This window comes from Rhizobium sp. N324 (assembly GCF_001664485.1).
GTDB lineage: Bacteria > Pseudomonadota > Alphaproteobacteria > Rhizobiales > Rhizobiaceae > Rhizobium.
Window position 1 is genome coordinate 2,603,001 of sequence record NZ_CP013630.1, and the last position, 223,401, is coordinate 2,826,401.

At 62.0% G+C, this 223,401-nt stretch carries 224 protein-coding genes, 12 pseudogenes, 2 riboswitches and 1 other annotated feature (2 of these 239 running past the window's edge); of the genes and pseudogenes, 91 read left to right on the top strand and 145 right to left on the bottom strand.

Going from position 1 to position 223,401, the window contains the following annotated elements; all coding sequences use genetic code 11:
- From AMK05_RS12530 to AMK05_RS12550, 5 genes are all read right to left on the bottom strand, one after another.
- Positions 1-81, bottom strand: partial view of a DUF1801 domain-containing protein gene (locus AMK05_RS12530; RefSeq protein WP_064838824.1) — the 5' end (the start) only. The gene continues 390 nt to the left of window position 1, outside the view; the window shows 81 of its 471 coding nt (coding positions 1-81); the start codon lies at positions 79-81; the stop codon falls past the left edge of the window.
- A 95-nt stretch (positions 82-176) separates the two neighbouring features.
- Positions 177-587: an SRPBCC family protein gene (locus tag AMK05_RS12535; RefSeq protein ID WP_064838826.1), complete on the bottom strand. Its 411-nt coding sequence runs from the start codon at positions 585-587 to the stop codon at positions 177-179.
- Positions 584-907: an ArsR/SmtB family transcription factor gene (locus AMK05_RS12540; RefSeq protein ID WP_064841350.1), complete on the bottom strand. Its 324-nt coding sequence runs from the start codon at positions 905-907 to the stop codon at positions 584-586. The genes AMK05_RS12535 and AMK05_RS12540 overlap by 4 nt, the downstream gene beginning before the upstream one ends.
- A 265-nt stretch (positions 908-1,172) precedes the next feature.
- The gene (gene ssuD, locus AMK05_RS12545) at positions 1,173-2,348 is read right to left on the bottom strand and encodes an FMNH2-dependent alkanesulfonate monooxygenase (protein WP_064838828.1); all 1,176 of its coding nucleotides are present in this window, start codon (positions 2,346-2,348) and stop codon (positions 1,173-1,175) included.
- 349 nt (positions 2,349-2,697) lie between these two features.
- The gene (locus AMK05_RS12550; protein ID WP_064838830.1) at positions 2,698-3,069 is read right to left on the bottom strand and encodes a hypothetical protein; all 372 of its coding nucleotides are present in this window, start codon (positions 3,067-3,069) and stop codon (positions 2,698-2,700) included.
- A gap of 161 nt (positions 3,070-3,230) precedes the next feature.
- Between AMK05_RS12550 and AMK05_RS12555 the strand changes: the two genes are divergently transcribed.
- Both AMK05_RS12555 and AMK05_RS12560 read left to right on the top strand, forming a co-directional pair.
- Positions 3,231-4,100 (top strand): NAD(P)-dependent oxidoreductase, encoded by an 870-nt coding sequence (locus tag AMK05_RS12555; protein ID WP_064838833.1) that lies wholly within the window; start codon positions 3,231-3,233, stop codon positions 4,098-4,100.
- Positions 4,097-4,720 carry a DNA alkylation repair protein gene (locus AMK05_RS12560; RefSeq protein ID WP_064838835.1) on the top strand — a complete coding sequence of 208 codons (624 nt, stop codon included), beginning with the start codon at positions 4,097-4,099 and terminating at the stop codon, positions 4,718-4,720. Before AMK05_RS12555 ends, AMK05_RS12560 begins: the two co-directional genes overlap by 4 nt.
- A gap of 108 nt (positions 4,721-4,828) precedes the next feature.
- Here the strand turns inward: AMK05_RS12560 and AMK05_RS12565 are convergent, their stop codons facing one another.
- From AMK05_RS12565 to AMK05_RS12585, 5 genes are all read right to left on the bottom strand, one after another.
- Positions 4,829-5,725 (bottom strand): LysR substrate-binding domain-containing protein, encoded by an 897-nt coding sequence (locus AMK05_RS12565; protein WP_064838836.1) that lies wholly within the window; start codon positions 5,723-5,725, stop codon positions 4,829-4,831.
- Positions 5,726-6,159: 434 nt separating this feature from the next.
- Complete coding sequence (locus AMK05_RS12570; RefSeq protein ID WP_049731916.1) at positions 6,160-7,182, bottom strand: porin; 1,023 nt, start codon at positions 7,180-7,182, stop codon at positions 6,160-6,162.
- Between the two features lie 661 nt (positions 7,183-7,843).
- On the bottom strand, positions 7,844-8,332 hold the full coding sequence (locus AMK05_RS12575; RefSeq protein WP_003540387.1) for an Lrp/AsnC family transcriptional regulator: 489 nt from the start codon (positions 8,330-8,332) through the stop codon (positions 7,844-7,846).
- 69 nt (positions 8,333-8,401) lie between these two features.
- Positions 8,402-9,034, bottom strand: a complete 633-nt coding sequence (locus AMK05_RS12580; RefSeq protein WP_064838838.1) for a uracil-DNA glycosylase family protein — start codon at positions 9,032-9,034, stop codon at positions 8,402-8,404.
- Positions 9,035-9,038: 4 nt separating this feature from the next.
- Positions 9,039-9,596 carry a thermonuclease family protein gene (locus AMK05_RS12585; RefSeq protein WP_064838840.1) on the bottom strand — a complete coding sequence of 186 codons (558 nt, stop codon included), beginning with the start codon at positions 9,594-9,596 and terminating at the stop codon, positions 9,039-9,041.
- 106 nt (positions 9,597-9,702) lie between these two features.
- On the opposite strand from AMK05_RS12585, the gene AMK05_RS12590 reads away from it, so the two are divergent.
- Positions 9,703-11,238 carry a sensor histidine kinase gene (locus AMK05_RS12590; protein ID WP_064838842.1) on the top strand — a complete coding sequence of 512 codons (1,536 nt, stop codon included), beginning with the start codon at positions 9,703-9,705 and terminating at the stop codon, positions 11,236-11,238.
- 48 nt (positions 11,239-11,286) lie between these two features.
- Here the strand turns inward: AMK05_RS12590 and AMK05_RS12595 are convergent, their stop codons facing one another.
- Together AMK05_RS12595 and cobT are read right to left on the bottom strand one after the other, a co-directional pair.
- Positions 11,287-11,676: a diacylglycerol kinase gene (locus AMK05_RS12595; RefSeq protein WP_064841351.1), complete on the bottom strand. Its 390-nt coding sequence runs from the start codon at positions 11,674-11,676 to the stop codon at positions 11,287-11,289.
- Between the two features lie 129 nt (positions 11,677-11,805).
- Positions 11,806-12,822: a nicotinate-nucleotide--dimethylbenzimidazole phosphoribosyltransferase gene (gene cobT, locus AMK05_RS12600; protein ID WP_064838845.1), complete on the bottom strand. Its 1,017-nt coding sequence runs from the start codon at positions 12,820-12,822 to the stop codon at positions 11,806-11,808.
- Positions 12,823-13,023: 201 nt separating this feature from the next.
- Here cobT and AMK05_RS12605 point away from each other — a divergent pair, with 201 nt between their 5' ends.
- The 5 genes from AMK05_RS12605 (at position 13,024) to AMK05_RS12625 (ending at position 16,402) form a co-directional block, all read left to right on the top strand.
- On the top strand, positions 13,024-13,806 hold the full coding sequence (locus AMK05_RS12605) for an adenosylcobinamide-GDP ribazoletransferase (RefSeq protein ID WP_064838847.1): 783 nt from the start codon (positions 13,024-13,026) through the stop codon (positions 13,804-13,806).
- 18 nt (positions 13,807-13,824) lie between these two features.
- Positions 13,825-14,043 carry a DUF1289 domain-containing protein gene (locus AMK05_RS12610; RefSeq protein ID WP_064841352.1) on the top strand — a complete coding sequence of 73 codons (219 nt, stop codon included), beginning with the start codon at positions 13,825-13,827 and terminating at the stop codon, positions 14,041-14,043.
- Positions 14,040-14,741 carry a TIGR02281 family clan AA aspartic protease gene (locus AMK05_RS12615; protein ID WP_064838850.1) on the top strand — a complete coding sequence of 234 codons (702 nt, stop codon included), beginning with the start codon at positions 14,040-14,042 and terminating at the stop codon, positions 14,739-14,741. Before AMK05_RS12610 ends, AMK05_RS12615 begins: the two co-directional genes overlap by 4 nt.
- Positions 14,742-14,924: 183 nt before the next feature.
- Positions 14,925-15,362: an EamA family transporter gene (locus AMK05_RS12620; protein ID WP_064838852.1), complete on the top strand. Its 438-nt coding sequence runs from the start codon at positions 14,925-14,927 to the stop codon at positions 15,360-15,362.
- Between the two features lie 116 nt (positions 15,363-15,478).
- Positions 15,479-16,402 (top strand): LysR family transcriptional regulator, encoded by a 924-nt coding sequence (locus AMK05_RS12625; RefSeq protein WP_064841353.1) that lies wholly within the window; start codon positions 15,479-15,481, stop codon positions 16,400-16,402.
- Here the strand turns inward: AMK05_RS12625 and AMK05_RS12630 are convergent.
- From AMK05_RS12630 to AMK05_RS12640, 3 genes are all read right to left on the bottom strand, one after another.
- Positions 16,365-17,102 (bottom strand): SDR family oxidoreductase, encoded by a 738-nt coding sequence (locus AMK05_RS12630; protein ID WP_064838854.1) that lies wholly within the window; start codon positions 17,100-17,102, stop codon positions 16,365-16,367. The two genes, AMK05_RS12625 and AMK05_RS12630, sit on opposite strands and share 38 nt — an antisense overlap.
- Positions 17,103-17,205: 103 nt before the next feature.
- Complete coding sequence (locus AMK05_RS12635; RefSeq protein WP_064838856.1) at positions 17,206-17,967, bottom strand: ABC transporter permease; 762 nt, start codon at positions 17,965-17,967, stop codon at positions 17,206-17,208.
- Positions 17,964-18,890 (bottom strand): ABC transporter ATP-binding protein, encoded by a 927-nt coding sequence (locus AMK05_RS12640; protein WP_064838858.1) that lies wholly within the window; start codon positions 18,888-18,890, stop codon positions 17,964-17,966. The genes AMK05_RS12635 and AMK05_RS12640 overlap by 4 nt, the downstream gene beginning before the upstream one ends.
- A 677-nt stretch (positions 18,891-19,567) precedes the next feature.
- On the opposite strand from AMK05_RS12640, the gene AMK05_RS12645 reads away from it, so the two are divergent.
- Positions 19,568-20,899 (top strand): IS1182 family transposase, encoded by a 1,332-nt coding sequence (locus AMK05_RS12645; protein WP_082935607.1) that lies wholly within the window; start codon positions 19,568-19,570, stop codon positions 20,897-20,899.
- A 186-nt stretch (positions 20,900-21,085) separates the two neighbouring features.
- Here the strand turns inward: AMK05_RS12645 and AMK05_RS12650 are convergent, their stop codons facing one another.
- The 9 genes from AMK05_RS12650 to AMK05_RS12690 all read right to left on the bottom strand — a co-directional run bounded on the left by AMK05_RS12650 (position 21,086) and on the right by AMK05_RS12690 (position 33,245).
- Positions 21,086-22,699, bottom strand: coding sequence for a glycoside hydrolase family 43 protein (locus tag AMK05_RS12650; protein WP_064838860.1), 1,614 nt, complete (start codon positions 22,697-22,699; stop codon positions 21,086-21,088).
- A gap of 252 nt (positions 22,700-22,951) precedes the next feature.
- Entirely contained in the window at positions 22,952-23,983 is a 1,032-nt protein-coding gene (gene mgrA / locus AMK05_RS12655) for an L-glyceraldehyde 3-phosphate reductase (protein WP_064838862.1), read from the bottom strand.
- A 229-nt stretch (positions 23,984-24,212) separates the two neighbouring features.
- Positions 24,213-25,346: a Gfo/Idh/MocA family protein gene (locus AMK05_RS12660; protein WP_064838864.1), complete on the bottom strand. Its 1,134-nt coding sequence runs from the start codon at positions 25,344-25,346 to the stop codon at positions 24,213-24,215.
- Between the two features lie 8 nt (positions 25,347-25,354).
- Positions 25,355-26,116, bottom strand: coding sequence for a sugar phosphate isomerase/epimerase family protein (locus AMK05_RS12665; protein WP_064838867.1), 762 nt, complete (start codon positions 26,114-26,116; stop codon positions 25,355-25,357).
- Between the two features lie 39 nt (positions 26,117-26,155).
- On the bottom strand, positions 26,156-28,618 hold the full coding sequence (locus AMK05_RS12670; RefSeq protein ID WP_064838869.1) for a beta-mannosidase: 2,463 nt from the start codon (positions 28,616-28,618) through the stop codon (positions 26,156-26,158).
- Between the two features lie 271 nt (positions 28,619-28,889).
- Positions 28,890-29,996, bottom strand: coding sequence for an ABC transporter ATP-binding protein (locus tag AMK05_RS12675; protein ID WP_064838871.1), 1,107 nt, complete (start codon positions 29,994-29,996; stop codon positions 28,890-28,892).
- A gap of 4 nt (positions 29,997-30,000) precedes the next feature.
- The gene (locus AMK05_RS12680) at positions 30,001-30,945 is read right to left on the bottom strand and encodes a carbohydrate ABC transporter permease (protein ID WP_064838873.1); all 945 of its coding nucleotides are present in this window, start codon (positions 30,943-30,945) and stop codon (positions 30,001-30,003) included.
- The gene (locus AMK05_RS12685) at positions 30,938-31,843 is read right to left on the bottom strand and encodes a carbohydrate ABC transporter permease (RefSeq protein WP_064838875.1); all 906 of its coding nucleotides are present in this window, start codon (positions 31,841-31,843) and stop codon (positions 30,938-30,940) included. The genes AMK05_RS12680 and AMK05_RS12685 overlap by 8 nt, the downstream gene beginning before the upstream one ends.
- Positions 31,844-32,009: 166 nt before the next feature.
- The gene (locus tag AMK05_RS12690) at positions 32,010-33,245 is read right to left on the bottom strand and encodes an ABC transporter substrate-binding protein (protein WP_064838878.1); all 1,236 of its coding nucleotides are present in this window, start codon (positions 33,243-33,245) and stop codon (positions 32,010-32,012) included.
- 454 nt (positions 33,246-33,699) lie between these two features.
- Here AMK05_RS12690 and AMK05_RS12695 point away from each other — a divergent pair, with 454 nt between their 5' ends.
- The 4 genes from AMK05_RS12695 (at position 33,700) to AMK05_RS12710 (ending at position 37,251) form a co-directional block, all read left to right on the top strand.
- Positions 33,700-34,743: a LacI family transcriptional regulator gene (locus AMK05_RS12695; RefSeq protein WP_064838880.1), complete on the top strand. Its 1,044-nt coding sequence runs from the start codon at positions 33,700-33,702 to the stop codon at positions 34,741-34,743.
- A gap of 247 nt (positions 34,744-34,990) precedes the next feature.
- Complete coding sequence (locus tag AMK05_RS12700; RefSeq protein ID WP_064838882.1) at positions 34,991-35,605, top strand: C39 family peptidase; 615 nt, start codon at positions 34,991-34,993, stop codon at positions 35,603-35,605.
- Between the two features lie 33 nt (positions 35,606-35,638).
- The gene (locus tag AMK05_RS12705) at positions 35,639-36,715 is read left to right on the top strand and encodes a D-alanine--D-alanine ligase family protein (RefSeq protein WP_064838885.1); all 1,077 of its coding nucleotides are present in this window, start codon (positions 35,639-35,641) and stop codon (positions 36,713-36,715) included.
- Positions 36,716-36,717: 2 nt separating this feature from the next.
- On the top strand, positions 36,718-37,251 hold the full coding sequence (locus tag AMK05_RS12710) for an AAA family ATPase (protein ID WP_064838887.1): 534 nt from the start codon (positions 36,718-36,720) through the stop codon (positions 37,249-37,251).
- Between the two features lie 19 nt (positions 37,252-37,270).
- Here AMK05_RS12710 and AMK05_RS12715 read toward each other — a convergent pair whose 3' ends face one another.
- The 6 genes and pseudogenes from AMK05_RS12715 to gndA all read right to left on the bottom strand — a co-directional run bounded on the left by AMK05_RS12715 (position 37,271) and on the right by gndA (position 41,253).
- Positions 37,271-37,900: a class I SAM-dependent methyltransferase gene (locus AMK05_RS12715; RefSeq protein ID WP_064838889.1), complete on the bottom strand. Its 630-nt coding sequence runs from the start codon at positions 37,898-37,900 to the stop codon at positions 37,271-37,273.
- Positions 37,901-37,991: 91 nt separating this feature from the next.
- Positions 37,992-38,501 carry a GNAT family N-acetyltransferase gene (locus tag AMK05_RS12720; protein ID WP_064841354.1) on the bottom strand — a complete coding sequence of 170 codons (510 nt, stop codon included), beginning with the start codon at positions 38,499-38,501 and terminating at the stop codon, positions 37,992-37,994.
- 45 nt (positions 38,502-38,546) lie between these two features.
- Positions 38,547-39,035 (bottom strand): annotated as a pseudogene (locus AMK05_RS12725) (GNAT family N-acetyltransferase); the annotation flags it as partial.
- A gap of 31 nt (positions 39,036-39,066) precedes the next feature.
- Positions 39,067-39,318: a type II toxin-antitoxin system RelE/ParE family toxin gene (locus AMK05_RS12730; protein ID WP_237352089.1), complete on the bottom strand. Its 252-nt coding sequence runs from the start codon at positions 39,316-39,318 to the stop codon at positions 39,067-39,069.
- 44 nt (positions 39,319-39,362) lie between these two features.
- A complete protein-coding gene (locus AMK05_RS12735; protein WP_064838893.1) occupies positions 39,363-39,647 on the bottom strand; it encodes a ribbon-helix-helix domain-containing protein in 285 nt (94 codons plus the stop codon).
- 154 nt (positions 39,648-39,801) lie between these two features.
- The gene (gndA, locus tag AMK05_RS12740) at positions 39,802-41,253 is read right to left on the bottom strand and encodes an NADP-dependent phosphogluconate dehydrogenase (RefSeq protein WP_171899777.1); all 1,452 of its coding nucleotides are present in this window, start codon (positions 41,251-41,253) and stop codon (positions 39,802-39,804) included.
- Between the two features lie 204 nt (positions 41,254-41,457).
- On the opposite strand from gndA, the gene AMK05_RS12745 reads away from it, so the two are divergent.
- The 3 genes from AMK05_RS12745 (at position 41,458) to AMK05_RS12755 (ending at position 43,078) form a co-directional block, all read left to right on the top strand.
- Positions 41,458-42,249, top strand: a complete 792-nt coding sequence (locus AMK05_RS12745; protein WP_064841355.1) for a helix-turn-helix domain-containing protein — start codon at positions 41,458-41,460, stop codon at positions 42,247-42,249.
- Positions 42,250-42,319: 70 nt separating this feature from the next.
- Positions 42,320-42,718 carry a hypothetical protein gene (locus AMK05_RS12750; RefSeq protein ID WP_064838897.1) on the top strand — a complete coding sequence of 133 codons (399 nt, stop codon included), beginning with the start codon at positions 42,320-42,322 and terminating at the stop codon, positions 42,716-42,718.
- Entirely contained in the window at positions 42,719-43,078 is a 360-nt protein-coding gene (locus AMK05_RS12755) for a VOC family protein (protein ID WP_064838899.1), read from the top strand.
- A gap of 26 nt (positions 43,079-43,104) precedes the next feature.
- Here AMK05_RS12755 and AMK05_RS12760 read toward each other — a convergent pair whose 3' ends face one another.
- The 7 genes from AMK05_RS12760 to AMK05_RS12790 form a co-directional block, all read right to left on the bottom strand.
- Positions 43,105-43,806: a PAS domain-containing protein gene (locus AMK05_RS12760; protein ID WP_064841356.1), complete on the bottom strand. Its 702-nt coding sequence runs from the start codon at positions 43,804-43,806 to the stop codon at positions 43,105-43,107.
- A 225-nt stretch (positions 43,807-44,031) separates the two neighbouring features.
- Positions 44,032-44,967 carry a lipid A biosynthesis lauroyl acyltransferase gene (locus AMK05_RS12765; RefSeq protein ID WP_064838901.1) on the bottom strand — a complete coding sequence of 312 codons (936 nt, stop codon included), beginning with the start codon at positions 44,965-44,967 and terminating at the stop codon, positions 44,032-44,034.
- A gap of 7 nt (positions 44,968-44,974) precedes the next feature.
- Entirely contained in the window at positions 44,975-46,003 is a 1,029-nt protein-coding gene (locus AMK05_RS12770) for a zinc-binding dehydrogenase (protein WP_064838904.1), read from the bottom strand.
- A 57-nt stretch (positions 46,004-46,060) separates the two neighbouring features.
- Positions 46,061-47,347 (bottom strand): beta-ketoacyl-ACP synthase, encoded by a 1,287-nt coding sequence (locus AMK05_RS12775; protein WP_064838906.1) that lies wholly within the window; start codon positions 47,345-47,347, stop codon positions 46,061-46,063.
- A 12-nt stretch (positions 47,348-47,359) separates the two neighbouring features.
- Positions 47,360-48,565, bottom strand: a complete 1,206-nt coding sequence (locus AMK05_RS12780; RefSeq protein ID WP_064838908.1) for a beta-ketoacyl-ACP synthase — start codon at positions 48,563-48,565, stop codon at positions 47,360-47,362.
- Positions 48,562-49,044 (bottom strand): 3-hydroxyacyl-ACP dehydratase FabZ family protein, encoded by a 483-nt coding sequence (locus tag AMK05_RS12785; RefSeq protein WP_003564235.1) that lies wholly within the window; start codon positions 49,042-49,044, stop codon positions 48,562-48,564. The genes AMK05_RS12780 and AMK05_RS12785 overlap by 4 nt, the downstream gene beginning before the upstream one ends.
- 115 nt (positions 49,045-49,159) lie before the next feature.
- On the bottom strand, positions 49,160-49,438 hold the full coding sequence (locus tag AMK05_RS12790) for an acyl carrier protein (protein ID WP_003540486.1): 279 nt from the start codon (positions 49,436-49,438) through the stop codon (positions 49,160-49,162).
- 425 nt (positions 49,439-49,863) lie between these two features.
- On the opposite strand from AMK05_RS12790, the gene AMK05_RS12795 reads away from it, so the two are divergent.
- Positions 49,864-50,586, top strand: a complete 723-nt coding sequence (locus tag AMK05_RS12795) for a Crp/Fnr family transcriptional regulator (protein ID WP_064841357.1) — start codon at positions 49,864-49,866, stop codon at positions 50,584-50,586.
- Here the strand turns inward: AMK05_RS12795 and AMK05_RS12800 are convergent.
- The 8 genes from AMK05_RS12800 to AMK05_RS12835 all read right to left on the bottom strand — a co-directional run bounded on the left by AMK05_RS12800 (position 50,576) and on the right by AMK05_RS12835 (position 57,474).
- Entirely contained in the window at positions 50,576-51,004 is a 429-nt protein-coding gene (locus AMK05_RS12800) for a L,D-transpeptidase (protein ID WP_064838910.1), read from the bottom strand. The two genes, AMK05_RS12795 and AMK05_RS12800, sit on opposite strands and share 11 nt — an antisense overlap.
- A gap of 149 nt (positions 51,005-51,153) precedes the next feature.
- On the bottom strand, positions 51,154-51,354 hold the full coding sequence (locus tag AMK05_RS12805; protein WP_064838911.1) for an ECs_2282 family putative zinc-binding protein: 201 nt from the start codon (positions 51,352-51,354) through the stop codon (positions 51,154-51,156).
- Positions 51,355-51,624: 270 nt separating this feature from the next.
- Positions 51,625-52,605, bottom strand: a complete 981-nt coding sequence (gene cbiB / locus AMK05_RS12810) for an adenosylcobinamide-phosphate synthase CbiB (RefSeq protein ID WP_064838912.1) — start codon at positions 52,603-52,605, stop codon at positions 51,625-51,627.
- Positions 52,602-53,687, bottom strand: a complete 1,086-nt coding sequence (locus tag AMK05_RS12815; protein ID WP_064838914.1) for a threonine-phosphate decarboxylase — start codon at positions 53,685-53,687, stop codon at positions 52,602-52,604. Before AMK05_RS12815 ends, cbiB begins: the two co-directional genes overlap by 4 nt.
- Positions 53,684-54,991: a cobyrinate a,c-diamide synthase gene (locus AMK05_RS12820; protein ID WP_064838916.1), complete on the bottom strand. Its 1,308-nt coding sequence runs from the start codon at positions 54,989-54,991 to the stop codon at positions 53,684-53,686. Before AMK05_RS12820 ends, AMK05_RS12815 begins: the two co-directional genes overlap by 4 nt.
- Complete coding sequence (gene cobA, locus AMK05_RS12825) at positions 54,988-55,827, bottom strand: uroporphyrinogen-III C-methyltransferase (RefSeq protein WP_064838918.1); 840 nt, start codon at positions 55,825-55,827, stop codon at positions 54,988-54,990. Before cobA ends, AMK05_RS12820 begins: the two co-directional genes overlap by 4 nt.
- A gap of 189 nt (positions 55,828-56,016) precedes the next feature.
- Positions 56,017-56,967: a nucleoside hydrolase gene (locus AMK05_RS12830; RefSeq protein ID WP_064838921.1), complete on the bottom strand. Its 951-nt coding sequence runs from the start codon at positions 56,965-56,967 to the stop codon at positions 56,017-56,019.
- 69 nt (positions 56,968-57,036) lie between these two features.
- On the bottom strand, positions 57,037-57,474 hold the full coding sequence (locus tag AMK05_RS12835; RefSeq protein ID WP_064838923.1) for a cobalamin biosynthesis protein: 438 nt from the start codon (positions 57,472-57,474) through the stop codon (positions 57,037-57,039).
- Positions 57,475-57,572: 98 nt separating this feature from the next.
- Here AMK05_RS12835 and AMK05_RS12840 point away from each other — a divergent pair, with 98 nt between their 5' ends.
- The gene (locus tag AMK05_RS12840) at positions 57,573-58,358 is read left to right on the top strand and encodes a TSUP family transporter (RefSeq protein ID WP_064838926.1); all 786 of its coding nucleotides are present in this window, start codon (positions 57,573-57,575) and stop codon (positions 58,356-58,358) included.
- Between the two features lie 33 nt (positions 58,359-58,391).
- Here AMK05_RS12840 and cobO read toward each other — a convergent pair whose 3' ends face one another.
- From cobO to cobU, 4 genes are read right to left on the bottom strand one after another with little or no spacing between them, the layout of a single operon-like run.
- Positions 58,392-59,027 (bottom strand): cob(I)yrinic acid a,c-diamide adenosyltransferase, encoded by a 636-nt coding sequence (gene cobO / locus AMK05_RS12845; RefSeq protein ID WP_064838928.1) that lies wholly within the window; start codon positions 59,025-59,027, stop codon positions 58,392-58,394.
- The gene (cobN, locus tag AMK05_RS12850; protein ID WP_064838930.1) at positions 59,024-62,911 is read right to left on the bottom strand and encodes a cobaltochelatase subunit CobN; all 3,888 of its coding nucleotides are present in this window, start codon (positions 62,909-62,911) and stop codon (positions 59,024-59,026) included. Before cobN ends, cobO begins: the two co-directional genes overlap by 4 nt.
- 4 nt (positions 62,912-62,915) lie before the next feature.
- Entirely contained in the window at positions 62,916-63,965 is a 1,050-nt protein-coding gene (gene cobW / locus AMK05_RS12855; protein ID WP_064838932.1) for a cobalamin biosynthesis protein CobW, read from the bottom strand.
- A gap of 4 nt (positions 63,966-63,969) precedes the next feature.
- Positions 63,970-64,494: a bifunctional adenosylcobinamide kinase/adenosylcobinamide-phosphate guanylyltransferase gene (gene cobU, locus AMK05_RS12860; RefSeq protein ID WP_064838935.1), complete on the bottom strand. Its 525-nt coding sequence runs from the start codon at positions 64,492-64,494 to the stop codon at positions 63,970-63,972.
- A 290-nt stretch (positions 64,495-64,784) separates the two neighbouring features.
- Positions 64,785-65,181, bottom strand: a riboswitch (cobalamin riboswitch).
- 281 nt (positions 65,182-65,462) lie between these two features.
- Between cobU and AMK05_RS12865 the strand changes: the two genes are divergently transcribed.
- Positions 65,463-67,253 (top strand): chloride channel protein, encoded by a 1,791-nt coding sequence (locus AMK05_RS12865; protein ID WP_064838937.1) that lies wholly within the window; start codon positions 65,463-65,465, stop codon positions 67,251-67,253.
- Here AMK05_RS12865 and AMK05_RS12870 read toward each other — a convergent pair.
- The 3 genes from AMK05_RS12870 to AMK05_RS12880 all read right to left on the bottom strand — a co-directional run bounded on the left by AMK05_RS12870 (position 67,202) and on the right by AMK05_RS12880 (position 71,156).
- Entirely contained in the window at positions 67,202-68,311 is a 1,110-nt protein-coding gene (locus AMK05_RS12870) for an adenylate/guanylate cyclase domain-containing protein (RefSeq protein ID WP_237352090.1), read from the bottom strand. The two genes, AMK05_RS12865 and AMK05_RS12870, sit on opposite strands and share 52 nt — an antisense overlap.
- Positions 68,312-68,570: 259 nt before the next feature.
- Entirely contained in the window at positions 68,571-69,341 is a 771-nt protein-coding gene (locus AMK05_RS12875; protein WP_064838939.1) for an SDR family oxidoreductase, read from the bottom strand.
- A gap of 360 nt (positions 69,342-69,701) precedes the next feature.
- On the bottom strand, positions 69,702-71,156 hold the full coding sequence (locus tag AMK05_RS12880; RefSeq protein ID WP_064838941.1) for a cobyric acid synthase: 1,455 nt from the start codon (positions 71,154-71,156) through the stop codon (positions 69,702-69,704).
- Between the two features lie 543 nt (positions 71,157-71,699).
- Between AMK05_RS12880 and AMK05_RS12885 the strand changes: the two genes are divergently transcribed.
- Both AMK05_RS12885 and AMK05_RS12890 read left to right on the top strand, forming a co-directional pair.
- Complete coding sequence (locus AMK05_RS12885) at positions 71,700-72,701, top strand: glycine betaine ABC transporter substrate-binding protein (protein WP_171899778.1); 1,002 nt, start codon at positions 71,700-71,702, stop codon at positions 72,699-72,701.
- 34 nt (positions 72,702-72,735) lie between these two features.
- Complete coding sequence (locus AMK05_RS12890) at positions 72,736-73,083, top strand: hypothetical protein (protein ID WP_064838943.1); 348 nt, start codon at positions 72,736-72,738, stop codon at positions 73,081-73,083.
- 55 nt (positions 73,084-73,138) lie between these two features.
- Here AMK05_RS12890 and AMK05_RS12895 read toward each other — a convergent pair whose 3' ends face one another.
- Together AMK05_RS12895 and AMK05_RS12900 are read right to left on the bottom strand one after the other, a co-directional pair.
- Positions 73,139-73,294, bottom strand: a complete 156-nt coding sequence (locus tag AMK05_RS12895) for a hypothetical protein (RefSeq protein ID WP_003540537.1) — start codon at positions 73,292-73,294, stop codon at positions 73,139-73,141.
- A 97-nt stretch (positions 73,295-73,391) separates the two neighbouring features.
- Entirely contained in the window at positions 73,392-74,333 is a 942-nt protein-coding gene (locus AMK05_RS12900) for a LysR family transcriptional regulator (protein ID WP_171899779.1), read from the bottom strand.
- A 71-nt stretch (positions 74,334-74,404) separates the two neighbouring features.
- Between AMK05_RS12900 and AMK05_RS33275 the strand changes: the two genes are divergently transcribed.
- A complete protein-coding gene (locus AMK05_RS33275) occupies positions 74,405-74,617 on the top strand; it encodes a hypothetical protein (RefSeq protein ID WP_082935651.1) in 213 nt (70 codons plus the stop codon).
- Between the two features lie 140 nt (positions 74,618-74,757).
- Here the strand turns inward: AMK05_RS33275 and AMK05_RS12905 are convergent, their stop codons facing one another.
- Positions 74,758-75,366, bottom strand: coding sequence for a LysE/ArgO family amino acid transporter (locus AMK05_RS12905; RefSeq protein ID WP_064838947.1), 609 nt, complete (start codon positions 75,364-75,366; stop codon positions 74,758-74,760).
- Between the two features lie 99 nt (positions 75,367-75,465).
- Between AMK05_RS12905 and AMK05_RS12910 the strand changes: the two genes are divergently transcribed.
- Positions 75,466-76,359 carry a LysR family transcriptional regulator ArgP gene (locus AMK05_RS12910; RefSeq protein WP_064838950.1) on the top strand — a complete coding sequence of 298 codons (894 nt, stop codon included), beginning with the start codon at positions 75,466-75,468 and terminating at the stop codon, positions 76,357-76,359.
- Between the two features lie 42 nt (positions 76,360-76,401).
- Here the strand turns inward: AMK05_RS12910 and AMK05_RS36095 are convergent.
- Together AMK05_RS36095 and greA are read right to left on the bottom strand one after the other, a co-directional pair.
- Positions 76,402-76,721, bottom strand: a pseudogene (locus AMK05_RS36095) (hypothetical protein).
- A gap of 57 nt (positions 76,722-76,778) precedes the next feature.
- The gene (gene greA / locus AMK05_RS12915) at positions 76,779-77,261 is read right to left on the bottom strand and encodes a transcription elongation factor GreA (protein ID WP_064838952.1); all 483 of its coding nucleotides are present in this window, start codon (positions 77,259-77,261) and stop codon (positions 76,779-76,781) included.
- Positions 77,262-77,486: 225 nt separating this feature from the next.
- On the opposite strand from greA, the gene AMK05_RS12920 reads away from it, so the two are divergent.
- Positions 77,487-78,206: an MgtC/SapB family protein gene (locus AMK05_RS12920; protein WP_064838954.1), complete on the top strand. Its 720-nt coding sequence runs from the start codon at positions 77,487-77,489 to the stop codon at positions 78,204-78,206.
- Between the two features lie 27 nt (positions 78,207-78,233).
- Here AMK05_RS12920 and AMK05_RS12925 read toward each other — a convergent pair whose 3' ends face one another.
- The 3 genes from AMK05_RS12925 to AMK05_RS12935 are packed head-to-tail and all read right to left on the bottom strand — an operon-like array spanning position 78,234 to position 78,948.
- The gene (locus tag AMK05_RS12925) at positions 78,234-78,419 is read right to left on the bottom strand and encodes a DUF3008 family protein (protein WP_064841359.1); all 186 of its coding nucleotides are present in this window, start codon (positions 78,417-78,419) and stop codon (positions 78,234-78,236) included.
- Between the two features lie 32 nt (positions 78,420-78,451).
- Positions 78,452-78,661, bottom strand: a complete 210-nt coding sequence (locus AMK05_RS12930) for a DUF2945 domain-containing protein (protein WP_064838956.1) — start codon at positions 78,659-78,661, stop codon at positions 78,452-78,454.
- A 53-nt stretch (positions 78,662-78,714) separates the two neighbouring features.
- Complete coding sequence (locus AMK05_RS12935; RefSeq protein ID WP_012557983.1) at positions 78,715-78,948, bottom strand: DUF2171 domain-containing protein; 234 nt, start codon at positions 78,946-78,948, stop codon at positions 78,715-78,717.
- 568 nt (positions 78,949-79,516) lie between these two features.
- Here AMK05_RS12935 and AMK05_RS12945 point away from each other — a divergent pair.
- Together AMK05_RS12945 and AMK05_RS35550 are read left to right on the top strand one after the other, a co-directional pair.
- Positions 79,517-80,434 (top strand): LysR substrate-binding domain-containing protein, encoded by a 918-nt coding sequence (locus AMK05_RS12945; protein ID WP_064838962.1) that lies wholly within the window; start codon positions 79,517-79,519, stop codon positions 80,432-80,434.
- A 363-nt stretch (positions 80,435-80,797) separates the two neighbouring features.
- Positions 80,798-81,316, top strand: a complete 519-nt coding sequence (locus AMK05_RS35550) for a metallophosphoesterase family protein (protein ID WP_064841360.1) — start codon at positions 80,798-80,800, stop codon at positions 81,314-81,316.
- Positions 81,317-81,320: 4 nt separating this feature from the next.
- Here AMK05_RS35550 and AMK05_RS12955 read toward each other — a convergent pair whose 3' ends face one another.
- On the bottom strand, positions 81,321-82,445 hold the full coding sequence (locus AMK05_RS12955; RefSeq protein WP_237352092.1) for a hypothetical protein: 1,125 nt from the start codon (positions 82,443-82,445) through the stop codon (positions 81,321-81,323).
- A 455-nt stretch (positions 82,446-82,900) separates the two neighbouring features.
- Here AMK05_RS12955 and AMK05_RS12965 point away from each other — a divergent pair, with 455 nt between their 5' ends.
- Both AMK05_RS12965 and AMK05_RS12970 read left to right on the top strand, forming a co-directional pair.
- Positions 82,901-83,101, top strand: coding sequence for a hypothetical protein (locus AMK05_RS12965; RefSeq protein WP_064838966.1), 201 nt, complete (start codon positions 82,901-82,903; stop codon positions 83,099-83,101).
- Between the two features lie 295 nt (positions 83,102-83,396).
- Complete coding sequence (locus AMK05_RS12970; RefSeq protein ID WP_064838968.1) at positions 83,397-84,419, top strand: GlxA family transcriptional regulator; 1,023 nt, start codon at positions 83,397-83,399, stop codon at positions 84,417-84,419.
- A 55-nt stretch (positions 84,420-84,474) separates the two neighbouring features.
- Here AMK05_RS12970 and AMK05_RS12975 read toward each other — a convergent pair whose 3' ends face one another.
- Positions 84,475-85,806: a diguanylate cyclase gene (locus AMK05_RS12975; protein WP_064838970.1), complete on the bottom strand. Its 1,332-nt coding sequence runs from the start codon at positions 85,804-85,806 to the stop codon at positions 84,475-84,477.
- A 186-nt stretch (positions 85,807-85,992) separates the two neighbouring features.
- Positions 85,993-86,823, bottom strand: a complete 831-nt coding sequence (locus AMK05_RS12980) for a response regulator (RefSeq protein ID WP_049731849.1) — start codon at positions 86,821-86,823, stop codon at positions 85,993-85,995.
- 251 nt (positions 86,824-87,074) lie between these two features.
- On the opposite strand from AMK05_RS12980, the gene AMK05_RS12985 reads away from it, so the two are divergent.
- On the top strand, positions 87,075-88,058 hold the full coding sequence (locus AMK05_RS12985; RefSeq protein ID WP_064838973.1) for a hypothetical protein: 984 nt from the start codon (positions 87,075-87,077) through the stop codon (positions 88,056-88,058).
- Here the strand turns inward: AMK05_RS12985 and AMK05_RS12990 are convergent.
- From AMK05_RS12990 to AMK05_RS13020, 7 genes and pseudogenes are all read right to left on the bottom strand, one after another.
- A pseudogene (locus tag AMK05_RS12990) lies at positions 88,044-88,457 on the bottom strand (TetR/AcrR family transcriptional regulator); the annotation flags it as partial. The gene AMK05_RS12985 and the pseudogene AMK05_RS12990 overlap by 15 nt on opposite strands.
- Before the next feature lie 13 nt (positions 88,458-88,470).
- A pseudogene (locus tag AMK05_RS33290) lies at positions 88,471-88,557 on the bottom strand (arsenate reductase (glutaredoxin)); the annotation flags it as partial.
- A 75-nt stretch (positions 88,558-88,632) separates the two neighbouring features.
- Entirely contained in the window at positions 88,633-88,899 is a 267-nt protein-coding gene (locus AMK05_RS13000) for a hypothetical protein (protein ID WP_064838977.1), read from the bottom strand.
- Positions 88,900-89,011: 112 nt separating this feature from the next.
- Positions 89,012-91,543, bottom strand: a complete 2,532-nt coding sequence (locus AMK05_RS13005; protein ID WP_064838980.1) for a mechanosensitive ion channel family protein — start codon at positions 91,541-91,543, stop codon at positions 89,012-89,014.
- A gap of 90 nt (positions 91,544-91,633) precedes the next feature.
- Positions 91,634-92,185 (bottom strand): DUF924 family protein, encoded by a 552-nt coding sequence (locus AMK05_RS13010; RefSeq protein ID WP_064838983.1) that lies wholly within the window; start codon positions 92,183-92,185, stop codon positions 91,634-91,636.
- 268 nt (positions 92,186-92,453) lie between these two features.
- A complete protein-coding gene (locus AMK05_RS13015; protein WP_064838985.1) occupies positions 92,454-93,518 on the bottom strand; it encodes a sensor histidine kinase in 1,065 nt (354 codons plus the stop codon).
- Between the two features lie 194 nt (positions 93,519-93,712).
- Positions 93,713-95,158, bottom strand: coding sequence for an MFS transporter (locus tag AMK05_RS13020; RefSeq protein WP_064838988.1), 1,446 nt, complete (start codon positions 95,156-95,158; stop codon positions 93,713-93,715).
- A gap of 447 nt (positions 95,159-95,605) precedes the next feature.
- Here AMK05_RS13020 and AMK05_RS13025 point away from each other — a divergent pair, with 447 nt between their 5' ends.
- On the top strand, positions 95,606-97,234 hold the full coding sequence (locus AMK05_RS13025; RefSeq protein WP_064838990.1) for a dihydroxyacetone kinase subunit DhaK: 1,629 nt from the start codon (positions 95,606-95,608) through the stop codon (positions 97,232-97,234).
- Positions 97,235-97,307: 73 nt separating this feature from the next.
- Here AMK05_RS13025 and AMK05_RS13030 read toward each other — a convergent pair whose 3' ends face one another.
- On the bottom strand, positions 97,308-98,267 hold the full coding sequence (locus AMK05_RS13030) for an acetylxylan esterase (protein WP_064838992.1): 960 nt from the start codon (positions 98,265-98,267) through the stop codon (positions 97,308-97,310).
- Between the two features lie 59 nt (positions 98,268-98,326).
- On the opposite strand from AMK05_RS13030, the pseudogene AMK05_RS35555 reads away from it, so the two are divergent.
- Positions 98,327-98,410: pseudogene (locus AMK05_RS35555) on the top strand (GntR family transcriptional regulator); the annotation flags it as partial.
- Positions 98,411-98,425: 15 nt separating this feature from the next.
- Here the strand turns inward: AMK05_RS35555 and AMK05_RS13035 are convergent.
- A complete protein-coding gene (locus AMK05_RS13035) occupies positions 98,426-98,821 on the bottom strand; it encodes a Rap1a/Tai family immunity protein (protein WP_064838994.1) in 396 nt (131 codons plus the stop codon).
- 565 nt (positions 98,822-99,386) lie between these two features.
- Between AMK05_RS13035 and AMK05_RS13040 the strand changes: the two genes are divergently transcribed.
- The 3 genes from AMK05_RS13040 (at position 99,387) to AMK05_RS13050 (ending at position 101,226) form a co-directional block, all read left to right on the top strand.
- Positions 99,387-100,145, top strand: a complete 759-nt coding sequence (locus tag AMK05_RS13040; RefSeq protein WP_064838996.1) for a siderophore-interacting protein — start codon at positions 99,387-99,389, stop codon at positions 100,143-100,145.
- A gap of 136 nt (positions 100,146-100,281) precedes the next feature.
- Positions 100,282-100,779, top strand: coding sequence for a MarR family winged helix-turn-helix transcriptional regulator (locus AMK05_RS13045; RefSeq protein WP_064838998.1), 498 nt, complete (start codon positions 100,282-100,284; stop codon positions 100,777-100,779).
- Between the two features lie 27 nt (positions 100,780-100,806).
- On the top strand, positions 100,807-101,226 hold the full coding sequence (locus tag AMK05_RS13050) for an NUDIX hydrolase (protein ID WP_064841362.1): 420 nt from the start codon (positions 100,807-100,809) through the stop codon (positions 101,224-101,226).
- A 26-nt stretch (positions 101,227-101,252) separates the two neighbouring features.
- Here AMK05_RS13050 and AMK05_RS13055 read toward each other — a convergent pair whose 3' ends face one another.
- Together AMK05_RS13055 and AMK05_RS13060 are read right to left on the bottom strand one after the other, a co-directional pair.
- Positions 101,253-102,299 (bottom strand): DUF3095 family protein, encoded by a 1,047-nt coding sequence (locus AMK05_RS13055; RefSeq protein ID WP_064839000.1) that lies wholly within the window; start codon positions 102,297-102,299, stop codon positions 101,253-101,255.
- A 107-nt stretch (positions 102,300-102,406) separates the two neighbouring features.
- Complete coding sequence (locus AMK05_RS13060) at positions 102,407-102,802, bottom strand: Ohr family peroxiredoxin (RefSeq protein ID WP_064839003.1); 396 nt, start codon at positions 102,800-102,802, stop codon at positions 102,407-102,409.
- Between the two features lie 256 nt (positions 102,803-103,058).
- On the opposite strand from AMK05_RS13060, the gene AMK05_RS13065 reads away from it, so the two are divergent.
- Positions 103,059-103,856 (top strand): class I SAM-dependent methyltransferase, encoded by a 798-nt coding sequence (locus AMK05_RS13065; protein ID WP_064839005.1) that lies wholly within the window; start codon positions 103,059-103,061, stop codon positions 103,854-103,856.
- Between the two features lie 14 nt (positions 103,857-103,870).
- On the opposite strand, the gene AMK05_RS13070 is transcribed toward AMK05_RS13065, so the two are convergent.
- The 4 genes from AMK05_RS13070 to AMK05_RS13085 form a co-directional block, all read right to left on the bottom strand.
- The gene (locus AMK05_RS13070) at positions 103,871-104,491 is read right to left on the bottom strand and encodes a hypothetical protein (protein WP_064839008.1); all 621 of its coding nucleotides are present in this window, start codon (positions 104,489-104,491) and stop codon (positions 103,871-103,873) included.
- A 109-nt stretch (positions 104,492-104,600) separates the two neighbouring features.
- On the bottom strand, positions 104,601-104,948 hold the full coding sequence (locus tag AMK05_RS13075) for a hypothetical protein (protein WP_064839010.1): 348 nt from the start codon (positions 104,946-104,948) through the stop codon (positions 104,601-104,603).
- A 137-nt stretch (positions 104,949-105,085) separates the two neighbouring features.
- Complete coding sequence (locus AMK05_RS13080; protein WP_064839012.1) at positions 105,086-106,399, bottom strand: extensin-like domain-containing protein; 1,314 nt, start codon at positions 106,397-106,399, stop codon at positions 105,086-105,088.
- Positions 106,400-106,550: 151 nt separating this feature from the next.
- Entirely contained in the window at positions 106,551-108,371 is a 1,821-nt protein-coding gene (locus AMK05_RS13085) for a methyl-accepting chemotaxis protein (protein WP_064839014.1), read from the bottom strand.
- A gap of 286 nt (positions 108,372-108,657) precedes the next feature.
- On the opposite strand from AMK05_RS13085, the gene AMK05_RS13090 reads away from it, so the two are divergent.
- On the top strand, positions 108,658-109,044 hold the full coding sequence (locus tag AMK05_RS13090; protein ID WP_064839016.1) for an acyl-CoA thioesterase: 387 nt from the start codon (positions 108,658-108,660) through the stop codon (positions 109,042-109,044).
- Between the two features lie 374 nt (positions 109,045-109,418).
- On the opposite strand, the gene AMK05_RS13095 is transcribed toward AMK05_RS13090, so the two are convergent.
- Entirely contained in the window at positions 109,419-110,603 is a 1,185-nt protein-coding gene (locus AMK05_RS13095; RefSeq protein ID WP_064839018.1) for a DUF1501 domain-containing protein, read from the bottom strand.
- 114 nt (positions 110,604-110,717) lie between these two features.
- Entirely contained in the window at positions 110,718-112,229 is a 1,512-nt protein-coding gene (locus tag AMK05_RS13100; protein WP_064839020.1) for a DUF1800 domain-containing protein, read from the bottom strand.
- On the opposite strand from AMK05_RS13100, the gene AMK05_RS35975 reads away from it, so the two are divergent.
- Complete coding sequence (locus AMK05_RS35975) at positions 112,228-112,350, top strand: hypothetical protein (RefSeq protein ID WP_257784950.1); 123 nt, start codon at positions 112,228-112,230, stop codon at positions 112,348-112,350. The genes AMK05_RS13100 and AMK05_RS35975 overlap by 2 nt on opposite strands.
- A gap of 96 nt (positions 112,351-112,446) precedes the next feature.
- On the opposite strand, the gene AMK05_RS13105 is transcribed toward AMK05_RS35975, so the two are convergent.
- Complete coding sequence (locus AMK05_RS13105) at positions 112,447-112,794, bottom strand: DMT family protein (RefSeq protein ID WP_007629759.1); 348 nt, start codon at positions 112,792-112,794, stop codon at positions 112,447-112,449.
- Positions 112,795-112,936: 142 nt separating this feature from the next.
- On the opposite strand from AMK05_RS13105, the gene AMK05_RS13110 reads away from it, so the two are divergent.
- The gene (locus AMK05_RS13110) at positions 112,937-113,791 is read left to right on the top strand and encodes an RDD family protein (protein WP_335722014.1); all 855 of its coding nucleotides are present in this window, start codon (positions 112,937-112,939) and stop codon (positions 113,789-113,791) included.
- A gap of 117 nt (positions 113,792-113,908) precedes the next feature.
- On the opposite strand, the pseudogene AMK05_RS13115 reads toward AMK05_RS13110, so the two are convergent.
- The 7 genes and pseudogenes from AMK05_RS13115 to AMK05_RS13145 all read right to left on the bottom strand — a co-directional run.
- Positions 113,909-114,100: pseudogene (locus AMK05_RS13115) on the bottom strand (MFS transporter); the annotation flags it as partial.
- A gap of 125 nt (positions 114,101-114,225) precedes the next feature.
- A complete protein-coding gene (locus AMK05_RS13120) occupies positions 114,226-114,702 on the bottom strand; it encodes a hypothetical protein (protein WP_064839024.1) in 477 nt (158 codons plus the stop codon).
- A 92-nt stretch (positions 114,703-114,794) separates the two neighbouring features.
- A pseudogene (tnpC, locus tag AMK05_RS13125) lies at positions 114,795-116,329 on the bottom strand (IS66 family transposase).
- Between the two features lie 68 nt (positions 116,330-116,397).
- Positions 116,398-116,751 (bottom strand): IS66 family insertion sequence element accessory protein TnpB, encoded by a 354-nt coding sequence (gene tnpB, locus AMK05_RS13130; protein WP_037145336.1) that lies wholly within the window; start codon positions 116,749-116,751, stop codon positions 116,398-116,400.
- On the bottom strand, positions 116,748-117,137 hold the full coding sequence (tnpA, locus tag AMK05_RS13135) for an IS66-like element accessory protein TnpA (protein ID WP_064839026.1): 390 nt from the start codon (positions 117,135-117,137) through the stop codon (positions 116,748-116,750). The genes tnpB and tnpA overlap by 4 nt, the downstream gene beginning before the upstream one ends.
- Positions 117,138-117,457: 320 nt before the next feature.
- A complete protein-coding gene (locus AMK05_RS13140) occupies positions 117,458-118,261 on the bottom strand; it encodes a class I SAM-dependent methyltransferase (protein WP_064839029.1) in 804 nt (267 codons plus the stop codon).
- A 122-nt stretch (positions 118,262-118,383) separates the two neighbouring features.
- The gene (locus AMK05_RS13145; protein ID WP_064839031.1) at positions 118,384-119,265 is read right to left on the bottom strand and encodes an NmrA/HSCARG family protein; all 882 of its coding nucleotides are present in this window, start codon (positions 119,263-119,265) and stop codon (positions 118,384-118,386) included.
- Positions 119,266-119,365: 100 nt separating this feature from the next.
- On the opposite strand from AMK05_RS13145, the gene AMK05_RS13150 reads away from it, so the two are divergent.
- On the top strand, positions 119,366-120,280 hold the full coding sequence (locus AMK05_RS13150) for a LysR family transcriptional regulator (protein WP_064839033.1): 915 nt from the start codon (positions 119,366-119,368) through the stop codon (positions 120,278-120,280).
- A gap of 10 nt (positions 120,281-120,290) precedes the next feature.
- Here the strand turns inward: AMK05_RS13150 and AMK05_RS13155 are convergent, their stop codons facing one another.
- From AMK05_RS13155 to AMK05_RS13175, 5 genes are all read right to left on the bottom strand, one after another.
- Positions 120,291-121,757: a SulP family inorganic anion transporter gene (locus AMK05_RS13155; protein WP_064839036.1), complete on the bottom strand. Its 1,467-nt coding sequence runs from the start codon at positions 121,755-121,757 to the stop codon at positions 120,291-120,293.
- A 69-nt stretch (positions 121,758-121,826) separates the two neighbouring features.
- Positions 121,827-121,882, bottom strand: a sequence feature (sul1 is cis-regulatory element that is thought to sense ions involved in sulfur or methionine metabolism; They are found in Alphaproteobacteria).
- A gap of 185 nt (positions 121,883-122,067) precedes the next feature.
- On the bottom strand, positions 122,068-122,319 hold the full coding sequence (locus tag AMK05_RS13160; RefSeq protein WP_064839039.1) for a hypothetical protein: 252 nt from the start codon (positions 122,317-122,319) through the stop codon (positions 122,068-122,070).
- 56 nt (positions 122,320-122,375) lie between these two features.
- Complete coding sequence (locus AMK05_RS13165) at positions 122,376-122,756, bottom strand: response regulator (RefSeq protein WP_064839041.1); 381 nt, start codon at positions 122,754-122,756, stop codon at positions 122,376-122,378.
- A gap of 267 nt (positions 122,757-123,023) precedes the next feature.
- Positions 123,024-123,389 (bottom strand): DUF4087 domain-containing protein, encoded by a 366-nt coding sequence (locus AMK05_RS13170; RefSeq protein WP_064839044.1) that lies wholly within the window; start codon positions 123,387-123,389, stop codon positions 123,024-123,026.
- A 109-nt stretch (positions 123,390-123,498) separates the two neighbouring features.
- Positions 123,499-124,287, bottom strand: coding sequence for a DUF899 domain-containing protein (locus AMK05_RS13175; RefSeq protein ID WP_064841363.1), 789 nt, complete (start codon positions 124,285-124,287; stop codon positions 123,499-123,501).
- A gap of 242 nt (positions 124,288-124,529) precedes the next feature.
- On the opposite strand from AMK05_RS13175, the gene AMK05_RS13180 reads away from it, so the two are divergent.
- Both AMK05_RS13180 and AMK05_RS13185 read left to right on the top strand, forming a co-directional pair.
- A complete protein-coding gene (locus AMK05_RS13180) occupies positions 124,530-125,300 on the top strand; it encodes an adenylate/guanylate cyclase domain-containing protein (RefSeq protein WP_064839046.1) in 771 nt (256 codons plus the stop codon).
- Between the two features lie 158 nt (positions 125,301-125,458).
- A complete protein-coding gene (locus AMK05_RS13185) occupies positions 125,459-125,911 on the top strand; it encodes a DUF805 domain-containing protein (protein WP_064839049.1) in 453 nt (150 codons plus the stop codon).
- Positions 125,912-126,220: 309 nt separating this feature from the next.
- Here the strand turns inward: AMK05_RS13185 and AMK05_RS13190 are convergent, their stop codons facing one another.
- From AMK05_RS13190 to AMK05_RS13200, 3 genes are all read right to left on the bottom strand, one after another.
- On the bottom strand, positions 126,221-126,610 hold the full coding sequence (locus AMK05_RS13190) for a hypothetical protein (RefSeq protein ID WP_064839051.1): 390 nt from the start codon (positions 126,608-126,610) through the stop codon (positions 126,221-126,223).
- Between the two features lie 145 nt (positions 126,611-126,755).
- Positions 126,756-127,100 (bottom strand): DUF982 domain-containing protein, encoded by a 345-nt coding sequence (locus AMK05_RS33295; RefSeq protein ID WP_335723412.1) that lies wholly within the window; start codon positions 127,098-127,100, stop codon positions 126,756-126,758.
- Positions 127,101-127,400: 300 nt separating this feature from the next.
- Complete coding sequence (locus AMK05_RS13200; RefSeq protein ID WP_064839055.1) at positions 127,401-127,742, bottom strand: hypothetical protein; 342 nt, start codon at positions 127,740-127,742, stop codon at positions 127,401-127,403.
- Between the two features lie 239 nt (positions 127,743-127,981).
- On the opposite strand from AMK05_RS13200, the gene uvrB reads away from it, so the two are divergent.
- The 4 genes and pseudogenes from uvrB to AMK05_RS36100 all read left to right on the top strand — a co-directional run.
- Positions 127,982-130,876: an excinuclease ABC subunit UvrB gene (gene uvrB / locus AMK05_RS13205; protein WP_064839057.1), complete on the top strand. Its 2,895-nt coding sequence runs from the start codon at positions 127,982-127,984 to the stop codon at positions 130,874-130,876.
- A gap of 390 nt (positions 130,877-131,266) precedes the next feature.
- Positions 131,267-131,401: pseudogene (locus tag AMK05_RS36205) on the top strand (GNAT family N-acetyltransferase); the annotation flags it as partial.
- Positions 131,401-131,850, top strand: coding sequence for a hypothetical protein (locus tag AMK05_RS13210; protein ID WP_064839060.1), 450 nt, complete (start codon positions 131,401-131,403; stop codon positions 131,848-131,850). The pseudogene AMK05_RS36205 and the gene AMK05_RS13210, both read left to right, overlap by 1 nt.
- A 75-nt stretch (positions 131,851-131,925) precedes the next feature.
- A pseudogene (locus tag AMK05_RS36100) lies at positions 131,926-132,308 on the top strand (GNAT family N-acetyltransferase); the annotation flags it as partial.
- Positions 132,309-132,323: 15 nt separating this feature from the next.
- Here the strand turns inward: AMK05_RS36100 and AMK05_RS13220 are convergent.
- Positions 132,324-133,022, bottom strand: coding sequence for a hypothetical protein (locus AMK05_RS13220; RefSeq protein WP_064839064.1), 699 nt, complete (start codon positions 133,020-133,022; stop codon positions 132,324-132,326).
- A gap of 113 nt (positions 133,023-133,135) precedes the next feature.
- The gene (locus AMK05_RS13225; protein WP_064839066.1) at positions 133,136-133,858 is read right to left on the bottom strand and encodes an SOS response-associated peptidase; all 723 of its coding nucleotides are present in this window, start codon (positions 133,856-133,858) and stop codon (positions 133,136-133,138) included.
- A 259-nt stretch (positions 133,859-134,117) separates the two neighbouring features.
- On the opposite strand from AMK05_RS13225, the gene AMK05_RS13230 reads away from it, so the two are divergent.
- From AMK05_RS13230 to dusA, 5 genes are all read left to right on the top strand, one after another.
- Positions 134,118-134,504 carry a GNAT family N-acetyltransferase gene (locus AMK05_RS13230; protein WP_064839069.1) on the top strand — a complete coding sequence of 129 codons (387 nt, stop codon included), beginning with the start codon at positions 134,118-134,120 and terminating at the stop codon, positions 134,502-134,504.
- Positions 134,505-134,887: 383 nt separating this feature from the next.
- Entirely contained in the window at positions 134,888-136,615 is a 1,728-nt protein-coding gene (locus tag AMK05_RS13235; RefSeq protein ID WP_064839071.1) for a cadherin domain-containing protein, read from the top strand.
- Positions 136,616-136,798: 183 nt separating this feature from the next.
- Complete coding sequence (locus tag AMK05_RS13240; protein WP_064839073.1) at positions 136,799-137,266, top strand: DUF3828 domain-containing protein; 468 nt, start codon at positions 136,799-136,801, stop codon at positions 137,264-137,266.
- A 617-nt stretch (positions 137,267-137,883) separates the two neighbouring features.
- Complete coding sequence (locus AMK05_RS13245) at positions 137,884-138,096, top strand: cold-shock protein (RefSeq protein ID WP_003540801.1); 213 nt, start codon at positions 137,884-137,886, stop codon at positions 138,094-138,096.
- 174 nt (positions 138,097-138,270) lie between these two features.
- Positions 138,271-139,272, top strand: coding sequence for a tRNA dihydrouridine(20/20a) synthase DusA (gene dusA, locus AMK05_RS13250; RefSeq protein ID WP_064839075.1), 1,002 nt, complete (start codon positions 138,271-138,273; stop codon positions 139,270-139,272).
- Between the two features lie 206 nt (positions 139,273-139,478).
- Here dusA and AMK05_RS13255 read toward each other — a convergent pair whose 3' ends face one another.
- Complete coding sequence (locus AMK05_RS13255) at positions 139,479-140,390, bottom strand: S1C family serine protease (protein WP_190237320.1); 912 nt, start codon at positions 140,388-140,390, stop codon at positions 139,479-139,481.
- 86 nt (positions 140,391-140,476) lie between these two features.
- On the opposite strand from AMK05_RS13255, the gene AMK05_RS13260 reads away from it, so the two are divergent.
- The 5 genes from AMK05_RS13260 to AMK05_RS13280 all read left to right on the top strand — a co-directional run bounded on the left by AMK05_RS13260 (position 140,477) and on the right by AMK05_RS13280 (position 144,647).
- On the top strand, positions 140,477-141,808 hold the full coding sequence (locus AMK05_RS13260; RefSeq protein WP_082935607.1) for an IS1182 family transposase: 1,332 nt from the start codon (positions 140,477-140,479) through the stop codon (positions 141,806-141,808).
- A 543-nt stretch (positions 141,809-142,351) separates the two neighbouring features.
- The gene (locus AMK05_RS13265) at positions 142,352-143,188 is read left to right on the top strand and encodes an alpha/beta fold hydrolase (RefSeq protein WP_064839079.1); all 837 of its coding nucleotides are present in this window, start codon (positions 142,352-142,354) and stop codon (positions 143,186-143,188) included.
- 47 nt (positions 143,189-143,235) lie between these two features.
- Positions 143,236-143,535 (top strand): hypothetical protein, encoded by a 300-nt coding sequence (locus AMK05_RS13270; RefSeq protein WP_171899725.1) that lies wholly within the window; start codon positions 143,236-143,238, stop codon positions 143,533-143,535.
- Positions 143,536-143,743: 208 nt separating this feature from the next.
- On the top strand, positions 143,744-143,959 hold the full coding sequence (locus AMK05_RS33305) for a hypothetical protein (protein ID WP_082935655.1): 216 nt from the start codon (positions 143,744-143,746) through the stop codon (positions 143,957-143,959).
- Positions 143,960-144,146: 187 nt separating this feature from the next.
- Positions 144,147-144,647, top strand: a complete 501-nt coding sequence (locus AMK05_RS13280) for a BA14K family protein (protein ID WP_064839083.1) — start codon at positions 144,147-144,149, stop codon at positions 144,645-144,647.
- A gap of 266 nt (positions 144,648-144,913) precedes the next feature.
- Here the strand turns inward: AMK05_RS13280 and AMK05_RS13285 are convergent, their stop codons facing one another.
- From AMK05_RS13285 to AMK05_RS13295, 3 genes are all read right to left on the bottom strand, one after another.
- On the bottom strand, positions 144,914-145,834 hold the full coding sequence (locus AMK05_RS13285; protein ID WP_064839085.1) for a DUF3313 domain-containing protein: 921 nt from the start codon (positions 145,832-145,834) through the stop codon (positions 144,914-144,916).
- Between the two features lie 176 nt (positions 145,835-146,010).
- Entirely contained in the window at positions 146,011-147,354 is a 1,344-nt protein-coding gene (locus tag AMK05_RS13290; protein ID WP_064839088.1) for a sensor histidine kinase, read from the bottom strand.
- Positions 147,354-148,025, bottom strand: a complete 672-nt coding sequence (locus tag AMK05_RS13295) for a response regulator transcription factor (protein ID WP_064839090.1) — start codon at positions 148,023-148,025, stop codon at positions 147,354-147,356. The genes AMK05_RS13290 and AMK05_RS13295 overlap by 1 nt, the downstream gene beginning before the upstream one ends.
- A gap of 138 nt (positions 148,026-148,163) precedes the next feature.
- On the opposite strand from AMK05_RS13295, the gene AMK05_RS35215 reads away from it, so the two are divergent.
- The gene (locus AMK05_RS35215) at positions 148,164-148,310 is read left to right on the top strand and encodes a hypothetical protein (protein ID WP_171899782.1); all 147 of its coding nucleotides are present in this window, start codon (positions 148,164-148,166) and stop codon (positions 148,308-148,310) included.
- Positions 148,311-148,323: 13 nt separating this feature from the next.
- Here AMK05_RS35215 and AMK05_RS13300 read toward each other — a convergent pair whose 3' ends face one another.
- Positions 148,324-148,857 (bottom strand): NADPH-dependent FMN reductase, encoded by a 534-nt coding sequence (locus AMK05_RS13300; protein WP_064841365.1) that lies wholly within the window; start codon positions 148,855-148,857, stop codon positions 148,324-148,326.
- A gap of 203 nt (positions 148,858-149,060) precedes the next feature.
- Between AMK05_RS13300 and AMK05_RS13305 the strand changes: the two genes are divergently transcribed.
- From AMK05_RS13305 to AMK05_RS13315, 3 genes are read left to right on the top strand one after another with little or no spacing between them, the layout of a single operon-like run.
- Positions 149,061-150,062 carry an ABC transporter ATP-binding protein gene (locus AMK05_RS13305; protein WP_064839092.1) on the top strand — a complete coding sequence of 334 codons (1,002 nt, stop codon included), beginning with the start codon at positions 149,061-149,063 and terminating at the stop codon, positions 150,060-150,062.
- The gene (locus tag AMK05_RS13310) at positions 150,059-150,859 is read left to right on the top strand and encodes an ABC transporter permease (RefSeq protein WP_064839095.1); all 801 of its coding nucleotides are present in this window, start codon (positions 150,059-150,061) and stop codon (positions 150,857-150,859) included. Before AMK05_RS13305 ends, AMK05_RS13310 begins: the two co-directional genes overlap by 4 nt.
- Before the next feature lie 2 nt (positions 150,860-150,861).
- Positions 150,862-151,665 carry an ABC transporter permease gene (locus AMK05_RS13315; protein WP_064839097.1) on the top strand — a complete coding sequence of 268 codons (804 nt, stop codon included), beginning with the start codon at positions 150,862-150,864 and terminating at the stop codon, positions 151,663-151,665.
- A 25-nt stretch (positions 151,666-151,690) separates the two neighbouring features.
- Here AMK05_RS13315 and AMK05_RS13320 read toward each other — a convergent pair whose 3' ends face one another.
- A complete protein-coding gene (locus AMK05_RS13320) occupies positions 151,691-152,212 on the bottom strand; it encodes a winged helix-turn-helix transcriptional regulator (protein WP_064839100.1) in 522 nt (173 codons plus the stop codon).
- 89 nt (positions 152,213-152,301) lie between these two features.
- On the opposite strand from AMK05_RS13320, the gene AMK05_RS13325 reads away from it, so the two are divergent.
- The 4 genes from AMK05_RS13325 (at position 152,302) to AMK05_RS13340 (ending at position 154,881) form a co-directional block, all read left to right on the top strand.
- A complete protein-coding gene (locus tag AMK05_RS13325; RefSeq protein ID WP_064841366.1) occupies positions 152,302-152,943 on the top strand; it encodes a dihydrofolate reductase family protein in 642 nt (213 codons plus the stop codon).
- Between the two features lie 212 nt (positions 152,944-153,155).
- Positions 153,156-153,359 (top strand): hypothetical protein, encoded by a 204-nt coding sequence (locus tag AMK05_RS13330; RefSeq protein ID WP_064841367.1) that lies wholly within the window; start codon positions 153,156-153,158, stop codon positions 153,357-153,359.
- A gap of 91 nt (positions 153,360-153,450) precedes the next feature.
- On the top strand, positions 153,451-154,293 hold the full coding sequence (locus AMK05_RS13335; protein ID WP_237352094.1) for a hypothetical protein: 843 nt from the start codon (positions 153,451-153,453) through the stop codon (positions 154,291-154,293).
- A gap of 15 nt (positions 154,294-154,308) precedes the next feature.
- Positions 154,309-154,881 carry a hypothetical protein gene (locus AMK05_RS13340; protein ID WP_064839103.1) on the top strand — a complete coding sequence of 191 codons (573 nt, stop codon included), beginning with the start codon at positions 154,309-154,311 and terminating at the stop codon, positions 154,879-154,881.
- A 57-nt stretch (positions 154,882-154,938) separates the two neighbouring features.
- Here AMK05_RS13340 and AMK05_RS35220 read toward each other — a convergent pair whose 3' ends face one another.
- Together AMK05_RS35220 and AMK05_RS13350 are read right to left on the bottom strand one after the other, a co-directional pair.
- On the bottom strand, positions 154,939-155,121 hold the full coding sequence (locus AMK05_RS35220; RefSeq protein ID WP_171899783.1) for a hypothetical protein: 183 nt from the start codon (positions 155,119-155,121) through the stop codon (positions 154,939-154,941).
- 682 nt (positions 155,122-155,803) lie between these two features.
- Positions 155,804-156,271, bottom strand: a complete 468-nt coding sequence (locus tag AMK05_RS13350; protein ID WP_064839107.1) for an Lrp/AsnC family transcriptional regulator — start codon at positions 156,269-156,271, stop codon at positions 155,804-155,806.
- A 129-nt stretch (positions 156,272-156,400) separates the two neighbouring features.
- Here AMK05_RS13350 and AMK05_RS13355 point away from each other — a divergent pair, with 129 nt between their 5' ends.
- From AMK05_RS13355 to AMK05_RS13370, 5 genes are all read left to right on the top strand, one after another.
- Entirely contained in the window at positions 156,401-157,615 is a 1,215-nt protein-coding gene (locus AMK05_RS13355; protein WP_064839109.1) for an argininosuccinate synthase, read from the top strand.
- A 190-nt stretch (positions 157,616-157,805) separates the two neighbouring features.
- Positions 157,806-157,979, top strand: a complete 174-nt coding sequence (locus tag AMK05_RS35225) for a hypothetical protein (protein ID WP_171899784.1) — start codon at positions 157,806-157,808, stop codon at positions 157,977-157,979.
- 167 nt (positions 157,980-158,146) lie between these two features.
- Positions 158,147-159,061: a 4-hydroxybenzoate octaprenyltransferase gene (ubiA, locus tag AMK05_RS13360; protein WP_064839112.1), complete on the top strand. Its 915-nt coding sequence runs from the start codon at positions 158,147-158,149 to the stop codon at positions 159,059-159,061.
- Between the two features lie 22 nt (positions 159,062-159,083).
- Positions 159,084-159,860, top strand: a complete 777-nt coding sequence (locus tag AMK05_RS13365; protein WP_064839114.1) for a phosphodiester glycosidase family protein — start codon at positions 159,084-159,086, stop codon at positions 159,858-159,860.
- Positions 159,861-159,974: 114 nt separating this feature from the next.
- Entirely contained in the window at positions 159,975-160,589 is a 615-nt protein-coding gene (locus tag AMK05_RS13370) for a LysE family transporter (RefSeq protein ID WP_064839116.1), read from the top strand.
- A gap of 28 nt (positions 160,590-160,617) precedes the next feature.
- Here the strand turns inward: AMK05_RS13370 and AMK05_RS13375 are convergent.
- Positions 160,618-162,494, bottom strand: a pseudogene (locus AMK05_RS13375) (ABC transporter ATP-binding protein).
- 229 nt (positions 162,495-162,723) lie between these two features.
- Here AMK05_RS13375 and AMK05_RS13380 point away from each other — a divergent pair.
- Positions 162,724-163,125 (top strand): GFA family protein, encoded by a 402-nt coding sequence (locus AMK05_RS13380; protein WP_064839118.1) that lies wholly within the window; start codon positions 162,724-162,726, stop codon positions 163,123-163,125.
- Between the two features lie 33 nt (positions 163,126-163,158).
- Here AMK05_RS13380 and AMK05_RS13385 read toward each other — a convergent pair whose 3' ends face one another.
- Positions 163,159-163,632, bottom strand: a complete 474-nt coding sequence (locus tag AMK05_RS13385; RefSeq protein WP_064841369.1) for a VOC family protein — start codon at positions 163,630-163,632, stop codon at positions 163,159-163,161.
- Between the two features lie 261 nt (positions 163,633-163,893).
- Here AMK05_RS13385 and AMK05_RS13390 point away from each other — a divergent pair, with 261 nt between their 5' ends.
- The 3 genes from AMK05_RS13390 to dapB all read left to right on the top strand — a co-directional run bounded on the left by AMK05_RS13390 (position 163,894) and on the right by dapB (position 165,818).
- Positions 163,894-164,496 carry a histidine phosphatase family protein gene (locus AMK05_RS13390; RefSeq protein ID WP_064839120.1) on the top strand — a complete coding sequence of 201 codons (603 nt, stop codon included), beginning with the start codon at positions 163,894-163,896 and terminating at the stop codon, positions 164,494-164,496.
- A gap of 190 nt (positions 164,497-164,686) precedes the next feature.
- On the top strand, positions 164,687-164,902 hold the full coding sequence (locus AMK05_RS13395) for a hypothetical protein (RefSeq protein ID WP_064839122.1): 216 nt from the start codon (positions 164,687-164,689) through the stop codon (positions 164,900-164,902).
- 145 nt (positions 164,903-165,047) lie between these two features.
- Positions 165,048-165,818, top strand: a complete 771-nt coding sequence (dapB, locus tag AMK05_RS13400; protein ID WP_064839125.1) for a 4-hydroxy-tetrahydrodipicolinate reductase — start codon at positions 165,048-165,050, stop codon at positions 165,816-165,818.
- 171 nt (positions 165,819-165,989) lie between these two features.
- Here the strand turns inward: dapB and AMK05_RS13405 are convergent, their stop codons facing one another.
- Entirely contained in the window at positions 165,990-166,922 is a 933-nt protein-coding gene (locus tag AMK05_RS13405; RefSeq protein WP_064839128.1) for an ornithine cyclodeaminase family protein, read from the bottom strand.
- 447 nt (positions 166,923-167,369) lie between these two features.
- A complete protein-coding gene (locus tag AMK05_RS13410; protein WP_064839130.1) occupies positions 167,370-167,876 on the bottom strand; it encodes a GNAT family N-acetyltransferase in 507 nt (168 codons plus the stop codon).
- Positions 167,877-168,708: 832 nt separating this feature from the next.
- Between AMK05_RS13410 and AMK05_RS35230 the strand changes: the two genes are divergently transcribed.
- The 3 genes from AMK05_RS35230 to AMK05_RS13425 all read left to right on the top strand — a co-directional run bounded on the left by AMK05_RS35230 (position 168,709) and on the right by AMK05_RS13425 (position 171,278).
- Positions 168,709-168,849, top strand: coding sequence for a hypothetical protein (locus AMK05_RS35230; protein WP_171899785.1), 141 nt, complete (start codon positions 168,709-168,711; stop codon positions 168,847-168,849).
- Positions 168,850-168,965: 116 nt separating this feature from the next.
- Positions 168,966-170,369 carry a pyridoxal phosphate-dependent decarboxylase family protein gene (locus AMK05_RS13420; protein WP_064839135.1) on the top strand — a complete coding sequence of 468 codons (1,404 nt, stop codon included), beginning with the start codon at positions 168,966-168,968 and terminating at the stop codon, positions 170,367-170,369.
- Between the two features lie 123 nt (positions 170,370-170,492).
- Complete coding sequence (locus AMK05_RS13425) at positions 170,493-171,278, top strand: class I SAM-dependent methyltransferase (protein WP_064839137.1); 786 nt, start codon at positions 170,493-170,495, stop codon at positions 171,276-171,278.
- 73 nt (positions 171,279-171,351) lie between these two features.
- On the opposite strand, the gene AMK05_RS13430 is transcribed toward AMK05_RS13425, so the two are convergent.
- Together AMK05_RS13430 and AMK05_RS13435 are read right to left on the bottom strand one after the other, a co-directional pair.
- Complete coding sequence (locus AMK05_RS13430) at positions 171,352-171,774, bottom strand: TIGR02594 family protein (RefSeq protein ID WP_064839139.1); 423 nt, start codon at positions 171,772-171,774, stop codon at positions 171,352-171,354.
- Between the two features lie 508 nt (positions 171,775-172,282).
- Complete coding sequence (locus AMK05_RS13435) at positions 172,283-173,458, bottom strand: MFS transporter (RefSeq protein ID WP_064839141.1); 1,176 nt, start codon at positions 173,456-173,458, stop codon at positions 172,283-172,285.
- Positions 173,459-173,804: 346 nt separating this feature from the next.
- Between AMK05_RS13435 and AMK05_RS13440 the strand changes: the two genes are divergently transcribed.
- Positions 173,805-175,706: a potassium transporter Kup gene (locus AMK05_RS13440; RefSeq protein WP_064841370.1), complete on the top strand. Its 1,902-nt coding sequence runs from the start codon at positions 173,805-173,807 to the stop codon at positions 175,704-175,706.
- Positions 175,707-175,887: 181 nt separating this feature from the next.
- On the opposite strand, the gene AMK05_RS13445 is transcribed toward AMK05_RS13440, so the two are convergent.
- Positions 175,888-177,468, bottom strand: coding sequence for a Na+/H+ antiporter (locus AMK05_RS13445; protein ID WP_064839143.1), 1,581 nt, complete (start codon positions 177,466-177,468; stop codon positions 175,888-175,890).
- Between the two features lie 217 nt (positions 177,469-177,685).
- Here AMK05_RS13445 and AMK05_RS13450 point away from each other — a divergent pair, with 217 nt between their 5' ends.
- Both AMK05_RS13450 and AMK05_RS13455 read left to right on the top strand, forming a co-directional pair.
- The gene (locus AMK05_RS13450) at positions 177,686-178,462 is read left to right on the top strand and encodes a dioxygenase family protein (protein ID WP_064839145.1); all 777 of its coding nucleotides are present in this window, start codon (positions 177,686-177,688) and stop codon (positions 178,460-178,462) included.
- Positions 178,463-178,576: 114 nt separating this feature from the next.
- Complete coding sequence (locus AMK05_RS13455; RefSeq protein WP_064839147.1) at positions 178,577-178,858, top strand: hypothetical protein; 282 nt, start codon at positions 178,577-178,579, stop codon at positions 178,856-178,858.
- Between the two features lie 18 nt (positions 178,859-178,876).
- Here the strand turns inward: AMK05_RS13455 and AMK05_RS13460 are convergent, their stop codons facing one another.
- The 3 genes from AMK05_RS13460 to AMK05_RS13470 all read right to left on the bottom strand — a co-directional run bounded on the left by AMK05_RS13460 (position 178,877) and on the right by AMK05_RS13470 (position 183,473).
- On the bottom strand, positions 178,877-180,367 hold the full coding sequence (locus AMK05_RS13460) for a right-handed parallel beta-helix repeat-containing protein (RefSeq protein ID WP_064839149.1): 1,491 nt from the start codon (positions 180,365-180,367) through the stop codon (positions 178,877-178,879).
- Between the two features lie 331 nt (positions 180,368-180,698).
- The gene (locus AMK05_RS13465; protein ID WP_064839151.1) at positions 180,699-182,189 is read right to left on the bottom strand and encodes a right-handed parallel beta-helix repeat-containing protein; all 1,491 of its coding nucleotides are present in this window, start codon (positions 182,187-182,189) and stop codon (positions 180,699-180,701) included.
- Between the two features lie 576 nt (positions 182,190-182,765).
- Positions 182,766-183,473, bottom strand: a complete 708-nt coding sequence (locus AMK05_RS13470; protein WP_064839153.1) for a hypothetical protein — start codon at positions 183,471-183,473, stop codon at positions 182,766-182,768.
- A gap of 210 nt (positions 183,474-183,683) precedes the next feature.
- Between AMK05_RS13470 and AMK05_RS13475 the strand changes: the two genes are divergently transcribed.
- Entirely contained in the window at positions 183,684-184,118 is a 435-nt protein-coding gene (locus AMK05_RS13475) for a hypothetical protein (RefSeq protein ID WP_237352096.1), read from the top strand.
- Entirely contained in the window at positions 184,115-185,461 is a 1,347-nt protein-coding gene (locus AMK05_RS13480) for a GAF domain-containing protein (protein WP_064839157.1), read from the top strand. The genes AMK05_RS13475 and AMK05_RS13480 overlap by 4 nt, the downstream gene beginning before the upstream one ends.
- A 332-nt stretch (positions 185,462-185,793) precedes the next feature.
- On the opposite strand, the gene AMK05_RS13485 is transcribed toward AMK05_RS13480, so the two are convergent.
- From AMK05_RS13485 to AMK05_RS13545, 13 genes and pseudogenes are all read right to left on the bottom strand, one after another.
- Positions 185,794-187,032, bottom strand: a complete 1,239-nt coding sequence (locus AMK05_RS13485; protein ID WP_064839159.1) for an ABC transporter permease — start codon at positions 187,030-187,032, stop codon at positions 185,794-185,796.
- A 4-nt stretch (positions 187,033-187,036) separates the two neighbouring features.
- Entirely contained in the window at positions 187,037-188,176 is a 1,140-nt protein-coding gene (locus tag AMK05_RS13490) for an ABC transporter permease (protein WP_064839161.1), read from the bottom strand.
- Positions 188,173-188,871 (bottom strand): ABC transporter ATP-binding protein, encoded by a 699-nt coding sequence (locus AMK05_RS13495; protein WP_064839163.1) that lies wholly within the window; start codon positions 188,869-188,871, stop codon positions 188,173-188,175. The genes AMK05_RS13490 and AMK05_RS13495 overlap by 4 nt, the downstream gene beginning before the upstream one ends.
- Before the next feature lie 206 nt (positions 188,872-189,077).
- A complete protein-coding gene (locus tag AMK05_RS13500; protein WP_237352097.1) occupies positions 189,078-190,277 on the bottom strand; it encodes an efflux RND transporter periplasmic adaptor subunit in 1,200 nt (399 codons plus the stop codon).
- Between the two features lie 485 nt (positions 190,278-190,762).
- Positions 190,763-191,855 (bottom strand): annotated as a pseudogene (locus tag AMK05_RS13505) (helix-turn-helix domain-containing protein).
- Positions 191,856-191,943: 88 nt separating this feature from the next.
- A complete protein-coding gene (locus tag AMK05_RS13510) occupies positions 191,944-192,525 on the bottom strand; it encodes a dienelactone hydrolase family protein (protein WP_064839170.1) in 582 nt (193 codons plus the stop codon).
- 40 nt (positions 192,526-192,565) lie between these two features.
- The gene (locus AMK05_RS13515) at positions 192,566-192,937 is read right to left on the bottom strand and encodes a cytochrome C oxidase subunit IV family protein (RefSeq protein WP_064839172.1); all 372 of its coding nucleotides are present in this window, start codon (positions 192,935-192,937) and stop codon (positions 192,566-192,568) included.
- Between the two features lie 7 nt (positions 192,938-192,944).
- Entirely contained in the window at positions 192,945-193,664 is a 720-nt protein-coding gene (locus AMK05_RS13520) for a heme-copper oxidase subunit III family protein (RefSeq protein ID WP_064839174.1), read from the bottom strand.
- A gap of 20 nt (positions 193,665-193,684) precedes the next feature.
- Entirely contained in the window at positions 193,685-194,398 is a 714-nt protein-coding gene (locus AMK05_RS13525; RefSeq protein ID WP_064839176.1) for a cytochrome c oxidase subunit 3, read from the bottom strand.
- Positions 194,395-196,164, bottom strand: coding sequence for a cbb3-type cytochrome c oxidase subunit I (locus AMK05_RS13530; protein ID WP_064839178.1), 1,770 nt, complete (start codon positions 196,162-196,164; stop codon positions 194,395-194,397). The genes AMK05_RS13525 and AMK05_RS13530 overlap by 4 nt, the downstream gene beginning before the upstream one ends.
- A gap of 80 nt (positions 196,165-196,244) precedes the next feature.
- Complete coding sequence (locus AMK05_RS13535; RefSeq protein ID WP_064839181.1) at positions 196,245-197,063, bottom strand: cytochrome c oxidase subunit II; 819 nt, start codon at positions 197,061-197,063, stop codon at positions 196,245-196,247.
- A gap of 147 nt (positions 197,064-197,210) precedes the next feature.
- A complete protein-coding gene (locus AMK05_RS13540) occupies positions 197,211-197,600 on the bottom strand; it encodes a c-type cytochrome (RefSeq protein ID WP_064839183.1) in 390 nt (129 codons plus the stop codon).
- Between the two features lie 178 nt (positions 197,601-197,778).
- Complete coding sequence (locus AMK05_RS13545) at positions 197,779-198,702, bottom strand: MYG1 family protein (protein ID WP_064839185.1); 924 nt, start codon at positions 198,700-198,702, stop codon at positions 197,779-197,781.
- Between the two features lie 273 nt (positions 198,703-198,975).
- Here AMK05_RS13545 and AMK05_RS13550 point away from each other — a divergent pair, with 273 nt between their 5' ends.
- The gene (locus AMK05_RS13550; protein ID WP_064839187.1) at positions 198,976-199,467 is read left to right on the top strand and encodes an HIT family protein; all 492 of its coding nucleotides are present in this window, start codon (positions 198,976-198,978) and stop codon (positions 199,465-199,467) included.
- 10 nt (positions 199,468-199,477) lie between these two features.
- Here the strand turns inward: AMK05_RS13550 and AMK05_RS13555 are convergent, their stop codons facing one another.
- The 6 genes from AMK05_RS13555 to AMK05_RS13580 form a co-directional block, all read right to left on the bottom strand.
- Entirely contained in the window at positions 199,478-200,041 is a 564-nt protein-coding gene (locus AMK05_RS13555; protein WP_064839189.1) for a hypothetical protein, read from the bottom strand.
- A 71-nt stretch (positions 200,042-200,112) separates the two neighbouring features.
- Complete coding sequence (locus AMK05_RS13560; RefSeq protein ID WP_064839191.1) at positions 200,113-200,877, bottom strand: ABC transporter ATP-binding protein; 765 nt, start codon at positions 200,875-200,877, stop codon at positions 200,113-200,115.
- Entirely contained in the window at positions 200,874-201,905 is a 1,032-nt protein-coding gene (locus tag AMK05_RS13565) for a FecCD family ABC transporter permease (protein ID WP_190237321.1), read from the bottom strand. Before AMK05_RS13565 ends, AMK05_RS13560 begins: the two co-directional genes overlap by 4 nt.
- A 5-nt stretch (positions 201,906-201,910) precedes the next feature.
- Positions 201,911-202,927: an ABC transporter substrate-binding protein gene (locus AMK05_RS13570; RefSeq protein ID WP_064839195.1), complete on the bottom strand. Its 1,017-nt coding sequence runs from the start codon at positions 202,925-202,927 to the stop codon at positions 201,911-201,913.
- 172 nt (positions 202,928-203,099) lie between these two features.
- Positions 203,100-203,356, bottom strand: a riboswitch (cobalamin riboswitch).
- A gap of 460 nt (positions 203,357-203,816) precedes the next feature.
- A complete protein-coding gene (gene blh, locus AMK05_RS13575; RefSeq protein ID WP_064841371.1) occupies positions 203,817-205,097 on the bottom strand; it encodes a bifunctional sulfur transferase/dioxygenase Blh in 1,281 nt (426 codons plus the stop codon).
- A 163-nt stretch (positions 205,098-205,260) separates the two neighbouring features.
- Complete coding sequence (locus AMK05_RS13580; protein WP_064839197.1) at positions 205,261-205,629, bottom strand: DsrE family protein; 369 nt, start codon at positions 205,627-205,629, stop codon at positions 205,261-205,263.
- Between the two features lie 66 nt (positions 205,630-205,695).
- On the opposite strand from AMK05_RS13580, the gene AMK05_RS13585 reads away from it, so the two are divergent.
- Together AMK05_RS13585 and AMK05_RS13590 are read left to right on the top strand one after the other, a co-directional pair.
- Entirely contained in the window at positions 205,696-206,691 is a 996-nt protein-coding gene (locus AMK05_RS13585; RefSeq protein WP_064839199.1) for an AraC family transcriptional regulator, read from the top strand.
- A 295-nt stretch (positions 206,692-206,986) separates the two neighbouring features.
- Complete coding sequence (locus AMK05_RS13590) at positions 206,987-207,517, top strand: 2'-5' RNA ligase family protein (RefSeq protein WP_064839202.1); 531 nt, start codon at positions 206,987-206,989, stop codon at positions 207,515-207,517.
- A gap of 296 nt (positions 207,518-207,813) precedes the next feature.
- Here the strand turns inward: AMK05_RS13590 and ilvB are convergent, their stop codons facing one another.
- The 4 genes and pseudogenes from ilvB to AMK05_RS13610 all read right to left on the bottom strand — a co-directional run bounded on the left by ilvB (position 207,814) and on the right by AMK05_RS13610 (position 211,542).
- The gene (gene ilvB, locus AMK05_RS13595; protein ID WP_064841372.1) at positions 207,814-209,460 is read right to left on the bottom strand and encodes a biosynthetic-type acetolactate synthase large subunit; all 1,647 of its coding nucleotides are present in this window, start codon (positions 209,458-209,460) and stop codon (positions 207,814-207,816) included.
- A gap of 345 nt (positions 209,461-209,805) precedes the next feature.
- Positions 209,806-210,258: a hypothetical protein gene (locus AMK05_RS35565; RefSeq protein ID WP_082935657.1), complete on the bottom strand. Its 453-nt coding sequence runs from the start codon at positions 210,256-210,258 to the stop codon at positions 209,806-209,808.
- A gap of 70 nt (positions 210,259-210,328) precedes the next feature.
- Positions 210,329-210,803: pseudogene (locus AMK05_RS13605) on the bottom strand (hypothetical protein).
- 526 nt (positions 210,804-211,329) lie between these two features.
- Positions 211,330-211,542 carry a hypothetical protein gene (locus AMK05_RS13610; RefSeq protein ID WP_064839206.1) on the bottom strand — a complete coding sequence of 71 codons (213 nt, stop codon included), beginning with the start codon at positions 211,540-211,542 and terminating at the stop codon, positions 211,330-211,332.
- Between the two features lie 350 nt (positions 211,543-211,892).
- Between AMK05_RS13610 and ftsZ the strand changes: the two genes are divergently transcribed.
- Positions 211,893-212,915, top strand: a complete 1,023-nt coding sequence (ftsZ, locus tag AMK05_RS13615; RefSeq protein ID WP_064839209.1) for a cell division protein FtsZ — start codon at positions 211,893-211,895, stop codon at positions 212,913-212,915.
- A gap of 420 nt (positions 212,916-213,335) precedes the next feature.
- Here the strand turns inward: ftsZ and AMK05_RS13620 are convergent, their stop codons facing one another.
- Entirely contained in the window at positions 213,336-214,706 is a 1,371-nt protein-coding gene (locus AMK05_RS13620; protein ID WP_237352100.1) for a hypothetical protein, read from the bottom strand.
- A gap of 36 nt (positions 214,707-214,742) precedes the next feature.
- Positions 214,743-215,567: a helix-turn-helix transcriptional regulator gene (locus tag AMK05_RS13625; protein ID WP_064839211.1), complete on the bottom strand. Its 825-nt coding sequence runs from the start codon at positions 215,565-215,567 to the stop codon at positions 214,743-214,745.
- A 90-nt stretch (positions 215,568-215,657) separates the two neighbouring features.
- On the opposite strand from AMK05_RS13625, the gene AMK05_RS13630 reads away from it, so the two are divergent.
- The gene (locus AMK05_RS13630; protein ID WP_064841374.1) at positions 215,658-216,548 is read left to right on the top strand and encodes an SDR family oxidoreductase; all 891 of its coding nucleotides are present in this window, start codon (positions 215,658-215,660) and stop codon (positions 216,546-216,548) included.
- Between the two features lie 81 nt (positions 216,549-216,629).
- Here the strand turns inward: AMK05_RS13630 and AMK05_RS13635 are convergent, their stop codons facing one another.
- Positions 216,630-216,830 carry a hypothetical protein gene (locus AMK05_RS13635; protein ID WP_064839214.1) on the bottom strand — a complete coding sequence of 67 codons (201 nt, stop codon included), beginning with the start codon at positions 216,828-216,830 and terminating at the stop codon, positions 216,630-216,632.
- Position 216,831: 1 nt separating this feature from the next.
- A complete protein-coding gene (locus AMK05_RS13640) occupies positions 216,832-217,032 on the bottom strand; it encodes a hypothetical protein (RefSeq protein ID WP_064839216.1) in 201 nt (66 codons plus the stop codon).
- Between AMK05_RS13640 and AMK05_RS34555 the strand changes: the two genes are divergently transcribed.
- Positions 217,025-217,330: a hypothetical protein gene (locus AMK05_RS34555; RefSeq protein WP_143535833.1), complete on the top strand. Its 306-nt coding sequence runs from the start codon at positions 217,025-217,027 to the stop codon at positions 217,328-217,330. The two genes, AMK05_RS13640 and AMK05_RS34555, sit on opposite strands and share 8 nt — an antisense overlap.
- A gap of 110 nt (positions 217,331-217,440) precedes the next feature.
- On the opposite strand, the gene AMK05_RS13645 is transcribed toward AMK05_RS34555, so the two are convergent.
- Both AMK05_RS13645 and AMK05_RS13650 read right to left on the bottom strand, forming a co-directional pair.
- Positions 217,441-217,884, bottom strand: a complete 444-nt coding sequence (locus tag AMK05_RS13645) for an SRPBCC family protein (RefSeq protein ID WP_064839218.1) — start codon at positions 217,882-217,884, stop codon at positions 217,441-217,443.
- A gap of 139 nt (positions 217,885-218,023) precedes the next feature.
- Positions 218,024-218,716, bottom strand: coding sequence for a type 1 glutamine amidotransferase domain-containing protein (locus AMK05_RS13650; protein WP_064839220.1), 693 nt, complete (start codon positions 218,714-218,716; stop codon positions 218,024-218,026).
- Between the two features lie 241 nt (positions 218,717-218,957).
- Between AMK05_RS13650 and AMK05_RS13655 the strand changes: the two genes are divergently transcribed.
- The 5 genes from AMK05_RS13655 to AMK05_RS13675 form a co-directional block, all read left to right on the top strand.
- On the top strand, positions 218,958-219,959 hold the full coding sequence (locus AMK05_RS13655) for a LacI family DNA-binding transcriptional regulator (RefSeq protein ID WP_064839222.1): 1,002 nt from the start codon (positions 218,958-218,960) through the stop codon (positions 219,957-219,959).
- Between the two features lie 93 nt (positions 219,960-220,052).
- Positions 220,053-221,087, top strand: a complete 1,035-nt coding sequence (locus AMK05_RS13660) for a sterol desaturase family protein (RefSeq protein ID WP_064839224.1) — start codon at positions 220,053-220,055, stop codon at positions 221,085-221,087.
- Positions 221,084-221,395, top strand: coding sequence for a MocE family 2Fe-2S type ferredoxin (locus AMK05_RS13665; RefSeq protein ID WP_064839226.1), 312 nt, complete (start codon positions 221,084-221,086; stop codon positions 221,393-221,395). The genes AMK05_RS13660 and AMK05_RS13665 overlap by 4 nt, the downstream gene beginning before the upstream one ends.
- Positions 221,396-221,465: 70 nt before the next feature.
- Positions 221,466-222,410 carry a substrate-binding domain-containing protein gene (locus AMK05_RS13670; protein WP_064839228.1) on the top strand — a complete coding sequence of 315 codons (945 nt, stop codon included), beginning with the start codon at positions 221,466-221,468 and terminating at the stop codon, positions 222,408-222,410.
- Positions 222,411-222,469: 59 nt separating this feature from the next.
- A protein-coding gene (locus tag AMK05_RS13675) for an NAD(P)/FAD-dependent oxidoreductase (RefSeq protein ID WP_064839230.1) crosses the window boundary here: on the top strand, positions 222,470-223,401 show its 5' portion. It continues 274 nt past the right edge of the window; only the first 932 of its 1,206 coding nucleotides appear in the window; its start codon is at positions 222,470-222,472; its stop codon lies beyond the right edge, outside the window.

The window sequence follows — 223,401 nt, forward strand, 5'->3', positions numbered from 1 at the left end:
AAGGGCCGGCTGCGCGGCGGCCTGTTTGGCAACCGTCTTTTTCGTAATCTTCTTCCTGGTCTCCGACGTTCTGCCCGTCATGGCGTCTCCTCCTATCGACCGGTGCGTCCCATGCCCGCCGCTTCGCGGCACCTCCCCTCAAATATAGACCGGCGCGCCTCCTGCCGGCCAAGACCTCACTCCACCCGCACGAGCACCCGCTCCAGCCTTTCGAAGAACTGCGGCCAGCCGCTCCTGGCGCCGCCATACGCCTGCCGCTGATCCGGCTGGAAACCCGATTGCTCCATCCGCAGATGCGTGCCTGCGTTCGTCGGCGTGAGCGTCCAGGTAACGATGGTTTCGAGGCCGTAAGCGCCCCACGTATATGCTAACGTCTTGTTCGGCTCGACCTCTAGGACCCGGCAATCGACGGAGCCCCAATCGGCGTTGAAGTTGAAGCGATGATCGACGACCGGCCTGAAGTCGCTCTTCATCAGCCATTCCTCGATCAGATGCGGCTGGGTCAGCGCCCGCCAGATCTTTTCGGCTGGAAAAGGAATTTCCTTTTCGATCACGACGGAGCGTGTTTCGGTCGAAATATCGGTCATTGATCCATCCTCTTCAGCAAATCTTCGAGAGCTTCGAAACGGCTTTGCCAGAAACTCGCCATCTCGCGGGTCCAGTCGACCAACGGCGCCAGCGCCCCAAGCTGCGCGCTATAATGCGTCTGCCGGCCTTCATGGCGATCGCGCACCAGCCCGGCCTGCTTCAGGATTCCAAGATGCTTCGAAACGACAGGCTGCGAAACCCCGGCGCGCGCCGTCAGCGCGCCCACCGTCTTCTCCCCTTCCCGGCACAACCGCTCAAACAGCGCCCGCCGGGTCGGATCGGCAAGCGTCCTGAAGAGCACATCATGAGCGTTAGACATGCAATCCATACCTCTATAGCTATGGATAGCCATATAGTCAAAGAGGCATAGATGAGTCAAGCGCTATGTGCAAAACTGACTCTCGAGCGGATGTAGCGATCCGAATCCTGCAGAGCCGGCATAGCTCATCGGCTATGTATTTTTGGGGCCGCCGAGTCTCCAGGACAGCGATCGATGCCGAAGATTAAAGGCGCCTGTCATGATAACAAATCGCCGAAAGCCGTGCGGCTTCCGGCGATGTCGGACTTACCTGCGTTGTTCGATCTCAGGAACCGGAAACGACCTTCAGATTACCGCCGTGGCTGCCGCCTGCAAAGATCTGCTTGCGACCGAATTCGTTGTTGAAGGCTAGGCGCTGCTGCTCGCGGGTGATGCCAAGCTCGGGAAAGAGCAACTCGGCGACGCGATAGGCTTCTTCCAGGTGCGGATAGCCGGAGCCGATCACCGTATCGATGCCGATCGCCTGGTATTCGGCAAGGCGTGCGGCCACCGTCTTCGGCGAGCCCACAAGCGCCGTGCCAGCACCAGCGCGCACCAGGCCGACGCCGGCCCAAAGATTCGGCGAGACCTCGAGCTTGTCGCGGCGGCCGCCGTGAAGGGCGGCCATCCGCTTCTGCCCGACCGAGTCGGATTCATGGACGAAGCGCTCCTGCGCCTCGCGGATGGTATCGTCGTCGAGATGACGGATAAGCCGTTCCGCCGCCTCCCATGCCTCCTCGTCGGTTTCGCGCACGATGAAGTGAAGGCGGATACCGAAGCTCACCTCGCGGCCGCGCTCGGCGGCGGCCTTGCGCACCTTGGCGACCTTTTCGGCCACCTGCGCCGGTGGCTCACCCCACGTCAGATACTTGTCGACGCGGCCGACCGAGAAATCGATGCCGGCATCCGACGAGCCGCCGAAATAGAGCGGCGGACGCGGGTTCTGCACTGAGGGAAAGCCGAGGCGCGCATTGGTCGCCTTGATATATTTGCCGTCGAAACTCGCCGTTCCCTTGTCCAGCAATTCCTCGAAGACGGTGAAAAACTCCTCGGCATGGGCATAACGCTCGTCATGCTCGAGATGGATGCCGTCACCGGCAAGCTCAGCCGGGCTGCCGCCGACGACGATGTTGAGCAGCAGGCGGCCATTGGAGATTCGATCGAGCGTCGTCGCCAGACGCGCGTAATAGGCCGGCGACGCCGTGCCAGGGCGGATCGCCACCAGGAACTGCAATTTCTCGGTCTTGGCTGCCAGGGCGGCCGCCGTCACGAAAGACTCCTCGCAGGCAACCCCGGTCGGCAGCAGCACGCCGGAATAGCCCAGCCGGTCGACGGCCTGGGCGATCTGCGTGAGATAGCCAATTTCGGGCGCGCGGTTGAGATCGGCGGAGCCGAGATAGGTGCCGTCGCCCGACGTCGGGATGAACCAGAGAAAATTGATGGGATCGGATGTGGCGGTCATGGAAACGGTCCTTTGCTGCGAAATTCGAAAATCAGCCCGCGCGGTTTAGCTGGCTCCTGGCAAGCGACCACATGCAGAACGTCCCTGCGGGCGCCGCCAAGCGGATGCTTGAGAGGATGGCGGTGGCGACGGAAGGAATGCCGGGGCTAGTCTGCGCGTGAACATCTGAAATACCTGTCGATCGACGGCGGTTGGCCCGATGCCTTGAAGGCCATCGATCGCCAGAATACTGGCATAGACCATAAATTATATCGACAATATCAATTTTCCATTGTCGTCCGCTTCGAGGAATAATTTTTCTCGTTCGGTCGCTCGCCTGCAAGCACCTGCTGATGGCGGCCGTCTTCCGCTATCCCTCCCGGCGTTCAGCTGCCAGCCGCTCCCGGATAAAACCCGCCCCACCGGCAAGGCGCGTCGCCAGTAGGCTGGTGGGATCCACCATGCGCCAAAAAGGCGTGACCGTCGAAACCGGTTCGCCCTTTTGCAGCGCGAGGAAGGACAAATCGGCAATCGCGCGCAGATGCCGCTGCACGGTGACCGGACAACAGGCGTCCGCCCCGTATTCGGCAGCGAGGCGGCGGCGAAGGACGCCAAGCTGTGTGAAAACACCTTGCTGCGCCGATCGAATCTGCTCGGCGACCATCTGCTGCGATGGAATAAGCATCGACTGCATTCCACTGCGGCCTTTACGCCGCGGCTCGATCGTCGGAACTTCGCGCATATCATCCCCGTACACATTTGCCTGGTTCCCATCTAGGGCTGAGGCGAACGGCGACCAGCCTCATCTCCGTCTATCGCAAGGAACTCCGTCTTCACGGCTTTTCTGCCCCGGCCGTTTCGGTTAATCCTCAGGGCCTCGCACTCCGGATAAGGACAGGACATATGGCTAAAGTCGCATTCATCGGTCTCGGCGTCATGGGTTTTCCCATGGCCGGTCATCTGAAGACGAAGGGCGGCCACGATGTCACCGTCTACAATCGTACGGCAGAAAAAGCCGCCGCCTGGGCAGAGAAATTCTCCGGCAAATCCGCCCCCACCCCGGCCGAGGCGGCCTCAGGCGCCGACTTCGTCTTCGTCTGCGTCGGCAATGATGAAGATCTCCGGTCGGTGACATCGGGCGAAAACGGCGTCCTGCACGGCATGAGGCCGCGGTCGGTGCTGATCGACAACACCACCGCCAGCGCCGAGGTCGCCCGCGAACTTTATGCCGCCGCCAAGGAAAAAGGGGTCGATTTCATCGATGCTCCCGTTTCCGGCGGCCAGGCCGGCGCTGAAAACGGCGTCCTGACCGTCATGTGCGGCGGCGACGAGGCCGTCTTCGATCGTGCCAGGCCCGTTATCGACGCCTATGCCCGCATGGTCGGCCTGATGGGGCCGGCAGGTTCTGGCCAGCTGACCAAGATGGTCAACCAGATCTGTATCGCCGGCCTCGTCCAGGGGCTTGCCGAAGGGCTGCATTTCGGCAAGCGCGCCGGCCTTGATATCGAAAAGGTCGTCGAGGTGATTTCCAAGGGTGCGGCGGGCTCCTGGCAGATGGAAAACCGCCACAAGACCATGAACGCCGGCAAATATGATTTTGGCTTCGCGGTCGACTGGATGCGCAAGGATCTCGGCATCGTGCTCACCGAAGCTCGCCGCAATGGCGCCAAGCTGCCTGTCACCGCCGTCGTCGATCAGTTCTATGGCGACGTCCAGGCAATGGGCGGCAATCGCTGGGATACGTCCTCGCTGCTTGCGCGCCTCGAAAAATGATCGGCCCCTCCTCCGATGCAGCCGAACTGATCGCGCATCTCGAAACGCTGCGTTTGGAGGAGAACGTCGCCGGCATGGCGCGCTTCGGCATTGTCACCACACGTGCCCTCGGCATTTCCAATCCCGATATCAGGGCGGTCGCCAGACTGGCGAAGAAGAATCACGCCAGAGCGATCGAACTCTGGCGAAGCCATATCCGTGAAGCCCGTCTGCTCGCCCTTTATACCGCCGAGCGGAAACGGCTGACGGCGGAAGAAGCCCGGAATTGGGCCAATGATTTCAACTCCTGGGAGATCGTCGATTGCGCCGCCGATCTCTTCGTCGAAGCCCGGCTGGACGAACTCGTCGCAGAATTCGCCGACGACGAGCGCGAATTTGTCAGGCGCACTGCCTTCGCCATGATTGCAGGTGCCGCCGTCCATCGCAAGACAGAGCCCGACACCACCGTCCTTGCCTGGCTGCCGCTGATCGAGGCTCATGCCGACGACCCTCGAAACTTCGTGCGCAAGGCGATCAATTGGGCGCTCCGTAGCATCGGCAAGCGCAATCTCGCCTGCCATGCACCGGCGCTCGCCCTTGCAAGGGCGCTCGCGGAAAGCTCTGACAAAACTGCCTGCTGAATCGGCAAGGATGCAGTCAAGGAATTGGTCGGCGAAAAGCTGCTGACACGGCTGAAATAAACGCACGCAGGCCTCAAGCCGAAGCCCTTCTTCGTCAATGCTGCTTCATCAATGCTGCCGGGATTTTTCGACCAGGAAATCGATCAGCACCCGCACTGCCGGCGGCATGCCCCTGGCCGTCGTGAAGACGATATAGAACTGGCTTTCCTCCGACTGCCAGTCCGGCAAAACCCGCACCAGTCTGCCGGCCTGGAGATCGGCTTCGCAGGCGCTTTCGAGCAAAAGCCCGAAGCCGAGACCGGCACGGGCCGCGTCGAGGATGGCGGTCATACTGCGGCAGGTAAGCCGCGGCTGATGCCGAATTACCCGTTTGGCATCATTCGGTCCGATCAATTCCCAGCTGTGGAACGACACCCATGACGTCATGGCCAGCGTCGGAAGCTCGGCGAGTTCGTCCACGCAATTCAGGCCGCCGGTGCGCTCGACCAGCGAAGGACTTGCGACGAGAATGCGCCGCGCCCGTTCGAGCTTGCGCATCGTCAAGCTCGTCTGCGTCTCCGGCTCGTTGGTTGCCCTCACCTCAAGATCAATCCGTTCGTTGATGAGGTCGGCGCGCCGGTCGGAGCCAATGATCTGCAGCTTGATCTTCGGATAGCGCTCCAGGAATTCAGGCAGGATTCCGCCGACCGAGATATCGACGAGGCCGAGCGGGCAGCCCATCCGCACCACGCCTTGCGGATCGGATTGAGCCTCGCTGACGATTGACTTGGCGCGGTCGGCCTCCTGCAAAATGGTCTGGCATCTTTCGTAGAAAGCCTGACCGATCTCCGTCACCCGGAAGTGACGAGTCGAGCGTTCTATCAGCCTCGCGCCAAGCCCGTCTTCGAGCCGGCTGACCCGCCTGCTCAGCTTCGAACGCGGTATCTTCAGATCGCGACTTGCGGATGCGAAGCCGCCGCTGGAGACGACAGCGGCGAAATAATAGTAGTCGTTGAGATCGTCCATCAGAACAAGCTATCCGCGAGAAGGAATGAAATAGCCCCCTGCAAAGGTTGTATCCCCTCTCCAAAAAAGCTGTAATCACATTGTCGGCATTGGATTTTTTCGCGACCTGTTGCGGCAAAGCCGACCGACGCCGAATAAGGAACGATCCAACAGCTCCGTCTACGCGACGATTCTGTCGGTCGATCCAGCTCGCTTGAAATTGAGAAAGAAGTGCCTCGATAGACGTGGCAAGAAGCCGGCGTGCGCGACGAGCCGGTTCGACTCATCTGAAAGGCTTCTGAAAGGCTGTTCTGAGGATTGCGCGTCAAAAACGCTGCAAGGACGGTCCGGCAGGGAAGACCGGACCCGTCCCCGTAGCTGATCGGAGGTCACTCGGATCAGAAACTGATTTGAAGTGCCCCCGGCCCGAAGACCGGGAGCATCCACTAAGTGGATTAGAACGAACGCTGCAGGCGGAAGTAGCCCGTCGTGGAGTCGTCGCCATCATCCGGATCGAGGTACTGAACCGAAGCCTTGGCATAGAAGTTGTCGACGATCTGGTAATCAACCGTCAGACCAACCTTCCAAGCATCGCCGAGACCGTCGTAGTCATCCGGAACAGCCTTACCACCGCCGAAGTAGTTGCCGTAGTACTGAACGGCCGGGGTGATCTTCAGCTTGTCGGTTGCCTTGATAGCGTATTCGGCAGCAACAGCCCACTCAGCCGAAGAGTAGTAGGAGTTCGGGCCGGAGGAGTATACGCCAGCGAGGCCGAGCGTGCCGGGGCCGATGTCAACCGTACCCATTGCGCGGATTGCGCCATCTTCGTTGTCGAAGTCCCAGCCGCCAGTAACCTGGTAGCTGAACGCGCCAGCCGTGCCGCCGACGCCGAAGGCAACGCCAACGTTGTTGGCTTCTTCGCCAGCCTTGTAAACGCCGTCTTCCAGTTCGTCGACGCTGAGGCCGGCGTAGAAGGTGCCGCTTTCATACTGGTAACGCATGGAGTTGTGCAGCGTTACGACAGAACCGATGTCGTCGGTTTCGCCGGAGAGGCCGTCGTCCCACCAGCTGTAGAAGAGACCAGCGCGGAAGCCCGCGATGTCGAGGTAAGCGGAGTCGAGGATGGCGTCCTGATCGGTGGCGTTGTCAGCATTGAACTGCATGACGATGACGCCGGTCAGCGGACCATACTCGGTGTCGCTCTTGGCCGTGAACTGAACCTGACCGCGGGTAACGGCATCCCAGTCCGAATCGCCGCCGACATCTTCGCCGACGTTAACCTGGAAACGGATGTAGCCTTCGATCTTGAGGCAGGTTTCGGTGCCCGGGATGTAGAAGTAGCCGGTGCCGTAAGCGTCGCAGACGCGAACATATTCAACCGGTTCCGGCTCAGCAGCAACGATAGCGTCAGCTGCAAGAACCGGCGTCGATGCAGCAAATGCTGCTGCTGATGCAAGCAAAACCATTCTGATGTTCATTTACCAATCCATTCCTTTGTCGATCGGGGCTGGCTTCCAATCGGGTAGTCGATTTGAAGCCGGCCCAGTTTGAACAGCCATCTCGGCGTGCGGATCGATCGAACCGCCAAACCGTCATCCCATATGAGGTCCTCTCAAGCAATTCTCGACACACGCAAGATGGGTCCCCTGAAGCAAGTTTCCCCGGCAACGTGATTTTTATACAACAATTTCAATTATGTAGACGACAGAAACGCCAAGCGGCCCCGCGACGGAAATCCTCCATCGCAAGCCGCAAACGCTACGCCCCATTTGTCAAATTCTCCACCGTTCGACCCCCGTCGAACATATTGGTGAAGTGCATAAACTCTACCGCCGGCTAATCAACACATACAAGGCAGCGGTTTAGAACATCGTGTCCTGAATTCGATACCAATGAGACGAAATGATGACATAACGCGCATTGGTTCCATTCAACATAGCGTCGTATTTCTTACCAGGCTATGTATTTTTCCGAACCCTGGCGGGATTCGAGCGTTTTTTCGCTATTTCTGGGGCTTTTCTGCAGTCTTAATTGCATTTCACCCCTCCGCAGTTACCGGATCGGCACACTCAGATGTGGCCGGATCGACTCAGTCAGCACAATCCTCAGGCCTTCCGGCCGTGTGGCCGAACGCCGATTTCAATCCTCATTGGATTTGGCATTGTCGAGAATCATATAATCGAGCGGCAGTTGCGTCGAATACTTGATCTGCTCCATCGCAAAGGCGGAGGAGACGTCGCGAATCTCGATTTTGGCGATCATCCGCTTATAAAAGGCGTCATAGGCGGCGATATCGGGCACCACGACTCGCAGGAGATAGTCGACATCGCCGCTCATCCGGTAGAATTCCACCACTTCGGGGAATTCGGCGACCACCTCGGAAAAGCGCCGCAGCCATTCGATCGAATGGGTGGCCGTGCGAATCGACACGAAGACCGTGACCTTGGTGTTGACCTTTTCCGGATCAAGGATAGCGACTCGGCGCTTGATGACGCCGTCTTCTTCCATTTTCTGGATGCGCCGCCAGCATGGCGTCGTCGACAGCCCGACTTTTTTGGCGAGATCGGCCACGGCAAGGGTCGAATCCTCTTGCAGAAGACGCAGTATTTTTCGGTCGAGGCGATCCATGCGAGCAACAGTCCTTTCGAATTATTTTCTTTGTATAACGCGATTCCGCGCGACGAAAAGAATTTTGTTTCAGGAAAGCAGCATTTTTGTCCGATCCCGCAAGACCGGGAGCAATTCTTCCTCAAACCACGGATTGCGCTTCAGCCAGCCGCTGTTGCGCCAGCTCGGATGCGGCAGCGGCAGCACCGCCGGCGACCGATTGGACAGAAGGCTGTCCCGCCACGCCCGCACCGTCTCGGTCATACCGTCCCGCCTGTCCGCCCCCATATGCCAAGCCTGCGCATATTGGCCGATGACCAGCACCAGTTCGATCTGCGGCATGGCCGCAATCACCCTTTGCCGCCAAAACGGTGCGCATTCGCGGCGCGGCGGCAGATCCGAGCCCTTGGCGTCATAGCCGGGAAAGCAGAAGCCCATCGGCACGATGGCGAATCGATCGCGGTCGTAGAAGCTTGCCCTGTCAACGCCGAGCCATGACCGCAGCCGGTCGCCCGAAGCATCGTCGAACGGCAGGCCGCTCTCATGCACCCGAAGCCCGGGCGCCTGCCCGGCGATCAGAATGCGCGCGCTCGATGAAATTACGGCCACCGGCCGCGGCTCATGCGGCAGCCGATATGCGAGGCCTTTCGCCGGTGCGTCACGACAGATGCGGCAGGAGGCGATCTCCAGCCGCAGCATCTCCAGCTTGGCTTCGTCGGTCATGGCTTCACTCCCACCCGACGATCCACCTGATGAAATCAAGCGGGCCATTGAAATCGGAACTCTGGCGGGCATGGTCGCGCACATCGCGCGGCCGCTCGAAAGTCCCGGCCCAGAGCCCCGCCTTCGCGGCCCTCGCCTCGGCCTCCTCCCTACCATAGCCGCCATAGGAGATTGCCATGCCGCGACGCACCATGGCGGCGTTGATGTCGCCGCCTGCCCCGCTGTGACAGATGACGAGCAGCCTGTCGTAGCGGTCGCGCCGGCTGCCTTGGCAACGCGTTCCCGATGCCAGAACCATGCTCTGCAGCGCTGCGCGCGCCGCGCGTCCGCAGGCCCAGGCATTTCCCGCGCGCTCGCAGCTCTGATTGAGCTCCGGCGCGTCGATGCCTTCGAGGCGCAAACGTTCGCCTCCTAAAGTCAGACTGTCGCCATCGGCAGCATGGAAAGCGCCCGCATGCTCGATTTTTGTTGCATCGTTGAGCTTGGCGGCGATCAGCGCCAGGAGTGCCAGCAGGGCAAAAGCGGTCACGCCGTCGCGAATCAGGCGCAGGCTCAGTGTCACGCTTTCGCCTCCTTAAAAAACAAATCCTTGGCAAAGATGGCAAACATCTTCTTAAGAATTGCCGGTTAAGCTCTTATCCACCCTGGGATGAAGTTTCAACGTGCACATGAGTACCGGCGTAAGCACATCGACCGACAAGATAATCGTCGACAGGTCGCGCAGCCACCGCAACAAGGCCGTTTCCAAGGCCGTGCGGCAAACGCGCGAACGTCTTCAGTCCGGCCATGCGTCCAATTCCTCCTTCGATCGTGACGCGCTCAAGATGTATGTGGCGTCGATGCTGCAGAGCGCGACGATCATGCCGCTCTTCGTCGTCATCATCACCGCCCTTGGTGTTTATTTCACGCAGGATGCGCAGTTGCTTTTGTGGGCGCTGCTGACGCTGACCTGTCACACCGGCAATATCCTGCTGGCGCGGCGCGCGCGCCGTCAGGAAATCACCTCCGAGAGTGCTCGCAAATGGCGCCGCCTGCTGCTGTTCGGCCAGTTCCTGCTCGGCTGCTGCTGGGCGGTCTTCGCGCTGCAGGGCTGCGATACCTGCGAGCCGTCGAGCTTTATCCTTTATAAAGGCGCGACGCTGCTGATCGCGCTCTCCGTTACGGCGATGTCGAATTTCATGCTGACGCCTGCCGTGCTCGCTGCCTTCGCGCCGGCGGTTCTGGCGCTCGCCGCCAAGAGCGGCCTGTCCCGCGACCTTCTCGAAATCAGCCTGACGGGGCTCTTCACCAGCACCCTCGTCTTCTTCAACTATATCAGCGACCGGCTGTTCAAGTCGAACCTCAAGATCCTCTCCTACCAATCGGAGAAGGACGATCTGATCGCCGAGCTTGAAGTGGCGAAATCGATGTCGGACGAGGCGCGCCGCCGCGCCGAGGAGGCAAACCTCGCCAAGTCCCGCTTCCTCGCCTCGATGTCGCACGAACTCAGGACCCCGCTCAACGCCATCCTCGGCTTCTCCGAGGTGATGTCGGCCGAAGTCATGGGACCGCTCGCCAATCCGACCTACAAGGAATATGCCGGCGACATCCACCGCTCCGGCCAGCATCTGCTCGATCTCATCAATGAGATTCTCGACCTCTCCCGCATCGAGGCCGGCAAATACGAGCTGAGCGAGGAGGCGATCTCGCTTCTCGATATCACCGAGGATTGCATCGGCATGGTCCAGCTGCGCGCCCGCGCCAAGAACATCGCCATTTCGGATCAATTCGAGCGGCAGCTGCCGGCCATCTGGGCGGACGAGAAGTCGATGCGCCAGGTGGTGCTCAATCTTCTCTCCAATGCCGTCAAGTTCACGCCGCAGGGCGGCGAAATCAACGTCAAGGTCGGCTGGACGGCCGGCGGCGGTCAGTACATCTCAATCAAGGACAACGGCCCCGGCATTCCGGAAGAAGAGATTCCCGTCGTCCTGTCGGCCTTCGGACAGGGCTCGATCGCCATCAAGAGCGCCGAACAGGGCACCGGCCTCGGCCTGCCGATCGTCCAGGCGATCCTTGCCAAGCATGACGGACAGTTCGTGCTGAAATCGAAGCTGCGCGAGGGCACCGAGGTCATCGCCATCCTGCCCGCCAAGCGCGTGCTCCAAAGCCTGCCGGCCGTGGAAGAGGCCCAGGCCGTCGCCCGCAAGCGCAAGAGTTTTGCCTGATTCAGCCAAAGGATGATGCCGAAAAGTGTGAGCGGTTTTCGGACGATATCATGCGGATCCAAAGAAGATATGTTTGCCGAGGACGAAGCCGAGATAGAGGCAGCAGGCGGCGATCATACAGCTCACCGCGAAGGAGCCGAGATCCTTGGCATGTTTACCGACGATCGAAATCTCCGGCGAAATCCGGTCGATCACCTCTTCGACGGCGGTATTCATCGCCTCCATCGAAAACAGCCCGAGAAACAGCAGCAACGCAACGACGATCTCGCCCGCGCTCGCCCCCACCAGCGCTAAGGCCGCGATCGAAACGACTGAGAATCCGAGTTCCTGGCGGAAGGCCGCCTCTCTCAGAACGCGCAGGAAGCCTGCCCAGGAATAGCTGGCCGCGGCGATGAAGTGTCGAAATCCGGTCTCTTTCGTCACCGCAGGCTTCGTCAAGGCGCCTCTCTCCTCTTGCAGATCGGGAAAGGCTTTGCCGCCCCGCTTGATGACCGAATACGCAGATACCGAATCCATCTGGGTAGCGCAAGCGAAGCCGCGTGCCGATCGGCGGCGCCGACCGCGGCGTCAGTCTTTGTTGGTTACACCGGCCTGGGCGAAGGTCGCCATGCCGGAATGGCAGGCGGCGGCGGCCTTGACGATGCCGGCGGCGAGTGCTGCCCCTGTGCCTTCGCCGAGCCGCATGCCGAGCGCCAGAAGCGGCGTCTTGCCGAGCATCTCGATCGCGCGCAGATGTCCGGGCTCGGCGGAAACGTGGCCGATCAGGCAATGGTCGAGCGCGGAGGGATTGGCGGCTTTGAGGATCGCCGCAGCAGCAGTCGCGACATAACCGTCGATCAGCACCGGAATGCGCTCCATGCGCGCGGCAAGGATGGCGCCGGCCATTGCCGCGATCTCACGGCCGCCGAGGCGTCGCATGATCTCCAGCGGATCGTCGAGATGATCACCGTGGAGCTCGACGGCCTTTTCCACCGCCGCAACCTTGCGCTCCAGCATCTCGCCTTCCGAGCCGGTGCCGGGTCCGACCCAGTCTCGCGCCGAACCGCCGTAGAGCGCATAATTGATCGCCGCGGCAATCGTCGTATTGCCGATGCCCATTTCGCCGATGCAGAGCAGGTCGGTGCCGCCGGCAATCGCCTCCATGCCGAAGGCCATGGTCGCGGCGCAATCGCGCTCGGAAAGCGCTGCTTCCTCGGTGATGTCACCGGTGGGATAATCCAGCGCCAGATCGAACACCTTCAGCCCGAGATCGTAAGCGACGCAGATCTGGTTGATCGCAGCCCCACCGGCTGCGAAATTCTCCACCATCTGCTGCGTTACAGCCGGCGGAAAAGGCGTGATTCCCTGCCTGGTGACGCCATGATTGCCGGCGAAGATCGCCACCAGCGGCCGGTTGACGGCAGGGGTGCGGCCTGTCCAGGCGGCAAGCCAGAATGCGATTTCCTCGAGCCGCCCGAGCGCGCCCGGCGGCTTGGTCAGCTGCGCGTCGCGTTCGCGCGCGGCCACCAGCGCACGGGCATCCGGCCCCGGCAGATCGCGGAGCAGGGTACGGAAATCGTCGAACGGCAGGCCTGAAACGCTCATCTGTGCGGTTTTCCTATGAATCCGGGTATTCTTGTTTTCACGCAAACCACTTGTTTGCGTCGGGCAAATCAGCTTCTTTGCGGGTCGCAACTCTCTTAAAGCGGGCCGACAGGGCGAACAACAGCAAAAGTACCGCCGCGACCATAAGCCAACGTCATAAGCCAGCGCCATAAGCCGTAACCTTGGGCAGAACGAAGCAGAATGAAGATCAAGGACTATGCGGTCGATACCGCCCGCGCCGTCGCCTTTCTCAGCCGCATTCCCATGCCGCAATCGCTGTTCAAAGCCTATGACGGCAGGCTCGGCCGGCTCGTGCGCGCCTTTCCCTTTGCCGGCATTGTCATCGGCCTGGTCCCTGCGCTCGCCCTGCTCCTTCTTCTGGGGCTGCGTGCCGATCCGCTGATGGCTGCCCTGATCGCGCTTTCCATCCAGGTCGTCGTCACCGGCGCGCTACACGAGGATGGCCTCGCCGATACCGCCGACGGCATCGGCGGCGGCAAGAGCCGCGAGCAGAGCCTCGTCATTATGAAGGACAGCCGAATCGGCACTTACGGCGCGATCGTGCTGATCCTCTCCTTCGCGATCCGCGCGGCAGCACTTGCCGCCATCGCCCGCCACGCCGCGCCGCTCACGTCAGCCTTTGCCATTCCCGCCGTCGCAGCGCTCAGCCGCGGCGCCATCGCCTGGCACTGGCAGCGGCTGCCTCCGGCCAAGGCCGATGGCGTCGCCGCCTCGACCGGCCAGCCGGATGAAGCGGCGATGCAATTTGCCCTCGCCTCGGCCGGCCTCGTCGCAGCGCTTCTGATCTGGCCGGCCTTCGGTCTGCGGCCGCTGGTCGCAAGCCTGCTTGCCACCGGCATCGCTGCCCTTGCCTTTACCGCTTTCATCCGCCGCAAGCTTGCCGGCCACACCGGCGACACGCTGGGCGCGACACAGCAAATTTGCGAGATCGCCACGCTTTGCGCCCTTGCCACGGCTCTTTGAAACTCCGATATGTCCTTCATGCAAACACCCTGCATTCACGTCTGCTCCCTTGTTTCCGTCACCGGATTTTGCGCCGGATGCGGCCGGACTCTTCAGGAAATAGGCAACTGGGTGAGCTACTCCGACATCGAGCGGAGACGGATCATGGCGCTGCTGCCAGCAAGGCTTACAGGCGCCGCCGCGGTATCGAACCACATGGAAACAGGCCTCGCCAGCGGGCCGGAGCGGCCTTTGTGATCCGTCTGACCGTCTTCCTCGTCGTGATCGGCATCGGCCTTGCCGTGCTGATCGTCAATAATGACAGCAGCCGGATCCTCGGCCTGCAGAGTGATGACTTCGTCCGCGTCGTCTATCTGCTGCCGATTGCGCTGATGCTGTCGGCCGGCATCTGGGCGAGCCGGCGCAACCTCGGCGAAACGATGCGCCACATGATGATCTGGCTGGTGATCATCCTGGCGCTCGTCACCGTCTATCTCTATCGCCAGGAAGCGCTCGGCGTCGGCAACCGGCTGCTCGCCGGCCTCGTTCCCGGCCGCGCCGTCGTCGTGACCACAAGCGAAGGTGGCCAGGAGATCATCCTGCACAAGTTGCTGAACGGCCATTTCGAAGCCGATGTCGCCGTCAACGGCCAGGCGATCGAGATGCTCGTCGATACTGGCGCCAGCATGGTGGCGCTGTCGCACGAAGATGCCGAGCGGATCGGCATCGACCTTTCCCGCCTCAGCTATTCCATGACCGTCATGACCGCCAACGGCCGTGGCCGCGCAGCGCCCGTGACGCTCGACCAAGTGGCGATCGGCCCGATCGTCCGCAACAATGTCGCAGCCAGCGTCGCCGAGGATGGCCGGCTCGACCAGAGCCTGCTCGGCATGAGCTTCCTGGAAACGCTGGGCTCGCTGCAGATGCAGACCGACGAGCTGCGCATGCGCGACTGAGCCGCAGAGCTCGCGATTCGCTGTCGCCGCGGCTTTACGGCGGCGGTCACTTCTGTCACTTTCAGGCGCAACAACAAGACCACAAAGAGCAAAAAGAAACTCCTAGTCTGGTGGCACCCGCATGCTCGACCGGCCTTTGCTTGAGGCAAAGGCTTGACTTATGGGTGCGACAGGAGTTTCGCGATGAATTCACTCTGGCCGATCGTCATCGGCGGCATTCTGCCCGCCATTTTCTGGGGCATCACCGCCATCTTCCAGAAGCAGAGCGCCACATCAGCCACCGGCTCCGCCGTCTATCTGATCGCCTTCGGCGCCGCCTGCGCGCTGGCCGGCCTGATCGCCGCGCTGATCTGGCGCCCGGCGCCCTGGACTGTCGAAGGTCTTGGTTTTGCCGCCACGGCGGGCGCCTGCTTCGCAATCGGCACCGGCCTCATCAGCTTCGCGCTTTTCGCTTACGGCGTCCCGGTCGCAAAACTCGCGCCGATTTGGAGCTGCAACGTGCTGGTGACACTGGCAATCGCTGCCCTCCTTCTCGGCGAAGCCTCCGACCTCGACGTGGTCAGGCTCGCCGCCGGCACCCTCCTCATCATATCAGGCGCGTTGCTCGTCAGCAGCGCCTGAGGGGAAATGATCACGTAAGACAGACGGACCCGTCGTCCAAAATGCTCCTGCGTTGCAGCAGGTTCCGCTTTATTGATATCCTTATCAAGGCGCCTGCGCGCCCACCGGAGCTCGAGATGAATCCACGACAATTGAAGACATTCCTTGCGGTGATCCGGCATAAAAATCTCACCCGCGCCGCCGCCGAGGTCAACCTCGCCCAATCGAGCCTCAGCGACCAGATACAGGCGCTGGAGGAAGAACTTGGCGTGGAACTCTTCCTCCGCTCCCGCCAGGGTGCCGTTCCGACGCCTGCAGGTGCGACGCTAAAGGCCTATGCGGAGGAGATCCTGGCGATGAATGACGAGGCAAGGGCCGCCGTCTGTGCTGCAGCCGGCAATGCCGAACAATCTGTCATACTGGGCGCGCTCGAAACCATCGGCGCTGAAAGGCTGGCGCCCTGGCTCGCCCTTTTCGGTGGGCAGAACCCCGGCCTCGCTCTCAAACTGAAGATTGGCGGCAGTGGCGAATTGCATGCGCAATTGCAGTATGGCTCGATCGACGTCGCATTCACCTTCGATCGCGGCCAGCGGGACGAGCGCTTCGCGACGCGCCGCATCTGCGGCGAACCGCTGGTATTGATCGCAGGCCGCGTGTCGCAGGCCTCTTCATTTGAAAGCCTCGCAGCAATGAGCACGGCACCCTTCGTCGCGACCGAACCCGGCTGCGTCTATCGCCACTTGTTTGATGCCGCCTTTGCCGAAGCGGGCGTGACTGCGCCACCGATTGTCACAGAAGCCGACAGTATCGCGACGATCATCCGGCTCGTGGCATCAGGCGCAGGGTACGGCCTAGTCCCGCGTTTGGCCGTCGATGCATTCGCTGCGCGTGGCGATGTCGTCGAACTGCCCTGGCCCGGGCAACCGCCGGCCGCCTCATTGGTGATGATGTGGCGACGTCGGCGCGTCCAGCCGCCGGCGCTCACGCTCCTCCTGCAATCGGCAAGCGAACACCTTTCGCCGATCACACCAGCCGATGCCCGCCTTCGACATGCAGGATAGTGCCCGTGGTGAAGCCGTTACCGATCAGAAAACGGATCGCATCGGCGATATCCTCAGGCCGGCCGACACGCCCGGCAGGCAGGCGCTGCGCCATCGCATCAAGCGTCGCCTGCTTGGCGTCACCGGCAACGGACCTCCAGATCGGCGTATCCACCCAGCCCGGCGACACGGCATTGATACGGAGCGGCGCCAGTTCGACGGCAAGCGCCCTGACCAGGCCTTCGAGCGCCGCATTGACGGCGGCGACCACAGACCCGCGCGCCGCCGGCCTGTAGGCCGCTATACCTGACGTAAAGGTGATCGATCCTGACGGCGGCAGATGGGTGGCGCCATATTTCGCCAGCAGTAGCGGCCCATAGAGCTTGCTCTCGACCACGCGTTGCGCTGCCGCAAGTTCGATCGACGGCAGCAACTGATAGGCGCCTTCAATATCAGCGGCCGTGCTGACGATATGGTCGACCGGTCCGCCATCGCGAAAGAGTGCCGCAACCTCCTCCTCCTGCGATATATCGACAGCGCACGTGCCGAGTTTAGGATGGTCGCCGAGGTGGCGGCAAGCCGTCGCAAGCCTCTCTTTACTGCGCCCCGCGATCGTCACCGAGGCGCCCTCATCGAGCAGGCGCCTGGCGAGCGCCAATCCCATGCCGGAACTGCCGCCGACGATCAACACCTTCGCACCTTCGATCCTGATTTCAGTCATCTTGCATCTCCTTGAATGAGAGAGAGATGCCCCGGACCGCAACGGAAGAAAAACGGAAGAAATCGATGGCATCATCGGATTATCCGATGATGCCATTCAAGCGTCAGTTACGCAGCCGGTAGCCGGTTCTGAAGATCCAGCCGAGCGTGCCCAGGCAGATCGCCAGGAACACCGTGATCATCGCCAGGCTGATCGCCGGGTTGACGTCGGCGATCCCGTAGAAACTCCAGCGGAAGCCGCTGACGAGATAAAGCACCGGATTGAAATGGCTGACCGCCTGCCAGAAGGGCGGCAGCATGCTGATGGAATAGAAGCTGCCGCCAAGGAAGGTCAGCGGCGGCACGACCAGCATGGGAATAAGGTTCAACTGCTCGAAATTGCCTGCCCAGATGCCGATCATGAAGCCGAACAGGCTGAAGGTGATCGCCGTCAGCAGGAAGAAGAGGATCATCATGAACGGATGCTCGATCCGGACATCGACGAAGAGATTGGCAGTGAGCAGGATGATGAAGCCGATGATCATCCCCTTGGTCGCCGCCGCCCCGACATAACCGAGCAGAATCTCGGTCATCGCCACCGGCGCCGACAGCACCTCGTAGATCGTGCCGGTGAATTTCGGGAAGTAGATGCCGAAGGAGCCGTTGCTGATGCACTGGCCGAGCAGTGTCAGCATGATCAGGCCCGGCGTGATGAAGGCGCCGTAGGATACCCCCTCCACCTCCTGGATGCGTGATCCCACAGCGGCACCGAAGACGATGAAATAGAGCGAGGTCGAGATAACAGGCGAAATGACGCTCTGCAGCAACGTGCGGCGCGTGCGCGCCATCTCGAAGAAATAGATCGATTTGATCGCCTCGACGTTCATTTGCCTGCTCCTACCAGCGCCACGAAGATGTCTTCCAGCGAACTCTGCCGCGTCGAGAGATCCTTGAAATGGATATTGTTTTCACCCAGCCGGGTCAGCAGCGCCGCAATGCTTTCCTGCTCGTTGTCGGCGTCGAAATCGTAAGTCAGCCTGCTGCCGCCGGCTTCCAGCGTCAGTCCGTTGCCGGCGAAACAATCCGGAAGCCGTTCGAGCGGTTCGGTGAGATCGAGGATGAGCTGTTTGCGGCCGAGCTTGGCCATCAGCGCCGCCTTGTCCTCGACGAGCAGCAATTGCCCGCCATTGATCACGCCGACGCGGTCGGCGATTTCTTCGGCCTCCTCGATATAATGGGTAGTCAGGATGATGGTGACGCCCGAGGCCCGCAGCTCCTGAACGACATTCCACATATCCTTGCGCAGCGTCACGTCGACACCGGCAGTCGGCTCATCGAGGAAAAGAATATCCGGCTCGTGGGAGAGGGCCTTGGCGATCAGCACCCGCCGTTTCATGCCGCCCGAAAGCTGGCGCAGCATATTGTCCTTCTTGTCCCAGAGCGAGAGCGCCCGCAGCACCTTCTCGATATGGGCTGGATTGGCCTTCTTGCCGTGCAGCCCGCGCGAAAAGCTGACCGTATTGAACACCGTCTCGAACTGATCGGTGGTCAGCTCCTGCGGCACTAGCCCGATCATTCCACGGGTGGCGCGAAAATCCTTCACCACGTCGTGGCCGGCGACCAAAACCTGACCGCCGCTCGGATTGGCGATGCCGCAAATGATCGAGATCAACGTCGTCTTGCCCGCGCCGTTCGGCCCGAGCAGCGCCAGGATCTCGCCCTTTTCGACATCGAGGTTGATGCCTTTCAGGGCCTCGAACCCATTGGCGTAGGTCTTGGTGAGATTCTGAACGGAAATGATGGGGGCCATGCGGTACTCTTGCGGATTCTTAAGTGTTACTTCGGCTCGCTATATAATGCCTTGATGACGCTTTGACATCCTCAGAGACGTGAACACAGCATTCACGCCCGGCTAACACCGTCGGCCACCGGCGCAGGCGACTCGGCGGCGAAAAAGAAAGGCTGGGCCGATTTCGGATGTCATCATCCGGTGATCTTCGTGCCCGATAACAGAGCCGAGGCCAGCACCGGCATCCGCCCCGCCGCCCACTCCTTTGCGGAGCCGTCTCCGGTGTTCTCGTTGCACCCTTTTTTGCTGCCTCGGCATGTAGTGAAAGTTATTGTTCAGTCACGAAGTGCTTGGAACCGGCCAGCATCCCCTGTTCAGCCGCGTTCGTCTTAGCCGGCCCTGCGCCGGCTTTCTTTTTGTGGGGAATACGGGTGGCTGCCCTCGTCCTTCGAGGCCCCTGCGGGGCACCTCAGGATGAGGTCGGAGAGACGTCGCGGCTCAACTCATCCGAACGTAGCGGTAGAGTAGCTCGATCAGCCGAGCCACGAGAGCAGCCGCTTTTGTTCTCCCGGTTCAGCTACCGATCAGCCTGAGAGACACAGGGCACACCGATCAGCCCTCATCCTGAGAGCCTGTGAATGTTTGGTAGCGGAGGCGATTGGATTGTGATTCTGTTGGGTCGTTGATTTGCTTGGGGGATGATGGTGGGCGACGACCTGTTCGAAGGATTGCCGGTGCATGGAGCGCGGCGAAGTGCTCAGGTGGGACGCGGAGCGGCGCGCATGCGTGAGCCGGTGCGCGATCAGATCGAGTTGCGTGCCGTCGATATCGACAGCTTGATCGGCCAGGATCATGCGGTGCGGGTCATTTGGAACTATGTCGAGGGACTGGATCTGAGCACGCTCGAAGATCGGATCAAGGCGCGTGAGCACCGGCCAGGCCATCCACCGATTTCGCCACGGCTTTTGCTGGCGCTGTGGCTCTATGCCAGCAGCGACGGCGTCGGCAGCGCGCGGGCGCTGGAACGGCAGTGCGGGAGCCACGACGTCTATCGCTGGCTGTGCGGCGGTGTCTCGGTGAACTATCACACACTGTCGGATTTTCGGGTTGGTTGCGCCGATTTGCTCGACCGGCTGCTTGCCGAGCATCTGGCGGCGCTTGCCGGTGCCGGCCTCGTCACTCTCGATTGTCTGGCGCAGGATGGCGTGCGGGTCCGGGCAAGCGCGGGTGCGGCCTCGTTCGGCCGCAAAGCGACGCTTGATCGGCATCTTTCCATTGCCGAGGCGGTTGTGGATCAGCTCAAGCACGAGGTCGATGCGCGTTCGGATGCCAGCACTCGGCGCATCGAGGCGGCCAGGGAGCGGGCGGCGCGCGAGCGCGGCGAGCGGCTCAGAGCAGCCCAGGTCGCTCTTGACGAGATCGAGCGCCATCGCCAGGCGCGCGAAGAAAAGCGCGGCAATGGCAAAAAGCCGAAGGAGCCGCGCGCCTCCAGCACGGATGCACAGGCGCGGGTGATGAAGATGGCCGACGGCGGCTTCCGCCCGGGTTATAATGTGCAGGTTGCGAGCACGGCCGGTGAGCAGTTCGTGGTCGGGCTCGAGGTGACCAATGCCGGCTCCGATCGCGGCCTCATGCGGCCGATGCTGGAGCGGTTGCGCGCGCTAAGCGGCCATCTGCCGCGGCGCTATCTCGCCGATGGCGGCTTTGGCAGCGCTGAAGATATCGAGTGGGCGCACGGCGAAGGGGTTGAGGTCTTTTGTCCGCCCACTCAGTCCAAGCACGGAACCGATCCCTTCTTGCCGCGCCGCGGCGACGGTCCGGGTGTGTCGGCCTGGCGGGCCCGCATGGCAAGCGAGGCGGGCAAGGCTCAGTACAAACCCCGATCGATCTGCGAATGCGTCCATGCCCGCTGGCGCAACTGGAATCTGCGACAATTGACGGTGCGCGGCATCGAAAAGGTCCAGGCCGTCGTGCTCTGCTACGCACTCACCAACAATATCTTGCAAGGCCATCGGCTTGCCAAGGGCTGAGCCACTGTCACCACCCAGACACCAACACGCGACCATCCGAACGCAGCGCGCAATCGCCTGACGCTCGACTGCATCGGCCAGCCAAGATCGGCCAAAAACGCGCCGGATTCAAAAGCTTCACAAGCTCTGAGGTGCGTAGGCCGAAGGCCGGAGCCTCGAAGGACGAGGGCGGGTGGGAAGCACCCCTCACAACTCATCATAATTAAACCAGTCGAAATCCGCGACCTTCCCTCTCCCCGACGTATCGAAAGCAAACACGCCTGCGAAGGCGCCGGTGAAGGAGCCGTGTTCGCCGCGGCCTCCCTCGTCGGAGATCATGCCGGCGTCGAGGATTGGGCCGATCGGCTGCCAGGCGCCCTTGCCTTCGGTCTGCCAGAAGAATTGCAGATCGTTCTCGCGAATCTCCATGGCGAGTTGGACACGGCCCTCGGCTGGGATGGCAACCCCGCTTTCGGCGGGAAAGCTGAGGCGTCCGTTCGGATAATCGCCGTTACACGAGAGGATGGTCACGCAGCGGCCGAGTGTTTCGTGCAGCGTCACGGCAATGGCGTGGAACTTGTGTCGGTTGTAATAATGCGTCAGCCCCGCGACCTGCTGATAGGTGTCGGGCGAGAACGCGATCACGGTTTCGGCACGGAAGCTGTGATGCTCCTGGCGGCGGGCGACCAGCGACTGCTCGAACCAGGAACCGATGCTTTCGCGCCCGATCAGCCTGAGATGGCCGGGACGGTCCGTCAGGTTGAAGATGCGCTCGGGCTCGGGCGTGCGCAGCCACTGGAAATCGGTCGGCAAGGTGCCGCCGTCGAAGCTGTATTCGCTGCGCATCGGCTTTTCCGCGGGCACAGCGCCGAACAGACCGGGCACATCAACATCTGGCACCGAGGTGCCGTTTTCGAGATAGAGCCAGTCATCGTCGCGCCAGACGCACTTCTGCAGGCTCGTCTCTCGCCCCAGCGTGCAGCGCCGTTTCGGCGGCAGCGGCCGGCCGCAGAGATGGGTGTGATAGGCCTCACCGTCCTGCGTCTCGACATATTGGCCGTGCCCTGCCCGCTGCAGCACCGCCCCCGGATGATCCTTGGAGGTGATGAGATGCATGTTCGGATGCATCTCATAAGGCCCTTCGATGCGGCGCGCGCGCGCCATGGTGACGGCGTGGTCGTAGCCGGTGCCGCCTTCGGCTGTCGTCAGATAATACCAGCCATTGCGCCTGAAGAGATGCGGGCCCTCGACGAGGCCGAGCGGGCTACCGGCAAAGATGTTCTTGGTCGGGCCTTTCAGCGCCTTCGTCGCCGGATCCCACTCCTGCAGCAGGATGCCGTCGAAGGCAGGCGATTTCGGCGAGCCGCCATAGCTTTCGGTGCGGTGGTTCCACTGCATATTGACGAACCACTTGCGGCCGTCATCGTCATGGAACAGCGAGGGATCGAAGCCGGAGGAATTGACATAGACGGGATCGGACCATTCGGCCTCGATCGAGGGCGCGGTGACGATGTAGTTCGGCGCATCCTTGAAACTGCCGTCGAAGCGCTTGACGTCGGTATAAACAAGCCAGAACTGCCCGTCGGCATAAGAAAGGCACGGCGCCCAGATGCCGCAGCTGTCGGGATTGCCGCGCATGTCGAGCTGCGACCGGCGCTCCAGCGGCCGGCGCACCAGCGTCCAGTTCACCAGATCCCGCGAATGGTGGATCTGCACGCCGGGATACCATTCGAAGGTCGAGGTCGCGATATAGTAATCCGCGCCGACGCGGCAGATCGACGGATCGGGGTTGAACCCGGGCAGGATGGGATTGCGGATCATAAGCGGCCTCCTCCGAGATTATTGTTGTGGTACGTACGTCAAAGTGGGCGGTTACCTTGCCTCTCCACCCTCATTCCTCTGCTCGTCACAGGAATCCAGCCGCCGCGCGTCCGCGCGGCGAAAAGAGATCCATTCAGCCCAAGGACTTGGGCTGAATAGATCTCTGTGACATCCCTCAGGCAAGCCCTGATATGAGGGAGGATGTGGCAACCGACTGCCCGAACTCCGGAGCTTAAATTGCCTCGACCCGCCCTATTCCCTCTCCGCCGACTTCGCCCAGAGATTGATATCCGCCTCACGGGCATAGACGTCGATCTCGGCGAGCTCCTCGGCGGTGAATTCGAGATTATCCAGCGCTTTTACGCAATCGACGATCTGCGACGAGCGGCTGGCGCCGATCAGTGCCGAGGTCACGCGTCCGCCGCGCAGCACCCAGGCGATCGCCATCTGCGCCAGCGTCTGGCCGCGCCTTTCGGCGATGTCGTTGAGCTTCCTGATATTGTCGATGATCGAAGGACGGATGAAGTCGCGCTTCAGAAAATGGTTTTGCGCCGCGCGGCTGTCGTCAGGGATACCGCCGAGATATTTCGTCGTCAGCATGCCCTGGGCAAGCGGCGAGAACACGATCGAACCCATACCGACCTCGTCGAGCGTATCGAGCAGTCTGTCGTCCTCGACCCAGCGATTGAGCATCGAATAGCTCGGCTGGTGGATCAGGCAGGGCGTACCGAGGTCCTTGAGGATGGCGGCGGCTTCGCGGCTACGCTGCGAATTATAGGAGGAGATGCCGACGTAGAGCGCCCGGCCGGAGCGGACGATATGGTCGAGTGCGCCGCAGGTTTCTTCGAGCGGGGTTTCGGGGTCGAAACGGTGCGAATAGAAGATGTCGACATAATCGAGGCCCATGCGCTTCAGGCTCTGGTCGCAGGAGGCGATCAGATATTTGCGGCTGCCCCACTCGCCGTAAGGGCCCGGCCACATATCGTAGCCGGCCTTGGAGGAGATGATCAACTCGTCGCGAAGCCCGGAAAATTCGGTGCGCAGGATCTCGCCGAAAGCGGTCTCGGCGCTGCCGGGAGGCGGACCGTAATTGTTGGCGAGGTCGAAATGGGTAATGCCGAGATCGAAGGCGGTGCGGCACATGTCGATCTTGCGGTCATGCGACGTGTCGCCGCCGAAATTGTGCCAGAGACCGAGGGAGACGGCCGGCAGCTTCAGGCCGGAACGGCCCGTGCGGTTATATTTCATCTTCGAATAACGGTCTGCGGCTGGTTGCCAGCTCATGAAACTCTCCTTCGTACAATATCCTTGTCGTCGTCATGCGACATCCTCGGCCCAAGGACACCTGCCCCTCATCCGCCTGCCGGCACCTTCTCCCCGTAAACGGGGCGAAGGGGGTGTGCGCAATCTCTCCGTTCCCCACTAACATTTCGCAGGGCACGTCCCCTCGCCCCGTCTTTACGGGGAGAGGGTGAGGGGCAATCCTCAGCACAACGATTCTAACGATACCCTATCACTTCAACAGCGCCTGCGCCTCTTCGATACCGAGTGCCGCCGGCTGGGTGCAGGTCGTGGTCAGGTCGATGAAACGGCCCTCCTCGCCCGACTTCAGGATCGAGGTCATGACGTCGACGCCGTGCAGCGTGCGGTCGAGCGAGCAGCGCGCGTCGCGGCCTTCGATCAGCGCCATCGCCATGTCGGCAAGGCCGGCGGTGCGGTAGTTGGCGCGCGAGCCGCTGGGGTTTTCCTGGTTGATCTTGCCGAATGGATGCTCCCAGGCGTCGAGCGGCTTGATCTCCTTGTCGCGGCCGCTTGCCTCGACGACACCGCCGAAGAAGTTCGGATCCGGCACGTAGAGCGAGCCGTCGGTGCCGTAGAGCTCCATATTGGCATGACGATGGGACCACACATCCCAGCTCGCCGTCAGCGTCACGGTGGCGCCGGAGACGAATTCGAGCAGCGCCTGGATCGTCGTCGGTGTCTTCACAGGGATGATCTCGCCGTTGCGCGGCTCACTGGTGATGGTGCGGGTCGGCGACGCCATCGAGGTCATGGCGCCGACCCGTTTGACCGGGCCGATCAGGTTGATCAGGTTGGCGATGTAATAAGGGCCGAGATCGAGGATCGGGCCGCCGCCCGGCAGGAAGAAGAAATCCGGGTTCGGATGCCACATCTCCATGCCGGGGCTCATCACATAGCAGGCCCCCGACGTCACCCGGCCGATGCCGTCATCGTCGATGAACTTGCGGGCAAGCTGATGGGCGCCGCCGAGGAACGTGTCAGGCGCGCAGCCGACGGCGAGGTTCTTTTCCCTCGCGATGCGGCGAAGCTCCTCGCCCTCTTCGAGCGAAAGCACCAGCGGCTTTTCGGAATAGACGTGTTTTCCGGCCTCGAGGATTGACTTCGACACACGGAAATGCGCATCCGGGATCGTCAGGTTGACGACGACGTCGATCTCGTCATTGGCGAGAAGCGCGTCGATCGTCTGCGCTTTGACGCCATATTCCTTGGCGCGCGCCTCGGCCGCCTGGACGTTGATATCGGCGCAGGCCAGCACCTTCAGCCCCTTGAAGAGCGGTGCCAGCGAGAAATAGGTGGTGGAGATATTGCCGCATCCGATGATGCCGACGCCAAGTTCCCTGGTCATGATGTGCCTCAATAAGTCTGGAAGGATGCAATCGAGCGGCTGATATTGCGATCGATATCTTTGGGATTGTCATGTTCGACGACAAAATGTTTGGCCCTGGTGGCGCGCAGCGCCGTTATCAGCTTGGCCCACTCGACCTTGCCGTGGCCGACATCGGCCCAGCCGTCCTCATCCGTCGCTTCGCCGGCCGGCGCGATATCCTTGACATGCACGGCAGTAATGCGCGGTCCGAGTTTCTCGATCCAGGCGAACGGATCGGCGCCGCCGCGAATGACCCAGGCAATATCGGCTTCCCAGGAAATATCGGGAGCGCCTTCGAAGATGCGCTCGATCGGCAACGAGCCGTCGGCCAGCTTGACGAATTCGAAATCATGGTTGTGCCAGCCGAACTCGTAGCCGGCTTCCTTATAAGCCTTGCTCATCTCCTGCAGGCGCTTGCCGAAGGCGACCCAGCCGGCGGCGTCGGAGGGCCGCTGGTCAGTTGCCAGATGCGGCGCATAGATCGAATCCATGCCGAGAATCTTGGCAATGTTCAGCGACTTCTGCACGTCCTTCTCCAGGAAATCCGGGCTGAAATGGCCGGTCGCCATCACCAGGCCGTTCTTGTCGAGCTCGGCGCGAAGGCTCTTCAGCCCGGCATCGTCGAGATCGGCGTAAATGCCGCCGAAGCCTTCGACTTCCGCATAGCCTGCCTTGCCGAGCTTTTCGAAAATCACAGAATAGGGCTGGAAGTTGCGCGCGCTGTAGAGCTGGTAGCTAAGTTTCGTCATCATGTTCTCCTTGGGCCTCGTGCCCACGCTTGGGAAGGATCAATCCGCCGATTGGCAGGAATGCAGGTCGTAGATCCGGAAGTCCGGCAGCTTGCCGCGTTCGAGCTGATATGCCGGGGTGAAGGTGACGCGGCGGCTTTCGCCGGCCGCAAGATCGAAGGCGTTGTCGGAATATTTGCCGTCCGTCTCGCTCTCGATCATCACGAAGAGCGCAAGTCCCTTCGCGGTGACGTTGATGTCGATGGCGCCGCTCGCCTCGACATATTCATGGGTGACCGTCAGCCCCGCGGGCTCGAGCTCCAGCGCCTTATAGGTGCCGTTGACATGATGCCCCTCGCCGCCCATCCCGTTCGACGCGGTGAAACGCCACGCAAGCAACGTTCCCTCGCCGATCTCGGCCGCCACGTCGATGGTCGCAACCGTCACCGCCGCATCCGGCGAGCAGACTGCCTGCACGTCTTTCAGATGTTTCCGCTCGCCGGTCATGGTCAGCAACGAGATCGAAAGATCGACGCTGACATCGGCGAGCGTGTCATTGACCAGCGAGAAGCGGATCGTCTTGCCGTCCTCGGAAGGAATGGCGGCGACCGCCACCGGCTGGAAGAAGCGCTTCACGAGATAATGCATCGCCTTCCAGCGGCCGCCATAGTCGATGCTCGACCAGGAGGCGACCGGCCAGGTGTCGTTCAACTGCCAGTAGATCGTGCCCATGCAATGGGGTTTCAGCGACCTCCAGTATTCCACCGCCGTCTTGATCGCCAGGCCCTGCTGGATCTGGCTGAGATAGACGAAGTTCGGGAAATCCTTGGGGAAACGGAAATAGCGGAACATCGTGCCGGCGATGCGCTCGTTGCCGCCGGCATTCTTCTGATGCAGCTCCATCACCGGAGAAGCGACGTTCATGTCCTTCTCCTCGGCATAAGTCTTGATGACGGGCAACGAGGTATAGGACTGGAAACCGAATTCCGAGCAGAAGCGCGGCCGCACCGAGCGGTAACTGTCGAACGATTTGTTCTCGTGCCAGACCGACCAGTAATGCATGTCGCCGGAGCCGTCGGCATGCCAGGCATCGCCGAAATCGAGATAGCCCGAGGCCGGGCTCGACGGCCACCAGAGCGCGCCGGGCAGTGCTTTCTTCACCGCCTGCTCGATCGTTCGGTTGAGCCGGTCGTAGGAGACGAGGTAGCGGTCACGATCCTTCCTCGATTCCTCGAACCAGGTCAGCGCGCCCACAAGTTCGTTGTCGCCGCACCAGAGCGCGATCGATGGATGCGAAGAGAGACGGCGCACCTGATAGTCGACCTCGATCGCCACATTCTCGAGAAAGTCTTCCGTCGAGGGATAGAGGTTGCAGGCGAACATGAAGTCCTGCCAGACCATCAGGCCCAGCCGGTCGCAGAGATCGTAGAAATGATCCTGCTCGTAGAAGCCGCCGCCCCAGACGCGGATCATGTTCATGTTGGCGGCTTTCGCCGATTGCAGGAGATCCTCGGTCTTTTCGGGCGACGATAGTGAAAACAGCGCGTCGGCCGGAATCCAGTTGGCGCCGCGGCAGAAGATCTCGCGGCCATTGACCTTGAAGGCAAAGCGGCTGCCTGATGCATCCGGCGTGGTGATCAGCTCGATGGTGCGAAGGCCGATCTGCTTCGTCACCACCTCGTCGGCCAGTTCGACGGAGAGCGCATAAAGCGCCTGCTCGCCGCTGCCGGACGGCCACCAGAGGCGCGGCTTGTCGATATGGAAGAGGTGATTGACCGTCGTCTCGCCCTTGACGCCAACGTCGAGGCGCACGCGCTCGCCGTCGAGATCGAAATAGACCTGCGCGATGCCGGCATGCTTGGCAAACAGACTGGCCGTCACCGTGAGATCGACAGAGCCGTCATTGTTGTGGGTCTGGCGGGTAACGACATGCTCGATACGCGCCGTCTCGAGCTTCTGCAGCGCAATCGTGCCGTAGAGGCCGAACGGCGCAATGGCGATGTTCCAGTCCCAGCCGAAATGGCATTGCGGTTTGCGCAGCATGTTACCGTCCGGAATGGGAGAATTGCCCGTGCTGTACGGAATATAGAAGGGCTGCTTCTTCTGCCGCTCGGCGCCAATGGCGGGGTTGGAGGCGAAGACGATGCGGATGACATTGTCGCCGGATTTCAGCATGCTCGACACGTCAGGCCGATAGCGGCGGAAGCTGTTATCGGCTTCAAGCGCCAGGAAGCCGTTGACGTAAACGCTGGCGACCGTGTCGAGATAATCGACATCGAGATACCAATCGCCCTCGACCTCCTGCAGCGCGAAGCTACGCTCGACCGCCCATTCGCGCTGGGCGACCCACTGCACCTTCTCCTCGTTGCGGCCGAAATAGGGATCGGGGATCAAGCTTGCGCGGTGGAGCGCCGTATGCACGTCGCCCGGTAGCATGATCGCCGTGCGAATTTCACCGTCGATGGAGCTTAGTTGCCACGAACCGGAAAGGTCGATCCTGGAGGGAGGCTGTTGTTGCGTCACGATTTCATTCCGATTTTGAAAATGTGGTCTTGAAGGAAGGGCAAATGTCACCGTTCGGTGACCTTCACTAGTCGTTCGTCGGAGACGTTTCGTTTTTCTCCTCATCCGCCCACTCCGCTCTGCGTCATCCTCGGGCTTGACCCGAGGATCTACACCGCATCCAACTGCGGCAGCGAGCATGGATCCTCGGGTCAAGCCCGAGGATGACGGAGGGCGGGGTTGGTCTTTTCGTCAAACTCGCCTGGCTAACGGCCTCATCTACAGAATCTCCCTAAAGCCGCAGCTCGCTCTCGGCATCGAATACCGAAGCTAGCGTCATGTCGAAGCTCAGCTTCACCTTGGCTCCGACATTGAAGCGGCGCGCGCCGTTGACGCGGACCGACATCGTGTGGCCGGCATGTTTCAGCCACAGCAGATTGTCTGCACCCATCGGCTCCTCGATATCGACGGTCGCGTCATGTTCCTCGCCGCCGGCGTTCTCATTGACCTTGATGTGCTCCGGGCGAACGCCGAGCACCACCTTGCGGCCGGGCTGGAGCGCCTCGTCGGCGTCGTAGGCAGCGAGCGAGAAAATGACGCCGTTGGCGGAAAAGGCAATGCCGTCGCCGGATTTGACCAACTCGCCGCGCAGGAAATTCATCGACGGCGAGCCGATGAAGCCGGCAACGAAGAGATTGCGCGGCCGATTGTAGATCGTCGTCGGATCGTCGAGCTGCTGGATGATGCCGCTCTTCATGATGGCGATTCGGTCGGCCAGCGTCAGCGCCTCGATCTGGTCGTGGGTGACATAGATCATCGTGTTCTTCAGCGATTGGTGCAGGCGCTTGATCTCGACGCGCAGCTCCGAGCGCAGCTTGGCATCGAGGTTGGACAGCGGCTCGTCGAACAGGAACACATCGACATCGCGCACCAGTGCCCGGCCGATCGCCACGCGCTGGCGCTGGCCGCCGGAAAGCTCCGCCGGCTTGCGCTTCAATAGCGGCTGGATCTGCAGGATTTCGGAGGCACGCGCCACCCGCTTGTCGATCTCGGCCTGCGGCACCTTGGCGACGCGAAGGCCGAAGGAGAGGTTCTTCTCGACGGTCATCTGCGGATAGAGCGCATAGGACTGGAACACCATGCCGATGCCGCGGTCCTTCGGTTCCTCCCAGGTGACGTTCTTGCCCTTGATGAAGATCTGCCCTTCCGAGGCGTCGAGCAGGCCGGCAATGCAGTTCAGCAAGGTCGACTTGCCGCAGCCGGATGAGCCGAGCAGCACCAGGAATTCGCCGTCGTTGATGTCGAGGTTCAGATCCTTCAATACGCTGACCGCGCCGAAGTTCAGCGACAGATCCTTGATGGAAACACTTGAATTGGAGACACTCGAATTCATGTTCATGTGATCAACCCTTCACTGCGCCGGCGGCGATGCCGCGGACGAAAAGCCGTCCCGACACGAAATAGACGATCAGCGGCACGAGACCCGTCAGGATCGTTGCCGCCATGTTGACGTTGTATTCCTTCACGCCCTGGACGGAATTGACGATGTTGTTGAGCTGCACGGTCATCGGATAGGTATCCGGCCGGGTAAAGACGACGCCGAACAGGAAGTCGTTCCAGATGCCGGTCACCTGCAGGATCATCGCAACGACGAAGATTGGCAGCGACATCGGCAGCATGATCTTCAGGAAAATCTGCCAGAATCCCGCCCCGTCGACGCGCGCCGCCTTGAACAGCTCTTCCGGCAGCGAGACGAAGTAGTTGCGGAAGAGCAGTGTCAGGATCGGCATGCCGAAGATCGAATGGACGATGACGAGACCGGTCAGCGTGCCGTAAATGCCGACTTCGCGCAGGATGATGACGATCGGATAGATCATCACCTGATAGGGAATGAACGCCCCGATGATGAGGATTGAGAAGAAGAGCTCCGATCCCTTGAAGCGCCAGTTCGCCAGCGCGTAGCCGTTCACCGAAGCGATGGCGATCGAGATGATGACCGACGGCACCGTGATGCGCACCGAATTCCAGAAGCCGCGCGACAGGCCATCGCAGTTGAGGCCGGTGCAGGCTTCGGCCCAGGCTTTTACCCAAGGCTCGAAAGTGATCTCCATCGGCGGCGAGAAGATGTTGCCGAGACGGATTTCCGGCATGCCTTTCAGTGAGGTGACAACCATCACATAGAGCGGCAGCAGATAGTAGAGCGCGGCGACGGTCAGCGTTCCGTAAAGGATGATGTTGCGCGATGACAGCGCCGGGCGCGGCTTCGGGCCGCTGGGGCCATCGCCGAGCCTTGGCGCGACGGCATCGATACCGGCGGCAGTGGTGTTGAGAGTTCCGATATTAGCCACGTTTGCGCCCTCCTCCGAATTCCAGATAGGCCCACGGAACGATGATGATCGCGACCGTGACCAGCATCATTGTCGAGGCGGCAAAGCCCTGCCCCAGATTCTGCGCCTGGAACATGTAGTCGTAGACATATTTTGCCGGCACTTCCGACGAGATGCCGGGACCGCCCGATGTCTGCGCCACGACCAGATCGTAGACCTTGACGATGCCGGAGGCGATGATGACGATCGTGGTGATGAACACCGGCCGCATCATCGGAATGACGATGAGGAGATAGGTCTTCCACATCGGGATGCCATCGACGCGCGCCGCTTTCCAAATGTCCTCGTCGATGCCGCGCAGGCCGGCAAGCATCAGGCACATGACGAGGCCCGTTCCCTGCCAGAGCGCGGCGATCAGAATGCCGTAGATAACGATTTCAGGCGTATAGAGCGGATTGAAGGTGAAGCTCGTCCAACCCATCGAACGCACGACCGACTGAATGCCGAAATCCGGGTTCAGAACCCATTGCCATACGAGGCCCGTCACGATGAAGGACAGCGCGAAGGGATAGAGGAAGATGGTGCGGAAGGTGTTTTCGAAACGAATCTTTTGGTCCATCAGCGCGGCGAGCAAGAAACCGATGACTAGGCTGAAGATCAGCGAGAGTATGCCGTACAGAGCCAGATTCTCGATCGCCGTCACCCAGCGGGGTGCCGCCCACAGGCGCTCGTACTGGTCGAAGCCGACGAAGCTCAACCGCGGAAGGAGCTTGGAATTGGTGAAGGAATAAAAGACCGTCCAGAACGTGCCGCCGACAAAAATCACCAGCGCCGTCAGGATCATCGGTATGGAGGCAATCTTGGCGTTCAGATTGCGCAGTAACTTGATTGGCCGGCCTGCTTGCGCTTGACCCGTCATGAACTCTTCTCCTCAAATCGCAGCCGCGACCGTGACAGAGCGGATTTGCCGTCTGCCATCCCTGCCCGGCTTGCCGGGATGTCGGAGAGACGCCGCCGCCCGAACATTTGTCCGGATACGATCCGGCTCTTGCGGAGCCGGATCGTCAAGGCAGCGTATCTATCGATCAGTCAGCCGAAGCGATGATCCCGGCGAAGCGCTTCTGAGCGTCCTCAGGCGTCATCGACGGGTTGGCAAAAAATTCGGAGAAGAGGTCTTCCTTCTGCTTCTGGCTATCGGCCGAAAGCAGCTGGTCGGTGCCCTGGATCACGTTACCCTTCGCCAGGATATCGAGACCCTTCTTCATGCAATCGTTGGCGGCAGCGAGATCGACATCGCCGCGAACCGGCAGGGAGCCCTTCTTCAGGTTGAAGGCAACCTGGGTCTTGGGATCGAGCAGGGTCTTAGCAAGGACGGCCTGCGCCTTGGACTTTTCCTCGTCCTTCAGGAGCGGGAAGTAGAAGGCGTCGCCGCCGGTCGAGATGATCTCGTTCACGCCGAGGCCCGGCAGGCAGGTATAGTCGGTACCGGCCTTCTGACCGGCAAGCGCGAACTCGCCCTGCGCCCAGTCACCCATGATCTGGCCGCCGGCCTTGCCGGTGATGACGAGGTTGGTGGCCTGGTTCCAGTCCTGAACGTTGCTGCCCTTGGACATGCGGCGGGCATCGTCGGCGGCCTTGAAGACCTTGGCGATTTCAGGACCGGCAGCAACTTCCGCGTCCTTATCCTTGAACACCTTGTTGAAGACGTCCTTGCCGGCGACAGCGACCATCAGCACGTCGAAAGCGCCCGTTGCCTGCCACGGTTGACCGCCGACGGCGAGCGGAATGATGCCGGCCTTTTCGAGAGCCGGAGCGGCAGCGACGAACTCGTCCCAGTTCTTCGGAACCTCGACGCCGGCCTTCTTGAAGGCGGCGTTCGAAAGCCACAACCACTGCCAGGAGTGGATGTTGACGGGCGCGCAATAGATCTTGCCGTCGATCGTGCAGGAATCGAGCAGGCTCGCCGGACGGATGATATCCTTCCAGTGCTCGGCAGTCGCCACATCGGTCAGGTCGCGCATCAGCCCGGCCTGGACGAGCTCCTCGGCCTGGCGGCCATGGTTGAACTGGGTGGCGCCCATCGGGTCGCCGCCGGTGATGCGGCTAATCATGATCGGACGGGCAGTACCGCCGGAGCCGGCGATGGCGCCGTCGACCCAGTGATTGCCGGTGGCGTCGAACGCCTTGGCCAGCTCGGCGACAGCAGCCGACTCGCCGCCTGAGGTCCACCAATGCGTGACTTCGAGATCGGTGGCATTGGCGGCGCCGAACGGAAGCGCGACCGAAGCGGCAAGCAGGGCCGCCATAATACGGATTTTCATGAGTTTTCCTCCCTCACTGAAACGTTGCCGGAAAAACTTAGTTCAATCGATTTCAGCGCGCAACCGTCCGCCTGCAAATTTTTCCCCAAGAACAGGAAATGCTACCTATGCCTGCTTCAAACTGGATCGTAACTTCTTTTAAGCCGGCATTTAGCCACAGCATCTCGCAGACGCACTACCGCACCATGTATATGACATTAAACGTAAATTTCCGACAAGATGTTTTTTCTGGCACATTACCCCTTTCGCATATGCAGAAAAACGCGGCATAAATCACGAGTTCAACCTTTGCGTACAATGCTGCAATGCACTCAACAAAAAGCACTCGACATTTCTACTGTATCGTTACAGATTGCGCTCCTTAGGGAGGCGCGATTTTGGCAGGCGGCGGGCTTACGGCGTCTGAAAAAGCCTCTATAAGCGACACCAATTCGCGCGAGGCAGGCCTACAGGGATGGAAAACAAGGGAAATTTCGGGCAAGCAGCATCGGCGCCGGCGGCGCGTGAGCGCCCGACTTTGAAGACGATCGCCTTCATGACCGGTCTCGGCGTAACGACGGTGTCGCGCGCGCTGAAGGATGCACCCGATATCGGGGCTGAAACCAAGGAGCGGGTGCGCATGGTCGCCCGCCAGCTCGGTTACCAGCCGAACAGGGCGGGTGTGCGCCTGCGCACCGGCAAGACCAACGTCATCGCCCTCGTTCTCAGCATCGACGAGGAGATCATGGGCTTCTCCAGCCAGATGGTCTTCGGCATCTCCGAGGTACTGTCCGGCACGCCCTATCATATCGTCGTCACGCCGCATTCCCACAGCAAGGATCCGATGCTGCCGGTGCGCTATATCCTCGATACCGGCTCGGCCGACGGTGTCATCATCTCGCGCATCGAGCCGGACGATCCGCGCGTGCGGCTGCTGACCGAGCGCGGCATGCCCTTCGCGACCCATGGGCGCACCGATGCGGGTCTGACCCACCCCTTCCACGATTTCAACAATGAAGCCTTCGCCCACCAGGCGGTGGAACGGCTGGTCAAGCGCGGCCGACGGCGCATCGCCCTGCTGCAGCCGCCGAGCAAGCTCACCTATTACACCCATATCCGCATCGGCTTCCAGACCGGCCTGCATGACTACGGCGCAGAAGAAGTGCCGCTGCGTATCAACAGCGATGCGCCGCTTGCCGATATCCGCGACGTCGTCGAGGTGATGATGCGCTCGGAAAACGCCCCTGACGGCATCGTCTGTTCCGCCGGCAGCGCGGCAATCGCCGTCAATGCCGGCATCGAGGCCGCCGGCAAGGCGCTCGGCCGCGATCTCGACATGGTGTCCAAGCAATCGGTGCCGATCCTCAACTGGATCCGTCCTGAGATCATCACCGTCCAGGAAGACGTGCGCCAGGCCGGCCGAGAAATGGCCAAAGCCGTCATCGCCCGCATCGACGGCGTCGAACCGGAACTGCTTCAGAGCATCAGTCAGCCGATCTGGCCGGAAAACGGCAGGTAGGCGGGACGCACGGCGCCGCTCCTTGCCTCCATCAAACGCCGGAACACCGCCCGCCTCATCCTTCGAGCCTGCATGGCAACGCTAGTCTCTCCTCCATCATTCCTGTGACGAGCACAGCTCCTTGTTCGGACGATCGGTTGGCCGCGGTCTCCTGAAGAAAAATGAACCCTGCGCGCAAGCGGGCATTGGTTCGAAAAAAGCCAAGATTGCCCGCCATCTCACATCCAGCCACGGGGAGATCAACAGAATGCAGCAGAGCGGCGTGCCCTATTTCAGCCAATGGGAAACACCCGGCATGACGCTGCCGGTGCTTGCCGAGGGGTCGCGGGCCCTGCTCGGCGATCCGCTCTGGCGCCATTCCGGTGCCGCGACGATCGAGGAATATGCGCGCTGGGCAGTCAATGTCTGCGGCATGGCCTGCTTGAAGATGATCCTGGCCGCCCGCGGTGAGATCCATCCGACCCTCGAGCTTGCCCACGCCTGCACTGCCTATGGCGGTTATGTCGTCAACGAGATCGATGCCTCGATCAAGGGGCTGATCTACGCACCCTTCGTCCGCTTCGCCGCCGACCGATTCGCGCTTGGTGCGGAGACGATGACAGGCGTCGAGACATCGGCCATTCCGGAGCTTCTATCGAGGCGGCGCTTCTTCATCGCCTCGGTGCATTCGGGCATCCGCTGGCCGGAGCGCGAGCCACCGTCCAAGGGCGGACATCTGGTGCTGGTGACGGCAGCAAGCGACGAGACGATCCGCTTCCACAACCCGTCCGGCCATGACGAGGCAAGCCAGGCTGATGTGACGCTGCCGCTTGCCGTCTTCGACCGCTTCTTCGCCAATCGCGGCATATCTGTCGACGCCTGACCTTTTCAACACCAGATCGTTTCGGAGGCTTGCATGACCCCTTCCCCAAACAGGCTGCGCATCGCCGTGCTCTTCGGCGGCCGCTCGGCCGAGCATGAGGTTTCCATCCTTTCGGCAACCAATGTCATGGCCGCACTCAAGCCCGAGAAATATGACGCCATCCCCGTTTTCATCACCCGCGAGGGACAATGGCTGCTGAGCAATTTTGAGGACGGCATATTGGCGACACCGTCGTCAGGCGTCGAAATCTGCCTCGTTCCGGGCGGACGCGGCCGCATGCTGGCAATCTCCGTTCATGGGACGCCGCATGAATTGCCGGGGATCGACATCCTGTTTCCCGTGCTGCACGGTCTGCATGGCGAAGACGGATCGGTGCAGGGTCTGGCGGAGGTGGCGCGCGTGCCGCTCGCCGGCTGCGGCATCCTCGGTTCGGCCGCGGCACTCGACAAGGACATCGCCAAGCGCCTGCTCCGGGCGGCGGGACTGCCGGTGGCGCGCTCCGTGACGGTGCGCGAAGATGCGGCCCCCTCGCTGGCAGCTCTCGAAAACGAGCTTGGGCTGCCGCTCTTCATCAAGCCGGCGCGGCAGGGATCGTCGGTCGGCGTCGCCAAGGTCCATGCCAGCCAGGAATTCGCGCCCGCCCTTGCCGAGGCCTTCCGCCATGATCGCATACTGCTCGCCGAGGAATTCGTTGCCGGCCGCGAGATCGAATTCAGCGTGCTGGAGGATACGGCAGGCGAGCTCTTCGTCTCCCGGCCGGGCGAGATCGTGCCGGCCGAAAGCCATGGCTTCTACAGCTATGATGCAAAATATATCGACGAGAAGGGCGCGGCGCTGAAAGTCCCGGCCGAGCTGCCTGAGGAGGTCGAGGCGGCCATGCGCGACATGGCCGCGAGAGCTTTCCGGGCGGTCGGCTGCGACGGCTTGGCCCGCGTCGACTTTTTCCTGACGGATGACATGCGGTTTCTCGTCAACGAGATCAACACCATTCCCGGCTTTACCGATATCAGCATGTATTCCAAGGCGATGGCCGCAAGCGGCGTCAGCTATGCCGAGATCATCGATAGGCTCGTCGATCACGGCCTGGCGCGCGCCCGCCGGGCTGTCTGAGCATGAACAGGCTGGTCCTGATTTCAGGCTGTTCCGGCGGCGGAAAATCGACGCTGCTGGCAGAACTCGGCCGTCGCGGTTATGCGATCGTCGAAGAACCGGGCCGGCGGATCGTCAGGCAGGAGCTCGAAAGCGATGGTGCGGCCCTGCCCTGGATCGATATGGCGGCCTTCGCCCGCCGCGCCATCGAGATGGCGACGGCCGATCACGCGGCCACGCGCGGGCGGACCGGCTGGACGTTTTTCGACCGAGGGCTGATCGATGCCGCAGCAGCACTTCAGCATCTCACCGGAGAACCGGCCCTGGAAAGATTGAGCGCCCTCCACCGCTATAACAGCAGCGTCTTCCTCACCCCGCCATGGCCGGAAATCTATGTTGCCGATCCCGAGCGGCGCCATGCATTCGACGAGGCGGTCGCCGAATACGATCGGCTTGCCGCAACCTATCCCGCGCTCGGCTACGACGTCGTCATGTTGCCGAAAATCGCGGTCGCCGACCGGGCGGATTTCATCCTCGATCGCCTGGAAGTGACGTAGCCGCCTCGCGGCTGCTTTTTCAAGGGAAACCTCTGCGCCTGCGAAAGACGCACCACTGAAACGACTGCCGGCCGCCGCCGGGCGTCGTATGCTCCTCGCGCCAGTCGCGCTGAAGCGCGAAGGCGGCGGAGAATTCACGCGCAAGGGCGGCCGCGTCATAACGTTCGACCGGCAAGCCGCTGCACCGCTCCGGCCCGTCCGGTGCGAAAGTAGCGATGATCACGACGCTGCCCGACGCCGTTCCGGTTTCGAGCGCGCGGCGATAGGCCAGCCGCTGCTCGGGCTCGGTGAGGAAGTGAAAGACGGCGCGATCGTGCCACACATCGTACTGGCGCCCCGGTCTCCACATGGTGACATCATCAATCACCCAGGCGACGCGGGCGGCCTCGTCCCCAAGCCGCGCCTTGGTAACATCGAGCGCCGGCGCGGCAATGTCGAGAACGGTGAGATCGGACCACCCGCGCTCGACCAGACGATCGACAAGGCTCGATGCGCCGCCGCCGACATCGATCAGCGAAGCCGTGACCGGCAGTTGCAGCGCGTCAAGCGCCCGCAGGGAAGGCTCGGGCGTCGGCTGATACCAGCTGACGCTGTCGGCAGCTTTCGTGCGGTAGACCGTGTCCCAATGCTCCCGCTTCGCGTCCGTCATCCGGCATCCCCATTTTTTGCAGCGCCCGATCCTGACCGATCAGCGTAAGGACTGAGACTTGCCTCCAAACGTCGTTCCCATGACCATTTTATCAGGAAGCGAAATGACGATAAACGAGATCCGCTGGATCGGGCCGAGGCGCCGTCAGATCGAGACGCGCGCCCAGCCGCTCCGCCACGGCAATCGAGGCTGTGTTGCCGGGGGCGATATAACTGACGAGCGACGGCAGGCCGAGCGTCGCAAAGGCCCAATCCCGTAGCGCCAAGGCCGCCTCGGTCGCATACCCCCTGCCCTGACGGCTCTCATAGACGAACCAGCCCAGCTCCTTTTCCGGAAAGAGCGGCCCGTGATTGATCCCCACCTGACCGACGCATTCGCCTGTCTTGGCAAGGTCGATCATCAGCGCCCCGTGCCCGAACAGCTGCCAGAGCGCTATGTCGTGACAGAACATTCCCCAGGCCACGCGTTCATCGAACGGCCCGCCCATGCCGACGGACCGCGGCGAGGCCATGAGCCGCGCATAGGCGGCGAAATCGTCTATACCAGGCATGCGGAGAACAAGACGCTCGGTTCGGATGATGATCGCGCCCGATTCGAACATGTCGTCCCTTCTTTCGGATAAGGTGTGGCACGGAACATCTAGCTTTTCAAACGCCGGAGCGAACCGAATCGCGCCGCTCGGCGCTGGTCCGCGTAGGACGATACGCTGCACCAGCCGCGTATCGAGATCGAGATATGTCAGCTGGCCATCGCTGCTGAAACCGACGCGATTATAGATGTCGGGATTTCCGATCAGCGCGCATCCGCTCGCGCCCATCTCCATCAACAGTTCAAGTCCCCTGACAATCAACGCCTTGCCGATGCCTTGCCGCTGTCTCTCCGGCTTCACCGATATCGGACCCAGCCCGAACCAGCCACCATGCACGCCGTCGATCGTCACCGGCGAAAACGCAACATGTCCCAGGATTTCGCCTTCTTCTTCAGCAACCAGCGATATCGTCAGATCGCCGTTCGCGCGAAGCTTCCGGACGATCTCCGCCTCCGCACCCTCACTGTACGGCATCGGCGCGAAGGCAATCGAAGTCAGATCGTGGATCGTATCGATATCAGCCGGCATTTCGTATCGGATCAGCATCCTTCGGGCATCCTCGGTGACATCGATGGCGTCATTCTTCGTAGAGGCGCAATTCCTGCCCGCCGGACATGATCCGGAGGATATAGACCGTTTCTCCCTCAACGGTGAAAGCAATGCTCAGGCTTCGTTCGAAGCCGACGATCCTCAGGCCATGACGAATCTCGTCCCGAACCGTTCCTCGCTTCGGAAAGCTTTGAAAACCTTCCAGAAAAGTTTGAAGGCGACCGATATAATTTTGAGCAGCCACCTCTCCGGCGCGCGGCACAAGATAATTCAACAACACGTCGACATCCTGCCGGGCGGCGACACTCAGCCGGACTGTGTATCTCATCCTTTGGTTTTAGACGCGATGGACTTGATGCGTTTGCCGAAACCCTCGAAAGCATCTTCGAGGGAGACAGACCGCTCCGGATGCGCCTTGAGCTCATCGTAAACAGGTGCGACATCTTCACGGAGCCAACGTTCCACGGCGGCATCACGCGCCGCAAGGGTCCGCAGACCATCGCGGATGACTTCGCTTTCGGTGGCGTACTCTCCGGAGGCGACTTTAGCTTTGACCATTTCTGCCATTTCGATCGGCAAGGTGATACTTAGGGATTGAGTTGTCCGCATGGATTGCCTCTCATTTCTCTATCCTTATCGCACAGAGCACGATTAAATCCTACACTTTCCCGAAATTCCGATATTTGCGGTGCAGCGCGACCGCCTCACGAAAAAGCCCGGCGCGGCGGCCGGGCTCTTCCTTGATGTCTTCCCTCAGCAAACCTTAGAAGGTCGCCGCACCACTGCCCCAGGGGCCGTGGTGGAAATCCTTGCCATCCAGGCGGTCGAAGCCGTGGGCGCCGAAGAAGTCGCGCTGCGCCTGGATGAGATTTGCCGTTCCCCTGCCCTGGCGGTAGGCGTCGAAATAGGTGAGCGCCGAGGTCAGTGCCGGCACCGGCAGGCCGGCGGAGATGGCGGCGGCAACGACGCGGCGCAGCGCCGGGATCGATTCCTTGACCATGTCGGAGAAGGCCGGCGTGACGATCAGGTTCGCAGCGTCCGGGGCCTTGGTGAAGGCCGAGGTGATCTCGTCGAGGAACTGCGAGCGGATGATGCAGCCGGCGCGCCAGATCCTGGCGATCGTCGGCATCGGCAGCGACCAGTTGAACTCGCGCGAGGCTTCCGCCATCACAGCGAAGCCCTGGGCGTAAGCGCCGATCTTGGCGGCAAACAGCGCCAGTTCCAGATCCTTGTTGAGCTCGGGACCATAAGCGATCGGGAAGGATGCGGCCTGCGTGCCGAAGATCTTTTCGGCGGCTTCACGCTCAGACTTCATCGAGGAGAGGCTGCGGGCGGCGACCGCGGCTTCGATCGCCGTTGCCGGAATGCCCATGTTCTGCGCCTCGATCGCCGACCATTTGCCGGTGCCCTTCTGGCCGGCTTTGTCGAGGATCATATCGACCATCGGGCCGCCGGAAAGCGGATCGGTCGCGGCAAGCACCTTCTCGGAAATCTCGATCAGGTAGGAGTTCAGCCGGCCCTTGTTCCACTCGCCGAAGATGCCGGAGATGTCGGAGGCGCTCTTGCCGAGGCCGTCACGCAGGATCCCGTAGATTTCAGCGATCATCTGCATGTCGGCATATTCGATGCCGTTGTGGATGGTCTTGACGAAGTGGCCGGCGCCGTCATTGCCGAGCCAGGCGACGCAGGGTTCGTCATTGTAGCGTGCGGCAATCGAGGTCAGCACCTTCTCGACGCGCTTCCAGGAGTCTTCGGTGCCGCCGACCATGATCGACGGGCCGTGGCGCGCACCTTCTTCGCCGCCGGAAACACCCATGCCGATGAAAGTGAGATCGGTATCCTTGAGGCGGCCGAAGCGGGCGACGGTGTCGCGGAAATTGGCGTTGCCGGCATCAATCATGATGTCGCCCTTGGACAGATGCGGGCGCAACGCCTCCATCTGCTGATCGACGGCATCGCCGGCCTTGATCATGATGATGATCGGCCGCGGCGGCCGGATCGCGTCGACGAACTCTTCGATCGTCTTGCAGGGAATGATCTGCTTTTTCAGATCGCCGGCGCTTTCGTAGAATTCGTCGGTTTTCTCAGGCGTACGGTTGAAGACCGCAATTTTATTGCCTTTCTCCGCGATGTTGAGCGCCAGGTTGGAGCCCATAACCGCAAGACCGATCAGTCCGATTTCTGCCTTTTCCACGACAAACCTCCGATGTGTCATTTGGACCGGTGTTGTGGCACTGTCTCGGTCAAACGGCAAGTCTCGCAAGGGTCTAATCGGTTCGCAAAAGCAATGAAATGAAGCTTGCAATATCCCGACTTGTCCGACAACCGCTTATGCCGGCCGGTCGACAACCAGGTTTTCGCGCTACCTGCCCTTGATGCCCTATCTGATGATATCATCGGGATTTCGGGAGGTGTCGCCTTGGCATCGGAAAGACGGAAAGATACGGCCCTGCTCGCCGCCCGCGCCGGCCGCTACCGCGAATATGCGCCGTCGCCGGCGCTGCGGCGTCATTTCAGCCGGCTCTGGTCACATGCGCTCCACGACGGACCGCCGGCGCAGGTGGCGATCGTTCCGGACGGTTATTGCGACCTCCTCTGGATCGAAGGCCGGCTGGCCGTTGCCGGGCCCGACAGGACGGCGGCCTTTCCCGCTCTCCGGCCCGGCGCGACCGTCATCGGCGCTCGTTTTGCGCCGGGCGCCGCCGCCCCCTGGCTGAAGACGCCGCTCTCGGCGCTGGTCGGCTGTTCGGTGCCGCTTGCCGAGATCGGCTGGAAGGACACGGCCGAATTCGAGGCACGGCTTGGCGATTGTCCCGATCCCTCGTATGTCATGGCGCTATTCGCCGGCTTGCTCGAAGAGGCCGCCCGCCATGCGGACGAACCCGCCCGGGACGCCGCCGTGATCTTCGCCGCCGCTGATGGCGGTCGCCCGGCGTCCGGGCTGCTCGGCCGGCTCGGCATGAGTGAAAGGCAGCTGCGCCGCCGCTGCCATCACCATTTCGGCTATGGCGCCAAGACGCTGGAACGCATTCGCCGGTTCCAGCGTTTCCTCGATCTCTGCCGCAAGGCGGGCACCATGCCGCTTGCCCGCCTGGCGCTCGAAGCGGGCTTTGCCGATCAGGCCCACATGACGCGCGAGGTCGGCGACCTCTCGAGCCTGACGCCAGCCGTCATTTTTGACCAACTCGGCATGCCGAAAAGGCCCGACTGACCGTTTTGTTCAAGACACCGCGGATCAGCCTGCTACGACAGCGAGACCCGATATCAAGGACCTGCAAGCCATGTCGACGATGCCCGCGAAAATCATCCATCAATCGATCGAGCGTGACTGGCGTGACGTCTACGACTTCGCCGGCAAGCCGGAGAACATGCCGCTCTGGGCCTCCGGCCTTGCAAGCGGCCTCAAGTCTCAAGGCGCCGACTGGATCGCCGACGGCCCTCTCGGAACCATCAAGGTCAGCTTCGTGCCCACCAATGAATTCGGCGTGATCGACCACACGGTGACGATCGAATCCGGTCTCAGGGTCTATAATGCGCTGCGCATCGTGCCGAACGGCGATGGCTGCGAGGTCATGTTCACGCTGTTGCGCCTGCCCGGCATGACCGATGCGCAGTTTTCAGCCGATGCCGCCCATGTCGAGAAGGATCTCGCCATGCTGAAAGCCCTGATGGAGAGATAGATGGCCGAGAAGTCAGAAAACCACGATCGCCGCATCGACTATGTCGAATTCAACGTCGCCGACATCGCCGCCGCCAAAGCTTTTTACGGCTCGGCCTTCGGCTGGCGTTTCACCGATTACGGCCCGAACTACTGCGAATTCGACGATGGCCGGCTGAAAGGCGGTTTCACCGATTTCGGACCGGTGCGGCCGGGCGGCCCGCTTGTTGTCGTCTACGCCACGGATCTGGAAGAGGTGCTGACCTCGGTCGAAAGGGCCGGCGGCACAATCGTCCGGCCGATTACCGATTTTCCCGGCGGCCGCCGCTTCCACTTCCTCGACCGCGACGGGTATGAACTGGCCGTCTGGGCGACGGCCTGAAGGCAGCGCCGTCCGCTACCTCCGGGCTACAGATCGAGATCTCCCATGACGATCAGCGCGCCGATCACCGTGCCGCCCGCATCGCGCAGCGGCGACATACGACAGCGCACCTGGCGCGATCCGCTGCTCTCGGCCGGGCGCTCATAGGTGTAGTCGATCTGATCGCCGGCAAAACAGGCGTCGAGCTTGTGCTTGGCGCAGTCGGTAAACCGCTCCTCGCCGATGAATTCGCAAACGTGGCGGCCGATGAGCTCCATCGGCTTTCTGTTGAGATGGGCGCAGTTGACCGGATTGGAATAGAGGTAGCGATAGTCCCTGGTCAGCACCGCCACCCGGTCCGGCAGGCTTTCGAGGATCACCGCATTGAGGAACTGGCCGTTGTCGGTATCCGGCACGTAGGCCGCCGGCGGTTCGATGCGCACGTCCTGCGGCGAAGGCACGCGCCAGTCCGGCCCATGCGTGCCGAAATAGCGGTCGAGCAGGTAGGAAAGCAAGGTCGTGTGCTCGGCGACGCTGGCGCTGTCGTCGGCGTCCTGGCCGATCAGATGAGTCACGAACTGCAGTTGCATATAGGCTTCGAGCAGATTGACCGCCCGATGGGCGAGGATCGCTTCGACCAGCGGCTCGACATGGCGGTCGAGCGCCGTGACGCGCCGGTCGTCGCCCAGGCGTATGGCTTCCTCAATCTGCGTGCAACGCAAGGAAAAAGCTCGAAAAAGCTCCAGCAAGACGCCCAACTCCCATTGGCCTCAGAGACATGTCCGAGACCTGACATGGCTACATCTTTCGAAAAATGCGCCTTTCGGTAGACATTGTTCGCGCTTCGGTAGCGACGGGTACCATGAAGGTACACTCAGTTTCAATCCGAGAGCACTGCCGCTTTTCACCGCTGATAAATGGGGGTGGATATTCTTAGAGCATGTCGTGCCGCGGTCTTGCGATAACGGCATGAGTCAGGAGCTGAGCGTCTCTTTGATTTGCCAGCGGTCGTGATACCAGAGCCACTGTTCCGGGTATTCCCGCACCCAGCTTTCCACCTTGTCGTTGAGCAGTTGCGCCGCCGCCGGCAGGTCGAGATTGCCCTTGGCATCGCGCGGCATGTCCAGCCGCGGCTCGATTTCCAGCCGATAGCGGTTGCCGGGCAGCCGGATGCAGCGCGCCGGATAGACCTCGCAGTCGAACTGGCGCACCAGCTTCGGCAGCAGCGGATTGGTCTTGACCTCGCGCCCGAAGAAAGTGCCCTTCAGCCCCTTGCGGAATTTCTGGTCGACGAGCACGCCCACCCCCTGGCCTGCTTCCAGCTGGCGGGCAAGGGCGAAGGAGGAGCCGGCATGCGAGGGCACCAGCTTGCCCATCCGCGCGCTCCTGAAATCGAAGACCTTCTTGGCGACATAGGGATTGTTCGGCGGCCGGAAGAGCACGGTCACATGAAGCCCGAAGGCGGCACCGGCCACCGGCAGCAGCTCGAAATTGGCGGTGTGGCCGGTAAAGACGATGAAGGGGCGCGGATTGTCGCGCAGATCGAGGAAGATCGGGATACCCGACACTTCGACCCTGCCCGGCTCCGTTTTTTCGGGATCATAATCGAACAGTTGGTCGAGGAAGACGTATTCGGCCGCAAGCCGGCCCATATTGCCCCAGCTTGCGAGCGCAATCTCTTCGATCTCGGCCTCGTTCTTCTCGGGAAAGGCGTTGCGCAGATTGACGAGCATCAGCCTGTGGCGGCGCGTCGGCCGGCCGAGGCGGCGCATCATCCTGTCGGCGAAGCGAATCGCGCCATCGGCCGGAAACAGCTTCAGCACGTTCAGAAAGCCGAACATCACCTGCGCCACCAGCCATTGCTGGAAGTGCCTGAGCGCCAGAACGATCCGGGTGATGAAAAGCTTCACTTGGGGCTCAATCCATCTTCAGAATGATCTTGCCGAAGATCTGGCGCGATTCCATCCGCTCCAGCGCCCGGTCGATATCGCTGAAGCTGACCTCGGTGTCGATGACCGGATACACGAGCCCGCGGCCCATCTTCTGCATCGCATCGGCCATGTTCTCCATGCGGCAGCCGAACGAACCGAAGAGCTTCAGCTGCTGCTGGAACAGCATCATCAGGTTCATCTCCGTGGAAACTCCCGAGGTCGAACCGCAGGTCACAAGCCGCCCGCCGCGCTTCATGCAGAGCATCGAGCCTGCCCAGGTATCCTTGCCGACATGTTCGAAAACGACGTCGACACCCTTCTTCTTGGTGAGCTTGCGCACCACGCCCTCGAAGCGGTCGGTGCGGTAGTTGATGACATGATCGGCGCCGAGCGCCTTGGCCTTTTCGATCTTGTCGTCCGAACCGACCGTGGTGATGACGGTGCAGCCGATTTTCTTGGCAAGCTGGATCGCCGCCGTGCCTATGCCAGAGCCGCCGGCGTGGACGAGGATCGTCTCGCCGGGCTCGAGCCTGGCATTGTCGAACAGCATGTGCTCGACCGTGCCGAAGGTGACGGGCGCAAGTGCTGCACCGATCGCGTCGACGCCGGGAGGGGCCGGTACCAGCAGGCGCGCGGGAAGGTTGACCTTCTCCTGCGCAAAGCCGTCGAGATGGAAACCGTGCACGCCGGAGACATGTTCGCAGAGATTGTCGCGACCTTCGCGGCACGGGCGGCAGACGCCGCAGGTGCGCGCGCCGTAGATCGAGACCAGCTGGCCAGGCAGCACGTTGGCGACACCAGGCCCAATCGCTTCGACGACGCCGGAAGCCTCGGCACCGATGACCAGCGGCATCTTGCGCTTGGCGAATGCCATGCCGCGCCAGCCCCAGACGTCGATATGGTTGAGCGCAACCGCCTTGACGCGCAGCGTCACCTCGCCGGCGCCAGGGGCCTCGGGTTCCGGCAGGTCGGTGATCTCCAGCTTGCGGTCGTCAATCAGTTGCAAAGCGCGCATGGCAAAACCCCTCGCCTCGAAGGCGTAATTCCTCTCAGAAAATGTGTCGGGAACCGCTTAAGCCGGTTCGAGCGCCATGACAAGGCTGGCATTCTGACCGCCGAAGCCGAAGGAGTTGGAAAGCACGGCGGAAACCTGCGCTTCCCGCTTCTTGTTCGGTACGACATCCAGCACGATCGACGGATCCGGATTGGTGTAGTTGATCGTCGGCGGCAGCGTGCCGGTCAGCATCGTCTGCAGCGAGAACACCGCCTCGACGGCGCCCGCCGCCGTCAGCGTATGACCGATCATCGACTTGTTCGAGGAAACCGGGATGCCGGCGATCCGTTCGCCGAAGACGGCCGACATCGCCCCATATTCCATCTTATCGTTCTCGGGCGTCGACGTGCCATGGGCATTGATATAGCCGATGCCGCTCTCGTCGATGCCGGCATCGGCAAGGGCCGCGCGGATCGTCGCGATCGCCGGCCCGCCATCCGGAGACGACCGGGTGCGGTGAAAGCTGTCGGCCTTGTCGCCGGCGCCCTTCATGATGCCGAGCACCTTGGCGCCGCGGGCAACCGCCGCTTCCAGCGATTCCAGCACCAGGGTCGCCGCACCTTCGGCGATAACGAAACCATCGCGATCCTTGCTGAACGGCTTGGAAGCCTTGGTCGGCGGATCGTTCTGCGTCGAAAGGGCCGACAGCAGCGAGAAGCGGATCAGGGCCTCGGCGCTCAGCGATCCGTCGGTTGCAACCGTCAGCGCGCGGGTCGTGCGGCCCTGGCGGATCGCCTCGATGCCGAGCTGGATAGCCGTGACGCCGGAAGCACAGGCCGTCGACAGCGTAACGGGAAGGCCCCGAGTGCCGAACCGGTCGGCAAGCCGCTCCGAAATAGCGCCGAACAGGGCCGCCTCATGGAAAGCCGGGTCCGGCCGCTGGCGCAGCGCCGTCAGGAAACGCTTATAGGCGTCGCCGGGATGCTCGGAGGCCGGCGAACGGTCGGCAAGCTCGAAACGCGCGCTCCATTCCGGCTCGATCGGCGGAGCGGCGAGGAACAGCGGGCCATTGAAATCGCCGGAAAGGCCGGCATCGGCAAGCGCCTCGATCGTCGTTTCGCGGGCGAAGGCGTAGGAGCGCTCGACGGCATTCGGGGCCGGGATGGCGATGAAATCGACCGTGCCGGCGATCCGCGTCGATAATCCCTCGGTCGGGAAACGGTTGATCTCGTGGATACCGGACGTGCCTGACGAAAGCGCTGCCCAGTTGTCGCTGAGACCTTGACCGAGCGAGGTGATGATACCCATGCCGGTCACGGCCACGATCGGACGGCCGAGGTGATCTCTGTAAGCGGAAGCTGTCATATCTTTCCCTCCTCACGCATTTGCGGAAAGGACGGCGACGCCCTCGCCGCGCTGGTGTCCGACCGCGGTCACGACGGCGGCGGTGGCGCCTGCCTGCATCGGCGCCTCATGGGCGGCATCGAAGGGCGGAACCTTGGCCTTGCCGTCGACGGCAAGCGCTGCAAGCGCCAGACCCAGCGTGAACTGCGTCTCGATCGTATGGCCGGTGACGCCGCCAAAGCCGCGGATTGCGGCACCCGGCAGCTGGTGTTCGAGCACCGCCCGCTCACGGGCGGCAAGGTCGTGCATGCCGGTCGAGCCGGAAAAGATCGCCGTGCTTTCGGCGGCAAACCCGGCGGCAGGTGCTAAAAGCCGCTCCAACCGGACCTCGAGATTGCCGGCATTGCGGTTGCCGCGGTCGCCTTCGACCGCGTCGATCACCGCATAGATATGCGCGCCGCGCGCTTCCGCATGCTGACGCGATTCGAGCACCAGGAAGGCGCCTGCCGAACCGGTGATCATGCCGCCGCCGTCGCTGGGTCTGCGGGACCAAAGCGGCACCCAGTCGCCGCGCGCATGGGCGCCGATCGCTTCGGTGAGCAGGATCATATCCGGCCGCTCGGCCGCAAAGGCGCCGCCAACCAGCGCATGCGAGGATTCGCCTGACTTGATACGGTAGAAGGCGGTCTCGACAGCTGAAATGCCGGCCGCTTCCTCGCCCATGAAGGTGCGGGACGAGCCGGTGACCTTGTGCACGATCGAGATATTGCCGGCGAGCAGGTTGGAAAGCTGGGCGAGGAACAGTGTCGGCCTGAGCTCCGTCGTCAGCTTCTCGTTCAGCAGCAATTCACGGTCGTTGCGCTTCAACGCCTCGTCGACGATCAGCGTGTCGACATTGATGTCGCGCTCGCCGCCGCCGGCCGCCACGATCATATCCATCGTGCCGCAGGCCTCGAGATCGTCCTTGAAGCCGGCATCGTCGAGTGCCAAGCCGGCGGCGAAGACACCGATGCGCTGCCAGTTTTCCATCTGGCGCTGGTCGCCGCGCTTGGCGATCTGCTGCGACCAGTCGATCTCGGGCAGCGGATGCACCGGATAGGGCTTGAACTTCTCGGTCTCGACGATTGCCTTCGGAGCTTTGTCGGCCTGGAGAAGCGCGATATGCGCATCCTTGCCGACGCCCTGACAGGTGACGATGCCGATGCCCGAGATGACGACGTCGTTTGCAGCCTTGCTCATCCAATCACTCCCTGCGCCGCGATCGCTTCGAGAAGCCCGATCTCGCCGGCACGTTTTTTCACGATATCGCCGAGCGGCACCTCGGAAAACGGCATGGTGCGAAGCTTCAGCTGCGCATCGCAGACCTTCTTGCCGGCGCTGGTGATTTTAGCCTTGGTGACCGCGAAACCCGAACCGTCGTGTTCGAGCACCGCCTCGATGTCGAGCACGGCTTCCGGCTCGACGAAGGTGCGCATCTTGGCGCCGTCGACCGTCATCAGGAAGGGCATGGCGGCAAAATCGGTGACGGCAAGCACCAGCATGCCGGAGGCCTGCGCCATGGTCTCGATCAGAAGCACGCCGGGAACGAGCGGCATGCCGGGAAAATGACCCTCGAACACAGGGCTCTTGGCCGGCACAACGGATCGCGCCTTCAACGTGCCCTTCTTCAGGTCCACCGCTTCGACACGGTCAATCATCTGGAAATATTCCAGCAGCATTCGGATCCTCCGGCCCGACAGGCCAGATCCGCCCGCCGGTGACGCCTAGTTAGGAACGAAACCGCCCGGCCGCCATAGTCAGGCGGCAGGGCGCTCAAAAAAGACGGTTATGTCTTCAGGCCTTGGCTGCTTTAAGCTCGTCGATCTTGGCGCAGAGATTCTTCAGCACGAAATATTCTTCGGTGGAAACCTTGCCCTCGTTGACTTCCTGCGTCCACTTTTCGAGCGGAATCTTGATGCCGAATTCCTTGTCGATTGCAAAGACGATGTCGAGGAAATCGAGGCTGTCGATACCGAGGTCGTCGATCGTATGGCTCTCCGGCGTGATCGTCGCGCGGTCGATCTCGCTGGTTTCTGCAATAATGTCGGCAACTTTATCGAATGTAGCGGTCACGCGCTGTACCTCATGAAATGACGATTTAAATCCCCTCATAGGCAAATCCATTTCAAAAGCCAATGCTTTCGTCCGGGCGTTGCGGCAATTTGCCGGTCGGGTGTTGCCTAAACAGCAATGGAATGCAGGCCTTTGCCGTCACCCGAGCCGGGGCGAAGCCACTGCACCCCCTGTACCGGTGGCCCAACAAGCATCCGAATCAAAGCCGCGTACGGCCTCGCCTCGGCGCAAGCGCCCTTCCCGGGCGGAGCCGCAAGCACGGACACTTGATCTGGATCAAATCGCAAGCCCCGCGATTTTGATAATCATCAAACGGCACGGGAAGAAATCGGGATAGCCGAACCCGCAATCGGGGCGTAATCGTCTCGGAAGAGCCAGCCATGCCCGGGCATGCCGGCTGCATCCGGATTTCGAAGGATCAGGAAATGGACGTCGCACGCAGTAAGGTTTCCGAGCTCGGCACGCCTGTCGCTTGCCGCTCCTGCCAGGCCCGGCACGGCGTCGTCTGCGGCGCCTTGTCGAGCAGCCAGTTGCAGGAACTCGGCCGCCACTCGCTACGCCGCAAGGTCGATGCCGGTTCGGAAATCGTCGCTCAGGGCGCGGAAAGCTCCTTCTATTCGAACATCATGCGCGGGGTGGTGAAGCTCTGTAAGGTGATGCCGGACGGTCGCCAGCAGATCGTCGGCTTGCAATTCGCCCCCGATTTTGTCGGCAGGCCGTTCATGCGCGAAAGCACGCTGTCGGCCGAGGCTGCGACCGATGCGGAGATCTGTGTCTTCCCCCGCAATCTGCTCGACCGCATGATACTGGAGACGCCGGAGCTGCAGCGCAGCCTGCACGATCAGGCGCTGAAGGAACTGGACGCCGCGCGCGAATGGATGCTGACGCTCGGCCGGCGCACCGCCGAGGAGAAGGTCGCAAGCCTGCTCCACCTCATCGCCACGCATGCCGAGCCGGAAACAGCCACCAGCACCGCCTTCGACCTGCCGCTATCGCGCGCCGAGATCGCCGATTTTCTTGGGCTGACGATCGAAACCGTCAGCCGCCAGTTGACCCGGCTGCGCAAAAGCGGCGTCATCCGCATCGAGAACATCAGACATATCGTCGTCCCCGATATGGATGAGCTGGAAAAGAAAATCAGCGGGTAATCACCACACGGGTATTGGCAAGGCCGGCCTGGCGCGCCAGCGAGAAAAACTGGGCCGCATTCTCGGGATGCAGGCGGACGCAGCCATGCGAGGCCGGCCGGCCCAGGCGCTTCAGGTCGAAGGTGGCGTGAACGGCGTAACCGCCGTTGAAGAACACCGCATAGGGCATCGGCGCATTGTCGTATTTCCGGGAACGGTGATCGCGTGACAGCCACTTGGCGCTCCACGAACCGGTCGGCGTGACATAGCCGTTGCGCGCGGTCGAAACCTTCCAGCGATACTTGACGAAGCCGTTCTCGGTGACGGTCATCGTCTGCTTGCCGATACTGATATTGGCGACCAGCGTCGCCGCCTCGGCGGCAACGGGAGAAAACTGCAGCAATAAACTTGCGGCCGCGGCCGCCAAAATCGTCTTCATGAATAACCCCTCTTCGCACCCGCGCAGTTTAATTGCGCCCTCACGACAGAGAGACTACGGCAATACTTATTATTTAGCTTTAACCCGAATGGTAATCACAATTTTAACACACTGAAGCCAGAAGCGCCGCTGCAGGACAGCGGTCCGCCTCACTGGAGCTTGCGTGGAGCCGAAGGCCGGTTGAGCCGCTGGTAGGCCTTGTTCATCTTCTCACGGATCGAGGCCATCGTGCCGAGATTGTGACCGCAGGCGGCACAGGTGATGATATCCGTCTCGCGGATCTCGGCCCGCTCGAACTTCATCTTGGTGCTCTTGCACTTCGGGCACGGTAATTCAACCTGAACTGTCATCGCTCTGCTTCCGGTCTGATGAGATATGAGGCGCTTCGCATAAACGTTTGAGCCGGAGCTGTCCACTGGGGTGTCGGTGGTTACCCCCTCTGCCCTGCCGGGCATCTCCCCACAGGTGGGGAGATCGGCAAGACGTTTGGATCATCCGTCCCTTTCTGCCGTATCGAAATAACGACGCGATAATTGTTTGGGAGACCATTGCGCCCATCCGATCTCCCCCCTTGTGGGGGAGATGTCCGGCAGGACAGAGGGGGTGCCCTCACGCACAGCCTACAAAAAACACAAAAACAACCCGAAGATCAGACCGGTCAGCACCATGCAGCTGGCATAAAACACCGACACGCCGTCCTCGATGTCGCCAGCGGTGGCAACGTCGCGGCCGGGATTGTTGATCATCGGCTCCGTCACGACGACACCACCATAGATGCGCGGGCCGGCGAGCTGGACGTTGAGGGCACCGGCCATTGCCGCCTCCGGCCGGCCGGAATTCGGCGAGCGATGCAGGCCGCCGTCGCGCACCGCCACCCGGATCGCCTCGCGGCAGGGGCTCATGCCGCGCCGGATCCAGGCGCCGGCGGCGATCAGCAGGATGGAGAGGCGCGCGGCCGGCCAGTTGGCGATATCGTCGAGCCGGGCCGCGGCCCAGCCGAAATCGATGTATTTTTCCGACCTGTGGCCGATCATCGAATCGGCCGTGTTCAGCATCTTGTAGGCGAGCAGGCCCGGCAGGCCGAAGACGGCATAGCAAAGGGCCGGCGCCACGACGCCGTCGGAGAAATTTTCCGCCAGGCTTTCGATCGCCGCGCGGCAGACGGCCGGCTCGTCGAGGGTCTCGGGATCGCGCCCGACGATGCGCGAGACGGCGTTCCGGCCGCCGGCAAGCCCCTCGCCGCGCAAGGCCACAGCGACTGCCGCGACGTGATCGGCAAGGCTCTTCTGCGCCAGGAAGATCGCCACCAGGCCGGCCTCCAGCACGAGGCCGACAAGCCCGAAGAGCGCGAAGAACCGGTCGAACACGAAGCCTGCGGCGATCGACAGCAGAAGCAGCGCCAGGATCGCCGCAACGCCGTTCATCCGGCGCTGGGAACCCGTAAGGCTTGAGGGATTGAGCTGCTGATCGGCGTAAGAGATCGCCGCGCCAAAGATGACGACGGGATGCGGCACGCGCGACCACAGCCATTGCGGATCACCGGCGATCCGGTCGAGCAGCAGCGCCAGAAGCAGGACCAGAAGGTTTTCGTCGATCGTCATCGCTCAAATCCCTGAAGAGCTTCACCAAGCCGTCTGTCCGCCGCCGCATCCGGCGTCAGGCCGAAACGCAGCCAATCCGGCGCATAATCGAACTTGCGGACGAGAATATGATGCCGGCAAAGATGCGTGTAAATGTCACTCGCCCTGCCATCGGCAACTAGGGTGAACAATGCCGTCCCTCCCCTGATCCGCAATCCGGCCGAGGCCAGCGTCGTCTGCAGGGCGGCGCTGCGTTCATCGAGAGAGTGACGAATCACGGAGACGTCGGAACGCAGCAGCGAGGCGGCAATCGACAGCGCCGGGCCGGAGACCGCCCAGGGGCCGAGCCAGTCCTCGAAACGCGCGAGAATATCCTCGCGCGCAATCGCAAACCCCAGCCGCAGGCCGGCAAGCCCGAAAAACTTTCCGAAGGAGCGGAAGATAACCAGGTTGGGAAGTTCTTGCGCGCGGGCCGCGAGGCTCAGCGCCGGATCGGTATCACCGAAAGCCTCGTCGACGACGAGAAATCCGCCTGCCGCCGTCATGCTGTCGTGCAGGGCAATCAGCGCTTCGGCCGGCCAGATCCTGCCGTCTGGATTGTTCGGATTGACGACGACGGCTAGCCGATGCTCCGCCCCGATCTCGGCGACATCGCCGACCGCATCGACGGCAAAACCAGCCGATGTAAAAGCGCGCGCATATTCGCCATAGGTCGGCGCTACCACGGCAACGCTGTTGTCCGTCACTGCAACCCTGTTGTCCGTCACGGCAACCCTGTTGTCCCCAGCGGCGATATGATCGTCCGTCGCGGCAACCTGCCTTTCCCGCCAAAGCAGGCGTGGTAGAAGCTGGATCACCGATTGCGTTCCGGGCACCGGCAGCGGCAAGATCTCGCCGCTGCCATAATGGTCGCGGGCCGCAAACCGTGCCTCATCGACGAGATGCCTGTCCGGTAGTCGGCGCCAGGCCTGTGCCGGGATCTCGGGCAGAGCGACGGGACAGGGATTGATGCCGGTGGAAAGGTCGAGCCACTCTTCCGGTCTGCCGCCGAAGCCGGCGGCGGCTGCGGTGATGCCGCCGCCATGGGCAATCGGCGCGCTCATGCGGCCGCTCTCGCAAGGTCGATCAGGTGCATATAGGATCCCGCCACCTGGCCGCGGCGCAGCCCGACAGCACCGAGATCGGTTCCCAGCGCATCCTGCGCTGTAAACAGCCGCTTTCCCTCACCCTCGGAGACAACGGTGGAATAGTGGAATTCATGCGCCGTCATCGTCCGCGCGAAGAAGGCGCCGTCGAGCGGCGTCACACGGCGATAGCCGAGATGGCGCCGGCGCTCGGCATAACTGGTGACGACAGGCAGCAGGCCGAGCATTTCGTGGCGCTTGCCTGTCGCATCGATCAGCCCATCGCCGAGCATCATGTATCCGCCGCACTCGCCATAGATCCGGATGCCGCGCGCCGCCGCATCGAGCATGCCGGCACGGAAAATCTGCGCTTGAGAGAGCTGCCCCGCATGCAGCTCGGGATAACCGCCCGGCAGATAGATCGCATCGGCGTCACCGGCCGGCGCCTCGTCGGCAAGCGGCGAGAAGAAGGAAATATCAGCCCCGCGGCGGCGCCACCCAAGCAGCATATGCTCGTAGGAAAAGGCGAAGGCGACGTCGCGCGCCACGGCGATGCGGGCGCCGATCGGCATCAGCCGATCGATATTGGCGGCCGACGGCCGATTGAGCCCCTGCCTGGCAATGCGCAGCAGGAATTCGAAATTGCATTCCTCGGACACGGCGTCCGCCGCATGATCGATGAAATTCTCGAGCGTCGCGTGCTCGCCGGCCTGGACGAGACCGAGATGGCGCTCCGGCAGGGAAATCGCCTTGTCGTTGCCGATCACGGCGACAACGGGCATGCGGATCGCTTCCAGTGCCTGGCGCAGCATCGCCTCATGCCGTTCGCTGCCGACCTTGTTGAGGATGACGCCGGCAACGCGGACATCGGCGCGGAAGCCGGCAAAGCCTGACACCAGCGGCGCCACCGATTGCGACATGCGCGAAGCGTCGACGACGAGCACCACGGAAAGGCCGAGCTGGGCGGCAAGATCGGCCGCCGTCCCCTTTCCGTCGGCCGCTCCGTCGAACAGACCCATCATCGCCTCGATGACCAGGATGCGGTCGCCAGAGCGGTGAAGGGCAGCATTGGCCGAGATCAGCTCCGGCCGCATCGCCCAGGGATCGAAATTCAGACAAGGCGTGCCGCTCGCCGCCGCATGGAAGGCGGGGTCGATGTAATCGGGGCCGGCCTTGCCAGGTGCGACCGCGACGCCGCGCCGGCGCAGCGCCCGCAGCAGCCCAAGCGTCACCGTCGTCTTGCCGGCGCCGGAGGAAGGGGCTGCGATCAGGAGGCCGCTCATACCGGCACCTTGCCCGCCTGGCGGAACGGATCGGGCTGCAAACGCCGGCCGGCGAGCGCGCCGAGCCAGTCGAGCGAGGCCCTGAGCCGCACCACCTCGCCGACGACGACCACGGCCGGCGGTTCGAGCCCGGCGGCAGCGACCGCCTCGGCTGCCTCGCCCAGCGTGGTTTCCAGCACCTGCTGCCGGCCGGTGGCGGCGTTACAGACGAAAGCGACGGGTTCGGAGGCGTGCCGGCCGGCGGCGATCAGCCGGGCGCTGATCTCGGCGATATGTTTCATCGCCATATACATGACGATAACGGGCGAGCCGCGGCCGATCGCCTCCCAGTCGATCCGGTCGGGCACGATGCCGGAAGAATCGTGGCCGGTGACGAAGGTGACGGCATGGTTGATGTCGCGATGTGTCACCGGGATGCCGGCATAGGCGAGCCCGCCAATGCCGGCGGTGATGCCGGGCACGATGCGGAAGGGGATGTTATGCTCGACCAGCATCAGCGCTTCCTCGCCGCCGCGGCCGAAGACGAAGGGATCGCCGCCTTTCAGCCGCAGCACCCGCTTGCCGGCACGCGCCAGCTCCACCAGCCTCAGAGAAATGTCGCGCTGTATCGCCGAAGGCTTGCCGCCTCGTTTTCCCGCATATTCCACCACCACCTCCGGCCGCGCCAGCGCCAGGCATTCCTCGTTGACCAGCGCGTCATGCACGATGACGTCAGCCTGGGAAAGCCCCTTGGCGGCAAGCAGGGTCAGGAGGCCTGGATCGCCGGGACCGGCGCCGACGAGCCAGACGCTGCCCGGCTCCAGCGCCGGAAGATGGGAGAGTTGGCTATTCAACATTTTGTTGATCTAGGCCCCGGAAAGGCCAAGGTCAACGCCGCGCGCCACGCCTCACCTGAAGTTGCTGAGATAACCGTGACTCACTTTGCGAGGAAGCGGATTCGAATTCTCCGAAAACCCTGATAACAATATGAATATATTATCATATGATCGCGAAGGCCGGCCGCGATGCAGCCGACCTCTCAAGGGTCAAACCGTAAGCAGCGTATCGCGGATGAGATTGATGACCTTCTCCGATTCGATGCCGGTGCAGACGACCTGACTGGGCAGGCCGTCCCAGTCGCCCGGCGGGAAACGGCGGCCGTCCGGCTTGACGATGGTCTGGCCGTCGGCAATGCCGCCGCAGACAACGCGCACCGCACCCGATATCGACGAGAACAGCTCCGGCGCCACGACATAGACTGAAGCGCAGCTGTCATGCACCATCATGCCGTCTTCGACCGCATGCTTGTAAAAATCGATGTAAGACTGCGACAGCGCGTCGAGCAGCTTCACCGCCCCGTCGCCCCTGGCCGCCATTTCGCCGAGATAGCTGCGGCTCATCGTGGTGATCGAGGTGACGTCGAGGCCGATGACGGTGACCTTCCAGGGCGCGGTCATGACGATGTCGGCAGCTTCGGGATCGCCGTGGATATTGGCCTCTGCGACCGGCGAGACATTGCCCGGCACGTAGAAATTACCGCCCATGATGACGACGTCCTTGACCAGGCGCGCAATCTCCGGGTCTTCCTTCAGTGCCCGCGCCAGATTGGTCATCCGGCCGACGGCCACCAGGCGGACCTCGCCCGGATGGGCGCGGACCGTGTCGATGATGAAGCGATGTGCCGGGCGCGGATCGAGCGGCAGGTCGATCGTCTCAGGCACCGCGATATCGCCGAGACCGTTGTCGCCATGCACCATGGAAGGCCATTCCCGCTCGGCGCGCGAGGGGTCGATGGTGACACTGGCGCCTTTGGCGACAGGTGCCGGGATATTCCATTCGCGCTTGAGGAAGAGCGCATTGCGCGTCGTCGTCTCCACCGAGGCATTGCCGAATACCGTGGTGATGCCGATCAGATCGATTTCAAGATGGCGGTGCAGGAAAAGAAGCGCCATAGCGTCGTCGACGCCCGGGTCAGTGTCATAAATGACCTTGTGCATGATATGTCCTCTAGATGTAAACCGCGAGCCGCCGGACAGCGCCGCGAATTGCCGCCACCATAACGCCCGTCAGCCTTTCTGCAACCCGATGCGGGCAATCGCCGCCGTCGCATGCGCGGATTTGATCTTGCCGAGCAAGAATTCCGCATCCGGGCCGATGGCCGCCAGTGCCGCCGATTCCGCCACGCCGTGGCAGCCGACGCGGGCAAAGACGATATCTGAAGGATTTTTGAGCCGCGGCGTTTCCTCTTCCAGCCGCGGCGCATCGAAGAACAATACGGGCACCGCAAAATGCACGGCGACGGCAAGAATGGCCGGCTCCTGCCTGCGGCTATCGATGGAAGCGATAGCCGCGAGATCCCCCTTGCCGATACCAGCCGCCTCAAGCGCGGCAATGGCCAGGGCCAGCAGTTCGGCCGGCGCCGTCCCGCGCTCGCAGCCGAGCCCGAGCACGTGGCGCCTGACCGTATCGAAGGGCCTAACCGTATCGAAGGGAATGTCACTCATCGAAGCTGCCGAACGTACCCTGCTGTGTCCTTGCAGCCATTGCAGCTTGAGACGGGAAATGCAACAAAGCCAGCCGAAAGCCCCTCCGGAATACCGTCTTGCCTGACATTGCCCTTCATCTGCTTCTGCTGCTCTGCGCGGCAGCCTTCTTTGCCGGTTTCGTCGATTCGATTGCCGGCGGCGGCGGTCTCATCACCGTTCCCGCCATGCTGATCGCCGGCATTCCGCCGCTCCAGACGCTTGGCACCAACAAGGTGCAGTCGATCTTCGGCGCCGCTTCGGCAACACTCGCCTATGCCCGCAAGGGCCATGTGCAGCTTCACGAACAGCTGCCGATGGCGCTGATGGCGGTCATGGGCGGGGCGCTAGGCGCTGCCCTTGCCACGATCGTGCCCGGACAGATGCTGCAAGCGATCATGCCGGTGCTGCTGCTGTCGATCGCGATCTTCTTTGCCGTCAAACCGAACCTCAACGACGTCGACACCCATCGCCGCATCACGCCCTTCGCCTTCGGCCTGACGCTGGTCCCGGCCATCGGCCTCTATGACGGGGTCTTCGGCCCCGGCACCGGTTCCTTCTTCATGCTCGCCTTCGTCACGCTCGCGGGCTTCGGCGTGCTGAAGGCGACCGCCCACACCAAGCTCCTCAATCTCGGCTCGAATCTCGGCGCGCTGATCGTCTTCGCAAGCTTCGGCGCGATACTCTGGAAGATCGGCCTGTTGATGGGCGTTTGCCAGTTCCTCGGCGCGCAGCTCGGTTCGCGGCTCGCCATGCGGATCGGCGCAAAGCTGATCAAGCCGCTGCTGGTGATCGTCTGCGTCGCCCTTGCCGTCAAACTGCTCGCCGACCCGGCAAATCCGCTGCGCGTCTGGCTCGGCGTCTAGCCGCCGAACCTAATCTCGTCGTCTTCGAACGCCTCAGAATTCAACGCCCGGCTGGCCCTTGATGCCGGAGCGGAAAGGATGCTTGACGAGTTCCATCTCCGTCACCAGATCGGCGATCTCGATCAATTCCTCTTTGGCGTTGCGCCCGGTCAGCACGACATGCGTCATGGCGGGCTTCTCGCTCTTCAGGAATTCGACGACCTCGTTGATATCGAGATAGTCGTAACGCAGCGCGATGTTGATTTCGTCGAGCAGCACCATGGAATTGCGTTCGTCGCGGATCAGTTCCTTGGCCTTCTCCCAGGCAGCAGAAGCCGCAGCGACGTCGCGGGCGCGGTCCTGCGTTTCCCAGGTGAAACCCTCGCCCATGGTGTGGAACTGGCAGAGATCGGAAAAATGCGTCTCGATCAGATCCCGCTCGCCGGTCCACATCGCGCCCTTGATGAACTGCACGACGGCAGACGGTTTGCCATGAGCGATGTGGCGGAAAATCATGCCGAAGGCAGCCGATGATTTGCCCTTGCCCTTGCCGGTATGGACGATGATCAGCCCCTTGCCATCGGTCTTGGTCGCCATGATCTTGTCGCGCGCGGCCTTCTTCTTCGCCATCTTCTCGGCATGGCGCGCATCGTCCTTGGCCGTTTCGTTGTCCGGGATCTCGTCAGTCATCGGTTCACCTCATTCTGTTGTTTGGCCAGGTCGAACCGGGCCGAATTGCTGCGCGGCGTCCAGAGGCTGCGGTCGATCGCCTCAGAGAGCCGCGCCGTCATCTCGTCGAATGCCGCCGGATTCTTTTCCACCATGAAATCGCGCACAGTGGGATCGGTGACGAAAGCCTGATAGACTGCCTCGAAATGATGGGCGCCGACTGCGCCCGTCGTCGCCGCGAAAGCGAAGAGATAGTCGACCGTGGCGGCGATCTCGGCCGCGCCCTTGTAGCCGTGGCGCATGACGCCCGATATCCATTTCGGATTGACGACACGCCCGCGCACGACGCGGCCGATCTCCTCCTCCAGCGAACGGATCACCGGCTTTTCCGGTCTCGAATGATCGTTGTGATAGATCGAGGGACGCGCGCCGGTCAGCTGTTCGGCCGCCGCCGCCATGCCGCCCTCGAACTGGTAGTAGTCATCGCTGTCGAGCAGGTCGTGCTCGCGATTGTCCTGGTTCTGAACGACGGCCTGCACCGAGCGCAGCCGCTCCTCGAACAGCCCGCGTTCGGCCTTGCCCTCCTCGCCGGCGCCATAGGCATAGCTGCCCCAGACGAGATAGGCCTCTGCGAGATCGGCCCGCCGCTCCCAGCCCTTTTCGTCGATCAGCGCCTGTAATCCGGCACCATAAGCGCCGGGCTTCGAGCCGAAGACCCGGTAGCCCGCCCGGCGTTTCGCCGCGGCGGCGTCGAGACCGGCAGCCGCAAGTCTTGCCGCTTCGCCGCACATGCGGGCTGCGATCGGGTTGTCGGTCTCATCCTCTTCAAGCGCGCCGACAGCGCGGATCGCCCTATCGAACAGCGTGATCTGCTCGGGAAAGGCGTCACGGAAGAAGCCGGAGATCCGGAGCGTCACGTCGACACGCGGCCGCCCGAGCACAGCCTGCGGTATGATCTCATAGCCGGTGACGCGGCGCGAGCTCATATCCCAGAGCGGCTTGACGCCGATCAGCGCCAACGCCTGGGCGATATCGTCGCCGCCGGTGCGCATGTTCGACGTGCCCCAGGCCGTCAGCCCGAAGGAGACGGGCCAGTCGCCGTGATCCTGTACATAGCGGCGGATCAGCAGCTCGGCGGATTTCTTGCCGAGTTCGTAAGCCGCCGGCGTCGGCACCGCGCGGCTGTCGACCGAATAGAAATTGCGACCCGTTGGCAAGACATCGGGCCGCCCGCGGGTCGGGGCGCCGGAGGGGCCAGGGGCCACGAAGCGGCCGTCGAGGCCGGAAAGCAGGCCTGATATCTCAGCCGCGCCGCAGGCAAGAATCGAAGGCTTGAGACGGGTCTCGATCTCGAAAAGCACCAATCTGGTTTGGGACCAGAGAGTCGGGCATTCCATCTCACCGGCAACGAATTTCGCCGCCAGCAGCTCGATCCGCTCGACGGTGTCGCCGTTGGTGCGCCAGGGGGCGTCGAGGAGGCCTGCGAGGATGGCGGGCCGCGGGCCGGTCCAGAGTGCGGCCATGTCGCAGTCGAGCGGGTCGAAAGAAGGCCCCTCCCCAACCCCTCCCCACAGGTGGGAGGGGCTAGCTGGGCGCACCGTCTCATCATCAGCTTTCGTAGCCAAGGTTGCCGCGAGCGCAGCGGTAAGTCCCTCCCCCTTGTGGGGAGGGGTTGGGGAGGGGTTTTTCAACACATCCCCCGCAATTGCCCGCTGCAGACTCGCATCCCCACCCTCGCCCAGCCCACGCGGCACCCTGGCCAGCGCCACGGTCAAATCGGTCAGCAGCCGCCCCTCCGGCGAAACGCCGAACACATGCAGTCCATCGCGAATCTGCATTTCCTTGAGGTCGCAGAGATAGGCATCGAGCTTCTTCAGCGCTTCGCCTTCGCTTTCGCCGCTCGTTATGCCGGCATCCCGGTCGAGGCCGATATCGGTGACAAGATCGAGGATCTGCCGGCTGAGCAGCCGGATGCGGCGGGGATCGCCGCCGGAGGCCTCGTAATATTCGTCGACGAGCGCTTCCAGATCCTTGAGCGGCCCATAGCTCTCGGCCCGGGTCAAAGGCGGCGTCAGGTGATCGATGATGACGGCGGCAGCCCGGCGCTTGGCCTGACTGCCCTCGCCCGGATCGTTGACGATGAAGGGATAGAGATGCGGCAGCGGCCCGAGGATGGCCTCGGGATAACAGGTCTCCGACAGCGCCAGTGCCTTGCCCGGCAGCCATTCGAGATTGCCGTGTTTGCCCATATGAATGACCGCGTGGGCGCCGAATTTTCCCCGCAGGAAGGCGTAGAAGGCAAGATAACCGTGTGGCGGCACGAGATCCGGCGAATGGTAGCTCTCCTTCGGATCGATATTATAGCCGCGCGCCGGCTGAATGCCGACGAGAACGCCACCGAAGCGGGCAAAAGGCAGGACGAAGGCGCCGTCGCGAAAATACGGATCGTTCCCGGGATCGCCCCAACGGGCCCTGACCTCATCCTGAATCTGATTGGGAAGAGACGCCAGGAAGCTGTTGTAGAGACTCAGGGATAACGTCTCGCGGATGACGCGGCCGTCATGTCCCGAATTGGTCGGTCCTTCCATCAAATGCCGGATCAGCGTGTCGCCATCGGCCGGAATATCGGAGAGCGGGTAACCCGCTGCTTCCATCGCGCGAAGCACCTGGATGCTGCCGGCCGGCGTATCCAGGCCGACCCCGTTGCCGAGCCGGCCGTCGCGGTTCGGGTAGTTCGCCATGACGAGCGCGATGCGCCGGTCGTGTGCCGGCGTGGCGCGCAGCCGCGCCCAGTTGGCCGCGAGTTCCGCCGTATAGCGCACCCGGCCGGCGACTGGTTCGCTGGCGACAATGTTGGTTTCGACAGCCGCATCGTAACGCGCCGCCGTCTTGAAGGAGACCGCCCGCGCCAGCACCCGGCCGTCGACTTCGGGCAGCGCCACGTTCATGCCGAGATCGCGCGCCGACAGGCCTTGCGACGAAGCTGCCCATGCCTCCCGCGACGAGGCCGACAGGATTGCCTGCAGCACCACCGCCCCATTCGCCTCCAGCACCGTCGGCTGCCGGTCGGCACCGGGCGCGGAGACGGCAAAGCCGGTCGTGTTGATCACAACATCAGGTTTCAGCGCTGAAAACACGCTTTCGAGAATGCCGGTCGAGACGGGATCCTTGAGGCTATAGGCAAAGACCGGCAGCGGCCGGAGGCCCTGCGCCTGCAAGGCTTCGATCAGCGCCTCGATCGGCCCGGTTTCGCCGCTCTGCACGAGGGCGCGGTAGAAGCTGATGGCGACGATTGGCCCCACCGCCACCTTCTCCGCCGAATGTGTCACCCGCCGCCACTCCTCGACCCCGATCAGCCCCCGCCCCGGCCACCAGAGGCCGGCCTTCATCAAAGGCACCGCCGGTGCTGGCTTTTCCGCGCCCGACAGCATCGCCCCGGCATAATCAAGAAAGGCGCGCGCATTGGCATCGCCGCCCTCGATCAGATAGGTCCAGAGCGCGTTGAGTTCGTCGAGCCCGACATTCGAAAACGGCGTCAACCCCGCATCCGGCCTGGCATCGCCGGGCAATACCGCAATCAGCGCGCCATTGCGGGCCGCACAAGCATGCAGTGCCTCCAGCGCATAATGGAAATAGCTGGCGCCCCCGAGCGCCCGCACGATGATGAGCCTGGCATGCCGCGCCGTGCGCTCGACATAGGTATCGACCGACATCGGGTGCTTGAGGCTCATGAGACTGGCGAGCCGCAGCGAATGCGGGCCACCGCAGGCGCGATGGGCGGCTGCGATTGCCGCCAACTCGCTGTCGGCGGCCGACAGGCACAGGATATCGCCCGGCGTCTGGCCGAGGTCGATCGCCTCCTCGCCGTCGCTGATCGTTCCCTGCTGGGCCAGAAGCAGATGCATCCGTTTATACCAGCGCCTCGATCGCCATCCGCACAGCAGCCTCATCCATCTCATGCAGGCCGATGACGACGAGACGTGTGCCGCGCTGTTCCCCAGGCGTCCAGGCGCGATCGAAATAGTGGTCGATGCGGCTGCCGACGGCCTGGAGTTGCAGGCGCATCGGCTTGCCGGCAACGTCGACGAAGCCCTTGAGGCGCAGCACGTCATGGGTTGATATGATGCTCTTCAGCGCCTCGACGAAACTGGCAATATCGGCGACCGGGCCGAGATCGACGACGAAGCTATCGAATTCGTCATGATCGTGCGGTGTGCCGTCCTCATGCTCGAGTTCGTGATGCGACTTGCGATTGGCGATATCGTCCTGCGTGCCGATGCCGAGACCGAGCAGGATGCCGGCCGGCACCTCGCCGTTCCTCGCCTCGATCATTGCCGGCTTGCGTGCAGTGCGGGAAGCGACCTCGTCGCGCACCCGGCTAAGACCGGCCACGTCGATCAGGTCGGTCTTGTTGAGCACGATCAGATCGGCGCAGGTGAGCTGATCCTCGAACAGCTCCTCGATCGGGCTCTCGTGATCGAGCGATTCATCCTCACTCCGCGCTGCCTCGACAGCATCGTGGTCGTCGGCGAAGCGGCCGGCGGCGACGGCGGCGCTGTCGACCACCGTGATGACGCCATCGACGGTGACCTGGGTGCGGATGTCAGGCCAGTTGAAGGCCGCGACCAGCGGCTGCGGCAAAGCAAGGCCGGAGGTTTCGATGACGATATGGTCGGGCCGCTGTTCCCGTTCCAGGAGCTTTGTCATCGTTGGGATGAAGTCGTCGGCAACTGTGCAGCAGATGCAGCCATTGGTCAGCTCGATGATATCGTCCTCGCTGCAGTTTTCTGCGCCGCAGCCCCTCAGCACCTCGCCGTCGACGCCGAGATCGCCGAACTCGTTGATGATCAGCGCGATCTTCTTGCCGCCGGCATTGGTGAGCAGATTGCGGATCATCGTCGTCTTGCCGGCGCCAAGGAAACCGGTGATGACGGTTGCGGGAATTTTCTGCTGGTTCATGGATTTAACCCTTCATTTTCAGCGGCAATCCTGCCGCGATGAAATAGACTCCGGCGGCCTTTGCCGCGATCATCTGGTGGAGACGGCCGGCATGATCGCGAAAATCCCGCGCCATGCGATTGTCGGGCACGATGCCGAGGCCGACCTCGTTGGAAACGAAAACGAGCCGCGCCTTCGCGTCAGGCAGGAAATCAGCGAGCGCCGTAAACTCCGCGGTCATATCCCGCTCCTCCATCATCAGATTGGTGGCCCAGAGCGTCAGGCAGTCGATCAGCACGATACGCCCCTCGCCGTCGATGGCGGCAAGCTTGCCAACGAGATCGAGCGGCTCCTCATGCGTCGTCCAGGAGAGGCCGCGATCGGTCCTGTGCTGGGCAATGCGCGCCTGCATCTCGTCGTCCCAGGCCCGGCCGGTCGCGAGATAGTGGCGGTCGAGGCCGGTTGAAACGACAAGGTTTTCGGCAAAGCGGGATTTGCCGGAGCGTGCGCCGCCGAGGATAAAGGTGGTGTTGGTCGAAGCGATCGTCATACGCAAGCGCTCCCGCTAGAGAGGGCGCGGCGGCGCCACATCCCTCTTCTCCCCAGCGGGGAGAAGGTGCCGGCAGGCGGTTGAGGGGGTGAGCGGCGAAGCCGCGAATGCACTGAGCACAAGCGAAGGGCAAAATGACGGAGGCGCCGTGCGGCCCCCTCTTCGGGCCACCTTCTCCCCGCGGGGGAGAAGGGGAAATCCATACGCACCACACAAGGCAGCGCCGAATTCAATCGTTCAGCCAAAACAACCTCCGTGCTGGCAGCGGGTCTCTTGCCCAGGGTTGGGCTTCTCGCCCGGCACGAATGGCAGGTCTCCTGGCTCGCGGTTGTCGGCCGCAATCGGGGCAGACCGGAAACCGGTCGCCCCTGATCGTGCCGGCGGATCTGCCTCGCCTTCCCGGCCGCATCGGTGAAGAGGTGGACGATTCGTAGAAATAGAGGCGTCCGACCCCGGTTGATCACAATGCATGTCCAGTGGCTTTTCCGGCATGTCGCCCGCCCTGCCCGCCTGCACCATTGCAGACTGCCGGCCGGAAGGGCTGGATGCCGGATGGAAGACCCTGACCGCTCTACAGTCGCGGGGTCGGCTGTGATGAAGGCGCCCGGTTTGGGTCCGCCCCGTCACATTCCCTTTTCATCCGGAAAGGCATAACACCGATCCGGAACCATCCGTTATATCCGAGGATGGTCAGATGACCATCCTCGTGGGATGGCCAAACGACCATCCGTTGAGGGATGGTTAGGCAAGCCTGGGGATGGAGTCAACGGCCTTGGTGTGACTGCGAAGCTGGCCGGCCGAAAGAGGGTGTCGCATAAAAACGACTTATTCTAGCTAGAAAGTCTTCTTAGATCAGTAGCTTACGTCATAAAAATTTAGCCCGACCGCCGGGTTTTTGCCGCAATTCCATCGCAAGCGGACAGCACCCCCGCCCTTGACCGGGCCTCTCTCCGCCTAGTTGTCTAGCCATGCTTATGAAATTGGATCGGCGCCGTTTCCGTGCGCTGCGTGTCTTCTTCGACCCGGGGCGGCTGCGCGCTCTGACTCGCCGCAGCGAAGTCGGCCTGTCGCTGGCGGGCGCCGTCGTCGGCATCGCCTCAGGGCTTGCGGTCACCGGCATGAGCTACGTTTCGAATGAGCTGCACCAGCTGGTCTTCGGCATACCGGACAGCGAAAGGCTGAGCTCGTCGGTGATCGACGACAAGCTGCTGCTGCTCTCCGCCCCCGTCATCGGCGGCATTCTGCTCGGGCTGTTGCTCTTCATTTTGGCCAAGCGCCGCAAGAAACCGATGGTCGACCCGATCGAGGCCAATGCGCTGCATGGCGGCCGCCTGTCCTTGACCGACAGCATCATCGTCGCTGTGCAGAACCTGATCTCCAACGGCTTCGGCGCCTCCGTCGGCCTGGAGGCCGGCTACACCCAGCTTGCCGCCGGCCTCGCCTCGAAATTCGGCCTGAAACTGCAGCTCCGCCGCTCGGATCTGCGCATCCTCGTCGGCTGCGGCGCAGCCGGTGCCATCGCCGCCGCCTTCAACGCGCCGCTGACCGGCGCCTTCTATGCTTTCGAGCTGATCATCGGTACCTATACGATCGTGTCGCTGACCCCTGTGGTCGTCTCGGCCCTCGTTTCCACTTTGATCGCAAGGCTGCTGGCCGAAGGCGATTTCACCATCGATATCGGCAGCTTCGGCGCGGTCGTGCCGGCCGATTATATCCCGGCGCTGCTGCTTGGCGCCTGCTGCGCCGGCGTCGGTATCCTGATCATGCAGGGCGTCTCCTTCGTCGAAGAACTGGCACGCAAGAGCTCGATCGCCCCGCCCTTCCGTCCCGCCCTCGGCGGTATCATCGTCGGGCTGCTGGCGATGATCTCGCCGCAGGTGCTGTCGGCCGGCCACGGCGCGCTGCATCTCAACCTTTCCCGCGACGTGGCCATCCCGGCGCTGGTCGGCCTCCTCCTGTTGAAATCCTTGGCCTCGGCGATCTCGATCGGCTCGGGCTTCAGGGGCGGCCTGTTCTTCGCCTCGCTGTTCATGGGCGCCCTGCTCGGCAAGCTCTTTGCCTATTGCGGTCCCTATTTCGCTGATGCGACGCTGACGCCGGTCATCTATGCCGTGGTCGGCATGAGTTCGCTTGCCGTCGCCGTCATCGGCGGGCCGCTGACGATGACGTTCCTGGCGCTCGAAATTACCGGCGACTTCCCGATCACGGCGCTGGTGCTCGCCGCCGTCATCACCTCCTCGCTCGTCGTGCGCTCGACCTTCGGCTACTCCTTCGCCACATGGCGCTTCCATCTGCGCGGCGAAAGCATCCGCAGCGCCCATGACGTCGGCTGGATCCGCAACCTGACGGTGGACAAGCTGATGCGCGCCGACGTCAAAACGGCAAGAGCGGGCATTTCGCTGGAGGAATTCAAGCAGGCCTTCCCGATCGGCTCGACCCAGCGTGTCATCCTCGTCGAGGAGAGCGACAAATATGCCGGCCTCGTGCTGGTGCCGGAGATCTACGCCAATCCGACTGACACCCAGGACGAGGGCAAGACGCTGGCCGACTTCATCCACTATCGCAACGATTTCCTGCAGCCGCAGATGAATGCCCGCCAGGCGGCGGCGATCTTCGACAAGAGCGAAAGCGAAGCACTCGCCGTCGTCAACAACCTGATCGAACGGAAGGTGGTCGGCCAGCTCAGCGAAAGTTATACGCTGCGCCGTTACAGCGAAGAACTCGACCGCCGCCGCCGAGAGGTCTCGGGCGAGATCTGACCCATCGCTTGCGTTGCCCCGGCGTCGGCGATCTTGAAGACGTCAGCCCGCTTCGAAACCCCGCGCAATTCGAAGGATCCGAGATACTCGCAATCCACGGCACAGGTCGTCGCGAAGCTCTCCGACAGCAACAGGTGCTGCTCAAGCGTGCCGCAGAGCTTTTCCAGCCGCGACGCTTCGTTGACGGCCCTGCCGATCACCGTGAAGTCGAGCCTGCCGTGGGCGCCGACATTTCCGTAGAAAACCTCGCCGAGATGCAGCACGACATCGATGCCGATATCGGGACCTCCGTTGCGCGTCCGCTCGCGATTGAGCTCTTCGTTGGCCCTCAGCAGATTCTGGGCGGAGGCCAAAGCCGCCTTGCACGCCTTTTGCGGGTCCTCAGCCTCGGTCGGAAAGATCGCCAGCACGCTGTCGCCCATGAACTTCAGGATCTCACCGGAATTTTCCTCGACATGCCGGTCGATCAGCTCGAAATGCTCGTTGAGAAACCCGACGATCTCGCCGGGCTGATAGACCTCGGTCAAGGCCGTGAAATTGCGAAGGTCGGCCAGCAGGATGGCGGCATCGATGGAACCGCCCATTCCCCTGCGGGTTTCGCCGGCCAGGATGCGCGCGCTCGTCCTGGCGCCGGTATAGACCGCGAGGATATCGGTCGCCGTCTTCGAAACCGCCACGCGGTAGGCCGCCAGTCCGAGCGCCGGGAACAGCGCCGCGACAATCGCCAGCTGATCATCGGAAAATCCGCCCGGCGCGTCGCTCGTCAGCGAGAAGCCGAGCCCGCGCAGCGCGACTTCCTTCGGGAATTCGAACAGGCTGATGACGTGATCCGTGCCCCCGGAAAGCGCGAATTCGTTGAGTTCGGTATAATCGAGCCCCTCGCCGCTCGCCAAATTCCATCGCCCCGTTCTTTCGCCGCGGCTCAAGAGGTAAAAGATCGGCGTCCTCTCGAAGTCACGCTCCGTCTCGCTGCCGTGCTCCGCATTTTCAAGGACGGTCTCACCGCCCCGCATGAAATTGGCCGCGACGCCGCGATACATGGGATGCAGGGACGGCATTCTGATGCTCGCCCGCCAGATCGGAAACCCGTCCGCGATCAGCCGTTCACACAGGCCGGAAACGAGCTCGCCAATATGCTCGCTGGTGATTCCCTGCTCTATAATCCATTGAATATGGTCGCTAATTTTCGAATCTCCACATGAGCCGGCGCAACCTTATGTCCGCAAATCGGGCAAATGGGCGGCGGTACCGAACCGGGCTGCCACCACATCGATAGATAGCCGCCTCCCGTCGATATTTCCAGCGGTCGATGACGGCTCACATCCTGACGGTCATGCCGCCGTCGACAGTCAGCACGTGGCCGTTGACGAAGGAGGCGCCGCCGCTTGCAAGAAGCAGCGCCGCGCCGGCGATCTCGTCGGGGCGTCCCCAGCGCTGGACCGGAATGCGCTGGCGCACGAAGGGCATCAATTCCTCGTTCGCGGCCATCGCCGCATTCGTCTCCGTGGCGAACCAGCCGGGCGCAATCGCGTTGCTGGTGATGCCGTACGGACCGAATTCGACCGCCATGCCGCGCATCAGTCCCGTCAGGCCCTGCTTTGCAGCCGGATAGACGCAGTCGCCGGGCATGACGACATGACCGCTAATCGAGGTCACCGCGATCAGGCGGCCATAATTGCGCCGCTTCATCAGCACGGCGGCGTCCCGCGAAAGCATCATCGCGGCGGCCAGATCGGTGCGCAGCAGTTCGATGATCGCGTCATCGTCGAATTCGGCCAACGGCCGTCTGTCGCGGGCGCCGACATTGTTGATCAGAATATCGAGGCGGCCGTGGCTGTGGTCGATATCGGCCATCACAGCACGCTGCGCTTCGCTGTCGGCGATATCGAAGGCCGCAGCCTCCGCCGTGCCGCCCGCGGCACGAATGATGTTTACCGCATCTTCCAGCGTCGCCGCCGTGCGGCCGGTAACGATGACATGGGCGCCGGCCTCCGCAAGGGCGCGCGCCATCTCGAAGCCCAGACCACGGCCACCGCCGGTCACGAGCGCCACCTGACCTGCCAGTGAAAATCTATCCAATACGCTCATGGTTATACTCTCGCCCGGATTCTCGTGGGGAGGGAATTAATGGACTCAGTCAACCAATTTGGCAAGAGTGGAACGGTAGACGTTGGACGCAAATCGCTGCTCCGAGCATCTCATCTTTCTCCGTCATTCCTGTGCTTGTCACAGGAATCCAGCCACGGCGCGTCCGTGCCGTGAACGACTCGTTCCCAGGCAGGGGATCTCTCGCGCCCAGGGACCTGGGCGCACTGGATTCCTGTGACAAGCACAGGAATGATGGAGGAGAGGTTAAGCACCTCGGATCAACCGCACATACCGTGGGGGACGTCCTTCCAGCGGGGAGCAAGACAGCGCGGCAATCCCCCGCCTAACGCACATCCATCCCTACTCCAGCAACCCCGCAAGCCAGTGCGCATCGAGATGCTTCCCCAGCTCGCTCGCGATCTCATCCAGCGCCCGCTCGACGCTCTCGCGGTAATTCCTCTGCTCGCCCGAGAGCCCGAAGCTTTGCAGCAGCCGGGCGCGATAGGCGTCGCTGCCGAAGAGCCCATGCAGATAGGTGCCCATGATTCGGCCGTCGGCCGAAAGCGCCCCGTCGGGCGCGCCGTCGATAATCGCCGAAGGTCTATCGCAATCCGGGCCGCGGGTGATGCCGAGATGGATCTGGTAGCCGGCAAGCGGCACGTCGTATTCGGTCGAGCGGGCATGGCTGTTGCGCAGAGTTTTCTCAGGCGCCATCTCGGTCTCGACGTCGAGAAGCGCAAGCCCCGGCGTCTCAAGCGTCCCGCCCTCGATACCGAGCGGATCGTGCACCGTGCGGCCGAGCATCTGGTAGCCGCCACAAATGCCGATCACCCGGCCGCCGCGCCTGACATGCGCCTGCAGATCCCGGTCCCAGCCTTCCGCCCTGAAATCGGCGAGATCCGATATCGTCGATTTCGAGCCGGGAAGAATGACGAGGCTCGCATCGGCAGGCAGCCGTTCGCCTGATCGCACGAAGACCAGTTCGACGTCCGGCTCGGCCCGCAGCGGGTCGAGATCGTCGAAATTGGCGATGCGCGGCAGCACCGGCACGGCGATCTTCAGTGCACCCGCACCGCCCTTCGCCAGCCGTTCGAGCACGACCGAATCTTCGGCCGGCAGACGCGCGGCACCCGGCAGCCACGGCACGACGCCGAAACACGGCCAGCCGGTAAAGCCTGCGACGGCGCGGATGCCGTCGTCAAACAGTGAGATGTCGCCGCGGAACTTGTTGATGATATAGCCCGCAATCATCGCCCGGTCGGCATCGTCGAGGATCGCATGCGTGCCGACCAGTGAGGCGATGACCCCGCCACGGTCGATATCGCCGATGAGCACGACCGGCACGCCGGCCAGCGTCGCAAAACCCATATTGGCGATATCGCCGGCCCTGAGATTGATTTCGGCCGGCGATCCGGCACCCTCGACGATGACGAGATCGGCGCCCGCAGCGACTTTTTCGAAGCTTTCCAGCACCGCGCCGAGCAGCTGCGGCTTCAGCCGCTGATAGTCCCGCCCCTTCGCCTGCCCGAACACCCTGCCCTGCACGATGATCTGGCTGCCGTTTTCCGACTGCGGCTTCAGCAGCACCGGGTTCATGTGCACCGAGGACGGCGTGCGCGCCGCCAGCGATTGCAGCCACTGCGCCCGGCCGATCTCGCCGCCGTCATCGGCAACCGCGGCATTGTTCGACATGTTCTGCGGCTTGAAGGGCCGAACGGTGAGGCCCCGATTGGCGGCCAGCCGGCAGAGGCCGGCGACCAGCACCGTCTTGCCGACATCCGAGCCGGTTCCCTGCAGCATGATCGCTCTTGCCATTGGCGGCCTGTATCCGTCCTTCGTTCAGGCGAGGCCTACAATGGCCGGCAATCCCGGGTCAAGGCGCCAGCTGAAAACGCGAAAACCGCGCATGGCCTTGGCTCTGCGCGGTTTGCCGAAAACTCAGGCGTCTTCACCCCTACACGGCGAAGCTCGCTTTCTCCGGTACGCACTACCTGAACCGGAGAAGCAGCGGTCATTGCCGCCACGACCCAACTGATAACGGCACATTCTTACCGGAGAGTTATTGAAGGCTTACGCAAATGTTAATTTTGATCTTTTTTGACTTTCTCGCCGAAATTTCTGCTGGGGATCCGCCGGCGATCGCCAACAGCGTGCAGTTCGCTTAAAGGCGCCATTTTCGGGATGTTGAGATAAATTATTCGAATTCAATCATTTAGTACTGCAACCATTAGCAGAAGACGGTTGATTTCTGCGAGCGAACGCGTAGGCTTCCCAAAAACGCCATTTTCGAGCCATGACCTGCGATAAGCTGCCGGAGCGCGTCTCAAAGACGCGGCGCTGTAAGGAAGAATTCGGGGAATGACGATGAAGACGTTTCTGATTCCGGCCGTCTTTGCCGCGGCTCTTTCTGCCGTCGCGCCGGCCGAAGCCGCAGAATGCGGCAAGGTTTCGATCGCTGAGATGAAATGGGCCTCGGCCGGAATTGCGGCGAACTTCGACAAGATCATCCTGGAAAAGGGCTATGGCTGCTCCGTCACCATCGTCGACGGCGACACCCTGCCGACCTTCGCCTCGATGAACGAGAAAGGCACCCCCGACATTGCCTCGGAATACTGGATCAACTCCGTCAGGGCCTTGCTCGATCAAGCGGTCAACACCGGCCGGCTGGTGCAGGGAGCCGAGATCCTGGCTGACGGCGCCGTCGAGGGCTGGTGGATCCCGAAATTCATCGCCGACGCCCATCCCGACATCCGTTCGGTCGAAGATGCGCTGCGGCATCCGGAACTTTTCCCCGCCGAGGGCGATGCGGCGAAGGGCGCGGTCTACAATTGTCCCGCCGACTGGAGCTGCCAGATATCGACCACCAACCTGTTCAAGGCGCTTGCCGCGGACAAGAAGGGCTTCGAACTCGTCGAAACCGGCAGCCCCAAACAGCTGGACGCTTCGATCGCCTACGCCTTCGACAACAAGGTCGGCTGGCTCGGTTACTATTGGGCGCCGACCGCCGTCCTCGGCAAATACGACATGACGCGGCTGAGCTTCGGCGTCGGCCACAACAAGGCCGAGTGGGACCGTTGCACCGCGGTCGCCGGCTGCATCAGGCCGCAACTCAATTCCTACCCGGTCTCGCGCGCTTTCACGTTGATGACCAGGTCTTTTGCCAGCCGTGCCGGACCGGTCACCACCTATCTCAAAACCCGCAAATGGGACAATCAGACGATTAACCAGGTGCTGGCCTGGCAAGACGAAAACCGCGAAAGCAACGAGGACGCCGCAATCCATTTCCTTCGCAATTACGAGGGCCTGTGGATGAAATGGGTTCCCGCCGATATAGCCGAGAAGGTCAAGGCGAGCTTATAACGACAAAAACACCATCAAGCATGGACGATTCGAGATGACAGGCAACGTTCCCTTCCCCGACCGCGATACCGTTGCGGAAAAGCTCGCCGCGCTGTCGGAGACGGACAAGTCATATCTGACGCTGCTCATGGAAAATATCGCTCAGGACGACAACCTGCTTGACGGCCTGCGCCGCCATCTCGATCTCGCAGCCGGTTCGCGGTTCCTGAACTCGCTGAAGCTCGAAAACCTCGGAGTATGGCTCGGAGCCCAAGCGCCGGATCGGCTGCAGATCCGGCTGATGGAAACTGCCCGCTCAAGCCAGCATCCTGCCTACCAAGCCTTCCGGACCGGTCTCGACCGATCCGGCGGGCTGGAAAAGGCTTATCCGCCGGTGAATTGATCCGGTCCCCGGTCAATACGTGATCCGACGATCCCCAGAGGAATCCGAACGGTCATTATTTCTTTGCCGCGCGGTCAACCGAGCGGCCGGCATCCTGGGTGGCGTTTACGGTGTTTGCCGTATCTTTTCCTATGCCGCGGATTGTGTTGCCGCAGGAGGAAAGGGCAAGAAGAACCATCAAGGCTGCGGCGATTTTGGCCGTTGTCGTCATTTCGAATATCCTTGTTTGAAATCAACCCCGAACGGCACTTATGCCGTTCGCGCCGATAACGCACAAGGGAACAAAAGGTTCAACCTGAAAGACATGCTCAGGCGGCGACCGCCTTTGCTCTCTCGGCAAAAGCGCCGCGAATGCTGTCGGCCACCGTCTCGATCGGCCCCGACACCTGCGAGGCGGTCAGCAGGCGGATATCGAAGGCGCCGAGTTCCGGCAGACCTTCCTGCGGGCCAAGGATCGCCATATCCTCGTTGACATAGGATAGCGGCAGCGGCGCAATGGCAAGATCGGAGAGCACGGCGGCGCGCTGCGCCATGGTGTGGCCGCTGAGATAGGCGACGCGATAGGGCCGCTTATTGCGTTCGAGCTGGGAAAGCGCCTCCTGGCGCCAGATGCAACCATCCTCCCAGATCGAGATCGGCAGGGGATCGCGGCGATGCGCCGAACCGCATCTGGCGCCGGCCCAGACCAGCCGCTCGCGGAACACCACCTCGCCGCCTGTCGGGAACGGCCGCGTCGCACAGTTGATCAAGGCCAGGTCGAGCCGCTGCTCCTCCATGCGCCTCTTCAGCCCGATGCTCATGTCGATCGTCACGTCGACCATGATGCCCGGATAGCTCTCGGCGAAACTCTTCAGGATGCTCGGCAACAGCCGCTCGCCGATATCCTCCGGCGCGCCGAGCCTGACGACACCGCTGAGCTCCGGCATGATGAAGCGCGACACCGCCTCATTCGATAGTGCCAGGATGTTGCGGGCATAAGATAGCAGCATCTCGCCGTGGCGCGTCAGCGATACCGAACGGGCGTCGCGTAGGAAAAGCGTCGCGCCCAGTTGCTCCTCGAGCTTCTTGATCTGCATCGACACCGCCGACGGCGTGCGGAAGACCGCCTCGGCGGCTGTGGAAAAATTGCCTGTCTCGGCGATGGCGACGAAGGTACGCAGCACATCGTTGTCAAGCAAAGGAATGGGACGGCGAAAGGGAAGGCTCATCGTCGCATCTTTCAATTTTTCTGATTTATAACCGCATATCATTTTGTTTGATTGAATGTCAATCGCTCCCCATAGTCTGCGTATCGGACCTGATGCAGCAAAGGAGGCTCGACATGGCCCATGCAAGCACATGGAATATCCTACAGACCTTTTCCGCATTCAAGTCGCGCCGGCGCAGAGATGCAAACCATGAACATGCGCTGCGGGAATTGAAACGATTTCCACCGCACCTGCTGGCCGACTGCCAGCGCGAAATGGAATTGCCTTTACTGAGCGTAGCGGCGCGGCCGGGTCGCCACCTGAGGATCGTGGATTCCCGCGCATAATGTGCTCGGTAGGTTTTTGAATCTTCGCGCAGGCACGACAGCACTCGGAAAAATCCTCCATCGAATGGCTTTCGTGCCGCGCCCCCATTGAACCCGAGCCTGCCGCCAGTCGTGGCCCGGATGCTCGATCCCCCGAAGGGTCACATCCCACCCAGCAGCTTGAAGGCGATGATCCACATGGTGAAAGCGACGAGCGTTTCCAGCATCCGCCAGGAAGACGGTTTCGAGAAAATCGGCCGCAGCCATGCCGCGCCATAACCGAGAGAAAAGAAGAACAGGAAAGAACCTGTCACCGCCCCCGCGGCAAACGAAGCCTGCTGTCCGGGATAGCGCGTCGAGATGGTGCCGAGCAGCACGACCGTATCGAGATAGACATGCGGATTGAGCCAGGTGAGCGCCAGGCAGATCGCAAGCGTCTGCCGGAAACTCGCCGTTTTGGCCTCCGCTGCGGTCAGGGTTGCGGAGGACCGGAAGGCGGAATAGAGGCTTTTTGCCCCATACCAGGCGAGAAACGCCGCTCCTCCATAACGCATGACCGGATCGAGCCAGGGCATGAACCTGGCGATCTGCTGCAGGCTGGTGACGCCAAGCACGATCAGCACTGCATCCGACAAGGCGCAGGCGAAGCAGACGGCGAAGACGTGTTCGTTGCGCAGGCCCTGGCGCAGGATGAAGGCGTTCTGTGCGCCGATCGCGATGATCAGGCTGAGGCCCATCATCAGGCCGGTGGCATAGATTGAAAAATTCATTGTTTCGGCAAGGCCCCAGACTTCGGTGGGCTTGCAGTATCGCCGTCGCTTGAATTAGGCTAGTTAATCCGACTTATCCAAAGTAAGCAAAACTAATCCATGCTTGATTATCCCGCTCTCCGCGCTGTCGCAACGATTATCCAGATGGGCAGCTTCGAGAAGGCCGCGACCGTGTTGAACGTGACGCCTTCGGCCATTTCGCAGCGTGTCAAGCAACTGGAAGAGCGTCTCGGCACCGTCCTCATCGTCAGGGGCACTCCCTGCACGGCGACCGAGAAGGGAGAATGGCTCTGTCGCCATATGGAGAATGTCGGCATGCTCGAAGCCGAACTGTTCGGTCAGCTGCCGGCTCTCGTCGATCCCGACGAGCCACGCCAAAGGGTGACGCTCCAGATCGCCACCAATGCCGACAGCCTCGGGACATGGTTCGTCGAAGCCATGTCGACCTTCGCCAGGAATTCTTCCTATCTCTTGAACATTGCCGTCGACGACCAGGATCACACCGCCGAATGGCTGCAGCGCGGGCGGGTGATCGCGGCCGTCACCAGCCTGGAAAAGCCGGTCCGCGGATGCCGGCGTTTTGCTCTCGGCGTGCTGCGTTACCACGCCACCGCAACCCCGGACTTCATCGCCCGCCACTTTCCGAATGGCGTCACCGCCGAGGCGGTCCGCAACGCGCCTGCCCTAACCTTCAACCAGAAGGACAGACTGCAGAGCAGCTGGGTGAGGCAGACATTCGGACGCGATCTCGATTATCCCACCCACTGGCTGCCGTCGCCGCAAAGTTTCGTCGAGGCCACCCTTTCGGGCATGGCCTGGGGCATGAACCCGACCCAGCTGACCCGCGAGCATTTCGCATCGGGACGGCTGGTGGAACTCGTTCCCGGCACCCCGCTCGACGTCCCGCTCTACTGGCAGATAAACCGCCTCGCCGCCGACCGCCTGGCAGAGCTGACGCGCGAGGTCATCACCGCGGCCAAGCGCAATCTCTAAAGAGCCGCTCAGAACATGCAGCGACTCAAACAGGCGCCATTACTAAGCTGTGCGGCTGCCGAATTCGCTGGTTTCGTCGAAATTCTTAGCCGATCCGCTCGCTCTCGCCGGATAGCTCCTGCGGAGCTTCAGTGGCGGGCGTCGCCGCAGCTGATGCCTCGGTCTCGCTGCTCTCGGACGCCTCGAGCTTGGCAATCTTGGCTTCCAGCGTCTCGATGGATTTTTCGATTGTCGCCTTCTCCTCTTCGTCCTGTGTTTGCGACAGGGCTGTCTGCTTTTCGGCAAGCTGCGCCTCGAGAGAGGCAATCCGATGAACTGGAAGATTTTGATGAACTCAAAAGGGTGGATGCAGAACTGGAAATCGCGCTCTAGAGTTGCGCATCACCCAGCTCGGCGCCGCTTTGAGTATTATTACGCCCCTACTCGATAGCGATGATCTCCAGCTCCTGGCCACCCGCTTCCACCACATCGCCGACAGCCTTGCCGATCAGCAACCGCGCCACCGGCGAGACATAGGAAATCGATCCGGCCTTGGGATCGGCTTCGTCCTCGCCGACGATCCGATAAGTCTGCACGCGCCCGTCGTCGCGGCTGAAGGTCACCTTACTGCCGAAGGCGACGGTGCGGGTTGACGTGGGGTCGGGCATGAGCTGAGCGGTCCGCAGCCGTGCCGCGAGGTAGCGCAGGTCGCGCAAGGGACCCGCCGCCTGCCGCCGCCGTTCGTTGACGTCATCGATGGTATTCGCGGCGTCATAAGCCTCGCGCGCTTGCTGGAACTGTAATTTCAGCGCCTTCAATCCTGTTTCCGTCACAAGATTCAGATGCGGTGAAATCGGGCGATCGGGCAGCAGGGTTTCCGAAGCGGTTTCGAAACTCTCTTCCTTGGTGAAAGCGACGGCCAATTCCGTACTCCGTTTTTTTGGGACGCAAATGCGCTTATGGCTGATGGGCGATCCCCCACATTCGAAACATACATACACCCGCCGCAGACGAACCGCCAACCTCAGCTCATCGGCCACGGGGAACGTCCCGTCCCCCTCGGCGTTAGCACCCGTGACGCATCGTGGCCGAGGAGGACCAATGCCCGACGACCGACGGAAATCCCCCGGCCTCATCCGGAGCGAAACATGCCTTCGTTGCTGACGGACGCCATGCCGCTGACGCCGAGCTGGTGGGATATCGCCCTACGCATCGCACTGACGGTGATTGCCGGTGGTCTCATCGGCCTCGACCGCGAACGCAGCGGCCATGCCGCAGGCTTCAGGACCACCATCCTGGTGGCGCTTGCCGCCTGCATTGCCATGGTCCAGGCGAACCTGCTTCTGTCGACCTACGGAAAAACGCTGAGTTTTTTCACCCAGATGGATGTGCTGCGCTTTCCCCTCGGCATCCTGACGGGCGTCGGTTTCATCGGCGGCGGCGCGATCCTCAGGCGCGGCGACATGATGACCGGCGTCACCACCGCGGGGACCTTGTGGTTCATGACGGTGGTCGGCCTCTGCTTCGGCGGCGGCCAGATCGTCACCGGGACGGTCGCCACCATCGTTGCCTTCATTGTCCTGTCGCCATTGAAGCGCCTGGACACATGGCTGCGCTGCGAACGCAAGGCAACGCTCGTCATCCACTGCCCCGATGCCGATATCCCCAACCTGTCGGCGGTGCTGAGGCCTCTGGAATGCCATGCCTTGTTCATTTCATTCGGACCGACGAGCGATGGCCGCACCGGGGCAACATTCGAACTGCGATGGATGGCGAAAGACCCCGACGCGTCCGCCCGGGCGATCCTGAAAGGCCTATCCGAGGCCCATGACGTCGCCGGTTTCTCGATGCAGTCGACGACGAGCTGAACTCCCGCGCGATGCCTTCCGCCTCCTTCATTTGGAGACGTGCTGCGGCTTTCCCTTGGTCTTTGTCGATGCGAATTCCTCAAGCTGCTTTTCGCTCATGGACTCTTCCATCTGTTTGGAGGCGCCTTTGAGTTCCTTCTTGGGCGTCTCGCCGCGTTTGGCCGAGAGTGCGGCACCCGCCGCCTTCTGCTGGGCCTTGGATTTGGCTGGCATATCGATCTCCTTTTCGTTGGGATCAGCCGCCCTCAAATCTTCCTGAGTTCGTCTGGCTTGTGCGCGGCTCGTTTTCCCGATTTGTCGCTCTCGACAATATATTGCGGTTGCGCCGCCGATGCCTTCACTGTGTGGCCTTTGATCTTCGTCGGGCTGGTCTGTTTCTTGACCACCCTGCCCTCGGTCTTTCCCTGACTGGTATCCCAGCTCACCTCGTCGCCCTTTTTCAACTGCTTGGCCATGCGGGTTCCCTTGCGGCGAGGAGGCTGCGGCAAAAGCCGCAGCCGACCGCTCGTCAGTTGATGGTGGCCCACTGGCTGCGGACATCCCTGGCGTTCTTCGACAAATGAACATGCGCGTCGACGTGATCGACCCAATCGATCGGGATCAGGTGATGCTTGCCGTCTTCCGAGTCGGTCTTCGTCAGCTTGATGCGGGTGGGCCCGTCGAGATGATCGACCGTCCCCATATGGGTGCCGTCGGCAGCCCGCACTTCCATATGTTCTCGGATCTGGTCTGCGGAAATCATCATTTCCTCCTTTGCGTCGTTGTCAGCTACCAAGCGGCAACGACGTGGAGCGGAGTTGGTTCCGATGCGTCCTGCCGCAGCTGGAATTATGCTGACCAGGCGGATCTTGACGAACCCGCTTTAAACAGAACCGTTCAACCTATTGATTTCTGGCGAAACGCGGCTTTTAAAGCGAATTGGGGTGTGGCCGCCGTCGGCCCAAACCGGACATCTGCGCATCCTTCTATGAAGGCGAGCTGTCAGCGTCGAGTTCACTCCTCACGAGATGAGGAATGTTCTGCGGAGCAACGCCGATATCTCGGAGGCAGTGCCCCGGTAGACCCCGAAAGTATCTTTTGAGATGGCGTTGCGCCCGAAGCCGCTGCCGTTCAACCAAGAGCGTTGACAGCCTGCTCTGCAGTTTCTGATGAAAATCTTTGAAGCCTAAGTCCGTCATCGAAATCACGACATCCTCCAATATCCGCCTCACGGACCTGATATCAATACAGAATTCAGACAGTCGCATATTGTGCGAGGAGCAGGAAACGAGTAATTCTTGCCGCAATGTTAAGTTTTCTTTGAAGCCAAGATGCGCGATATTCCAGGGATGCGGGCGCTGAAGACGCTTGATGCGGCCGGGCGGCATTTGAACTTCAGCCGTGCTGCTGACGAGCTTGGCGTGACCCCGGCGGCCGTCAGCTATCAGATCAAGGAAATCGAAGACCAACTCGGTTTATCGCTTTTCACACGCACCAATCGTTCCATCCGGATGACCGAAGCAGGGGCAGTTCTTTGCAATGCTTCCGCTGAAGCGCTCGAACTAATGAGACGTGCAGTCACGCAGGCACGTAGGCGCATACCCGCTTCCGGTCAGTTGACTGTTTCAGTTGATCCAGATTTCGCTGCCAAATGGCTGATGCAACGCCTCAAGAGCTTCCGCAACCTCTGGCCGGACGTAGACGTGCGGTTCGATGTCTCCACGGAGGTCCGCGACTTTGGGCTGGATGACATTGATGTGGCCATTCGCTCTGGTGCAGAAAGCTATCCTGAACTTTGTGCGCATCGATTGTTCGACGATGTTGTAGTGCCCGTTTGCAGCCCCCACCTGCTATCGTCCGAGACCCCGCTGAGAGAGCCCGCCGATCTTCTCAATCACACCTTGGTCCACATCGAATGGGCCCCGAGAGGTGTAGCCTGGCCGAATTGGCAAATGTGGATGGCCGCCGCCGGGGTCGGCGACTTCGACGGCAGCCGCACGGTTGCTCTGAAAACCTCGGCGGAAATGCTTCAAGCTGCTATTAATGGCGACGCCATAGCCCTTGTCGATTTAACAAGCGTAGCAAACGATCTGTCGCAGAACCGCCTGGTCCGCCTATTCGATCTCAGTATCCGCATCGCGCCCCAATTTGCTTATTTTCTGGTGTACCCGCAGGAAAGCGCTTCTGATCCCGGGGTTGTTGCGTTTCGTGATTGGGTTCTCGATGAAGCTGGCCGGATGCAGCCCTAGAACATTGGATGGAGAATGCTGCCTGAGGCGCAAAGAAGCCCTCGTGCTGCCCACCACCCTGCATAGGGGACGCCTCCGCGACGGGCGTCATTTGATCACGATTTTGGGCACCGATGCGGTGTCGTTGAGCTTTCACGTCTGGCGGCCTAATATAAGCTATGGCCCATCTGCTACCAGTTTCGAGAAACTCCGACGACCACTTTTGGTCGGTGGTGGATTTATTCACCGGCTGGCCTGTCGACTACTACGGGATCATCCTCGATTCTCTAGAGGCAGATGAAGCTGATCGAGTGGTCGACATCATGAACGAAACCGACCTTCCTGACCGCAATGAACTTCGCCGCCTACGTTAGACAGCCCCCGATGATCTATTTCACGAGCGATACCCATTTTGCAGACCCTCGGGTCTTAAGGATCGACCGTCGCCCATTCGCCGACATGACTGCGCACGATGTCACCCTTATTCAATACTGGAATTCCGTGGTCAGCGTAGACGACGAGGTCTGGCATCTTGGAGATTTCATGCTGCAACGAGGCGGCGACTGCGATCAGCTGCTGTCCATGCTGAACGGCCGGAAGCATCTGATCGTCGGAAATAATGACCACGTCACAACCACTCAGGCGTCTGGCTGGTCGAGCGTGCAACACTACGCCGAGTTGGTCATTGATGATCAACAGCTTGTCCTCTGCCACTATCCTTTCAGAACCTGGAATAAGATGGGAAAGAAATCCCTCAATCTCCATGGCCACTCTCATGGGAAGCTTAAGCCCCTGCCCCGCCAATACGATGTCGGGGTCGATGCGCAAGGGCTGAGGCCTGTGCCCCTGTCAACGATTGTTAGCAGACAAGGCAGCGGATCACTGGGCGCTATCCGTGCCTAAGCGGTCACTTCCACTTTGCAGCCCATTCACGCAGTTCTGCTTTGGCCTTGTCCGGCCATTCCTTAACGGGCGGATTGACCTTGATCTTTTGACCTGAAGGCTTCCAGGCGAGGTATATTGTCCTCGATGCGAGATCAGCGACAACGACGGCCTCCTGATCCATACACATGTGACGCGAGCAAGACGTGCCAACAAAGAGGTCGCCTTTGAACTCCCCTGACCCCACCCCAATCAGAATATCGTTCACGAGCGCCTTGTCGCTGCCTGCCAGACGGTTGATCTCCGCCCCGATTTCCGCGTAGTCCAGTAGCCCACCTGGATGCGTGACGAAGCGCTCGCGCAGTTGATCCAAGCCCTTCTTCGTGTCGGCGACGAACGCCTCGCCTTTGACCTCCTTGAAGCCTGCGCTGGCCGACCATTCCCACTTCTGTCCGGGTTGATTTGGTGTAGCAGAGCTCGATAGGATCAGCGTTTCCTCCGACGGTTTCACGGTCACTGGAAAACAGCTGTCGAATGGTCTATCGATCCTTGGGTTACCGTCGTTCGGAAACGAGATCACGAACGGCGAACCTTCGCGAGCGTTGCCTCCGGCAGACGAAGTCCCCACGGCGACACCGATCCCTTTCACAACGTGTACCTTGTCAATATCTACGTAGTAGTTCTTGAGGACCTCGCGGTCATCGATCTTCAGGCTATCTTGGCTGTCCGTGGTCTTCGATATGGCGACGTGGTGACCAAATAGACGCATATCCAATTCGCCTGCGGTGGCGGCTGAAATCCAAGAGGTGGCGGCGATCAGCGCCAAGCTCGCGCCAAATGTTTTTGCTATATCCATACCCCCCAAGCACTGCAGTGTGTCTCGCTGTACGGCTCCAACGACATATAGTTCGAGACCTTGGAGCAAGGTGATCCACACAGCATCCTGTTCAGCAATGGGGGCACCGAGATGCAAATTGTGATAGACACTATCGACCCCGACGGCGGGTGTCGCGCTTTGATTGTCGAGCCAATAGACTGTGATGGCACCATGCTGCTCGTCCGTAGGAACGCCCGGGACATTCGCATTACTGATGTTGGCTGGAATGAATGTGAGGTTGCGGCGGCTGTCATCGACCTCGCGGACAATCACATGCTAGGCCTCGCTGCAAATAAAGACGCTGATGTCTTGATCGCTCTGTTGCGAAAAATGACCTAAGGCTGCCCATCCAAAACTCTTCGGTGACGTAGGCTAACTTTGGGCCATTCTTCGGGGCTGCAGGTCATTTGTATCGTCGTAGCCTAGCGGCTGGTTTCACCCTACCCCCTGCAGATGCCCCTAGCTCGAAGAATCGTTCTTCACTGTCCGATCTATCGACCTGAGCCCTCGCGAACCTCGTTGAGCGATACGTCAGCGACGGGGTGTCATTGCTCGCCATCGTCGGCTGAGGACGGCTCGGCAGGAGCGCAGCCATCGTTCAATATCTCTGATGTTATCCATAAGCTCTATTCGTTTGAATGATGGATTGCCGAGGCCCATATTGTGATCATGGACATGGACGAAGCCTCCCATCGAACCATGCCCAGACCTAAAGAAAGGAACGGAAAATGACTACGCTCACCTATCGGGGTGCCGGCAAGTCGCTCACCTCCGGCGACGGCCGCTTCGACCTGGCACATTATGCCCGTAGCATGGTGCTTGCCTGGACGCGCTGGCGGACGGCTCGCGAAATCGAAGCCATGCCTTTCGACATCCGCAAGGATATCGGCTGGCCGAGCACGGACGACAACAAACACCGGACCGTGTAACGAATGCGACATTCTCCTCAAGATGACGGCGGCGCCTGCATCACGCGGCGCCGCCTTTTTCGTGGCGTGATCATCCATTCCCGGCCCGTTTTCAGTCTTGAATTTCAGTCGCCTTTCAGCCTGTTCCTTGCCTCAACCGCGATCCTCCCGGCAGTTTGACCGGTCAGATATCGGCCGATGTCGCATATTTGCTCTTCCCGGCCGCATTTTTCCATGCCAGTGTCGCTTTCAGGATATCGGCGCGACGCATTCCGCGCAACGAATATGTCATCGTTCCTCGAGGATGGATTTCGCTATGAACAGGATGCAGATCAAGAAGCGTTCGCTGGTCTTCTTTATGGTACCGCAATTCACCATGCTGCCCTTTTCGGCGGCCGTGGACACGTTGCGCATCGCCAATCGCATGCTCGGCTATCAGGCCTATACCTGGCGGCTCGCCTCCCTCGACGGGGACAAGGTCTATTCCTCCTGCGGCATCGGCGTCGAGGCGAATTCCTCGCTCGCCGAGGAGCGCCGCCATCTCGGCGGCGAAAACCGGCCGGGCATGGTGCTCGTCTGTTCCGGCATCGATGTCGAGCAATTCAACAACAAGTCGGTCAATGCCTGGCTGCGCGAATGCTACAATCGCAGCGTCGCCGTCGGCAGCCTCTGTACGGGCGCGCATGTGCTGGCCCAGGCCGGGCTTTTGAATGGCAAGCGCTGCGCCATCCACTGGGAAAACCTGCCGGGCTTCTCCGAAGCCTTTCCGCAGGCGGAGGTCTATGCCGATCTCTATGAGATCGACGGCAATCTCTATACCTGCGCCGGCGGCACCGCCTCGCTCGACATGATGCTGAACCTCGTCGGCGAGGATTTCGGCGAAAGCCTCGTCAATCGCATCTGCGAACAGCACCTGACCGACCGCGTGCGCAACCCGCACGACCGGCAGCGCCTGCCGCTGCGCGCCCGTCTCGGCGTGCAGAACGCCAAGGTGCTGTCGATCATCGAGTTGATGGAAGGCAATCTGGCCGAGCCGCTGTCGCTGATCGAGATCGCCGATGGCGCCGGCCTCTCCCGCCGGCAGATCGAACGGCTGTTCCGCCAGGAGATGGGCCGCTCGCCGGCCCGCTACTATCTGGAAATCCGCCTCGACCGCGCCCGCCATCTGCTGGTGCAGTCCTCGATGCCCGTCGTCGAGGTCGCCGTCGCCTGCGGCTTCGTCTCGGCTTCGCATTTCTCCAAGTGTTATCGCGAACTCTACCATCGCTCGCCGCAGCAGGAGCGCGCCGAGCGCAAGATGACCATGGCGACCGCGCGCCAGCAGGCGGTCGCGGCCTGAGAGTTTGAAAGAGAGCGCCGCCCGAAATGAAAGGGCGGCGCCTCGCCCGAATAGCTTATTGCGCCGCTTCTTCCGTCATCCTGGCGTCGGAATAGACCTGGTTGCGCCCTCTGTGCTTGGCCATATAGAGGAACTGGTCGGCGGCGTTGAGATAGTTCTCGAAGGTTTCGTAGCCCTCGATTTCGGCGATGCCGATCGAAATCGTGACGCCGAGTTCCTCGTCGTCGGCGGTGACCTTCAGCCGGGAAATGTCCGAGCGGATCTCGTCGCAGAGCTTGGTCGCCGCAAGGGAATCCATCTGCGGGAAAAGGATGGCGAATTCCTCGCCGCCAAGCCGCGAGAGAAGATTGTCGCTGCCGTCGAAGATCGTGAACAGCCTGTTTGCGACAGCCTTCAGCACCTTGTCGCCGATCTCGTGGCCGTAGGTGTCATTCAGCCGCTTGAAATGGTCGATATCGAGAATGGCGACCGAACTCGGCACTTTCAGCCGAAGACACTCGTTCACCAGCTTCGGGCCGTTGTCGTAGAAATAGCGGCGGTTGTAGAGGCCGGTCAGATAGTCGCAAGCTGCTGCCGCCCGCAACTGCCGCATCTGCGCCAGCGTTTCGGCATTGTTGGCGATGCGGCATTGCAATTCCTCGGCGACGAAGGGCCGGTAGAGGAAATCGCTGGCGCCGGCCTTGAGGAAACTGGCAGACAGCATGCGGTCATTGGAGGCGGAAACACCGATGACGCGCAGCCTGTCCGAGCCGAAGCGGTGGCGGATGCGCCGCGTCAGCTCGTAGCCGCTCATATCGGGCATGTGGTGGTCGGTGACGACGAGTTCGATATCGCTGTAAGCCTCGAGTGCCGCCAATGCCTCGAGCCCCGAATTGGCCTCGACGACGAGATATTGCTGCGCCTTCAGCAGATCGACCAGCACCCGGCGCGCCGAGACGACATCATCGACGACGAGCACCCGCGTCTTGCGGTTGGAGATCGCGCGGCGGACGGTGGCGACCAGATTGTCGAGCGCGAATTCATTGTCCTTCAGCACGTAATCGATGACATTGCGCTCCATGATCTTGTTGCGCGTGTTGAGATCGAACGTGGCGGTGAAGACGATTGCCGGGATATCGTGCTCGATCGTGCAGTCGAGCGCTTCGCCATAGGGCGAATCCGGCAGGTTGAGATCAACGACGGCCATGGTGTAGCCGTGACCGTCCTCGGCAAGTTCTTTGCGAAGCGCCTTTAGCGAGGAGCAGGATTTGACCGCGAGACCGAGTTCGGTCTGGAACCGGTGGCAAAGCACGGCGGAAAACATACGGGAATCTTCAACCAGAAGTATTTTAAGCCCGCCGGAGCGGAGCCCGATGCCATCTCGCTGAAAATCCGCTTGAAAAGCCACAGCCGCTAATCCCCCATGCGTCCGATGGCCTCGACTCGGCCCTCTCCCCGGCGGGGCGAACGATAACCGAGAGGCCTGCGCGCGTGAAGGGGACAAATAGCGGCGTTACTTGCAATTGCAGAAATTCGACGACGGTGTGCGACCGCCGTCTCCGCGCCTGTGGCGACGCCGATACTGGAAGGGCCGTCAGGCAACCGCCCGCTCCTTGCGCATCGACTGGATTTGCAGCAGCGTGTCGAGGTTCTGGTTGACGCGGCAGTAGAACTCCTCGTCGATGAACGGGCGCAGCATGAAATCATTGCCGCCGGCCTTCAGGAAACGCGCCGAAAGCAACCGGTTCGAGGAGGAGGAAACACCGATGATGCGCAGCTCGTGCGAGCCGATATTGGAGCGAATGCGCCGCGTCAGCTCGAATCCGTCGATGTCGGGCATGTTGTAGTCGGTAATCATCAGGCCGATATCGCGGTTGGCCTTCAGGATCTCCAGCGCCTTGGCGCCGTTCTCGGCGGTGCTGACACGGAAATTGTAGCGTTTCAGCCGGCTCGACAGCAGCGCGCGGGCCGTCGCGCTGTCGTCGACGATCAACACGTGGTGACGATGATTGGTCAGGAACCGGCAGATCGATTCCGCCAGAAGATCGACGGCGAAGATATTGTCCTTGAGGATATAATCGACAATGTCCTTGGCCATCAGCTTGTCGCGCATGCTTTCATGGAAGGTGCCGGTAAAGACGATTGTCGGTATGGAAAGATCGACCAGATATTCGAGCGCTTCGCCGTTTTCGGCGCCGGGCAGGTTGATGTTCGAAATTGCCAGCGTGATCGGATCGGAAGACTTGTCATAGGAAAACTGCAGATCCTCGAAGCTGCGGCAGATTTCGACGTCGATGTCGAACAGCTCCTTGAGGCGTTTGCTGATCATCGAGGTGAATACGTTGGAATCTTCCGCGACAATAATGCGCGCACCGGCAAACATCTCCCCGGAATATTGCATCCCCGAAATACCTAGAAACGCCATAGCAAACCTTTGATGTAAATCTGTCCCCGGATCAAACCGATACATCAATTGATTTGACCAATGATTAATCAGCCCTGCTGGATATGAAGCGAAGAAGCGGCCGGAAGAGGCTGCCTCGGATTTCTTGCAGATATGATTAAGAAATCAGCCGCGGTACGCCGATCAACTCCAGCCGGGGGGCACACCGATCAGCCATCACCCTGCGAAGCGATTATAAACACGCTGCGACCGACACGCCGAGAGGTTCTCCCATGACCCAATCCGAACCGGTGATCGAATGGCTCCTCGATTCCGACCCGTCGATACGGTGGCAGGTGATGCGCGACCTGCTTGACGCCCCGGAGCGAAATTGGATGGCCGAGCGGGCGAAAGTCGAAACCGAAGGTTGGGGCGCCAGGCTGCTTGCCTGCCGGGACGAGGACGGGCAATGGGCGGGCGGCGCCTTCCTGCCCGCCGGTTTCGATCCCCAGGAGTGGCACGAGCACGGCCAGCCGTGGACGGCCACAAGCTTTTCGCTGTCGCAGCTCAGGGAGTTCGGTCTCGATCCCGCCTGCGAGCAGGCCAGGCGCGTCGTCGAGCTGATCGGCGCCAATGCCAGTTGGGAAGAAGGCGGCCAGCCCTATTGGCAAGGCGAAGTCGAAGAATGCATCAACGGCCGCACTGTCGCCGACGGCGCTTATTTCGGCATCGATGTCTCGCCGATCGTCGACAGGCTGGCCGGCGAGCGTCTCGACGACGGCGGCTGGAATTGCGAGAGGATCAACGGCTCTCACCGCTCCTCCTTCGCCAGCACCATCAATGTGCTGGAGGGACTGCTGGAGTTCGAGAAATCGACCGGAGGCACGCCGCGATCCCGCGAATCGCGCCGGACGGGCGAAGAATTCCTGCTCGAGCGTCACCTCTTCTGCCGTCTCGGCACCGGCGAGCCGGCCGACAAAAATTTCCTGCAGTTCCTGCACCCGAACCGCTGGCGCTACGACATCCTGCGCGCCCTCGATTATTTCCGCGCCAGTGCCATCCTGACCGCCGCCGCTCCCGATCCGCGCCTCGGCGAGGCGACCGAGCATCTGCGCTCCCGGCGCATTCAGGACGGCCGCTGGCCACTCGACTGGAGCCTGCCGGGGCGTGTGTGGTTCGATGTCGACGACGGGCAAGGCGAGCCCTCACGATGGATCACGCTCCGTGCGATGCGGGTGCTCAAATGGTGGGACGCTCAGCTCTCAATCGATGCCTGACGCCAAGCTCAGCGTGCGCAGGAAATGCGCCTCGATCTTGCGCAGCAATTCGCCGCGATCAGCAGGTGTTTCGCCGACCGGCTGATTGACCGCGCCGTGCAGGGCATTGAACAGGAACACCGCGGTAAAGCCGGGATCATCGACCGACCAGGCATCCCCGCCTGCCCCGCCGGCGAGCAGTTCGCTCAGATGGTCGATCAGGATGTTGCGCGACAGGCCTTCCCGCGTTGCCGGGGGCTCGGCCACGAAGGCCAGATGATGCAAGCCGGCCGCGTCGAGATAGCCGGTGGCGCATGCCGTCGACCAGGCGGAGAGCTTGCCGCACCAATCCGTTTGCTTTCGTTCCGCGACCGCCACGACAATGCCATCGAGAACGCCCTGCACGAGCATGGCGTCGAGAAGCTGGTCGTCGCTGAAGGGTCTCAGGCAGAATTTCCAGAACCAGCTCGGAGGGCCGGGACAGGCGCGTGCCGAGCGGTGTCACGACGAACGGCCGGTTACAAGGGCGCCTTCGCCAAGGAAGAAGGCGAGAAAGGTGCTCGATGCCGAGGGCAAGCGGATCGTCTGATCCCGCTTACTTGACGACGGCCGAGCCCTTGACGATGTCTATCGTCTCGCCGCCGTCGAGGCCGATGCGGTCGCCGTCGGGCGTCGTCATGAAGCAGCCGGAGGAGCAGAGGTTTTCCGAAGCGCCGGCATCGACCACGACTTCGACGCGCTGGCCGCTCTCGGTGATGACGAGCACCACGGCAGCTGGATCGGTGTTGGTGATGGATGCCGCCTGGACCGCGGGCGCGGCAAGCAGCGGGATAAGCAAAACGGCGGCAAACCTTGCCATCATGTGCGGCGGCGCGGGCGCGCCCTCCCCTCGAAAGATCGGTGCTGCCCTCGGCAGCAATCCCGATGGAGGAGATCATGCACATAGACCTGTGAATGATGGCTGAATGAGCCGTTCAGCTTTTCAGGCTGCCATCCGCCGTCCGCCCACGCAGCTGCCGCACCGGCCGCTCCTCTTCCTCGATGGGCTTGTTCTTTGGATCGTCCTGGCCGTCCGTCCGCTCCTTGACGGTATTGGCAAGGACCGGCGCGGCATCGCGATGAATGGTGAGGTCGCTCTGCGGCAGCGGGATCTCGATACCTTCAGCCTTGAAGCGCCGCAGGATCTCGATCCTGAGATTGTTGCGCACCGTCATGCCGTCGCCCATATCGGCGAGGAAGAAACGCAGCTCGAAATCGAGCGAATAGGGGCCGAAGCGCAGGAATTCGACCTGCGGCTCGGGATTGCGCATGACGAGCGGAATCTTCGCCGTCAGCTCCAGCAGGATATCCATCACCTTCTGCGGATCGGCGTCGTAGCTGACGGAAACCGGGATTTCCGAGCGGCCGATCTTGTTGCGGTGCGTCCAGTTGCCGACGAGGCCGTTGATCAACTCCGAATTCGGCACGATGATCGACTGCTTGCGGAAAGTCTCGATCTCGGTGGCGCGCACCGAGATGCGCTTGACGATGCCTTCGGCTGTGCCCGAGACGACGTGGTCGCCGACCTTGAACGGCCGCTCGACGAGCAGGATCAGGCCGGAGACGAAGTTGGAGACGATGTTCTGCAGGCCGAAACCGATGCCGACCGAAAGCGCGGAAGCGACGAGCGCCAGGCTCGACAGATCGATGCCGGCCGACGAAACGCCGATGATCGCCGCCAGGCCGACGCCGAGATAGCCAATGCCCGTCTTCACCGAATTGCGCACACCGAGATCGACATGGCTGCGCGCCATCACATTGCTGTCGAGCCAGCGCTGCAGCCAGCGCGACAGGAGATAGACGCCGGCAAACAGCAGGATGCCGGTGCAGATGCCGAGCAGCGAGATGCTGATGCCACCGAGCTTGACCTCGGTGAACAGCCGATAGGCGATGAGCTGCAGGTCCTGCACATGGAAGCCCCAGAGCAGCAGGATCAGGGGCACACCGACGACGAGCGCCACCGCATAGATGGCGAGGCCGACGACCAGGCCGGCCTGGTCGATCGCCACCGGTCCGAGATTGAAGCGGCGCGTCAGGAAGCGCGCGAAGAAGGTATCGCCGAAGCTTTCTTGCCGCGATATCGCCTTACCCGAAAGCAGGCCGACATACATGGTGGCGACGACAGCGCCGGTGATGATGAGCTGCGTGGCGACGAAGCGCGCCAGCCCGACGTAACCCGCAAGCGCCGTGACGATCAGGCCGGCGCCGACGACGCGCAGGATGATCGCCATGCCGCGCGGCCAATGCCGGCCCGGAGCATCGGGATCGCCGTTTTTCGCCAGCATCGGCTTGCCGAACGAGGCCACGATCAGGATCATGCCGATGATCAATGCGGCGATCAGGCTTCTCACCACCGTCAGCACCAGCGGCGAGCCCATCGCTTCGCCGATCGAGCCGAAGAAATAATCGAGCCCGTTGATAATAGCCATCGCCAGCAGGCAGTAGCCGATCGAGAGTGCGCCGAGATTGGAAAGCCGCACCAGCCGCCAGTGCGGTTCGTGCGGCGCGAAGATGGCGTTGACGAAGCGGCCGACGAAATAGACGAGCCCGATCGTCCCGAACAGCGCACCGATGACAGGGGCGATGTCAGGCCTCAGCACATTGAAACTGTTGAGGAAGAAGAACGACGTGACGAGCAGGACCGAAAGCGCCAGCGTGCGGATCAGCGTCGACCAGAAGGCGATCGACAGCCGGCCGATATAGGACGGGTTTTCGATCGCCTCGTCCCGGCGCAGATAGGAGCCGAACAGCCGATAGCTGCCGGAGAGCAGGATGAGCGCCGAAGCGAGCGACAGGAAAATCGCGGCAAACAGCGGGAAACGCTTGAACTTCCAGACGAAAGAGGTCCAGCTCGACAAAGCCTGCGAGAATTCGCCAGCCTCGTGCACGAAGGCGCTGGCGGCATCGTCAAGCACCGAGACGGAGATCTCGGTGCGCCTGAAAAGCGTGTCGGCAAAAAGCCGCCGCCGCATCTCGATGATCTCGTTGACGAGCTTCGTCACCGCGATCGACAGGTTTTCGGCGTCGCCCGTCACCGCATTGATCTGCGCCCGCTCGGCGGCGAGCGCGTTGCGTTCCTGGGTGACGATCTCGGCTTCGGGAGGCTGGCCATCCTTCGGCGGCTCGCCGATCTCGGCAAGCCGGTTCTTGATCTGGTCGAAACGCGGCCTGAGATTGACCGATATGGTGATGACGGCGCGGCTGAGTTCGTCGGCCTTGGTCGCAAGCCCGACCAGGGCATCGTCATTATCGGCATTCCCTTTGACGCTGTCCTGGAGGGCGACAAGCTCCGTCTTCGCCTTCTCGATCTCCTTCGCTGCCTGGTCGAATGGCGTATCCACGGGCGCCGGCGCGGCTGCCTGTGTCTGCGTTTCCTGCGCGAAGGCCACGGCACCTTCGAAAGGCGCGCCGGCACACGCCAGCGTCACGAGAAGAATGGTGCGAAGCAGGATGGACCTCAGCCGCAAAAGCGCCTCCGGAAAGGTTGTCGTCGGAATGGAATTCCAGCTTTTCCTAGCAAAGAAAGGCGACAGGATGGCGGAAACTCCTGGAAAGGCTCAGAAACCGGCGCCGGGCTTGGAGAGATAATCGCGCTCCCCGGCCGTCGACTCCCGTCCGAGCATCGCATTGCGGTGTGGAAAGCGGCCATAGGCGGCGATCACGTCGCGGTGGCGGATCGCATAATCCAGATATTCCGCATCGCCGAGCGCACTGAACAATGCCACCGAGCGTTCCTGCTCGCCAAGGTCTTCGGCATGTTCGAAGGGCAGATAGAAGAAGGTGCGGCAGGCGGTCTCGACCGCCTGGTCGGCGCCGGCGGCAAGCGCGAGCTTGGCCTCTCGAAGCGCCAGCCAGTCGGTGGCGAAGGCAAGCGGCGTGCCGCGATAAATGTTGCGGGAAAACTGGTCGAGCACGATGATGGCCGCGAGCCGGCTTTCCGCATCGGCCCGCCATTCGTCACCGATGCCTGCGGCAAGGGTAAGATGCGTCTCGCGAAAACCCTCGCGGATCTCGGCGTCGAGTTCCGCCGGCGGCCGGAACCAAAGCTCCCGGCCGCATCGGACGAACCAGAAATCGTAAACTTCCTGCGGCGTACGGATCGTCATCATGTTCGCCTTCCCTAACGTTAAGCCTCTTATATCACTCTAGTAAGATGTTGGAGAAATTGGACAATGATGTGCCAAGCGGCCCCTCATCCGCCTGCCGGCACCTTCTCCCCGCGCGCGGGGCGAAGGGGGATCGCCGCAAGCTTTCCGTCCCCACTCACCTCTCGTATGGCACGTCCCCTCTCCCCGTCAGAACGGGGAGAGGGTTAGGGTGAGGGGCAGACTTCTTGAAATATGGCCGCCATTGCGCAAAATTCTGCTGCGCAAAACCCTACTTCCCCTCGCTCAACGAAAACACCAGCGTCGCCTTCGTCCCGTCATGTCCGGGATCATAGGCTAGATCCGATTTCAAGCTCGCGGCCATGGCCGTCAGAATACGCGCGCCGAGCCCCGTTCCCCGCGCCGGGCTCTCCGGATCGAACCCTGCCCCATCATCCTCGACGACAACCCTCAGCGCCTCGTCCGTCTGATCGACAAAGACGCGGATCTCGCCCGGCACGCTGTCCGGATAGGCATATTTGAAGGCATTGGTGACGAGTTCGCTGACGATCAGCCCGAGCGTGATCACCTTGTCGGTCGCCAGATTGACCGGTTCAGCGGTCAACACGATGCGGTGCGGCCGCTTGTCGTCGCGCATCGAGGCTTCGAGTTCGGTCAGCAGACTGTCCAGATATTCGTCGACCTGCACCGAGCCGACCTGCCGGTTGGTATAGAGCCGGCGGTGCACGCTGGCGATGGCGTTGATGCGCATCTGCGTTTCGTGCAGCGCATCGATCGCCACCTGATCCTTGGTCATCGAGGATTGCATGCGGATCAGCGCGCCGACCAGACCGAGGCTGTTGGCGATGCGGTGATTGACCTCGGCAAGCAGCATTTCGGCAAGATCGCGCTGCTGGCGGATCACCTCCTGCGCCTGCGCCGTCTCGCGGCGAAAACGCGCCCGCTCCAGCGCCTGTTCCAGGGCGGCGGCGAGCAGGTCGAAATAATCGGCCGAGATCCCCTTGAGCATGTAATCGTCGGCGCCGGCCTTGAGCGCCGCGACCGCGATGCTGGTATCGTCCGAGCCGGTCGCGTAAATGACCGGCGGATGATCCGGCTGCGCCATGATGCAGGGCAGAATGTCGAGGCCGATCTCGTCAGCCAGGACATGATCGAGCACCACGGCGTCGAAGCCGCCTTCGCCGAGCCTGGCAAGGCCGGCAGCACCGTTCGGCGCCCATTCGACCGAAAAGCCCCGCCGGCTCAGATTCTTCTGCATCAAGAGGGCGAGCCCCTCATCGTCATCGATATAGAGGATGTGGATCAGGGCATCCGCATCGCCGCTAGAATTGCTCATTCCGTCTCCCGGCTTTCTCTCACAGCGACGACCGCCGGTAAGCGTCCGAGTCGTCCGCATGGCAATGTCGTATTGCATTGGCCGCCTGCGGTAAACAGCGGCGCCCTTGTCGCCGGCGGCACAGAGGGAGGATGTCGGGAAGCCGGAAATGAAATGCCGAAACACCGCGCGGCCCGATGGGTTCCGCCGGCGGGTTAACTTTCCCGAAATTTCCGATGACCGGATACTTCGGCCCCCGCCTCAGCCGGCAATTGCAGGAAGCGCAATGACGACATGACGCCGATCGCGCCGACCACGACGAAAGCCCAACGGAAATCGGCAAGCGCAGGATTGTCGGCGCCCCTGAGAGCCGAGGCGATATTGAGCACGGCCGCCGCCACCGCGACACCGAGCAGCATCGACGCCTGCTGCAGCATGCTCGACAGCGTCGAGGCGGAGCTGCGCTGTGCCGGGCCGATATCGGCGAAGGCGAGCGTGTTCAGCGCGGTGAATTCCATCGACCGCGACAGGCCGGCCAGGAAAAGCAGCGCATAAATGACAAACTGCGGCGTATCCGGCGACAGGAAACCGCAGGCGGCGATCGAAAGCGCGGCGATCAGCCCATTGAGCACAAGCACCGTGCGGAAGCCGAAGAAGCGCAAGAGGGGCGTCGTCACCGTCTTCATGCCGAGATTGCCGAGGAAATAGACGAGCAGATAGGTGCCGGCGGCAATCGAGCTCAGCCCGAAACCGAGCTGGAACAACAGCGGCAGCAGGAACGGCGTCGCATTGATCGCCACCCGGCAGGCCGTGCCCGCCGACAGCGTCGACATCGAGAAGGTCTGGACGCGGAAGGCCGACAGGTCGAGCAGCGGATTGTCGACGGTGAGGAAATGCCGGGTCGCCATCACAGACAGCACGATACCGGCTGCAAGCATGAGCAGGACCGGCAAAAGCCCGCCGTCCCATTTGACCGAAAGCTCCAGGGCGGCGAGCAGAAAGGTCAGACCTGCAGCGCTCAGAACGAAGCCGACGAGATCGAGCCGGCCGGGATCGGTTTCGCGCTGCTCCGGCACGAAGCGCAGCACCAACCCCATACCGAGAATGCCGATCGGAATATTGATGAGAAAGTTCCAGTGCCAGCTGGCATAGGTGGTGATGACGCCGCCGAGCACCGGGCCGACCACAGGTGCGGTCAGCGCCGGCCAGGTGATCAGCGCGATCGCCTGGACGAGTTCGGATTTACGGGCGTTCTTCAGCACGATGATGCGCCCGACCGGCGTCATCAGCGCGCTGCCAGCACCCTGGACGGCGCGCCAAAGCACGAATTCCGTGAGGCTGCCGGAGAGCCCGCAAAACAGCGAGGCCGCGGTGAAGACGGCGATCGACATCAGGAAGATACGGCGCGCGCCGAACCTGTCGCCGAGCCAGCCCGACAGCGGAATGAAGGCGGCCATCGTCAGCATGTAGACGGTGATGCCAATGCTCATCGACACCGGCTGGACGTCAAAGCTTGCCGCCATCTGCGGCAGCGAGGTGGCGACGATCGTGCCGTCGAGGATCTGCATGAAGAAGGAAACGGCAACGACCAGCGCCACGATCTTCGCCTGGCGGCCGCTTGCCGCCTCTTGCTCATTCTCGCTCGTCTCTGCCGTTGCCATCGATCTGCCAATGAAAATTCTGGATACCGCGGCAGGAAACAGGAAGGAAGCCGATCGGAGATCTGCCGCGCGGGGATACGCGGAAGAGCCGCGCACTGGGTGCATACCCTCGTTGCTTCAGGCTGGAAAGGCTAAATCTCGCACTGCGCGGGATATTCCCGGCGCGGCGGGCCGCGTAAGAAAAAGGCCCCGCCGGAGCGAGGCCAAGTTTGAACCGCTCCCGGGAAAACAGGAGCGGCGTGACGTCCATAGCCTGAGGTACGTTGCGCAGCGAGGCCAGATTTCGCTGTATCGGTACGCCTGCGAAGGAAATTTAACGATTCGGCAAAGTATCCCTTGCCTCAGTCGTCACTGCGGTAACCGGTTTTTCGCAAAGGCGGTGGACAGCGCCGCTTGCCGGCGGCAAAAAGGCAGGGCGACGCAAACCAACGAACGAGGTCTCAGTCGATGAAACATTTCTTCAATCGCCGGGAAACGATCGTCACCGAAGCCCTGGACGGCCTGCTTCAGACGAGCGCTAAGGGCCGTCTTGCCCGCCTCGACAGCTTTCCCGACATCAAGGTGATCCTGCGCGCCGACTGGGACAAGTCGAAGGTGGCGATCATCTCGGGCGGCGGCGCCGGCCACGAGCCCTCGCATGCCGGCTTCGTCGGCAGGGGCATGCTGACTGCCGCCGTCTCGGGCGAGATCTTCGCCTCGCCGAGCGTGGATGCGGTGCTGACGGCGATCCGGGCGGTGACCGGGCCGAGCGGCGCCCTGCTGATCGTCAAGAATTACACCGGCGACCGCCTGAATTTCGGCCTTGCCGCCGAAAAGGCCCGCGCCGAAGGCTTCGACGTCGAGATGGTCATCGTCGCCGACGATATCGCCCTGCCCGGCATCAACCAGCCGCGCGGCGTCGCCGGCACGCTGTTCGTCCATAAGATCGCGGGCTACCACGCCGAACGAGGTGAAGACCTGAAGACGGTCGCAGCTCGGGCCAGAGGTGCCGCCGGCGATATCGTCTCGCTCGGCATGTCGCTTTCCACCTGCAGCGTGCCCGGCCAGACCCATGAGGATCGTCTCGGCGCCGACGAGGGCGAACTCGGCCTTGGCATCCATGGCGAGCCGGGCGTCGAGCGCATCACGCTGCAGCCGGTCGCCGATATCGTCGCCACCATGTCAGCCCGCCTCTCCGCAACGCTTGGCGATGTCGGCGATCATGCGCTGCTGATCAACAATCTCGGCGCCGTGCCGCCGCTCGAAATGGCGGTCATCGCTCACGCCGTGCTCTCCTCGCCGCTTGGCCGCCGCACCCGCCTGATCATCGGCCCGGCACCTGTCATGACCGCGCTCAACATGAACGGTTTCTCGCTGTCGCTGATCCCACTCGATGCCGAGCGTAAGGCGGCGCTGACGGCCGATGTCGAACCGCATGCCTGGATGCCCGCCGTCGAGCGCCATGAGATCGAGATCATTGCCGCGCCGAGGACGGCCAACAGCAAAGCGGAAGCCGGCGAGAATTCCCATAATCGCCGCCTGATCACCGCACTCTGCGAGCATCTGATTTCGCTGGAAGACGAGCTCAACCGCCTGGACGCCCGCGTCGGCGACGGCGATACCGGCTCGACGGTGGCAACGGGCGCCCGCAGCCTGCTCACTCGCCTCGACACGCTGCCGCTCGACCGGCCGCCGGAAACCCTTGCCGCGATCGGCGATATCCTCGGCACCAGCATGGGCGGATCGAGCGGCGTGCTGCTGTCGATTTTCTTCACCGCGGCGGCCAAGGCGATGGCTGACAAATCGGATATATCGGCAGCTCTTCTCGCCGGCCTCGAGCGGATGACCTTCTACGGCGGAGCCGAAGTCGGTGACCGGACGATGGTCGACGCGCTCTCGCCGGCGCTGCATGCGCTCGCCTCCGGCGATGTCGAAGAAGCCGCAAAAGCGGCGGCATCAGGCGCGGAATCGACGAAGGCGATGACCAGGGCAAGAGCCGGACGTTCCTCCTATGTCGGCGAAAGGGATCTTGCCGATGTCGCCGATCCCGGCGCTGCCGCAGTCGCCGCGGCCTTCGCCGTGGTGGCGAGCCTTTAAACGTCAAGCGCAGCCATCTTCCGCCAGGCGCCGGTGCGATGAGCGCGGCCGTACCGGCGCAGATATTCGCGGTTCATGGCACTGTGAAAAACTGTCCGATCTTGTCGCGGAGAACCGCCTCTTGCTCGGCACGTCCAGGGGCGTCGAAATGCCCGGCGTCCAGGATGAAGATTTCATTGAACTTCGGCATCGAATTGGCGACGGCGAACTGGCAGGGCGGGGCGACGGCAGGATCGAAAAGCGCCACTGCCGTCAGCATCGGCACCTTGATCCGCCGCGCGGCGGTCGCGGCATCGTAGAAGCTGAGCGTCTCCAGCACATTTCCATGTTCCGCCTGATATTCCTGCACCGATTGCGCGCTGCCGACGCTCGGCAGCGTGAGGCGCAGCGGCTGATGCCCGAAGCTCGGAAGTGCCAGATGGCCGCGATCGATGCGGTCATCATAGGCGATCGCCATCGCCCCGACGCCGCCGCCGAAGCTGATGCCGCTATAGCCGACATGCCCTGAAAGCCAGGGATACAGCGCGACGAGCGTCGAGACGGCAAGCCAGATATCCTCGACGCAGCCGCCGATGATATAGGAATCCTTCTTGTCGATATCGTGCAGCACATGCCAGGACGGGTTCTGCGAAATCGGCGGATGGGCACTCAGCGACAATCCGCGGCAGCAGGGAAAGATGAGCGCCGCGTCCTTCACCGGCAGATCGAAATCCGGTCTGTCCCGTCCGCCGTAACCGTGGCTCACGACAAGGCCGCGCCGCACCTCCCCCTGACGCGGCAGCATCAGCCAGCCGCCGATCCGGAACGCGTCCGTGGAGCGATAGACGAGGTCGAGCACATGCCAATCGGGATGGGTAAGTTCGCTCCGGAACAGCACCGGCTGCGGATCGACCGTCAGCGCCTTGCGATACCGCGCCTGCCAGAACGCGTCGAAACCATCAGGCTCCTCCGGCGGCTCGATCGCCAGCAGGTCTTCGAGCTGCATGCCGTAGGTGGGATCGAAGGCGAAGGGATGTGTCGTCGGAATACTCATCGGGCTTTGTCCCGTGAAACGGCCAGCTGCGCAAGACATGCTATCTTGACGGTCGAACCGACGGCGAAATGGCCTCGCGCCGCATGCGCGCCTACATACTGAACGCCGCCGCCTCGCTCAGCCGTTTCCTCGAAGTCGGCGAGCTGGTGTGTTTTCCCCTAGGGAAGCGGGCAGTGGTATTTATAGTGAACCAAAGTCATCATCAGCTCGTCGCCGGTCGCTTCGCGTATGCCGGGATTCTCTTCCAGGAACGTGCAGAGCGTATTGCCGATCGCTTCCGCCGTGATTCCCTCGGGGATACAGACGTTGACGCCAACGGCAATTGCAAAATGCGCCGAGTTCACCATCCTGCTGGGTCGGGGAGCGGCTTCGGTAAAAATGCGACGGGCGAGATACTCGTCACTATTCCATTTGTCCAACCAACCGGCAACATATCCGACGACAAACTGCCGGGATCCGCTGCAATCAGAATAGAGTATGTTGCCGCTGGATAGTCCGGCGGGAATCTTTGCTGAAACCGTTGCCAACAGCGTGGCGATAAGAATCCCCGACATCACAGCTCCCAAGCTCTCGATGGCGCGGAGCTTCGATCGGGAAAGTGTCGGAAATGAGCTTCAAAAGTGTTATCTTTTTTGCCGCATTCAAAAGTTGAAATTAGCTGCAACTTGTGTGCTTGCGAAGTCGACAAAACACCGCTGAGGGGGAGATGGCCCGGCCCTCTCCTTCGGTGCCTGTCACAGGAATCCAGCCACCGCGTGTCCACGCGCTGATTGAACTTACGACACTCCCGCTCGAAGGAGATTTCGAGTTCGAGAATGGTCGGCGCCCGGAGGCTCCTGGTGGGAAAATTGATGAACGGCCCGGTCTGCTTTCGCCTGACCGGCCGACAGTGCCCGGGCGTACCGGCTCCTGAAAGTAAACCTTCGGCAATGATCAGGTTTCCCAGCTTTCTTGCCGTTGCGCATACAGCCGCTCTCAGCTACATCATCCCCGTCAATGGCCGGGTCACCCGGCCACGTAAGCGTTAACGTCACTCAACGCGTATGATCGAACGGCTTTGCGGCTTCGATCTGCGCGACTGTGTCCTGCGGATCGAGCTCCAAAAGCTCCTGAGGACACATGGAAGAGCAGACTTCACCGGCCCCCGGCATCGAGCGGGTGCGCCACGAGACGCGCCGGCGCGCACTGACGGTTGAAAGCGTCGTCGATATCACCCCCGGCATGCGCCGCATCACCCTGACCGGCGACGATCTTGCCGATTTCACCAGCCTTGCCCCCGACGACCACATCAAGATCTTCGTCCCCGCCGCCGATGGCGGAGAGGAACGCCGTGACTACACGCCGCGCCGTTATGACAATGCCGAGCGGAGATTGACCATCGACTTCGCCCTGCATGAGGCAGGCCCGGTGACGCAATGGGCGATCGGCGCAGGCCTCGGCGACAGACTTGAGATCGGCGGGCCAAGAGGCTCCGCCATGGTCTCGAAGGCAGTGACCAGGTGGCTGCTGATCGGCGACGAAACGGCGCTGCCGGCGATCGGCCGCCGGATCGAGGAGAGTGCGGCCGGAACGCTCATCACAGCGATCGCCGCCGTCAGCGGCCCGCAGGACGAGCAGACCTTCGACACCCGCGCCGAGCTTAACATCCATTGGGCGCACCGGCCTCTCTCTGAGGCAACCGATGCCGCGGCACTCCTGAAACTGCTGCGTGCGGTCGATATCCAGCCGGAAACATTCATCTGGGTCGCGGCGGAAGCCGCGGTGACGCGCGATATCCGTGCCTATCTGTTGACGGAACGGGGCTACCCGCTGAGCTGGATCAAGGCATCCGGCTACTGGGTGTTCGGCAAGGCCGATACGACGGAGAAGTTCGGCTAACCCACGCCGATGCTGGCCGCCGCTCCTCAAGCTGGGGCGACGGCCGGACACGCTGCTCGAAAACGCCTGGAGACATTGCGATTTAATCGGATGCGATGTATATATCCTGATCATCAGAGCTATGACAGGATTCCCCATGCCCACCGCCAAAACCGCGAAACAGCCGGAGATGCCTGCGCTCGACGCCCCAGGCGCGGACGGCAGGAAGCTTTCGAATTTCCTATGCTTTGCCGTCTATTCGGCCAACCTCGCCTTCGGCCGCGCCTACAAGCCGATCCTGGACGCGCTCGGCCTGACCTACACCCAGTATATCGCCATGGTGGCCCTCTCGGAGCAGGACGACCAGACGGTCAGCATGCTGGGGGAAAAACTGTTTCTCGAATCCAACACGCTGACGCCCATTCTCAAGAAGCTGGAGGCGGTCGGTTTTATCACCCGCCATCGTGATCCCGCCGACGAACGCCAGGTGCGTGTCAGCCTGACGCCGGCGGGACGCGCAATTCTCGAAACCAATCCCGGCTCCTCCCTGACCGACGCTACCGGCCTCGGCGACGATTTCCCCATCGTACAGAAATCGGTGACGCGGCTGCGCGACAACCTGTTGCGGGCGCAGGCCGAACCGGAAAAATCGTGATCGCGGCCCATGTCGGCACTCGGTGACATGCCCGAGATCGCAATCGGCGCCTTGATTGGGAAGGGGGCCGTTCTTCTCGCAAGGCGAAGCTCGGAGCGCAGGACCCACCCGGATCGATGGAGCCTGCCGGGCGGTCATGTCGAAGACGGCGAAGATGCCGAGACGGCAATGCGCCGGGAATTGCTGGAAGAAATCGGCGTGACGCCGCAGCGCTGGCTATTTACCGGAAAATTCATTTCGGAAAGCCCGCCCGGGTCATTCGCCACCTTCCATGTCTATCACGTCGACCGATGGCACGGCTCTCCGCGACTTATCGGTGACGAACACACCGGGCTCAGATGGTTTACTGCCGCCGAGATCGAATGCGAAACCGAGCTGGCGCCGCCGCAACTTGTTGAAATGCTCCTAAACCTGCTCAGGCCGAAAACGAGCCAACAGGCATGGTGATCGAGCAGACGTGGCGCCGCCTTAGCCTATAGCGCCAGTTGCGGGACCACCTCCCGACGTGCGCCCTCCTCCATCATCTCGGCCGCCCTGGCATAACCGCCGCCCATTCCGTCGAGGAAATGCAGGTGTGAATCCGGCCGGCCCGACGGCACGAGGCAGGTCATCAGCGCATGCGACTGCCGGTGCAGCCCGAAATCAATCTCGCCGCGCGCCCGTGCCGCAACGAGGATGGCTTCGACGGCGTCGATCTGGTCCGGCGCGCAGTCGAGCGTCAGCCGTAGCCCGTCGTCGAACTTGCGGAAATCGGAATTGGAGGCGACCTCCGACCAGCGTATTGCGCTGACCTGCTTCGCACTCCCCCTGGCTATCGCCGTCTCGCCGAAATACGGGCGGGACCGGCGCGGCGCGGCATCGAAAACCGCAAGCACGCGCTTCGCCAGCGCCGCAAAGACCTCCGGGCGCGTCTGGTCGCGCGGCTCGACCAACAACGACAGGATCTCGCCGCGCTGGCTCGGGAACGGCGCCCAATCGCAGCTCAAGCCCGTCAGGTCAGGCCGCATCGTATAACGGCCGGGCTTCACCAGAAAGCGGCCGCTCTTGATCTGCTGTTCCGCCCATTTGAGCCCACCGCCGGCAAACATCGCATAGGTCGCGCTCTCGGAAGCGGCATAGCGCGCGATCCTGACATCGCGCCCGTTCGCGCGGATATCACCGACCGTGACGAGCCCGACGCGCAGGTCGAGATGAAGATCGGTTCTGGCGAAGCCCGCGACATCACGCAACGCCGAGGTCGCGGCCATGATGCCGTTCGCCGGCAAGGCGAAGGCTGCTCCGTCTCCGCGAAACACGAAGGGAAAGTCGAACGAACCCCAGGCGTTGCCGAGGGCGGCGATGATCGATGCGCCGGCATAATTGACGTCTTCATAGCGTCCCGCGCGGATCGCCGCGGTCGAGTTGACGACGTCGGTGATGCCGATCAGCCAATCGTCAGGCAGCGGCTCGTAGACCTCGGGATCGAGCACCAGCGAAAACTCGTCATAGGCCCGGCGCGGCGCCGCGTGGCTGTTGATCATGGCACTTCCTCCGGATCGGCAGGGGTTGCTGCGAGTTCAGAAACGGGTCTGCCGCCGATCGGCAGACCCCCGCTTGAAGATGACGGCACGAGGCCGGCCCCTCCCGCTCAGATAAGCTTGGTTTCGACGTCGATATTGCCGTGGACCGCCTTGGAATAAGGGCAGATGCCATGGGCCGCCTCGATCAGCTCCTGTGCGATCTCGCGATCGATGCCTGCCAGGCTGACATTGAGCCGTGCACGCAGGAAGTATGAGCCGTTATCGCCGTTGAGCGTGATCTCGGCATCGACCTCGGGACCGGCAGGCAGCGTGATCTTCCGCTGCGCGGCGGCGAGTTCGATGGCGCCGATATAACAGGCCGACCAGGCGGCGCCGAACAGGTTTTCGGCCGCCGGATGCGGTTGTGGCAGCTTGATGTCGAGCGTGCCGTCGCTGCTGCGTGCATAGCCGTTGCGGCCGCCGGCGATGTGGGTCTTGCCTGCGAAAAGAAGCTTCTCAGTCATTGTCGTATCCTTTGGTTTGATCACTATTTATCGCATCCGCTTAAATCGGATGCGCTCTAATACGCCGCAGCGAATTTGCTGTCAACAACATTCCGATTTAATCGGATACGATTTATTTACTTGCAGACGGCAGACGTCCGGGGCGGGCCTGCAGGCAGGCTCGACCGGTTGCGCATAGTCACATCTTGTCCGGGAACGAAGCTCCCTATAGGCTCTCCTTTGAGCCAAGGCTTCACGAGGCAGGTGGAGAGTTCAGATGTCCTCCATAACCGAAGGCAATGCGGGACAATATGGCGACAGCCGCAAGCTCGCCGCCCGCGCCAGGCTTCATACCGAATACACCATCGCCGAAACGGGCTGGTTTCCGTGGGTTGCAGCGCGGCTGCCTTTGAAACCGGCAGATCGCGTCCTCGACGTCGGCTGCGGGCCGGCATGGTTCTGGGCGGCAACGGCGGGTCTGCTGCCGGAGAATCTGCAGCTGACGCTCGCCGACCTTTCGTCAGGCATGGTCGACGAGGCAGTGGCACGCTGCAGCGCACTGCCCTTCGCCTCCGTTCGAGGCTGCCAGGCCGATGCCGCGGCACTCCCCTTCGAAGACGGCGCCTTCGATTTCGTGATTGCCATGCATATGCTCTATCACCTGCCCGATCCCGCCGCCGGCATCGCGGAGATGGCAAGGGTGCTGAAACCGGGCGGCTTTCTCGCGGTCACGACCAACGGCATCGGCAACATGCGCGAGATCTATCGCCTGACGACCGTCTTCGGCAGCGCGCCGACCGACCCGGCCGCCGAAGCCTTTGGATATGACGCCGCCGAGCAGATGATGCGGTCGCAATTCGGAAACGTCGCCATGTCGCAGTATCCGGCAAGCATGCGGATCACCGAGCCGGAGGATGTCTTTCTGGCGCTGACTTCCTATCCGCCCGGCGAATGCGCCGATGAACTCCAGCTCTCCCGCTTCCGCCGGGCCATTGCCGATGCCTTCAGGCAAGAGGGCGGCGTGCTTGAGGTCAGCAAGGAGACCGGGCTGTTCCTCAGCAGGAAGCCGGCCTGATCGGATCGCTCCTTTCAGGATCGCGGCCGGCCGTCGTCGAACAGCGTGGCAAGCCACTGGTAGTATCGAGGCTGGTTGGTTTTGAGCTGGCTGCGTGAATAAGGCGGCCGGTCAATATCGCCGAACAGATAGACGCTTGCCGTCACAGCGAAGAATTCGCGGTCATTGCTCATCATATAGGAATTGCCCAGCCAGAGCGCCTGACCGCTATTGAAGAATTGTTTGATGTCGGAATTGCCAAATCCGCCCGGGAGCATCCGGTCGTTATAAGCATGGAGAAGCTCATGCAGGATGATCGGCTTGTCGGGCTCGAGCCCCCTGACGCGCAGGTCGATACCTGTCTTGCTGCTGTAATGGCCAGGCCCGAAACCCGCGGCAGCGGGATTGGCCCAGATCCGGATCGTCCGCATGAATTTGAGAATGTCGGGCTTCAGATCGACATGCTCGACGATGTCGAGCTGCCGCTTGACGGCCGTGACCATCTCCCGATCGGGTTCCGCACCCCTGGCATTGGTGAGATCGACCTGCCATCCGTGATAGTTGAAAACAAGCGCATCGGCCGCCGCCGTTCCCGTCGCTGCAATAGCAAAAGCGATGGCGGCACAAAGCGCCACGATCTTCGAAATCACTCGCACCGGCCCCTCCTCGGCATGTCCAGCACGACTGTCACACAGGCCACACGGCGGCACAACCGCGCGGTCACCGGCAGGACACCCGGAAAAGCGGATATTGCCGGAGCGGCGCTCAGACCTTCTCTTTCTTCTTGACCTTTTCCTTCGGCTCGACCGGCGCACCGGGCGTCGGCGCCAGAAGCTTGCGCAGCGATGCGATCTTGTCCTTCACCAGCGGCCGGAAGCGCGTCGCGCGATAAGGCATGTCTGCCGCGCCGTAACCTTCCGGCCCGTCGTCATTGCCGCGATGGATTTCCGCGAGCTTCACCCCGATGAACGTGCCGTCGATATAATGGGTGTATTCGCCCACCCAGCGGATCGTATAGATCTCGCCTTTGCGGATGAGCTGGTCGATGCTGACATGTTTGAAGGTGTCGTTGATGCAGACGACCTTCTGGCCGACATGGAAATCATAGCTCATGGATCCAACTCTCAAACGGCAATCCGCCCCGCCGCTCTATAGCGCGCGGAGCGGCCGGGATGAACCATTTTCTGCCAGCGGGCTTATTTGCCGCGACAACAGCCGCACCCGCGCCGCACGGTTCAAGGCAAAGCATATCAGTCGCAATAGACCTTGCCGCTCTTGCGGGAGCGAAGGTCGAAGTGGAAATGGTTCCAGTGTTCGGGGTTGCTGCCGGGGCCGAGCACGGTGTTGAAATAGCGGCAGCTGTCGGTGCGTACCGCCTTCAGCAGCCGACCCTCGCGCAGCGAGAATAGGCCCTTCTTGCGCACATCGATCTCGTGGCCGTTCTTCAGCACGAACTTGCCGACGTCGATGGCGTTGCCGCGGGCGTGTTCCGACATCGGATTGTATCGCTGCCGGCTATTGTTCATGCGGCGGCAGGAATAGCCGCCGAGCGGCTGGATCGTCCTGATGCCGCTCCAGTAGCGATACCGGGCCGACGGCGCCAGCTCGTTCTTCACCCATTTGGCGAAGGCGAGCGTCACCTGGCAGTTCAGCGTCACCGCCGGCTTCACGCCGATACTGCCGGAGAGGCCCTTCAGCGATACCGGATAGGGCACCTGGCAGGCCGGCCCGTTCGAGATCGGCGGCTTCTCGTCGAAGAGCACGCCCATACGCTTCAGCTCGCGCCGGCAGGCAAGCTCGGAGGCCGGCATGACGCTGGGATCGACGGGTGCCGCCGGCTCGCTCATCATCGGATTGTTCGGCCGCAGCATCGCGACCTCTTCGCTTTCGTCCTCTTCCGGAACGCGTGCCGGCGCCACCACAGGGCTGCCGTCGTTCCAGGCGGGCGCCCGGCTCATTTGCGCCTGTGCCGCCGGCTGCTGCATCGCCTGCGGCGCGGATTGGTTCAGCTGGGTCGGATTATCGGTGCCGATGCCATCGACGACGGGCTCGGTGGCGTTGCCCTCGGCGATCTGCTGCTGCTGCTCCTGCGCCAACCCGATGACGGGTTCAGCCCCGAGTTCGTCATCCATATTGACGCCGCCGGGAGGGATCGCAAGGTTCTTCGTGCCGCCCCAATTGCTGCTCGGCTGGCCCGCCGCCAACGCCTCATCGCTGTCGATCATCGGCAGCTTGCGCCCGTTCTGCGCCGCTGGTGCGGCGTGACCAGTGCCGGCAAGGTTCGGCGTGTCGAGATAATCGACGGAGCCTTGGCTGTTGCCGACCGGCGCATTGGAGACGGGATAGGAGGCCTGGCTTTCCGCGGGCGCCAGGCGCTCCGCACGCGCCATGCGCACAGAAGGCGCCATCCGCGCCGCCCCTCGCGACGGCGAGATCGAGCTGACCCTGGTTCCGCTGTCGACATTGGCCGGCGGCACCAGCCCATCGCTGATCGAACAGGTCGTTAGCGCCACCGAGAGCAGCAAGGGCAAAAGGGATCGCCGAGGAAAGGAAACAAACGCCATACTCTTATCGCTTCCGCAGGCCGACTGGGCAGTGACAGAAAAAACTCACTCCAATTTTAATTAAAAACGGTGAACGAAAACTTACCCGCACAATCTGAACGCGACGGAGATGAAAAAGGCCGCTTTCGCGGCCTTTGATATGTCGTTTAACTCACGCTGCCCGTGTGTACCGGGCTCCAGGCGATTGCCCTGCCCCGCGCAGCCGGAAATTCGAAAGCAGCGTCTTCAGCTGGGTGCTTTCGTCGGCAAGCGTGCGGCTTGCCGCCGTCGTCTCCTCGACCATCGCGGCATTCTGCTGCGTCATCTGGTCCATATGGTTGACGGAGCCGTTGATCTCGTGCAGTCCGGTCGACTGTTCGCGTGCCGCCGTCGCGATCGACGCGACGTGATCGTTGACCTGGTTGACCAGCGCCTCGATCTCCAGCAGCGCCTCGCCCGTCGAGCGCACCAGTGCCACCCCGCCCTCGACCTCCGTCGCCGACCGGCTGATCAGTTCCTTGATCTCCTTGGCCGCATTGGCCGAACGCTGGGCGAGTTCGCGAACTTCCTGCGCGACGACGGCAAAGCCGCGGCCCGCCTCGCCCGCCCGCGCCGCCTCGACGCCGGCATTCAGCGCCAGCAGGTTCGTCTGGAAGGCGATCTCGTCGATAACCGAGATGATCTGGTTGATCCGGCTCGAGGATTCCTCGATCCGGCCCATCGCCGTCACCGCATTGCGGACGATGTCGCCGGAGCGTCCGGCGCTCGCCTTGGTTTCGGCCACCATCTCGCGCGCCTCGTTCGCCCGCTCGGACGCCGTCTTGACCGTGGCGGTGATCTCGTCGAGCGCTGCCGCCGTCTCTTCAAGGGCGGCCGCCTGCTGTTCCGTCCGCTTCGACAGATTGCCGGTCGCTTCGCTGATATCGGAAGCGCTGTCGTTGACGACGCGGCTCGATTCGGCGATCGCGTGGATGACGCCGTTCAGCGCATCGACGGCGGCGTTGAAGTCCCCCCTCAGCTTGGCGTAATCCTCGCCGATATCGCCGATCGCAACCGTCAAGTCGCCGCCGGCTAGCTTTTCCAGGCCGACGCCGAGCGCCTGCATCGCGAGTGTCTGCCGCTCGGAAGCCGAACGCAGGCTTGCCTCGTTGCCGCGGCGCTCGTCCTCGATCTGCCGCTGCCTCTCGTCTTCCCGGCCACGCAGCGCGCTGCGCTCATCGACGGAATCACGCAGCACCAGCAGCGCCTTGGCCATCTGGCCGATTTCGTCGCGACGATCGCTGCCGGCGATTTCCACCGATGCTTCTTCGGCGGCGATCGCGTTCATCGCCGTCTTCAGCCGGGCGATCGGCACGGTGACGCTGCGCACGATGGCATAGGCGATGGCAATCGTGGCGGCCGCACCGAGTAGGCAGAGCACCGCCGCCCAGATCGCATTCTGGCGATAGAGGGCGGCAAGGTCGTCGGCATAGACGCCGGTGCCGACGATCCAGCCCCAGGGCTCGAAGCCGGCGACATAGGAATATTTCAGCACCGGCTCGTCGGCGCCCGGCTTCGGCCAGTAATAGTCAACGAAGCCCTTGCCGTCCTTCTTCACCTTGTTGACGAATTCGACGAACAGGAACTTGCCGTTCGGATCCTTCATCTGCGAAATGTCAGTGCCATTCAGCGCCGGCTTGATCGGATGCATCACCATTGTGGGATGCATGTCGTTGATCCAGAAATAGCCATCGGCGCCGTAGCGCATCGCGCCGATCACGTCCTTGGCGGCCGCCTGAGCCTGCTCGCGGGTCATGGTGCCCGCCTGCTCCATCTTGTAATATTTGTCGAAGATGCCGATCGCCGTCGCCTCCATCTTCTCCAGCCCCGCCTTCCGCTCCGCTTGCAACTCGGAATAGGAATAGTTCAGAAAGAACACCATCGTTGCCGCGAGCACCGCAAGGGTGAAGCCGACGAGGCAGTAAAGGCGGGTGGAAATCTTGATGTTGCGCATGAGGTTCCCGGCGATTCTTCTATGTGAAATCGCGCACATACTGAAGCAGCGGAATTACCGGAGCGTAAAGTTTAATGAGAAGATGATTAAATAACGTAAGGTGAGGCCTGGCCGACAGAAATCAAAGGCTTGAAATCGAATGAAATTTCAAACCTCAACGGCTGCAACATTTTTCCGCCAGCTGCCTGCAACGCCCTCTTATACCGTCTTTTACAGCCCATGGCCTTTGCACTAGGGTGCTCTGAAGGAATCGTCGGCCGATGCCGCACCATATGGAGACCCCTCAATGACTGACACTGCCAAGCCGAGAGGCGACCTGACGCTGCGCACGCTCGCCATGCCGGGTGATGCCAATCCGGCCGGCGATATCTTCGGCGGCTGGGTTATGGCGCAGATGGACCTTGCATCGGGCATCCGCGCCGCCGAGCGCGCCAGGGGCCGTGTCGTCACCGCCGCCGTCAAGGAGATGGCTTTCGAGTTGCCGGTCAAGATCGGCGATACGCTGTCTGTCTATACCGATATCGAACGCGTCGGCCGCACCTCGATCACTCTGATCGTCGAAGCCTGGGCGCATCGCGCCCGCTACGCCAAGATGGAAAAAGTCACCGCCGCCACCTTCATCATGGTGGCGCTCGACGAAGAGGGCAAACCGAAGATTGTCCCCGCGGAGTGACAAGTTAAGCCGGGGCTCAAGGGATGGAAACGGTCAGCTCGCCGGAGGTCTTCCTTCACATCAAGGAGGTGATGGGGTGAAACGCGGTCCCGCAAAGCGGGAGCAATCGATCCAGTGAATCGATTGCAGCGTCGAACGCCCTGAGCCAAGCGAAGGGCCGGGCAGCCGCTTGCTCCACAAACCTCCGTCCCAAGTTTGCGCCATCTCTCCAGCTTCATCCTGAGGCGTCCCGCAGGGGTCTCGAAGGACAAGGCTGGCCACCGCTTCGCCAAATGCCAAGGCTGGCGTGGCGCCAAGCCACCCGCCCCCGTGGTTCGAGACGGCCCTTCGGGCCTCCTCACCATGAGGGCTGGTCGGTGTGCCGTGCCGCTCACTCACCCCCGCAAAAACTGCGACCCCTTATCGAACCCCAGCCCCGGAAAGATCTTCCCCGTCAGATCATCCACGCCGACGTCGAACTGCCGATAGAGCATCGCCGCCGCTACCTCGCGCACATCCGCCGTCGGCATCAGGTCGCGGTCGTCGAGCAGTTGACCGTCGCCGAGCCCGGGCCACTTGCCGAGGATGCGGCCGCCGGATAACGCGCCGCCGGCAAGAAGGGAGCAGCCGCCGGTGCCGTGGTCGGTGCCGGCGGAGCCGTTCTGGCGGGCAGTGCGGCCGAATTCAGTCATCGCCAGCACCACCGTCTTTGCCCAGATCTCCGGCCCGAGCGTCGCCTTCAGCGTGTTGATCGCCTGCGCCAGATCCTGTGCCGGCCGCTTGAACTGGCTAGCCTGGCCGATATGCGTATCCCAGCCGGTGATCGAGAAACTGGCGATGCGGTAATCGCCCTTCAGCATGTTGGCGGCAAGCGCCGCCACATCGGCAACCTTCTCGCCGCGCTGGCCGTCCGGCTCGATCGTCATCGCAGCGGTATCGGCCCGCGTCGCCTCGGCAAGCGCTGCGGCAAACGGCGGATCGCCGGCATAAAGCCGCGCCAGGAACTGCATCTCGTCACGCGCCGGCGCCAGATTGGAATCCGACGCCCAGACATCGACGTCGTTCGGCCCGGAGAGGATCAGCTCGGTCGAGGTGTTGACGTCGATCGCCTTGCGCGCATCCGAGCGCGGAATGACTGCGAGCGCCCGGTTCAGCCAGCCGGTCTTTTCCTCGGCGACATGCTCACCGCCCGATTCCAGCATATCCTGACCGTCGAAATGGCTGCGCTGATCGCGATAGGGTGTCGACACCGCATGCACGAAGGCGAGCTCGCGGCTCTTCCAAAGCGGCATCAGATCGGCGGCTGCAGGATTGAGGCCGAAATACCCGTCGAGATCGAGAAGCCCGGTATCGGGCGTCAGCGCCAGCGTCGGGCGGAGCGCGGCAAAACCGGCGTCGCCATAAGGCTGCACCAGATCCAGCCCATCCATCGCGCCGCGCAGCACGATCGTGACGAAGCGCTTGTCGCCAGGCATCGCCGCGAAAGTGACTGGCGTGAAGACGGGAGCGGCGGCGAGACAGCAGGCTGAGGTCAGAAAGCCGCGGCGGGAAAGCGAGATCCGGTTCATCGACAGCGTCATGGGCGGGGCCTCCTGAGCAGGTTCCGGAAAGTGTCCGGCGGTTTTCCGGTCAGAACCTGCGGCAAAACAAATGAGCTAAGCAGACGAAGCGTTGGCTTGCCAACGAAAGTCTGCTTAGCGGCGGTTGAATTCGGGCGACGCCAATACCAGCGTCAAGCCGCTGATCTTGTTCGGCGCCTGCGACACCACTCGGATCGTCTCGTCGCGCGCGGCATCGGCCAGCGTCGATTTCAGGAATTCGCGCGGGTCCTCGTCGCGGCCGAACTGCGCAGAAGCGCGCCTTGCCCAGGCAAGCCGCTCGGCGAGCTGGCTGCCGGTGATCCAGGCGGAAAAGCCTTCCTCGAAACCAGCCGGGCTCGGCGGCAGCCAGGTCGGCTGTCCCATGCGCTTCAGCGCCCCCTGCCCCAGCGCCCGCGCCGTCCGGAAGGCCTTCAGACGCTTATCCCTCCCTTCGCCAGCAGGATCCGTCGTCACAGGCGATCCAGCCATGCCAGGCGTATTCGCCGCCATGTCGCCCTCCTCAGCGCCCTGCTGGTTGGCCGCCAGGAAGCTGCCGACGACACCGTTGACCGGTCCCGCATTCAGCGCCCTCAGACCCGCAACGACGTAGTCGAATGGCTGTCGCGCCTTGGCGCCTTCGTTCTGCCAGGCGGCGGGATGGTCGAGCATGGCGGCGTAGACGGCGGTGAGATCGCCATCCATCTTCTTCCAGACGGCCGCCATGTCGGACACCATGCCCTCGTCGGGCTGATCGGAAACGAAGTGAACTGCCAGCTTGCGGCTGATATGCGCCGCCGTTTTTGGATGGACGGAAAGATCGTCGAGCATATCGAGATAATCGTCGCGCGAGCGCTTGCGCCCGCCATAGCTGACGCCGAGCACCTCATGCACGCCGGGCTCGGAAATATTCGGCCGGAAGGCGATGTCCATCTCCTTGCGGTCGATGGTGAGCCCCGTCAGCACCATGGCCGCCGCCGTCACATCCGCCTGGCTGTAGCCGCTGCCGGCACCGAGCGTGTGCAGCTCCAGCAGTTCGCGGCCGAGATTTTCGTTCAGCCCCTTGTTGCGCTTGATGCCGCCGGCCGAATCCGGCCCGAGCGAATCCGCCTGGTCGAGATAGATCAGCATGGCCGGATGGGCCGTGGCGCTGCGCAGCAGATCACCGAACTTACCCGACATGAACGGCCGGATCGCCTCGGCCTCGTAGAGCGGCACGATGAGACGCATCGGCAGGCTCTTATTGGCGCTGGTGGAGAAATGATCGGTCCAGAAGGTCGAAAGCCGCTCGTAGAAGCCGTATGGCGACAGCACCGCCTGCATCAGCCGCAGGTTCGCATCGTGCTGGAATTGCTGCTGCGCTTGCCGCTGTACGCCCTTGCGCATCTCGCGCTGCGCCGTATCGTCGGTCACCGTCTTGGCGTCCTGGCGGATCTGCTTCAGCTGTGCCTGCAGGCTGAGGATCGCGCGATGGCGCGTCTCGGGACCGCCGAGCGGAAAGTCCGGCGTTGCCGCGGCCCCCTTGCTGAGCTGGCCGATCAGGTCGTCCTTGCTTTGCGGCGGCGCCTCACCCGGCCGGAAACCATAGCCGAACCGGATCGCCGCCATCGTCGGGAAAGAGAGGCTCATGGCCGGTCAACTCCTGATCACTGCTGAAGCAATTCCAGGAAAAGTGCGCAGCGGTTTTGCTGGAATTGCGCAAACAAAAGCACAGCATTTCAACAACTCGAAGAGAGCAGCAAATGCCTGATAGTGACAAGCTGCCAGCCGATTGCGACGCCAATCTGTAGGAAATGTGGCGATATCCGGACATGGACGATTTGTAATCTGTTGAAAAAACTACAATTTACGCCCGAAAGATGAAGGATGCTCCGATTGCGATCAGCGCAAAGCCGATCGCATGGTTCCAGGTCAGGTTCTCGCCGAGCCAGAAGATCGAGAAACCGGCAAAGACCAGCAGCGTGATCACCTCCTGCATCGTCTTCAGCTGCGCCGTCGTATAGACCGCCGAACCGATACGGTTGGCCGGCACCGCCAGGCAATATTCGAAGAAGGCGATGCCCCAGCTGACGATGATGGCAAGGAAGATGGCGCTGCTCTTATGCTTAAGATGCCCATACCAGGCAAAGGTCATGAAGATGTTGGAGGCAAACAGCATGACGACAGGCCAAAGGGCGGCGGGAGAAAAGGACATGGAGTAACTCGGGCTTCGGAGGGGACAGCACTGATCCGGCGAGATACCGGCGGGCTTTACCTAGCACGCCGCCATTCGACGGCAAGCCCCCCAGACCCGGACCGATCGTCTCACGTTGCCAAGACGAGGCGGATCTTGGGGAATGCAAAACACTGTATTAGTCGCCGGGTTATTTGTACTGATTGTTGGATCGATTCAACCCGCCGTAGAGGACTATATGGATAATATGGCTGCGATGCAGCAACCCATCTCTTTGCCATCACGTTATTTCTGGCGGCGCTTCGTGGCCTTTGCCCTCGACCTTTTCATCTTTCAGGCTGCTATTCTCATATCCGTCCATTGCATTTCAACGGCCTTCTCCCTGGACCTCCGCTTCGCCCGGTGGACGTCCATGGAGTGCACAGAGAAAGTGCCCGATCAGCTTGCAAAGCGAATTGAGACCGGCTGGCCATTGAATCCGAACGAACTGCGCACCAACGAGATCTGCGAAGTGCGTCAATTTCCTTTCGGACGGCAGAGATATCTGCGGACAACCGTTCTGATCGAACCATGGGACTACGTGACACCAACTCAAGTGCTGACCATCCCCGTGGACACAGACGACAATCCGGTAACGAGAACCACGCCTTCTTACTCCAACCTGATATCAGGCATCGACAACACCGTGTTGATCGCGCTGGCTTTCGCCTGCTTTTCCGCGAAGGGCCGCCGCACTTTCGGAAAGGCGGTTTTCTTTCTCAGGGTAACCTCGGTCGATGGCAAAGGCCCCGACTTCGTCACCGCGTTGAAACGCGAAATCCTGAAGTGCCGCTGCTTTCGCAATCTCGCTGTTTCCGACCTATCCGACGGAAGACTTCGACGCTTTGCTTGCCATATTCCACGACGGATATACGCCTTCAGACACCAGTATGATTTGGCTCTACGGCATCTGGACGGTCACGATCATGGCCTGGTGGCTCCTGCCGTTCGCCGAGTGGAAAGGACAGGTCTTTTATGATCGCATCTGCGCCTGCAAAGTCGTGACGACCCTGGAGGCCAAGGGCACATTTTCAAGCACGGTATTCAGCAGCGAATAGGAAGCCGCGCCTTTGGCGCAGCCTCCATCGAAAAGAAGTCAGGCGCTATGCGGTTCCTCGGCCTCCTCCTTGCCGAAGCGCACATCCTTCTTCTCGTAACCAAAGCCGGCGAGTGCCGCGACGACGAGCAGCGCGTAGGCGTAATCGCCATCCCAGCGGGCGGCTAGGCCCGCCTGCAGCGTCGCGTCGCCGGAGGCCAGCAGGTTGCCGAGCTGAAGGCGAAGCCCGGGAGAACTCAATAGAAGGGTAAGCGTTGTTCCGGGCACACCGCGCCTTGACCAGGACGGTTTGAAGGGTCGAGAGCCAGCCATGACGTGGATCGGAGCTGTGCGCCAAAAGGAGCTGGCAGCCGATGTTACTTACGCAGCATGTGAAGGTCGAATCGAGCGATTTCCGTTTCCAGCACATCTAATTGCTCGCATGTTTCCGCAATAATTACATCGGTGCGGTCATAATTCCCAAGGATGCGCACCCCGTATCCCTCAAAGTATACATCCATGAACCGAGCCTCGCGTAGACTACGCCGCAGTATGCGTTGAAATTCGGAGCTTGCGGAAACTATGGGTCGAAGCACTCCTGAAAAGTTCACGATGGTGCCGGCGTTTCCAAGATGATTGTAGAGCGCGAGAAATTTTCTCTCCCCGGCTAAATAATCCTGAAGTTGATTGGCTTTTAGAGCACTTTCATAGGTGAACAAACTTGTCGCCGTACATTCCGCTTCGGTCAGCCAGTGATCGAAAACAGAGACAAAAGCAAAAGGTACGCCCAGACTGGCAATCTCCTGATCGCCAATATCGGGAAAGTGGTCCTGGTGCGGATTAATGACGGCCATAACGCTGCTCAGACAAGGTGGTCCAGAGCTACCTCTATGAGTTGTAAGCTGTCAATCGTCTGCGTCCCGGCAATAGAGGCTTTGAGCACATATCACACCACCAAATTATTCCACGGCAGGAGTTCTCCTATTCGGCTCTGCTTGTGGCCATTGACGATGGCGGCCAGGCCCTGGCCAAATACGCATACGGATCGACGGCATTGAGCTTGCACGTCTCGATGAGCGAAGCGATGATCGCCCAGTTCTCCGCTCCAGCGTCATGTCCGGCGAAGAGCGCGTTCTTCCGATTGAGAGCAATCGGCCTAATGGTTCGCTCGACGCTGTTGTTGTCGATCTCGACGCGACCGTCGGTCAGGTAGACGCAGAGCCCATCCCAGTATTTGGCGACATAGGCGAGTGCTTCGCCGAGCGGCGACTTGCCAGCGACGCGGGCCCGTTGAAGCATGAGCCATGTCCGCATGTCTGCGATCAACGGCACTGACTGTGCCTGCCTCCCAGCGCGGCGAGCTTCGGCGTCGAGACCGCGCAGCTCTGCTTCGATGCGATAGAGTTCGCCGATCCGCTTCACGCCATCCTCAGCAATCGGGGTCGCGCCGGCGCGGGTGATCTCGACCAGCTTACGCCGAGCATGCGCCCAGCAATAGGCCAGCCGGATGTCGGAACCCACACGATCCGGCGCAATCAGCCGATTATATCCGGCGTAGCCGTCGACCTGAAGCACGCCCGTAAACCCTTGCAATATCCGTTCGGCATGTTGCCCGCCACGGCCTGGAGCGTAGGTAAAGGTGACGCCCGGCGGCGCTCCTCCGCTCCAAGGTCGGTCATCGCGGGCCAACGCCCAGAAGTATCCGGTTTTGGTTTTGCGGGAGCCAGGATCGAGGACTGGCGCACGGGTCTCGTCCATGAACAGCTTGGTGGACCGCTTCAAGTCGGCGATCAGAGCGTCGAAGACCGGGCGAAGCTCGAATGCCGCCCGGCCGACCCAATCGGCAAGCGTGGAGCGGTCGAGATCAACGCCCTGGCGGCTCATGATCTGGGCCTGTCGGTAAAGCGGCAGGTGATCGGCATATTTGGAGACCAGCACATGCGCGATGGTCGCCTCCGTCGGCAACCCGGCGTGGATCAATCTTGCAGGCGCTGCAGCTTGGGCAACGCCGTCGGTGCAGGAGCGACAAGCATATTTAGGACGACGAGTAACGATGACACGGAATTGCACCGGGATGACATCCAGCCGCTCGGAGACGTCCTCGCCGATGCAATGTAGGCCACCGCCGCAGGCGCAGATCAGGCTTTCCGGCTCGATGATCTCCTCAACACGAGGAAGATGAGCGGGCAGAGAGCCGCGATTGACGGCGCGGGGTTTAGGCTGCGGCTTCCCTAAGGGGCTATCGGCTTGATCTTCGGCATGGATGGCAGCAATGGCCGTTTCCAGGTCCTCCAATGCGAGATCGAATTGATCAGGATCGGCCTTCTCGGATTTGCGGCCGAAGGCTGCCTGCTTGAAGGCAGCGACCAGCTTCTCCAGACGCTCGATCCGGTCGTCCTTGCGGACTTCACGCGCTTGCGCCGCGATCAGCATGGCCTTCAGCGCAGCAATGTCGTCTGGAAGATCGGCGGCGTCCAACATGCTCGAAGTCTATCAAAACCCGCAACGCTTCGCCGGAAGAATCCACCGTCCGAGTCATCGTGCCGCATCTATTCGATGGCGTCCGGCGGTCTCGCCTCTACGGAACGGACGCGACGCCAGTCGAGGCCCGCAAACAATGCTTCGAATTGTGCGTGGCCCAGTGTCATCAGGCCATCACTGATGCCCGGCCAGGTGAAGGTGTGTTCTTCAAGCCGCTTGTAGGCCATCACCAGACCGCTGCCATCCCAGTAGATCAGCTTCAGTCGGTCTGCTTTCCGTGACCGGAATACGAAGACCGTCCCTGTGAACGGGTCCTTATGCAGCTCGTTCTTGACCAGCGCCGCCAGTCCATCATGGCCCTTACGGAAATCGACGGGCTTGGTCGCCACCATGATCCGAACCCGGTTCGATGGAAAGATCATGCTGGGACCGCGCAGGCACGCGCGACAGCGGCGATCCGGGTGGCAGATGCGCCTTCTTCCAGACGAATGGTGACGGACCCGACGATGATCTCGGGACGGGTGGTGGCCTTCTTAATCAACGGTTCCGAAACAGGTGGTTCGACGATCACCGCTGCGAACTCTACCGCATCTTCGGGTGCGGGTAGAACCAGCTTGCCCTGCCGCGCCATCGTTCGCCAGGTGGAGAGGTGGTTCGGCTTCAAGCCATGTCGTTCGGCAACCTCATTCACCATCACTCCGGGCCGAAGACTCTCCGAAACAATCTGCGCTTTTACCTCGTCCGGCCAGTGCCGGTGAACCTCACGGCCAGACTTCCTGGTCGTGAGAACCTCCAATGTATTCTCCATGGAGAAACTCCCGTTGCTCGTCCATGGTAAGGCGATCACAGATCAATGCGGCGAGGACAACGTGGGAGCGGCACACCGGTTACATAGAAGGAGCAACCGCCAGCACTCATGCCCTGGGAGCGGCATCCTCCAACGCCCCTCATGCTGAGGTGCGCAGGCCAGAGGCCGAAGCCTCGAAGCACGCCGCAACGCTGCTTCTTGCCTCCATCTGACGCCCAGCACTTGCCTCGTCCTTTGAGGCCCCTGCGGGACACCTCGGGATGAGTCTCTTCGAAGCGATGGCGCATGCTGGCTATCTCGCAGTCTTTAAACCGCTACGCCTAGCCACCCGCCACCCTACCCCGGCACGCCCACGCCACCGATGCAAACGACCGCGGCCCATCCGGCTCGCCGGCTTCATATGCGGCTCTCATGGCAACGCCGAGCGCCTTTCGCTTCGCTGAAGAGAGCCCCCAGACATACTTGCCGAGCGGCCCCTCGCCTACGGCGATCGGCCCCCAATAGTCCTCGAAGGAGCCGTATTCCATCCGGATCAGCAGCGACGTCTCCTCGACGTCGACAAGACCTTGGCTGACAAAACTCTGCTTCATCTCCCCCGGCCGCATCATCGGCTGGAAGCAGTATTTGCGACGCAGCGGCAGCGCCTCCTCGTCGAGCATGACAGCCGTGTCCCACATCATCCGCATGACCGGCATGCCGCCATAATGGTCCCAGACGGCGGCGGCAACCACACCGCCCGGGCGCACGACACGGGCCATTTCCGAAACAGCCTTGCCCGCCTCCGGCACGAAATGCAGCACCAGCAGCGACATCGCCCTGTCGAAACGGTTATCCTCGAAGGGCAGCGCGCAGGCGTCGCCCTGTTGGATCGTGATCCGCGGATCGGTATTTGCCCGCTTCGCCGCCTCGACGAACACAGGCGAATAATCGATGGCCGCGATCTCCCCGATGGGACTTTTCGCCAACGTGAAGGCCAGGCTGCCGGTGCCGCAGCCGACATCGAGCACACGATCCCCATCCGCCAACCCGGCGAAATCGATCAGCATCGGCGCCAGCCTCTTGCTCCAGCGCCCCATCAGCCGCTCATAACCATCGGCACTTTCGACATTGAAACTCGACGGCATCGAAGCCTCCCTCTTCAACAACGATGGTCTATCGCCGTAGAGCCGAGCGATCCGTTGCGGTGCGCAAGGCGGGTCGGGCTCTCCGTTGTCCCCGGTTCAGGCCGGGGACGACGGAGAGTGTATCAGGCGGATGCCTTGCCGAGAACGCTCCAGTCGAAGCCGCGCGCCCAATCGGCATAGCTGTGCCAGCCGACATCGGGGAAATCGCGGCGCAGGGCGGCGATGTCGACGTCGTAGCCGGTGCGGTCGAACCATTCGAACATCAGCGCCGCGTCCTCGCTCTGCTGGCGCATCGCGGCAATCGGCAGTTCCTGGTAGCGTATCGGCCGATCGAGTGTCTCAGACAGGATCTTCACCTGCTGCTCCCCAGACAATTCGTCGCCGGCAATATCGAAACGCTTGCCGAACACCTGTTCGCGCCGCTCGGCGAGGGCTGCGACAAAAGCGCCGATGTCATCAATGGTGATCTGCTGCAGCACGCGCGCCGGCGGCAGGGCCGCGGCGTAGACGCCTTGGCGCAGCCCGTCGATAGCCCAGGGCGCCACCGTGTTTTCCATGAAGGCGACGGGCGCGCTGATCGTATAGGGAATGCCGAGGCCGGCGATATGCTTCTCGACGAGGTACTTGCTGTCGAAATGCGGAATGCCGGTCTTCTTGTCGGCATCGCCAACGGAGGAATAGATCAGGTGACCGACGCCGGCGGCCTTCGCCGCATTGGCGACGGTGATGCCCTGGCGCGTTTCTGCTTCCGTCCCGGACTCGTAGCTGTTGCCCATCAGGAACATCGTATCGACGCCCTCAGCCGCCCTCACCACGGATGCGCCATCGTTGAGATCGCCGGCGACGACCTCGACTCCCGCCGCGGCCAGCCGCTTTGCGCTGTCGCTATCCGGCTTGCGCGAGATCGCCTTGACACGGTGTCCCCGCGCGGCCAGGGCGCGAACGACCGCGCCGCCCTGCTGGCCGGTGGCGCCGGTGACCAGGACGTTTCGTGTGTTGCTCATCTGTCTGCTCCTTGTTGTGACTGGTGGAGCAAAGTTAGGGCCTGTCGCATTGAACCATAATAGCTTATAGTTGAGAAACATCGTACCATCTCTGGATACAATGCTCGACCTCAACGATATCATGATTTTCGCCCGCGTCATCGAGGCCGGCAGCTTCACCGCCGCGGCGCGGCTGCTCGGCATGCCGAAGACGACAGTCAGCCGACGCATTGCCGCTCTCGAACGCGAACTCGGCGTGCGCCTGCTGCAGCGCACGACCCGCAGCCTCAGCCCGACGGATGCCGGCCGCCTCTATTACGAGGAAAGCAGCCAGGCGCTCCGCACGATCGAAGGCGCCAACCTTCGTCTCGCGGAAGCAAGGGCGGAGCCCGCCGGCACGATCCGCATATCGGCGCCGGTCGGCTTCGGCGGCCACTTCCTGCAGGATGCGATCTTCGACCTTCTGGCGACCTACCCGAAGTCGAGGGTCGAGTTGCGGCTGACCGACGACAGGCTGAATCTCGTCGAAAACGGCATAGACCTCGCCTTCCGCACCGGCATTCTGGAAGATTCGACGCTGATCGCCCGCAAGCTCGGCTCTACCCATCGCTTGCTCTGCGCGAGCCCCGACTATCTCGCCCGCTGCGGCGCGCCCGATCGCCCGGCAGATCTCGTCGGCCACGACTGCGTTGTCGCCGGCCAATCCACCCATGCGCAATGGCTGCTTGAAGGCCCGCACGGGCAGGAAACGGTCCCGGTCTCAGGGCGCTTCGCCGCCAATGAAATGCAGGCGGTCATGGCCGCAGCGATCGCCGGTTATGGCATCGCCCGACTGCCTCATGGGGTCGCCAATGCCTGCATCAGGGATGGGCGGCTGTGCCGCGTTCTCGACGGTTACACGACCCCGGTCGGCGGCCTGCACGTCGTCTATCCGAGCAGCCGGCACCTGCCGCCTCTGGTCAAGACCTTTATCGAACTCGCCACCAGACGGTTGAACGCGGGAGGCGATGGCAGCGACGACTTCGCCATCCTATAGCGGTAGCCCGTTACACCTCCTTCAGCACCACCTTGCCGTCGAGGCTTTCGATCAAGGTCGCACTCGCCTGGTTGAGACCGGCGACCTCCACGGCGATGCCGTGTGCCTTGAAGCGCTGCACGACCTTGTCGAGCGCGGCGACGGCGGTGATGTCCCAGAAATGCGCCTCGGAGACGTCGATCAGCACGGTCTTGCCGATCGCGTCCTGAACGTCGAAGGCCTCGACGAAGACATCGGCGGAGGCAAAGAACACCTGGCCGGACACACGATAGGCGCGCCGCCCGGCAGCTTGATCGGGCGCCACATCGATGCGCAGCAGGCGGGCGACCTTGAAGGTGAAGAATACGCCGCTGAGCAGCACCCCGACCGTCACCCCGAGCGCCAGGTTGGCGGTGAAGACGGTGACGACGACGGTCGCCACCATGACAGCACTCGACATGCGGGGATGGACAACGACCGCTCTAAGCGACGACCAGTCGAAGGTGTCGATCGATACCATGACCATGATCGCCACCAGCGCGGCGACGGGAACCTCGGAGACCCATGGCTTCACCAGCACCATCAGGATCAGCAGAAACGCGCCGGCAAACAGCGTCGAGAGCCGGCCGCGCCCACCATATTTCACATTGCTGACGGTCTGGCCGATCATGCCGCAGCCGGAAATGCCGCCAAACAGGCTCGCGGCGGCATTGGCAAGGCCAAGACCGGTGCATTCGCGGTTCTTCGAACTCGGCGTATCCGTGAGATCGTCGACGACGCTCGCCGTCATCATCGATTCCAGCAGCCCGACCATGGCGATGGCAAGTGCGGGGCCGGCGATGATCCGGAGGGTTTCCAACGTCAGCGGCACTGCCGGCCAGCCGAACAGCGGAAGCGAATCCGGCAGTTTGCCGAGATCGGCGACGGTGAGAACGGGAAGCCCGAACCAGATCGAGGCGACAGTCAGGATCAGAACGCAGATCAACGGCGACGGGATCGCCGTGGTGATCCGTGGCGTCAGATAGATGATGATAAGCCCGGCACCTAGCACGGCATATTCCATCCAGCCGGCGCCGATGATGTGCGGCATCTGCGCGGCAAAGATCAGAATGGCGAGCGCATTGACGAAGCCGGTGCTCACGGACTTCGAGACGAAGCGCATCAGCACGCCGAGCCGCAGCAGGCCGAACACGATCTGCAGCAGCCCCGCCAACAGCCCGGCCGCAAAGAGATAAGGCAGTCCATGGGCGTGCACCAGCGGTGCCGCCACCAGTGCGACCGACCCGGCCGCCGCTGAAATCATCGCCGGGCGCCCGCCGGTAAACGCGATGACGATGCCGATGACGAAGGAGGCGAATAGGCCGACTTCTGGATCGACCCCCGCCACGAATGAAAAGGCGATGACCTCGGGGATCAGGGCGAAGGTCGCCACCGCCCCGGCAAGCATTTCGCGCATGGGATTGGCGGCCCAATCACGACGGATAGAGGAAAGCAGCATGGGATGGAGTCTCGCAAAGCATGGCCCGACACGCTCTGCCGAGCGGTCGCGTGATGGCGTGCAGGTTTGCGTTGTCTGGCGGATCGGCGGCCAGAAGAGCCACCCGGGGTCTCACCGGGTCCGTGGTGAATGCCTGGGGTATAGACGAAGTTTTTGCCGCAGTGCAACATTCAAATGTGCGGGAATGAAAGCGAAAGCGGGGAGCGAATTGATAATAGCCTGAGCGCGCCGCTTGAGATCGCGCCGGACGGCAAGATGAAACTCGTCGCCGCGGTGTTCCTGCGACGCGGGACCGGAGCCGAAGCCTCCTTCATTGCCAGAGGAAATCCGGGCCTGTGCTCTGGGAGGTAAGCTTGAGCGTGCCATCCAGCTGAACCACATAAGTCTCGAATACACGATAACCAAATTGGCCGAGAAAGGTATTTTTGACCACAGTCCCCGGTCGATAGGGTGAATGAACGACCTTTCCGCGGTATGTCAGACTACCCGAAAGAGGTTGAGGGCCTTCCGCGCTGGCGCAGGCCGTGAGCGTGAAGAGAATGGCAAGGAGTGTGTGCCTCATCCGGATGATCTCCCTGGAAGGGTCCAGCGACGTGCACGACGTCGATCTCCTTTTTATCAGATCGCTACCCTGCTGCCGTCAAAATCTTTGCGTCGGGCCGCCTCGGCTCGCGAGAGCGCGCTGACAATCCTTTCGTCGGTGAAAGGCTTGGCGATCACGTCGAGCGCTCCAGCGATACCGTTGCCGACACTCTCGGGACTGCCGGTCACGAAAATGACGTCCACGCCGAAGCGATCGATCAGCCGGCGCGCAAGCTGGGCGCCGCTCAGCCCGTCGGAAAGGCTGAGATCAACGAGCGCCACATCGCTCTTCGGCGCATAGGCGAGAGCTTGCTCCATGGTCGAAACCGGCCCGACCGTCTGGTGCCCGGCCTCTTGCGCGATGCGTTCGAGTTCCAGAGCGATGATATTCTCATCTTCAACGATCATGACCTTCATGAATAGTCTCCCTGTCAAAGCGGGCGCGCGCAATGCCGGTAGCGGGTAGAACGCGGCTCGCGCCATAATGTTTCCACTCTGCATTGAATTTCTTTGATGACCGCAGACGCCGACGCTCGATTCCGCCGTTGCGCACCGAACATGCCGAAGACGCAGAAGTTCCTGCCAGAACGGGCTCGGAACGACTTTTGACAGGTGTTCCGACTGAGGCGCGTGCCGCAGCGGGAAGAAAGTGGATTTGAGCCGACTTCGGCAGGCCAGCTGCCCTCACTCGTCTTTGCGTAGGAACCAGCCGATCGCGGCGTCGTTCCGGCACCGTGAGAGTGGCAATTGTCGCACGGAACGAATGCGGCTGATCCCACCCTCGCCGTCCGTGTCGACGTCCATGCAGGCGCAGGCATAGCCGTGCGTGGCATGGGTGTAGACGTATTCGCCGGCCGTCAGGTCCGGGATCTTGTCCATTCCCTCTGCCTTGTAGCCGCTGCCATTCTCCATAATGGTCCAGCCGCCGCCGGCATCCATGAGCGACCAATTGGCGGTCGAGGGATTGTCCAGCCAGCCGCAGCGCCGTTCGGCATGCGCCGCAACGGGCGCGAGAAGCATCATCAAAACCAGCGCATGCAATCTGGTCATCGCCCCCTCCACGTCGCCGGTCACTATGCATGGCCTGCAGCGGAAAAGGCAACTGAGGCAATGACAGGTGGCTGATCGGTGTGCCGGGCAGATCGATCGACGGCACGGCTCACGATTTCTCGTTTGCACTCTCGGCCCGGAACGCCGCCTCGCCGGCATCGGATACCTCGACCCACTTCTTGTCGGGCTCAGCGTCGGCGACATAGGCGTCGTTCCAATTCCACCACTTGTAGGTCGTGGTCTGGGGATAACCCTCCGGCGAATCCTCCCAGACTTCCTGGCGGCCGAGCGGGGTGATGTCGAGATAGTTCCAGGTGCCGCCCATCTGCTCGTCGCCGCGGTTGTTGATGAAATAGGTGCGGAAGATGCGCTCGCCGTCGCGGTAGAACACGTTGGTGCCGTGCCACTCGTCGACCCCGAAATCCTTGTCGAAGCTGTCGGTGATCGTCACCCACGGCATCGTCCAGCCCATTCGCGCTTTCAGCCGGGCAATATCGGCTTGCGGCGCGCGCGAGGCGAAGACCAGCGTCGTGTCGCGGGCGTTCAAATGGGCGACATGGGCGACCTGATCGGCGACCATCGAGCAGCCGCGGCAGGCATGTTCGGGCCAGCCGAAAACGCCCGGCTCGTAGAAGGCGCGGTAGACGATCAACTGGTGCCGGCCTGCAAACAGCTCGAGCAGGCTCACCCTTCCCTCAGGCCCTTCTAAGACATAATTCTTTTCCACGACCACCCAAGGCATGCGCCGCCGCTCGGCGGCCAGCGCATCGCGGGCACGGGTATGGGCCTTTTCCTTCACCAGAAGCTGCTTGCGGGCCGCCTCCCACGCCTCCGGCGATACCACCGCCGGTTTCTGCATGGACTGTCCGCCCGTTCCATTCTCGGCTGTTGCAGTCATCGCTTCAATCTCCTTATCGGGGCGAATTCCGCGTCTCTTCATCGAACCGCGGTTCTTCGCGCATTGGTCGGACATAGTTTCGCAGCGGAATTCGAACAGTGGGAGTAACAAGTGTGACCGCATTCTCGCCGCCGTCCGTCTGCAGCAACGGCCCCGCGAGGTGATCCGAGCCAAATGGAAGTTGCCAAAATCCCCGGACTGACGGAAGGTTGGTGGCGGCCAGTGTGGACGGATTGCGCGATATGACGACAGAATCCACTTACGGGGAGTCGGCCAGCCACGGCAGCGCCAGGATCTGCCGCGGCTGCTGGGACCAGATGCATATGCCGATCCCGATCGGCGGCCCGCTCGCTTTGCCCTTCCGCGCCTTCGGCATCACCCGCAGCAAGATGAACCCCGATATCTGCACGATCTGCGAACGTTCCTTCCAATATGTCAAAAAGCAGCGCCAGATCACTGTCGACGCCACCATCCTGTTTGCCGATATCAGGGGATTCACCGATCTGTCCGAGCGCATCGAGGCGGTACAGCTGAGCGAGATCGTCAGCCTCTTCCAGGATCGCTGCGCCCAGGCGATCTGGGCGCATGACGGCATCGTAAACAAGCAGATGGGCGATGGCCTGATGGCGATCTTCAATTTCCCGATCGTCAGCAAGGATCACGCAGCCGCGGCGATTAGGGCCGCGCAAGAGATCCAGCGAAACTGCGCCGCCGCGCTGAACGGCCTGCCGCTCGAGGCCCTGCCCGGCCGCACCCTCGGCGTCGGCGTCGGCATCCATTCCGGCGAGGTGCAGATCGGCGAATTCTCCAGCTTCCGCAGCGATTTCACCGCAATCGGCGGTGTCGTCAATCAGGCCGCCAGGCTGGAATCCCAAGCGGCGGCGGGCGAGATCCTCATCTCGGCGGAAACCGCCGCGAAGGCTCCCGACCTCGCGGCAGGTGCCGAAACCCGCGTGCTTGCGCTGAAAGGCATCGAACAGCCGGTGCGGGCGAGCGTGTTGATCAAGCGCTGAACAATTGCCGGCGCCACGGCCGTCTTCGAAGCATCATCCCACCGGGCAACCGTAATTTCTCACGCTCTGATTGCTCAGCGCATCGGGCTGCAAGCCGATTAATCTTCCCGAAACGAACCTTGCTTATCGTGAGACCGTTTAAATCCTCGGGGTATCTTATGGGTAGTTTTTCTCTGTTTCACTGGTTGATCATCCTGGTCCCGCTCAGCGTGGGGTTAATCCTCGCTTTCAGAAAACCGGCGGCCGGGCCGAACCGTTTCGGGGACCTGCCGCAGGCAATGGGTTTCGGCCAGGCGATCAGCAGCTTTTTCCGGAAATATGTGGATTTCACCGGCAGAGCGAGCCGATCGGAATTCTGGTTTTCGACGCTCTTCGTCGTTCTCGTCGACATCGCTTTCTACCTCATCGAGCCAACCGGAGCATTGGGCGGAATTTGGTCGCTGGCGGTGTTCCTCCCGTCAATCGCCATGGCCACCCGCCGACTTCACGACATCAACCGCAGCGGCTGGTTCCAGCTTATTGCGCTGTTGATTCCCATCGGAACGATTGTCGTCCTCGCCTGGTGTTGCAGAGCGCCGGCTGCGGCGGATTCGCGAGCGTCCGTTTTCTGAGGCGTGATCATGCGGATATGTTTCCACATGGCAGCGACCGTTGCGATCTTCGGCGGTTCTGAGGCTGCGCGGAACCTGATCGTCTGCTCGAGGCAATGACACTGAGGGAGCGATAATGGTCGGCCCGGTTTGAGAGCTTTGCCTTTGCTGTGCCGGCCCTGCTTGGCATCATTGCAGCAATGGCGGATGCAACCGTGCCGCATGGCTGCCTCCGCTGTCGCTTCTAAAATCCAGGCATAGCCTCGCCGTAAAACAGCCCTTCTCCCAATTGGACCGGTGGGCGGCGCTTCCGAAGCCCCTCGCCTCTCGTCAGGTCTTCATGCCATTCATCTCAGGAAACGGATAGTAGCGCAGCCGCTTGTCTTTGCAGCGATTATCGTTCGCCGTCGCGCCTAGGATTTGGCTATCCGTGAAGGAGACGCCGAGATAGGCCCAGTCTCCCCAGCTGTGCTTGGGCACCACGCGTACACAGTAAGCATAGATCTTCTTCTCAGGATCAAGCAGCACCACGCTCGAAATCCGGGCCCAAACCACTTCTCCCGCTTCGTGTCTATAACTTCTCTTGAACACGATGTTGACGAAGTTCTGCCGGACGTCATTCGAGGGCGGACGCTGGGAATCTGCAACGGATTGCGACACAGGGGCGTTGCAGCCGGCCAGCATCAGCAGGGCAGCGCAAGCAAGGACTTTTATTCTCATTCAGTTGGATCTCCAAGAATCGGAGCGTATAAACGCTGCGCATTCCTACAAACACAGCGGGAACAATATTTTCAATACACGAAAATCAACTTATTGACCCTGCGCATGTGACTGCGTGACCGTGGATATCGCTACGCCGCTCGACTTATACCGGCGGGTTCGAAACGGAGCTTGCGGTCCCACGCTCATCATCGGCGATCGCCACGCCGGCTTCCAGCGCCGCGAGGATAAAGGCCTGTCGCACGGTCTCGGCCGGCATGCGGCCCGCAAGCCAGGCACGGCAGAAATCGATGGCTCTCTTCTGATGGACGCCCTCATGGATCGGCCAGTCGGAGACGAGTGCATAAAGCGCATCCTGCGGTGAGCGGAGAACCAGCCGTTCGCCGGCATCAAGATCGATCGAGATCGTTTTTTTCCAGAAGGCGGAATGGTCGCTAATGGCAGTCGCACCTGAAGCTGAATTGACCAGGATTAACTGCCGAAGGCCGATCTCGGTTCCAGTATGCGTCCGGTGGCGTCACTGTTGGAAAGGCCGTGCGCCGCGGAAGGATGCAAGAAGCAGCGTTGCGCGCGTCCTTCGAGGCTCCGCCCGATGGGCTGCACACCTCAGGATGAGGAACGTCGGGGATGCCGCGGCACTCAAGAGAGACCTTGAGATGACCGCCAGAACCCAAGAGAGCCTCATCCTGAGGTGCCCCACAGGGGCCTCGAAGGACGAGGCGGGTGCGCCGACCTAGCGGCGCCACGTCCCCCACGTGTCCTGGCAATGGAGCCGCGGCGCCGCCCGCTGTTAGGCGGGCAACTTGCAGCCCTTGCTCATACCAGCGGACTGCATTGCGGAAACCTTGCCTTTTGACGCAGCAATTTCGCCTTCCTTATCTCCCCCGGCAACGCTGCCGATCGGGACGCCGACGAGAAAGACGCCGAAGGCATCGCCGTTCGCCGCACTGATCTGCTGCTTCGACAAGTCGTCCAGCTTGGCCCGCTCTCTCTTGAGTTCGCCAGCGAGAGCTTCGCAGCTGAGGTTCGTATAAGCCGCCATCGGAATATCGACCTGCACGATGGCGTCAGGACGTTTGGCGCAACTGGCCAGTGCAGCGGTCGCCGCGAATGCGATAATCATCTTTTTCATGAATGGTCCCCAATTCCCGCAGCAGCTGTAGCATCACCGCCCGCAATACGGGAGACGGACCGACCTTCAACCACAGACTTTTGTTTATTCGGTCGCTGCCCGTTCGAGAGAACCTGATTGTGGCGTTTCCCGCGTGCGTTCCGCGCCAAAACTATTCACCCAATCCGAACAAACAGTTCGTTTCCCTTTTGTACTCTTTACCTCTTCCCTTTCGCGCTGACTCTCTCCATATTCCCGCCATGGCCAAATCTCCGAAGAAATCTCCCGCCCCGAATGGCTTCGAGGAAGCCCCGCAGTCGTCCTTCGAGGGAGCCCCCCTCTCCGGCTCCGTCGCGGACTGGGTGAAGCAGCTAGAGGCCGATGCCGAAGCGTCGGGCGTCGAGACTCAGCGCCAGATCGCCTCCAAGGCCGGCAAGCACCGCAAGAAGGTCGAAATCGCTGCCTCGAAATCGGCGCGCGGCACCTCGATGGGCGGCTCGACCGACCCGAAGACGCGCGCCGCCGCCGGCCTCAATCCCGTCGCCGGTATGAATACGACGCTGGAGGAGGCGTCATCGCTGCAGGCCGGCACCGCCGTCACCGCCACGGTCGAGGCGCTGTCGGCGCTGATCGAGAGCGGCAATCCGCTGCACAAGAACGGCAAGATCTGGACGCCGCACCGCCCTGCCCGACCCGACAAATCGGAAGGTGGCATCCGTATTCTGATGAAATCGGATTATGAGCCCGCCGGCGACCAACCGACTGCCATCCGCGACCTCGTCGAGGGGCTGGAGAACGGCGACCGAAGCCAGGTGCTGCTCGGCGTCACCGGCTCCGGCAAGACCTTCACCATGGCCAAGGTGATCGAGGCGACGCAGCGCCCGGCCGTCATCCTGGCGCCGAACAAGACGCTGGCCGCCCAGCTCTATTCTGAATTCAAGAATTTCTTCCCCGACAATGCGGTGGAATATTTCGTTTCCTACTACGATTATTACCAGCCGGAAGCCTATGTGCCGCGCTCCGACACCTATATCGAGAAGGAAAGCTCGATCAACGAGCAGATCGACCGCATGCGCCACTCGGCGACGCGCTCGCTGCTCGAACGCGACGACTGCATCATCGTCGCCTCGGTCTCTTGTATCTACGGTATCGGCTCGGTCGAGACCTATACGGCGATGACCTTCCAGATGTCGGTCGGCGACCGGCTCGACCAGCGCCAGCTGCTGGCCGACCTCGTCGCCCAGCAATACAAGCGCCGCGACATGGATTTCGTGAGAGGCTCCTTCCGCGTGCGCGGCGATACGATCGAACTCTTCCCGGCCCACCTGGAGGATGCCGCCTGGCGCATCTCGATGTTCGGTGACGAGATCGACGCCATCACCGAGTTCGATCCGCTGACCGGCCAGAAGGTCGGCGACCTCAAATCGGTGAAGATCTACGCCAATTCGCACTATGTCACCCCGCGCCCAACGCTGAACGGCGCCATCAAATCGATCAAGGAGGAGCTCAGGCTTCGCTTGGCCGAACTGGAGAAGGCCGGTCGCCTGCTGGAAGCCCAGCGCCTGGAGCAGCGCACCCGCTACGATATCGAAATGCTCGAAGCCACCGGCTCGTGCCAGGGCATCGAGAACTATTCGCGTTATCTCACCGGCCGTGACCCCGGCGATCCGCCACCGACCCTGTTCGAATATATCCCCGACAACGCCCTGGTCTTCATCGACGAAAGCCATGTCACCGTGCCGCAGATCGGCGGCATGTACCGGGGCGACTTCAGGCGCAAGGCGACACTCGCCGAATACGGCTTCCGCCTGCCCTCCTGCATGGACAACCGGCCGCTGCGCTTCGAGGAATGGGACGCCATGCGCCCCGACACCATCGCCGTTTCGGCCACCCCCGGCGGCTGGGAGATGGAACAGTCAGGCGGCGTCTTTGCCGAACAGGTGATCCGACCCACCGGCCTGATCGACCCACCGGTCGAGGTCCGCTCGGCCCGCACCCAGGTCGACGACGTGCTCGGCGAGATCCGCGAAACCGCCGCCAAGGGCTATCGCACCCTTTGCACCGTGCTGACCAAGCGCATGGCCGAGGACTTGACCGAATATCTGCATGAGCAGGGCGTGCGGGTGCGCTACATGCATTCCGACATCGACACGCTGGAGCGTATCGAGATCCTCCGCGATCTCCGCCTCGGCGCCTTCGACGTGCTCGTCGGCATCAACCTTCTGCGCGAGGGCCTCGACATTCCCGAATGCGGCTTCGTCGCCATCCTCGACGCCGACAAGGAAGGTTTTCTCCGCTCCGAGACATCGCTGATCCAGACGATCGGCCGTGCGGCGCGCAACGTCGACGGCAAGGTCATCCTCTATGCCGACCAGGTCACCGGCTCGATGAAGCGGGCGATGGAAGAAACCGGCCGCCGCCGCGAAAAGCAGATGATCTACAACCAGGAGCACGGCATCACCCCGGAATCGGTGAAAGCCAGGATCTCCGACATCCTCGACAGCGTCTACGAACGCGACCACGTCCGCGCCGATATTTCGGGCGTCTCCGGCAAGGGCTTCGCCGATGGCGGCAACCTCGTCGGCAACAACCTGCAGACCCATCTCAACGCGCTCGAAAAGAGCATGCGCGACGCCGCCGCCGACCTCGACTTCGAAAAAGCCGCCCGCCTCCGCGACGAAATCAAACGCCTCAAGGCCGTGGAACTCGCCGCCATGGACGACCCGATGGCGCGCGAGGAAGCGAAGGTGATGGAAGGAAAAGCGCGCGGCTCCTCCGCTCCTCCGTCATCCTCGGGCTTGACCCGAGGATCCAAGCCGGCACCCGAGACGCAAGCCTCCTACTTCACCCTCCCCAGCCTCGACGACATGGGCCGCGACATCGCCGAACCCGCCAGGAAGAGCCTGTTCCGCAAAAACGACCTCGACGAAATGACAGTCGGCCGAACGGAAAAGCCGGTCATCGGACAGGTGCCGGAGAAGCCGGATGCCGCCAAGGGGACGAAGCGGTTTTCACCGCTGCTGGAGGGACAGCCGGACCGCGATGACGTGCGGCCGGTCGTGCGCGGGAAGACGGGCGTGGGGAGTTATGAGGACCCGGGCGAGCAGAAGCACAAGGGGCGGACGAAGGGGAAGACTGGGCGGCCGGGGCGGTAGGAACTTAGCCCCGAGAAATCAGAAACGCCAAATCCAAGGGCACCTGAGGCCTCTTTGTCGATGGTACGCGCAAACTCAAATAGAAAATCAGCAATTCTTGCGGGTGATTAAAAAACGTTGCACGAATACCGTGGGCGCATTAAATTGCTATAACTGGAGAATTGAAATGAGCTCAAAATACCTAGAATCAATTGATATTCGTGGTTTTTTAGGACAACAGAATATTAGCGTGAAATTCGACCAAAGTATAAATTTTATTATTGGATTGAATGCACCGGAAAGACGACCTTAATCAACCTGATCCGAGCCTCTTTAACTTGCGACAGTAGAGCGCTGCGTAACTTAGATTTTGAGGAAATTACAACCCACTTCATAACCGCGCGACTTCACCCCATCCTATTCCGCAGCCTCGCCCATATCGGCGCCTACCACGACACGCTCATCGGCTTCATCAACGTCGCATGAGATAGCGGTACTCAAACCTTCATCCTCAACACCTCAGTTCATCCGCAACGGAACCAACAATGTCCGACACCATTCTACGCTACGTCCCAGCCGACCCGTCTTGGCAACCCTCCCCGGAAAACGCAAACAAAGCAGTCTCCTTATTGGAAACAATCATCCCCGGGGCGGATGAAGTGAAAGCGAGCTTCGAGAATGAGATCAGGTTCTACGATCCCGGCGAAAACTGGTCCGGCGTGGAGTGCAGCGCCTGCGGCGCAGATGCCGAGGAATGGTGGGGAGAGGCCATGGAGGCGGCTTCCGCCGGTGGGTTTAAAGACCTCAACACCGTGGCCCCTTGCTGCGGCGCCACCGTATCATTGAACGACTTGCGGTATATCTGGCCCGCCGCGTTCGGCCGCTTTGCTCTCGAGGCCCACAATCCAGGCATCGGCGATACCACCGAGGAACAGGATCGGAAAATGGCTGAATGCCTTGGAACGCCGCTGCGGAAAATATGGGGGCAGGTTTAGGTGATATCAGGACGCTCACCAGGGCCTATCGTGCCAGCCGACACACCGCCAGCATGAAGGAAGGAGCCGCCACCCATGCCAGACCTCCGCATTGCCCCCTTCCCCTCGCCCGCCGAACTCACCACACTCTGTCCGCCGCCTGGAACACCGCCCCACCGCGCCTGACTTCTCCCGAATCCTGCCCCGCAGCCTCGCCCATGTCGGCGCCTATCACGACGGCAGCCTCGTCGGCTTCGTCAACGTCGCCTGGAATGGCGGCATTCATGCCTTCATTCTCGACCCCCGCGCTCAGCCCTATATGCGCCCACAAGGCATCGCCAAATAGCTGGTCAGGGAAGCGACGAAAATTGCCCGCGAGCGTGGCGCCAAATAGCTGCATGTCGATTTCGAGCCGCACATGCCCTATCTACCGCGCCCGCCGTTTTCGGCCGACAGAGGCGGGCCTCCTCAAGCCGGCACGCACCTCCGCCCACTCACCCACACCCCGTCCTCCCCGTCCCCGCCGCCAGCGCAAAATAAATCCGCTCCACCCGACAGGCTGCACTCCTGGCGCTCGCCTCGAACCCCGCCGCCGGCCATCCGCGTCGAGGGCTGCCGTCGGCTGCGATCAGCCAGTACCAGCGCTCGTCTGACCCGGTCAGATCGATCTTGAAGATCCGCCCCATGCAGACATCGCCATAGAAGCCGATGAAATCGTCGCCGGGCTTTTCCTTCCAGGAGTGACGCCATCTTCCCCTCGGCGTCTCGCCGCTGATGACCATCTCCCAGCTCTTCCAGCCGTTATAGTCCGATTGCGCCGTCAGCGAGCCATCATAGGGTTTCGGCTCGATCTGCAGGCAGCCTTCCAGAAACTCCGCGACCGAGTTGCAAACAGCCTCCCATGCCTCGTCGCTGTGCCACGTCAGCTTGTATGCGACCTCATCGGAGACATTCTTCAAGGCTGCGGCGACGGTGGAGGCAACACCTTCCCTGCCCACCGGTTCGCCCCGCAACGTAATGCGGAGATAGGTGCAGAGAAATTCCGCCGTATCCCGGGCGATCGGCTCGATGACTTGGAGCTTTCGGCGCTTGCCGACCTCATAGCCGCCGAAATCCCGGATGCGACGCTGCGGCTGTTTGCGAAGGGCATTGTTGAGGAACGACCTTAGGAGCGTTCCGATATCGTCTTGCATGCGTTTCCTCTCCTCATGAGGATGTCTCTGCCGCATGGTTTGTGAGTGGCTCCGCCCGAGCCGGTGAAATCAGAGCAATTCCGGCAAAACCGCCGCACGTCCGGAATTGCTCTTTAGATCAGCGTCGGTGCCGGATCGTCTTCGACCTCTTCGATGATCTCCGGCCTGTCGTTCTTCGGAGAGCCGACGTCCCGGCCGATCTTCCACATCGACATCAGTTCGGAGGGGAAAGGTTGCATCAAATCGTTCGGGTCCGGTTCGGCTGAAAGCCATCTCTCGTAATCGGCGCGATGCAGGATGACGGGCATGCGGTCATGGATCTCCGCCATCATCTCGTTCGGCTCGCAGGTGACGACGGCGAAGTTGCGGATAGACACGCCCTTCTCGTCCGTCCACGTCTCCCAGATGCCGGCGAGCGCAAAAGGCGAGCCGTCCTTCATGGCGATGGCATAGGGCTGCTTGTTCTTGCCGGTCCCGTGAATGTCTTTCCATTCGAAGAAGCCATTGATCGGAATGAGGCAGCGACGCGACCGGTAGGCAGAGCGGAACATGCCGTTGCCGCTGATCCCCTCGCATCGAACGTTGACCGGCGGCGGCCGGCCGCCGGGTTTCGCCCAGGAAGGCATCAGACCCCAGCGCGCGGTAACGAATACAGGCCCCGAAGTATCGGGTTCGCGCACGATATCCCTGATGATAATAGGATAATCTTGCGACGGCGCCCCATTCCAGCGGGGAAAGCGATTTCCCAGCCCGTCGATATCCCCGCCCTTCACTGCAAAGGCGAAATTGCCGATCAATTCTTCAAGCGAAGTTTTGACGAAGATGCGTCCGCACATCGTGCTTCCTGTCGATGGAATATTAGATGTTCCGATTATGTTCTCGGCGGAGACGTCGTCAACGAAGCGTCAGTTGTGACCGTTCAGGAATGCCACTTCGCGGCCATTAGGACACAGAAATGAAGGATGAGAAGTGGGCGGCCTCACATCCAGGCCGGGAGGAGGCCTGCCCCATCAAATCGATCTCATTGCGAAGCAAGCGGAATTGTCAGAAAAACACGTCCGGCAAGCGACGCGACAACCGAATCGGAAACTACCTATGCCCGAACTCCGCATCGACCCCTTCCCCTCGCCCGCCCAACTCAACGCCCTCTGGTCAGCAGCCTGGAGCACGCCGGAAGCGCCGGATTTCTCCCGCATCCTGCCCCGCAGCCTCGCCCATATCTGTGCCTATCACGACGACACGCTGGTCGGCTTCGTCAACGTCGCCTGGGATGGCGGCATTCATGCCTTCATTCTCGACACCTCGGTTCATCCCGACCTGCGCCGGCAGGGGATTGCGACGCGGCTGGTCAGGGAAGCCACGAGGGTTGCGCGGGAGCGCGGCGCTGAGTGGCTGCATGTCGATTTCGAACCGCACCTGACCGGCTTTTACCGGGCCTGCGGATTTCAACCCACCGAGGCGGGGCTCATCGAGCTGGCATGAGACGCCTCGCCGAGGGCGGCCCCGAACAGGCAAGCATCAAGCCCGTGATTGGGCGGACGGCGCGCCGACGGCAATGCCAAAGCAACGCCAGACGAATCCAGTTTTTCCACGCTTATACCGCGAGCTTATGACCGCATAGGAAGGGGTATGAATTAAAAGACTAAAATACCACTTTTGGTTTGCAAATTCAAAGTCCTTCCCCAGTATTTCAGCCTTATTTTTTCGTTAAAAAACCAATAAAAAATCACAATTTTTCATTGAAAACATCACGATTTATTGGCATAGATCCCCGTGGGGTTGTCTTCCGCCGAACCAATTAAACAGTTCTTCCGCGGATTTCCATATTGCAAAGTACAACGCATCTATTGGGGGTAATTTTAAATATGGCCTTGAATATACTGGACACCAACGGCGCCACAGTCACGAAGACCGGCGCCGAGTTCGAAGCGTATGACGTCATCCGCGACTCCGCAGCCAACCCTTCCGCACCTGTCACCCTCGTTGTCTCCGATTCCGGCCTGGCAGATCTGGCCGACGAACTCAGCTCGGTTTCCGCAAATGTGACCGGCTCGAGCGGCGACAACACGATCACGACGGGCGCAGGCAACGACAACATCAATGGCGGTGACGGCGCAGACACGCTGAACGGCGGCGCCGGAAACGATCTGATCCAGGGTGGAGTTGGTAATGACACGCTGAATGGCGGGGACGGCAATGACATGCTTTGGGGCGACGTCGGAAATGACGTCATCAGAGGCGGCACGGGCAACGATACGATCTCCGATGATGACCGCTTCAGCTTTACCCCTGCGGTCTTTAACATCGATGCGGGCGACGGCGACGACGCCATAACGGTGGATACATTTTCTTCACTGAATTCCGGAACGATCGATGGCGGTGCCGGGATCGATACGCTGCAAGCCCCGTCGCTCCAGGGCCTGACGATTAAGAACATCGAAATCCTTGAAACGGCGGGCTCTTGGGTTGCAGGGTCAAGCGCGCAGTTCGAAAGCTTTGACAAGATCGTCTGGTCAACCGATCCGTTCCCTAATTTTAACCCCTCGTTGGCAGTGACGGACAGTGTCCACCTCGATCTTTCCGACGAGTTGGGAGATCGGGGATCTTTCATCCACGGCTATGCCTCCGGCATTGACGTCAAGACCGGTGGCGGCGACGACGAGTTTTTTGGCACCGACGGCAACGACATTTTCGACGGCAATGGCGGCAACGACATCATCAATGGCGAGGCCGGCAACGACAAACTGACCGGCGGCGCAGGCAACGACGCCATTAACGGCGGTGCCGGCATCGACACTGCGGTCTTCTCAGGCAATTTCGCCAATTATTCCTTCGCATCGAACAACGGCGATCACATCCTGACGAGCGCCGCGGAAGGGACGGATACGCTGACAGACGTCGAATTCGCCCGTTTTGCCGATGGCGTCTACAACTTCGCCACGGAAACTTTCACGCTCGACGGCAGCAATACCGCACCGACCAACATCCAGCTCTCGAAAACCGCCCTCTCCGAGGACACCCCGATCTGGACTACGGTCGGCCTGCTGAGCGCCAAGGATGCCGATGGCGACAAGCTTACCTACAAGCTCATCGACGGAGCGGACGATCACTTCCGGATCAACGGCAACCGTATCGTAACGTCAAAGGCATTGGACTACGAGACGGACAAGTCCTACACGATCAAGGTCGCCGTCTCCGACGGCAAGGTCACTGTGGAAAAGGACATCACGATCAACGTCCTCGACGTCAACGAAGCGCCGGTCAACCAGGCGCCGATAAAGCTTTCCTTCTCACGCAGTTCGATCTCCGAGAACGTCGCGATCGGCACCTCGGTCGGCCTTCTCTCGGCCGTCGATCCGGAAGGCGGGGCGGTGAAGTGGCGGCTGACAGATGATGCGGACGGCATCTTCAAGCTCGTCGGCAACAAGATCCAGACCAAGGCAGCGATCGACTTCGAAAGCAACCATAGCCTGACCTTCACCGCTGAAGCCTATGACGCGGCTGGAAATGCCACCAGCCACGACTTCACGATCACCGTGAAGGACGTCTTCGAGCCGTCCTTTTCGAGCCTGTCGCATGAGGCGTTGATCTAATCGCAATATGATCGCCGGTGGACGTAAGATGCGTCACCGGCGATCTCGACAAAAAGGTGGGACTTCCCGCCTGACTACCTCGGCCGAACTTCCTGGCGCTTGCGCGGCCGGCCTTTTCCAAAATGCACCTCCACCTCGACACCGGTTTCGGTTATGATTTCCTCCCGTCCGAGGAGAGCCCGCATGCGCCTGCCCACATTCATCCTGGCCCTTGCCGTCTCAGCACTCGCAGCCTTGCCCGCATCGGCCGAGACCTACAAGACGCCGAAAGCGTTGCTCAAGGCGCTCTACAGTTACAACACCGACAACAGCGATGCCGAGGCGCCCTCGCCTTATTCGATCTTTTTCTCCGACCATCTGAACGAACTCCTCCAGGCCGACCTCGACAACACGCCTGAGGGCGATGTCGGCGCGATCGACTTCGATCCCGTCATTGCGGGCCAGGACGGTAAGGCAAGCGATGTCAGGATTGGCCAGCCGATCTTGCTGGATGACAAGGCCGAAGTGGAGGTGCAGTTCGAAAACGGCGAAGAGGTAACGCTCTTCTACACCCTGGTGCGGCAGCAAGGTGGCTGGAAAGTCGACGATATCGCCAATCAGAAGGGAGATAATCCATGGAGCCTGAGCGCGTTGCTGGGTGATGCACAATAAGCAATGGCCATGGCCTCAAGATCAGCCCTCATGGTGAGGAGGAACCACGAGGGCGGGCGTGGAAACTTCCGATACATTTCGCATGCCCCGCCTCCAGAATCGAAGGCAATGGCCCCGGTGGCAGCCCCGGTCCTTCGAGGCTTCAGCCTTCGGCTTCCGCACCTCACGATGAGGGCTGATTGGTGTACCGACGCAGCAGGCGCCGCCCACGACGCAATCCGCACCGGCCGCCGAATCTGCCTTTCATCCCGTTTCGGCACGCATTCCCGCTATGACACATCAATACAAGGAACCGCTAACTCTCCGTCAAGTATCTGAATCTTCGGCATTTCCTGCCATCGATGCGAGCATGCCAAAAGAATCCCGCTTGCTTTTTGCCCGAAAAGCTGGCACCAATTCACCTACTCGGGCATTTGCATGCCGGTGACTGGACTGATGTGGTAATCCCTTCCGTTTGGAAGGCGGCGCGGGACTACCCGCCTACGTAGACGTTCTTTCCCCGTACGTGACTTCTCCGACTGACCCTTCGTCCCAATCGATCGGGGCGAAAGCTAAAGCCGTCCGCTTCCTCTCGGGGGCGCGGATACTACACAGACTAAGGGAAAAGGACGATCCCAATGGCCACCAAGGGCACCGTAAAATTCTTCAACCAGGACAAGGGTTTTGGTTTCATCACGCCGGACGGCGGCGCAAAGGACGTTTTCGTCCACATCTCTGCGCTGCAGGCTTCTGGCATCCAGTCGCTGCGCGAAGGCCAGCAGGTTACCTTCGACACCGAGCCGGACCGCATGGGCAAAGGCCCGAAGGCCGTCAACATCTCGGCTTCGTAAGTCAGACTTTCCGCTTCGGCGGCATGAACGGCGCTCCGCAAGGGGCGCCGTTTCTGTTTGCGGCCGTCATTTGTCGATAGCACCGGCAAGTGTTATATGCGCGCTTAGTGATACCGCCCCGCGGCGGTGCGGCGCCCTTGCGGCCCCCAGAGAACAACGAATTATGGAACGTCGATGACGCAAAAGAGCCCGATTTTCGCGGTCGCCCCGATGATCGACTGGACGGATCGGCATTGCCGTTATTTCCATCGCCAGATCAGCCGGCAGGCGCTGCTTTATACCGAGATGGTGGTGGCCGATGCGATCATCCACGGTCCGCGCGACCGGCTGCTCGGCCATGACGCAGCGGAACATCCGCTGGCCCTGCAGCTCGGCGGATCGGATCCGGCCAAGCTTGCCGAGGCGGTGAAGATCGCAGAAGCCTACGGCTACGACGAAATCAACCTCAATGTCGGCTGCCCTTCCGACCGGGTGCAGTCGGGCACCTTCGGCGCCTGCCTGATGTTGACGCCGGAGACGGTGGCCGAATGCATCGCGGCGATGAAGAGGGTGGCGACCGTGCCGGTGACCGTGAAATGCCGTATCGGCGTTGACGAGCAGGAGCCGGAACAGGCGCTGCCGGAACTCATCACCCAAGTTCTCGATGCCGGCGCCGACGCGATCTGGATCCATGCCCGCAAAGCTTGGCTGAAGGGCCTGAGCCCCAAGGAAAACCGGGAAATCCCGCCGCTGGACTACGAGATTGTCTACCGGATGAAACAGCGCTGGCCCAATGTCTTCATCGGCATCAACGGCGGCATCCGCACGCTTGATGAAGCCGCCGCCCATCTCGAACATGTCGACGGCGTCATGCTCGGTCGCGCCGCCTACCAGAATGCCGCGATCCTTGCCGAGGTCGACCAGCGCTTCTTCGGCGCCCCCGCTGGGGAGCCGGACTGGGAAAGCCTGCGTGACCGGATGATGGCCTATGCCGAGCGCCACATCGCTGGCGGCGGCCGGCTGCAGCACGTCGCCCGCCACATGGTCGGCCTCTTCACAGGCCTGCCCGGCGCCAGGCGCTACCGCCAGATCCTCTCGACCGATGCAGCCAAAAGCGGCGCCGGGCCGGAAGTGCTGGCGGCAGCCTTTGCGGCCGTCGATTTTGCAGGGACGGAGCAGGACGCAGTCAGCGCCTGACGTCGCGTCATGCCTTCATCGCCACGGCCGCATCGGTGGGTGCCGTCAGCCGTAGTGCTCGTATCCGCCATCTCGGTAAGCACCCGCCCGGCTGGTCCGCGGGCGGAAATAGCGGCAATTCCGATCCGTCCGGTCGATCATCGGGGGCACGAGCACAAACGGAAATGCCGCGTGCGCTTACGGTATCTTACGGAATCTGCATCGGCTTATAACCGCGGCGTTGGCAGCAATATCTTCTTCTCGATCTTGCCGGCCACCGAAAACACCAGAATCTCCGTCTCCTTGCCGATCCTGCTGCCATCCATCGATCGGACGATATCATCGACGCCGCCGACCGGGCTGCCGTCGATCGCGAGAAGATAGTCGCCCTCCTGCAGCCCTCCCTTTGCCGCCGGTCCCTCCGGCTCGACGCGGCGGATGCGGACGGAGGTCGTCTGCACCGTGCCCGCTGCAAGCGCCACCCGGCGCGGCAGCACAATCGTATCGCCAGAAATGCCGATGAAGGCGCGCCTGACCTGACCGTAGCGGAGAATCTCCGACACGACGAAATTGGCGGTATTCGAGGCCACCGCAAAGGCGATGCTCTGCGCGCCCTGGATGACCGCGGTGTTGACGCCGATCACCTCCCCGTTTGAAGACACCAGCGGCCCGCCCGAGTTGCCGGGATTGAGCGCCGCATCGGTCTGGATGACATCCTCCATCAGCCGGCCGCTGGCTGCCCGCATCGACCGGCCGAGCGCCGAGACGATGCCGGCGGTGACGGTCCATTCGAAACCGAGCGGGTTTCCGATCGCGATGGCGATATGACCCCGGCGCAGGCGCTGGGAGTCTCCGAGCTTGGCCCAAGCGCCGGTGCTTGTATTGGCGCGAATGAGGGCGATGTCGGTATCGACATCCCGGCCGAGCACGCGGCCCTCGGTAACGAACCCGTCGGGCGTGGTGATGCGAACGACCTTGGCGTCGTCAACGACATGGCTGTTGGTGATGATCAGGCCGTCGGGCGAGACGGCGAAGCCCGACCCGTGCCCCTGCCGGCCACCCACCCTCTCGATCCGGCTGACGGCCGGCCCGACAGCGTCGACTGCCGCTGCGATCGATTGCGAATAGGCATCGATCAACGCCCCGTCATTCTGAGAGCCTGTGAATGTTTGGTAGCGGAGGCGATTGGATTGTGATTCTGTTGGGTCGTTGATTTGCTTGGGGGATGATGGTGGGCGACGACCTGTTCGAAGGATTGCCGGTGCATGGAGCGCGGCGAAGTGCTCAGGTGGGACGCGGAGCGGCGCGCATGCGTGAGCCGGTGCGCGATCAGATCGAGTTGCGTGCCGTCGATATCGACAGCTTGATCGGCCAGGATCATGCGGTGCGGGTCATTTGGAACTATGTCGAGGGACTGGATCTGAGCACGCTCGAAGATCGGATCAAGGCGCGTGAGCACCGGCCAGGCCATCCACCGATTTCGCCACGGCTTTTGCTGGCGCTGTGGCTCTATGCCAGCAGCGACGGCGTCGGCAGCGCGCGGGCGCTGGAACGGCAGTGCGGGAGCCACGACGTCTATCGCTGGCTGTGCGGCGGTGTCTCGGTGAACTATCACACACTGTCGGATTTTCGGGTTGGTTGCGCCGATTTGCTCGACCGGCTGCTTGCCGAGCATCTGGCGGCGCTTGCCGGTGCCGGCCTCGTCACTCTCGATTGTCTGGCGCAGGATGGCGTGCGGGTCCGGGCAAGCGCGGGTGCGGCCTCGTTCGGCCGCAAAGCGACGCTTGATCGGCATCTTTCCATTGCCGAGGCGGTTGTGGATCAGCTCAAGCACGAGGTCGATGCGCGTTCGGATGCCAGCACTCGGCGCATCGAGGCGGCCAGGGAGCGGGCGGCGCGCGAGCGCGGCGAGCGGCTCAGAGCAGCCCAGGTCGCTCTTGACGAGATCGAGCGCCATCGCCAGGCGCGCGAAGAAAAGCGCGGCAATGGCAAAAAGCCGAAGGAGCCGCGCGCCTCCAGCACGGATGCACAGGCGCGGGTGATGAAGATGGCCGACGGCGGCTTCCGCCCGGGTTATAATGTGCAGGTTGCGAGCACGGCCGGTGAGCAGTTCGTGGTCGGGCTCGAGGTGACCAATGCCGGCTCCGATCGCGGCCTCATGCGGCCGATGCTGGAGCGGTTGCGCGCGCTAAGCGGCCATCTGCCGCGGCGCTATCTCGCCGATGGCGGCTTTGGCAGCGCTGAAGATATCGAGTGGGCGCACGGCGAAGGGGTTGAGGTCTTTTGTCCGCCCACTCAGTCCAAGCACGGAACCGATCCCTTCTTGCCGCGCCGCGGCGACGGTCCGGGTGTGTCGGCCTGGCGGGCCCGCATGGCAAGCGAGGCGGGCAAGGCTCAGTACAAACCCCGATCGATCTGCGAATGCGTCCATGCCCGCTGGCGCAACTGGAATCTGCGACAATTGACGGTGCGCGGCATCGAAAAGGTCCAGGCCGTCGTGCTCTGCTACGCACTCACCAACAATATCTTGCAAGGCCATCGGCTTGCCAAGGGCTGAGCCACTGTCACCACCCAGACACCAACACGCGACCATCCGAACGCAGCGCGCAATCGCCTGACGCTCGACTGCATCGGCCAGCCAAGATCGGCCAAAAACGCGCCGGATTCAAAAGCTTCACAAGCTCTGAGGCGCAATATCCTTGTCCATGTAACCCATGATGTGACCCTCAGACGGCAGTAACGGCCGTCCGCCGCCGGCGAAGCCGTCGCCGTTGCGACGGTTCGCCATTGTGCTGTTGTGGATTAGATGGTTGGGCGTCGACAAGCGTTCAAGTGAGGGCGTCATCCGTCCTCATCCTGAGCGATGAACGCCGCAACTCCGCTCCGCATCCGTGACGCATCGACTAAAAATACCCCTGCCCGTGAATCCTGCTCCAATACAAAATTCTGTTATGTCAATTGAATACAAAGAGCAGCTTGATGAGATCATCGACATATACGAACCTCGCCCCGCGCAGCCGTGCCTATGGCCTTGTCAATCTCGCCGGCAACGACGCAGACTTCTGATCGCATCAATCCAACCCATTAACGGAGTTAAAAGATGAGCACAGTCACCACCAAGGACGGCGTCGAAATCTTCTACAAGGATTGGGGGCCGAAGACTGCCCAGCCGATCATGTTCCATCACGGCTGGCCGCTCTGCTCCGACGACTGGGACGCCCAGATGCTGTTCTTCCTCGACAAGGGCTACCGGGTCGTCGCCCACGACCGGCGCGGCCATGGCCGCTCCACCCAGGTAGGCGACGGCCACGACATGGATCATTACGCCGCCGACGCCGCAGCCGTCGTCGAGCATCTCGATCTCAGGAACGCCGTCCATATCGGCCACTCCACCGGCGGTGGTGAAGCGACCCACTATGTCGCCCGCCATGGCCAGCCGCAGGGCCGCGTCGCCAAGCTCGTCATCATTGGCGCCGTGCCGCCGATCATGCTGAAAACGGATGCCAATCCCGGCGGCCTGCCGATCGAGGTCTTCGACGACCTGCGCAGGCAGCTCGCCGCCAATCGTTCGCAATTCTACCGTGACCTGCCGGCCGGCCCGTTCTACAGCTTCAACCGGCCGGGTGCGAAGGTGTCGGAGCCAGTCATCGACAATTGGTGGCGCCAAGGCATGATCGGCGGCGCCAAGGCCCATTACGACGGCATCAAGGCCTTTTCGGAAACCGACTTCACCGAAGACCTGAAGATCATCACCGTGCCGACTCTGGTCATGCACGGCGACGATGATCAGATCGTGCCGATCGCCGACTCCGCCCTGCTCTCGTCCAAGCTGCTGCAGAACGCCACGCTGAAGGTCTACGAGAAATTTCCCCACGGCATGTGCACCACGCATGCCGACGTCATCAATCCCGACATCCTCGCCTTCATCAAGGGCTGACCGATCAATCCGCCGGGCGCCGATCAGGCGCCCGGCAGTCGGAATGAGTGCGCGGCGAAATCATCGTCGGCCGACTGCAACAAACGAGCGCCGCCCGATCAGGCCGGTCGATTGATGGCCGGTTACGCATTTCGCATGAAACCGTTTTCGCCGATTTGCGTTTAGCGGCCATGAAAAGAGAACGTGAACCCTCATCAAAGGCTTACCGGCAGGATCGTTTCGAAAACACCGAGCGCGCCGCCAAGGAAACCATCGAGGCGGAGCAGCGGGCCCGCCGGGAGAAAACCAAGCGGCTGAAAGAACTGCGCCTGTCGAAGCAAAGCGACAAGGATCCCGCGCCCAGGTAGATCCCACGCTGGCGAGATCTGTCACGCCGCGCCCATCGGCCTGACACAGATCGGCGCCGCGCTCGCTCGCATCTTTCCGGGCGTGCGTGCGCGCGCGCCCCGATTTGTTTTTGAACATCAGACGTTCGCCCATCTTGCAGAGCCAAGATCGCGAAATTATCTTTTTGCCATCGATAGCGATTCACGGCATCGGAAAGGGCAGATTGCGATGTCAGACAAGCTGTTCAGCACGCGTGACGAACCGCTCGCATCCGAAGACCTTGATGTATGCAGGCGTGTCCATGAAGCGTTGTGTCAAGAACTCCAGATTAACCGATCGGAAGAGAAAGCCGCCCGTCTCGGCGCTCTGATCATCGAGCTTTATCGGCAAGGTGTGCATGACGAGACCCAGCTTCGATTGCTGGCCGGCGGCAAACGAGCCTGAGAACACAATCCGCCACACGCTCGAACAGCATCCTCCCAATCTCCGGCAGGACGCCACCGCCGGAGGCCAAGCTATCTCTTACGTTAGCAAACACGCACATAGATTGCTCCTCCTCATCCCAAAATGAAACCAATTGCCTTCCCCAGCGTTATACCCTCGATACTTCCATTGACCCAAGGTGAGTGAAATGAACAGATTCGCCATCATTGCCCTGTCGATAGCGACGGCCTTCTCCGGAATGCCGGCGTCGGCAGGTCCCGTCTTTGTGCCGAGCCCGGCGCAGCAGGCGGCCGCGCAGCCGGTCCCCGGAGGTGGCGAGGCCAGGATCATCACCGTCGGCTGCAATAACTTCACGAACTGCCCTGGCCAGTTTGGTAACAATGACGACTGGTACCGCAAACGCCACCACTACCGCGACCGCAGCTATTATCGGGACCGAGACTACTATCGCGGCGACCGCTATGGCCGGCGCTATGGTCACCGCTACCATCATGACAATACCGGCGCCATCATCGGAGGCTTGGCGGCAGGCGCCCTGATCGGCGGCATCATCGCCTCGCAGCCGCGCGCCTACCGTTCCACCGGCTACAGCTCGCACGCCGAATATTGCTATGCTCGCTATCGGTCGTACCGCGCCTACGACAACACCTACCAGCCGAACTACGGCCCGCGCCGCCAGTGCCGGTAATATCCAGTCCCTGGCCCGGAAGGAAGCCTCGCATGAACATGCGGGGCTTTTTTGCTGCGTATCAGCGCCACGGTGACCTCCTCAATAGCAAGGACGGACGGAGCAAGGCTTGCCGGCCTTTACCCCGTCCGTCCCGTCAGCCCAGGAGTGAAGCACTTTAGGGACTACTTCACTCCGGGAGTGGTTCGCTGCAGGAGTGAGGCACTCCTGCAATGATCCACTTCGGGATGAGTCGCTCCCGGAGTGACGGCACCACTTCCTCGGGGTCAGGGCTGAGCTTTCGGTTGGTAAATGGCGGCCGGTTTCGGCCTCTTCTCCGTCCATTGCGGCGGCGCGCCGTATTTGCCGGCGACCGCGCCAATCAGCCCCGGCTCGCGGCCGAAGGCATCGCAGGCGGCGTATTTCGGTTTTCCGCCGAGCCAGGATTTCATCCGCTGGCCGGAAGGAAGTGAAAGGTCCAGCCCCTTCGGCTCCTTGCGTGCGATCAGCATGCGGGAAAATTCGCTGCTGAACTTCGAGGCAAGGCCATAGGCGTCGCCCACTTCGGAAACGCGCGGCGTGTTTTGCAGCGAGTTTGCCCCGCGCGACCAGACGATCGCCGCCCGCTGCACGCCACCGCTGTCGACGGCCTCCGCTTCGACCGCCAGTCCGCCGAGACCGGCCGGCAGCCGCGGCACGCCGACCGGCAACGCGAAGCCACTGCCGACGGTCACGACCGTGGAAACACCGGCCATTGCCTTGTTGGTCGGCACGATGTCGGTGACCACTGAGCGGATCGTCAGGTCGGCGGGCTCGCCCGGTGCCACTATCCGGTATTTATCGCTGAGCGAGATGCAGAGCGCCCGGTCGAGCGCATTCGACACCATCGTCCGATCATCAGGCGATTTGATCCGGGTCGCGGCGCTGAAGGCAAAGGTCGTCGGCGCGATGACGACCGTCTTCGCCGGCGCAAGTCCCGCTCCGTCGACATAGATGCGCGATTTCTGAAGCTTGCCCTTGGGCGGGCCGAGATTGGAATAGGAAGAAAGCGTGCCCGCTTGCTTCAGCGGCACCGTGCTGCACCCGGCCGCAGCCGCCGCAAGCGCCAGCGGCAGGGCAAGGGATAAAAACTTGGAAATCCGCTTTGAAAAGGATGAAGTGAATGGATTGCTGCGCACTCTGTCTGGCCTCCATCGCCGATAGCGCATAACCCCGAAATCGAGATCGATTTCGGAAAGGATTATGCGCAGTTTATAGTGCTAGAGCGTCCTTAGCGCGTCTGTCGGACGCGCGGCGCTCTAGTTCAGGCAAAAGTGGCGGCCGAGAATTGCCGCAGCATTACATCGTTTCCGGCAGCGTCGGCTGCCGGAAGCAACCCGCATCATCAAAGCCGGATCGTCACCTCGGTGCCGGCGTCGCCGCTCTCGATGCTGACTTCGCCGCCATGGTTTGCGGCGATCTGCTTGACGAGGCTGAGGCCGAGCCCCGCCCCCGTGCTCTTCGGAGTGACGCGATAGAACGGTTCGAACACCAGTTCGCGGTGCTCGGCCGGAATCCCCGGCCCCTCGTCGGCGACGCTGATCCGACCGCCGCCGGAGGCCGACACGGAGACGGTGATCATGCCGCTCCCGCCGCCATGGTCGATGGCATTGCGCACGAGGTTGCTCACCGCCCGCGGCAGCGCCGAGGGGCTGCCCTTGCGCTTCAGGCTCTCGACCTCGCTCTGAAACGAGATCTGGTAGCCGGCGCCGATCGCCAGCGGCGCGAGGTCGGCAACGACGGAGCGGGCAATCTCGACGAGATCGACCATCTCATGGAGATCGGTCGCCTGGTCGTTGCGCTCGAAATCGAGCAGCTGTTCGGCCGTCTCCGCCAGCCGCGCGACGTCGTCGAGCAATCGCCGGCGATCCTGCCCTTCCGGCGTTGCGTCGATCCGGGTCTGCATGATCGCGATCGGCGTCCTCAGCTCGTGCGCCGCATCGATCAGGAAGTGTTGCCGTTTGCGGTACTCGTTCTCCAGCCGGTCGAGCGCCTCGTTGAAGGCGATCACCAGCGGCGCGACCTCCCTCGGAATGCCGTCGAGCGGCAGGCGCGCATCGTAGCGGCGAGCGTCGATTTCCGAGGCCTTGCGGGCAACCTCGCTAACGCTGGCAAGGCCGCGCCCGACGATCCTGGGAACGGCAAGAAAAACCGCCGGCAAGGCGATGGCGAACAGCGGGACGTAGATCGGATAAATCGCGCCCATAAGGGTCAGGACGGGCCAGCCCTTGTCGGCAACGCCGCCGAACAGAACCCTGAGTTCGCCGATCCCGGTCTCCACGTTTTCGACCGAGGCGATCTCGCTCGTGCCGGCCGATCCCCGGATATCGGCCCCTTCGAACAGATAGGTAAGACGCGCAACTTCGTTGTAGGCGGCAGGAATGGTCCCGTAGGATACGAGTGAACCGTTCGTCGTCGCCGCGACATACCAGAGCCCGTCATACTCCTGCTTGAAGGCATCGAGCTCCGGCGTATCCCTTATTTCGAGCCGTCCCTCGGCATCGATCCCAACCGCCGACGCCAGCACGCCGGTGATCTGGTCCTCCAGCGCGACGTTCGGAGAGACGATCGTTGCGCCGTAGAAGCAGAGCCCGATGGTGACAGCCGTCACCACGCCGACGAAGACCAGGCTGAGCTGCCAGCTGAGCCGCCACCAGAGCGAAGGGTTAGGCTTGCATTTTTCGCCCATCATTCTTCCTTCAGGAGATAGCCGACGCCGCGGATATTGTGGATCGAAACCTCGGCGCCAGCCTCGGCAAGCCGCCTGCGCAGCCGCGAAATGTGCGCATCGAGCGCGTTTGACTGGATTTCCTCTTCGTAGTTGTAGACGGCCGCCTCGAGCGTCGCGCGCAGCACGGTCTTCTCCTTGCGCTTGGCAAGAGCCGCCAGCACCAGCAGCTCGCGTCGGGGCAGATCGAGCGGCGCGTCATCGATGGTTACGCTGAGATGTAAGGGATCGATCACCATCCGCCCGGCGGTGATCTTGAGTTCGGCAAGGTTCGGCGGCCGCCGCAGCACGGCTCTCAGCCGCGCCATCAGTTCCTCCACCAGAAACGGCTTGCCGAGATAGTCGTCGGAGCCGAGATCGAGCCCTTGCACCCGCTCCTTCGGCTCATTCAGCGCCGTCAGCACGATGATCGGCGTGTCCTTGCCCGTCCGCCTCAGCTGCGGAATGAAGCTCAACCCCTCTCCATCGGGCAGGCGCCGGTCGAGCAGGATCGCGTCATAGAGGTTCTGCCGCGTCAGCTCGACGGCATCGGCCAGATGCATCGTGTGGTCGGTGACGATCCCATGTTTGCCGAGCGCTGCCGACAGCGCCTCGGCCAGCTCCCTCTCGTCTTCTATCAACAATATCCGCATCGCCCGCCTACTCTCTCAACTTTCCCACTCTCCGCCACAAGGGTTGCGGCAGCATTGCGGAGCTTGCAAGGCGCCGGTCATGCTGCCGCAATTGTCGAGGTCCACCACAAAGACTATCCGCGGCATTTGGAGATCGAGATGATCCGACCTATCCTCCGTTTCCTCACGAGACACGTCCTCTCGGCCTTCATCCTCGCCGCGCTGCTCGCAGCCCCGCTGGTGATACTGCACACGCTTGACGGAAAAGCAGGGGGCGGGAGCGGCCTGGTGATGGAGCTCCGATGACCGCGCAAGTCTCCTAGCCGGCTGCCTCGCAATAGGCCGAGAAGGCCTGAAGATAGGCCTGCACCCTCGAACGGTTCTCCGCCGTCTCGACCGCCCGCAACACCTCGGCCGGTTCCAGCTTCATCAGAGGAAGCCGGAGGAAGATATCCTCGGCGAACCGATCGGTGATGGTGGCAAGGATGGTGCGCAGACCGGCGAGCATATCATCGCCCCGATGCGATGCGTGCAGCAGCGCGACGGGCTTGTGAACGATCTGCTCTCCCGACACCAGCCAGTCGATCGCATTCTTGAGGCCGCCGGGGATGGATCGCACATATTCCGGGCTGGCAATGATTACCCCGTCACTCCCAGTGATCATTGCGACGAAATCCCGCACCGCCGCCGGCAGAGCTTCCCCCTCGAGATCCGGTGAGAACACCGGCAAACCTCCCACGCCATCGAAGATCGCAATCTCGATCTCACGTGGCGCGACGGCGCTGACTGCCCGCAGCATGGCCGTATTGGTGGAATTGCGCCGAGCGCTGCCGGATATTGCGAGAATCTTCATGACCCTAACAGCGATCGATTGATCATGGCTGTCAACGCAAAAGCCGGCGCCGCCGCGCGTCTTTTCAGAAAGACAGAACACGCTGCAGGGCTTTGAACTGCCCGATTGAGTGATCGGCAAAAGCGACTTTTGCTTGCACTCGCCGAGCCCGGCGTTAGCCTGCGTTCCAATCCTCACAGCTGCCGAATTGGCGGGAAATACATATGACGGCTTTGATCGAGGCACGCGGCGTCAGCAAGCGCTTCCGGCAGCACAAGAGATTTCCAGGCCTGCTCGGCGCCCTGAAGACGCTGGTGACCAGCGAATATAACGAAGTCCTGGCCGTTTCCGACATCGATTTCGACGTCGATGCCGGCGAAGCCGTCGGTTATCTCGGCCCCAATGGTGCCGGCAAATCCACCATGATCAAGATGATGACCGGCATCCTGGTGCCGAGCGCCGGCACGCTCTCCGTGCTCGGCCGCACGCCGCATCTGAAAAGGATGGACAATGCGCGCGAGATCGGCGTCGTCTTCGGCCAGCGCAGCCAGCTGTGGTGGGATCTGCCGCTGGTCGACAGTTTCACCCTGCACCAGCGCATCTACGATATCCCGCCCACCCGCTGTGCGGACAATCTCCGGCGTTTCAGCGAGCTGCTCGACCTCACGCCTTTTCTCGACCGCGCGGTGCGTCAGCTCAGCCTCGGCCAGCGCATGCGCGCCGAGATCGTCATGTCGCTGCTGCACGATCCGAAGATCCTCTTTCTCGACGAACCGACGATCGGGCTCGACGTGGTCGCCAAGGATGCGGTGCGACGGTTTCTCGCCGAGATCAACCGCGAGCGCGGCGTCACCATCATCCTCACCACCCATGATCTGCAGGACATCGAAACCATCTGCCCACGGCTGATCATGGTCGATCATTCGAGGCTGATCTTCGACGGCGAATTGAGGAGCCTGCGCTCTGCCTTAGGCTCGGCCCGGCGGCTGACCCTTGAATTTGCCAGCGACCCCGGGCCGCTGCCGCTGAGCACCGCTTCGCTCGTCAGCGACGAGGGCCTGCGCAAGAACTATCTGATCGAACGCGAAGACGTTTCGCTGGTCAGGATCCTGTCGGAGGTCGGAAGCGACCGCGGCCTCAAGGATGTGGCGCTGCACGAGCCCGACATCGAAGAGGTCATCCGCACCTTCTACCAGGGCCGCAACGCCAGGGCGCGGGCGTCATGAGCGTCTATTCCGCCTTCGCGCGCAGCGCTTTCCATTCCCAGCTCGCCTACCGCAACGAGGTGTGGGCCAACATCTTCGGCAAACTGGTACAGGTCATCGCCCGCGTCGCCATCTGGCAGGCAGCCTATGCCGGCGTCGGTGCAACGGTGGTCGGCGGCGTCTCGCTGCAGCAGATGGTGACCTATGCGCTGCTCGGCGGGGCCGTGATGGGCGCCACCCGCCCCGAAAGGATCATCAACGAGATCGGCCGGTCGCTGAAGACGGGGGACGTCGCCGTCTGGCTGCTGAAGCCCATCTTCTATCCGCTCTACATTTTCGCCAATGAATGCGGAAGTTTCGGCTATCGCCTGATGACGCAGGTCATCCCGACCGTCGCCGTCACGGCGATGTTCTACGGCATGCTGCCGCCGGCAAGCCTATTCGACGGCGCCATGTTCATCGTCTTCTGGATGCTTTCCGTCATCCTGCTGTCCCTGATGTCGATGTTCTGCGGCCTCATCGCCTTCTGGCTGATGACGAGCTTCTCGCTAGACTGGGTCCTCGGCGCCCTGCTGCAATTGTTCTCCGGCCTGCTGGTGCCCTTCTGGTTCTTCCCCGAGCCGCTGGCGACGATCGCCCGCCACCTGCCTTTCGCCTGGGTGGTCTATTATCCCAATGCGGTCTATCTCGGCCGGCTTTCGGCTGCCGACACCTGGTTTCATCTCGGCCTCGGTCTCGGCTGGGCCGGATTGTTCCTCCTCGGCGTCCTTTGGCTCTGGCGCTCAGCTTCGACCCGCATCACCGTGCAGGGAGGCTGATCATGCTCCTCCATCACCTCCGCGTCATCCCGTTGCTGGTGCGCATGCATATCCGCTCGCAGATGGAATATCGCGGTGCCTTCTGGCTCGATCGCCTTGCACAGATCCTCTCCTATGGCAGCGTTTTCGCCACCATCGGCATCCTGCTTGCCCGCTTCGATACGTTGGGAGGCTGGAGCTGGCCGGAGCTCGCGCTGCTCTACAGCTTCCAACTGCTGGCCTACTCCCTCGGTGCTGCGATGAGCTTCACGCAGCTTCGCGATCTTGAGGAATTGGTGCGTCTCGGCACTTACGATGCGCTGCTGGTCAAGCCGTTCAGCCCCTGGGTCTATCTGATCTTTTCCGGTCTCAATATCGGCTATGCCGGCCACATCATCCTTGCCGTGCCGCTGCTCGGCTGGGCGGTTTTCTCTGTCGATTTCGCCTGGTCGGTCCCTTCAGCCCTGTTCCTCGTCGCCGCGCTTTTCAGCGCCACGCTGCTGACCGCCGCCCTCATCACCATGATCGGCGCCACCGCGCTGATCTGGGTGCGCTCCAACCATCTGTTCTCGATCTTCTTCGGCTTCTGGGAACTGATGCGCTACCCTCTCAACATCTTTCCCGGCAGCATCCAGATCACCCTCCTCACCGCCGTTCCGCTGGCGCTGACCAGTTCGGTTCCCGTCGCCGCCCTGCTCGGCAAACCCGTCCCGATCCTTGGCGACTGGGCCGGCCCAGCGGCGCTGGCGGCCGGCCCGGTCTGGGTGCTGATCGCAATGGTGTATTGGCGCTACGCCACCGGCAAATACCAGGGCGCCGGCGGCTGATGGGCCCGGCTGATCTCGCTTGATATCAGCATGCCGGCGCCGACGATTTGGCGCGAACCTCGAGGAACGCCGCCGTCAACCTCGCCAGCACCGCGGATAGACGCGTGCCGTTGGCTCCGCCGATCGGATCGACGATATGGATTTGCCGGAGATCCTCCATGAATTCCTCCCACATCGGCGGCCCGCCTTCTTCGAGAAGCTCGGCGCGGATGCTCAGTTCCTCGCTGACAGGCAGATGGCGCCGCCCCCAGGCGCCGATCATGGCGAAGACGGGAACGAGCTGGATCGCCGGCTCCGCCAGGCTGTAGATCGCTTTCTGGCTGTGGCTCGGATCATCCCGCTTACTGATGAATTCCAGCGAGAGCAGGCGCTTCAACCTGGCGGCCAGGATGTTGGAGGCGATCCCCTCTTCCGAATGGGTCAGAAGATCGCGGAAATGGCGGCGGTTGCCGAACATGATGTCGCGGATGATAATGAGGCTCCACCGGTCGCCCAGCACCTCCATCGTCAGGTTGATCGGGCAGCCCGAGCGCCGTTCGATATCCACCAAGCATCTCCATCAAAAACTGGTTGCAATATAGGAGCGCTTATGCAACAAAGCAACCAGTTTCAATTTGAAATCAGATGGAGGAAAGCATGTCCAAAGTGCGTGTCGCAGGGTTTTCCGTTTCCGTGGATGGTTTCGGCGCGGGTCCGGAACAAAGCATGCAAGATCCGCTCGGCAAGCGGGGGCCGGAGATGTTCCAATGGTTTTTCCATACCCGCACTTTCCGCGCCATGCAGGGAAAGGACGACGGTTCGCAAGGGATCGACGAGGATTATGCCGCCCGCGGCATGGCCAATTTCGGCGCCTTCATTCTCGGGCGCAACATGTTCGGCCCTATCCGCGGCAATTGGCCGGATGATGCCTGGAAGGGCTGGTGGGGGCCGAATCCGCCGTACCACGCGCCAACCTTCATCCTGACGCACTATCCCCGCGAACCAATCGTCATGGAAGGCGGCACGACCTTCCACTTCGTCACCGGCGGTATCGAGGAGGCACTCGCCAAGGCGAAGGCCGCGGCCGGCAGCGGGGACGTGAAGATCGGCGGCGGGGTCAGCACCGTCCGCCAGTATCTGCAGGCTGGCCTGATCGACGAACTGCATTTCGCCGTCTCACCCGTCGTGCTCGGCAAGGGGGAAGCGATGTTTGCAGGCATCGACCTGCCGGCCCTCGGCTTCCGCGTCGCCGAGCATGTCGCCACCGAACATGCCACACATATCGTGCTGGCAAAATAAGCCAGCCGCCTGCCGCGGGATGCCGGCGGCAATGGGATGCGGCAATGGGATGATGACCGGGAAGCGCGGGCAACCGGGCCTGCGCCGTACGCTGAAAAAATAGCGGTGGTGTTGCCGGGGAATGAGCGTAGAGTGAATGCCATCGGCCCATCGGCATCGGCACGACCGCTTGAGAGACTATAGTGCTCTTGCCGCTTACGGAGGGCGCGACCATGCTCCTATCGCTCATCTCTCTCAACGATGATGAAATAACGATCGTCACCGATGCCGTCCGGCAATGGTGCGGCGAGAGGAAGCTCGACATCGACAGCATCGAAGGGCGCCGCGCCATCACTATTGCCGTCGATCTCGTCCAGATGAACACTCGCCGCGACAGGCTTTTTGCCGAACTGTCGAAGCAGTTGGCCCACCAGTAGGATCCGGCATCGATCCCTCGAAGCCAACGCACCAGCCGCACTTGGCGGCTGCGTCGAGACGTCTTGCGGATCACCATCCCCTCGCCTATGGATGGCAATGTCCCGCAAGGCCTCTCTTCCCGTGTTCCGTTTTGCTCTCCACATCCTGATCGTTCTCATTCTGACGGTGCTCACGCAGATCGGCGGCGTCGCCTATCTCATCGCGCTGGCCGCGTCCCGCGCCTGGGGCATCCGTCGCTTTCCGGCGAAACTTGCCATCTTCCTGCTTTGTTATGCCGGTGCGACATTTGCCGCGGGTCTCGCAGCCCCGATGTTCGGGCGGGTTCCCCTCTCCTGCATATCGGGCGCCACGGACAGGCTGGTGGTCCGCTCCCCGATCTATTGCCTGCTGAACCGCAACTATGTCACGCCCGACCTGCGCGATCTGGCAAAAGCGCTTGCCGCCCATATGGACGAGAAATTTCCCGGTACCGTCACCGTCGCGCTGGATGCGAATTTCCCCTTCGTGAACGGCTTTCCGCTGCTGCCGCATCTGTCGCATGCCGACGGCAAAAAGCTCGACTTCGCCTATTATTACAAGAATGCGGACGGCGCCTTCCTGAATGGTGCCACCCGCTCCCCGATCGGCTATTTCGCCTTCGAAGAGCCGGCGCCGGGCGATGAACTGCCATGTGAAGGACGCAACGACTGGTTGACCACGCGCTGGGATTTCGACGCGCTGCAGCCATTGTTTCCGGCCTATGGCATCGAGGAGCAGCGCACATCGGCCGCGGTCGCCTGGCTGACCAGCGAAGGTGTGACGCGCTTCGGCCTGCAGAAAATCTTCATCGAGCCGCATCTGAAGAACGCGCTTGGCATTACCGACAGCCATGTCCGCTTCCAAGGCTGCCGCGCCGCCCGTCACGACGACCATATCCATATCCAGATTGAATGAGGGAGCTTGCTCCGTATGAATATTTTCATTCTGCTGATCGGTTTTCCAGGCGTCGGCAAACTCGCGATCGCCAAAGAATTAAGTCTGCTTTTCCCCGCAAAGATTATCGACAATCACTGGTTCAACAACCCGATACTGCGCCTCCTGGATGACGACGGAACGTCTCCCCTCCCGGAAGGAATATGGGAATACACCGGAAGAGTTCGGCAAGCCGTCTTGGATGCGATCGTCGCCTACAGCGCGCCCTCGGCAAATTTCATCTTCACGCATGCCGGGATTGAAGGAGATCAGCGAAGCATCCGCACGTTTCAGCAAATTGCTGCCGCAGCAGAACAACGCCAAGCCTTGCTGGTCCCCGTGCGGTTGCTCTGCGACGAAGACGAGTTGGCACGCCGGATTTCGACACCGGCACGCCGTGCCCACCTGAAATCCATAGATGTGGAAGCTTCGAGAAAACGCAGCCGACAAGCGTGCGTTCTCGATCCCCAACATCAAAACACCCTCGTCCTGGACGTAACCTGGGCATCACCACAAGAAAGCGCGGCCGCCATTCGGATTCATGTTTTGAGCGCCGTAGGCAATCCCTGACGTCGTTACTTCCCAGCCCAGCGATAGCGAATCCGCCGTGAATAAGCGGGTGCTGCTTCAAATTCCCAGGACGGGCAAGACTTCCGCCCCGTCAGGGAATTCCCACGTCAGCTTCGGAACTAGGTTAGTTGCATAGGCAGCCAGCGACACCGGCAGTCCAAGGCCATAGGCATGGCAGAGAGAGCTGCGTTGCGCCACCAGCAGATATTTGCGATGTCCTGAAAGATTCATACTTTTCAAGAGAGCCTCGAATGGAAGTAGGCATGATCTGTCTGACGCTTTTGCCCTTTGCAGCAATTTTCATCGCGGCGCTGATAATGGGGCAAGGCAGCAGGTTATGGATATCAATTGCAATCGCCAGCTCAGCCTTGGTGGTTGGAGCGCTTTGCCTGTATGACAATGCCGTAAGAGCCTCTTGTGAAATTAGCGAGAGCGAGTGTGTGGGTGCGACCGCAACTGCTTGGCTCATCGCCTTCGTATGGAGTGCTCCCACGCTTGGATTCGTTCTCAGGCTTGTGGCGCAAATTCGTTCCCATGGCAGAGGCAAGGACGGGGCTAGGCGAGGATTGGCAGAGCACCCTCTACCGATCGAACGGAACGGCCCTTAACCCGGATGCGTCTCATTATTGGCGCGCTGCGCCGCAAAGATGGCGCCTATATTCTTCTCAGCCAATGGGCACGATCCCAGCGACTTCAACGCATAATCCACAGCCGGCAGTTTCCATGGAGGGGCGCGTCCAGCCACCCGCCCTCCTCCTTCGAGCTCCAGCCTTCGGCCCGCGCACCTCTGGATGAGGGCTGATCGGCGGCATCCAGTAGTTCCCTGTCCCAGGCATACCCCTATCCGGCCTCATTCTGAGGTGTCCCGAAGGGGCCTCGAAGGACGAGACTGGCCACGCGCCGGTGCACAAGCTACACGCGCCTACCGCAGCGGCAGCTCGTAGCTCCGCTTCAGCGTTTCCATCGGCACGTCGGTCTTGACGCTGAGGACGCTCGGAATGCGCGTCAAGTGGTCGGCCTGGAAACGCCAATAGCTGTGAAGATCGGCGGTGACGATGCGCAGCACGGCGTCGCACTCGCCCGTCGTCAGATAGCATTCCATCACCTCTGGAAACCGCCTGACGGCCTCGGCGAAGCGCAGGGTGACCTCGGCATCCTGGGTCTTGAACCACACGCGAGCAAAAACCGTTAGTCCCGCCCCGACCTTCGCGGGGTCCAGCACGGCAACATAGCGATCGATGATCCCCGCCTCTTCCAGGAGCCGCACGCGGCGCAGACAGGGCGAAGGCGACAGCCCCACTTCCTTTGCCAGCTCGACATTCGAAATGCGCCCGTCGCGCTGGAGCACGCGCAGGATATGGCGATCGATCGCATCGAGGACAGCCGGCATTTTATAGCTCCAAGCTCTTCTGCAGTGGCATAATATGCCAAACATTCGCAATTTTAAGCACGCTTCGCAAGCTCATTGCGCGAGATATGACCTATCGTTCCACGCATCGATTTTTTGTGGAGATGGTTGATGACAGGACAGATAGATAAAATCGTGCTCGCTTATTCCGGCGGCCTGGATACCTCGATCATTCTCAAATGGCTGCAGGAGACCTACGGATGCGAGGTCGTGACCTTCACCGCCGATCTCGGCCAGGGCGACGAACTCGAGCCGGCGCGGGCGAAGGCGGCAATGTTGGGGGTCAAGGACATCCGTATCGTCGATCTGCGGGAGGAATTCGTCCGCGACTTCGTCTTTCCGATGCTACGCGCCAACACGCTCTATGAGGGGCAGTATCTCCTCGGCAGCTCCATCGCTCGGCCGCTGATCGCCAAGCATCTGGTCGCCATAGCCCGCCAGGTCGGCGCCGACGCCGTCGCCCATGGCTCCACAGGCAAAGGCAATGACCAGGTCCGCTTCGAGTTCGCCGTCAATGCACTTGATCCGTCGATCAAGGTCATCGCTCCCTGGCGCCAATGGAACATCCGCTCCCGCATGCAGCTTCTGGATTATGCCGAGATGCATCGGATCCCGGTGCCGAAGGACAAGCGCGGTGAAGCGCCCTTCTCGGTCGACGCCAACCTGCTGCACACCTCCACCGAAGGCAAGATCCTCGAAAATCCGGCCGAGATCGCGCCCGAATACGTCTATCAGCGCACGGTCGACCCCGTCGATGCTCCTGATACGCCCGAGACCGTCACCATCGGCTTCGAAAGCGGCGACCCGGTGTCCCTGAACGGCGAAGCGATGACGCCGGCCAGTTTGCTCACCGCGCTCAATAGCTTCGGCGGCCGGCACGGCATCGGGCGGCTCGACCTGGTCGAAAACCGCTTCATCGGCATGAAATCGCGAGGCGTCTACGAGACGCCGGGAGGAACGATCCTGCTTGCGGCCCATCGCGGCATTGAATCGATCACGCTCGATCGTGCCGCCGCACACCTGAAGGATGAGATCATGCCCCGTTACGCCGAGCTGATCTATAACGGCTTCTGGTTCTCTCCCGAGCGGGAAATGCTGCAGGCTCTGATCGACCGGAGCCAGCACTTCGTGAGCGGCGAAGTGACGCTAAGGCTCTACAAGGGAAGCGCTACGGTCATCTCCCGCACCTCGTCCTGCTCACTTTATTCCGCCGATCTCGTCACCTTCGAGGAAAGCTCCATCGCCTATGACCATCACGACGCCGAAGGCTTCATCAAGCTCAACGGGTTGCGGCTCAGGAGCTGGGCAGCCCGCAATGGCAGGTAAGCGCCAGCCCCGCGTCAGCCGGGCGCGCTCAACGTGCACAGGGGCGGAATCTCATTTCAAACGATTTTAAAAATCACCGCCGGAGAGTTAATCGATTTTAATTTTATCATTAAAATTTTCTTGTTGCAGCGCAAAAGAATTTAGACATTAATTTTCCCAGATGCACACTGTGTCTGTTGGAGGAACTCGCATGACTGTGACATTCCCGCTCACCGAGAAGCGCGATGCGGAGGCCTTATTGAAGCACCTGACGATGCACAAACTCAGCTATCCGGGAAACTGCGTCGTCTCGCTCAAGGCCTACGTCGCCCAAGTCTCATCCTATCACACGACGGCACTCGGCACCGCATTTACCGCTTGGTAGGGACCGAATCTCCTCCCAGGCGAGACGCGGCCGCGGCGGTTTATAAAAATCATCGAATGCCAGTCGGGCCGTTGCCGGACGTGCAAAAATTCCTATTCTGAGCGCCGCCGGTGGCGATGAAAAACTGAGTCATCCCGGTTATCACGGTAGGAATTTCAGATCACATCATGACCACGCTCAGCCGCCCCGATCTCAGCGATATCAACCATGGCGACTGGGTGGATCGCAGATTGCCGGCCGCATGCCGGCCATACACGCGGCTGGCGCGGCTCGATCGCCCGGTCGGAATATGGCTGACGCTTTTCCCATGCTGGGCTGCCCTCATCCGGGCGTCGCACGGTCTGCCGGGCCCCGGCGAGCTCGCCATCTTCTCTCTCGGCGCCTTGCTGATGAGAAGCGCCGGCTCCACGGTCAACGACATCGCCGATCGGAAGTTTGACGGCCATGTCGAGCGAACCCGCTTCCGGCCGCTTGCAAGCGGTGAGCTTGGCACACTACAAGCCTTCGTCTTTCTGGCCGTGGAACTCACAGCTGCGGCCGCGCTTCTGCTCTTCCTGACACCTTATGCACGCCTGGTGGCGATATCGGTTCTGCCGCTCGTCTTCCTCTATCCGCTCTGCAAGCGTTTCACCCATTGGCCCCAGGCCGTCCTGGGCGCGGCGTTCAATTGGGGAATGCTGATGGCATGGGCCGAGCTTGCAGGCCATATCCCGGCCGGCGCCGTTCTGATGTGGGCCGGGGCGATCGCCTGGCAGATCGGCTATGATACGGTCTATGCCTATGTCGACGTCAGCGATGACACCCGCCTCGGCTTGAAATCCACCGCGATCCTGTTTGGCCGGCACGGCAGGATGTGGATCGGCTTGTTCTATGCTCTGGCCGTTGGGGCTTGGTCGCTCGGGGGCTGGCTGTTGGAGATGTCGCCGCCTTATGTGACCGGAATGCTGGTGATCGCAGCCCACCTTGCCTGGCAGGTCGGGCGGATCGACCTCGCCCGCCCGGACCTCAATTATCGCCTTTTCCTCGCCAATATCCTGACAGGCGCGCTGCTGGCCGGCACGGCTTTATCAGGCACATGGTGAAAAGTTCGAGGACGCGACGCCCATGAGCTATCTGAAACAAGGCGTGCTTGCCGCGGCCATGATGCTGGCAGCAACGATGACATCCCCGCATCAAGCCCATGCCGAGCAATGTGAACAGCAGAGTTTTGAAGAGACGAAATACGTCATCTGCACCCTGGAAGCGGGAAAGGCCGACCTGCGCCTGTTCTGGAAGGGTGCCGATGGCGCACCGTACAGGACTTTTTCAAGCCTTGCCGAAGCCGTCCGTGCCGAGGGGAAGACGCTGGTGCTGGCCGTCAACGCCGGCATGTACCGGGCCGATTTTTCGCCGATGGGACTGTATGTCGAGAACGCCAGGGAATTGAAACCCGCCAATACCGCAAAGGCCGAAAGCTCCGCCGGCCAGGTGCCGAATTTCTACAAGAAGCCGAACGGCGTGTTCTTTCTGGCTGAAACCGGCGCCGGCATCCTTCCCACAGATGAATTTCTGAAGCGCGCGCCCAAGGTGCGGTTCGCCACCCAGTCCGGGCCGATGCTCGTCATCGCCGGCACGCTGAATCCGATCTTCATCCCCGGTTCGACCGATCGAACCCGGCGAAGCGGTGTCGGCGTCTGCGACACCGGCACGGTTCGCTTGGCGGTCAGCGAAGACGAGGTGAATTTCCACGATTTCGCGCGGCTCTTCCGCGATAATCTGAAATGCCCCGACGCCCTGTTTCTCGATGGCGGAAACGGTGTCGGGCTCTACTCCCCGGCAATCGGCCGCAACGACCGCTCCTGGCACGGCGGTTATGGCCCGATGCTCGGCGTGGTGGAATAGCGGAGGATGTGCTCTCATCAGGCCCACAATCAGCCGGCACCCTTTGCATTGAGCCGGACGTCGATATCGACCACAACCATAGTGATGGCTTGGCCAGCAAAACAGGAAAGCCGTATGAACTACATCGATTCACTCGCATTGCTCGTCAGCGTCTACATCGCCTCCCTCGTCAGCCCCGGACCGAATTTCATCATCGTCACCAACACAAGCATGACGGTATCCCGTGCTGCCGGGCTCTTTGCAGGTCTCGGACTTGCGATCGCATCCCTGACTTGGGCCCTCATGGCGATGGCGGGATTGGGTTTTCTGCTGAGCCATTTCGAATGGCTGCATATAGTGTTGCAGGTGGCCGGCGCGCTGTATCTGATCTGGCTGGGCCTGAAGATGATCCGCAACGCGTCCAGGCCCTTGAAGCCGACGGGACCGAGCGAAGTCACATGGCGCTCCGCCATGCGCCGCGCCTACATCGTCAGCATGACCAATCCGAAATCGGTGGCTTTCTTCGGCAGTATCTTTGCGCTCGTTATCCCGGCACACGCGCCCGCCTGGCTCTATTGCGTCATCGCGCTCACCTGCTTCCTTCTTTCAGCCCTCTGGTATTGCGGCCTGGCTTTCTTCTTTTCGAATCCGCGCATTTCCGCCGGTTTCCTGCGCTTTAAGGCCAGTATCGAGCGGGTAATGGGCGCCGCGCTGATCTTGATCGGCGGCCGTCTGCTCTTGGTTCGCTGACAGAATTTGACGTGCCGCGCTTCCTCGCTCAGGTCGCGGGTGAGGCCGGCAAGGGCTCGTCGATGTCTTCAGGAATGAAGCCGCCGGTCTGGCGTTTCCACAGGCGGGCAAACAGGCCGTCGCCTTCGACCAGCTCGTCCGGCCCTCCTGCACGATCCGCCCGTGATCGAGCACGACGATCCGGTCCATCCTGGCGATGGTCGACAGCCGGTGCGCGATGGCGATCACCGTCTTTCCCTCCATCACCAGGTTCAACCGCTCCTGGATGGCGGCTTCGGATTCGCTGTCGAGTGCGGAAGTCGCTTCGTCGAGCACCAGGATCGGCGCGTCCTTCAGCAGAACGCGGGCAATCGCCACGCGTTGCCGCTGGCCGCCGGACAGTTTGATGCCGCGGTCGACGACGAAGGCGTCGTAGCCCTTGCGGCCCTCGCTGTCGGTCAGATCGGCGATAAAGGCGTCGGCGCTCGCCATCTTCGTCACCCGTTCGATCTCATCCCGCGTCGCCTCCGGCCGGCCGTAGCGGATATTGTCGCCGACCGACCGGTGCAGCACGGCGACATCCTGCGCGATGACCCCGATCGCGCGGCGAAGACTGGACTGGGTGACGGTGCGGATATCCTGCCCGTCGATCAGAATCGCGCCGTCCTTGATGTCGTAGAAGCGCAGAAGCAGGTTTGCGAGCGTGGTCTTGCCGGCGCCGGAAAGGCCGACCAGGCCCACCTTCTCGCCGGGCCGGACCGTCAGCGACAGGTCGTCGATGACGGATTTGCCCGTCTTGTAGGCGAAGTGAAGGTTCTCGAAACGGATTTCACCGCGCTGAACGTCAAGCTCGGTCGCATCCGGCCGGTCGGTGATTGTCGGAGGCGTGGTCATGACGGGCATGGCGTCCTTGATCGTGCCGATCGCCTGGAAGATCTGCTGGCCCATCTGCAGGAAGACGAAGATCTGCGACGACAGCCGGTTGAGGATGTAGACCGCGCCGACAAACTCGCCGACCGTGAGGAAACCTTTGACAAGGCCGGAAAATCCGATCGACAGCATGGTCAGCCACAGCAGCGTGTTGAGAATGACGACCGTCACTTCCGACGAGCGATAGATACGCTGTTCGCTGTGCTGCGTCTGCACGGTCTTCTGGATGATGCGGCGGATGGCGCCGGCCTCGCTGTCTTCGGCCGCAAACTGCTTGATCACCTGCATGTTGGTATAAAGATCGGTGATGGCGCCGGCGACCAGGCTGCGCTGCTTGGCGGTGCGGCGTGAGCGCTCGACGAAAACAGGCACGACCCTGGCGGTGAATGCGATGTTGAGCGCGATCCAGACGACGACAGGCAGGGCAAGCTGCCAGGCGAGTGCGCTCAGCAGGATCACGGAGCCCACCAGTTGCATCAGGAAGCGCGGGATGGACTGGAAGCCGGCAAGGATCTGCTGCTGGACGGCGGAGGATACCTGCGAGAGGCGTGAGGCAACCTGGCCGGCATAGAGATCATGGAAGAAGGCAAGGTCTTGCCGCTCCACTGCCTTATGTCCCTGCCATTGAATGGCAGCCGGCATGCCGATGCCTAAAGTATGCGAGTTCAGCGTATTCAGCATGAACGACAGGATCGGCATGACCGGAAAGATCAGGAAGCCGAGAACGGTCAACAGCAGCCATTCATTGTGCAGGAAGGCGGCGGCGCCCTGTTGCGTCACGCCATCGACGATGACCGAAAGTCCCCAGACGATCGTCAGGTTGATCAACTCGAACACCATGGAACAAAGCGCAAGCGCGATCAGCACGCCGCGAAACATCGAGATGAAGTGCAGGAGCACCGTCACCGGACCTTTGGAAGGCAGCGGCCGGTAGGGAATGTCGAGCGGCCGGATCAACGTTTCGAAGGGACGGTAGATCGCATCGGAAATCGACATGGGCCGCTCGGATCAAAATTGGGAGGAAGCGTGGACTCGGGGCTACGCCACGTGGCATGGGATCATCTTTCGGCCGCCATCTCAACTAGAAATTTTACAGATCGGAAATATCGCCGAAACAGAGCCTGGCGCGGGTGGCAAAGGCGAGGCACTGGAAGCCTCAATTGCAGTCACCGCGCGATTGGGGCAGGATGCGCCCAGCGGAGACAGCAGGATCGAACGAACACTCATGCTGACGGGCTCATGTCATTGCGGCAAGGCAAGCTGGACGCTCGAAGGCGATCCCGGCTCAATCACCGCCTGCAACTGCACCCTCTGCCGCCGCTACGGCACCCTCTGGGCCTATGATTACGAAGGAGAGCGGATCGCTCTCAATGGGGAAACCGCCTCCTACACCCGCTCCGGCCGGGAAACCTCGTCCCTCGAAATCTTGTTCTGCCCATCCTGCGCCTGCGTCTTGAGCTGGCGTGGCCTGCGGCTTCAAAAGGATGGCCGCCGGCGCATGGCGGTCAACATGCGGCTTGCGCCGCCGGATCTCGTCGCCGACCTGCCCATCGATCACTTCGACGGCTTGGACACGTTCGAAGACCTGCCGTCCAAAGGGCGCTGCGTGCGCGACCTCTGGTTCTGACAGCCTGGCATCTCTTGGCTGCGGACCGGCGCCTCAGCCGCGCCGGGCGGCCTCGATTGCCGCGATATCGATCTTCCTCATCGTCATCATCGCATCGAAAGCACGCTTTGCCTCACCACCTCCTGCCGTCAGCGCTTCGGAGAGAACACGCGGCGTGATCTGCCAGGACACACCCCATTTGTCCTTGCACCAGCCACACTCGCTTTCCTGGCCGCCATTGCCGACGATGGCGTTCCAGTAGCGATCGGTTTCTTCCTGATCGTCGGTGGCGATCTGGAACGAGAAGGCTTCGCTGTGTTTGAATGCAGGGCCACCATTCAGGCCGATGCAGGCAACACCCGCCACGGTAAATTCAACGACCAGCACGTCTCCCTGCTTGCCATCCGGATAATCTCCCGGTGCCCGAATGACGGCGCCGACCGCACTGTCGGGAAACGTCGCCGCATAAAAGCGGGCCGCCGCTTCGGCGTCTTTGTCATACCATACGCAGATCGTGTTCTTTGCCATTGCGCGGGTCCTTTCGCTCTTCGGTTCGGATTCCTCCCTGAAATAAGAGGCAAACCGTCTTTCTCCAGCCCGCATAAACAATTTCCCGGTGGCGATCACCGCGTGCTGCCAAATGACCCCAAAGCGCCGGTTACAGAAGACCGGGCTCGGATGGGTCGCGCAATTGCGGTCATAATCGGTCTGTAGCATGAGTTGTTACAACCGCCCTCTTCGGTTCAACAGACCTGCACTTGTTGCATTGACCGGCCTGGAAAAACGCTGATGATTTACCTGCTTCGCCACGGCGAGACCTTTTGGAACAGCTTGGGCCGCTTCCAAGGCCAGAAAGATTCACCGCTGACGGAACGCGGTGTCGAACAGGCCAAACAGGCTGCGAAGCTGTTGAAAGAGGAACTTGCAGGGGGTGCGCAGTCATTCCAACTCCACGTCAGCCCGCTAGGCCGCACCCGGGAGACTGCGGCTCGCGTGAAACGGATATTGCCACTGGCGGCCCGTCTGGAACCACGGTTGATGGAGGTGACCATCGGCTCTTGGGACGGCATGACCGAGTTCGAAATCGACAACGAGTTTCCAGGAATGCTGGACGGATCCGACGCCTTCGATTGGTATTTCAAATCTCCCGACGGGGAAGGCTTCGATGCTGCCTGTGCCCGGGCGAAGGACTGGCTCGCAGCCTTACATGGACCGACAGTTGCGATTTCTCACGGGCTGTTTGGCAGATTGGTCCGCGGTGTCTATTGCGGCCTTTCAAAGCGGGAAATGCTGGAGCTACCCGTTCCCCAGGACGGGTTCTATCGCCTTTGCGACGGTAAGTTCACTCTGGTAAGCGCTTCGGCCGATGCGATATCCAACGTCGTTGCATAACAAGGGTTCATGCTTGGATGAGGCGGTGCGGCACCACTGGCGAGGTCGACACAGACTCATAAAAACAAAGACCTGAAGCCGTCGCATGAATCAAAATCTAAGCGGCACGCTTTTTGTGTCCTTGCCACTAAACTCGTGTCAAACTGCGCAAGCTGCGCATCGCCTGCGCGCCGATCGAAAGGGCCGAACCATGCATAAATTCACCGTTACCCTCACCCGGGAGATCGAGGCCGATACCGCCGAGGAGGCCGCGCTGCTCCTCTATCAGGAACTATCAAAAGAACCGCTCCCCGACCGCTACGCGGTCGCCGACGAGACAGGGGTGACCATGGAGGTGAAGCTGGATCGGGAAAAGGCGGATGAATTCGCCAGCATCGACCACACCGCTGACCCCGGCAACTGGTAAGGGAGCCAGACGTTCACGAGGACGGCCGGAGAGATCCCCGCTTTGCACCGGGAGCGGAAGTGCGGTAGTTGCAGATCCCTTTCTTCGGCGCGAACGCCGGATGAAAACAGCCCCTCCATCGGCAATATCGCAGCAAGGAAAGACTGTGACATCACCAATCAAAATAGCGGTCGCCGGCGCGAACGGCCACATGGGTCGCGCCATCCTGCCGCTGCTGGCCGCCGATCCGGCTTTTGCGGTCGTCGGCGGGATCGGTCGTCCCGGTTCCATCGGTAAAGGGCTGATCGACCGTTCGGCCGCGATCGCGGCCGCCGACGTGATCCTGGATTTCACCACCGGACGTGCCGCCGCCGAACTTGCCGGCTTGTGCGCTTCGGCCGGCGGACCGGCCCTGGTGATCGGGGCGACGGGCTTCGAGCCGGATGAGCTGGAGCGGATCGCAGAGGCCGCCCGGACGATTCCGATCCTCCGCTCCGGCAATTTCTCCATCGGCCTCAACATGCTGCTCGGCTTGGTGGCCCAAGCCGCCCGCGCCCTTCCCGCGCAGGGCTGGGATATCGAAATTCTCGAAGCCCACCATAACAGGAAGATCGACGCACCATCCGGCACGGCGCTGATGCTCGGTGAAGCCGCCGCCGAGGGCCGCGGCGTTTCCCTGGCCTCCGTCGAGCGGCGCGGGCGCGACGGCATCACCGGCGAGCGTCCGCCCGGCGAAATCGGCTTCGCCGTCCTGCGCGCCGGTGGGCTGGTCGGAGAACACAGCGTGCTCTTTGCCGCCGCCGAGGAAGTCGTGACGCTTTCACATTCGGCTCTCGATCGCGGCATGTTTGCCCGCGGCGCCCTTGCCGCCGCCCGCTGGATCGCGGGACGCGCACCCGGCGAATACGGCATGCGGGATGTCCTGGGTCTAGGGTGATAAGGGGTATGAACGGCTACTGTTAGGTCGCCGCTCGCGCCCCCAAGAGAGCCTCATCCTGAGGTGCCCCTAAGGGGCTTCGAAGGACGAGGCCGGTGCTCCGGCGGCTGACGAATCTCAACGACAACCGACATCAAAACAAAAGCTTAAAGCTTGTCCTTGAATCAAATCCTACGCCGTCGCCCCCAGCCTATCGAGGATTGCCGAAGCGACGACGACTTCGGTTCCCGCGAGGCCGACCGAGCAAAACAGCGTCGTCTCCCCGGACGATCCTCGCCCGGCCGCCTTCCCGGCAATGATGTCGGCAAGGTCGGCCATGCGAGCCTCGTTGCCGGAGCCGGCGAGAAAAAAGGGGGACGCGTAAGCGCGGGTCTGCTCGGGGGAATCCGTCGCGATCACCGCCGCGGCATCGGCGACATCAAAGCCGAGTTCGTATCCCTGAAGCGTTTTCGGGCCGACGGTGTTGACGTGCACGCCGGGCTTCAGATCACGCGCATGGATGACGGGCGTTCGGCTCGTCGTCGCGCAGATGACGATGTCGGCGTCATCGACGGCTTCCGACACGCTGCCGACAGGCTCCACCTCCAGCCCCAGGGCGTGCTGCATCTCGCTTGCGAAGGCGGCGCGATTTGTCTCGTCACGGCTGTAGACGCGGGCGCGGTCGAGCTTTCGAACGGCGGCGGCCGCGGCAAGCTGGGTTCGCGCTTGCGCTCCGCTGCCGAGGATGCCGACGACCCTGGCGCTGGGCGCGCTGAGATAGCGAACGGCGAGGCCTCCGATAGCACCGGTCCTGAGGTTGCCGAGGCGTTCCCCGAGAATGATGCCCTTCAGCCTGGCGTCGTCGGCCGACCATACCGCGACGATCTGCGAATGCTCCGCCCCTTCGAATGTTTCGTACACGCGGAAACCCGCGAGCGGTTTGTCGCCAAGGATACCGCCGACTGTGAAGACGAGATCACCTCGATCGGCAAAGGACACATGATGTCGGGGCGGAGAAACCAGCCGATTGCCGGCTCTCGCGAGAAAAGCGGTCTCGGGCGCGTCGATCGCCACGCCCATTAACGCGTTGCCGGCCAGATCCTCGTCCCTCAGAATTTTTGTCACGGCAAACCTCCAGCTTAGAGTCTTTCCTGGTCAGATTGAAGCATTCTGCCGGAGCAGGTTTTCCTCAGGGCAGAGGCGATTGGCGACGGGCATACCCCCAGGTACGTCCCAGCCGATCGCCTCTGCCTTGGCGGAAAGATGCCCGGCCCACCGGCCGCACCGCTTCGCCACGGCGAAGCGATCAGTGCGTCCGGCGATTCCCAAGTCTTGCAGATTTGCCTGGCAAATCTGCGGGAGGGTTGGCTGAAACGGGCCGGCTGATCGACCGGCCGGCTTGGCCGTAGAGCTGGGCTACGACGCGCGCCGGCCGGTCGACCATCCGACTCCGTTTGAGCCAACAGAATGCTTCAATCTAACCAGGAAAGGCTCTAGTGCCGGCATCCTGCGACCCCAACCGCGCTTGAGGTCAATAGAGGAGAGCGGTTGCGCCAAAATTCCGCGTGAGGCCTAATCGACCAATCGGCGGGCCATGATAACGTCGTCGATCTCCCTGCCCTCTTCCAGAACCCCGGCAGGAATCCTGCCGACCTCGGAGAAACCCTGCCGTTGATAAAACCGGATGGCCGCCGGGTTCTCCGCGCTGACGAAGAGTTCCAACTGCCGGATGCCGATATGGCGCGCATGATCGGAGACGACGTCGAGCAGCCTCCCGGCAAGACCGGTGCCGCGCAGGCTCTTTGCGATATAGACCATGATGATCGTCGCGCGATGGGCCATCTTGCTCGACCGCTGCCGCAACAGGCCCATTATGCCGACAGGCTCATTATCCTGAAACGCAATGAAAACCGGCTCGCTCAGGCGGCTGCGCCACTCCGCGAGGGAAAGAACCGCCCAGTCTTCGTAGCGGCTAGCAAAGGAGGAAGGTTCTGTGCGAAGCGCTTCCAAACGGATGCGCCGGAAAGCCTCCGCCTCGCCGGCCTGGATGTGCCTGATCGTCACGCCGCTTGCATCCATTCGGGAAACCTCCTGGGATATCTCCGCTATCGTCATTGCAGAGAGCTCCGGCCGATGCAAGCGGAGGTGGCGGATTCGATTCCAACTATGCTAGCGGACGATTTGAGGGAAGGCTTGCCTCCTTCATCCCTGCCCTCGGGCTTCGACCCGAGGGATGTCGCAGGGATCCAGCGCGTCCAGGTCCTTGGGCGAGGGAGACTCTTCCCTTGAGCTAGTATGAGGCATGCCCGAGGACAGGAGTGAAGGAGGAAAGGGGCTCCCTCAACGTCTCGCGCCGGCCCCCTGCAATTAGTGCGCCGGAGTTCCCACCCGACCGCCTTTCCGGACGCCCGTTTCGGACGGCCCGACGGTCGGTTGGTTCGTCGGCCGGAGGTCCCATTGATCGGGCGGCCGCACGGCTGGTGGGTTGGTCGCCGGCTCAGGTGTCGAGCCTACAACCAGGTCATCAGGTTGGTCGCTCGCCCCCGTCGCCGAACCATCAGTCGACCACTCGGTCGTTTGGTCGCCCGGCTTGTCCATCGTGAAGGGCGCAATCTGATGGATAATAACGAGAAAAATTATCCCGACCATCATGCACGCCAGCGTATAGAGAACGAAATATTTCAGTGCATATCCCTCGCTGATTGGCAGAGCGTCCTTGACAGCGGCGCGAATGATATTTCCGCATCATTGAACGATACTTAGAGAGAAGGCAATAGATTTTAGACAAGACCAATAAAATTCAGAATTCAACGGCGCCATATAATGTAGTTATTGGCGAGTTTCAGGAAATATCTCCCGTACTGCTCGATTTATCTTGGTCATCCCGGTAAAGGCGAGATGCGCGTCGACGATGGCTGTCGCAGGCTTCCGACCGGAAACCGTCAATGCGCCGCTGGAGCCCACCCAATTTCACATCCATGCCGCCCTCCCCAAGGCGGTCATGCTGGATGCCGGCGCGGTGCCTAGTGCCGCAAGGGTCAGCGGCGCCTAGGATAGATCTTATGTTTTCCCGCCAAGACAGCGTCGGCAATATCGGCTAGACTGCCTGCACCGACAGCTTGCATCGAGGGGCCTCCAGGGCGAACGGTCGGCGGCAGGGGGATCCCGATGTCGGCAATTTCATCTCTGTTTCAGGAAGCCGCCCGGCTTGCGGCGGGGTTTCGGCAGGCAGTGCCTTCCCGCCATACGCCCGCTCACAACTACGCAACCTCGCTTGCCTCCTTTGACGAGCAACTGCCGGCGGCCGGCTCTGACATGCTTGACGTTATCAGGCAGTTGGCAAATGACGCCGAACCTGGGCTGCATGCAACCACCGGCCCACGCTTCTTCGGCTGGGTCATCGGCGGCTCCCATCCCGTCGGCGTCGCAGCAGATTTTCTCACCAGCGCCTGGGGCCAGAATGCCGGAAACCATACCGCTGCCCCGGCCGCAGCCGCCGTCGAGACTGTCGCTGCGAGATGGCTTCTGGATCTTCTGAAGCTGCCGGCCGAATGCTCGGTCGGCTTCGTCACGGGCGCGACGGTCGCGAATTTCACCTGTCTTGCCGCCGCGCGCGGCGAGGTGCTGCACCAAGCCGGCTGGGATGCCGATGCCAACGGCCTGTTCGGGGCGCCCGAGATCACCGTGCTGATCGGTGACGACGCCCACACGACGGTGTTCTCCGCGCTGCAATTCCTGGGCCTCGGCCATGATCGCGTGCTGCGCGTGCGCACCGATCCGGTGGGACGGATAGACCCGGCCGCGCTGGCGGACGCGCTCGAGAGGGTATCCGGTCCGGCCATCGCCATTCTCCAGGCGGGGCAGATCAATACCGGCGCATTCGACAATTTCGCCGCCATTATTCCGCTGTTGAAGGCGAAGCGCGCCTGGGTGCATATCGACGGCGCCTTCGGCCTCTGGGCGCAGGCGTCGGTGAAGACCAGCCATCTCAGCCGCGGCATCGAAGCCGCCGACAGCTGGGCGACCGACGGTCACAAATGGCTGCAGACGCCCTATGATTGCGGCTATGCGATCGTCCGCAACGAAATCGCTCATCGCCGCGCCATGACGATCGCCGCAAGCTATCTGCCGCTCGCCGGCGAAGGTGAACGCGATCCTTCCCATTACGTGCCGGAGCTATCAAGGAGGGCGCGCGGCTTTGCCACCTGGGCGATGCTGAAACATCTCGGCCGCGACGGTGTGGCCGCCCTCATCGACCAGTGCTGCGCCTCGGCGCGGCTGGCAGCCGACCTGCTCGCCCGCGAACCCGGCATCGCCATTCTGAACGAGGTCACACTGAACCAGCTCGTCATCCGCTTCGGAGCCAGCCGCCCGGATGAAGAAGGCGATGCCCTCACCCGAAAGACGATCGAAAGGATCCAGGCGGACGGCCTGATCTTCGCTGGCGGCGCCAAATGGCACGGCCGCGACGTGCTGCGCCTCTCCGTCACCAATTTCCAGACGACATCGGATCAGGCGGAACTGGCGGTGGAGAGCATCATTGCCGCATTCAGGAGCGTCGACCGGGGGTGATACTTCCGTTGCGGCGCATCAAGTCCCCTGCATTCTACGAGGTGCGGCGTGGACGTTCTTGCTCCAATCTCCCGCTGCGACTATAGCTCCCCGCCCATTCCGATCGCGCAGAGGAGCAGAGCCATGAAAGCCAGCGACGTCGCCGCCCATTGGGAGAGCAATGCCGAGACCTGGACGATTTATAGCCGGGCCGGCTACGACAAATATCGCGACGCGCTAAATACGCCGGCCTTTCTCGAGATGCTGCCGCCGGTCGCTGGCCTTGCCGGGCTCGACCTCGGTTGCGGCGAAGGCTCGAATACCCGCGCCGTCGCCCGTCTCGGCGCCCGCATGACCGGCCTCGACATCGCGCCGACCTTCATTCGTTATGCCCGCGAGACCGAGATGCAGGTGCCGCTCGGCATCGATTACATCCTCGGCGACGGCCAATGCATTGATTTCCCGGAAGCGAATTTCGATTTCGTCACCGCCTTCATGTCGATGATGGACATGGCCGACCAGCGCCAGGTGCTGAAGGGCATCCACCACGTCCTGAAACCCGGCGGCTTCCTGCAATTTTCCATCCTTCATCCGTGTTTCATGCCGCCGACGCGCCGCAATATCCGCAACGAGGCCGGCGAGCGGGTTGCGGTAGAGATCGCCGACTATTTCGACGAGAGCGACGGCCAGATCGAGCGCTGGATCTTTTCCTCCATCCCCCAAGCGGAGCGGGAGATGCTGACGCCCTTTGCCATCCCGCGCTTTCACCGGACGCTGTCGACCTGGGTTTCGATGATCGTCGACGCGGGGCTGACGATAGAGGCCTTCGGTGAGCCGACCGCGTCTCCGGAGCTGGCAAAGGCCGAGCCTGTCGTCGCCGACACCCGCATCGCGCCAATCTTCCTGCATATCAGGGCGCGCAAACTCTAAACGCGCCGCGATCGAAGGAAGGACGCTCTTAAAGTACGGTGGCGAAATCAGCGTCGCAGAGGCCGAGCCGGCATCATCGTCGCACCGCCACGACTGAGCTAGCGCGATACCTGGAGAGTTGCACCCGGTTGGATTGATTGCCGCCGAACAGGTAGACATATTGCCGGCGTTGGTCGATGTGATCGAAAAGGCTGACGTGAAAGCGCCTGCCAGTGCGGATCACCACGACATCCCCTCGCCTGGCGGCGCCGAAGAACACCGGCTTGCCGAACTTCCTCCAGGACACCGCCATGTTGGGGTTGGGCGGCGGCTGTCGCGAAGATCGCTTGGCGACAAAGGCCAGGAAGGCCCCGCACCACGATACCTTGCGGGGATTGATGCTCAGGAAGGAGATAGAGCGTTCGTGCATGCTCTTGTACTTCGATGCCGTGCCCAGCATGTCCGCCTCACAGGGCACGGCAAGCACCGTGAGGACGATGACGAGAATAACCTTCATAGTTACCCACCATTGTTTGTATAACGCTGAAAATTCCGAAATGTGGCGAAGAATAAAACAGGCGCGGCAACGTAGAGGTCAATTATGGCGTGATTTAGAAGCAACTAATACTGGCATTTTGGCGGCGAAAATTGGTCCGAAGCAAGGCGCGAAACCGCTGCTGGCAGGCCTGGTTCGCGGCCGGATACGGCCACCACAAACCCTCCGAACCCCATGTTTTGTCGGCCAGACAGGCTAGAACTTCGTCATCCAATCCAGGTTCCTTCTGGGTAGGACGGACCGCACCCGCAAGTGATTGAGCAACAAGTTCATTCACCAAAAAGTTGACAGCAGCGAGCGAGCCCGGCCATCACCTATACGAGCTATATTTAGGATAGCCGTAGTAATACTTGGTTTCGACGAGAAATACATCACGCCAGCGCCTATTCAACGGCCAAAGCTGATGGTCCACCATCCCAACGGTTGCGGAGATGGACGATGCCGAACGGCAGACGGCCGGCGCAGCGGGTCAACCGTGTGGTTGTACCGGCTCGGGCTGATCTGCAGTCGGAGCAGGATCGGCGGCAAGCGCCCTGGTAACCAGAAGCGCCGCGGCGAGAACGGGGACGACCGCCCAGTAGGAAAAACGGATGCCGACGTGTTCGGCAACGAATCCGAGCAGTGGCGGCCCGGCGAAAAACACGAGAAACGTCGTCTGCCCGAGTGCTGCAACGCTGACCGGCGCGGGTCGATCCGTGCGTCGGGCCGCAGCCGAGATGACAAGCGGATAGACCGAGGAGCAGCCGACCCCCGTCAGGCCGAAGCCGGCGAGCGCGACAAAAGGGTGCGTTGCCGTCGCAACCATCACCACACCGATGGCCGTGATGCCAAGAAGAGTTATTGCCACCGGGCGCGGATTGAAGCGGTCGACGACGGGATCCATGCCGAGCCGTCCGATGGCGATCAGCAGGGAGAAGATGGTCACGCCGAGCCCGCCGACGAATGGTTCGACCGCAAAGACGTCCCGCATATAGATCGCCGACCAATCGACGCTTGCGCCTTCGGCCAGAAGCGGAGCTGCGCCGACGAGGCAAAGGGGCAGCAGCCCGAGGGTAGGAAAGGCGACAAGCGGAGCATGTCCGGGGTGAGCGTCGCGCCGCTTGGGGGCATTCTCGATCCTGGAGAAGACAATCGACCCGGCAATCAAGACAATCATGAGGGTGATGAAGATATGCAGTTCGATGGAGACGGCAGCCTGCCGCATGACGGCGGCAACAAGGGCGGTGAGGCAGAAGCCGAGGCTCCACATGCCGTGAGCGCGGCTCATGATGCGGTATCCGAGCAGCGCCTCATGGCGATCGGTTTCGATATTGGCGTTGATCTCGAATGCCCCGGTGAAAATACCGGCAATGAAGAACAACGGCACCGCCAGCGAAGCGGAAGGCATCCAAGGGATCAGCGCCAAGAACAGCGAGGCGCCGAAGACAGTGACGAAGGCGGTTCTGCGCGCACCGAGCCTCTCGATCAACCTCGCCGAGAAGGTCAGCCCGCAGAGAACCCCTAAGGACAAGACGGCGAGCAAAAGGCCGAGTTCTCCTTCAGCAAGGCTGAATTTGCGTTGAAGGTCGGGCAGCCGCGAAAGAAAGGCACCGACGGAAAGGGCCACGGCAAATTGAATGAAGAAAATGCGATGATGCGGCTTCATCTCGGGACTTGCTCCGATTGGTGGGATTGAAGCCCAGGCATCCGGGCGGCATAGCCGGACATTCTGACGAAATGGCGACTGGGCCCAAAATCGCCGGCTCCCGGTTATCTCCCACCGTTGCTGACAGTTCCTGTCAGCATGTGGGCGCCGCCGGCCGGTTCATAAGCGTTGACGGCTCACCAGAAGCAGTCGCCGGTGCACCCGCTCTGTGATCCCACGCGGGGATACTGCCCTCCTTATCCCGCCTCCACCCCTCACAAAAAATTCGCATCCACATCAATTTACTTGCCGTTCTGCAATGCGGCATATGTTTGTGTTCATGGCCAGGTGGCATGAGTGGGGAATCATGACGTCAACACATGCAGACAAGACGGGTGAAGCTGCCAGCCGAAAGGGCTTTGCCGGGCTGGTTGTCGGCGCGATCGGCGTCGTCTATGGCGATATCGGCACCAGCCCGCTCTATGCCCTTCGTGAGGCGCTGAGGCCCTTTGCCGCCGACGGCGTGCACGAGGCCGAGGTCATCGGGCTCATTTCGCTGATGGTCTGGACGCTGACGATCATTGTGACCTTCAAATATGTACTCTTCCTTCTCAGGGCGGACAATGACGGCGAAGGCGGCACGCTTTCGCTTCTCGCCCTCCTGATGAAAAAAATGGGGCGAAACGTACCCGTGCTCTTCTTCGCCGGCCTGATCGGAGCGGCTCTCTTCATCGGCGATGCGATGATCACGCCTGCCCTGTCGGTCATGTCGGCGCTCGAAGGCCTGAAGCTGGTCACCCCGGCCTTTGCGGACTATGTCCCGCTCGCCTCGGCGGCGATCATGATCGTTCTGTTTGGTGTCCAGTCGCGGGGAACGGCTGCCGTCTCGATGTTTTTCGGGCCGATCACGGTATTGTGGTTTCTGGCCATGGCGGCGGGCGGTCTGATCCATATCGGTGACGACTGGACGATTCTGGAGGCGCTCAATCCGGTCAATGCATTCCTGTTCCTCACCCATGCCGGCACTATCGGCCTCATCGTGCTCGGCGCCGTCTTTCTGACCGTCACCGGCTGCGAAGCGCTCTATGCCGATCTCGGGCATTTCGGGCGCCGCCCGATCCAGACGGCATGGTTCGTGCTCGTCTTTCCGGCATTGCTCCTCAACTATCTCGGACAAGGCGCGCTCGTTCTCGCCCATCCCGAAACGGCTGCCAACCCATTCTTTCTGATGTATCCTGATTGGGCCTTGCTGCCGGTGGTTCTGCTGGCGACGATGGCGACGATCATCGCCAGCCAGGCTGTCATAACAGGTGCGTTTTCGCTGGCCCGCTCGGCGGTTCACCTCGGCTTCCTGCCGCGGCTGCGGATCAAGTTCACGTCGGAGACCAACACCGGCCAGATCTATGTGCCGAGCGTCAATCTTCTCCTGCTGGTCGGCGTCTTGATGCTGATCTTTTCTTTCGGCGACTCCGAGTCGCTGGCGACGGCCTACGGCATCTCGGTGACCGGAACCATGGTCATCTCGACCATGCTGGTCTTCCAGTTCCTCCGCGCCGTCTGGGGCTACTCCCTCGTGCTCGCCGCTGCCCTGCTGCTGCCACTCTTCATCATCGAAGTCCTGTTCCTGGCGGCCAACCTCTTGAAGATCTACGATGGCGGCTGGGTTCCGGTCGCCCTTGCGCTGGCGATCATGATCCTGATGTGGACATGGACCCGCGGGCAGGCCTATTTGAAGAGACTGCGCGCCAACAATGAGATCCCGCTCGATTCCTTCATCAGATCGATCGAGCGAAAGTCAGACCATTCGCCGGTCACCGTTCCGGGAACGGCAGTCTTCCTGACCAGCGTCCCGGACCGGACGCCGAACGTTCTGCTCCACAATCTCAAGCACAACCACGTGCTCCACGAACAGAACGTCATCCTGACCGTCTGGACCGAAGACGAACCCTATGTCCCCGATAACAGGCGCATCAAGATCAGCCAGCTCTCGCCGCGCTTCGTGCGCCTTGACCTCACCTTCGGATTCATGGACGACCCTGATGTCACCAGGGCGCTGGCGCTCTGCCGGGAGGGAGGCTTCAAGTTCGAGATCATGAAGACCTCCTTCTATCTCGGCCGCCGGAACCTCGTGAGGACGCCGAACACCGGCCTGCCCGGCTGGCAGGAGCGCATATTCATGGCATTGGAAGGCTTGGCGATCGATCCTTCCGATTACTTCAACCTGCCGTCAAACCGCGTCGTCGAACTCGGCGAACAGATTGCGATTTAATGCATGTCGCCGGGAAGTGTGCAGCGGTGCCCGGATAACGACATGGATAAAAACAACAGCTAAAGCGCGTCGCATGAATCAAGTTACACGCGACACGCTTTAGAACGGGATGCCGAAGACGGAAAATTGCGGTGGCCGGACAGACACGCGTCGCCAGCGCCGCGGCGTGAGACACTGAACGTCAGGCCTTGGCCGAGATCGCGCTCAACTCCTCGAGATCGAGATCGCGTTCCAACTCGTCCAACGTTTCGTCATCGATGTCGCCGGCCCGGTGGAGACGAATGAGTTCCCGGCGCCCGGTCGCGACCGCTTCGAGAACGACGTCGAAGTGAGCTTGCAGCAACGGCACGTAGTGCTCGGTTCTCTCGGCATAGTCGACGATCGCCGTCGCCCTGCGCTGATAGCGCTCCAGCAATTGCGGGTGGATGAGCTTTCCTTCTGCGTCATAGGCCAGGTTTTGCACGATCCCGAACTGCACCTGTGCCATGGCGGCCTCGGCCTGGCTCATGGTGAGACGCGCTCTTTCCGTCTCCGGCGCCAGCCGCGCCCAGGCAATCACCCGCCCCAATGTCGTGCCCTGCACAAGCACGGTTCCAAGAATGACCGCAAAGGACGTGGCGAGGATGAAGTCACGGCCCGGGAACCCCTCTGGCAGGCTGAGCGCCAGGGCGAGCGTGACCACGCCGCGCACGCCTGCCCAGCTCAGGACGGTCGCACCGCCAGCTCCGAGCGGCCGGGTCCGTGTCAACCCCAGAGCCGCGCAGACGCGGATGATGAGATCGGAGGCGAAGATCCAGGCAAAACGCGCGACCACGAGCGTCATGAGGATTGCCAGCATCGGCAGTCCCATGGTCGCGATTACGGTGGTCAAACCGCCGCCGCGTTCGACGACATCCCGCAGCGACAGCCCGATCAATGTGAAGACCGCCGCTTCCATCAGGAAGATCATCACCGTCCAGAACGATGTGCCGCGCATGCGCGTCGCCGCTGAAAAGACCGTGTGCTGATGCCAGGAAGCGATCAGGCCCGTGCTGACGGTGGCGATGACACCGGAGACATGCAGCAGTTCGCCCAACAGATAGGAAATCCAGCCGAGCAGCACGGTGGCCGCAATAATGAGATAATCGTCGCCGAGATGGCGGATGAGTTTGACCCAGGCCAATCCGACCGCGATGCCGACGACGGCGCCGCCGAGCGCCAGCACGAAGAAACTGCCGACCGCCTCCCCCGCGCTGAAGGCGCCCGTTGCGGCGGCCGCAACGGCAAAACGGAAGAGCACCAGGCCGCTCGCATCGTTGAGCAGGCTCTCGCCTTCCAGCAGAATCTGCAACCGCCTTGGCAGTCGTACGCGCTCCAGCACGGCGCGCGCCGAAACCGCATCCGGCGGCGCAACGATCGCACCCAATGCCGCGCAGGCGCCCCAGGGAAGTGACGGAAAGATAAGGTGGGCGACAACGGCCACGACGACGCAGGTGAAGAATACCGCGCCGACGGCGAGCGAAGCGATGCCGATCATATGCCGCCGCAGCCGCGACAGCGCGATCGACCAGGCGCCGTCCATCAACAGCGGCGGCAGGAAGATAACCAGCACCAGCTCGGGATCGACCGATATCGCCGGCAGCCCCGGCACGAACGCCAGCAAGGCACCACCGGTCAGCAGCGCGACGGACGGTGGCAGTCCGAGCCTATGGGCGGCATATTGCAAGGCGATGATCGCGAGAAACATCGCGATAACGAGCTCGAATAAGTGAGTTGGTTCCATGCGCCCTGCCCCGGCTCAGCAACGAATGTCGGATGGCTGCCGCAAAGAATTACAGCGACCTTACGCATCTGAAAAGACATGACGCGCTGTAAAGGCTGCCTACCGTAAATGGGGAGTTGGAGACTTTGGCTCTCTCTGCCTTCAATCATTGCCTGGATTTAATTGGAGTTTGCTGCGCATCCTCTTTACACGCAGTGCCTTCGAGAAAGGAAGACCCATGCAAAGGCGAACCTTGGTGCTTGGAGGTGCGACCATCGTCGCTTCGACCGTGGCTGCGGTGGCGATCTGGCCAAGGCGGCATAGCACGGTTGCCGCCAGGACATTCGATTGGAAGGGAACGGATTTCCTGAGCGGCGGCACAAAATCGGTCGCATCGGAAAAGCTGCCTGCGCCGCTCTTCCGCAGCCGTCCGAATTGCACCGTGACATCAGCCCAGACCCTTGGCCCATGCCATGTCAACAATATTCCTGCCCGTCAGGATGTCTCGGAAGGGAAGGCCGGACTGCCGTTGCGGCTGGCCGTCCGCATCGTCCATGCCGCCGATTGCCGGCCGGTCGAGAGCGCCGATATCGAAATCTGGCATACCGATCATCGCGGCATCTATTCCGGCCGCGAGGCAGCCGAGATGTGTACGCTCGGTGACGCCGAGGCAGTCGGCAGCCTCGCCTTTCGCGGGCGCCAGCTGACGGATGCGGAGGGGCAGGCAAGCTTCCTGACGGCCTATCCCGGATGGTACAAAGGCCGCACGCCGCATGTTCACTGCCGCATCCTGGTCGAAGGCAAGGAGCTTCTCGTCAGCCAGATCTATTTCGACGATACGCTGAGCGACATCATCTATGGCGAGCATCCGGACTATCTCGGACGCCCTCCCCGCGATACCCGCAATGAAGCGGACGGCATCATCCCGGAAGACGCCGCCGATCACATATTCGACTTCGAGAAGCTCGACGGCGGCGTACTTTCCGCCACCATCACGATCGGCCTTTCTGCCTGAGCGGAACGCGCTTCCGGGCGACATGCATTAATCCTGCATCCGGCATGAAACCAGATGCAGCGTTCCTGCGTACTAACTCTCGACAGCGGAATACAGGCAGCGAGGGTTGACGGCATGGTCAGGAAAGTAGGCGCAGCGCACATCCCCCGACAAATCGCCGAACAGGGGTTGGCCAGGCTGATGATGAGGCTGCCCGCAACGCGGGCAACGATCAGAGCCACCGCGACGCGCCAACCCCATCTCTACGAACTCTGCGGAGCCTATGGCGAGGCCTGCGCGGTTCTTGATCGCATGCGCAAGGATCTGTCGGCCGACCCGGCGATCGTCACCGAATACGAGATCATCTGCGCGGAAATCGAAATCGACGTCACCCGGATTCTGCTCGAGGGCCGATGAGCTTGCCGGATATCCCTGTCAGATCAGCACGCCATCCACATCGATGGAGATGCTCAGCGTATCCGTATCGAAATGATGCGCAGCCCCATCGGAGATCTTATAGTGGAACGTCTCGCTCACGTCTCCGCTAACTCCGGCAAGCTTCGCCGCATCGAGCGTGTAGCTATAGTCGCCGTGATCGTCGACATGAATGCTGCCGTATTGGCCGGTCAGCGTCAGACCGTTCTTGCCGACGACTTCGCCCTCGAAGCGGCGAAGCAGCAGGATCCCATTGGCCGAACTGTCGTTTTCCAAGAGATTGCCATGATGGGCGCCATCCGTGTCGGCTGAGATTTTCAAGCTGTCATGGGCTGCGACAATTATCGGGGCCACGCCCACATGCGTTGTATCGCCGGCAACGTGACTATCAAGGCTGACAAACAGGGCGTCAGCCTCCTCGAGCGTCGTGTTGTTGCTGACGGGAAAGGTGTTCGCGGCGATAATGGCCGGCGATATGCTGTAGGGCGTGACATCGCTGGCAATGACATTGTCGTGGAAAGCTCCGGATGCAGGCCTGTCGACCTTCAGCGCCGCTTGCGACAGGTCGTCGAAAACGTTGTTGTGGACATCGATATCTTCGCGAACGTAACTGGTGGTGCCGGCGGAACTGACCACCACGCCCCATACGCCGTCATGGATGTAATTGCCTGAGATATCATAGTCCCTGGTGTCGCCCTGGTCGCCGAGGCCGACGGCGTAGGACCAGCTGTAGCCGCCATATCCCGATATGTCGTTGTCGTGGATGGCGATATTCGTGCCCGCCTGAGCTGCCACCCCGAAGCCGCCGCCAACCAGTGTGTTGTCCTCGATCACGGCATTCACAGGCCGGACGAGCGCCAGCACGCCCTTCGGGCTAATGGCGCCCGTCTGGTCGAGATAATTGCCGCTGATCAGGATGTTGCTGCTGTCGTTCATCTGCACGGCATCTGCCGTGGTGCCGTGGGCATTGGTAACGGTGTTGTTGAGAAGAGTGACGCCATTGATCTTCTCGATCCACACGCCGTCGCCGTTCACGTCGTTGATCGTGCTGTTTTCGATGGTGATATTCGAGCCTGTTCGGAAGGTGACGGAACCGGACTTGCCGGCCAAGCCGGTGTGATCGACCTCGACATTGCGCACCGTCCAGTTCGAGACATAGCCGCCATAAATGGCTGCACCGCCGGTATCCGAGATCTTGATGTTCTCGATGACGATGTTCGACGCATAAAGGCTATGAATGCCGTCACCGGGGCTATGGATGACCGGCGCATCGCCGATCCCGTAGCTGCCGATGGTGATCGGGGCGCTGGCGGTGCCGGAATATTTCAGGTCGAGCTGGTCGTTATAAACGCTTCCCGCGGCGAGCAGCACGCTATCGCCGGGCTGCAGCTTCAAATTTTCCACCGCCCAGAAGGATGCAAAAGGCGCATCCTCGCTCGTGCCGCTATTGTTGTTGGCGCCTGTCGCCGAGTTCACATAATAGACTGTCATATCGCCATATGCTCGCATTGTCGCGCAGCTGTGTGGGGATCAGCTGCAATGAGTGGATCGGATGCGGTCGGGGCGAAAGGCCATAGGACAATCTTCGATTGTCACGACGGCGGTAGACAGGCCGTGGCCTGCAATGCTCCCGAGAAGCCTGGCGGTGGCTGCATCCACGACAATACAACTTAAGGAAAAATAGTCTACAAAATAACGACTGAGAGGTGAATGAAACGGTAACGACCGTTTTGTAAGTAACGTAAGGGAATGGCCGCCCTCGCCCTTCAACGCCCCTTACGGGGCGCTTCGGGATGAGGGCGGAGAGAAGCCATCCCCTATCCTAGCTCAACAAGCCATCCATATGGATGAAGACGGTCAGCGTATCCGCGTCGCTGTGATGCGAGGTTCCATCGTCGATACCGTACTTGAAAGACTCGCTCACATGTCCGCTATGGTCGTCGGGCAGCTTCGTTTCGTCGAGAGTGTAGGCATAGTTGCCCTCCCGGTCCACGTGCATGGAACCGTAGTCCCCGGTCAGCGTCAGGCCGTGTTTGCCGACGGCTTCGTCGCTGAAGCGGCGAAGCACCAGGGTGTCGTTGTCGGAGCTGTCGTTTTCCAGAAGGTTGCCGCGATGGGCCTCACCCGTATCGGTGAAGATCTTCAGATTGTCATGGACGGCGACGACCGCCGGGTCGGCAGCCGCCTCCGTCGTAGCGGCAGCCTTGGTCTCGGTGCTTGCAAGCGCCGTGTCGACATTTGCGACCGTGTGGTTGTTACTGACGGAAAATGTGTGCGCGTCGACGATGGCAGGCGATATGCTGGTGGCCTTGACGCCGCTCTCGACGGTATTGTTGTAGAAGGAGCCGGATGCCGGCCTGTCGACCTTCAGCGCCGACTGGGTGAGATCGTCGAAGACATTGTCGTGGACCTTGATGCCAGTGAGACTATAGCTGGAGCCGGTGGCGCCGCTGACGGCCACGCCCCAGGCGCCATCGTGGATATGGTTGCCCGAGATGTCGTAATCCCGCGCACTGCCCTGATCGCCGAGGCCGACGGCGAAGGACCAGCTGTAACCGTGATATCCCGATATGTCGTTGCCGTGGATGGCAACGTTCTTCCCTCCAGGCGCACTGATGCCAAAGCCCCCGCCGGTCAGGACACTGTCCGCGACCACGGCATCGGTGGCCCGCACCAGCGCGATCCCCCCCTTCGGACTGACGGCATGCGTCTGGTCGAGATGATTGCCCTTGATCAGAATATTGCTGCTGTCGTTGACCTGCATCGCATCGGCCGTCGAGCCATTGGCGCTGGTGACGGTATTGTTGAGAAGTTTGACGCCGCTGACCTTTTCGATCCAGAAGCCGTCGCCTTTGACATCGGAGATCTTGCTGTCTTCGACCGTGACGTTCTTGCTGCTCCTGAAGGTGACAGCACCTGCGTTTTCCGACATTCCCGACTTGGCGATCTCGACATTGCGGACCGTCCAGTTGGTGACATCGCCGCCATAGATGGCCGCACCGCCGGTGTTCGATATCTTCAGGTTCTCGATGACGATGTTCGAGGCATAAAGGCTGTGAATGCCGTCGCCCCCGCTATGGATGACGGGGGTGGCCCCCGTCCCGTAACTGCCGATCTTGATCGGCGCGCTCTCGGTGCCGGAATATTTGATATCGAATTGCTCGTTGAAGACGCTGCCCTTGGCGAGCAGCACGCTGTCGCCCGGTTTCAACGTCAAGGATTCCACTTTGGACAAAGTCGAAAAAGCCGAGTTCTGGCCCGTTCCGCTGTTGCGGTCGGAGCCAGTCGCTGAGTTCACATAGTAGATTGTCATATCGCCATGTTGCCCTGTTCATCGGATCGCTATGTCGCCGCCCGACCGGCCGGAATCGGCTGATCGGAAACGCGGCGCGGGCAAACGTCCACGGCAAAAAGGCGAGAAGATGTTGTCAATGGGGCAGCGGCGAAGTTCGAGAATCTTATTCCCAGGCAATGGCGCGAGCTCCGATCATTCGCGAGAAAGCTGCAACCCTGCCTCATAAACTGGCGACCCGAGGGCGAATAAATCGCGGTTGTACGCTATCGTACCTTCCCTCCCCCTCGAACGCGCCGCAGATGATTCGCCCCTGGCCGCGCTTCATTTAGAAAGGCCGGCCGCGCCGTCGCTTCGGCGAATTTCGCCACCAGTTCGGCGGACTGGCGCCCGGCCAGGATCCGTGGGCCAGGCGCTGTGCGGCGATCCTCTCGCGCGCCATCATCGAAAGCAAAATGGGGGCAGCCGCGACAGTCGCCGCGGCGCGGACACTTGGCCGGAACGCCGGCCTCGCCGTTTGGTTTGCACATGGGTCTTCTCCCGATATTCACCGGATGCCGCGGGCGGAGCTTCGGTCCGCCGCCCGCGGCCGTCTTCTCAGGCCGCCAGCTTCAGAGCGTCGGCAAGCTTGGCGAAGTCGCCGGCCGAAAGCCCCGGGCGGACGGCGAAGTCGATGACTGCCTGGAAGATTTCCGGCGGCGCATCTTTCTTCATGGCGCCGAGCAGTGCCGCCCGCTCCGCCGGATTGATCGCCGGGATCATGATGCGCATGAAGGCCATGCTTTTCTCCGGCGGCAGGGAGCCGATGATGCGCATCTCGATGCCGAAGATTTCCGGGTCGTCGAAGTTGCGCCACAGCAGCGGGCCGGTCACCGCCTCCTCCTCGTGCATATGCGCGAAGTCGTCGGCGATATAGGCGGCAAAGGCGAGATAAAGCTTGCGGCCGCAGGCTGCCTTGTGCAGCGGCCAGGCTTTTTCCCAGGCGACCACAAGCTCTTCCAGCTCGCGGAACGCGGTGCGGTGGTCGTCGTGCTGCTCGTCGAGCGTGACGGTCGAAACGCCCTTGTCGGCAAGCGCCGTGTGGATGTTGTCGTCCTCGTGCATGACATGGGAGGCGGCCAGCATCAGGTAATGGCGCAAGTCGCCGATCAGGAAGACCGTCTCCTCGACATTCTGGAAATCGGTCGTGCCGAGGCGTCCGAGCAGGTCGCAGCCGGCCTTGCGCAGGCCCTTGTGGATCGCACCGTAAATGTCGTAGCGGCCATTGAGATCGGGAATGCTGGTAAGCGAGAATTCATGGCTCATGATGGTTATCCTCTCGTTATCAGGCGCCTCTTTTTGTGCGCCGGGCTGATGACCGTGAGATAACCGAGGCCTTTGCGAGGCGCTTCCTAAAACCATCCTAAGCACTTGGAACGATTGCTAAGAATATCCTAAGTATCTATCATCGCCTGACTTGGGGTGGGGAAAAGCATGCTGGGGCCGGAACTCGCAGAATTCATAGAAAGTCCCGTCATGATACTGTTCGCGACGCGCGACGAGGCCGGCCGGCCGATGATCGGCCGCGGCTCCGGCGTGCGCGTCGACCGGCAGAGCGGGCATCTGCACTTTCTCGCCTCTCGCTGCCAATGGCCTGATGCCGTCAGCGAGGCGCAGGTCGGCCGGCCGATTGCCATGACCTATGTGCGGCCCGCCGACTACAAGGCCTGCCAGATCAAGGGCCGGATCCTCACGGCAGGGCCGGCGGACGAGGCCCACCGGGCACAAGGCGAAGCCTATGTCGCAGAACAGCTGGCGCGAATGCTGGCGCTCGGGGTCACCCGCATGCAACTCTCCAGCACGCTGTCGGACCGGGACCTCGTCTGCCTGACGATCGAGCCGCAGGAAATCTTCGAGCAGACGCCGGGGCCTGGCGCCGGACGCAGGCTGATGCCGGAAGCCGCCGCATGATTCCGCTCGAAGGGCTGCGGGACAGCTTCGAGGGCATCATTCCCTCCATCATCGCTACCGCCGATGCTGACGGAATGCCCAATATTTCCTATCTCTCGCACGTGCATTACGTCGATGAGGGGCATGTGGCGCTCTCCGACCAGTTCTTCTCCAAGACCGCCGCCAATGTGGCGCGCAACGGGCTCGCGACCGTGATGGTGGTCGACGGCTATAGCGGCCAGCAGCACGTGCTCGACCTGGCGTTCGAGCGCTCCGAGACGGAGGGCGAGACATTCGAGCGGATGGCGATCCACCTGGAGATCCTGGAAAGCCGGATGAGTGGGATCATGAAGCTGCGCGCCGTCGACATCTACCGGGTGGAGGACTGCCGGGCCGTGCCGGCGGCCAATCCGCTGGTCGAGCCGGAGCCGCTCTTTCTGCCCGACCTGATGGGCAAGGTGGCGCGGCTGACGGCACGGATGTCGGATTGCAGCGATCCGGAAACGCTGCTCGACGCCACGCTCGAGGGCCTGGGCGAGCTCTTCGGCTACCACAATTCCATGGTGCTGGTGCCGGACGGCGAACGCGGCGGGCTGACGACAATCGGCAGCCGGGGCTACGACCAGTTCGGCTTCGGCGCCGAGGTTCCGGCCGGGCGCGGCATTGTCGGACTTGCGGCCGAGCGGCGGCGCAACGTGCGGATCACCGATCTCAGCCGCGGCCTGCGCTATATCAAGGCCGTGCAGGCCATGGCGGGCGTCGAGGATGCGACGCCGATCCCGCTTCCGGCGCTCGAAAAGCCGCTCAGCCAGATCGCGCTGCCGCTTGTCGCGCGGGGAAGGCTCGTCGGCGTGCTGTTTTCGGAAGCGACCGAGCGCTTCACCTTCCGCCATCGCGACGAGGAAGCGCTGATCGTGATCGCCGCCCATCTCGCCACCGCGCTCTCCTTCCTGTCCGAGGAACGCGAGCGGGCGGAGACGAACGGGCGGGAAAAGGCCGAGGCCCCGGCCGACGAGGCCGCCAGCGCGCCCGCCGATCGGCGCATCGCCGTTCGTTTCTATCCGCGCGACGGCTCGCTGTTCATCGACGACGACTATCTGATCCGCGGCGTGCCGGGGCGGCTGCTCCTGCACTTTCTCCAAGACTATGCGCGCACCGGCAAGCGGGACTTTCTGAACCGCGAGATCCGCCGCGACCGTCGCCTGCAACTGCCCGACTTCAAGGACAATTTGGAAACCCGGCTGATCCTCCTGCGCCGGCGACTGGAGGAGAAGGCAGGCCCGATCACACTCGAACGCGCCGACCGCGGCCGCCTGCGGCTGACGCTCGCCGGGCGGCCGGAGATCGAGGTGGTGGAGGAATGATGCGGGCGGCCAGGTTTCGCTGCTTGGCACGTTTCGCTCACTAAGGCACTGGAAATTGCAGGAATTCGCAACGTGTAAGGATGGGGCAGCAATAGAAGTTTTGCCGTGTTGCTGCCTCATCTGCCTGCCGGCATCTTCTCCCCGAGGGGAGAAGCGGCCGAGACGCGAGCATCGTGTCCACAAAGGGTGCGTTCAAGAAGGGCGAGACGTTGCCGCGACTCCTCTTCTCCCCAGCGGGGGTCTGAAGGACGGGCCGTGGCTCGCCCAGGCTGATGCCGGCAGGCAGATGAGGGGGCCATGGCACAGCCTCCAAGAAAGCCAGAATCGTGTTCCTACCCTCTCGCCCGCAACGCCGCGCGGAGCGGCAGCCGCGCAGCTGCTAACGCCGGCAGGGCGCCGCCGATCACCCCGACCGCCAGCCCGAGCAAACCCGCCGTCAAAAGCACATCCGGCGTCACCACAAGCTGAAACGCCATCTTGGTGTTGTTGGCGCCCATCGTGCTCGCCTGCCAGCCGTCAAAGGCGAGCCGCGAGGCGATGCCGCCGGCGGCCGCGCCGAGAGCCGAGAGCAGCACCGCCTCCACCCAGGTGGCGGCGAAGGCCGGCAGGCGGGCAAAGCCGAGGAGGCGCAGCGTGGCGATCTCGATGGCGCGATCGGAAACCGAGCTCATCATCGTGTTCAGGGCGCCGGCGGTTGCGCCAATCGCCATCAGAAGCGCGACCGGCCAGCCGAACAGGCGGATCAGGCTCTCGATGCGCTCGGCCTGGCCGGCATAGAGATCGGCCTCGGAGACGACGGCAAGCGGCGGACCCGGCAGCGTGGACAGCCGTTCCCGCAGCGCCGCCAGCGCCCTTTGCGGATCGTCGCCGGCAAGCCGCACCCGCAGGCTCTGCACCTGCCCCTGCCGGCCGAAGGCCGATTGCACGGCTTCGAGATCAGCCCATATCTCGGATTCGAAGGCGCTGCCGCCTGATGTGAAATGGCCGGCGACCCACCAGTCGACCGCGCCGAGCCGTACCGTGTCGCCGACCGCAAGGCCCGGGAAGGCATCCGCGAGGCGGGCCCCGATGACGATCTCACGCCCACCCGGCGCAAACAGCCGCCCCTCTGAAAGCCGGGCACGCTGGCGCATCGCAGGTCCGGCCGGGTCCATGCCCCGCAGCGACAGCGTCTGCTCGACGCCGTCGGCGGCCCTGACATCGATGGGAACGACGACCTCGCGCGACATCGCCAGACCGCCCGCCCCATCGCCCGGACCGGCGCGGGCAATCCCAGGGTTGCGGGCAATCCCGGTGTCGCCACTCGCCGCAGCAAGGCTGCGGATTGCTTCGGCAGGCACGTCCGAGCCGGTCTCCTGGTTGGTGCCGCCGCCGAGGATGACGGCGATATCAGGCGAGCCGGCCCCGGCAAGCGCTGCCTCGAAGCCGCGCGCCATTGCCAGAAATCCAGCGAGCACCGCCACGACGAGCGCCACCGACAGCACCATCGACAGCGAGATCGCAAGCCGCCTGGGCAGGCTGCCGAGATTGACTCTGATCATGAGAAAGATCTGCTTGAGCGCTGAAGACATTGGACTATCTCGTTCTGAAAGCATTGACGATGGGCAGCCGCATGGCGCTGTAAGCGGGCAACAACCCGGTCAGCAGGCCGAGCCCGGCGATGATGGCTGCGGATTTCAGCAGCACCGCCGCGCCGAAGACGAGGCCGAAGGCCGGCCCGATCAGGAGTGCGGCAAGCTTGGCGAGGACGAGCCCGCCCGCGCCGCCGACGGCGAAGATGAACAGCGTCTCGCCGAGGATCAGCGCCACGATCCGCCCGCGGGAAAAGCCGAGCACCTTCATGACACCGATCTCGAAACGACGCTCGCGCACGGCAAACAGCATGGTGTTCACAGCGATCATCAGGATGGTGACGAAGGCCGCACCGACGACGAGGCTGACGATGAGGCCGACATCGGCGAATTGCCGGAGGAACGCCTCGAGGAACTGCTTTTCCGATTGCGTCCGCGTCTGCGCCGCCGAATTGGCAAACAGAGCGTCGATCCGCGCCGCCAGTATGCCTGGCGACACGCCCGGGCGCGGACGCACCACGAAGGCGTCGACCATATCCTTGTCGCGCGCACGAGCGGCATTGAGCGCATCGTAGCGGGCGAGCATGAAATAGGTGTCCGTGCCGGCATCGGCACCCTCGAAGATGCCCGCGATGGTGAAATTCCAATTCCGGCTGCCGTCGGCCTTCATGATCTGGCTGGTGAGGCCGATGCGCTGGCCGATCGACCAGCCCTGCGCCTCGGCCAATGCCCTGCCGACCAGCACCCGGTCGCCACCGTCTTCCAGCGCCGCGATCAGCTCGGACGTCAGCCCGAGTTCGGCGCCATTGGCGGCGGCAATCGCCCGCGGATCGACCGCGCTGACGGCCACGACATTCTTCTCGACCTCGACGAAACCCCGCATCCGCGTGGTATAGGCGACGGCGGCGACATCGCCTTCCGCCGCGATGCGGTTGAGATAAGCAATCGGCAGCGGCAGCCCCCGGCCGGATTTGTTGAACACGCCGAGCAGATTGTCGCTGGCGCCGGCCGCCCCCTGGCTGCCGCTGACGAAACTCGCCGTCAGTCCGTAGATCAGGAAAGCGATGCCGACCGAAAACATCAGCAGGATCGCCCGCAACCGCTTGCGCCAGGCATTGCGCCGCATCAGCTGGAAAAAACTCATCGGCCTTCCCCCTCAGTGAATTCGCCTTTGTTGAGATGCAGCGTGCGCCGGGCAAAGGCAGCGGCCTCGGGATCGTGCGTGACCATGATGATGGTCTTCTGAAGTTCGCGATTGAGCAAATCAAGCATCTCCAGGATATCATTGGCCGATTTCCGGTCGAGATCGCCGGTCGGCTCGTCGCAGAGGATGAGATCCGGATCGGCGACGATGGCACGCGCAATGCCGACGCGCTGCTGCTGCCCGCCCGACATGCTGGACGGAAACTGCCGCTGCCGCCCAGAAAGCCCGACGAGATCCATGACCGTATCGACACGCGCCCGCCTCTCCCTCCGCGTCAGCGGCTTCAAGAGCAGCGGCAGCTCGATATTGTCAGCCGCATTCAGCATCGGCAGCAGATTGTAGAACTGGAAGACGATGCCCAGGCTGTGCGCCCGCCAAGCCGCCCTGGCGCCCTCGCCCATCTGCTCAAGCCGGCTGCGCCCGATCCGGATCTCCCCGGCGTCGGCACTGTCGATGCCGCCCAGCATATTCAGCAGCGTCGATTTCCCCGAACCCGACGGCCCCATCACCGCGACGAAATCGCCGCGCGGAATGACAAGATCCAGCCCCGAGAAGATCGGTATGGTCTCCGCCCCGATCCGGAACGCCTTCCTGACGCCGGCTAGCGCGATATAGGGCTCTTGAGTGTCGGTCATTGCTTTGCTCCTTGGTGGTTCGTTGATCTACGGCCGGTAACCGGTGGCCGCCCTCGTCCTTCGAGGCCCGTGCGGGGCACCTCAGGATGAGGTCGGAGAGAAGCTGCGATCTGCGGCACAAGAAGCCGATCCGCACGGCACCGATCAGCCCGCCTGCCGCACGGCACCCGATCAGCTTTCTAGCCACACGGCACAACAACCAGCCCTCATCCTGAGGTGTGCAGGCCGAAGGCCGGAGCCTCGAAGGACGAGGGCGGGTGATGAGCACCCGCGGCAGACGCACCCACACCCGCCTCCTCCCCCACCACCAGCCGGATGCGCGCCGCCATGGCAGGCCGCATGCCAGGCGGTGGCGAGGTCAGCGACAGGCGCAGCGTCACCGTCCCTTTCTCCCGCGAAATGACCGGCGCGATCTTCGACACCTCGATCGCAAAGGGTTGGCCGGGAAAGCCGTCCAGCACCGCCTCGCCCGAGAGGCCCGGCCGCATCAGCGCGATATTAGCCTCGGCCACATCGGCATCGATAACCAGGCTCGCCGTGTCGGTAATGGCGAGCAGGCTTTCATCCTCCCGCACGCTGTCCTCGCGCGACAGCACCGTGTCGCCGACATGGGCGTCGAGCCGCGTGACAGTGCCGGAGATCGGCGCCCGCACGGTCAGCGCCTCCACCTGCTCGCGTGCCTTCTCGCTCTCGAGCTCTGCCTTTTCGATATCCTGCCGTGCCTGCAGGGCGGCGTTCTCGGCCTTGTCGACAGCCGTTTTCGCCTCCTCCAGCGCCTGCGCCGACATGGCATCACGCCCGGCGAGCCGCTCGGTGCGGGCAAACGACGAGCGCGCCTGCGCAAGTTCGATAGTCCTTGCATCAACCGCCAATGCCGCTGCCCGCCCCGATATTTCCGCGCCCCGAAGCGAAAATCGTGCGCCGGCATCATCGAGCCGCACCAGCACCTGCCCCACCGCGACCTTGTCGCCCGCCTCGACCTCGACGGCGGCGATCCGGCCCTCATATTTGGAAAAGACGGTGGCGGTGTCGGGCGCCACCACGTAGCCGGAGCCGGTGACCTCACGGGTTGACGCAGCCGTGCTCGTCGCTCCATTCTCGGTCAAGGTCCGCAGTCCCTCAACAGCGGCATCGTCGCTGGCCCGCGCTTCCACCGCATCGGCGGATATCGCACGATCGCTGCCTGAAAACCCCGCAAGCGCAGTCTCGACGCGCTTCAGCGTCTCGGCGCCGTTGAAGAGAACCGCGGCCAGCGATGCCGTCGCCGCAAGGAGGAGTATTGCGCCAGGGATCATGCGCCGCCGGGCATGAGGCTTCAGCGGCTCGGTCTCGAAGGCCGCGGGCTCGATCGAAAGCGATCTGAGCTTGGCGGCAAGGTCTCGGTCATGTTCTGATGTCGTGTTCATGCCGGCAAACATCGCCAACCCCGGCAGAAATCGCGACCTCGAACACGATCCAGGCAGTCCTCGATCGCGATTGTGTACTCGCGGTGGCCGACCTCGTCCTTCGAGGCCCCTGCGGGGCGCCGCAGGATGAGGGCGGAGAGAGGGCACGGCTTGTATCGCTGGAGAATGCGGTGCCCTGCCGCCGACAGGCCAGCCGCAGGGCACAACAATTAGCCCTCATGGTGAGGACGCCCGGGGGCCGTCTCGAACCACGAGGGCGGGTGGCATGCCGATGCGTTTGAGCGCCGGTGGCCGCCCCGTCCTTCGGGGCCCCTGCGGGGCGGTTCAGGATGAGGGCGGAGAGAGGGCGCGGCTTGTATGGCTGGAGAACGCGGTGCCCTGCCGCCGATAGGCCAGCCGCAGAGCATAACAATTAGCCCTCATGGTGAGGAGGCCCGGGGGCCGTCTCGAACCACGAGGGCGGGTGGCTGGCCACTACAGCCCATCTATTGTCGAGGAAACGCCGCCTTCTTCTGCCGCCAGGCAACCGGAGTCATATCCGTCACCCGGCGAAACTCGCGGTTGAAGTTGGACTTGGTCTGGAAGCCGACCTCGAACATTACCTCGGTCACCGGTTTTTCGGTGCCGGCAAGCAGCCTGCAGGCTTCGCCGATCCTGTAATCATTGACATATTGAGAGACGTTTTTGTCCATCGCCCGGTTGATCGCCGCCGAGATCTGGCGGGCGGGAATGCCGGTCTTGCGGGCCAGCCGGTCGAGATTGAGATTGGCGTCACGATAGAGCTTCTTTGCTTCCATCAGCGCATCGACCGTGGCGATCGTCTCCTTGTCCTCACTCGTCTTGTCCTCACTCGTCTTGTCCTCGCTCGTCTCTGGTCGGGGTGCTACCTCCGCCGCCTCGGCCGGCGCCCGGCTTCGGCTGGCGGCGGCCGCCGCGAAGCCGAGGATGATGAGGGCGGCAAGGTTGCTGACGCTGATCACCGTCACGGCATGCTCGCCATGCGCCCAGGTAAAGTCGAAGAAGACGAAAATATCGACCGAGGCCGACAGGCAGAGCGCCACCGCCGTGAAGATGATTGCCCGATAGGCCGGCACCGCGCCCTCGAACGGCGCCAGCCGCAGCGCATCCGCGCCCGGGCGCATCAGACGCAGGATGGCCAGGGCATAACCGACGAAAATAAGCACCAGCGCGATATCGATCGCATCGCGCCAGAACGCCATCAGCAGAAAAATGACCGCGGCGGGCACTGCATGCAGCGCAATCCGCGCCGGCAGCGACCGCCGGCTCGTCCTCACCAGCCGGGAGACCCCGCCATAGGCCAGCGGCGGTACCATCGCCGCGATAATGGGCGCGATCACGGCAACCGCCTGGATCCCGTAGCCCCAGCGTAGGCCGGAGAGGAGGGATTGCAGCACGCTCAGCAGGATCAGCGCCAGAAACGGTCGGTTCGGCGCCGTCTCCTCTTCACGCCTGAGAACGGTGACAAACAGGATAAGCAGCAGAACAGCAACGACGAAAGGAAGCGGAATGAACAGCATGGCCTGGCGAGCTTCGGATTGGCGGATAGACAGCCATCATTGCCGAGATCGTCACCCGGCGCGACCTCCATCATGGTTTAGGACGTGTTTTTAGGTGGGGATTTTTTTGGGGTCGGCGGCCACCAGGATCAGACGCGATCCAGAAACGCGAGCACCCGGGCAGTCAGGAGCGCGGTCGCCTCCGCGTCATAGGACGGCAGCGAACTGTCGGCGAAGTAGTGCTGATCGCCGGGATAGAGGAAAAGCTCCGCATCCTCGACCTTCGCCACGATCTCGCGGGCGGCGTCGATATCACCCTCGCCTGCGAAAATCGGATCGTTATTCATGCCGTGGATCTGGACGGCGACGCCGTCCGGCCAGGGTCCGAAGGCCCATTCGCCGCTGATCGGCAGGCAGGAGTAGAAAAGCAGAGCCCCGCGGGCGCCGCGCCGTGTCTGCGCCAGCTTCTGCGCCGGCAGCACGCCGAATGAGAAGCCGGCATAGACCAGTTCGCCAGGCAGTTCGTCGGCGATCCGGACGCCGCGCTCCCTGACGGCGTCGAAACCGATCTCGCCGATATGGGCGAGCCCCTCCTCGATGCTTGGGAATATGCGCCCGTCGAACAGATCAGGCGTGTGCACGATGTGGCCGGCTGCCCTGATCTCGTCGGCGAAGGCGCACACTCCAGGCGTCAGCCCTTGTGCGTGGTGGAACAGCAAAATCTCGGCCATCATTGCTCCGGTGGAGATAGTCGCACCCGATGATCGATATCTAAGGCGTGGCACCGAAGAAGGCCAGCCGGGTGAAGATCGTATAGTCGGCTTCCGATACCATCAGCGCGACGAAAACCAGCACCAGCAGCGGCGGCAGCAGAATGGCGTAGACCAGCGCCAGCCGTTCCCAGGCCATGTGCATGAAAACGGCAACGATCAGCCCGGCCTTCAGCATCATGAACAGCAGGATCAGCGTCCACCGGAGATAACCCTGGATCCCGAGATAATCGACCATATAGGAAAAGGCGCTGAGCACGAAGAGCAGGCCCCAGACGAAGAAATAGAGCCCGATCGGATGCTGCTGCCCGTGATCCTGTGCGTGCAGGGCCTGTGTATGCGGGCTTTGCCCATGCGCTGTTGTCTCGCTCATGACGACCTCACCACAGATAAAAAAATGCGAAGATGAAGACCCAGACCAGATCGACGAAGTGCCAGTAGAGGCCCATGATCTCGACGGCCTCGTAGCGCCCTTTCCGACTGGTGAAGAAGCCGCGCCGTTCCACGTCGAAATCGCCGCGCCAGACCTTGCGGGCGACGATGAGGAGGAAGATGACGCCGATCGTCACATGGGTGCCGTGAAAGCCGGTGATCATGAAGAAGGTCGAGCCGAACTGCGCCGCCCCCCAGGGATTCTCCCAGGGCCGCACGCCTTCGGTGATCAGCTTGGTCCATTCGAAGGCCTGCATGCCGACGAAGCAGGCCCCGAGAAGTGCCGTCAGCAGCATCAGCATCGCGGTCACCCGGCGGTCGCGGCGATAGCCGAAATTGACTGCCATCGCCATGGTGCCGCTGCTCGAGATCAGCACGAAGGTCATGATCGCAATCAGGATCAACGGAACCTCCTGCCCGCCGATGTGAAGCGCGAAAACTTCGCTCGGATTGGGCCATGGAACGGGCGTCGACATGCGGGCCGTCATGTAGGCGATCAGGAAGCAGCCGAAGACGAAAGTGTCGCTGAGCAGGAAGATCCACATCATCGCCTTGCCCCAGGAGGCGGTCTTGAAGGCGCGCTGATCCGAGCTGAAATCGGCGGCGACACCACGCAGGCCTGACGGTCTGAGACCTGGTTCGCCGTGCGTCTCGATCGTCTGTGCCATCTGCAACCTCCTCTTCAGCCCTAGTTCAACAACGTGCGGCAGAGATCGACGAAATCATTCGCCCAGCCGGCAAAAAGCGCAAAGAGCAGGAGCCAGACGGCGAGCATGAAATGCGAATAAATGGCGGAGAGATCGACGCTGAGGCACAGCCTCTCCGACGCAACAGCGGTTGAGAACGCCCTGACCGTCGTGTGGGTAAGCACGGCAAGCCCGCCGAGGATATGCAATCCATGCAGGCCGGTCAGCATGTAGAAGAAACTGTTGGCGGGATTGTCGGTGAGGATGTAGCCGGCCGCCGTCAGCTCCCGCCATGCCTGGATCTGCCCGACGAGGAAGAAGACCGCAAGCGCAAGTCCTGTCACAAGCGCCGGCCGCAGCCCCTCCATGCGGCCGTGCCGCGCTTCTCGCTTGGCCCATTCCAGCGCCGCACTGCTCAAGGCGAGTGCTGCACTGTTCACCCAGAGCAGCCGCGGAACCGGCGTGGCCCACCAGTCCGCCGACGCCATGCGCATGAAATAGGCGCTGGCGGCAAGGCTGAAGAGAGCGCCAACGACGCCGAGAAACACGAAAAGGCCGATTTTCACCGCCGGCATCGGGTGCCGGTCGGCTCCCTCGCGAACCGGCAGTTGCATCGACCCGGTTTCCAGCCAGGGCTTCGACGTCAGCCGCTGCCCGGAAAGCCACCAGATGATGATGGTGGCGACTGCGGCAAGGAAGACCAGGGTGACGTTCATGCCGGAATCTCCCGCGTGACGCCGCCGTCTGCCGGCACATTTTGCGGGATGAAATCCTCAGCCGCACCAGGCACGCTGTAGTCATAGGCCCAGCGGTAGACGACGGGCAGATCCTTGCCCCAGTTGCCATGGGCGGGCGGCGTCTGCGGCGTCTGCCATTCGAGCGTCGTCGCCCGCCACGGATTGCCGCCGGCCTCCCTGCCCCGGAAAAGGCTCCAGACCAGATTGAACAGGAAGACCATCTGCCCGGCCCCGACGATCAGCGCCATCACCGTGATGAAGATGTTCAGCGTATGGGCCGAAGGCGGAACGAAGGCCGTCTCGCCCATCTCGAAGTAGCGGCGCGGCACGCCGAGCAGGCCGAGATAATGCATCGGAAAGAAAATCGCATAGGTGCCGAGAAAGGTGATCCAGAAGTGGATATGGCCGAGCATGTCGTTCAGCATCCGCCCGGTGACCTTCGGATACCAGTGATAGATCGCCCCGAAGATGACGAGGATCGGCGCGACCCCCATGACCATGTGGAAATGCGCGACGACGAACATCGTATCCGATAGGGGCACGTCGACGACGACATTGCCGAGGAACAGGCCGGTCAGCCCGCCATTGACGAAGGTGACGATAAAGGCGAGCGCAAACAGCATCGGCAGCGTCAGATGGATGTCGCCGCGCCAGAGTGTCAGCACCCAGTTGTAGACCTTGATCGCCGTTGGAATGGCGATGATCAGCGTCGTGGTGGCAAAGAAGAAGCCGAAGGCCGGGTGCATGCCGCTGACATACATATGATGCGCCCAGACGACGAAGCTCAAGCCGCCGATGATGACGATCGCCCAGACCATCATGCGGTAGCCGAAGATATTCTTGCGCGCATGCGTGCTGATCAGATCCGAGACGATGCCGAAGGCCGGCAGCGCAACGATATAGACTTCGGGATGCCCGAAGAACCAGAACAGGTGCTGGAACAGGATCGGGCTGCCGCCGGCATGCTGCAGCTGCGTGCCCATCTCAACGATGGCGGGCATGAAGAAGCTGGTGCCGAGCACGCGGTCGAACAGCATCATGACGCAGGCGACGAAGAGGGCCGGAAAGGCGAGCAGCGCCATCACGGTCGCGGTGAAAATGCCCCAGACGGTGAGCGGCATCCGCATCAGCGTCATGCCGCGTGCCCGGCCCTGCAGCACCGTCACCACATAATTCAGCCCGCCCATGGTGAAGCCGATGATGAAAACGATCAGCGAGGTGAGCATCAGCAGGATGCCCCAGTCCTTGCCGCCTGGGGTGCCGGAGAGAACCGACTGCGGCGGATAAAGCGTCCAGCCGGCGCCCGTCGGGCCGCCGGGCGCGAAAAAGCCGGCGGCGAGGATCAGCACCGCGAGCAGATAAATCCAGTAGCTCAGCATGTTCGCGTAGGGAAACACCATGTCGCGGGCGCCGACCATCAGCGGGATGAGGTAATTGCCGAAGCCGCCGAGAAAGAGCGCGGTCAGCAGATAGATCACCATGATCATGCCATGCATGGTGATGAACTGATAATAATGATCGGCATCGATGAAGGCGAAATAGCCGGGAAAGGCGAGCTGAATCCGCATCAGCCAGGAGAGCACCAGCGCCACCAGGCCGATCGAAATGGCGGTGATCGAATATTGCACGGCGATGATCTTGGCATCCTGGCTGAACACATATTTCGTCCACCAGCTGTGTGGATGATAAAGTTCGACATCCTCGACTTCGGCGGAGGGAATGCTGCCGGATGGAATCTCGACCATGATCTCTCTTCCCTTTCCCCGATGCGGCCTCCGGCCGTCTTCCCTCGGTTCCCTGAACCGGCATGCGGCCTTCGGCCGGTTCAATTCGCCGGCGCTACCTCTGCCGATGACGCCGTCAACTGGGTGAACGTCTGCTGCTGCCCGAGCCAGGTCTGGTAGCCCGCCTCGTCGTCGACGACGACGGTACCGCGCATTTGCGGATGGCCGACGCCGCAGAGTTCGGCGCAGAGGATCTCGAAAGTCCCCGTCCGCGTCGGCGTGAACCAGAAATAGGTGATCATCCCGGGGATCATGTCCATTTTGGCGCGGAATTCCGGCACGTAGAAATCATGGAGCACATCGACGGAGCGCAGCAATATGTGCACCGGCTTGCCCACCGGCAGATGCAGTTCGCCGCCCTCGATGATGACGTCGTCGAGGCCGCTTGCGTCGTTCTTGTCGAGGCCGAGCGGATTTTCGGGGCTGACGTCGCGCGTCTCGGCACGGCCGAGCTTTCCGTCGGCTCCCGGCAGGCGGAAGCTCCACAGCCACTGCTGGCTGACGACCTCCACCGATGCGGCATCGGCAGGCACCGTGATGAACTGGTTCCACACGATCAGGCCGGGCGCCAGCATCGCCGCGACGCCGACCGCCGTTCCCCCGCCCAGCATCAATTCCAGCCGGCGGTTCTCGGGCTCATAATGCGCACGGTTGCCGGGTCTGTGCCGGAAGCGGTAGACGCAATAGGCCATGAACGAAACCACCGCCACGAACACGATGCCGGTGATCCAGAAGGTGATGACAAGAGTGCTGTCGATATAGGTCCAGTTGGACGCGATCGGCGTCCACCACCAAGGGCTCAGCACATGGAACAGTACGGAGCCGACGACAATCAGGACGAGGATCAGCACGACAGCCATTTCCGCTCCTCCTCGAGCAGGTTGACCCGTGAAACCGCATTCCGCAAAAAGTCCGTCTTTATTATCGCACAGATAGAAAATATCGGCAATTACGGCGATTTAGGCATGCGCCGCCGGCCGCGAACCCGTCATTTGGGGTATTGCCCATCACTGCGAATATTGCTTGAGATAGGCGATAAGATCGGTGATCTCCTGATCGTCCTTCACCCCGACGAAGGCCATCTTCGTGCCCTTCACCTTGGCTTTCGGATTGTGGAGATAGTCTCGTAACGTCCCCTCATCCCACACGAGACCGCCCTCGCCAGCTTCCTTCATCGAGCTGGAATACGCGAAGTTGGGATGCGTTCCGGCCTTACGGCCGAACAGCTTGTTCAGCGACGGACCGACCTTGTTCGTATCGGAATCGGCCACGTGACAGGTCGCGCATTTCTTGAAAACGGTGGCGCCCGCCGTCGGGTCGCCCTCCTGCGCCCCGGCATAACCGGGGAAAAGGGCAGTCACAGTTGCACCAATCAGCAGAACAACACGATAATCCATGGCAAACCTCATCCTCCTCAAGGTCGCCAGCCACTCACACCCTCCATTATCTCTCGCGTGTGGGTGGTGGTTGTTATGGCTCGAAGCTTAATCCTTCGCGGATGCAAGTCAATCGCCTCACAGTTGGGGTCAGCTGAACGCAGATGAGATCAGGTGACCCCGACGCGGATAACGGCCGTTACACCCCGATCGAAAGCGCCTCCTTGACCGCCAAATCCGCCATGGCAAGTGCCGCCTCGCGGGTCCTGGCGGCGGCGATGAAGCGACCGTTGTGGCAGAAGGTCGCACCTCCGATGCCGCAAACCGCCTCAAGCTCTCCGTTGGCAAGACCGGCCCAGGCTGCCGGCAGATCGGCCCTGAGCTCGAATCCCTCCTCCGCGCGGCGGATGCCGGTCACGCACCAATCCTTTTCGCGCGGGTGGACGACGAACAGCAGGTGATCGGCGCCCGCCTTGACGATGGCGGGACGGAAGGGCATTCCCCGCGGCAACTCCAGAACACGCCCCTGCCCTGCAGCTTCGATTGCCCGGTGCACCATCGCCTCGGCCCGCAATTTTGCGGCACTTTGGGCGATCCTCGCCTCGACGAAACTGCGGGCGACGGCAAGTGCTGCGTGGAAGGCGCGATCGTCGGCCCCGGGTTCTGCTTCGTCGAAAACCGGTTTCAGGGTCTCCAGCAGCGCCGGCAGTGTCAAGCCCGCCAACGGCCCTGAGGGGCTGAGCGCGCCATTGTCGGTCAGATCGATCGGCAGCACGAAACCGGCATCGAAAGAGCCATGCACAGCCTCGGCATGGGCTTCGGGAAGGCCGGAGGCTGCGAGATAATCACGGCCGTAATGCTTCCAGATCAAGCCGAACGAGCTGTAGGGCTGGCCATCCTCGCGCATCGGCGCGCCGCGCTGGTGGTGATCGAATATGCCGCGAGCAGGGTCATAGGCGCCGCCGACATCGTAAATGATGCGGTCTTGCCCCGGCGTGATCCATTCCGGCGCCCGGCTGCGGACGATACGCGCCTGCGGGAAAAGCCGGGTCAGGATAACGCTCGACAGCAATTCGTCGGCATGGAAGCCACCGGAATGGGTGACGAGGAAGTCGGGGATCATGGGAGCTATGTGCCTTGTCGTTCGCGGAGGGTCCGCTTGCAGGTCGGAACCAGATAGCCGTTGCCGGCAACGATCTCAACCCGTCTTCGGCCCATTTCACTTCAGCGCCTTGCCGATTGCCGCCTGTTCGTAACAGGCCCCCACGCGGATAACAGCCGCCGCGAAGCCGAAAGCTAACCGGGCCAATCTGTGGGAACCGCCGTTGCGGCCCTCACAAAACCGGCTATTCTCCGGCGTCGCAATATCGATTTGCGAAAGCGGTAAGAGGCGTGTTTGGAGATCCCTCAGCACTTTCATGTCGCCGAGACCGCGGGATGGCTTGTGAACCACCGTGTGAACTCAGCCCTTCCCGGCTATCTCATGATCGGCTCCAAGACCGACACGACCGACCTCTCGGATTTGTCCGAAAAGGCGTTGAGCGAATTCGGCCCCTTGCTCGCTAGGGCTCAGAGCGCCCTGAAACGAGACTTGAATGCTCAGCGCGTCTATATCGGCCGATACGGGCACATGCCCGGTTATCCGATCCATTTTCATATCATCCCGATATATGACTGGGTGGAGGAGTTGTTCTGGAAGGACAGCCGATATCGCCTGCTCGGGAATTTCGCAGAAGGACCGGGAGACACCACAACGGACGGGGCGGAACTGACGCTGTTCGTCTGGCGCGAATTCTGTGAACGCGCAGTACCGCCACCGGTCAGAGGGCCGTCGGTCCTAGAGGTCATTGCATTGTTGCGGGAGGTGATGCGGTTTCCGGCATCTTAGGTCTTTATGCCTAAGGCAGCGCCGGTCCCGGCTGCCTTGCAACGAGCGCACGGCCGGCTGCCGCGCCGGCGTGAAGGCAGACAAGGCCGATCGCGGCCAGAGAATTGATCAGCAGGACATTCGCCACGACCGACGCCGAAAACGCGCCCTCGCCTGACGGAAGCACCGCCGTTGCGGCAAAGAGCACGCCTTCGTAGGCAACGAAGCCGGCCAGGAAGGCGCCGGCCACGGTGACGGTCAGGCCGGCCGCAAGACGAAGCACTCCGAGCGCTGCCGCCAGGGAGGCGAATGCCGCAAGACCGATCGCCAGCCCCCAGGCATAACTGTCCCAGGTCTGGGGATAGCCGAGCACGAAATATCCGACCATCTGGTTGGCGAGCCAGGCCAGCAAAACCGTCGTCACCGCCATCTGCCGGGGAAGAAGAACCGCCGATACCGCCGCCAAGGCCACGAAGGGCGTAACGCAGGCAAAAATCAGGCTGAGAGCGACGCTAGCGCCTGAAATGATGGCGACCCAGGCGACAGCGAAGCCGGGAACGACAGGGCGCAGGGGAAACTGATTTCGTTCGAGCATCTCGAAACTTCGTTCGACCGGGCGCAAGCGCCCTCGGAAATCATACGCCAGTCCAGGAAAAAGGCCATTCCTCAATCCAACACGTATTGGATATGGTGCCGCCCATGCACGGCCGATTTCTGGACATGGGCGCGAACGCCGAAAACCCTGCCGATCATATCCTCTGTCAGCACCTCCTCCGGCGCGCCCGCGGCGACGACCTCGCCCTTCTGAAGCACCGCCAGACTATCGCAGAACATTGCCGCCAGGTTGAGATCGTGCAGCGCGACGATGCAGGTGATGCCGAGCTTCGAGATCAGCCGGAGAATGTCGAGCTGGTGCTGGATATCGAGATGATTGGTCGGCTCGTCGAGCAGCAACTCGCCCGGCGCCTGTGCCAGCGACCGCGCAATATGGACACGCTGGCGCTCGCCGCCGGACAGTGTCTGCCAGAGCTGGCCCGCCCGCTCCCGCATGTCGACCCGTAACAAGGCCTCGTCGACGGCGGCATCGTCCTCCGCGCCCCAGGGCGACACCAGCCCGCGATGCGGCGTGCGGCCGAGCCGCACCACGTCGCGCGCGGTCAGCTGCGTCTCGGTCGTCGACTGCTGCTCGACGAAGGCGATGCGCCGTGCAAGGGCGGCACGCGACAGCGAAGCGATATCGTCTTCGCCCAGCCGGATGACGCCGCTGCGGACCTTGCGCAGCCGGCAGATCAGCCTGAGCAGGCTCGATTTGCCGGAGCCGTTCGGTCCCAGCAGGCCGAGCACCTTGCCCTTTTCGACCGTCAAGCTGACGCCGTTGACGATGACCGTGTCGCCGGCGGCAAAACTCACCGCGTCGATCGTAATGCTCATGCGCTCCTCCGCACGCGATAGAGGATGACGGCGAAGGCCGGCGCGCCGAAGAGCGCCGTGACGACGCCGATCGGCAGGACTTGCTGCGGGATGATGATGCGCGAGACGATATCGGCGCCGACCATGTAGATCGCGCCGCCGAGTGCTGTTGCCGGCAGCAGCCGCCGATGGCCCGGCCCGACGAGAAAGCGGGCGGCATGCGGAATGACCAGGCCGACGAAGCCGATCGACCCGACCATGCTGACGACACTTGCCGTCATCGCCGCCGTCAGGCCGAACAGCAGGATCTGGACGCGGCGCACGGCAATGCCGAGCGAGGCCGCGGCATCCGTGCCGAAGGCGAAGGCATCGAGCGCCCGGACATGGGCCATGCAGATGACAAAGCCGGCAAGCGCGATCGGCACCGAGAGATAGACATCCGGCCAACGCACACCGCTGAGCGAACCCAGAAGCCAGAACAGGATGCCGCGCGCCTGCTCAGCATTCGCCGAGGTCGTCACGATGTAGGAGGTCAGCGCATTGAAGAGCTGCGAGCCGGCGACGCCGCACAGGATGATGCGCTCGCCTGTTCCCCCTGCCCCCGTCGCCAGGAAGCCGACCAGCAGAAAGGCGACGACCGCGCCGATGAAGGCGCCGCTCGACAGGCCGAGAACACCGTAGCCGAAGCCGAGGATCATCACGCAGACCGCTCCCGTCGAGGCGCCGGCGGAGATGCCGAGCACATAGGGTTCGGCCAGCGGATTGCGCAGCAGCGCCTGCAGCACGGCGCCGCAGAGCGAGAGCGACGCGCCGGCGCTGGCCGCGACGAGCGCCCGGCTCAGCCGATAATCCCAGACGATGCCCTGGTGAATGCGGCTGAGTTCGAATTGCGTGCCGAACAGCCGGTTGGAGACCGCCTCCGCCGTCGTCGCCAGCGGGATCGCGATCTCGCCGATCGAAACCGCAACGCTGATCATCAGCCCAAGAAGGAGAAAGGCAGCAATGGTGAGCGCGCCAAGCGCCCACCATCCCTGCCGCCTGGCCGACATTGCCTTCACTGCGACAGGCCGAAGGACTTGATGCCCTCCGCCAATGTCTCGATGCCGTCGATCGTGCGGATCGTCGGGTTCATCGATTGCGCATCCATCATCACGAAGTGCCTGTTCTTGACCGCATCCAGTTCCTTGGTGACAGGATCGTTCTCGAGGAAATCGATCTTCACCTTGGGATCGTCGGCGGCGTAGCGGCGCCGATCCATGGTCGCGAGCACGATGACGGCGGGGTTCGCCTGCGCGATGGTTTCCCAGCCGACCAGCGGCCATTCCTCCTCGGTGGTGACGACGTTTTTCGCGCCGATCGTCTTCAGTATATAGGCCGGAGCACTGTTCTTGCCGGCGATGAAGGCGTCACCATTGACCTCTTTGCTGGAGAACCAGAAGACGACCGGCAGGTTCTTGCCGGATGCGCCCGCTATCGAGGCGACGGCATCGGCCTCGCGCGTCTTCAATTCAGCGATCAGCGCATCGCCGCGCGCCTTCACGTCGAAAATTTCAGAGAGCTCGGCGATTTCGCGATAGATCAGTTCCATCGTGAACAACTCCCCACGCACGCCGTCGCCGCCATCGGTGTTGACCTTAGCGACGCAATCGGCCGGCGAAAGATAGGTATTGATCCCGAGATCCTGGAACTGCTCCCGCTTGCCGACCGAGCCTTGCGCACCGACATGCCATTCGAACTCGGCCGCCACCAGGTCTGGCTCCTGCCCGACGACGGATTCGAAGCTCGGATCATTGTCGGCGAGACGCTTTATCCTGCTGTTGGCTTCGGCATATCGCGGCAGCACGGGACCGACCCAGACGGCCGTGCCGGCGATCTTGTCGGCAAGGCCGAGCGAGAAAAGAATTTCGGTCATGCCCTGGCCGATCGAAACGATCTTCGACGGCGCCTTCTGGAAGGTCACCTGCTCACCGCAATTGGCGATGGTCAAAGGATATTGGGTGGCGGCAAGGCTCGGTGCCGCAAGGCCGATCAGCCCGAAGGCAAATGTCATGGTGGCGAGAATCTGGCGCATGAAAACCTCGATTGAAGGAAAAGGCACGGTTATGCCGCACGCGCGGCCGAAGGCACGCTGACACGTGCACTAACCGCAGGAGGCCCAATCGAGACGGATGCATGCCGAAATTCGGCGAAGGTTCAGAAGGTCAATCATGTCTGTTCCTTGTCCGGGCATCCCCGCCCGGTTGATTGGATCGTGATTGACGGCAGGTCTCCTGGCTCGCGGATATAAGTCGCGTCATCCGCCTTCCCGCGATATCTCGCAGTGGCCGGGCCATAAGCCCTTCAGAAATGACCGATCGCTGGCCACACCTGAGATGATCGACAATCCGCTTACAGTTGCGGGGGCAGCCACGGTCTCGGTCCCTTACTGGGTCGTCCTCACCGCGTTCCCTATTAATCCCCTTGGAGTCATCTTCAGGGAACCGTCGCCCCCAGTTACGTCGCCTGCCCGCACGACGTCAATGATTATTGCGGAGGATTGGGTCTGGTGGGCGAAAAATGGAGACGCACCGTCGGAGCGCTGTCGGCCGGTATAATGCCAGCATCCTCATCCCCAGGATGGGGCTCTCTTAAGCATCCTCCCATTCCCACTGTCGTGGGCGCGGCATCCAGCAACCTCCCTCATGCTGAGCTGCGCAGCCCGAAAGGGCGAAGCCTCGAAGCACGCCGCAACGCTGCTCCTTGCCAAAAACGCATCCCGCTCTGCGAATGGAGCACCCGCCTCGCCTTTCGAGGCTTCAGCCTTCGGCTTCCGCACCTCAAGATGAGGCTCTCTTGAGCGTCGACACAAGATCCTCCCGTTCCCGCCGTCGTGGGTGCGGCACCCTCCGATCTTCCTTATGCTGAGGCGCGCAGCCGAGAGGGCGAAGCCTCGAAGCACGCACCGCAACGCTGCTCCGTTCCTACAACGCATCCAGCGGTATCTTCAGATACCGCCGCCCGTTCGCCTCCGGCTCGGGCAGCCGCCCGCCGCGGATGTTGACCTGCAATGCGTGCAGCATCAGCTTCGGTTTCGGCAGCGTGCGGTCGCGCGCCTGGCGCAGCGCCACGAAGCCGGCCTCGTCGATGCCTGATATATGCAGATTGGCGCGCTTCTGGGCGGCTACCGTGCTTTCCCAGCGCGGGTGACGGCCGCCGGGTTGATAGTCGTGGCCGGAAAAGAGCCGGGTCTCCTCGGGCAGCGACAGGATGGCCTGGATCGAGTGCCAGAGGGCGCTGGCGCTGCCGCCGGGAAAATCGGTGCGCGCCGTGCCCGAATCCGGCGTGAATACCGTGTCATGCACGAAGGCGGCGTCACCGATCACATAGGTCACCGAGGCAAGGGTATGGCCGGGCGAGAACATCACTCGGGCTTTGAGCCCGCCGATCTCGAACGTGTCGCCATCGGTAAACATCCGGTCCCATTGCGAGCCGTCGGTTTCGAGTGCCGGCCAGTTGTAGATCTCCTTCCAGAGCACCTGCACGTCGGTGACATGGGCGCCGATCGCCGTCGGCGCGCCGGTCTTTCCTTTGAGATAGTGCGCGGCGGAGAAATGGTCGGCATGCGGATGCGTGTCGAGGATCCACTCGACCGTCAACCCTTCGCTGTCGATATGCGCGAGGATGGCGTCGGCATTGGCCGTTCCGGTCGCGCCCGACATCTCGTCGAAATCGAGCACCGGGTCGATGATGGCGCAACGTTTCGTCACCGGGTCGGCGACGACATATTGCACACTGCAAGTGCGCGGCTCGAAGAAGGCCTTCACCTCAGCCGCCTGCCCTGCCCGCTTTTCCAGCCAGCGGCGCGCGCCGGCAAGATCGAAGCCGAGGTTTTGACCGAAGGCCTCGACATCCCCCGGCGGCATCCGCCCGTCGAGCACCTCTCCCAGCACATAGAGCGTCAGCGCCCGCGTGCCGCTCTTGCAATGAGCGACGACCGGCCCCTTCACCTGCGTCATCGCCGTCTGGAAGGCGCGGATATCGGCCTCGGTGATCTCGGCCCCTTTCACCGGCACGAAGCTGTAGTCGAGCCCCGCGGCGGCGGCGGACGCCTTTTCCGCCGCATTGCCGGGCTGCCCCGGCTCCTCGCCATCCGGCCGGGCGTTGATGACGCCGGCAAAGCCGCCTGCCGCAAATGCGGCAAAGCCGGCGGCATCGGGCTGCCCCGCCACCGATATCAGTTCATTGACCCTCACGGATATCATCGAAGCCCCCGCGCCGCCTGCATCATGCAGCATCGCACGTATATCGATACAATCTCACGACTATATCGCCGAGCGCAAGAATAGTCGCTACACACTTCTTCGCGCCTGCCTCGGGTCGGCAAATACAGACGCAAGACGATCCTCGCCCGGCGAGTGCAGCCCGTTAAAACGATAGCGTCGCTGCGCCCTGTTTGATCTCGGCATGCATGGCGCTGGCGCCGACGATAACGACGCCGTCGAGCATGTCTTCCTGCGTATAACCGCGTGCGGTGACGCAGGGCGGGCAAGCCCAGATCGTGCCGCCGCGCTGCTGGAAATTCTCGATAAGCGTCGACAGCGGATCGAGCGGCGGTATATGCGTCATGCGCTGACCGCCCTTGCGCACAAGGTCGATCCCGGTGCTGGTGAGGAACACCGAGACCTTCAGCCCGGCGGTGATGCCGCCATTGGCAATAGTGAAGGCGACGGAGGACAGTTCGGATTCTATCCCCTTGGTGACGAGCACGACCAGTTTGTCGCTTGGCGTTTGCATAGTATTCTCCCTGTTGCAGTGACCTGTTCACGATAGGAGGATGCGCGGGGCGCGTATTTGGCCGGAATGCGTGAAGCCTTGTCCGAAAATCCAGACGCGGCGGGTGTCGCGCGCGACGACGTGCTGTCGGCGCTGCTGTCGACGATCCGCCTGTCCGGATCGCTGCAGTTTTGCTTCATGCCGACTGGCGACTGGCAGACCGACGCTGCACCGTCGCTGGCAGGCCTTTCGGCGAAGGCCTCGGGCACGATGCCGTTTCACATTGTCGTCGCCGGCAATTGCTGGCTGAAAACCGAAGGTGAAGCGACCGATCTCGAGACGGGCGACGTGCTGGTCTTTCCCTTTGGCACCGGGCATCAACTCGGCGCCGGAAGCGACGGCATGCTGGTGCTGCCGACCCGCGACCTGCCGCAAAAGCCGTGGCGCGAAATCCCCGTGCTTCGTTATGGCGAGGCGGTGCAGGGGGTACGGCTGCTCTGCGGCTATCTGCAGTGGGAGGGGCTCAGCTTTGCGCCGCTGCGCCAGGCGTTGCCCAGGCTGATCCATGTCAGGACCCGAGCCGCCAATGATGGCGACTGGCTGCGCGCCACCATCCGCCAGATGGTCGACGAGGTCGATCGGCCGCGCGCCGGCGGCGTCTCGATGCTGCCGCGGCTGACCGAAATCATCTTCATCGAAATTCTGCGCCATCAGATCATGGTGGCCGAACCGCGATCGGTCGGCTGGCTGGCAGCGCTCGCCGACCCGGCGCTGTCGCGCTGTCTCTCCCTTATTCACGACGAGCCCAGACGCGACTGGTCGCTGGAACACCTGGCCGCCGCCGCCGGCCTGTCGCGCAGCGCGCTCGCCGATCGCTTCCAGTCGATACTCTCGACCTCACCGATCCGCTATATCAGGGACTGGCGGCTCTATCTTGCAAGTGTCGCGCTCGCCTCCTCTGGCCGACCAATCGCAGCGATCGCCGATGACGCCGGCTACGCCACCGAAGCCGCCTTCAACCGCGCCTTCTCCCGCGCCTTCGCCACCCCGCCGGCCGCCTGGCGGGCGATGGCGCGGGAATAGAGCGAGAGGGCCGTCAGACATCGCATCAATGGCATTCACCTAGTCGGTAAAAGCTGAGCATCCCGCCCCTCGCCGCAGCCGGCGCCAACACCCAAGAGAGCCTCATCCTGAGGTGCCCCGCAGGGCCTCGAAGGACGAGGCGGGCGCTCAGCATAGCGGCAAAGATTGATGCAAGGAACAGCGTTGCGCCGTGGCCTTCGAGGCTCTGCCCTGCCCGTGTGACCCATTCCCGCGGCTCGACATCGGTACGATATCAGCTTAGATTTCAGGCGGATGGACCGGACAACGCTCACGAATGCCCTATGGGATCAGCCTCAAATGTCTGAACACGACAGCCTCCCCGGTTTTCAAGCTCTGGGATGAAGCCGCAGCATTCGAAGAGACGGCTTCAATGCGTGCTTTGAACTATCCTCCGCATCTCACCCTCGCCGTCTATCAAAAGCTTGCATCCGATCGGTTGGCCGAAGCGCTCAAGAGTGTTTTCCGCACGCGGTCGACAGTAACCGTAAACTTTTCGGGCATTGGTTATTTTGATAACGAGTTTCTCGTCTTATGGGCGCGGCCGATCGCGGATGATACGCTTTTCCAGTTGCACGCGGCACTGCACCAAGAGATCGATCCCGCAGACTGTCACGAGCACTATCGGCCCGGCAGCTGGGTGCCTCACTGCACCATCGCCGCAAAAGTGCCGAAGGCGAATTCAGAGGCCGCGATCGACTGGGCGAACGAAAACCGGATGCAATTCTCGGTAAATTTCGATGCCGCGGATTGTGTCCGGTTTCCGCCTGTGGAGATATTGAGCGAGATCGCATTGACGCCGGAATGACGGCTGAAGGCGCAAGCTGGCCTGCTTGATACGGCCGCTTCCGGCTTCCGGCGATCGATTGCTGAGCGGTTGTAGCGGGCTGCCGCTAACCCGCCCCATGCAGAATCTAGCCGTGTGGCCTCGCAGAACCTCTCGATGAGACAAGCGCGACCTCCCTCCCCCCTCATCCTGAGGTGCCCCGAAGGGGCCTCGAAGGACGAGGGTGGCCACTGGCGGTTCATCTGGCGATGGATGTGGTCATAAGCGCCGAGCCACCTGCCCTCCTCCTTCGAGGCTACGGCCTTGGCCTGCGCATCTCAGCATGAGAGCTGATCGCTGTGCCACGGTGCGTCATGCCAGTGGGCGCTGTCGGCAACACAGCAGTCGAACAGAACAGGCCTGTTCACCGCGATCATCTCCAGGATTGCATCATCGAGTTCGGCCGGCCACTTGCAGCGAATACCGTGTCCGCCATAGGCTTCCGCAAGTTTCACGAAATCCGGGTTTGCGTGATGCCGCTGCCGAGCCGTTCCCTCATCGCCGCCGTTGAGAATGAAGATCTTGATCGGCGCGTTGTGCTGCACGGCGGCCGACATTTCCTTCATGGTCATCTGCACGGAGGCGTCGCCGGCTATATCGATAACGAGGCTGCCGGGATTGGCGATCTGCACGCCGAGGGCGGCGGGCAGCCCGTATCCCACCGTCCCCAAGCCGCCTGATATGATCCAGCGGTTCGGCTGCTCGAAGTCGTAATGCTGCGCCGCCCAGATCTGATGCCGGCCGACCTCCGTCGTGATGTAAGTATCCCGATCCTTCGTCAGCTCGTAAAGCCGCTCGATGGCGTATTGCGGCATGATGACGTCCTCGCGCGTCGCATAGGAAAACGATCGCCGTGCCCGCCATTCCTCAATCATGCGCCACCACGCGGCCAATCTCGCCCGGTCCGACGCCCGCGGCAGCGCCCGCCAGAGACGAACGAGCTCGGCAAGCACGCCCCCCGCATCGCCCCGGATACCGATATCGGCGCGCGAGGCCCTGTTGAGCGAGGCAGAATCGATATCGATCTGAATCTTCCGGGAATGCGGTGAGAAACCATCGACGCTGGCGGCAAGCCCGCCGTCGAAGCGCGCCCCGATGCAGAGCATGAGGTCGCAGTCCTGCATCGCCATGTTGGCCTCATGGGAGCCGTGAAGCCCCGCCATCTTCAGCCAGTTCGGGCTGGAGGCAGGATAGGCGCCGAGCCCCATCAGCGTCGACGTGACGGGAAAGCCGGTGAGATCGGTGAGCTCGCGCAGCCGTTTTACCGCTTCCGGGCCGGAATTGATGACGCCGCCGCCCACGCAGATAACCGGCCTGCGTGCCGCAGCCATCAGAGCGATCGCAGCCTCGATCTCGCCAATGGCGCAGCAGCCGTCCGGCTGGTAGCTCGGTCTCGGCGCGACAGCCTCAGGCGGCATGTAATGGCCGCTCGCAAACAGCACGTCCTTGGGCATGTCGACCAGAACGGGCCCGGGCCGGCCTGATCCGGCGATGCGAAAGGCCTCGTGGATAACAGCCGCGAGGTCGTTGACGTCGCCGACCAGCCGATTGTGTTTCGTGCAGGCTCGGGTGATGCCGACGGTATCGCATTCCTGAAACGCATCGGACCCGATCAGCGTCGTCGGCACCTGGCCGGCCAGGCAGACGAGCGGCACGGAATCCATCAAGGCATTCTGGAGAGGCGTGATCGCATTGGTGACGCCGGGGCCGGAGGTCACCAGCATGACGCCGACCTTGCCCGTCGAGCGAGCATATCCCTCGGCGGCATGACCGGCTCCCTGTTCATGGCGAACCAGAATGTGGCGGATGTCTTCCTGCTGGAAAAGCTCGTCGTAGATCGGCAGCACGGCAGCGCCGGGATAGCCGAATATATGCGTGACGCCATTGTCCCTCAGCGCCTGCAGAACGATTTCCGCGCCGGTCATCTGCGCGCGCGGGGTGTCGATGGAATGACGGGATCTCATGGTTCCGTTCCTTGATCAGTGTGACGATGTCTGGAAAGTCCGACGAGGCCGCGCCCGGATTCAGGGCATAAAAAAAGGCCCCGTCAGGAGCCTGCTTACCGCGCATGGGTGCTTTCGCCGGATGGTTACACCATCCTGACCATGCGCCCGATCACCACTGCCAAAGCCATTGCGATTTTCATGGCGTCACAGCTAAAGGCAAATCGGCTCGTCGTCAATGCTGCCGAAGGAGGCGACGCCGCCCGCGGGCAAACGCCGGGCGGTCGCATCACCGTCCAGCATCCGGGCATGCCGGGATGTTCAAGGTCAGTCCTGGCCTTGAAGACGGTCCATGACCTGGAGCAGCAGGTCGGCGCAGGCCTTCATCGGTTCGTCCTCGGCGCATTTCAGATCAATCCGGGTGTCCCCGTCTTCGATCCGGAAATGGGCGGCCTTGGACGGCTGAGGTAGACGATGACCGCGGAAACCACGGAAGCCCCTGTCGCCGCGGAAACCCCTGTCCTCACGGAAACCCATATCGCCCCTCGATCCATGCCACCGGTCATCGGGGCGATCTCCTGGCCGAGCATCCGGCTCGCCCGTCATCCGGTCGTCATTACCGGGAGCTGGCGGGTTCGGTGGCGGAGGCGGCGATGGTGGCGAGGCTGGGTCGGTCGCTGCGGGCGGAGTCTCGGCCGATGGCGGAGCCGGCGGTTGTTGGGCGAAGGCGGTGCCGGCCAGGGCCGTAAGAGCAAGGCCTGAGAGGAGAAGTCTTTGCATGGGAAGTTCCTTTCCCGGAATTGAGAAGCACGTCAGTAAACACCGCAGCGCGGCTTTGGTTCATGCCCCGTCAGGGCCTGTGATCGAAATCCTCAAGTCGTCTGTGCGGCGGGCCTTTATGCAGGCGCAGCGCTTCGGTTCGTCCGTCCTGGCGAACGAGGTAGCTCGCATGCACGAATCCATCGTCGAAGCGTCCTTGGATGGTGACGGCCTCGCCCTGGGCAACGAGCGCGCCGCCTCGCCGGCCCGGCCGGTTTCGACAAGCGCCTTGCCGCTCTCGTCCTGCAAGATGAACTTGTTGCCGTAGATCTCGGCGACCTTGCCTTTGATGGTGATGAGGCTCGATGCCGGCATGGCCGAAATCGCCACCGGCGTCAGCGGCGCCATCTCGGGTGCGGGCCGCATCATCTTCATGACGCCGCCGCCCCGGCAACGCCGATGACAAGTGCTGCTGCGGCGGCGATGGGAACCGCCAGCCGGCGCCGGCGTTGTGCCGGCGGCACGGGCGTAGTGCCCTCGGGATGCGCGTTGTCTTCATCAGGCATATATCTGCTCCTTGCTTCAGCAATGGCCGCAATCTAGCCGGCGCCGCCCCTCGTCTGCCTGAATCTCTCCGTTCAGATTGAGTTAAGCTCGGCCCGATAGTTTCGCGTAATCCCTAAGAGGAAAGCCCTGCCCCATGTGCGTACTGCTAGTCGAAGGTGACGAAGACCTGAGCGGCCGGATCGCCGCCGTGCTGCGAACATCCACGACGCTTGTGACGATGAGGGTGATGAGATTGCCTTGCCGAGCGGCGAGCAATCCGCCGCCTGGCAACAGCGAACCCAAAAATTGTGCTCGGAAAAGAAAGAATGCGTCAATCTCTATCCTGGTTCGGACTGGCCGTTCAGCGTCAGCAGGGTTGGCAAACACTTCTATATTGTGGATCAAAACTTCATTGACGCGCTTCCCTAGCGATCTCGTAGGGACGGATGTACGATCCGCCTGTCGCACTGGCGCGGACGGAACAGCCGGCGCGTTCGATAGTGGCTTCCGGGAAATCGCTGCAAATCACCCGTCGTTGATTCGCGATCACCTGTCGTTGATCGTGGGAAGGTGCGTTTCGACCTCTACGCGGCGCCGCTCATCCAGCGGCTCAATGTTCTGCTGCCAGAAAGCCTCGGCCTCCGGCGTGTCATCCTCCCAGTGGCGGATCTTGACGATATTGTCATCGATCTTGGCCAGCCGTTTGCCGCCAAGCCGCAGATATTCATCCGCCAGTTCTTTCGATCGGGTCGTTTGCATGTCGTGCTCCTCCATAGGTGAACTGAAAGACCGATCGTCATTGCCGAGATAGGCCGGCTCTCCCGCGATCGGCGTCCCTGTTATCGGCGCTTCCGCGCGTCTTCCAGTTAAACAGCACGGGTGCGATCCTGGTTCCCATTCATGGGCCGAAACCGGTCCACGCATCCAGCTCAAGGAGTAGCCGTCACGGCTTCCTCCCTCCCTCAAAGCCGCAACCAAGCTCCCTCCCCGATCATCACCCTCCGCGACGTCTTTCGCCTCGCCTCTGCCTTGTTGCTCGCGTATCCTGACGCACGATTCGCCGTCCGCAAACGAGGGTGGGCATGAACGAAGTATCAAAGGAGAGCGCGATGACGGACGCCAAGGGCGGCATTTCGGGACTGCGGCCGCACATTACTGTGATCGGCGTCGGCGGTGGTGGTGGCAATGCGATCAACAATATGATCGCGGAAAACCTGGCAGGCGTCGAATTCGTCGCCGCAAATACGGACGCTCAGGTGCTCGCCACCTCCAAGGCCTCGCGCCGCATCCAGCTCGGCGCCAATGTGACCGAGGGCCTCGGCGCCGGTTCCCTGCCGGAGTTGGGCCACGCGGCGGCTGAGGAATCGATCGATGAGATCATGGATCACCTGGCCGGCTCGCACATGTGCTTCGTTACCGCCGGCATGGGCGGCGGAACGGGCACGGGCGCCGCACCGGTCATCGCGCGGGCCGCGCGTGCCGCCGGCATCCTGACGGTCGGCGTCGTCACCAAACCCTTTACCTTCGAAGGCAACCGCCGCATGAGAATGGCGGAAATCGGCATCGAGGCGCTTCGCCAGGCAGCCGATACCGTCATCGTCATTCCCAACCAGAACCTCTTCCGCATCGCCGATGCGAAAACCACTTTCGCCGATGCCTTTATGACGGCCGACCGCGTGCTCTATGCCGGCGTTGGCTGCATCACCGACCTGATTGTCAAGGAAGGCCTGATCAATCTCGATTTTGCCGACGTGAAATCGGTCATGCGCGGCATGGGCCGCGCCATGATGGGCACTGGCGAAGCCTCGGGTGAAAGCCGCGCGATGAAGGCAGCGGAAGCCGCAATTGCCAACCCGCTTCTCGACGATATCTCGATGAAGGGCGCCAGGGGCGTGCTGATCTCGATCTCCGGCGGCTCGGATATGACCCTGTTCGAAGTCGACGAAGCGGCAAGCCGCATTCGCGACGAAGTGCAGGACGACGCCGACATCGTCGTCGGCGCGATCTTCGACCGCAGCCTTGACGGCAGGTTCCGCGTCTCGGTCGTGGCGACCGGCCTGGAAGGCAGCGCCGTGCCCGCCTCCGCTTCTCAGCCAGCCATAGAGCAGATCCAGACGCGCACGCTGCAATAGCGCCGCCGTATCGTGGCTAAACGTCTGACCGGCCGAAACCCGGTCAGACGAAGAGCATGTCCGAGACATCCCAAACACGGAGATTTCGATGGTCTGCCTGTTTGGGGTGTAGAGAGCATCCGTTGCGGAATCATAGACAAGGTTCGAGATGAATCGTCTCCGTTTGAGAGAGTCTCGAAGGACGAGGCAGGCGTGCCGATGCTCAGTTCCTGCAAGAAGCAACGCTGCGGCGCATGCTTCGAGGCTCCGCCCTCACGGGCTGCGCACCTCAGCATGAGGGGCGTTAGTGGATGCCGCGCCCGCAATAGCGACAGTCGGAGGATGCACGCCAACGCTCAAGAGAGCCTCATCCTGAGGTGTGCAGGCCGAAGGCTGGAGCCTCGAAGGACGAGGCGGGTGCGCTGGCGACGCCTTTCCCTTTTAATCGCTAACGGTAAATCCCCATGAGGATGGAGCGATCAATTCCGCAGGTGGGATCATTTCTTTGAGTTTGACTGGGCGGCGTTTGATCTCAACGGCGGTATAATTGTCACCACGAGTCCATCCGGAGGTTATGTCAATCTTCAGGGCCACGCCATCCGGTGTCAGGCATTCCTTTCTGCCCGCATCCGCAGTATTGGGCATTAGGTCAAACCAGGCGCAAGGTTCGCCAAGCACAGTATCGTTCTGTTTCAAATCGACGTCGTCTGTCTCATCACGGAAACGGCTGCCTGGCCACTTGGGATCAAGCGGTGAACGCTCCGCTTGAAGAAAATGCCCGCGCTCGGAAGAGGCGACCGAGATTCCCTGATTTTCAAGCTCATTCCAAACCATGAAATGCAGAGATCCATCCTCCTCGCGGCGTTCTTCCAATCGCCAGGGATAGTGCCTCAATATTCTCATCTCCGACAATTCCCCGACCATCCTGACTTCAAAATCGACGATAGCTCGGGGGGTCTCCGGATAATCTCTGAGTGGCTTCAGCCAGAACCAGGGGTCGAAGAGCCTCTTCGGCGGGCTTATCTCGGACTGCGAAACGGGTGCACGCTCGAGTTTGATCAATTGCATCTCATTCATCGGCTTCCTGTCGCGGAGCAGTTCCTTTTCCGCAATCTGAATGCCGTCCGCTGTGAGGCAGCTGAATAGGAACGGCCCGGTCACCTCTTCCGAGTCGTTGCGAATAAGCTGCCACCACTCGCAAGCTTCCCCAGCCTGGCTGTCGCCATCCCGCGTTTCCTTCGCTTCTTCGACGCTTACGCGTGGATTTCGCCTGCTCTTCGAAATGTCGACGCTGGTAAAGTCTTGGTCGCCGACCCTGCTCGTCCCGAGCCGAACGTTATCGAAGAAGTTTCCGTAGTTGAGGATAGTGATTTCGCCTCTGACGTCCTCAACCCGCGTCCACCCTTTGCGATGAAAAACCGAGCGCGAATACTCCTTCGGCTCGCTATAAGTGTTCCGAACGATCATCGATGCCGTGTAGTCCGGAACATTCCGGGTAGCGGTAAAAGGAACTTCACTGGCATTGCCGCCGTCGGCAGCGAATAGGAAGAGACATGCCGCGAAAAGTCCTTTCACCTGGTTACTCCGGCTTCCCAGGAAACTTTGCATAGTCGCAGATCTCGGTATGATAGAACGGTTGCCCCGAAGCCATGACCAGGCCGCGGTACGATATGAATTCATGAAATCCCCACCCGCGCGGCTGAAATCCTTGCGCGCGTCGATCCACAGCATGACGGCAGATTTGTCCGGATTGAGGCGATCTGAGCGCTGGGCACAGCTAGTAGGTGAAAAATTCCCGTCGGCGATAGCCATGAATAGAGCCAAGCAGGCACAGCACCGAATAGATTCTCACCCCAACACCCGCCTGATCTTTTCCGCGTCCTCCGCCGTCGCCGGATTATACACCACCATGCTGAGGTCGGGTCGGCCATCCACCTGAAACGCCGAATATTCGAAAGACAGCAGCCCGAGCACCGGGTGCTTGATGTGCTTGACGCCATCGCCGTGGGTACGCACGTCGTTGTCGCGCCACATCGCCAGGAATTCGGGGCTCTTGCGGCAGAGTTCGTCGACCAGAGGCTCGACCTCGGCGGCGGCACCTGCGCGAGCCGCGTCCACCCGGAAGGCGGCGACGACGAAGCGGGCGACGCTTTCCCAGTCATACTGGGCGGCGCGCACGCGCGGATCGAGAAAGATGAAGCGCAGCACGTTGCGCTCTTCAGGTGGAAGCGCGCCGTAATCGGTGAGCAGCACGGTCGCCGCGCGATTCCAGGCGACCACATCCCAGATGGCGTTGCGGATCAGCGCCGGGCTCGGATCCAGCGCATCAAGCACGCCCTGCAGGCGCGGCGTTACGCCTTCCTGCCTGCGATAGCGCACCTCCGGCGGCCGACCGAGGCCGATGAGGAACAGATGCTCGCGCTCGACATCGGTCAGCATCAGCGCCCGCGCGATCCGGTCGAGCACATCTGATGACGGCGCCCCGCCGCGGCCCTGCTCCAGCCAGGTGTACCAGGTTGGGCTGATATTGGCGCGGCCCGCCACCTCCTCGCGGCGCAGCCCCGGCGTGCGGCGTCGTTCGCCGGCAAAGCCGAGTGCGGCCGGGTCCAGCTTGGCGCGGCGGCCCTTGAGATAGGCGCCCAGCCGGTTTTCGGAGGTGACGAATTCGCTCATCCTGTTAGCCATTATACCATGATAAGATCACTACTTTACCATGATAGCGCTTTGTCCGATATCTATCTCCATCAGAACGGAGATATCGACATGCGCGTATTCGTCACCGGAGCCACCGGCTGGGTCGGCTCGGCCGTCGTCAACGAATTGATCGTCGCCGGCCATCAAGTGCTCGGCCTCACCCGCTCGGACAAGGGAGCGTCAGAACTGGTGGCCGCCGGCGCTGTCGCCCATCGCGGCTCGCTGGAGGATCTGGACAGCCTGAAGCGCGGCGCGGCCGAGGCCGACGGCGCCATCCATACGGGATTCAATCATGATTTCTCGAAGTTCGCCGAAAACTGCGCCCTCGACCGCCGCGCCATCGAGGCGCTCGGCGAAGCCCTGCAGGGATCCGGCCGTCCGCTGCTGGTCACGTCGGGCCTCGGCCATGCGCCGGGCCGCGTCGGCACCGAAAAGGACCCACCCATGCCGACCTCTGAGACCTATCCCCGCGCTTCCGAAATCACTGCGATATCGCTTGCCGCGCGGGGCGTGCGCGCTGCCACCGTCCGCCTCCCGCCTTCGGTGCATGGCCACGGCGACCACGGCTTCGTGCCGATCCTGATCGATTTCGCCCGCCGAACGGGTGTTTCGGCCTATATCGGCGAAGGGCAGAACCGCTGGCCGGCGGTGCACCGGCTCGATGCCGCCCGCCTCTATCGGCTGGCGCTGGAGCGCGGCGCTGTGGGCGGCCCTTTCCTGGCGGTCGCCGAAGAGGGCGTGCCCTTCCGGGAGATCGCCGAGGTGATCGGGCGGCGGCTCAATGTTCCGGTGGTCTCGAAGTCGTGCGAAGAAGCGGCGGAACATTTCGGCTGGTTCGCCATGTTCGCGGGCTTCGACGTGCCGACGTCGAGCGAGCGCACCCGCGCGCTGCTCGGCTGGCAGCCAGTTCAGCCCGACCTCCTCGCCGATATCGACCATCCGGCCTATTTCGGCGGATAAGACTCCAAGGCCGGCGCCCGTGGTTGACTAATGCAAGGAGCAGGACTGGAGAACGCCTCTGGCGACTTCGATCTACCGCATTCAGCCTTCATTCATATCGGCGGGATCGTAGTTGACGTCCCAATCCTTCTCCGGCTGCTTCTTGCCGGGCGGGCCTTTGTTCACCGTTGCATCCTCCGAGCCCGTGATAACTGTCGGTTTTGCACTGGCAACGCCGGTGCTCTTCCTGTCGGCCCGGGATTTGGCGAACTGGCCGGCGGCGTCTTTTTCCGGGTTGGCCATCTCATTCGCCCTTCTGCTTCATTGCGTCACTGATATTCTTCGTTTCGGGATCGCGGTTGTTTTCGCCGTGCGCGTCGCGGTTCTTGTCCGGATCGTCCTTGGCTTTCAGGTAACCGCGCGGTGTATTTCCCTTCGGCCCTTCCCAGCGGGGGGATTGGTCGGTCGTGCCGGGGGCGCCATCCTTGGGGGTCGTCATGCCCATCGTCGTTTCTCCTTGGTTGAGTTGGAAAAACCGGAAAAGGCAGCAAGTGTTCCCGCAAAAATATGGAACAGTGTCGTCGCCCATCGGTTGTTCGGAGGTCGCAACCTCAAACAGGGAGCCGAAAATGAGCAAGACCAACGTCCGTGAAATTCAGAAACGCGCCGAACAGCAGGTCAGAAACACCAGCGCCGGCGGCCATCTCGGCGGCACCTATTTCGGTCAGCAGCCCGATGGCAAAACCACTTCGGACAGCAGCAACGACAGCGCTAAGGCCAGGCCCAACGACGGCAACAATTGAGCGGCACGCCCGCCAGTGTTTCTCCTTGCATTCTTTAGGCCCGCGCACCCATCTCGCGTTCGAGGCCCCCTTGCGAGGGCCTCGGGCTCTCTTGGGTGGCGGTGCCAGCCTTATTCCTGGATATCGGGTTCAACCACCTTCGCGAGGTTTTTCAGCGACTCCTGCCAGCCGAGATAACACGCCTCGGGCGGGATGACGTCGGGCACACCGGCCTGGACGATATCCACCTCGGTACCGACCGAGACCTTCTTCAGCGTCACGGTGACTTCCATTTCCCCCGGAAGATTGGGGTCGTCGAACTTGTCGGTGTAGCGGACGCGTTCGCCCGGCACGAGTTCGCGGAATTCGCCGCCGAAGGCATGGCTGTTGCCTGTGGTGAAGTTGCGGAACGACATTCTGAACGTGCCGCCGACAACAGGCTCCAGGTGATGCACGGTGCAGAGGAATCCGTTCGGCGGCAGCCACTTGGCAAGCGCGTCCGCCTCGATGAATGCGCGGTAGACCTTCTCAGGGGTTGTCGCCAGAACGCGATGCAGGCGTATGGTGTTCGGCATGGTCGTGATCCTTTTGAATGGACGGAATGGACGAGCTAAGGACGGATCAGGTTTGACCGATCCGACACGAGATCGATCTTTTCTTCAAGAAATATCGCTCGAAGCCGGATCGCCCGTCAGCCCGGCATGCCTGCCCGCGTCAGGCCGCGTCCTGCTTGCCCAGCGTATGCAGCAGCAAGCGGGCGGCCTGCTTCGATGAGGCGGGGTTCTGTCCGGTGATCAGCTGATCGTCCTGGACGACATGCACAGCCCAGTCTTGCGTCGTCGAAAACTTCGCCCCTTGCTCCTTCAGCACGTCCTCGAGCAGATAGGGCACGACCTCCACGAGCTGCACGGCCGCCTCCTCGGAATTGGTAAATCCGGTGACCGTCCGACCCTTGGCGATCGGCTCGCCGTCCGGAGCCTTGACCTTGGTCAATATCCCCGGCGCGTGGCAGACGAGGGCGAGCGGTTTCCCCGCGGCAAGCGTCTCCTCGATCAGCGTGTGGGCGTTGCGGTCGTTTGTCAGGTCCCAGAGCGGGCCATGACCGCCGGGAAAGAACACGCTGTCATAATCGGCCTGGTCGATGTCAGATAGCTTCAGCGTATTGGCGAGCGCCGACGTTGCCGCCGGGTCGCGTTCGAACCGGCGCGTATCTTCCGTCTGAAACGCCGGCTCGTTGCTCTTCGGATCGAGCGGAGGCTGGCCGCCTTTGGGCGACGCGAGCGTGACCTCGGCCCCGGCGTCGCGAAAGACGAAATAAGGGGCGGCGAGTTCCTCGAGCCAGAAGCCCGTTTTCCTGCCGGTATTTCCCAGCTGATCATGCGATGTGAGAACCATGAGGATTTTCATTGCCCAACTCCTTCGGCCGGCCGGAAGACAAAGTCTCCCGCGTCCGGTTTAACGGTGAAATACGGCCTGCAATCTCATGCTGAATTGGAAGAAATCATAGATCGACTGCACTCGCGATACAAGTGTCGCTCAAACCCTTCACCGACCAGCCTCTATAAGTTCTGAGGCTCCGGTGTATGAAGAGGGACGGATTGTCCGTAGGATCAATCCGATCGCAGTGGCCATTCCAGGGACCTGAAAAGTGAACAAGCCGAATTATCGGGATATCGGCCGCCATGCCGGCGTCGGGACTGCCACGGTCGAGCGGGTCCTGAACGGACGCGGCGGTGTTCGCCCGGAGCTGGTCGAGAAGGTGATCATCGCCGCGCGCGCGCTGGATTATCCCCGCAAGCTCCCGGACACCCATCGCGGCCTCCTGCGCATAGAGGTGTTGATGGTCCGTCCTGAAACGACTTTCTATCAGCGGCTCTCCGCAGCATTCGAGAGGATCGCGGCGACCCTCGACCCGCTGGTCATCGTGCATCGCAGCTTTACCGAAGAGATGAAGCCGGAAGAAATCGCGCGCCGCATCTCGTCGGCCGGCCTGCGGCGCGCCGGTCTGATTCTGGCGGTGCCCAGCCATCCGGTGATCGGCGCGGCCGTCGAGAAGGTCAGCGCCCAAGGCTTGCCGATGGTCCACGTCGTCACTCGCGCCTCGGAACGGACAGGCGAATTCGTCGGCATCGACAATTATGCCGCCGGCCGGACGGCAGCGCTCTTCATCAGCCGAATGGCACGCCGGACCGGTCCCGTCTTTGCGATCTGCCATCCGATCTATCAGGTGCACCGCGATCGGATCCGCGGTTTTTCGGACTATTTTCTCGAACACCCCGGCGCCGGCAGCTTTCAGCAGCTGGGGTTCGGTCTCGACGACGAGCATCTCGGCGCTGAACTGCTGTCCTCGGCCTTGCGGATGTATCCGGACCTTGCCGGCCTCTACAATGCCGGCGGTGGCAATTCCGCGCTGATCAATGTGCTGCGCCGGCATGCGCACGAACGCGGCATCTTCTTCGTCGGCCACGAACTCACCGATTATACGCGCAGCGCCTTGCAGGACGGCGTCATGGATGTGGTGCTGGATCAGGCGCCGGAGGCGCAGGCGCGGCGCGCGCTCGATCTCGTGCTGAACAAAATCGGCCTGACCGAGATCAAACCGGACCAGGCACCGATCCGTTTCGTTACCATCACCAAGGAGGCGCTTTGATCTAATCAGATCAAGGAAGGCTTCGGCATTCACCGGCGTCCCTGCTAATTTCCAGGCGACGCCGAGACATCCCGGCGTCCGGAGGAGACGCCAATGGACGATCTGAAATTCGGCAAGCGCAACAAGCGTGGCGACTGGGCGCCGAACCAGCCTGCCGAAACCGCCCCGCTGTTTGCATTTCCGCCGCGGCTGATGGCGATCCTGAAATGGCTGCCGCATTACTTCTTTCCCTGGAATGCGATTTTTGCCGCCTCCGCCGTCGCTTATTGGGCCTGGGTCATTCCGCCGGTGGACACAATGCGCACGCTCAGCGCCGGCTGGATCGCCTGGCTCTATGCGGTCAACGCCATCGCCGTCTTCCTGTTTTACGGCGCCTTCGAACTGCATCTCTACGTGTTGAAGCGGCAGGAAAACCGCTTCAAGTACAATGGCAAGTTCCCGGCCGACCACAAGAGCAACGCCTTCTGGTTCGGGAGCCAGAACCTCGACAACATCCTGCGCACCTTCCTGTCGGGCGTGACTATCTGGACCGCTGTCGAGGTCGGCATGCTCTGGGCCTATGCCAATGGCTACGCGCCGTGGCTGAGTTTTGCGGAAAATCCATGGACGCTGGCGCTCGTCGCGCTCGTGGTGCCTGTTATCCACGAGTTCCATTTCTTCTGCATACACCGGCTGATCCATACGCCCTTGCTCTACAAATGGGTGCACTCCGTCCACCACAATTCGGTGAACCCCTCGCCCTGGTCGTCGCTGTCGATGCATCCGGTCGAGCACCTGCTCTATTTCGGCACGGCGTTCTACCATCTGTTCCTGCCTTCCAATCCGATCATCATGCTCTACCAGCTGCATTATGCGGGTTTCGGGGCCATTCCCGGCCATGTCGGCTTCGACAAGGTCGAGATCGGCGAGGAGACACTGGTCGATAGCCACGCCTATGCGCATTACCTCCACCACAAATATTTCGAGGTGAACTATGGCGACGCGCTGATCCCGCTCGATAAATGGTTCGGCACCTGGCACGACGGCTCCCCCGAGGGCGAGGCGCAGATGCAGGAGCGCTACCGCAGGCGCAAGGAAAAACTGGCGGCCCGCAAGGCCCGTCTGGAAGTCGGGGGAGCGGCCGAATGACCTGGGTTTCAGCTGGCAAGCTCGACGACATCGAACAGGAAGGCGCCATCCGCTTCGACCATGGCGGCCGCACCTACGCGATCTACCGTGGCCCGGACGACAGCGTCTACTGCACCGCCGGGCTCTGCACCCACGAGGCGATCCATCTCGCCGACGGATTGGTCATGGATTTCGAGGTGGAATGTCCGAAGCATTCCGGCGCCTTCGACTATCGCACCGGCGAGGCCCTCAGGCTTCCCGCCTGCGAGAGCCTGAAAACCTATAAGGCCGAAGTGGTCGATGGAGAGGTTCGCGTCGCTCTGACCTGAGCCCGCGACATAGCAGGCCTGGACGGCCTCCGGAATGGATCGGGCGGCCCGGCGCCCTTGGGAGGATAAGATGAAATCAATCTGTGTGGCGGCCGTCCTGGCCGCCCTGACGACGACTGCTGCCTCGGCCGAGACGATCCGCGTGTCCATGCAGAGTTTCGACAATAATTTTCAGACGCTGCTGCGCGAGGGGCTTCAGGCAAGGGCATCGAAGCTCACCGGCGTCAATCTTCAGATCGAGGACGCGCAGACCGACGTTTCCAAACAGCGCAGCCAGGTGGACAATTTCATCGCTTCCGGGGTGGACGCGATCATCATGACGCTCGCCGATACCTCGGCCGCCACCGGCATCAGCGAGGCGGCCCGGAAGGCAGGAATTCCGCTCGTCTACCTCAACCTCGAGCCGGAAAATATCGACAAGCTGCCGGAAAAGCAGGCCTATGTCGGCTCGAAGGAAACCGACTCCGGAAGGCTCGGTGCCGAGGCCGCCTGCGATCTGTTGAAGAAAAACGGCAAGGCGAACGACGCGCAGGCCTATATCCTGATGGGCGATCTGGCGCATCAGGCATCGCGCGACCGCACCTCGTCGGTCAAGGCGACGCTGGCGGCAGGCGATTGCAAGGGCGTAACCATCGCCGACGAGCAGACCGCCGCCTGGACGCGCACCAACGCCATGGATCTGACCACCAACTGGCTCACGGCGGGTCGCCCGATCGACGTGATCTTCGCCAATAATGACGAAATGGCGCTCGGCGCCATTCAGGCGCTCAAGGCATCCGGCGTGTCGATGGACGATGTGATCGTCGTCGGCATCGATGCGACGCAGGATGCGCTCGCTGCCATGGCCGCGGGTGATCTCGATGTGACGGTATTCCAGAACGCCAAGCAACAGGCGGCAAGCGCCGTCGATGCAGCCGTCGCACTCGCGCACGGCAACAGCGTCGACAAGGAGGTCTGGGTGCCGTTCGAACTGGTGACGCCGAAGAACATGACCGAATACGCCAGGAAGAACTGATCCTCCCCGGCCGGCGTCTCCTCCTCACGAGCGCCGGCCGCCTTTTTCACGGAGAAAACATGGACGGTATGGTCATCATCGGTGCCGGCGAATCCGGCACCCGGGCAGCCTTTGCCCTGCGTGAAGCCGGCTATTCCGGGCCTGTCACGCTGATTGGAGCCGAGCCTCATCTGCCCTATGAACGGCCTCCCCTGTCGAAGACAGTCAACGATGCGGTGCAGATGAAGCTGATCTGTGCGGCAGACGCGCTGCAAGCGGCCGGCATTGCCTATCTCAAGGGCCTGTCGGCTTCGAGGTTGGAAACTGGCGCCGCAACAGTGCGCTTGAGCGACGGACGGGTGCTGCGCTACGAAAAACTGCTTCTGGCGACCGGCGCGCGGCCGAGGCGGCTCACATGCCCCGGTGCAGCACATGCACTCGACTTCCGCACCCACGCCGACGCCGAAGCGATCTTCTCCCGTGTTGCGCCGGGCCGGAGCGTGGCGATCATCGGCGCCGGTCTGATCGGGATGGAACTTGCAGCGGTGCTGCGCGGAAAGGACGTCGCGGTCAACGTGATCGAAGCCGCCCCGAAACCTTTGGGCCGCGCCGTCCCTGCCCGCTTTGCCGAAAAACTGCACGCCAGGCATGCTGCCGAAGGTGTGCGCTTTCACCTCGATCGAGGCGTGACGGCGATCGGCGACGGCGGCGTCACCCTGACCGATGGCAGCCTGGTGCATGCCGATCTCGTCGTCAGCGCCATCGGAGTGGTGCCCGAGATCGCCTTGGCGGAAGCAGCGGGACTGGCAACCGGCAACGGCATTCTGACGGACGCCTGTCTTCGCACCAGCGCGCCGAACGTCTTCGCTTCAGGCGATTGCGCGGCGGTGGCTGAGCCGGGTGGCGGACATGTTCGCTATGAAAGCTGGCGGAATGCCAGGACGCAGGCCGAGACCGCGGCGCGAAACATGGCGGGCGCCGCCGAGACTTTTAGCGCCCTCCCCTGGTTCTG

Excerpts from the sequence above, each read along its gene's own strand:
- AMK05_RS12535 (WP_064838826.1), bottom strand. The coding sequence starts at position 587 with ATGACCGATATTTCGACCGAAACACGCTCCGTCGTGATCGAAAAGGAA.
- AMK05_RS12540 (WP_064841350.1), bottom strand. The coding sequence starts at position 907 with ATGTCTAACGCTCATGATGTGCTCTTCAGGACGCTTGCCGATCCGACC.
- ssuD (WP_064838828.1), bottom strand. The coding sequence starts at position 2,348 with ATGACCGCCACATCCGATCCCATCAATTTTCTCTGGTTCATCCCGACG.
- AMK05_RS12550 (WP_064838830.1), bottom strand. The coding sequence starts at position 3,069 with ATGCGCGAAGTTCCGACGATCGAGCCGCGGCGTAAAGGCCGCAGTGGA.
- AMK05_RS12555 (WP_064838833.1), top strand. The coding sequence starts at position 3,231 with ATGGCTAAAGTCGCATTCATCGGTCTCGGCGTCATGGGTTTTCCCATG.
- AMK05_RS12560 (WP_064838835.1), top strand. The coding sequence starts at position 4,097 with ATGATCGGCCCCTCCTCCGATGCAGCCGAACTGATCGCGCATCTCGAA.
- AMK05_RS12565 (WP_064838836.1), bottom strand. The coding sequence starts at position 5,725 with ATGGACGATCTCAACGACTACTATTATTTCGCCGCTGTCGTCTCCAGC.
- AMK05_RS12570 (WP_049731916.1), bottom strand. The coding sequence starts at position 7,182 with ATGAACATCAGAATGGTTTTGCTTGCATCAGCAGCAGCATTTGCTGCA.
- AMK05_RS12575 (WP_003540387.1), bottom strand. The coding sequence starts at position 8,332 with ATGGATCGCCTCGACCGAAAAATACTGCGTCTTCTGCAAGAGGATTCG.
- AMK05_RS12580 (WP_064838838.1), bottom strand. The coding sequence starts at position 9,034 with ATGACCGACGAAGCCAAGCTGGAGATGCTGCGGCTGGAGATCGCCTCC.
- AMK05_RS12590 (WP_064838842.1), top strand. The coding sequence starts at position 9,703 with ATGAGTACCGGCGTAAGCACATCGACCGACAAGATAATCGTCGACAGG.
- cobT (WP_064838845.1), bottom strand. The coding sequence starts at position 12,822 with ATGAGCGTTTCAGGCCTGCCGTTCGACGATTTCCGTACCCTGCTCCGC.
- AMK05_RS12605 (WP_064838847.1), top strand. The coding sequence starts at position 13,024 with ATGAAGATCAAGGACTATGCGGTCGATACCGCCCGCGCCGTCGCCTTT.
- AMK05_RS12610 (WP_064841352.1), top strand. The coding sequence starts at position 13,825 with ATGCAAACACCCTGCATTCACGTCTGCTCCCTTGTTTCCGTCACCGGA.
- AMK05_RS12620 (WP_064838852.1), top strand. The coding sequence starts at position 14,925 with ATGAATTCACTCTGGCCGATCGTCATCGGCGGCATTCTGCCCGCCATT.
- AMK05_RS12625 (WP_064841353.1), top strand. The coding sequence starts at position 15,479 with ATGAATCCACGACAATTGAAGACATTCCTTGCGGTGATCCGGCATAAA.
- AMK05_RS12630 (WP_064838854.1), bottom strand. The coding sequence starts at position 17,102 with ATGACTGAAATCAGGATCGAAGGTGCGAAGGTGTTGATCGTCGGCGGC.
- AMK05_RS12635 (WP_064838856.1), bottom strand. The coding sequence starts at position 17,967 with ATGAACGTCGAGGCGATCAAATCGATCTATTTCTTCGAGATGGCGCGC.
- AMK05_RS12640 (WP_064838858.1), bottom strand. The coding sequence starts at position 18,890 with ATGGCCCCCATCATTTCCGTTCAGAATCTCACCAAGACCTACGCCAAT.
- AMK05_RS12645 (WP_082935607.1), top strand. The coding sequence starts at position 19,568 with ATGATGGTGGGCGACGACCTGTTCGAAGGATTGCCGGTGCATGGAGCG.
- AMK05_RS12650 (WP_064838860.1), bottom strand. The coding sequence starts at position 22,699 with ATGATCCGCAATCCCATCCTGCCCGGGTTCAACCCCGATCCGTCGATC.
- mgrA (WP_064838862.1), bottom strand. The coding sequence starts at position 23,983 with ATGAGCTGGCAACCAGCCGCAGACCGTTATTCGAAGATGAAATATAAC.
- AMK05_RS12660 (WP_064838864.1), bottom strand. The coding sequence starts at position 25,346 with ATGACCAGGGAACTTGGCGTCGGCATCATCGGATGCGGCAATATCTCC.
- AMK05_RS12665 (WP_064838867.1), bottom strand. The coding sequence starts at position 26,116 with ATGACGAAACTTAGCTACCAGCTCTACAGCGCGCGCAACTTCCAGCCC.
- AMK05_RS12675 (WP_064838871.1), bottom strand. The coding sequence starts at position 29,996 with ATGAACATGAATTCGAGTGTCTCCAATTCAAGTGTTTCCATCAAGGAT.
- AMK05_RS12685 (WP_064838875.1), bottom strand. The coding sequence starts at position 31,843 with ATGACGGGTCAAGCGCAAGCAGGCCGGCCAATCAAGTTACTGCGCAAT.
- AMK05_RS12690 (WP_064838878.1), bottom strand. The coding sequence starts at position 33,245 with ATGAAAATCCGTATTATGGCGGCCCTGCTTGCCGCTTCGGTCGCGCTT.
- AMK05_RS12695 (WP_064838880.1), top strand. The coding sequence starts at position 33,700 with ATGGAAAACAAGGGAAATTTCGGGCAAGCAGCATCGGCGCCGGCGGCG.
- AMK05_RS12700 (WP_064838882.1), top strand. The coding sequence starts at position 34,991 with ATGCAGCAGAGCGGCGTGCCCTATTTCAGCCAATGGGAAACACCCGGC.
- AMK05_RS12705 (WP_064838885.1), top strand. The coding sequence starts at position 35,639 with ATGACCCCTTCCCCAAACAGGCTGCGCATCGCCGTGCTCTTCGGCGGC.
- AMK05_RS12710 (WP_064838887.1), top strand. The coding sequence starts at position 36,718 with ATGAACAGGCTGGTCCTGATTTCAGGCTGTTCCGGCGGCGGAAAATCG.
- AMK05_RS12715 (WP_064838889.1), bottom strand. The coding sequence starts at position 37,900 with ATGACGGACGCGAAGCGGGAGCATTGGGACACGGTCTACCGCACGAAA.
- AMK05_RS12720 (WP_064841354.1), bottom strand. The coding sequence starts at position 38,501 with ATGTTCGAATCGGGCGCGATCATCATCCGAACCGAGCGTCTTGTTCTC.
- AMK05_RS12735 (WP_064838893.1), bottom strand. The coding sequence starts at position 39,647 with ATGCGGACAACTCAATCCCTAAGTATCACCTTGCCGATCGAAATGGCA.
- gndA (WP_171899777.1), bottom strand. The coding sequence starts at position 41,253 with ATGACACATCGGAGGTTTGTCGTGGAAAAGGCAGAAATCGGACTGATC.
- AMK05_RS12750 (WP_064838897.1), top strand. The coding sequence starts at position 42,320 with ATGTCGACGATGCCCGCGAAAATCATCCATCAATCGATCGAGCGTGAC.
- AMK05_RS12755 (WP_064838899.1), top strand. The coding sequence starts at position 42,719 with ATGGCCGAGAAGTCAGAAAACCACGATCGCCGCATCGACTATGTCGAA.
- AMK05_RS12770 (WP_064838904.1), bottom strand. The coding sequence starts at position 46,003 with ATGCGCGCTTTGCAACTGATTGACGACCGCAAGCTGGAGATCACCGAC.
- AMK05_RS12775 (WP_064838906.1), bottom strand. The coding sequence starts at position 47,347 with ATGACAGCTTCCGCTTACAGAGATCACCTCGGCCGTCCGATCGTGGCC.
- AMK05_RS12780 (WP_064838908.1), bottom strand. The coding sequence starts at position 48,565 with ATGAGCAAGGCTGCAAACGACGTCGTCATCTCGGGCATCGGCATCGTC.
- AMK05_RS12785 (WP_003564235.1), bottom strand. The coding sequence starts at position 49,044 with ATGCTGCTGGAATATTTCCAGATGATTGACCGTGTCGAAGCGGTGGAC.
- AMK05_RS12795 (WP_064841357.1), top strand. The coding sequence starts at position 49,864 with ATGGACGTCGCACGCAGTAAGGTTTCCGAGCTCGGCACGCCTGTCGCT.
- AMK05_RS12800 (WP_064838910.1), bottom strand. The coding sequence starts at position 51,004 with ATGAAGACGATTTTGGCGGCCGCGGCCGCAAGTTTATTGCTGCAGTTT.
- AMK05_RS12805 (WP_064838911.1), bottom strand. The coding sequence starts at position 51,354 with ATGACAGTTCAGGTTGAATTACCGTGCCCGAAGTGCAAGAGCACCAAG.
- cbiB (WP_064838912.1), bottom strand. The coding sequence starts at position 52,605 with ATGACGATCGACGAAAACCTTCTGGTCCTGCTTCTGGCGCTGCTGCTC.
- AMK05_RS12815 (WP_064838914.1), bottom strand. The coding sequence starts at position 53,687 with ATGAGCGCGCCGATTGCCCATGGCGGCGGCATCACCGCAGCCGCCGCC.
- AMK05_RS12820 (WP_064838916.1), bottom strand. The coding sequence starts at position 54,991 with ATGAGCGGCCTCCTGATCGCAGCCCCTTCCTCCGGCGCCGGCAAGACG.
- cobA (WP_064838918.1), bottom strand. The coding sequence starts at position 55,827 with ATGTTGAATAGCCAACTCTCCCATCTTCCGGCGCTGGAGCCGGGCAGC.
- AMK05_RS12830 (WP_064838921.1), bottom strand. The coding sequence starts at position 56,967 with ATGCACAAGGTCATTTATGACACTGACCCGGGCGTCGACGACGCTATG.
- AMK05_RS12835 (WP_064838923.1), bottom strand. The coding sequence starts at position 57,474 with ATGAGTGACATTCCCTTCGATACGGTTAGGCCCTTCGATACGGTCAGG.
- cobO (WP_064838928.1), bottom strand. The coding sequence starts at position 59,027 with ATGACTGACGAGATCCCGGACAACGAAACGGCCAAGGACGATGCGCGC.
- cobN (WP_064838930.1), bottom strand. The coding sequence starts at position 62,911 with ATGCATCTGCTTCTGGCCCAGCAGGGAACGATCAGCGACGGCGAGGAG.
- cobW (WP_064838932.1), bottom strand. The coding sequence starts at position 63,965 with ATGAACCAGCAGAAAATTCCCGCAACCGTCATCACCGGTTTCCTTGGC.
- cobU (WP_064838935.1), bottom strand. The coding sequence starts at position 64,494 with ATGACGATCGCTTCGACCAACACCACCTTTATCCTCGGCGGCGCACGC.
- AMK05_RS12865 (WP_064838937.1), top strand. The coding sequence starts at position 65,463 with ATGCTTATGAAATTGGATCGGCGCCGTTTCCGTGCGCTGCGTGTCTTC.
- AMK05_RS12870 (WP_237352090.1), bottom strand. The coding sequence starts at position 68,311 with ATGCCGTCCCTGCATCCCATGTATCGCGGCGTCGCGGCCAATTTCATG.
- AMK05_RS12875 (WP_064838939.1), bottom strand. The coding sequence starts at position 69,341 with ATGAGCGTATTGGATAGATTTTCACTGGCAGGTCAGGTGGCGCTCGTG.
- AMK05_RS12880 (WP_064838941.1), bottom strand. The coding sequence starts at position 71,156 with ATGGCAAGAGCGATCATGCTGCAGGGAACCGGCTCGGATGTCGGCAAG.
- AMK05_RS12885 (WP_171899778.1), top strand. The coding sequence starts at position 71,700 with ATGACGATGAAGACGTTTCTGATTCCGGCCGTCTTTGCCGCGGCTCTT.
- AMK05_RS12890 (WP_064838943.1), top strand. The coding sequence starts at position 72,736 with ATGACAGGCAACGTTCCCTTCCCCGACCGCGATACCGTTGCGGAAAAG.
- AMK05_RS12895 (WP_003540537.1), bottom strand. The coding sequence starts at position 73,294 with ATGACGACAACGGCCAAAATCGCCGCAGCCTTGATGGTTCTTCTTGCC.
- AMK05_RS12900 (WP_171899779.1), bottom strand. The coding sequence starts at position 74,333 with ATGATATGCGGTTATAAATCAGAAAAATTGAAAGATGCGACGATGAGC.
- AMK05_RS33275 (WP_082935651.1), top strand. The coding sequence starts at position 74,405 with ATGGCCCATGCAAGCACATGGAATATCCTACAGACCTTTTCCGCATTC.
- AMK05_RS12905 (WP_064838947.1), bottom strand. The coding sequence starts at position 75,366 with ATGAATTTTTCAATCTATGCCACCGGCCTGATGATGGGCCTCAGCCTG.
- AMK05_RS12910 (WP_064838950.1), top strand. The coding sequence starts at position 75,466 with ATGCTTGATTATCCCGCTCTCCGCGCTGTCGCAACGATTATCCAGATG.
- AMK05_RS12920 (WP_064838954.1), top strand. The coding sequence starts at position 77,487 with ATGCCTTCGTTGCTGACGGACGCCATGCCGCTGACGCCGAGCTGGTGG.
- AMK05_RS12925 (WP_064841359.1), bottom strand. The coding sequence starts at position 78,419 with ATGCCAGCCAAATCCAAGGCCCAGCAGAAGGCGGCGGGTGCCGCACTC.
- AMK05_RS12930 (WP_064838956.1), bottom strand. The coding sequence starts at position 78,661 with ATGGCCAAGCAGTTGAAAAAGGGCGACGAGGTGAGCTGGGATACCAGT.
- AMK05_RS12935 (WP_012557983.1), bottom strand. The coding sequence starts at position 78,948 with ATGATTTCCGCAGACCAGATCCGAGAACATATGGAAGTGCGGGCTGCC.
- AMK05_RS12945 (WP_064838962.1), top strand. The coding sequence starts at position 79,517 with ATGCGCGATATTCCAGGGATGCGGGCGCTGAAGACGCTTGATGCGGCC.
- AMK05_RS35550 (WP_064841360.1), top strand. The coding sequence starts at position 80,798 with ATGATCTATTTCACGAGCGATACCCATTTTGCAGACCCTCGGGTCTTA.
- AMK05_RS12965 (WP_064838966.1), top strand. The coding sequence starts at position 82,901 with ATGACTACGCTCACCTATCGGGGTGCCGGCAAGTCGCTCACCTCCGGC.
- AMK05_RS12970 (WP_064838968.1), top strand. The coding sequence starts at position 83,397 with ATGAACAGGATGCAGATCAAGAAGCGTTCGCTGGTCTTCTTTATGGTA.
- AMK05_RS12980 (WP_049731849.1), bottom strand. The coding sequence starts at position 86,823 with ATGGCGTTTCTAGGTATTTCGGGGATGCAATATTCCGGGGAGATGTTT.
- AMK05_RS12985 (WP_064838973.1), top strand. The coding sequence starts at position 87,075 with ATGACCCAATCCGAACCGGTGATCGAATGGCTCCTCGATTCCGACCCG.
- AMK05_RS13000 (WP_064838977.1), bottom strand. The coding sequence starts at position 88,899 with ATGATGGCAAGGTTTGCCGCCGTTTTGCTTATCCCGCTGCTTGCCGCG.
- AMK05_RS13010 (WP_064838983.1), bottom strand. The coding sequence starts at position 92,185 with ATGATGACGATCCGTACGCCGCAGGAAGTTTACGATTTCTGGTTCGTC.
- AMK05_RS13015 (WP_064838985.1), bottom strand. The coding sequence starts at position 93,518 with ATGAGCAATTCTAGCGGCGATGCGGATGCCCTGATCCACATCCTCTAT.
- AMK05_RS13020 (WP_064838988.1), bottom strand. The coding sequence starts at position 95,158 with ATGGCAACGGCAGAGACGAGCGAGAATGAGCAAGAGGCGGCAAGCGGC.
- AMK05_RS13025 (WP_064838990.1), top strand. The coding sequence starts at position 95,606 with ATGAAACATTTCTTCAATCGCCGGGAAACGATCGTCACCGAAGCCCTG.
- AMK05_RS13030 (WP_064838992.1), bottom strand. The coding sequence starts at position 98,267 with ATGAGTATTCCGACGACACATCCCTTCGCCTTCGATCCCACCTACGGC.
- AMK05_RS13035 (WP_064838994.1), bottom strand. The coding sequence starts at position 98,821 with ATGTCGGGGATTCTTATCGCCACGCTGTTGGCAACGGTTTCAGCAAAG.
- AMK05_RS13040 (WP_064838996.1), top strand. The coding sequence starts at position 99,387 with ATGGAAGAGCAGACTTCACCGGCCCCCGGCATCGAGCGGGTGCGCCAC.
- AMK05_RS13045 (WP_064838998.1), top strand. The coding sequence starts at position 100,282 with ATGCCCACCGCCAAAACCGCGAAACAGCCGGAGATGCCTGCGCTCGAC.
- AMK05_RS13050 (WP_064841362.1), top strand. The coding sequence starts at position 100,807 with ATGCCCGAGATCGCAATCGGCGCCTTGATTGGGAAGGGGGCCGTTCTT.
- AMK05_RS13055 (WP_064839000.1), bottom strand. The coding sequence starts at position 102,299 with ATGATCAACAGCCACGCGGCGCCGCGCCGGGCCTATGACGAGTTTTCG.
- AMK05_RS13060 (WP_064839003.1), bottom strand. The coding sequence starts at position 102,802 with ATGACTGAGAAGCTTCTTTTCGCAGGCAAGACCCACATCGCCGGCGGC.
- AMK05_RS13065 (WP_064839005.1), top strand. The coding sequence starts at position 103,059 with ATGTCCTCCATAACCGAAGGCAATGCGGGACAATATGGCGACAGCCGC.
- AMK05_RS13075 (WP_064839010.1), bottom strand. The coding sequence starts at position 104,948 with ATGAGCTATGATTTCCATGTCGGCCAGAAGGTCGTCTGCATCAACGAC.
- AMK05_RS13080 (WP_064839012.1), bottom strand. The coding sequence starts at position 106,399 with ATGGCGTTTGTTTCCTTTCCTCGGCGATCCCTTTTGCCCTTGCTGCTC.
- AMK05_RS13085 (WP_064839014.1), bottom strand. The coding sequence starts at position 108,371 with ATGCGCAACATCAAGATTTCCACCCGCCTTTACTGCCTCGTCGGCTTC.
- AMK05_RS13090 (WP_064839016.1), top strand. The coding sequence starts at position 108,658 with ATGACTGACACTGCCAAGCCGAGAGGCGACCTGACGCTGCGCACGCTC.
- AMK05_RS13095 (WP_064839018.1), bottom strand. The coding sequence starts at position 110,603 with ATGACGCTGTCGATGAACCGGATCTCGCTTTCCCGCCGCGGCTTTCTG.
- AMK05_RS35975 (WP_257784950.1), top strand. The coding sequence starts at position 112,228 with ATGGCCGGTCAACTCCTGATCACTGCTGAAGCAATTCCAGGAAAAGTG.
- AMK05_RS13100 (WP_064839020.1), bottom strand. The coding sequence starts at position 112,229 with ATGAGCCTCTCTTTCCCGACGATGGCGGCGATCCGGTTCGGCTATGGT.
- AMK05_RS13105 (WP_007629759.1), bottom strand. The coding sequence starts at position 112,794 with ATGTCCTTTTCTCCCGCCGCCCTTTGGCCTGTCGTCATGCTGTTTGCC.
- AMK05_RS13110 (WP_335722014.1), top strand. The coding sequence starts at position 112,937 with ATGCAAAACACTGTATTAGTCGCCGGGTTATTTGTACTGATTGTTGGA.
- AMK05_RS13120 (WP_064839024.1), bottom strand. The coding sequence starts at position 114,702 with ATGGCCGTCATTAATCCGCACCAGGACCACTTTCCCGATATTGGCGAT.
- tnpB (WP_037145336.1), bottom strand. The coding sequence starts at position 116,751 with ATGATCTTTCCATCGAACCGGGTTCGGATCATGGTGGCGACCAAGCCC.
- tnpA (WP_064839026.1), bottom strand. The coding sequence starts at position 117,137 with ATGGAGAATACATTGGAGGTTCTCACGACCAGGAAGTCTGGCCGTGAG.
- AMK05_RS13140 (WP_064839029.1), bottom strand. The coding sequence starts at position 118,261 with ATGCCGTCGAGTTTCAATGTCGAAAGTGCCGATGGTTATGAGCGGCTG.
- AMK05_RS13145 (WP_064839031.1), bottom strand. The coding sequence starts at position 119,265 with ATGAGCAACACACGAAACGTCCTGGTCACCGGCGCCACCGGCCAGCAG.
- AMK05_RS13150 (WP_064839033.1), top strand. The coding sequence starts at position 119,366 with ATGCTCGACCTCAACGATATCATGATTTTCGCCCGCGTCATCGAGGCC.
- AMK05_RS13155 (WP_064839036.1), bottom strand. The coding sequence starts at position 121,757 with ATGCTGCTTTCCTCTATCCGTCGTGATTGGGCCGCCAATCCCATGCGC.
- AMK05_RS13160 (WP_064839039.1), bottom strand. The coding sequence starts at position 122,319 with ATGAGGCACACACTCCTTGCCATTCTCTTCACGCTCACGGCCTGCGCC.
- AMK05_RS13165 (WP_064839041.1), bottom strand. The coding sequence starts at position 122,756 with ATGAAGGTCATGATCGTTGAAGATGAGAATATCATCGCTCTGGAACTC.
- AMK05_RS13170 (WP_064839044.1), bottom strand. The coding sequence starts at position 123,389 with ATGACCAGATTGCATGCGCTGGTTTTGATGATGCTTCTCGCGCCCGTT.
- AMK05_RS13175 (WP_064841363.1), bottom strand. The coding sequence starts at position 124,287 with ATGACTGCAACAGCCGAGAATGGAACGGGCGGACAGTCCATGCAGAAA.
- AMK05_RS13180 (WP_064839046.1), top strand. The coding sequence starts at position 124,530 with ATGACGACAGAATCCACTTACGGGGAGTCGGCCAGCCACGGCAGCGCC.
- AMK05_RS13185 (WP_064839049.1), top strand. The coding sequence starts at position 125,459 with ATGGGTAGTTTTTCTCTGTTTCACTGGTTGATCATCCTGGTCCCGCTC.
- AMK05_RS13190 (WP_064839051.1), bottom strand. The coding sequence starts at position 126,610 with ATGAGAATAAAAGTCCTTGCTTGCGCTGCCCTGCTGATGCTGGCCGGC.
- AMK05_RS13200 (WP_064839055.1), bottom strand. The coding sequence starts at position 127,742 with ATGAAAAAGATGATTATCGCATTCGCGGCGACCGCTGCACTGGCCAGT.
- uvrB (WP_064839057.1), top strand. The coding sequence starts at position 127,982 with ATGGCCAAATCTCCGAAGAAATCTCCCGCCCCGAATGGCTTCGAGGAA.
- AMK05_RS13210 (WP_064839060.1), top strand. The coding sequence starts at position 131,401 with ATGTCCGACACCATTCTACGCTACGTCCCAGCCGACCCGTCTTGGCAA.
- AMK05_RS13220 (WP_064839064.1), bottom strand. The coding sequence starts at position 133,022 with ATGCAAGACGATATCGGAACGCTCCTAAGGTCGTTCCTCAACAATGCC.
- AMK05_RS13225 (WP_064839066.1), bottom strand. The coding sequence starts at position 133,858 with ATGTGCGGACGCATCTTCGTCAAAACTTCGCTTGAAGAATTGATCGGC.
- AMK05_RS13230 (WP_064839069.1), top strand. The coding sequence starts at position 134,118 with ATGCCCGAACTCCGCATCGACCCCTTCCCCTCGCCCGCCCAACTCAAC.
- AMK05_RS13235 (WP_064839071.1), top strand. The coding sequence starts at position 134,888 with ATGGCCTTGAATATACTGGACACCAACGGCGCCACAGTCACGAAGACC.
- AMK05_RS13240 (WP_064839073.1), top strand. The coding sequence starts at position 136,799 with ATGCGCCTGCCCACATTCATCCTGGCCCTTGCCGTCTCAGCACTCGCA.
- AMK05_RS13245 (WP_003540801.1), top strand. The coding sequence starts at position 137,884 with ATGGCCACCAAGGGCACCGTAAAATTCTTCAACCAGGACAAGGGTTTT.
- dusA (WP_064839075.1), top strand. The coding sequence starts at position 138,271 with ATGACGCAAAAGAGCCCGATTTTCGCGGTCGCCCCGATGATCGACTGG.
- AMK05_RS13260 (WP_082935607.1), top strand. The coding sequence starts at position 140,477 with ATGATGGTGGGCGACGACCTGTTCGAAGGATTGCCGGTGCATGGAGCG.
- AMK05_RS13265 (WP_064839079.1), top strand. The coding sequence starts at position 142,352 with ATGAGCACAGTCACCACCAAGGACGGCGTCGAAATCTTCTACAAGGAT.
- AMK05_RS33305 (WP_082935655.1), top strand. The coding sequence starts at position 143,744 with ATGTCAGACAAGCTGTTCAGCACGCGTGACGAACCGCTCGCATCCGAA.
- AMK05_RS13280 (WP_064839083.1), top strand. The coding sequence starts at position 144,147 with ATGAACAGATTCGCCATCATTGCCCTGTCGATAGCGACGGCCTTCTCC.
- AMK05_RS13285 (WP_064839085.1), bottom strand. The coding sequence starts at position 145,834 with ATGCGCTATCGGCGATGGAGGCCAGACAGAGTGCGCAGCAATCCATTC.
- AMK05_RS13290 (WP_064839088.1), bottom strand. The coding sequence starts at position 147,354 with ATGGGCGAAAAATGCAAGCCTAACCCTTCGCTCTGGTGGCGGCTCAGC.
- AMK05_RS13295 (WP_064839090.1), bottom strand. The coding sequence starts at position 148,025 with ATGCGGATATTGTTGATAGAAGACGAGAGGGAGCTGGCCGAGGCGCTG.
- AMK05_RS35215 (WP_171899782.1), top strand. The coding sequence starts at position 148,164 with ATGATCCGACCTATCCTCCGTTTCCTCACGAGACACGTCCTCTCGGCC.
- AMK05_RS13300 (WP_064841365.1), bottom strand. The coding sequence starts at position 148,857 with ATGAAGATTCTCGCAATATCCGGCAGCGCTCGGCGCAATTCCACCAAT.
- AMK05_RS13305 (WP_064839092.1), top strand. The coding sequence starts at position 149,061 with ATGACGGCTTTGATCGAGGCACGCGGCGTCAGCAAGCGCTTCCGGCAG.
- AMK05_RS13310 (WP_064839095.1), top strand. The coding sequence starts at position 150,059 with ATGAGCGTCTATTCCGCCTTCGCGCGCAGCGCTTTCCATTCCCAGCTC.
- AMK05_RS13315 (WP_064839097.1), top strand. The coding sequence starts at position 150,862 with ATGCTCCTCCATCACCTCCGCGTCATCCCGTTGCTGGTGCGCATGCAT.
- AMK05_RS13325 (WP_064841366.1), top strand. The coding sequence starts at position 152,302 with ATGTCCAAAGTGCGTGTCGCAGGGTTTTCCGTTTCCGTGGATGGTTTC.
- AMK05_RS13330 (WP_064841367.1), top strand. The coding sequence starts at position 153,156 with ATGCTCCTATCGCTCATCTCTCTCAACGATGATGAAATAACGATCGTC.
- AMK05_RS13335 (WP_237352094.1), top strand. The coding sequence starts at position 153,451 with ATGGCAATGTCCCGCAAGGCCTCTCTTCCCGTGTTCCGTTTTGCTCTC.
- AMK05_RS13340 (WP_064839103.1), top strand. The coding sequence starts at position 154,309 with ATGAATATTTTCATTCTGCTGATCGGTTTTCCAGGCGTCGGCAAACTC.
- AMK05_RS13350 (WP_064839107.1), bottom strand. The coding sequence starts at position 156,271 with ATGCCGGCTGTCCTCGATGCGATCGATCGCCATATCCTGCGCGTGCTC.
- AMK05_RS13355 (WP_064839109.1), top strand. The coding sequence starts at position 156,401 with ATGACAGGACAGATAGATAAAATCGTGCTCGCTTATTCCGGCGGCCTG.
- AMK05_RS35225 (WP_171899784.1), top strand. The coding sequence starts at position 157,806 with ATGACTGTGACATTCCCGCTCACCGAGAAGCGCGATGCGGAGGCCTTA.
- ubiA (WP_064839112.1), top strand. The coding sequence starts at position 158,147 with ATGACCACGCTCAGCCGCCCCGATCTCAGCGATATCAACCATGGCGAC.
- AMK05_RS13365 (WP_064839114.1), top strand. The coding sequence starts at position 159,084 with ATGAGCTATCTGAAACAAGGCGTGCTTGCCGCGGCCATGATGCTGGCA.
- AMK05_RS13370 (WP_064839116.1), top strand. The coding sequence starts at position 159,975 with ATGAACTACATCGATTCACTCGCATTGCTCGTCAGCGTCTACATCGCC.
- AMK05_RS13380 (WP_064839118.1), top strand. The coding sequence starts at position 162,724 with ATGCTGACGGGCTCATGTCATTGCGGCAAGGCAAGCTGGACGCTCGAA.
- AMK05_RS13385 (WP_064841369.1), bottom strand. The coding sequence starts at position 163,632 with ATGGCAAAGAACACGATCTGCGTATGGTATGACAAAGACGCCGAAGCG.
- AMK05_RS13390 (WP_064839120.1), top strand. The coding sequence starts at position 163,894 with ATGATTTACCTGCTTCGCCACGGCGAGACCTTTTGGAACAGCTTGGGC.
- AMK05_RS13395 (WP_064839122.1), top strand. The coding sequence starts at position 164,687 with ATGCATAAATTCACCGTTACCCTCACCCGGGAGATCGAGGCCGATACC.
- AMK05_RS13410 (WP_064839130.1), bottom strand. The coding sequence starts at position 167,876 with ATGGATGCAAGCGGCGTGACGATCAGGCACATCCAGGCCGGCGAGGCG.
- AMK05_RS35230 (WP_171899785.1), top strand. The coding sequence starts at position 168,709 with ATGGCTGTCGCAGGCTTCCGACCGGAAACCGTCAATGCGCCGCTGGAG.
- AMK05_RS13420 (WP_064839135.1), top strand. The coding sequence starts at position 168,966 with ATGTCGGCAATTTCATCTCTGTTTCAGGAAGCCGCCCGGCTTGCGGCG.
- AMK05_RS13425 (WP_064839137.1), top strand. The coding sequence starts at position 170,493 with ATGAAAGCCAGCGACGTCGCCGCCCATTGGGAGAGCAATGCCGAGACC.
- AMK05_RS13430 (WP_064839139.1), bottom strand. The coding sequence starts at position 171,774 with ATGAAGGTTATTCTCGTCATCGTCCTCACGGTGCTTGCCGTGCCCTGT.
- AMK05_RS13435 (WP_064839141.1), bottom strand. The coding sequence starts at position 173,458 with ATGAAGCCGCATCATCGCATTTTCTTCATTCAATTTGCCGTGGCCCTT.
- AMK05_RS13440 (WP_064841370.1), top strand. The coding sequence starts at position 173,805 with ATGACGTCAACACATGCAGACAAGACGGGTGAAGCTGCCAGCCGAAAG.
- AMK05_RS13445 (WP_064839143.1), bottom strand. The coding sequence starts at position 177,468 with ATGGAACCAACTCACTTATTCGAGCTCGTTATCGCGATGTTTCTCGCG.
- AMK05_RS13450 (WP_064839145.1), top strand. The coding sequence starts at position 177,686 with ATGCAAAGGCGAACCTTGGTGCTTGGAGGTGCGACCATCGTCGCTTCG.
- AMK05_RS13455 (WP_064839147.1), top strand. The coding sequence starts at position 178,577 with ATGGTCAGGAAAGTAGGCGCAGCGCACATCCCCCGACAAATCGCCGAA.
- AMK05_RS13460 (WP_064839149.1), bottom strand. The coding sequence starts at position 180,367 with ATGACAGTCTATTATGTGAACTCGGCGACAGGCGCCAACAACAATAGC.
- AMK05_RS13465 (WP_064839151.1), bottom strand. The coding sequence starts at position 182,189 with ATGACAATCTACTATGTGAACTCAGCGACTGGCTCCGACCGCAACAGC.
- AMK05_RS13470 (WP_064839153.1), bottom strand. The coding sequence starts at position 183,473 with ATGAGCCATGAATTCTCGCTTACCAGCATTCCCGATCTCAATGGCCGC.
- AMK05_RS13475 (WP_237352096.1), top strand. The coding sequence starts at position 183,684 with ATGATACTGTTCGCGACGCGCGACGAGGCCGGCCGGCCGATGATCGGC.
- AMK05_RS13480 (WP_064839157.1), top strand. The coding sequence starts at position 184,115 with ATGATTCCGCTCGAAGGGCTGCGGGACAGCTTCGAGGGCATCATTCCC.
- AMK05_RS13485 (WP_064839159.1), bottom strand. The coding sequence starts at position 187,032 with ATGTCTTCAGCGCTCAAGCAGATCTTTCTCATGATCAGAGTCAATCTC.
- AMK05_RS13490 (WP_064839161.1), bottom strand. The coding sequence starts at position 188,176 with ATGAGTTTTTTCCAGCTGATGCGGCGCAATGCCTGGCGCAAGCGGTTG.
- AMK05_RS13495 (WP_064839163.1), bottom strand. The coding sequence starts at position 188,871 with ATGACCGACACTCAAGAGCCCTATATCGCGCTAGCCGGCGTCAGGAAG.
- AMK05_RS13500 (WP_237352097.1), bottom strand. The coding sequence starts at position 190,277 with ATGAACACGACATCAGAACATGACCGAGACCTTGCCGCCAAGCTCAGA.
- AMK05_RS13510 (WP_064839170.1), bottom strand. The coding sequence starts at position 192,525 with ATGGCCGAGATTTTGCTGTTCCACCACGCACAAGGGCTGACGCCTGGA.
- AMK05_RS13515 (WP_064839172.1), bottom strand. The coding sequence starts at position 192,937 with ATGAGCGAGACAACAGCGCATGGGCAAAGCCCGCATACACAGGCCCTG.
- AMK05_RS13520 (WP_064839174.1), bottom strand. The coding sequence starts at position 193,664 with ATGGCACAGACGATCGAGACGCACGGCGAACCAGGTCTCAGACCGTCA.
- AMK05_RS13525 (WP_064839176.1), bottom strand. The coding sequence starts at position 194,398 with ATGAACGTCACCCTGGTCTTCCTTGCCGCAGTCGCCACCATCATCATC.
- AMK05_RS13530 (WP_064839178.1), bottom strand. The coding sequence starts at position 196,164 with ATGGTCGAGATTCCATCCGGCAGCATTCCCTCCGCCGAAGTCGAGGAT.
- AMK05_RS13535 (WP_064839181.1), bottom strand. The coding sequence starts at position 197,063 with ATGGCTGTCGTGCTGATCCTCGTCCTGATTGTCGTCGGCTCCGTACTG.
- AMK05_RS13540 (WP_064839183.1), bottom strand. The coding sequence starts at position 197,600 with ATGGATTATCGTGTTGTTCTGCTGATTGGTGCAACTGTGACTGCCCTT.
- AMK05_RS13545 (WP_064839185.1), bottom strand. The coding sequence starts at position 198,702 with ATGATCCCCGACTTCCTCGTCACCCATTCCGGTGGCTTCCATGCCGAC.
- AMK05_RS13555 (WP_064839189.1), bottom strand. The coding sequence starts at position 200,041 with ATGCTCGAACGAAATCAGTTTCCCCTGCGCCCTGTCGTTCCCGGCTTC.
- AMK05_RS13560 (WP_064839191.1), bottom strand. The coding sequence starts at position 200,877 with ATGAGCATTACGATCGACGCGGTGAGTTTTGCCGCCGGCGACACGGTC.
- AMK05_RS13565 (WP_190237321.1), bottom strand. The coding sequence starts at position 201,905 with ATGTCGGCCAGGCGGCAGGGATGGTGGGCGCTTGGCGCGCTCACCATT.
- AMK05_RS13570 (WP_064839195.1), bottom strand. The coding sequence starts at position 202,927 with ATGCGCCAGATTCTCGCCACCATGACATTTGCCTTCGGGCTGATCGGC.
- blh (WP_064841371.1), bottom strand. The coding sequence starts at position 205,097 with ATGATATCCGTGAGGGTCAATGAACTGATATCGGTGGCGGGGCAGCCC.
- AMK05_RS13580 (WP_064839197.1), bottom strand. The coding sequence starts at position 205,629 with ATGCAAACGCCAAGCGACAAACTGGTCGTGCTCGTCACCAAGGGGATA.
- AMK05_RS13585 (WP_064839199.1), top strand. The coding sequence starts at position 205,696 with ATGCGTGAAGCCTTGTCCGAAAATCCAGACGCGGCGGGTGTCGCGCGC.
- AMK05_RS13590 (WP_064839202.1), top strand. The coding sequence starts at position 206,987 with ATGCCCTATGGGATCAGCCTCAAATGTCTGAACACGACAGCCTCCCCG.
- ilvB (WP_064841372.1), bottom strand. The coding sequence starts at position 209,460 with ATGACCGGCGCGGAAATCGTTCTGCAGGCGCTGAGGGACAATGGCGTC.
- AMK05_RS35565 (WP_082935657.1), bottom strand. The coding sequence starts at position 210,258 with ATGCAAAGACTTCTCCTCTCAGGCCTTGCTCTTACGGCCCTGGCCGGC.
- AMK05_RS13610 (WP_064839206.1), bottom strand. The coding sequence starts at position 211,542 with ATGCAAACGACCCGATCGAAAGAACTGGCGGATGAATATCTGCGGCTT.
- ftsZ (WP_064839209.1), top strand. The coding sequence starts at position 211,893 with ATGACGGACGCCAAGGGCGGCATTTCGGGACTGCGGCCGCACATTACT.
- AMK05_RS13620 (WP_237352100.1), bottom strand. The coding sequence starts at position 214,706 with ATGGCTATCGCCGACGGGAATTTTTCACCTACTAGCTGTGCCCAGCGC.
- AMK05_RS13625 (WP_064839211.1), bottom strand. The coding sequence starts at position 215,567 with ATGAGCGAATTCGTCACCTCCGAAAACCGGCTGGGCGCCTATCTCAAG.
- AMK05_RS13630 (WP_064841374.1), top strand. The coding sequence starts at position 215,658 with ATGCGCGTATTCGTCACCGGAGCCACCGGCTGGGTCGGCTCGGCCGTC.
- AMK05_RS13635 (WP_064839214.1), bottom strand. The coding sequence starts at position 216,830 with ATGGCCAACCCGGAAAAAGACGCCGCCGGCCAGTTCGCCAAATCCCGG.
- AMK05_RS34555 (WP_143535833.1), top strand. The coding sequence starts at position 217,025 with ATGCCCATCGTCGTTTCTCCTTGGTTGAGTTGGAAAAACCGGAAAAGG.
- AMK05_RS13640 (WP_064839216.1), bottom strand. The coding sequence starts at position 217,032 with ATGGGCATGACGACCCCCAAGGATGGCGCCCCCGGCACGACCGACCAA.
- AMK05_RS13645 (WP_064839218.1), bottom strand. The coding sequence starts at position 217,884 with ATGCCGAACACCATACGCCTGCATCGCGTTCTGGCGACAACCCCTGAG.
- AMK05_RS13650 (WP_064839220.1), bottom strand. The coding sequence starts at position 218,716 with ATGAAAATCCTCATGGTTCTCACATCGCATGATCAGCTGGGAAATACC.
- AMK05_RS13660 (WP_064839224.1), top strand. The coding sequence starts at position 220,053 with ATGGACGATCTGAAATTCGGCAAGCGCAACAAGCGTGGCGACTGGGCG.
- AMK05_RS13665 (WP_064839226.1), top strand. The coding sequence starts at position 221,084 with ATGACCTGGGTTTCAGCTGGCAAGCTCGACGACATCGAACAGGAAGGC.
- AMK05_RS13670 (WP_064839228.1), top strand. The coding sequence starts at position 221,466 with ATGAAATCAATCTGTGTGGCGGCCGTCCTGGCCGCCCTGACGACGACT.